This is a genomic window from Limosilactobacillus rudii (genome assembly GCF_014145455.1).
GTDB lineage: Bacteria > Bacillota > Bacilli > Lactobacillales > Lactobacillaceae > Limosilactobacillus > Limosilactobacillus rudii.
In genome coordinates this window covers 115,343-314,349 of the sequence record NZ_JACIVB010000054.1, presented here as the reverse complement: position 1 = coordinate 314,349, position 199,007 = coordinate 115,343, and the positions used below count along the sequence as shown (strand labels likewise).

The 199,007-nt window shown below is 38.6% G+C and carries 160 protein-coding genes, 1 pseudogene, 1 riboswitch and 1 other annotated feature (1 of these 163 cut by a window edge); of the genes and pseudogenes, 45 read left to right on the top strand and 116 right to left on the bottom strand.

Annotation, left to right across the window (positions count from 1 at the left end; all coding sequences use genetic code 11):
* The 11 genes from H5S39_RS06945 to H5S39_RS06895 form a co-directional block, all read right to left on the bottom strand.
* Positions 1–4,011, bottom strand: a 4,011-nt coding sequence (locus H5S39_RS06945; RefSeq protein ID WP_182596360.1) for a mucin-binding protein, incomplete at its 3' end; no start/stop codon positions are given.
* 602 nt (positions 4,012–4,613) lie between these two features.
* Positions 4,614–18,800 carry a mucin-binding protein gene (locus H5S39_RS11635; protein ID WP_182596359.1) on the bottom strand — a complete coding sequence of 4,729 codons (14,187 nt, stop codon included), beginning with the start codon at positions 18,798–18,800 and terminating at the stop codon, positions 4,614–4,616.
* 439 nt (positions 18,801–19,239) lie between these two features.
* Positions 19,240–35,103 (bottom strand): MBG domain-containing protein, encoded by a 15,864-nt coding sequence (locus H5S39_RS06935; RefSeq protein WP_182596358.1) that lies wholly within the window; start codon positions 35,101–35,103, stop codon positions 19,240–19,242.
* A 263-nt stretch (positions 35,104–35,366) separates the two neighbouring features.
* The gene (locus H5S39_RS06930; protein ID WP_182596357.1) at positions 35,367–36,113 is read right to left on the bottom strand and encodes an SDR family NAD(P)-dependent oxidoreductase; all 747 of its coding nucleotides are present in this window, start codon (positions 36,111–36,113) and stop codon (positions 35,367–35,369) included.
* Between the two features lie 168 nt (positions 36,114–36,281).
* The gene (locus H5S39_RS06925) at positions 36,282–37,142 is read right to left on the bottom strand and encodes a MetQ/NlpA family ABC transporter substrate-binding protein (protein ID WP_182596356.1); all 861 of its coding nucleotides are present in this window, start codon (positions 37,140–37,142) and stop codon (positions 36,282–36,284) included.
* A 108-nt stretch (positions 37,143–37,250) separates the two neighbouring features.
* A complete protein-coding gene (locus H5S39_RS06920; protein WP_020843316.1) occupies positions 37,251–37,727 on the bottom strand; it encodes an S-ribosylhomocysteine lyase in 477 nt (158 codons plus the stop codon).
* Between the two features lie 76 nt (positions 37,728–37,803).
* Positions 37,804–38,056 (bottom strand) — a binding site (T-box leader).
* Positions 38,057–38,116: 60 nt separating this feature from the next.
* On the bottom strand, positions 38,117–38,806 hold the full coding sequence (locus H5S39_RS06915; protein WP_182596355.1) for a matrixin family metalloprotease: 690 nt from the start codon (positions 38,804–38,806) through the stop codon (positions 38,117–38,119).
* A 46-nt stretch (positions 38,807–38,852) separates the two neighbouring features.
* Positions 38,853–39,473 carry a DUF6198 family protein gene (locus H5S39_RS06910; protein ID WP_182596354.1) on the bottom strand — a complete coding sequence of 207 codons (621 nt, stop codon included), beginning with the start codon at positions 39,471–39,473 and terminating at the stop codon, positions 38,853–38,855.
* A 153-nt stretch (positions 39,474–39,626) separates the two neighbouring features.
* Entirely contained in the window at positions 39,627–40,682 is a 1,056-nt protein-coding gene (locus tag H5S39_RS06905) for a zinc-dependent alcohol dehydrogenase family protein (RefSeq protein WP_182596353.1), read from the bottom strand.
* An 879-nt stretch (positions 40,683–41,561) separates the two neighbouring features.
* On the bottom strand, positions 41,562–42,422 hold the full coding sequence (locus H5S39_RS06900; RefSeq protein ID WP_182596352.1) for a GRP family sugar transporter: 861 nt from the start codon (positions 42,420–42,422) through the stop codon (positions 41,562–41,564).
* A gap of 112 nt (positions 42,423–42,534) precedes the next feature.
* Positions 42,535–43,056 carry a GNAT family N-acetyltransferase gene (locus tag H5S39_RS06895; protein ID WP_182596351.1) on the bottom strand — a complete coding sequence of 174 codons (522 nt, stop codon included), beginning with the start codon at positions 43,054–43,056 and terminating at the stop codon, positions 42,535–42,537.
* 227 nt (positions 43,057–43,283) lie between these two features.
* On the opposite strand from H5S39_RS06895, the gene H5S39_RS06890 reads away from it, so the two are divergent.
* A complete protein-coding gene (locus H5S39_RS06890; protein ID WP_182596350.1) occupies positions 43,284–44,210 on the top strand; it encodes a magnesium transporter CorA family protein in 927 nt (308 codons plus the stop codon).
* Here the strand turns inward: H5S39_RS06890 and H5S39_RS06885 are convergent, their stop codons facing one another.
* The 13 genes from H5S39_RS06885 to H5S39_RS06825 all read right to left on the bottom strand — a co-directional run bounded on the left by H5S39_RS06885 (position 44,211) and on the right by H5S39_RS06825 (position 57,509).
* Entirely contained in the window at positions 44,211–45,062 is an 852-nt protein-coding gene (locus H5S39_RS06885) for an aldo/keto reductase (RefSeq protein WP_182596380.1), read from the bottom strand.
* A gap of 73 nt (positions 45,063–45,135) precedes the next feature.
* Positions 45,136–45,861, bottom strand: coding sequence for a nicotinamide riboside transporter PnuC (gene pnuC / locus H5S39_RS06880; RefSeq protein WP_182596349.1), 726 nt, complete (start codon positions 45,859–45,861; stop codon positions 45,136–45,138).
* 1 nt (position 45,862) lies between these two features.
* Complete coding sequence (locus H5S39_RS06875; RefSeq protein WP_182596348.1) at positions 45,863–46,600, bottom strand: nucleoside phosphorylase; 738 nt, start codon at positions 46,598–46,600, stop codon at positions 45,863–45,865.
* A 5-nt stretch (positions 46,601–46,605) separates the two neighbouring features.
* Positions 46,606–47,280: a Crp/Fnr family transcriptional regulator gene (locus tag H5S39_RS06870; RefSeq protein WP_231832868.1), complete on the bottom strand. Its 675-nt coding sequence runs from the start codon at positions 47,278–47,280 to the stop codon at positions 46,606–46,608.
* A 224-nt stretch (positions 47,281–47,504) separates the two neighbouring features.
* Positions 47,505–49,742 carry a DEAD/DEAH box helicase gene (locus H5S39_RS06865; RefSeq protein ID WP_182596346.1) on the bottom strand — a complete coding sequence of 746 codons (2,238 nt, stop codon included), beginning with the start codon at positions 49,740–49,742 and terminating at the stop codon, positions 47,505–47,507.
* Between the two features lie 38 nt (positions 49,743–49,780).
* Complete coding sequence (locus tag H5S39_RS06860; RefSeq protein ID WP_182596345.1) at positions 49,781–51,112, bottom strand: ATP-binding protein; 1,332 nt, start codon at positions 51,110–51,112, stop codon at positions 49,781–49,783.
* A gap of 12 nt (positions 51,113–51,124) precedes the next feature.
* Positions 51,125–52,636 (bottom strand): TerB N-terminal domain-containing protein, encoded by a 1,512-nt coding sequence (locus H5S39_RS06855; protein WP_182596344.1) that lies wholly within the window; start codon positions 52,634–52,636, stop codon positions 51,125–51,127.
* A gap of 77 nt (positions 52,637–52,713) precedes the next feature.
* On the bottom strand, positions 52,714–53,535 hold the full coding sequence (locus tag H5S39_RS06850; RefSeq protein ID WP_182596343.1) for a MerR family transcriptional regulator: 822 nt from the start codon (positions 53,533–53,535) through the stop codon (positions 52,714–52,716).
* A gap of 12 nt (positions 53,536–53,547) precedes the next feature.
* Complete coding sequence (locus H5S39_RS06845) at positions 53,548–54,537, bottom strand: alcohol dehydrogenase catalytic domain-containing protein (RefSeq protein ID WP_231832867.1); 990 nt, start codon at positions 54,535–54,537, stop codon at positions 53,548–53,550.
* A 189-nt stretch (positions 54,538–54,726) separates the two neighbouring features.
* Positions 54,727–55,191: a hypothetical protein gene (locus tag H5S39_RS06840; protein ID WP_182596342.1), complete on the bottom strand. Its 465-nt coding sequence runs from the start codon at positions 55,189–55,191 to the stop codon at positions 54,727–54,729.
* A gap of 12 nt (positions 55,192–55,203) precedes the next feature.
* Positions 55,204–56,250 (bottom strand): LysM peptidoglycan-binding domain-containing protein, encoded by a 1,047-nt coding sequence (locus H5S39_RS06835; protein WP_182596341.1) that lies wholly within the window; start codon positions 56,248–56,250, stop codon positions 55,204–55,206.
* Positions 56,251–56,499: 249 nt separating this feature from the next.
* Entirely contained in the window at positions 56,500–56,826 is a 327-nt protein-coding gene (locus H5S39_RS06830) for a branched-chain amino acid transport AzlD family protein (protein ID WP_182596340.1), read from the bottom strand.
* Positions 56,823–57,509 (bottom strand): AzlC family ABC transporter permease, encoded by a 687-nt coding sequence (locus tag H5S39_RS06825; protein ID WP_182596339.1) that lies wholly within the window; start codon positions 57,507–57,509, stop codon positions 56,823–56,825. The genes H5S39_RS06830 and H5S39_RS06825 overlap by 4 nt, the downstream gene beginning before the upstream one ends.
* A gap of 103 nt (positions 57,510–57,612) precedes the next feature.
* Here H5S39_RS06825 and H5S39_RS06820 point away from each other — a divergent pair, with 103 nt between their 5' ends.
* A complete protein-coding gene (locus H5S39_RS06820) occupies positions 57,613–59,016 on the top strand; it encodes an aminotransferase-like domain-containing protein (protein ID WP_182596338.1) in 1,404 nt (467 codons plus the stop codon).
* An 89-nt stretch (positions 59,017–59,105) separates the two neighbouring features.
* On the opposite strand, the gene H5S39_RS06815 is transcribed toward H5S39_RS06820, so the two are convergent.
* Complete coding sequence (locus tag H5S39_RS06815) at positions 59,106–60,299, bottom strand: oxidoreductase (protein WP_182596337.1); 1,194 nt, start codon at positions 60,297–60,299, stop codon at positions 59,106–59,108.
* 147 nt (positions 60,300–60,446) lie between these two features.
* Between H5S39_RS06815 and H5S39_RS06810 the strand changes: the two genes are divergently transcribed.
* Entirely contained in the window at positions 60,447–60,827 is a 381-nt protein-coding gene (locus H5S39_RS06810) for a winged helix-turn-helix transcriptional regulator (RefSeq protein WP_182596336.1), read from the top strand.
* Positions 60,828–60,984: 157 nt separating this feature from the next.
* Here H5S39_RS06810 and H5S39_RS06805 read toward each other — a convergent pair whose 3' ends face one another.
* The 9 genes from H5S39_RS06805 to H5S39_RS06765 form a co-directional block, all read right to left on the bottom strand.
* Positions 60,985–61,614 (bottom strand): GyrI-like domain-containing protein, encoded by a 630-nt coding sequence (locus tag H5S39_RS06805; protein WP_182596335.1) that lies wholly within the window; start codon positions 61,612–61,614, stop codon positions 60,985–60,987.
* 51 nt (positions 61,615–61,665) lie between these two features.
* The gene (locus H5S39_RS06800) at positions 61,666–62,283 is read right to left on the bottom strand and encodes a response regulator transcription factor (RefSeq protein ID WP_231832866.1); all 618 of its coding nucleotides are present in this window, start codon (positions 62,281–62,283) and stop codon (positions 61,666–61,668) included.
* Positions 62,283–63,467, bottom strand: a complete 1,185-nt coding sequence (locus H5S39_RS06795) for a sensor histidine kinase (RefSeq protein ID WP_182596334.1) — start codon at positions 63,465–63,467, stop codon at positions 62,283–62,285. Before H5S39_RS06795 ends, H5S39_RS06800 begins: the two co-directional genes overlap by 1 nt.
* A gap of 323 nt (positions 63,468–63,790) precedes the next feature.
* Positions 63,791–64,657 (bottom strand): TrmH family RNA methyltransferase, encoded by an 867-nt coding sequence (locus tag H5S39_RS06790; RefSeq protein WP_182596333.1) that lies wholly within the window; start codon positions 64,655–64,657, stop codon positions 63,791–63,793.
* A gap of 68 nt (positions 64,658–64,725) precedes the next feature.
* On the bottom strand, positions 64,726–65,469 hold the full coding sequence (locus tag H5S39_RS06785; RefSeq protein WP_182596332.1) for an SGNH/GDSL hydrolase family protein: 744 nt from the start codon (positions 65,467–65,469) through the stop codon (positions 64,726–64,728).
* A gap of 348 nt (positions 65,470–65,817) precedes the next feature.
* Positions 65,818–65,964, bottom strand: coding sequence for a hypothetical protein (locus tag H5S39_RS06780; protein WP_182596381.1), 147 nt, complete (start codon positions 65,962–65,964; stop codon positions 65,818–65,820).
* A 63-nt stretch (positions 65,965–66,027) separates the two neighbouring features.
* Entirely contained in the window at positions 66,028–66,354 is a 327-nt protein-coding gene (trxA, locus tag H5S39_RS06775; protein ID WP_182596331.1) for a thioredoxin, read from the bottom strand.
* A 13-nt stretch (positions 66,355–66,367) separates the two neighbouring features.
* Positions 66,368–67,009 (bottom strand): MBL fold metallo-hydrolase, encoded by a 642-nt coding sequence (locus H5S39_RS06770; RefSeq protein WP_182596330.1) that lies wholly within the window; start codon positions 67,007–67,009, stop codon positions 66,368–66,370.
* 18 nt (positions 67,010–67,027) lie between these two features.
* Positions 67,028–67,684 carry a DsbA family oxidoreductase gene (locus H5S39_RS06765; protein ID WP_182596329.1) on the bottom strand — a complete coding sequence of 219 codons (657 nt, stop codon included), beginning with the start codon at positions 67,682–67,684 and terminating at the stop codon, positions 67,028–67,030.
* Positions 67,685–67,812: 128 nt separating this feature from the next.
* On the opposite strand from H5S39_RS06765, the gene H5S39_RS06760 reads away from it, so the two are divergent.
* The 3 genes from H5S39_RS06760 to H5S39_RS06750 are packed head-to-tail and all read left to right on the top strand — an operon-like array spanning position 67,813 to position 69,172.
* Complete coding sequence (locus tag H5S39_RS06760; RefSeq protein ID WP_182596328.1) at positions 67,813–68,169, top strand: winged helix-turn-helix transcriptional regulator; 357 nt, start codon at positions 67,813–67,815, stop codon at positions 68,167–68,169.
* A complete protein-coding gene (locus H5S39_RS06755; RefSeq protein WP_182596327.1) occupies positions 68,170–68,904 on the top strand; it encodes an NADPH-dependent oxidoreductase in 735 nt (244 codons plus the stop codon). It begins immediately after the preceding gene.
* 16 nt (positions 68,905–68,920) lie between these two features.
* A complete protein-coding gene (locus H5S39_RS06750) occupies positions 68,921–69,172 on the top strand; it encodes a fatty acid kinase subunit FakA-related protein (RefSeq protein WP_182596326.1) in 252 nt (83 codons plus the stop codon).
* A 36-nt stretch (positions 69,173–69,208) separates the two neighbouring features.
* On the opposite strand, the gene H5S39_RS06745 is transcribed toward H5S39_RS06750, so the two are convergent.
* A complete protein-coding gene (locus tag H5S39_RS06745; protein WP_182596325.1) occupies positions 69,209–69,628 on the bottom strand; it encodes a winged helix-turn-helix transcriptional regulator in 420 nt (139 codons plus the stop codon).
* Between the two features lie 110 nt (positions 69,629–69,738).
* Between H5S39_RS06745 and H5S39_RS06740 the strand changes: the two genes are divergently transcribed.
* Positions 69,739–70,494, top strand: a complete 756-nt coding sequence (locus H5S39_RS06740; RefSeq protein WP_182596324.1) for a glucose 1-dehydrogenase — start codon at positions 69,739–69,741, stop codon at positions 70,492–70,494.
* A 13-nt stretch (positions 70,495–70,507) separates the two neighbouring features.
* On the top strand, positions 70,508–71,152 hold the full coding sequence (locus H5S39_RS06735) for a flavin reductase family protein (protein WP_182596323.1): 645 nt from the start codon (positions 70,508–70,510) through the stop codon (positions 71,150–71,152).
* Positions 71,153–71,756: 604 nt separating this feature from the next.
* On the opposite strand, the gene guaA is transcribed toward H5S39_RS06735, so the two are convergent.
* Entirely contained in the window at positions 71,757–73,310 is a 1,554-nt protein-coding gene (guaA, locus tag H5S39_RS06730; RefSeq protein ID WP_182596322.1) for a glutamine-hydrolyzing GMP synthase, read from the bottom strand.
* A 515-nt stretch (positions 73,311–73,825) separates the two neighbouring features.
* Here guaA and H5S39_RS06725 point away from each other — a divergent pair.
* Positions 73,826–75,016 carry an ATP-binding protein gene (locus H5S39_RS06725; protein ID WP_182596321.1) on the top strand — a complete coding sequence of 397 codons (1,191 nt, stop codon included), beginning with the start codon at positions 73,826–73,828 and terminating at the stop codon, positions 75,014–75,016.
* On the opposite strand, the gene coaA is transcribed toward H5S39_RS06725, so the two are convergent.
* Both coaA and H5S39_RS06715 read right to left on the bottom strand, forming a co-directional pair.
* The gene (gene coaA / locus H5S39_RS06720; protein ID WP_182596320.1) at positions 75,017–75,940 is read right to left on the bottom strand and encodes a type I pantothenate kinase; all 924 of its coding nucleotides are present in this window, start codon (positions 75,938–75,940) and stop codon (positions 75,017–75,019) included.
* Between the two features lie 266 nt (positions 75,941–76,206).
* Positions 76,207–78,303, bottom strand: a complete 2,097-nt coding sequence (locus H5S39_RS06715) for an LTA synthase family protein (RefSeq protein WP_182596319.1) — start codon at positions 78,301–78,303, stop codon at positions 76,207–76,209.
* A gap of 210 nt (positions 78,304–78,513) precedes the next feature.
* Between H5S39_RS06715 and H5S39_RS06710 the strand changes: the two genes are divergently transcribed.
* A complete protein-coding gene (locus H5S39_RS06710; protein WP_182596318.1) occupies positions 78,514–79,380 on the top strand; it encodes a DMT family transporter in 867 nt (288 codons plus the stop codon).
* A gap of 122 nt (positions 79,381–79,502) precedes the next feature.
* On the opposite strand, the gene H5S39_RS06705 is transcribed toward H5S39_RS06710, so the two are convergent.
* The 3 genes from H5S39_RS06705 to helD form a co-directional block, all read right to left on the bottom strand.
* Entirely contained in the window at positions 79,503–80,855 is a 1,353-nt protein-coding gene (locus tag H5S39_RS06705; protein ID WP_182596317.1) for an FAD-dependent oxidoreductase, read from the bottom strand.
* Between the two features lie 113 nt (positions 80,856–80,968).
* Positions 80,969–82,312: an FAD-dependent oxidoreductase gene (locus H5S39_RS06700; protein WP_182596316.1), complete on the bottom strand. Its 1,344-nt coding sequence runs from the start codon at positions 82,310–82,312 to the stop codon at positions 80,969–80,971.
* A gap of 91 nt (positions 82,313–82,403) precedes the next feature.
* A complete protein-coding gene (gene helD, locus H5S39_RS06695; protein WP_182596315.1) occupies positions 82,404–84,710 on the bottom strand; it encodes an RNA polymerase recycling motor HelD in 2,307 nt (768 codons plus the stop codon).
* 223 nt (positions 84,711–84,933) lie between these two features.
* On the opposite strand from helD, the gene H5S39_RS06690 reads away from it, so the two are divergent.
* The 3 genes from H5S39_RS06690 to hflX all read left to right on the top strand — a co-directional run bounded on the left by H5S39_RS06690 (position 84,934) and on the right by hflX (position 87,624).
* The gene (locus H5S39_RS06690; protein WP_182596314.1) at positions 84,934–85,584 is read left to right on the top strand and encodes a DedA family protein; all 651 of its coding nucleotides are present in this window, start codon (positions 84,934–84,936) and stop codon (positions 85,582–85,584) included.
* Positions 85,585–85,658: 74 nt separating this feature from the next.
* Complete coding sequence (locus H5S39_RS06685) at positions 85,659–86,309, top strand: histidine phosphatase family protein (protein WP_182596313.1); 651 nt, start codon at positions 85,659–85,661, stop codon at positions 86,307–86,309.
* Positions 86,310–86,346: 37 nt separating this feature from the next.
* The gene (gene hflX / locus H5S39_RS06680) at positions 86,347–87,624 is read left to right on the top strand and encodes a GTPase HflX (RefSeq protein ID WP_182596312.1); all 1,278 of its coding nucleotides are present in this window, start codon (positions 86,347–86,349) and stop codon (positions 87,622–87,624) included.
* A 166-nt stretch (positions 87,625–87,790) separates the two neighbouring features.
* On the opposite strand, the gene H5S39_RS06675 is transcribed toward hflX, so the two are convergent.
* From H5S39_RS06675 to H5S39_RS06645, 7 genes are all read right to left on the bottom strand, one after another.
* The gene (locus H5S39_RS06675; protein WP_182596377.1) at positions 87,791–88,522 is read right to left on the bottom strand and encodes an LrgB family protein; all 732 of its coding nucleotides are present in this window, start codon (positions 88,520–88,522) and stop codon (positions 87,791–87,793) included.
* On the bottom strand, positions 88,506–88,949 hold the full coding sequence (locus tag H5S39_RS06670; protein WP_182596311.1) for a CidA/LrgA family protein: 444 nt from the start codon (positions 88,947–88,949) through the stop codon (positions 88,506–88,508). Before H5S39_RS06670 ends, H5S39_RS06675 begins: the two co-directional genes overlap by 17 nt.
* A gap of 177 nt (positions 88,950–89,126) precedes the next feature.
* On the bottom strand, positions 89,127–89,375 hold the full coding sequence (locus H5S39_RS06665) for a GlsB/YeaQ/YmgE family stress response membrane protein (RefSeq protein ID WP_182596310.1): 249 nt from the start codon (positions 89,373–89,375) through the stop codon (positions 89,127–89,129).
* Between the two features lie 2 nt (positions 89,376–89,377).
* Positions 89,378–89,566, bottom strand: a complete 189-nt coding sequence (locus tag H5S39_RS06660; RefSeq protein WP_182596309.1) for a CsbD family protein — start codon at positions 89,564–89,566, stop codon at positions 89,378–89,380.
* Between the two features lie 256 nt (positions 89,567–89,822).
* Positions 89,823–90,809 (bottom strand): D-2-hydroxyacid dehydrogenase, encoded by a 987-nt coding sequence (locus H5S39_RS06655; protein WP_182596308.1) that lies wholly within the window; start codon positions 90,807–90,809, stop codon positions 89,823–89,825.
* A gap of 161 nt (positions 90,810–90,970) precedes the next feature.
* Positions 90,971–93,838 (bottom strand): YhgE/Pip domain-containing protein, encoded by a 2,868-nt coding sequence (locus H5S39_RS06650; RefSeq protein ID WP_182596307.1) that lies wholly within the window; start codon positions 93,836–93,838, stop codon positions 90,971–90,973.
* A gap of 36 nt (positions 93,839–93,874) precedes the next feature.
* Positions 93,875–94,411, bottom strand: coding sequence for a TetR/AcrR family transcriptional regulator (locus H5S39_RS06645; protein WP_182596306.1), 537 nt, complete (start codon positions 94,409–94,411; stop codon positions 93,875–93,877).
* 311 nt (positions 94,412–94,722) lie between these two features.
* Between H5S39_RS06645 and H5S39_RS06640 the strand changes: the two genes are divergently transcribed.
* The gene (locus H5S39_RS06640) at positions 94,723–94,965 is read left to right on the top strand and encodes a PspC domain-containing protein (protein WP_182596305.1); all 243 of its coding nucleotides are present in this window, start codon (positions 94,723–94,725) and stop codon (positions 94,963–94,965) included.
* Positions 94,966–95,027: 62 nt separating this feature from the next.
* Here the strand turns inward: H5S39_RS06640 and H5S39_RS06635 are convergent, their stop codons facing one another.
* Genes H5S39_RS06635 through H5S39_RS06615 form a run of 5 tightly spaced genes read right to left on the bottom strand, consistent with a single transcriptional unit; the run spans position 95,028 to position 97,906 of the window.
* The gene (locus tag H5S39_RS06635; protein WP_182596304.1) at positions 95,028–95,867 is read right to left on the bottom strand and encodes a DUF6681 family protein; all 840 of its coding nucleotides are present in this window, start codon (positions 95,865–95,867) and stop codon (positions 95,028–95,030) included.
* Positions 95,868–95,885: 18 nt separating this feature from the next.
* Positions 95,886–96,377, bottom strand: coding sequence for a hypothetical protein (locus H5S39_RS06630; protein ID WP_182596303.1), 492 nt, complete (start codon positions 96,375–96,377; stop codon positions 95,886–95,888).
* A 59-nt stretch (positions 96,378–96,436) separates the two neighbouring features.
* Complete coding sequence (locus tag H5S39_RS06625; RefSeq protein ID WP_182596302.1) at positions 96,437–96,874, bottom strand: Fur family transcriptional regulator; 438 nt, start codon at positions 96,872–96,874, stop codon at positions 96,437–96,439.
* Between the two features lie 49 nt (positions 96,875–96,923).
* Positions 96,924–97,490: a guanylate kinase gene (locus H5S39_RS06620; protein WP_182596301.1), complete on the bottom strand. Its 567-nt coding sequence runs from the start codon at positions 97,488–97,490 to the stop codon at positions 96,924–96,926.
* Between the two features lie 2 nt (positions 97,491–97,492).
* A complete protein-coding gene (locus H5S39_RS06615; protein WP_182596300.1) occupies positions 97,493–97,906 on the bottom strand; it encodes a bis(5'-nucleosyl)-tetraphosphatase in 414 nt (137 codons plus the stop codon).
* Between the two features lie 131 nt (positions 97,907–98,037).
* On the opposite strand from H5S39_RS06615, the gene H5S39_RS06610 reads away from it, so the two are divergent.
* Both H5S39_RS06610 and H5S39_RS06605 read left to right on the top strand, forming a co-directional pair.
* Entirely contained in the window at positions 98,038–99,432 is a 1,395-nt protein-coding gene (locus H5S39_RS06610; RefSeq protein ID WP_182596299.1) for an APC family permease, read from the top strand.
* A gap of 261 nt (positions 99,433–99,693) precedes the next feature.
* A complete protein-coding gene (locus H5S39_RS06605) occupies positions 99,694–101,001 on the top strand; it encodes an MFS transporter (protein ID WP_182596298.1) in 1,308 nt (435 codons plus the stop codon).
* Between the two features lie 14 nt (positions 101,002–101,015).
* Here the strand turns inward: H5S39_RS06605 and H5S39_RS06600 are convergent, their stop codons facing one another.
* The 5 genes from H5S39_RS06600 to H5S39_RS06580 all read right to left on the bottom strand — a co-directional run bounded on the left by H5S39_RS06600 (position 101,016) and on the right by H5S39_RS06580 (position 106,208).
* Entirely contained in the window at positions 101,016–102,326 is a 1,311-nt protein-coding gene (locus H5S39_RS06600; RefSeq protein ID WP_182596297.1) for a hypothetical protein, read from the bottom strand.
* Positions 102,327–102,422: 96 nt separating this feature from the next.
* Positions 102,423–103,496, bottom strand: coding sequence for an ABC transporter substrate-binding protein (locus H5S39_RS06595; protein WP_182596296.1), 1,074 nt, complete (start codon positions 103,494–103,496; stop codon positions 102,423–102,425).
* A complete protein-coding gene (locus H5S39_RS06590) occupies positions 103,493–104,311 on the bottom strand; it encodes an ABC transporter permease (RefSeq protein WP_182596295.1) in 819 nt (272 codons plus the stop codon). Before H5S39_RS06590 ends, H5S39_RS06595 begins: the two co-directional genes overlap by 4 nt.
* Positions 104,311–105,117, bottom strand: a complete 807-nt coding sequence (locus tag H5S39_RS06585) for an ABC transporter permease (protein ID WP_182596294.1) — start codon at positions 105,115–105,117, stop codon at positions 104,311–104,313. The genes H5S39_RS06590 and H5S39_RS06585 overlap by 1 nt, the downstream gene beginning before the upstream one ends.
* Positions 105,117–106,208, bottom strand: a complete 1,092-nt coding sequence (locus H5S39_RS06580; RefSeq protein ID WP_182596293.1) for an ABC transporter ATP-binding protein — start codon at positions 106,206–106,208, stop codon at positions 105,117–105,119. Before H5S39_RS06580 ends, H5S39_RS06585 begins: the two co-directional genes overlap by 1 nt.
* Before the next feature lie 140 nt (positions 106,209–106,348).
* On the opposite strand from H5S39_RS06580, the gene H5S39_RS06575 reads away from it, so the two are divergent.
* The 3 genes from H5S39_RS06575 (at position 106,349) to H5S39_RS06565 (ending at position 112,708) form a co-directional block, all read left to right on the top strand.
* Positions 106,349–108,754 (top strand): Xaa-Pro dipeptidyl-peptidase, encoded by a 2,406-nt coding sequence (locus H5S39_RS06575; protein ID WP_182596292.1) that lies wholly within the window; start codon positions 106,349–106,351, stop codon positions 108,752–108,754.
* A gap of 93 nt (positions 108,755–108,847) precedes the next feature.
* Positions 108,848–109,759, top strand: a complete 912-nt coding sequence (locus H5S39_RS06570; protein WP_182596291.1) for a proline-specific peptidase family protein — start codon at positions 108,848–108,850, stop codon at positions 109,757–109,759.
* Positions 109,760–110,044: 285 nt separating this feature from the next.
* On the top strand, positions 110,045–112,708 hold the full coding sequence (locus H5S39_RS06565) for an HAD-IC family P-type ATPase (protein ID WP_182596290.1): 2,664 nt from the start codon (positions 110,045–110,047) through the stop codon (positions 112,706–112,708).
* Between the two features lie 48 nt (positions 112,709–112,756).
* On the opposite strand, the gene H5S39_RS06560 is transcribed toward H5S39_RS06565, so the two are convergent.
* Positions 112,757–114,082 (bottom strand): APC family permease, encoded by a 1,326-nt coding sequence (locus tag H5S39_RS06560; RefSeq protein WP_220477071.1) that lies wholly within the window; start codon positions 114,080–114,082, stop codon positions 112,757–112,759.
* Between the two features lie 211 nt (positions 114,083–114,293).
* Here H5S39_RS06560 and H5S39_RS06555 point away from each other — a divergent pair, with 211 nt between their 5' ends.
* The gene (locus H5S39_RS06555) at positions 114,294–114,941 is read left to right on the top strand and encodes an HAD family hydrolase (RefSeq protein ID WP_182596289.1); all 648 of its coding nucleotides are present in this window, start codon (positions 114,294–114,296) and stop codon (positions 114,939–114,941) included.
* A 329-nt stretch (positions 114,942–115,270) separates the two neighbouring features.
* Here H5S39_RS06555 and H5S39_RS06550 read toward each other — a convergent pair whose 3' ends face one another.
* Genes H5S39_RS06550 through H5S39_RS06540 form a run of 3 tightly spaced genes read right to left on the bottom strand, consistent with a single transcriptional unit; the run spans position 115,271 to position 117,883 of the window.
* Positions 115,271–116,065: an EAL domain-containing protein gene (locus H5S39_RS06550; RefSeq protein ID WP_182596288.1), complete on the bottom strand. Its 795-nt coding sequence runs from the start codon at positions 116,063–116,065 to the stop codon at positions 115,271–115,273.
* On the bottom strand, positions 116,058–117,380 hold the full coding sequence (locus H5S39_RS06545; RefSeq protein WP_231832865.1) for a glycosyltransferase family 2 protein: 1,323 nt from the start codon (positions 117,378–117,380) through the stop codon (positions 116,058–116,060). The genes H5S39_RS06550 and H5S39_RS06545 overlap by 8 nt, the downstream gene beginning before the upstream one ends.
* Positions 117,380–117,883 (bottom strand): ABC transporter permease, encoded by a 504-nt coding sequence (locus H5S39_RS06540; RefSeq protein WP_182596287.1) that lies wholly within the window; start codon positions 117,881–117,883, stop codon positions 117,380–117,382. The genes H5S39_RS06545 and H5S39_RS06540 overlap by 1 nt, the downstream gene beginning before the upstream one ends.
* Before the next feature lie 341 nt (positions 117,884–118,224).
* Between H5S39_RS06540 and H5S39_RS06535 the strand changes: the two genes are divergently transcribed.
* Both H5S39_RS06535 and H5S39_RS06530 read left to right on the top strand, forming a co-directional pair.
* Complete coding sequence (locus tag H5S39_RS06535; RefSeq protein WP_231832864.1) at positions 118,225–119,322, top strand: GGDEF domain-containing protein; 1,098 nt, start codon at positions 118,225–118,227, stop codon at positions 119,320–119,322.
* A gap of 39 nt (positions 119,323–119,361) precedes the next feature.
* Entirely contained in the window at positions 119,362–120,063 is a 702-nt protein-coding gene (locus H5S39_RS06530) for an EAL domain-containing protein (RefSeq protein ID WP_182596286.1), read from the top strand.
* 199 nt (positions 120,064–120,262) lie between these two features.
* Here the strand turns inward: H5S39_RS06530 and H5S39_RS06525 are convergent, their stop codons facing one another.
* From H5S39_RS06525 to H5S39_RS06515, 3 genes are all read right to left on the bottom strand, one after another.
* A complete protein-coding gene (locus H5S39_RS06525; RefSeq protein ID WP_182596285.1) occupies positions 120,263–121,267 on the bottom strand; it encodes an Lreu_0056 family protein in 1,005 nt (334 codons plus the stop codon).
* A 60-nt stretch (positions 121,268–121,327) separates the two neighbouring features.
* Positions 121,328–123,934 carry a KxYKxGKxW signal peptide domain-containing protein gene (locus tag H5S39_RS06520; protein WP_182596284.1) on the bottom strand — a complete coding sequence of 869 codons (2,607 nt, stop codon included), beginning with the start codon at positions 123,932–123,934 and terminating at the stop codon, positions 121,328–121,330.
* A gap of 252 nt (positions 123,935–124,186) precedes the next feature.
* Positions 124,187–127,057, bottom strand: coding sequence for a DUF4767 domain-containing protein (locus H5S39_RS06515; RefSeq protein WP_182596283.1), 2,871 nt, complete (start codon positions 127,055–127,057; stop codon positions 124,187–124,189).
* 234 nt (positions 127,058–127,291) lie between these two features.
* Here H5S39_RS06515 and H5S39_RS06510 point away from each other — a divergent pair, with 234 nt between their 5' ends.
* Complete coding sequence (locus H5S39_RS06510; protein WP_182596282.1) at positions 127,292–128,023, top strand: LytR/AlgR family response regulator transcription factor; 732 nt, start codon at positions 127,292–127,294, stop codon at positions 128,021–128,023.
* A gap of 94 nt (positions 128,024–128,117) precedes the next feature.
* A complete protein-coding gene (locus H5S39_RS06505) occupies positions 128,118–129,479 on the top strand; it encodes a GHKL domain-containing protein (RefSeq protein ID WP_182596281.1) in 1,362 nt (453 codons plus the stop codon).
* An 82-nt stretch (positions 129,480–129,561) separates the two neighbouring features.
* On the opposite strand, the gene H5S39_RS06500 is transcribed toward H5S39_RS06505, so the two are convergent.
* Entirely contained in the window at positions 129,562–130,287 is a 726-nt protein-coding gene (locus H5S39_RS06500) for a zinc ribbon domain-containing protein (RefSeq protein ID WP_182596280.1), read from the bottom strand.
* Between the two features lie 2 nt (positions 130,288–130,289).
* Entirely contained in the window at positions 130,290–131,288 is a 999-nt protein-coding gene (locus tag H5S39_RS06495) for an NAD(P)/FAD-dependent oxidoreductase (protein WP_182596279.1), read from the bottom strand.
* A 170-nt stretch (positions 131,289–131,458) separates the two neighbouring features.
* Between H5S39_RS06495 and H5S39_RS06490 the strand changes: the two genes are divergently transcribed.
* Positions 131,459–132,421: a nucleoside hydrolase gene (locus tag H5S39_RS06490; protein ID WP_182596278.1), complete on the top strand. Its 963-nt coding sequence runs from the start codon at positions 131,459–131,461 to the stop codon at positions 132,419–132,421.
* A gap of 143 nt (positions 132,422–132,564) precedes the next feature.
* On the top strand, positions 132,565–133,320 hold the full coding sequence (locus tag H5S39_RS06485; RefSeq protein WP_182596277.1) for a glucose 1-dehydrogenase: 756 nt from the start codon (positions 132,565–132,567) through the stop codon (positions 133,318–133,320).
* A gap of 81 nt (positions 133,321–133,401) precedes the next feature.
* Here H5S39_RS06485 and H5S39_RS06480 read toward each other — a convergent pair whose 3' ends face one another.
* The gene (locus H5S39_RS06480) at positions 133,402–134,187 is read right to left on the bottom strand and encodes a sulfite exporter TauE/SafE family protein (RefSeq protein WP_182596276.1); all 786 of its coding nucleotides are present in this window, start codon (positions 134,185–134,187) and stop codon (positions 133,402–133,404) included.
* Positions 134,188–134,582: 395 nt separating this feature from the next.
* A pseudogene (locus H5S39_RS06475) lies at positions 134,583–135,172 on the bottom strand (site-specific integrase).
* Between the two features lie 351 nt (positions 135,173–135,523).
* Between H5S39_RS06475 and H5S39_RS06470 the strand changes: the two are divergent.
* Complete coding sequence (locus H5S39_RS06470; protein ID WP_182596275.1) at positions 135,524–135,802, top strand: hypothetical protein; 279 nt, start codon at positions 135,524–135,526, stop codon at positions 135,800–135,802.
* A gap of 115 nt (positions 135,803–135,917) precedes the next feature.
* On the opposite strand, the gene H5S39_RS06465 is transcribed toward H5S39_RS06470, so the two are convergent.
* Both H5S39_RS06465 and H5S39_RS11710 read right to left on the bottom strand, forming a co-directional pair.
* Positions 135,918–137,129 (bottom strand): ATP-binding protein, encoded by a 1,212-nt coding sequence (locus tag H5S39_RS06465; RefSeq protein ID WP_182596274.1) that lies wholly within the window; start codon positions 137,127–137,129, stop codon positions 135,918–135,920.
* Positions 137,130–137,422: 293 nt separating this feature from the next.
* Entirely contained in the window at positions 137,423–138,346 is a 924-nt protein-coding gene (locus H5S39_RS11710; RefSeq protein WP_310735861.1) for an NADP-dependent oxidoreductase, read from the bottom strand.
* A gap of 547 nt (positions 138,347–138,893) precedes the next feature.
* Positions 138,894–138,983, top strand: a riboswitch (TPP riboswitch).
* A 74-nt stretch (positions 138,984–139,057) separates the two neighbouring features.
* On the opposite strand from H5S39_RS11710, the gene H5S39_RS06455 reads away from it, so the two are divergent.
* The 5 genes from H5S39_RS06455 to H5S39_RS06435 all read left to right on the top strand — a co-directional run bounded on the left by H5S39_RS06455 (position 139,058) and on the right by H5S39_RS06435 (position 144,191).
* The gene (locus H5S39_RS06455) at positions 139,058–139,618 is read left to right on the top strand and encodes an ECF transporter S component (protein WP_182596272.1); all 561 of its coding nucleotides are present in this window, start codon (positions 139,058–139,060) and stop codon (positions 139,616–139,618) included.
* A gap of 4 nt (positions 139,619–139,622) precedes the next feature.
* Complete coding sequence (locus H5S39_RS06450; protein ID WP_182596271.1) at positions 139,623–140,996, top strand: ABC transporter ATP-binding protein; 1,374 nt, start codon at positions 139,623–139,625, stop codon at positions 140,994–140,996.
* Entirely contained in the window at positions 140,993–141,646 is a 654-nt protein-coding gene (locus tag H5S39_RS06445) for an energy-coupling factor transporter transmembrane component T family protein (RefSeq protein WP_182596270.1), read from the top strand. Before H5S39_RS06450 ends, H5S39_RS06445 begins: the two co-directional genes overlap by 4 nt.
* 40 nt (positions 141,647–141,686) lie before the next feature.
* The gene (locus H5S39_RS06440; RefSeq protein WP_182596269.1) at positions 141,687–142,028 is read left to right on the top strand and encodes a magnetosome magnetite crystal formation protein family; all 342 of its coding nucleotides are present in this window, start codon (positions 141,687–141,689) and stop codon (positions 142,026–142,028) included.
* A gap of 195 nt (positions 142,029–142,223) precedes the next feature.
* Entirely contained in the window at positions 142,224–144,191 is a 1,968-nt protein-coding gene (locus H5S39_RS06435; protein ID WP_182596268.1) for a cation:proton antiporter, read from the top strand.
* A gap of 59 nt (positions 144,192–144,250) precedes the next feature.
* Here H5S39_RS06435 and H5S39_RS06430 read toward each other — a convergent pair whose 3' ends face one another.
* Together H5S39_RS06430 and H5S39_RS06425 are read right to left on the bottom strand one after the other, a co-directional pair.
* Positions 144,251–144,607: a DUF1304 domain-containing protein gene (locus tag H5S39_RS06430; protein ID WP_182596267.1), complete on the bottom strand. Its 357-nt coding sequence runs from the start codon at positions 144,605–144,607 to the stop codon at positions 144,251–144,253.
* A gap of 14 nt (positions 144,608–144,621) precedes the next feature.
* Complete coding sequence (locus H5S39_RS06425; protein ID WP_182596372.1) at positions 144,622–145,602, bottom strand: alpha/beta hydrolase; 981 nt, start codon at positions 145,600–145,602, stop codon at positions 144,622–144,624.
* A 130-nt stretch (positions 145,603–145,732) separates the two neighbouring features.
* On the opposite strand from H5S39_RS06425, the gene H5S39_RS06420 reads away from it, so the two are divergent.
* Positions 145,733–146,146 (top strand): helix-turn-helix domain-containing protein, encoded by a 414-nt coding sequence (locus H5S39_RS06420; RefSeq protein ID WP_182596266.1) that lies wholly within the window; start codon positions 145,733–145,735, stop codon positions 146,144–146,146.
* An 11-nt stretch (positions 146,147–146,157) separates the two neighbouring features.
* Complete coding sequence (locus tag H5S39_RS06415; protein WP_182596265.1) at positions 146,158–147,015, top strand: SAM-dependent methyltransferase; 858 nt, start codon at positions 146,158–146,160, stop codon at positions 147,013–147,015.
* Positions 147,016–147,074: 59 nt separating this feature from the next.
* On the opposite strand, the gene H5S39_RS06410 is transcribed toward H5S39_RS06415, so the two are convergent.
* Both H5S39_RS06410 and H5S39_RS06405 read right to left on the bottom strand, forming a co-directional pair.
* Positions 147,075–148,061 (bottom strand): zinc-binding dehydrogenase, encoded by a 987-nt coding sequence (locus H5S39_RS06410; RefSeq protein WP_182596264.1) that lies wholly within the window; start codon positions 148,059–148,061, stop codon positions 147,075–147,077.
* A gap of 47 nt (positions 148,062–148,108) precedes the next feature.
* Positions 148,109–149,527 carry a PTS galactitol transporter subunit IIC gene (locus H5S39_RS06405; RefSeq protein ID WP_375139113.1) on the bottom strand — a complete coding sequence of 473 codons (1,419 nt, stop codon included), beginning with the start codon at positions 149,525–149,527 and terminating at the stop codon, positions 148,109–148,111.
* A gap of 149 nt (positions 149,528–149,676) precedes the next feature.
* Here H5S39_RS06405 and H5S39_RS06400 point away from each other — a divergent pair, with 149 nt between their 5' ends.
* Entirely contained in the window at positions 149,677–150,846 is a 1,170-nt protein-coding gene (locus H5S39_RS06400) for an MFS transporter (protein ID WP_182596262.1), read from the top strand.
* Between the two features lie 424 nt (positions 150,847–151,270).
* Here the strand turns inward: H5S39_RS06400 and H5S39_RS06395 are convergent, their stop codons facing one another.
* The 3 genes from H5S39_RS06395 to lplA form a co-directional block, all read right to left on the bottom strand.
* Entirely contained in the window at positions 151,271–151,729 is a 459-nt protein-coding gene (locus H5S39_RS06395) for a hypothetical protein (protein ID WP_182596261.1), read from the bottom strand.
* On the bottom strand, positions 151,726–152,133 hold the full coding sequence (locus H5S39_RS06390) for a hypothetical protein (RefSeq protein WP_182596260.1): 408 nt from the start codon (positions 152,131–152,133) through the stop codon (positions 151,726–151,728). Before H5S39_RS06390 ends, H5S39_RS06395 begins: the two co-directional genes overlap by 4 nt.
* A 119-nt stretch (positions 152,134–152,252) precedes the next feature.
* Positions 152,253–153,266: a lipoate--protein ligase gene (lplA, locus tag H5S39_RS06385; RefSeq protein WP_182596259.1), complete on the bottom strand. Its 1,014-nt coding sequence runs from the start codon at positions 153,264–153,266 to the stop codon at positions 152,253–152,255.
* 201 nt (positions 153,267–153,467) lie between these two features.
* Between lplA and H5S39_RS06380 the strand changes: the two genes are divergently transcribed.
* Both H5S39_RS06380 and H5S39_RS06375 read left to right on the top strand, forming a co-directional pair.
* Positions 153,468–153,935 (top strand): universal stress protein, encoded by a 468-nt coding sequence (locus tag H5S39_RS06380; RefSeq protein ID WP_182596258.1) that lies wholly within the window; start codon positions 153,468–153,470, stop codon positions 153,933–153,935.
* A 9-nt stretch (positions 153,936–153,944) separates the two neighbouring features.
* Positions 153,945–155,873 (top strand): elongation factor G, encoded by a 1,929-nt coding sequence (locus tag H5S39_RS06375; RefSeq protein WP_182596257.1) that lies wholly within the window; start codon positions 153,945–153,947, stop codon positions 155,871–155,873.
* A gap of 47 nt (positions 155,874–155,920) precedes the next feature.
* Here H5S39_RS06375 and H5S39_RS06370 read toward each other — a convergent pair whose 3' ends face one another.
* From H5S39_RS06370 to H5S39_RS06350, 5 genes are all read right to left on the bottom strand, one after another.
* Entirely contained in the window at positions 155,921–156,823 is a 903-nt protein-coding gene (locus H5S39_RS06370) for an ROK family protein (protein WP_182596256.1), read from the bottom strand.
* A gap of 32 nt (positions 156,824–156,855) precedes the next feature.
* Positions 156,856–158,208, bottom strand: a complete 1,353-nt coding sequence (gene brnQ, locus H5S39_RS06365) for a branched-chain amino acid transport system II carrier protein (protein WP_182596255.1) — start codon at positions 158,206–158,208, stop codon at positions 156,856–156,858.
* A 114-nt stretch (positions 158,209–158,322) separates the two neighbouring features.
* Positions 158,323–159,069 carry an alpha/beta hydrolase gene (locus H5S39_RS06360; protein WP_182596254.1) on the bottom strand — a complete coding sequence of 249 codons (747 nt, stop codon included), beginning with the start codon at positions 159,067–159,069 and terminating at the stop codon, positions 158,323–158,325.
* 43 nt (positions 159,070–159,112) lie between these two features.
* Positions 159,113–160,462 (bottom strand): APC family permease, encoded by a 1,350-nt coding sequence (locus H5S39_RS06355; RefSeq protein ID WP_375139112.1) that lies wholly within the window; start codon positions 160,460–160,462, stop codon positions 159,113–159,115.
* Between the two features lie 193 nt (positions 160,463–160,655).
* Complete coding sequence (locus tag H5S39_RS06350) at positions 160,656–163,067, bottom strand: phosphoketolase family protein (RefSeq protein ID WP_182596252.1); 2,412 nt, start codon at positions 163,065–163,067, stop codon at positions 160,656–160,658.
* Between the two features lie 291 nt (positions 163,068–163,358).
* On the opposite strand from H5S39_RS06350, the gene H5S39_RS06345 reads away from it, so the two are divergent.
* Entirely contained in the window at positions 163,359–164,474 is a 1,116-nt protein-coding gene (locus H5S39_RS06345; protein ID WP_182596251.1) for an acyltransferase family protein, read from the top strand.
* Between the two features lie 41 nt (positions 164,475–164,515).
* Here H5S39_RS06345 and H5S39_RS06340 read toward each other — a convergent pair whose 3' ends face one another.
* On the bottom strand, positions 164,516–165,247 hold the full coding sequence (locus H5S39_RS06340; protein WP_182596250.1) for a GntR family transcriptional regulator: 732 nt from the start codon (positions 165,245–165,247) through the stop codon (positions 164,516–164,518).
* A gap of 127 nt (positions 165,248–165,374) precedes the next feature.
* On the opposite strand from H5S39_RS06340, the gene ybaK reads away from it, so the two are divergent.
* Positions 165,375–165,881: a Cys-tRNA(Pro) deacylase gene (gene ybaK / locus H5S39_RS06335; protein WP_182596249.1), complete on the top strand. Its 507-nt coding sequence runs from the start codon at positions 165,375–165,377 to the stop codon at positions 165,879–165,881.
* 169 nt (positions 165,882–166,050) lie between these two features.
* Positions 166,051–167,487: a C69 family dipeptidase gene (locus tag H5S39_RS06330; protein ID WP_182596248.1), complete on the top strand. Its 1,437-nt coding sequence runs from the start codon at positions 166,051–166,053 to the stop codon at positions 167,485–167,487.
* A gap of 62 nt (positions 167,488–167,549) precedes the next feature.
* Here H5S39_RS06330 and H5S39_RS06325 read toward each other — a convergent pair whose 3' ends face one another.
* Genes H5S39_RS06325 through H5S39_RS06315 form a run of 3 tightly spaced genes read right to left on the bottom strand, consistent with a single transcriptional unit; the run spans position 167,550 to position 171,557 of the window.
* On the bottom strand, positions 167,550–169,382 hold the full coding sequence (locus H5S39_RS06325) for an ABC transporter ATP-binding protein (protein ID WP_182596247.1): 1,833 nt from the start codon (positions 169,380–169,382) through the stop codon (positions 167,550–167,552).
* The gene (locus tag H5S39_RS06320; protein WP_182596246.1) at positions 169,366–171,108 is read right to left on the bottom strand and encodes an ABC transporter ATP-binding protein; all 1,743 of its coding nucleotides are present in this window, start codon (positions 171,106–171,108) and stop codon (positions 169,366–169,368) included. The genes H5S39_RS06325 and H5S39_RS06320 overlap by 17 nt, the downstream gene beginning before the upstream one ends.
* Positions 171,105–171,557: a MarR family winged helix-turn-helix transcriptional regulator gene (locus H5S39_RS06315; RefSeq protein WP_182596245.1), complete on the bottom strand. Its 453-nt coding sequence runs from the start codon at positions 171,555–171,557 to the stop codon at positions 171,105–171,107. The genes H5S39_RS06320 and H5S39_RS06315 overlap by 4 nt, the downstream gene beginning before the upstream one ends.
* A 299-nt stretch (positions 171,558–171,856) precedes the next feature.
* Here H5S39_RS06315 and H5S39_RS06310 point away from each other — a divergent pair, with 299 nt between their 5' ends.
* Together H5S39_RS06310 and H5S39_RS06305 are read left to right on the top strand one after the other, a co-directional pair.
* On the top strand, positions 171,857–172,099 hold the full coding sequence (locus H5S39_RS06310) for a type II toxin-antitoxin system prevent-host-death family antitoxin (protein ID WP_182596244.1): 243 nt from the start codon (positions 171,857–171,859) through the stop codon (positions 172,097–172,099).
* Positions 172,096–172,413, top strand: a complete 318-nt coding sequence (locus H5S39_RS06305) for a type II toxin-antitoxin system RelE/ParE family toxin (RefSeq protein ID WP_182596243.1) — start codon at positions 172,096–172,098, stop codon at positions 172,411–172,413. Before H5S39_RS06310 ends, H5S39_RS06305 begins: the two co-directional genes overlap by 4 nt.
* A gap of 323 nt (positions 172,414–172,736) precedes the next feature.
* Here H5S39_RS06305 and H5S39_RS06300 read toward each other — a convergent pair whose 3' ends face one another.
* From H5S39_RS06300 to H5S39_RS06210, 19 genes are all read right to left on the bottom strand, one after another.
* Entirely contained in the window at positions 172,737–173,624 is an 888-nt protein-coding gene (locus H5S39_RS06300; RefSeq protein WP_231832863.1) for an Rpn family recombination-promoting nuclease/putative transposase, read from the bottom strand.
* Positions 173,625–173,872: 248 nt separating this feature from the next.
* The gene (locus H5S39_RS06295; RefSeq protein WP_182596242.1) at positions 173,873–174,415 is read right to left on the bottom strand and encodes an NADPH-dependent FMN reductase; all 543 of its coding nucleotides are present in this window, start codon (positions 174,413–174,415) and stop codon (positions 173,873–173,875) included.
* A 16-nt stretch (positions 174,416–174,431) separates the two neighbouring features.
* Entirely contained in the window at positions 174,432–175,190 is a 759-nt protein-coding gene (locus H5S39_RS06290; protein WP_182596241.1) for a tyrosine-protein phosphatase, read from the bottom strand.
* A gap of 9 nt (positions 175,191–175,199) precedes the next feature.
* Positions 175,200–175,475: a EutN/CcmL family microcompartment protein gene (locus H5S39_RS06285; protein ID WP_510610097.1), complete on the bottom strand. Its 276-nt coding sequence runs from the start codon at positions 175,473–175,475 to the stop codon at positions 175,200–175,202.
* Between the two features lie 22 nt (positions 175,476–175,497).
* Positions 175,498–175,935 carry a EutP/PduV family microcompartment system protein gene (gene eutP, locus H5S39_RS06280; RefSeq protein ID WP_182596240.1) on the bottom strand — a complete coding sequence of 146 codons (438 nt, stop codon included), beginning with the start codon at positions 175,933–175,935 and terminating at the stop codon, positions 175,498–175,500.
* Between the two features lie 3 nt (positions 175,936–175,938).
* Positions 175,939–176,781, bottom strand: coding sequence for an ethanolamine utilization protein EutJ (gene eutJ, locus H5S39_RS06275; protein WP_182596239.1), 843 nt, complete (start codon positions 176,779–176,781; stop codon positions 175,939–175,941).
* A 19-nt stretch (positions 176,782–176,800) separates the two neighbouring features.
* Positions 176,801–177,124, bottom strand: a complete 324-nt coding sequence (locus H5S39_RS06270; RefSeq protein WP_182596369.1) for a BMC domain-containing protein — start codon at positions 177,122–177,124, stop codon at positions 176,801–176,803.
* Between the two features lie 47 nt (positions 177,125–177,171).
* Entirely contained in the window at positions 177,172–177,630 is a 459-nt protein-coding gene (locus H5S39_RS06265; RefSeq protein ID WP_231832869.1) for a EutQ-related cupin domain-containing protein, read from the bottom strand.
* Between the two features lie 15 nt (positions 177,631–177,645).
* Positions 177,646–178,734, bottom strand: a complete 1,089-nt coding sequence (gene eutH, locus H5S39_RS06260) for an ethanolamine utilization protein EutH (RefSeq protein WP_182596237.1) — start codon at positions 178,732–178,734, stop codon at positions 177,646–177,648.
* On the bottom strand, positions 178,731–179,333 hold the full coding sequence (locus H5S39_RS06255) for a hypothetical protein (RefSeq protein WP_182596236.1): 603 nt from the start codon (positions 179,331–179,333) through the stop codon (positions 178,731–178,733). The genes eutH and H5S39_RS06255 overlap by 4 nt, the downstream gene beginning before the upstream one ends.
* A gap of 55 nt (positions 179,334–179,388) precedes the next feature.
* Entirely contained in the window at positions 179,389–180,045 is a 657-nt protein-coding gene (locus H5S39_RS06250; RefSeq protein ID WP_182596235.1) for a hypothetical protein, read from the bottom strand.
* Positions 180,046–180,090: 45 nt separating this feature from the next.
* Positions 180,091–180,390, bottom strand: coding sequence for a BMC domain-containing protein (locus H5S39_RS06245; protein WP_182596234.1), 300 nt, complete (start codon positions 180,388–180,390; stop codon positions 180,091–180,093).
* A 19-nt stretch (positions 180,391–180,409) separates the two neighbouring features.
* Positions 180,410–181,879 (bottom strand): acetaldehyde dehydrogenase (acetylating), encoded by a 1,470-nt coding sequence (locus H5S39_RS06240; RefSeq protein ID WP_182596233.1) that lies wholly within the window; start codon positions 181,877–181,879, stop codon positions 180,410–180,412.
* Complete coding sequence (locus H5S39_RS06235) at positions 181,879–182,397, bottom strand: BMC domain-containing protein (RefSeq protein ID WP_220477069.1); 519 nt, start codon at positions 182,395–182,397, stop codon at positions 181,879–181,881. The genes H5S39_RS06240 and H5S39_RS06235 overlap by 1 nt, the downstream gene beginning before the upstream one ends.
* Before the next feature lie 17 nt (positions 182,398–182,414).
* Entirely contained in the window at positions 182,415–183,065 is a 651-nt protein-coding gene (gene eutL / locus H5S39_RS06230; RefSeq protein ID WP_182596232.1) for an ethanolamine utilization microcompartment protein EutL, read from the bottom strand.
* 16 nt (positions 183,066–183,081) lie between these two features.
* Positions 183,082–184,008: an ethanolamine ammonia-lyase subunit EutC gene (gene eutC, locus H5S39_RS06225; RefSeq protein ID WP_182596231.1), complete on the bottom strand. Its 927-nt coding sequence runs from the start codon at positions 184,006–184,008 to the stop codon at positions 183,082–183,084.
* Between the two features lie 18 nt (positions 184,009–184,026).
* Entirely contained in the window at positions 184,027–185,394 is a 1,368-nt protein-coding gene (locus H5S39_RS06220; protein ID WP_182596230.1) for an ethanolamine ammonia-lyase subunit EutB, read from the bottom strand.
* A 21-nt stretch (positions 185,395–185,415) separates the two neighbouring features.
* Positions 185,416–186,843, bottom strand: coding sequence for an ethanolamine ammonia-lyase reactivating factor EutA (gene eutA / locus H5S39_RS06215; RefSeq protein ID WP_182596229.1), 1,428 nt, complete (start codon positions 186,841–186,843; stop codon positions 185,416–185,418).
* An 11-nt stretch (positions 186,844–186,854) separates the two neighbouring features.
* On the bottom strand, positions 186,855–187,988 hold the full coding sequence (locus H5S39_RS06210; RefSeq protein ID WP_182596228.1) for a 1-propanol dehydrogenase PduQ: 1,134 nt from the start codon (positions 187,986–187,988) through the stop codon (positions 186,855–186,857).
* A 298-nt stretch (positions 187,989–188,286) separates the two neighbouring features.
* Here H5S39_RS06210 and H5S39_RS06205 point away from each other — a divergent pair, with 298 nt between their 5' ends.
* The 3 genes from H5S39_RS06205 to H5S39_RS06195 all read left to right on the top strand — a co-directional run bounded on the left by H5S39_RS06205 (position 188,287) and on the right by H5S39_RS06195 (position 191,199).
* On the top strand, positions 188,287–188,853 hold the full coding sequence (locus H5S39_RS06205) for a cob(I)yrinic acid a,c-diamide adenosyltransferase (protein ID WP_182596227.1): 567 nt from the start codon (positions 188,287–188,289) through the stop codon (positions 188,851–188,853).
* A gap of 254 nt (positions 188,854–189,107) precedes the next feature.
* Entirely contained in the window at positions 189,108–189,980 is an 873-nt protein-coding gene (locus H5S39_RS06200) for a helix-turn-helix domain-containing protein (protein ID WP_182596226.1), read from the top strand.
* A 130-nt stretch (positions 189,981–190,110) separates the two neighbouring features.
* Positions 190,111–191,199: a D-2-hydroxyacid dehydrogenase gene (locus H5S39_RS06195; protein ID WP_220477068.1), complete on the top strand. Its 1,089-nt coding sequence runs from the start codon at positions 190,111–190,113 to the stop codon at positions 191,197–191,199.
* Between the two features lie 133 nt (positions 191,200–191,332).
* Here the strand turns inward: H5S39_RS06195 and H5S39_RS11620 are convergent, their stop codons facing one another.
* The 10 genes from H5S39_RS11620 to hemB form a co-directional block, all read right to left on the bottom strand.
* Complete coding sequence (locus tag H5S39_RS11620; protein WP_231832862.1) at positions 191,333–192,403, bottom strand: ATP-binding protein; 1,071 nt, start codon at positions 192,401–192,403, stop codon at positions 191,333–191,335.
* A gap of 116 nt (positions 192,404–192,519) precedes the next feature.
* Complete coding sequence (locus H5S39_RS06180; protein WP_182596225.1) at positions 192,520–193,059, bottom strand: ECF transporter S component; 540 nt, start codon at positions 193,057–193,059, stop codon at positions 192,520–192,522.
* Positions 193,060–193,443, bottom strand: coding sequence for a DUF4430 domain-containing protein (locus tag H5S39_RS06175; protein ID WP_182596224.1), 384 nt, complete (start codon positions 193,441–193,443; stop codon positions 193,060–193,062).
* A 296-nt stretch (positions 193,444–193,739) separates the two neighbouring features.
* Positions 193,740–194,792 carry a nicotinate-nucleotide--dimethylbenzimidazole phosphoribosyltransferase gene (gene cobT / locus H5S39_RS06170; protein WP_182596223.1) on the bottom strand — a complete coding sequence of 351 codons (1,053 nt, stop codon included), beginning with the start codon at positions 194,790–194,792 and terminating at the stop codon, positions 193,740–193,742.
* Position 194,793: 1 nt separating this feature from the next.
* Positions 194,794–195,504 carry a uroporphyrinogen-III synthase gene (locus H5S39_RS06165; protein ID WP_182596222.1) on the bottom strand — a complete coding sequence of 237 codons (711 nt, stop codon included), beginning with the start codon at positions 195,502–195,504 and terminating at the stop codon, positions 194,794–194,796.
* Between the two features lie 14 nt (positions 195,505–195,518).
* Positions 195,519–196,109 (bottom strand): histidine phosphatase family protein, encoded by a 591-nt coding sequence (locus tag H5S39_RS06160; protein ID WP_182596221.1) that lies wholly within the window; start codon positions 196,107–196,109, stop codon positions 195,519–195,521.
* The gene (locus H5S39_RS06155; RefSeq protein WP_182596220.1) at positions 196,106–196,867 is read right to left on the bottom strand and encodes an adenosylcobinamide-GDP ribazoletransferase; all 762 of its coding nucleotides are present in this window, start codon (positions 196,865–196,867) and stop codon (positions 196,106–196,108) included. The genes H5S39_RS06160 and H5S39_RS06155 overlap by 4 nt, the downstream gene beginning before the upstream one ends.
* 8 nt (positions 196,868–196,875) lie before the next feature.
* Positions 196,876–197,466: a bifunctional adenosylcobinamide kinase/adenosylcobinamide-phosphate guanylyltransferase gene (locus tag H5S39_RS06150; protein WP_182596219.1), complete on the bottom strand. Its 591-nt coding sequence runs from the start codon at positions 197,464–197,466 to the stop codon at positions 196,876–196,878.
* A gap of 60 nt (positions 197,467–197,526) precedes the next feature.
* Positions 197,527–198,822 carry a glutamate-1-semialdehyde 2,1-aminomutase gene (gene hemL / locus H5S39_RS06145; protein ID WP_182596218.1) on the bottom strand — a complete coding sequence of 432 codons (1,296 nt, stop codon included), beginning with the start codon at positions 198,820–198,822 and terminating at the stop codon, positions 197,527–197,529.
* Between the two features lie 24 nt (positions 198,823–198,846).
* Positions 198,847–199,007: the 3' portion of a porphobilinogen synthase gene (gene hemB, locus H5S39_RS06140; protein ID WP_182596217.1), read on the bottom strand. Its footprint extends 811 nt past the window's final position; only the last 161 of its 972 coding nucleotides appear in the window; its start codon lies beyond the right edge, outside the window; the stop codon is at positions 198,847–198,849.

The following is a 199,007-nucleotide window of genomic DNA, read 5'->3' as shown; positions in this document are numbered from 1 at the left end:
ACTTGGTACTGGTTCATCCGGTGTTACCGTCGTTGGATCAGTTGGATCGTTCGGGTAACTTGGGGTTGGTACATTTGGAATTGGCTTTCCTGATGGATCAACCGGGATGATCTTACCAACCTTCTTGTAGACAACTTCAGTTACAACATTTGGATTCTCAGTAGTTGCTGTTAATCCACCGGCAGTCTTGACAGTTGCAACGTAGCCATCAATTACTGGAACGTTGATCGTGCCAAACTTGTGGCTAGTTTCATTCCATGAGCCTTCCGTAATCGTCTTACCAGTTACGGTATCAACAACATCTGGTGTCCGGGTAAATTCACTCGTTTGAACATTGTTTTCACGGAGCGTGTTGCCACTTTCATCAACGAACTTAATCGTTTGTGATGCTGGAATCGTTAGCGCATCCTTTTCCACAAGACTATTTTTCGCGTACTTAACAACAACCATGTAGCTTGAGGAATTGTGGTTGAGTTCAACTGCCTTAACATCGTTACCATCACTATCTTGACTGACAGATACCACGTGCATTCCATCAATCGTTGGTGATACAACTTCTGCTACCTTCTGTGGATCACTCCAAGTCAATGGCGTCTTCCATTGACCAGTTACCTTATCAAGAACACCTTCAGCAGTGAAGTTAACAGTTTGTTCAACGGGATCACTGATTTTATTACCATTTTCGTCAACGTATTGAATCGTCCGCGTAACGTTCTTGGTTACTTGGTCTGATCCTTGTGGGTACTTAGGACCGTCTGGATCATTTGGATTAATTGGTTGACCCGGCTTACCAGGGTTGGTTGGATTAACTGGTTGAATACCGTGCTTCATTGTAATAATGAAGTGTTGGTCAGCATTAGCATCATCATCAAAATTCTCATTAACACTATAATCGGAGCTAACATATTCATAGCCCATATTCTCTAATGCTGTTATTGAATCGCCATAACCATTAAAACCAATCTTATCATTGGCAATACCATCAGCATTGAACTTAGTAGTTACATCAGGAACAATAATTTGCTTGTTGCCGTTATCTTGATCAACAATCGTCAAGTCCGCCTTTTGGATTTGGTTGTAAACAACCGGAGTGTCCTTACCAGGATCAGTTGGCGTTACTGTTGGCACTTCGGGAACAAATCCTGGAACACTTGGTACTGGTTCATTTGGCGTTACACCGGTTGGATCAGTTGGGTTCGTTGGATATTGTGGGGTTGGCGCATTTGGAATTGGCTTACCACTTGGATCAACTGGAATAATCTTACCGTTTGGTGCGTAGGTTACGGTTGTTTCAAGATTTTCTTGAGTAACCTTAGCTGACGGGACATTGGCTTTATCAGCATGGAAACCATCGATAACCGGCGTGTTTACTTGATCATATTCAGTTTTTTCACCAGGTACAATTGCCCAATTAGTATCATACTGTCCACCAGCAACTAATTGGTTAGTCACCTTATCAATCGTTAATGTCCGTGCCCACTTAGAGGTTTGCACATTATCAGCGGGATTCTTGTCCCCAGCACCAACGTAGTGAACCGTTGATTTAACATCCTTACTGTATTCAACCGGATCAATATTTTTATTTGGATTTTCTGGATTTACAGGTCCATAAGTATGTTCAAAATAAACAGTATAATGTTGTGTCTCAGGGGTAAAGGTTATCCCATTTTGCGGGTAGTTGTCTGCTACTAATTGATAACCCTTATCTTCATACTTCTTAATCGTAGCGGTAGTTGTGTAATCAGAATGATCATCTACCTTACCATTAAGCACCTTTGTTTCAAGCGTTTTACCAGTTGTCTTATCAATGTAGGTTACATCGGCATTTGCTTCATCTGCCCGGTAGGTAACAGTAACTTTAATATTCTTTGCACTATGATCAACAGTTACCTGCGAAACAACCCGTTGATCTGGCGTGTAACCCTTAATTTCAGGTGAAGTTACCGCTGTTAATTCTTGCGGAGCCGACCATTCCTCACTAACTAAAGCCCCTGTTACTGCATCAACTTTAACGTTTGAATTGAATTCAGCCTTTTGAACCTTCGTGTCCGCTGCCTTCTTACCATCGGCGTACTGGTATTCTATCGTCCGCGTTACCGTTGCTGTCGCTGGTGTACCATCTTTAATACCGTGCTTAAAATGGACTTCAAAAACATTATTACCGTCAGCATACTTGCTTCCAGCAACAAAACCATCATTTACTAGTACATACCCTTGCTTTTCATAATTAGCAATTGACGCTTTGGTTGAGTAGTCGATTGGATCCCCGACAAAACCATTTAATTCATCAGCTGACAATTGCTTATTATCAGTATCATCAATGTACTTAACCTCGGCTTCAGCCTTCTTAGCGTACTCATAGGTAACAACATATTGATAAGGCGTAAATTGTCCATGATCCGCACCATAAGTTGTTCGCAAGACATACCCATCAAAGCTCTTAGGCGTTGAGTGCCATTCACCCTTTGCAAACCAGTGACTTGCTGGGTTAATACCATTATTGGTTTGATCAGGGTTGTCATTATTAAACGCAATCGTCTGGTCATCGGCTAACTTATTTCCTTGTTCATCAACAAACTTTACCGTAACAGCTTTGTTAGGGATCAAGTTGATTGATGTACCTCCTTCATTCCAGTTATACCAGTCAGCATTACGGTGATAATTAAAAGTACCCATGTAAGTGTACCCTTGATTCTCGTACTTACTAATCACATGGTTCATTTTAGCTTCCATGTCACCATTATCTTTTTCGTAGTTCTGACCGTATACTCCGCTGACTGTAAAAATATCTGCTGGATCAATCGTATCCCATTCCGGACCAAAGTATTCGCCATACGTTGCTCCCGATCCCTTTTGGCTTTCTTTAGGGTTCGGATTATTCATTATTTTTTTATATTTAAACGTATGAACTTGATAGTTTAAATTACCTTTCGATTGAACATTGTTATAAGTATCAATGAACGTTGCCTGGTCATCTAAGGTATATCCAGGAATTTCAATCGCATGAAGAAGGAATTTAGAAGGACCAATCTGCTTTTCATCACCATTAAGATAAGCATAACTGGCAGTTGATGAAGTATTAGCGCCAACTGACGAAGTTGATAACACCTCTCCAGTATCTTCATCAATATAACGAACTAAAATTGGTGAAATTGGTGCATATTTTAATGTAATATCAACATCCTTGTTCTTGATATTCGCCATGTTCCCATTCATCGTGAAGTTATCTGCTAAGATTTCTGGATTCAAGAGCTTATAACCAGTTGGCGCAACCCCTAGAGAATAAAGGTAGTCACCGGTTTTCCCCTCTTTAGTTAAAACACCATTTTTAAAATTATATTGAAAAGCTGCATTCGATGAATTTAATGGTTGACCGGTTGCAACGTTGAGTGTTTTAATCGTAATCTTATATACTTGATTTACATTTTCCTTTGTAGCTAAAGATGCAGCTGGAACCTTTTCTTCTGCTAAGCTTTGCGTACTAAATGTATATTCAGAAGATGGTGTTGTCGTTGGCAGGAATGTCTCAGTTTTTGACGATTGCGTTTCATTATTATTTTGGGATAATGATGTTTCACTAGCTGCCGTTGCTGGTTGTTGTACTGCCGCACTGGCACTAACTGGTTCAGTACTTGCTGAATCAGTATTCTTCATCGCAGCAGAAACAGCGGCATTAACGACTGCTTCATACCCATTAGCAACAGGAGTTTTAATATTGCCAGCCGGATTGGTAGCTGCAGCAGCTTGATGGACATCAGCGGCAGCAGTTGCTTGCTTCATCGTTGTAGTACTTGCTGAATTCAAAACTAAATTATGGTCAGTTTGTTCCGCACCATCACTTGCACTCCCTGATGCTGAATTAGCATTAGTCGTATCAGCAGATGCAGTTCCAGCAAAAGTAACACCCAATAAAACAGAAGCCACGCCGACAGTCAGCTTCTTAATTGCAAACCGTTGCTTATTCGGCTCACTCTTCTTAATTTGTTCTTGTAAATTTTTATGAGAAAGCATATTTTTTATCCCCTTAATCAGTAGATAGGCAAACTTTTGTGTTTAATCAAGAGCTCCCGTAACTTATTTTCAGTAATTAATATACAACTTTTATTTTTTAAAACAACTCATTTTAGCTAATTTAGATTATCAGCAGATAACTATATTAGCGTTAAATATCGATAAGTCAACTGTTCAGAGTTAATAAATTATTTTAATTTTTAAATAAAATTCTTTATACATATGACACTTTTTTCATTTATTTGCTTGTTATTTTAAATATAAATTTATTTCTATAATAAGTGATAACTAGACTAATGTATAATAAAAATATCCATTATATTCTTTCGTGTTTTTTAATAATATTAGTGAAATATAATTATTACTTATAACGAAGAGACTAATCTGTCATAAGGCGAGAATAGGCATTTCAAAGGGATTATGAATGATGCACCCTTTTCCTGCTTAATACCTCCGCAGCTCATTTCTTCATTTAACTACCGATAACAAGAAGCCAATATGCAAAAAAAGTACCCCACGGATCTCTCCATGGAGTACTTTTTTGCATCAATAATTAGCCTTTTATTCGCTAATCACTTTATATATTGTCCGAACACTATTTGTTAATCTTCTTTACGACGCTTCTTACCTGCTGCTAGTAAGCCAGTTAAACCAAGTGCAGCAAGGCCAAGAATTTCAGCACTGTTTTCTGCTTCATTACCAGTTTGTGGTAACGTCTTAACTTTAGCTTGCTCTGGTGTAGCCTTCTTAACAGCTGGTTGTGCAACATGTTCTTCAGTAGTTGAAGTTACCTTAACAGTTTCAGTTGGAGTAGTTGAACTGCTTGGTGTTACTTTTTCGTCCTGTTGTCCATCATTGGCTGCTGGAGTTTCTGGAGTAGCTGGTGTTGCCGGCTCTTCAGGAGTAGGCTCTGGCGTTACCGGTGTTTCAGGAGCTACAGGCGTTGTCCCGTGGTCATATACGACAGGGGTATCACTTCCCGGATCAACTGGCGTTACTGTTTCTTGTTCAGGAACATAGCCTGGAATCGTTGGTACCGGTTCATTCGGTACGACCTTCGTTGGATCACTAGGATCAGTTGGGTATTGTGGATGATCTGCACCTGGAATTGGTGTATTTGTCCGATCAACTGGAATGATATGACCATTTGGTGCGTAGGTAACCGTTGCTTCACTATCCCTATCAGGATCAGCTTGTGGTGCCTCAACTGCCGCCTTATCAGCATGGTATCCATTAACAACCGGTGTATTTACACTAGTGTAATTGCCAGCAGTCGTCCATGGAGTTGTGCTTACTACCTTACCATCAGCATTAGTTGTTACCTGGCGAGTCCATTGAATTGTCTCGACATGGTCAGCTGGGTTATTTTCACCTGCACCTACATAATGAACAGTAAAGGTTGTGGCCTTATGTTCAGTCTTAGTGTTGGTTTCCTCTTCATCCCCATGTGGATTAGTTGGAGTTACCGTACCCGCAGCATGCTTTACATGAACTTCAAAGCTATTGTTGCCGTCAGTAAATGTTTCATTACCATCACTGAAGTTGTTAGATACTAATTCGTATCCTTGGCTTGTCAATTCAGCGATCTTACCAGCAGTCGTGTAGCTAATCTTTTCGCCGACCTTCCCGCTGAAGTTATCAGTGGTAATGGTCTTACCAGTCGTATCATCAATGTAAGTTACCTGACCTTGAACCGTTGCTGGTGTTACTGGGTTATATACAACCGGCGTATCTGTTCCTGGTTCACTAGGCGTTACAGATGGTACTGATGGAACGAAGCCTGGTACATCTGGAACCGGTTCATTAGGGGTTACCTTCGCTGGGTTTTCAGGATCAGTTGGGTATTGTGGCGTTGGTACATTTGGAATTGGGTTTCCTGATGGATCAACTGGCATAATCTTACCATTTGGCGTGTACGTTACAACAACTGTGTAATCACTATCGCCACGGTTAACTGTAACCTTAGCAACATTATTGCCATCGCCATCACGACTAACGTTTGTTACGTGGTAGCCGTCAATAACTGGGGTTGTTTGACCAGCCAAGTCACCGTTACCAGACCAGGTAATTGGTGTTACCCATTTACCAGTAACATTATCGATCAAACCAGTACCAGTGAAGTTAGCAGTTTGTTTTACTGGTTCACGAAGGTTATTACCATTGTTATCAACATAAGTGATTGTCCGGGTAACACTCTTCGTTACTTGGTCAGAACCTTCTGGGAACTTCGGACCATTTGGATCATTAGGATTGATTGGCTGACCCGGACGACCTGGGTTATCTGGTGTTACCGGGGTAGTAGTGTGTTCAACGTAGATCGTTACGTTTTGATTACCCTTAGCAACTTCACCCGGAATAGTAACTTCTGGGTTAATTACCTTGTAACCCTTGTTTTGCAAGTCGGTAATCGTCGTTGTCTTATCGTAGCTAAACTTAGTACCAACTTCTTGCGTACCACTTGTCTTACCATATTCTGGTAAGTCTTGGTTAGTAGTTACGTCATGAACTGTAACGGTGATGCTTCCATCTTCCTTAGCAGGAGTTACTGGTGTTACAGGAGTTTCATTCTTGGTGTAAGTTACCACGTAAGTCCGATCAATATTGCCATTACCAGTTTGGTGATCGACAGTAACTGTCTCACCACCAACAGTCGTCTTATCAGGAGTATAGCCATCAACATTTGGTGTATCAACCTTAGTATAAGTCTGACTAGCTGGTGTCCAACCATTATCAGTAACAACCTTACCAGTAACATTATCAATTACAAGGCTGTGACCAAATTCAACCGTTGTGACATTATTAGCTGGAGTATGGTCACCGGCACCAACGTAAACAACTGTCTGTGTACCAGTCTTAGTCAAGCTATCCCTAGTGTAACCATGACTTGGATCAGGATTATCAGGAGTTACGGTTGTTGTCGTGTGCTTCAAGTGAACTTCGAAGTTATTGCCGCTTTGAGCAAAGGTTTCGTTGCCATCCTTGAAGTTATTTGATACCAATTCATAACCTTGGTTGACATAGCTGTTGATCTTACCAGCAGTCGTGTAGGTGATTTGATCGCCAACCTTGCCACTAAAGCCATCATTAGTAAGCGTTGCGCCAGTGGTGTCATCAATGTAAGTTACTTGACCTTGAACTGTTGCCGGCGTTACAGGCGTTACCGGTGTATTTTCCTTAGTAAGGGTAATAACTACCGTACTGTTTTGACTATTTGGTGTTACTGTTTTGCCTGATACTACCCCGGTCTTTTCATCAACACTTGCATTAGTATTGTTCTTTGAAATACCTGAGATGTAGTAACCAGTAGTGTCAACACCTGGAACTTGACCGAAGTCTTGACTATCGTAATTCCAAGTAATCTTACCAGCACCAGTAATGTTGCCATTATCATCAACAGTTACTAATTGACCAGTTACCTTGTCAACTATACCGTGACCGATAAAGTTAACGCTCTGTTCTACTGGTGTATGAGCTTGACTGCCATCACTGTATTGGTATTTAACCGTCCGAGTGATTGTCTTATCAAGGTCAGTCTTAGTATATCCTGCACCTGGGTGGTCTGGATTTACTGGCGTAGTAGCGTGCTTCAAGTGAACTTCAAACTTGTTATCGCCCTTAACAAAGGTTTCATTACCATCCTTGAAGTTGTTTGATACAAGTTCGTAACCCTTGCCTTCATAGTTAGCAATCCGGTCTGCAGTAGTGTAGTTAATCTTGCTACCGACATTACCACCGAAGCTTGCAGATTCAAGCGTTTGCCCCGTCGTATCATCAATGTATGTGATTGAACCATTTGCTACTTCTGGCGTTACTGGAACCTCAGGAGTCTTGGTGTAGACAACATTGACAACTTGGTTTTGGTTTTGAACCGGTGTAGCAAACTGAACATTTTCTACCGCTGGAGTGTAGCCCTTCACTTCTGGCGACTTCACATCAGCAAAGTTTTGCTTAGATTGTGTCCAAGCACCTTCATTAACGATCTTACCAGTTGCCTTGTCAACACTGTTAGTTCTAGTCCAAGTAATAGTTTGGTTTGCACTATCAGCAGGAGCTTGAACAGCACCATCAGCAATAATGTAGTGAACATGCGCATTTGCACTTCTAGTTTCAGTTTGATCAGCAATGTCATGAGTCAAGTAAATTACAAAGTGTTGAGCATCCTTAGTAATTGAAGGATAAGTAAAGCCACTTGTAATATCACCCGTCATATTGCCAGAAGTACCAGCAAACTTGTAACCATTGTTGAGGTAATTATTCAAAATAGAGTTTGAATCAGTAAATTGAATTTGAGTACCAGTCTTGGCATTATTCATTTCGAAGTTAGCTAATGTTGCTTCTGCTTGTGGGTTGTAGCGATCAACAATCTTCAAGTCTGCATTACCGTAAACTACTGGAGTAACTGGTGTTACAGGGTTGGCCTTGTAGTAAACCGTTGCCTCAACATTGCCATGATTGTAAGCAACATCATTGATTGCCTTGATGTCATTACCATCAGCTAAGTCACTTGGCGTGGTCTTTGCAGCATCAATAGTGTAACCATTGATTGTTGGTGAAGTTACCTTCGCAAAGGTTGCTGGTGAACTCCAGACAAAGTCACTGTCCTTAGCATCAGTGATATTAATTTGCTTATTAACATCAGGATCATAAGTTACATGACCATTTTCAACGCTCTTAATTGCCAACATCTTACCAGTAACCTTATCGACCATTCCCTGGGCAGTAAAGGTTGCCTTGTTGGTGTAATCAGTGGCAACTGGCTTGTTGGTTGCTGAATCAACATAGTGAACTGTTTCAGTCACTTCACGGGTTAAGTCATTGCGACCATATGCATTGGTTGGGTTAATTGGTGTGGTGTCGTGTTCAAGGTAAACATAGAAGTCTTGGTCAAATCCTGGTTGATCGTCAAACTTCCATTGACTTGCAATGCTTGAGTAATCAGCATCAGCACCACCATCAGTGATCACACCACTTTGAGCAGTATGCTTAATGCTATTAACCTTGTAGCCGCCACGAAGTAATGAACTAATCGATACATCTGCCCCGTTGAAGTTAATTGCAGCATTATCGTCACCACTTGCCTCGTAAGTACCAAGTGACTTGTTGTTATCTGAAATATCAATGATATGAAGCGTTGCCTTTTCAGAAACAGGTGCTTGGTCCTTAGCGTAGGTTACAGTAACGGTGTAATTTTCACCAGTATGACTAATCGGTGCATTAGCAACATTAGTACCATTAGCATCGCGGTCAACACTTACCACATGGTAGCCCGGAATGTTTGGTGTATTTTTAGCACCAAATGTTTGATCAGCTGACCACGTCAATGGTGTTACCCATTTACCAGTTACTTTATCAAGGACACCCTTGGCAGTGAAGTTAACTGGTTGTTGAACATCGCTTGGCGTGTATTGGTCTGCGCCGACATAGTGGATTGTCCGGGTAATTGTCTTATCAATAGAAGCCTTATCAGTACCATTTGGATACTTTGGACCATCTGGACGTGGATCATTAGGGTTGATCTTGTCGCCCGGTTGACCTGGATTATCAGGATTTACAGGTACAGTACCATGCTTGACGTGAATAGTAACAGTTGTCGTGCCCTTCACGATTGAAGCAGGAATATTGCCGTCAGTAGATACATAAACGTAACCTTGGTTTTCAAGCTTAGTTAAATCATTGTTTGATGAGTAGGTTACAGTAGTGCCAACATCCTGGTTACCAGTATCAATACCAACGCCTGGAATATTAACATTGTCGGTATCGTCATGGAAGTTAACAATTACGTTACCTTGCTCTGCAACAACTGGTGAGTAACGAACAACAACATTAATGTTTTGTGTTGCATGATTAATGCCAGTATAGCTCTTAACATTACCGTTACCATCATCGGCCCCAACTGTCATCACAGTTGAAGTGTAACCATTAATTGCCTTAGTTGGTACAAGACTGAAGCTACCTTCATCCTTAGTACCGTCAGCAACTGTCCAAGTAATGCCGTTGTTTTGGTTTGCTAATTCGTGACCATTTGCATCAGTCCACTTACCAGTTACCTTATCTAAGTAACCTGTACCATTAAACGTAAGGGTATCGCTTACTGGACTTGGTGTTTGACTACCAGCACCTTCGTAAGTAACAGTCCGTGTAACGGTCTTAGTAAGGTCCGTCTTAGCTGTACCTGCTGGATACTTCGGACCATCTGGACGTGGATCATTAGGGTTGATCTTGTCACCTGGGTTACCTGGAGTATCTGGCGTTACCGGAGTGATTGAGTGCTTAAGCTTTACGTAGAAGGTTTGGTTAGTACTTGTATCGTTGTCAAAGCTTGGTGCGACACCATCTGGGTCAAAGCCATTGCTTATTAATACATAACCTTCCTTTTCAAGGTTGGCAATCTCATCAGCAGTGCTGTAGTTAATTTTGGCACCATTTTCACCAGTTAAGTTGTTGCTCCGTAAAAGTTCTACTGGGTTTGCAGGGTCATTTACGTCTTGGTAAATAACAACCGCATTTTGCATTTCAGGAGTAGGAGCAGCGTCCTTAGCGTAGGTTACAGTTACCGTGTAATCTGCACCGGTATGACTAATAGTCGCACTGTTAACATTCTTATTATCAGTAGTATCCTTGTCAACACTTACAACATGGTAGCCTGGGATGAGTGGTGTCTTCTTAGCACCGAAGCTTTGATCTGCTGACCACGTCAATGGTGTTACCCATTCACCAGTTACCTTATCAAGAACACCCTTAGCAGTGAAGTTAACTGGTTGCTGAACAGCTTCTGGGGTATATTCACCGGCACCAGTGTATTGGATCGTCCGTGTAATCATCTTCGTCAAGTCAGTCTCAGTCGTACCATTTGGATACTTTGGGCCATCTGGACGTGGATCATTAGGGTTGATCTTGTCGCCCGGTTGACCTGGATTAGCTGGGTTTACCGGAACTGTATCATGTACCAAGTGAACTTCAAAGATATTCTTATTAGCATCCTTGTTGAAGACCTCAGTACCGTCAGTAAAGTTGTTAGATACGAGCTTGTAACCCTCATTCAAGTAAGTATTAATCTTATCTTGGGTCGTGTAGTTGATTTGTGTACCAACATCCCCACTCAAGTTGTCACTCTTAAGGGTTGTCTTAGTGGTGTCATCGATGTAAGCAACACGACCAGTAGTAGTATCTGGTGTTGGAGCTTGGTCCTTAGCGTAGGTTACCGTTACTGTGTAGTCTGAACCGGTGTGACTAATTGATGCACTGTTAACGTTCTTGTTATCAGTCGTATCCTTATCAACACTTACCACGTGGTAACCTGGAATGTTTGGTGTATTCTTAGCACCAAATGTTTGATTAGCTGACCACGTCAATGGTGTTTCCCATTCGCCAGTTACCTTATCAAGGACACCGTGTGCAGTGAAGTTAACTGGTTGTTGGACATCTTCTGGCGTGTATTGGTCTGCACCAACATAGTGGATCGTACGAGTAATCGTCTTATCAATAGAAGTCTTATCAGTACCATTTGGATACTTTGGACCATCTGGACGTGGATCATTAGGGTTAATCTTATCGCCAGGGTTGCCCGGATTATCAGGATTTACTGGCACAGTACCATGCTTAACATTAATTACTACCTTGCTTGTTCCCTTAACGATTGAGCTTGGCAGGTTACCTTCAGTAGATACGTAAACATAACCTTCATTTTCAAGCTTAGTCAAGTCAGCACTTGGTGAGTAAGTTACAGCAGTACCAACATTTTGGTCGGCAGTCATAATCCCGACACCAGTAAGATCCTTATTGTCAGTTACATCATGGAATGTAACAACTAAGTTACCTTGTTCAATTACTGGGTTTTGAGCATAAACAACCTTAATCGTTGAGTTAGCAGAATTTCTATTAACGGTTTGGGCACTTACCGCACCATCTTGGGCAATAGTAAAGCCGTTAATGCCGTTACCACTTACTGATGCAACATGGTAACCATCAGCAGTCTTCGCATTGATAGCATCAAATGTTTGATCACTATCCGGTGTCCACGTTAAGCCATTTGCAAGACCAGTGATCTTACCATTATTAACAGTTACCCAACGGTTGGTTACTTTGTCTAAGTAGCCTGAACCTTTGAAGTTGGTTTCTTGGTGTTCTGGCGTAAGGCCTGGCATTTCCTGACCCTGTTCATCAACGTAAGTTACGTCACGAGTAATCGTCCGGTCAAGGTATTCCTTCGTGTAGCCATCTTTGTCATCTGGGTGATCTGGGTCAACAGGGTTGTAACCGTGAACTAAGTTAATTACCCACTTTTGACTGATGCCTGACTTATCGTCAGTGTTGTCGTAATTACCAAATTGGATATCAGAGTAATTCTTAGCATCCAAGTTATTGCCATTGTAAGTTGAACTATCCCAGACATAACCCTTATTAAGCAAGTCTGCTACTTGTGAGCTTGCACCATCGAAGCTAATCGCACTACCTTCACGACCTGGTTGCGTGTATGAACCCATTTGCATTTCTTGACCCGGCGTTACGTCGTTAATGATCAATTGTGCAGTTTGTTGAGTAGGTTCAGCAGCCTTAGTCAAGTAAATAGCAAACTTTTGGTTACTATTGTTTTGCGTTGCATAGTTACCGAAGTTTAATTCACCGTAAGACTTACCACTCATTTCAGTATTATTGGTTACATCTTGGGCGTGATCAAATGTCCAGCCGTTGTTAATGTAACTATCAACGATTTGATCAGCATTGCCAAAGTTAATTGCTGTATCTTTGGCACCCGTGGCACTAGCTGAACCTACTTGGCTACCATTAGCGTAAATTACTAATTCAGCCTTGTGAATTTCAGCTGGGTTTGCCTTGTAGTAGACAGTCGCTTCGACATTGCCATGGTTGTAGGTAACATTAGTAATTTCCTTGATGTCATTACCATCAGCTAAGTCACTTGGCGTAGTCTTAGCTGCATCAATTGTGTAGCCGTTGATAATTGGAGAAGTTACCTTATTAAAGGTTGTTGGTTCACTCCATGCAAAGTCGCTTTCCTTGGCGTCCGCAATATTAATTTCCTTAGCAACATCATAGTCATAGGTAATTTGACCATTTTCAACACTCTTAATTGCCACCATCTTGCCAGTTACCTTATCGACCATGCCTTGGCCAGTAAAGGTTGCCTTGTTGGTGTAGTCAGTGGCAACTGGTTGACCAGTTTCTTCATTGACATAGTGAACAGTTTCAGTCACTTCACGGGTCAAATCATTACGACCAAATGCGTTAGTTGGATTGATTGGCGTATAGTCATGCTGTAAGAAGACATAGAACTCTTGATCTACGCCTGGCTTATCGTCAAATGTCCATTGACTTGAAGCAGTTGCATAATCAGTACTGTACTTAGTTGGGTTTTTAGGATCACTAGTTGCTTGAGCAATTTCAGTAACCTTATAACCAGCCTTAACTAATGCATCAACAGTTGGTTGGGCTCCATTAAATGTCACAGCAGTGTTATCGTCACCGGAAGCATGGAATTGGTTAATTTCTTTGTTACCATCAGAGATATCAATAATATGAAGGTTAGCCTTTTCAGCTTGGTTCTTATTGTAGACAACATTAACGATTTGGTTTTGGTTCCTTACTGGTGTAGCAAATTGAACGTTAGCTTGACTTGGGGTGTAACCCTTAAGTTCTGGTGATTTAACGTCATCAAAACTTGGTTTAGTTTGAGTCCATTGACCTTCAGCGACCGTCTTGCCATTAACCTTGTCGACCGTGTTTGTCCGACTCCAGTTAATTGTTTGGGTCGTACTGTCAGCAGGAGCTTGAACACCACCATCAGCAACAATGTAGTGAACATGCGCATTAGCAGTAGCCGTTTCGATCTTGTTTTCAGTTCCATGATTCAAGTAGATAACAAAGTGTTGGTCACTTGAAGCATCGTTATCAAGAGTTGGGTAAACAAAGCCTTGAGTTTCATTACCAGTCATATTGCCGGAAGTACCGTCAAAGGTGTAACCCTGCTTGAGGTAGTTATCAAGAGCAGACTGTGAACCACTAAAGGTAATTTGCGTACCAGGCTTGTCATTAATGCTGTAGCCAGCCAAAACAACTTGGTTTTGTGGATCGTTACGGTCAATGATCTTCAAGTCAGCATTTTGGTTTACTTCTGGTGTCTTATTCTTGGTGTAAGTTACAGTTACGTCAGCAATCTGTTGACCAGGGTAGACAGTCATGCTACCTACAGTCTTAACATCAACATTATCAAAGCCTACTTCACTCGGAGCCTTTGAATCAACTGAACCCATCGTTTGCGTAGCTGGTAACCATGCCCGTGAAGCATCAGTTGTTGCAATGTTGGCAGTGTTATCAGTGGTGTAACCAAGGATATTACCAGTTACCCTATCAACAACTGCATGACGTTCAAAGTTTACCTTTTGCTTGTAAGTGTTATTACCATCTGGCGCACCATTTACCGGTGTAGTTGAGCCATCTTCATTTACCCCAACATAGTGAACAGTCCGCGTTACTTGTTGTTGAAGGTCATTACGAGTTAAACCATCTGGATAAGTTGATGGGTTATTCCGGGGGTCATTTGGATTAATGTTGCCACCTGGGTTGTGCGGGTCATTTGGCGTAACCACAACGGTTTGGTGACCATAGTATACATTTACGTTTTGATCATTAGTGGTTGAGTCAACTGTTTGATCTGCAACTGCACTCTTATCTGGAGCAGTATAACCAGCGTTAGTCAGGTCTGGTGAAACAACGTTCGTCCAGTTACCAGTGTTCCAGCCATCAGTAGTAGTTGCTTTAGTAAAGGTCTTACCATCTGCACTGACAGTACCGTAACCCATGTCCTGACCAGTTGATGATACAACATGAGTCCGACTTAAGGTTACAGTTTGAACGTTGGTATTAGCCAAACTTGCTGGAATCCGTTCGCCAGTAACCCGGTCATAGTAGTTAATAGTCCGGGTTACTTGCTTAGTCTCAGTCGTACCGGTGTAAGTTGGTGCTTCTGGAGTCTTAGGATTGTAAGTAACAACAGTCCGTGGATTCTCATTTGGATTTGGTGTTGGTGCTGGAACATTATTTCGGTCTGGTGTGTAGCCTTCCAAGTTTGGAGTTGGCACATTGTTGTAGTGACCTGGAGTTGTCCAGTTACCAGTTGATGTAGTTGTACCGGTTACCTTATCCTTAGTTACCGGCCGAGTCCAACTGATCGTTTCAACGTGGTCTGCTGGTGGAGTTGCCTGACCATCAGATACAACATAGTGAACAGTTGAAGTAGTGTTCTTGTTTTCAGTTGTATTTTCAGTATCGTGAACTAAGTACAACTTGAAGTGTTGATCACTAGCAGCGTTGTTATCGAAGTTGTCGTAAATAATCTCGCCATATGAAGTTGGGTATGCAGTTTGGTTGTGATCATTGACAAAACTATCGATCTTGTAACCCTTAGAAATTAAGTCCGCAACGTAATTTGCAGCACCACTGAATGAAATTTGAGTACCAGTCTTACCGCTGTTATCGAAGTTGTTTAATTGCTTATTGTTATCGGTCTTGTCGTAAACAATTAAGTCAGCCTTTTGCGTAGTTTCTGGGTTCTTACTGTAAACAACCGTTACTAATTGGTCACGGTTTGGTTGCGGCGTTGTAAAGTTAGCAACTTGTTGGTCTGGAGTGTAGTTTTCAACAGTTGGTGAAGTTACACTAGTGAAACTACCCTTGTCAGGTGTCCAGTTACCTTCAGTCACGTTACCGTTTACCAGGTCAGTAGTGTTTGTCCGAGTCCAATTAATTGTTTGTAATGGGCTATCGGCTGGAGCAGCTGGCTTGTTAGCATCGTTACCTGCAATTACATAATGAACGTGGGCATTAGTAGTTGCCTTTTCAGTAGTGTCCTTAGTGCCGTGAACAAGGTAAATCTTGAAGCCTTGAACATTACCGTCAACATTGTCGAAGTTACCGAAGTTGATATTATTTGCGTTAGAAGCAATCGTATTACCATTATCATTAACTGCACTATCAAACTTGTAACCGGCATTCAAGAAGCCTTGGAGCGTTTCAGGTTCACCGTCAAAGCTAATTGCATCCCCAGCTTTACCACTATCATTGTTAAAGTGAGTTAATTCCTTGTTGTTATCAGTCTTATCGTAAATAACTACCTTAGCTTGTTGCTTAGTTTCAACCGGCTTGGCATTTGGTGTGTAAACAAGGGTTACATCAATATCTGATGAAGTTGGGTCTACAGGTACTGCACTAGCACTACCATCTGCATTAGCATTTACGTAGCCTACAAGCGTGTAGCCAGGAACTTGTTGACCAGCAACATAAGCTAAAGTACCAGTTGATGGGTTCCAAGTCGTTGGACCTGTTTGACCAGTTACTAAGTCCTTCGTTGCAGTACCGTTAAAGGTTACTGTTTGGTCCGTTTGTGGAGTTAAGTGCGAACTTGGTGTAGTGCCATCAGTAAAAATGTAGTGGAAATGACGAATTACATTTTCAGTAGTCTTAACTGGTTCAGTCTTGTGACCGTAGTAAACGTTGTAAACCAAGTCACCAGTCTCTGGAGTTACTTCATGAGCATCAACAATATTAGCTGAAGTACCATCATTAAACTCCGGTGCAGTATAGTTGTATGCTGATAAGTCTTGAGATCTCTTAGCGTCAAACTGTGTTGAAGGTTCACCATACTCAGTGTGCCAATCCTGAGATTTAAAGCTCTTACCATCATTAGAAACAGTACCATATCCAACTACCTTACCGTTTTGATCCAATACTTTGGTACGAGTAAATGTAACTTCATCCTTTACCGGATTAGTTGTAATCAAATCACTAGGAATCTTTTGACCAGTTAACTTGTCGTAGTAGTTAATTGTCCGGTAAATGGTCTTAGTTTCTGTATTGCCTTGCTTGTAGGTATTAGTAGTAGGTGTTGACGCCTTCTTAAAATGAACAACAAATGATTGCGTAGTGTTATTGTCATTGTCGTACACTGGGAAGTTAACACTATTATAACTACCAGTATTACCACCGATTACACCATTACCACTTGTTTGTACATAAGTGTAGCCGTCTTGTAAAATACCTGAGACAGTATTAGCGGCTCCAGTAAAGCTAATTTGTGAACCTGCATTTCCAGAAGCATTTTGTGTTGGTGACAATGATTTGCCAGTGTCATCATCAATAAATGAAATAGTTGCGTTTTGCTTTTCAGCATATAAGAAGACAATATCCCGATTACCAGGAGTATGAGCGTTGTAGTAGGCAGAACTTGCACCTTGAGCCGTTTCACCTGAAGCCAAGCTTTGTGGTGAAATGCCAGCTACAAACTTATAATCCATACCTCCTAAATCACTTGGCTGAGTATCATAAGTGTTTAATGAAATTGTACCGTCATTATCAATCTGTTGAGCAATGTAAACACGGGAAGGACCGTAGTCAGTATTACCCACACTAATGTCACCCATCCGGTAGCTACCAAGTGTACCAGTAAGGGGAGTATCAATAACATCTTTAACCTTAATATCAATACCATTATTAGTCGTCAAAACGGCATTAAGAGCGGCATTAGTAGCCTTACTCTTATCAACTTTTTCATAACTTTTGCCATCATAAGTAATCTTATCTGGACCATCATTACTTACGTCATAACTCTGACCAGCAAAGACTTGACCTGATGACTTATGGGCCATCACTTCACCAGTATTAGCATCGACGTACCAAATAGTTTGTTGGGCCTTACCTGGAGTGATACCACCACCACTGTTCCAATGTTGTTGTGCCATTGGAGAATCACCAACGTGAAGTGGAACTAGATTTTGACCACCTGTTGTAAAGGCACCAGTTGTTGGAATATTAACAACTTTCTTGCCATCAGCGGAAGTTAACGTAACTCTCGTATATTTATACTTTCCAATAGTAATAACCTGCTGAGAAGCATTATATCTCCCTGCAATATTGTTATCACCATTAGTCCTACTAATATTTACAGAGCCGCTCCAACCACCAGTTGACGCACCAGCCACAGAAGTTGCTTTTAGTCTTCCATTAACATAGAAGTAAATATTTTGACCAGGATCATTTGCATCGGTGGCAAAAGTTAAAATAGTACTACCATCTCTCCATTGCTGGTAACCTCGTTGAGTTGATGGTAAGAAGCTATAGTCACTAGAGTAATTACTTTGATTTTGAATATTAAAGTTTGGCTGATAAGTGGAAATATTAACCGCAGCATCGCTAGTATTTGACGTAGATGCCAATAAACTCGTAAAGACATTAGCATAGTCAATATTAGCTGCATTCGCACTAGCTTGAGCAACATCAAAGCTTTGTGTCTGCACTGATTGAGATGCTGTGGAGTTAACAGCACTTTGGTCAGCTACAGTGCTAGTAGATTGTGCATTGCTTGTTGGTTGGTCTGCACTGGTACTTTGGCTAGTCGCACTGGAATTTTCCTGTAATTCATTAGCAACAGCAGCGCTAACAGTAGCTTCATAAGTGTTAGCTTGTGGCGTCTTGATATCACCTGCTGGGTTTTGGACAGCAGCTGATGCACTATTAGCTTGGTTAGCAGCAGTCGCCTCTTTTAAGGTTGATGCACTAGCAGAATTTAACACTAAATTATGATCAGTTTGTTCTGCTGAGTCGCTTCCTGCTGAGTCAGCATTAGCATTTGCATCAGTAGTATCAGCTGAAACTCCATTAGCAAAAGTAATCCCTAACAATACAGACGCTACACCAACAGATAATTTCTTAATGGTGTACCGTTGCTTTTTCGGTTCATATTTCTTAAATTGTTCTTCTCGGTTATTATGCGATAACATTTTGGCTTCCCCCTCGTTTTATATTTGTCGCATCACACTATAATAAATAGCTCGCATAACTCATATAAATCCATGATACTTGTTTTGTTTTAAAACACAGCTCAAAGTATTGTTTGATTTAAGCTGCCTACTCACTTAATTTAATTAAAGCATTAAACAATCTATACCTGACAAGGGTTTATCACTTTATAAAATTTATTTAATTTTTTATTATCTTTTTTCAACAAATGATAAATTCATCATTCATTCACTATATGTCTCTACACTATTTTCCCTATCAGGAGATAATTACATAAAACTAATATTATAATATTTTGTGATATCATCCCCAGCAAATTTACTTTACAATTCTTTTATTCATTAAACATGTACTAATCCAAAATAAAAAGCCAGGTAACGAACCAAAAACGTTCATTATCTGACTTTTATTTATCGCTTATTATTTTTGATCACGTTTTTTCTTTGCTCCTGTTAGGCCAAAGATGCCAGCTAGACTAGCGATCGCAAAGCCAATAATAGTTGACTTATGCTCATTAGTATTACCAGTCTGTGGAAGAGTCTGTTTCTTCTGCCCTACGTGGTTAGCTAATTGAGCAGAAACAAAGTGATCATTTGCAACCCTTTTAACCGTTGTTTCTGACTTATTCGTCCCTTCTCCTTGGCTTGGAGAGGATGGAACAGGTTGACCTGGATTCGTCGGCTGTCCAGGTGTTGCTGGTTGAATAGGCGTATTTGGTTGTTGCGGTTGACTTGGCTGAGTAGGTTCATCTGGCACTATTGGTTGGGCAGGCTTACCTGGCGTTACCGGTTGATCTGGCTTACTATTTTCTTTATATGAAATCGTAATTGTTTGATCACCCGTCTGTGGTGTTACTGTTTCCGCGGCAACACTCTGTTGACTAGCAGTATAGCCTTCAACTGCCGGTACATCATACATTGGCCACTCAGGCTTGGCAGCTGCTACCCATGAACTATAAGTTGCCTTGCCAGTAACTTCATCAAAGGTTGCTGTCCGCGTAAAGCTTACAGTTTGTACAACCCGCTTATGACTGCCGTCTGGATAATTAATTATAATTGTCCGCGTTGGCTTTACAACCAATTTCTCCATCTGATCATAATTTGCACTCGGCGTTCCCGGTACTGGTCCGGTCGGTGCCTTTTCCCCTGGCTTAACCAGAATTGTCTTGTGTTCAATCTTGATTACTACCGTTGGAATTCCCTTATCAGTAACCGTTACCGTAGTTGGAATCTCCTGTCCGGGCACTGGTTGCCAGCCAGCCGGAATCCGTGGCGTTATCTTGATTTGTTCACCGGTTTGACCACTAATGACTTCCGAACCAATCTCATTGCCATCATTATTACGATAAATAATCTTATTTTCGTGCTTATTAGGCGTGTAGTTAATTACAATTGTTTGATCCGTCGTCGAAGCAGTCACATTTTCCATTGCTAACTGCGATAAATTAGCAGTGTAGCCATCAATCTTAGTTGGCGTATAAGCATCGAACTTACCAGTATTCCAACTTACCGTAGTGTCACCCGTAACCATGTTCTTCTTTTCAGTACCTGTAAGTGAAACCGTCTGAACAATCTTTTTGTCACCGCTTGGCAAGTGTTCAATAATCGTCCGCGTAATTGTCTTCGTCTGTTGACTAGTTTCAACCTGTGGCTCAATCACAATTACAATTGGCTTAATTCCATCAGGACCAGCAACTACTGATTCTGGAATATTTTGTCCAGGAATAATCTGCCAGTTAGTTGGAATTACTGGAGTTACTTTAACCGTTTCACCAGTCTTACCGCTAATATCCGTGTGGCTAATTTCTTTACCGTCCTTATCCTGGTAAATAATCTGACCAGTTTGTTCGTTGGCAAGGTAAGTAATCACAACCGTAACATTCTTAGTTTCAGGGGTAATCGATACCTTATCAATTGAATTAATAGTTGAAGTTCGACCGTCAAGTGTCTGCTCAAGCTTAGCCGTATAGCCTGGTTTATTAGCAACCTGATATGCTGACCATGAGTCATTCGTCCAAGCACCTAAATTGGTTAATTCACCTGTAACCTCATTATAAGTAGCTGTCCGCGTAATGGTTGCCGATTGTTCAACCGGCTTTGCATCACCATTAAGGATCGTCCGCGTTGCCGTATGACTCAATTCGTGGTTAATAAACCAGTTTGGATCACTAGGGTCTGGATTAGTCTGTGGATCAGTTGGATCGACCTTGATAAGTTTGGCAGTTAAGTGAATAGTGAGCGATTGATCCTTGTCAGCCGTAAATGTGTAACTAGTTGGTAATTGCTGACCAGTAGCTAATTTGTAATGTGCTGGAACTGTTAAATCAAGGTCACTGATTGTCTCATCAGTTACCCCCGTCTTAACAATCGCAGCACCGACTTGTTGGTCCTTATCATCGACAAATTTAATCGTAACTGCTTGCTGGTTAGCTGTGTAGGAAATATTAACACTTGCATCACCATCTGTTGCGTTAACCTTTTGAGCTGAAATTGTCTTATCAGCAGTGTAGCCATCTACAGCCGGAGCAGTGTATGCATCCCATTGTGCTGTCTTATCCTTGGCATCTGATTTAGCAACTTTCCAATCACTGTAACTTATCTTGCCAGTTACTTCATCAAATGTAGCTGTTCTGGTAAATTCAACAGTTTGCATGACCTTCTTCTTAATTCCGTCTGGTAATTCAACCGTGATTGTCCGCCTTGGAGTTACCGTTAAGCTCTCCATCTTCTCGTAAGTCTTAGTTGGATCACCTGGAACCTTACCAGTTGGGATATCCTTTTCAGGAGTTTCTGGCGTTACCAAGATTGTCTTGTGTTGAATCTTAATTGTGACAGTTGGCACACCATCTGGAGTAGCTTTCACTGTCTTTGGAATGTCCTGACCTGGAACTTCTTCCCAACCAACTGGAATATTTGGTGTCACATCAACAGTTTCATCAGTCTTACCAGATATTGGGGTAGTACTAATTTCATTACCATTGCCATCAACGTAGGAAATTTTACCAGTTTGCTCATTAGCTGTGTAAGCAATTGTGATCGTTTCCGGCTTGGTTTCAGCAGTAATGGCCACCTTATCGATTGAATTAATTGTAGTAGTTTGGTTATCAATTGTTTGTTCAATCTTAGCCGTGTAACCTGGCTTGTTTGGCACTTGATATCCAGGCCATGAAGCCTTAGTCCATTCGCTAAAGTTAGTAAGATCGCCAGTTACTTCATTGTAAGTAGCCGTACGAGTGATGGTTGCAGGTTGGGTTTCAAGCACAGTCCCATCGGCCAACTTAATCGTACGAGTTACCTCATGCTTCAAACCTCGGTTAGTAAACCAGCTTAGATCTTTAGTTGGGTTCGTCTTTGGATCAATTGGATCAACTGTTACCTTCTTTTCAATCAAGTGAATAGTAATTACTTGATCTTTAGCAGCTGTAAATTTGTAGCTTGTTGGTAACTTTTGACCAGTAGCTAATTCATAGTGTTCTGGAACTGATAAATCAAGATTATCAATTGTCTGATCAGTTACACCATTCTTAGTAATATTGCTATCGACCTGTTTGCCGTCTTTATTATCATCAACAAACTTAATCGTTACACTTTGCTTATTAGCCGTGTAAGAAATCGTAATTACTACTGACTTAGTCTTATCAGTAACTTCTGTCTTATCGATTGATTCAATAGACTTGTCACCGTCAGTAATTTTAGCAGTGTAACCATCTACAACCGGAGCAGTATATGCATCCCACTGAGCGTTTCCATTCTTGGCATTTGACTTAGTAAACGTCCACTTACCATAAGTTACCTTACCAGTTACTTCATCAACTGTTGCAGTACGTTCAAATGATACATTTTGCTTAACAGTAGTTGGATCACCAGCAGGTTGACGTCCAGCTGGGTAAGTGATGTTGATCGTACGAGTAATAGTTTCGTTCAAATCAGATTCGTGTGCACCATCGATTACCTTATCAGTTGGCGTCTTTTCACCTGGCTTAATTGGATCAGTTGGTGTTACATCTCTAGTCTTATGAGCTAACTTGATGTACAGGTACTGAGTCAAAGCTTTACCAAATGTGTAATTGTTTAATTCAGCTAAAGGCTTCTGTCCAGTTGCTAATTTGTAACCAGCAGGAATAGTCAAGCCCAAATCAATCTGTGACTCAGCAGCACCTGACTTGGTAAGAGTCTTACCAACCTGTGCGTTATCTTCATCAGCATCTTGGAAAATAATATTCAAAGTTGCATCCAAAGTAAACGGAGCAGTTGTTGAAGCTGGAATCTTGTAGTTTGGATTGTCCTTTTGCAACTTAGCAATTGCAGCCGGAGTTAAAGCAACTTTGTAAGTACCGGCTTCTGTTGGCGTAGGGATTGGGTTGCCTTGATCATCAACAAATTGGTAATCATCAGCAGTCAATCCTGAAACAGAGGTACCAGGGTTATTTCCAAGAGTCAAAGTTGTTGGGAACTTGCTTGGATCAATTTCTGTACTTGTGCTCTCTTGACTTCCACCAATTGTTACAGTAGCAGCAGCTTGAACAATTACATACTTAAATCTACCTTGCTCAGTAATCTTGTAGTTTGGATTGGCCTTTTGCAGTTGGGCTAAACCGGCTTTCGTCAAAGCAATGTAGTAAGTACCAGCATCTGTTGGAGCGTCAATCTTCTTACCATCAGCATCAACCCACTCATAGTCGGCATCAGTTAAGTTAGTAGTATTCAAACTTTCACCATCAATTAACCCGTCAGCATTAAATTTAGCTTCATCATGGTTAATTATTGCTGGTTGACCATCATAAGTCTTGCCATCTGGTGTTGTTGCCTTATCAGTCAAGTTAACAGCAAGTGGTTTTTGATCAATAGTGAATGTTGCTGAACCCTTTAATGAATCAGCACTTAAAACTACATTGCCGCTACCAGCATAAGCGTTAACTGCATCCTGCAAGTGAGCTAAACCTTGGTCACTCAATTTAAGCGTGTAGGTACCAGCATTTACTGGATTTTCATTGTTTTCCCAAGTGTAATTACCATCTTGCAAAGTGTAAGTACTTTGAACAGTGGAGCCTGGGAATGTGAACTTAACGATGATGTTACCGTTAGCACTATCAATTTCAGCAGTTGAAACTGGTTGACCATCGTAAGTCTTGGAGTTCGAACCACTAAGAGTTGCATCCCCAGTAACCGCATTAATAGTGTAAGTGTACTCACCAGTAATTGCGTTATCGGCAAAGCTGTAGTTTGGATTGTCCTTCTTAATTTGCGCAATCGCAGCATCAGAAAGCTTCAAGTAGTAAGTACCAGCGTTCGTTGGGTTACCAGTCATTGCAACAAGATTTCCTTGAGCATCCCTGCTGTACCAAACGTAGCTATCAGCAGAAATACCAGTTAGGTTAAGATCTTGACCAGTAACTAAACCAGTTGGTGTCCAGCTAACATCATTTAAAACATCAGCAATCGAAGTGCCTTGAGCATTGTAATCCCGCATACCAGAACCACTAATTGTAGCACTTGCTTTAGCAGGATTAATCGTGTAATTAATCACACCATTTACCGCATTAAAGCTGTAATCTGGGTTAGCACTTTGCAAGTCCTTAAGAACACTAGCCTTCAAGCGGGCTTGGTAAGTACCGGCATCAGTTGGAACACTATCAAGCTTCGTGTCGCCATCGTACCAGTCAAAGTCACTAGCCTTAATATCAGTATCAACTAATGGTTTGTCAGTAACAGTACCATCAGCCTTAATTGTTAAACCACTAACATCAAGACTTGCACCTTTGCCATCATAAATCTTAGATTGGTCATCGCCAGAAATTGTGACATTTGTGATTTCCTTAGGTGTGATCTTGAATGTGGCTGTACCTGAAAGATCACCAGTATTAATCGTTACATTACCAGCACCTGCTTGATTATTAAGAGCATTTTGCAAGTGTTGCAAAATTGCATCTTTATTCAAGTTAATTGTGTAAGTACCAGCATTCGTTGGTGCTGAGCCATCAGCCCAAGTGTAGTCATCGTCTTGCAAAGTATAAGTACTTGCAGTAGTTGAACCTGGGAAGGTGAAGTGAACCAAGATTTGGCCGTTACTGTTAACTTCAGCAGTCGTTACAGGTTGACCATCAAATACCTTTTCATTAGTACCTTCAAGTTCAGCCGTAGCTTCAGCTGCAGTAATCTTGTAATCGGCATTGGTATCAAACGTCCACTTGTAGTTAGCACCATTATTACCAGTTAAATTCTTGAGCTTCTCTTGCCCAGCTTGTGATAATTCAACTTGGTATGTGCCAACGTTAGTAGCATTGCCAACGATTTTCAAATCATCATTAGTTAAAGTCAATGTTTGCGACTTGCCATCTGGTGAGTAAACAGTAGCTTCTACACTGTATTTACTCAAATCAAGACCTGCCGGTAAAGTTTGCTTAGCATCATAAGTCTTCCCATCGCTACCTTTAAGCGTAACAGTGGCTTGGCCTTGGTTAACTGTAAATGTTCCCTTAGCAGTTACATTAGCAGCTGTTTGTGGGTAAGCATAGTTGGTACCTAGTGCTTGTTCGATATTAGCTAAACCTTGAGCTGATAATTCAACTTGGTATGTGTCAACATTACCAGGCATTTGACTAAAGACAAGGTCACCATCTTGAGCAGTGTAATTAAGCTTAGTACCATTTTCAGTAGTTACAGTTAAAGTGTAATCACTAGGATTTGCCTTAATTGCATTAAGCCATTCTGATGAGCCATAAGTTACTGAATTCTTACCACTAACCGCGATCGTTACTGGCATTTGGTTGACATAGAAACTAGCACGAGCACTTGCGGCTTGCTTCCAGTTGTAGTTCTTAGTTACATCCCCATGACCAGTAATTGCATCTTGAATCTTAACTAAACCAGCAGCAGTCAACTTAATCGTGTAACTACCAACATCAGAGTTAGCTGGCACAGTAGTCAAATCAGCTGCAGTCAAAGCTACCTTGGTTACAACTGGAGTTTCAACGCCATTAACTGGTGCAGTTACACTTGCAGTGTATTGTCCATCTTGAATAGCAGTTGAATTACCATACTTCACGTGCTCTGCACCGTTAATCGTTACTGTGGTAACAGCTGGCGTGATGACATATGAAGCTGGAGTGTGACTTGGTTCAACAACATCAGTATTGTTACTTTGAGCAACTGTGCCGTTTTTACCAACATTACCTGAGAAGTCATAGTTAGGGAAAAGTTGACGTAACTTATCAGTCAATGACTTAGAAATCTTAACTGCGTAGTTTCCTACATCAGTTGGTACACCACCATTAGGATAACCAACTACATAAAGGTCACCAGCAGTCCAGCTAATACCAGTATCTACACCGTTATTGTAAAGCTTACCATCTTTCCAAGTAAGCACTGGAGCCGGTCCAGCATCAACCCAATTAGTAAAGTCGAGTGTATATTTACTTGGATCAAATGGAAGAGCCGTACCATAAACTGTGGTTTGGTTACCAGTTAATGTAACTTCTGCCTTATGTTCATAAATGTAGTAGTCGCCACTGCTATCCTTTGTTTGACTGATAGTATAGTTATTTGCACCAGATAATTGCTTGATCTTCTCTATAGCAGCTGCAGTCAAACGTACTTGATATGGTGTACCTTTTACAGGACTACCATCGGCATTTTCTCCAGCGTTAGCTTCCTTAGCTACCTTACCTTCACTATCAACAACTTCCAAATCATCTGGAGTCAAAGTAAATTGACCTAAACCGGTTGGTTCAGTTTCAGAATTGCCCCAAACTAATTTAATTTGACCGCTATCAATCTGATCTTGAGTAATTACAGCATCTTCACCGTCATAAACCTTAGAAGCAGAGCCGGAAACGCCAATTACCAATGCAGCAGGATTGATTACGTAAGTGATTTGACCAGTAATTGTACTCTTACCTTGGTCTTCAAAAGTATAGTTTGGATTTGCATTCGCAAAGGCTGTCTTACCTTGGTCGTTAAGCTTCAAGTAGTAAGTACCAGCATTAGTTGGAGCAGAAATGGCATTACCATCTGCGTCATACCAACTAAAGTCATCACTCGTAAATGTCGGAACAGTTAAGTTCTCAACATTGTTAAAGCCGTAATTCTTCTTGGCTTCAGTATCAGTAGGAACAAAGCTTACTGGACTACCATCATAAGTTGACTGTTCATGACCATAAAGTTGAACGTTGCTTGCAACGGCTTGCTTAATTTCAAAACTAGCAGAGCCAGCGTTATCAGCAGTAGTGATCAACGCAACATTACCACTACCAACGGCTTGGTTAATCTGCTTTTGAATATTTTCAATTCCACTAGCAGTCAACTTAATCGTGTAAGTACCAACGTTCTTTGGAGCAGCATTATCAGTTGTTTGCCATTGGTAATCACCATCAGTCAAAGTGAAGGTCTTAGGCAAGTTAGCAATACCAGTGCCATCAATTACTACCTTAATAGTTGAACCATCAGCATATAAGTCCGCAGTAGTAACAGCTGAACCATTGTAGGCTCTTGAATTGCTACCGCTCAAAGCTGCAGTTACTTGAGCTTGAGTAATCGTGTACGTACCTTCACCAGCCGAAGCAGTAGCTGCCCACTTCACATTATCACTGTTAATCTTCTTAATGTTGTTCCAGCCTTGTTGTGACAAGCGAACTTCGTACTTACCAACATTAGCTGGAGCTTCTGTCGTCCACTGACCATTAACCTTAAATTCAATGTCGCCTTGCTTCAAAGTGAAGCTTGGATTATTTGGTGCATCTAATACAATCTTGTACTTGCTCAAGTAGTCGCTAATTGGACTGCCATCATAAGTCTTGGTTGGATTACCGGAGAACGTAACACTACCAGTAGCCTTGTCGATTTGCAAAGTTCCTGTAGTATCGCTTGCACTCACCGTGTAGTTTTTACCAAGAGCATTTTGAACCTTAGCTAAACCAGCAGTTGTCAAAGCAACCTTATATGAACCAGCATTTATAGCTGAACCATCAGTGATTTCAAAGTCATCAGAACCAAGTTGAACCTTAGTTAAACTTGCCAATGCTCCAGTCGTATTACCATCAGCCTTAGCGATTGAAACAGTCACACTGTTGGTGCCGTCAGCATTGTACACAACATTGTAAGCTGAACCCTTGTAAGTTTCAGTCTGCGTGCCGCCAACGCTAACCACATTAGCAGATGGGGTAATCGTAAAGTTAGCCGTCCCACTAACTGCATCAGCAGCAAATTCTACATTGCTTTGCTTCTTTTGACCACTACCAGCTAAAGACTTGATGTAATTTTCAATGTTAGCAATACCAGCGTCAGTCAAAGTAATGGTGTAATCACCAGCATCAGTAGCGTTACTGCTAATTGTGTAGTCGCCTTGCTTCAAAGTGTAAGTTTGACCATCTACACCTGGGAAGTTCACGCTAACCTTGATATCGCCGCCATTATTAACGTCGGTAGTTGAAATTGCACTGCCGTCGTAAACTTTGCTGTTAGAACCACTTAAAGTTGCAGTAGCATTAGCTGGCGTAATCGTGTAAATTCCTAAGCCAGTGTTAGTCAAAGTAAAGTTAGGGGTATCAGCCTTCAACGTAGTAAAGCCTGCGTCAGTTAATTTAACGTAGTAAGTACCAACGCTCTTAGGATTTTCTGCTAATGGATTACCAGTAGCGTTAACCCATTCGTAACTGCCACCAGTTAAACCAGTAGTGTTCAAAGTTACAACTTTTCCATTAACAGTAGCTGTAATTTGGAACTTGGCTGGATCAATTTGGTTAGTTACTTGAGCGTCGTAAACCTTGCCGTAGTTGCCAGCTTCAGTATTAGCCAAAACTGCAGCCGTACTCAATGGTGTAATGGTATAACTAGCAGTTCCTCTAATTGCATCGTTCGCAAATTTCACATTGCTTACGCCATTTTGACCTGTGCCAACAGCTTGATTAATGATCTTTTGAATAGCGTCATTGTTCAAATTAATAGTATAAGCTGAAGCACTAGCGTTTACTGGAGCACTGCCATCTGGAGTATTCCAAGTAAAGTCGCCAGCGCTCAATTTAACAGTAGTTGAGTAGTTGGCATCCCCATTCTTAGGATAATGCAAGGTCAAAGTGATGTTGTTGCCATCGCCACTTGCATTCAAATCATCAACTGTAACAGCACTGCCATTGTAAGCACGAGTACCACTACCAGAAAGAACCGCACTGGCGCTTGCTTGGTTGATCGTGAACGTGCCGTTACCAGTATTAGTCAAAGTGAAGTTCGGGTTATCAGCTTGTAGTTTAGTCAAACCATCCGCGTTCAACTTAACTTGGTAAGTACCGACATTCACTGGAGCTGAGCCATCAACCCAGCTGAAATCAGCGCTAGTTAAATCGTCGGACTTCAAAGTTACAGTCTTACCGTTAACAGTTGTGGTAAATGTGAACTTGCTTGGATCAATTGAACTTGGAGCTGCACCGTTATAGGTCATCTCGTAATTGCCAGTTTTGGCGTTAGCCATCACCGAATCACTAGCTAACTTGTTGATTATCCAAGTTGCGTCGCTAGTAATCGTTGACTTGTCGCCATCGGTCCAAATGATACTGTTATTGCCGAATTGGCTCCTAATTCCATTTTCACCTTGGTCAGTTAAACGGACTTGATAATCGCCAGCATTAGTTGGCATCGTCGTTGTCCAGTTTGTGCCATCAGTTGAAAATTCGACATCGCCACTTTGCAACGTGTAAATACCAGAGTTAGCAGTTGGACCAGTGACAGTAACGTGCAAGCCATTATTCAATTCAGTATTGGTAATTGCTTGGCCATTGTAAGTACTTGAGCCATTACCAGTTAACTTGGCAGTTGCGACAGCACCGTAAGTGATGTTGATCGTAGTATCTTGAGTAGTTCCATTAACTGTTTCAACTGGAACTTGACCATTAACCAATTCAATTGGAGTAGTCTTACCATCCACAGTTTGGGTAACTGACAGAGTATAGCCCTCATGAGTAGGTACATCTTGTGCAACCCAATTACCTGTTGACCAATCGCCATAAACTACACCAGTATCGTCATTATTAACCTTAGCTGAGCGAGTCAATGTAACTTTTTGAGTTTGAGTAGTTGGCTCCTTACCTGGTTCAGTAATTGTAATTGTCCTGGTAACTAACTTATTAAGCATTGAGTTTGGTACGTAATAAGTAGTTAACTCATTGCGCATGAACCACTGATTAGCAGTCGAATTCGTAAATTGAGTATTCGTATAATAGCTTGGCGATGCAAAAGTAAAAGTAGAATAAGAGTCTGTATTATTAATAGTTACAGCAGTATAGCCATCAATAGTTGGAACGTTAACTTGCCAAGTATTACCTGCAGTCTTAGAAAATGTCCAAGATCCAGAAATTACATGGAAGCCTGGTGTGTTCTTATCACCAGCATTATCATCCCAAGCCCAATCACCATAAGTAATTGTATTGTTATTAACATTTAAAGCACCGGTACGGTTATAAAAGATTTGCGCTTGTGCTTCTGGAGCAATTTCTTGACCATCACGATCGCCACCAGCAATCTTAAATTTAGCAGTTACTGTTCTTGACTGAGTCTCAACTGGAATATACAAAACAGTGTGAACTGGCTGTGCTTCATATGCAGTAGCATCTTTGGTATAAGCTAACGATGCCTGCTTAGGATCAGTTTTTTCACCATTCCAAGTTGGGTAAACAAATTCATTGGCTGGTTTGCCCGACTTGTCAGTAACAACAGCTGCTGTGTAGCCATTAAGAGTTGGAACGTCAGCAGTAACTGCGCCCCATTCTTGAGGTAAGTTAGTCCATTTCCCTGAAGCAACGTGATAGCCATGATCTCCTTGTGTAGTATCCCAGAGCCATGGAGTGTATGTACTCTTCTTGGTTACCAAGTCCTCTTTCTTAGTTCTTGAGTAGTAAACATCAACAACAGCTGGGCCAAAGGCATTCCCATCTTCAGTATAAGTACCATCATCGTTAACCTTGGCTTTCACATAGTTAACCGTTGCGGTACGAGTTTGCTGTTCTGTAGTCTCTTGAATCTTGTGCTTTACGTTAATTGTGATCGTTGCACCAGTTAAAGCTTTTTCAACGGCGGTAGTCTTGTCCCACTTGTAGTTAGGAACCCACCACTCAGTCGTTGCATCAGTAAGTGGCTTTTCATAATTACCCGTAAATGTAGCTCCGTCAGGAACACCACTGACTGAAACTGATTCATAATCACCAGTTGTAACGCCAGCAGGCAATTGAGATTGAAGTTGTGATTTAAAGTTAGGATCATAGCCACCATTTCCAGCATTAGCTGTAGGAACGACAACACTGCCGATGTCCTTATTCTCAGTTTCATCATGCACCTTAATGGTAAAGTGCATTGACTGGTGAACGCCAACTTTTACGACAATTGAAGTATCAGTAAACTTATCCAAAGTGTAGCTTGTTGGAATCGTAGCACCATCGGCTAAGACATAATTGTAGACTCCCTCTTTGCCAGCAGGAAGCGTCATGGTAAAGTTCAGCTTAGTATCTTGGCCCGGCACGAAAACTTGATCGTAAGTCTGGCCTACAACCTCATCATTGTTGTAAACATCAACAAACTCGAAAGTTACATTTTGCCCCTCAGTATAGGTAACAGTGATTGTGCTATTTTTAGTCTCATCTGTAACTCCAGTCACTTCTGGTACCTGTCCATTCTGAGTTTCGATTGATTGACCAGCGGCATCAGTAATGCTCTTAACACCTAGCTTGTCAAACTTCGTTGGTTTAAAGCCAGCAAAATTATCAGTGCCTTTAACTGTCCAGTCACCTTCGCTACCTACAACGATCTTGCCAGTGACTAAGTCATACTTAGCAGTCCTGGTAAATTCAACTGTTTGTGTCTTTTCAGAGTCTGGAATTTCAGCCAATTGATCAGCTGTTAAGCCTTCATAATTAATTGTCCGCGTAACGTCTTTAATTAATCCTTGATTCTTGAACCAGTTTGTATCCTTAGTTGGATTTGTATCTGGATCAGTTGGATCAACTGTTTCAGTCTTATGAATTAAGTGGATCTTTTCAATTATGTTTGTAGCAGAGTAGTTCTTTAAGCTGTAGGTAGTTGGCAAAGTTTGATTCTCAGCCAATTCATAATTCTCTGGAATTGTTAAGACTGGAGCAATTGTAGTTGCTTGGTCCTTAATGAATTGCTGCGTTTGAGAAGAAAGAACCTTCCCGTTTTCATCATCATCCACCAATTCAAAAGTAACTGGTTGCGCCACGACGATATTAGTTGCTACATCGTAGTAATAGTTACCGTTACTATCAACTTGGGCGCCAATTGTGCCCTTTGGTACAGATACACGAACCGTTACGTTCTGCGGACCACTGACTAAACTGCCATCCTTGTTAGTCTGAAGTCCAGTTAAGCTATAAGTTGGCGTGTAATTAGTTGCAGTTTGCTTGAAAGTACTTGGTTCACCCTCCGTGCCACCTTTGTTGTAAGTATCATAGCTAACTGCTTGTCCACCATTATTAATTAAAATTGAGCCTTGGTTTTCAGTACCATTGGCAATACTGCCGCTAGTTCCATCAAACTTAGTACCATTAGTCTTAAATTCTTCCCCACTAATAGCAGTTTGCTTAGGAATGACAGTGACAAAAACTCTAATTACTTGGTCTAAGTTACTTGATGGATAATGAACGGTAATTTCACCTTGATTGATGCTGTCAGTATTAATATCTTTTGTCCAAGTAGCAGTGTGCTCTTCCCAACCTTTACCAAAGTTTAAAACAGAATCAGGTAATGGCACCGTACTTCCTTCAAGCACTGTGATATTACGGGTATCATTAATCGCAACCGCACAAGTAGCTACCGGCGTAGTGATATCTTTTCCAGCCGCATCCTTGTAAGTAGCGGTAATTTGAACATTGTTATATGATCCGGCTTTATTCCAGGTAGGTTCAGTGCCGTTAACAAATTGATAAGTAGTTCCGTCAGGAAAGACACTTTTATTAGCTACTAACTGTTCAGCCGTTAACGTAGTTCCGTAATCAACGGTCTTACTTTCAGCTTTAACATTAGCCTTAGAAGTTACGGTAACGTTTTCTACCGTAAATTCACTACCACTTGGTAAGGTAATCTTAATACTACCAGTTTGACTTTCTCCAGCCTTGGTAAAGGATAATGTAGCAGGACGGCTATCCTTGCCAAGCCACTCAAAAGTCGTTCCCGTAGGCCATTTACCATCTGGCAATTGGTTAGGCTCATTTAGAGTATTCCAAGTAGGATAGTCCTTATGTACTGCAGCAACAGTTGCTGGATTAGTAACTAAGGTAGATAAAGCATCATTATCATATACATAAGGCTTAGTAGCATCAGTTAAATCCAATATCGTATTGTCGCTAGTTCTTACAGTTGGCGCTAAAACAGTAACCGTATTGGTGTTATTTTGCCATGTGTTACCGCTCAGCGACTTAAATGAAGCAGTGCTTGTATTGTTAGTTACCTGATACCAGTGGTTGACCTCGTTAGCAAAGTCTGCGCTAGCGACGTTCCCACTGAACGCTGCATTAGACCAAATAAGCGGCTGACCAGCCTTATTTAACGTCGGATTAAGAGTTGCCGTATAGGTAGCGAAAAATTTTCCACTTCTAAAGCCACCAACTGGGGCTACCTTATTAATCGATATATCAGAAGGTGAAATTGACGTGCCATCTGGTAATTCAATATGAACACCCTTAGTTAGGTAGCCATCTTTAGCTAATTCCCTTACCTTATTCATATTCTGAACATAAGCTGGGGCTTGATAGCCCATTTTATTGTAATTAAAAAGATAAATTGGATCACTAGTTGGGGCAGCGACATAGTTCACATCAACTGTTTGCTTATCGGCATTCGGGGCACCACTTAAAGTAAGCGCAAAGTGATTAGTCTTAGCCGTCGCTAAGTCAGTCGGTGCAGTCCAATCAGTAAACGAGGCTTTAATTCCCAAAGCGTAAGCCAAAGCATAATCTTGGTAGAAATATTCACCTACAGCATTATTATTACTTGCTAAAGCTACAGGATCAAACGCAAGTTGAGTATCCGCATTTGTTAAAGGTCCAGTAGCAAGTTGTGCATTAATTACTGGATTGCCATTAGCATCCTTCGGAATATCATCACGTACTTTCAGTCCTTTAACCAGATAAGGAATTTTTACAGTATAAGGATCACCAATTACATAAGAAGCTGGTGAACCTGCATACATGTCACCAGCAGAAATTACTTGACCATGATCGGTAATCTGGACATCAGCCCAATGGATACCTTCTTCACTAGTATCTAACGGTGATAATAACTTAGCGGTTACACCAGTAGGATCTATAGTATATCCATTATTAAGAATTGTATTAAGACTATTACCATTAGCATCCGGAGTATTTAAGTCATCTACCTGCTCATTAACCTCTGGTACATAGTAATACTGACTCGAGTTCAGTACTACTGTAGCTTCAAGACTAATATCGGTAACATCAACCACGGCGTTCGTCCCATCGGCATAGGTTACAAGAACTGTGCCTGAATACATATCACCATTAGGATTATACGTTGCTGGTATTTCTGGTACTGTCTGCCAACTAATCTTAGCGCCTGCTTCTTCTAATTCTTTACTATTTGCGATAAACTTAGCGGCATCGTTAGTCAGATTAGTCCCTGGAAGAACGTAGACTGATTGACCAGTAGAACTATAAGCAATAGGAGTAATATTCTGTGTTTTAGCTTTTGAGGCAGCTAGAGTTTTAGGGTCGATTTTTGCAGTAGTTTTATTTTTAGCAAGGTCTAGAGATTGGTTAGCAGGATCAGCAGTACTGTTTTGAGATGAGTTAGCAGTAGTACCTTCATCATTCTCTACTGTTTGTTGACTGTCTGGCTGTTTATTTGTGTTAGCCGGCGATTGACTAGTCGCCTTATCAGTGTTAGACTGCGCTGTTGGATTAGTTGTGGTAGGCTGTTTGCCCTGGTTATTTTGTGGATCCTTTTTATTTTGGGAATCAGCAACTGATTGGTTATTTTCCGTTGTTTGCTGCTTGCTTTCATCAGCTTGACTGTCAGTAACTACTTTGGCTTGAGAAGTAGCAGACTGCTCATCCTCATTAGATGCGGATGTGGAAACTGCGCTGACTTCCTCTACTGGTGTCGCTGTTTTCCCCTTAACATCAGCTTGAACGCTAGTATTTACTAGGGCAGTTGCGCCAAAAGCCAACATAAATGTGGCACAGGCAGTAATCCATTGCTTTTTAGCTTTGTATAGTTTGTAATTCCGTTTTTCTGGAACCATCCTCTTTAAAGGGTTGTTTTTACTCATATTATTCCCCTCTCTTTTTTATGCATTTTTACTGTTATTAATATACTTACAATTATAACGCATTTTCATATTGTCCGTTTCACTTTTGGCTAATAAGTAAAGTAACAAAAATTAGTCGTTTGCTTATAATAAATAAAATAACAGGATTTCCTTGATACACCTTTTTTAGACTTTATCCATCACAAATGTTTAAATTCGACTGATAAAAAAGTCAGATAATAAGCATATATATGTTTATCATCTGACTGCTATCCGCCATTATTTTATTTTGCTGGCTGACCAGTTTTTATTTCAAATCCTGCCGTAATCGGAATCGTTTCCCCAGTCATCGCGCTGGATGCAGAAGTTGCGGCAAAGTATACAGCTTCGGCAATCTCTTCTGGTTGCACAATCCGGCCTAACGGACTGTAGTGGCCGAACCGTTCGATTTGATCTGCCGGGAAAAGCGGTGTTTGCGTTGGTCCCGGAGCAATACTGTTAACGCGAATTCCATATAGGCCATAATCCATTGCCATTGCCCGTGTCATATTGATGATTGCCCCTTTTGTCGCGTTATAAGCAACCATGTCATAATCACCAGCTAAGCCCGACACAGAGGAAATATTAACAATTGTTCCACTCTTTTGCGCCATCATTTGTGGCAAAAAGGCCTTGCTCACAAGGTAAGTTCCCTTGACATTAACGGCAAAGACGCGATCCCAATCCTGTTCCTCAACTTCGTGCAACTTTCCGTTAACTACAATCCCGGCATCATTTACAAGCGCGTCGATTTTTTGGAACTTGTCGTAGGTTGCTTGTTGAAGATGCGAAACACTAGCTTGGCTGCTAACGTCTGTAAAACTAAAACCAATACGTTCCTTACCAACTTCTTTTTCCAGCTCATCATACAATCGCTCTCCTTTTTCTTCTTGGTCTGAGGCCATCATTACATTCCAACCCTTGGCTAAGAAAAGCCGCGTTGTACTTAACCCAATTCCGGAAGTTCCCCCGGTTATTAATACTGTCTGCATATAATTCTCCGCTCTTTTGGTTGCCAGACTGTCTTATTGATAACTTATATTATAGCTGATAGCGGTACCGATTAATATCAAACTGGGGTGAGCTTATAACATTCATAATATATCGAAATTAATATTAAAAAAGCAGCGAGAAATCATACTCTCTCACTGCTTCCTTAATTAATGTGCCAAGTAACTCAATGGCTTATCAACATTAACCTTTGTTCCTTGGTATTTTTTATTAATCCATTGTTGAATTTGTTTGTTGTGGTAAAGCTTAACAAGCTTCTTATACTCGGTATTATCGCGACTCTTCTTAGCTGTCGCTATCACATTGATATTATCCTTCGTACTCTGGTCAACTTTTTCATGGTAAATGGAATCCTTCAAGACATTCAAATGCCCAGTTAACGCAATCGTATTACCAATCAATACTAAGTCTGTTGACTTCAACACTCGTGGCCCGGTTGTATCGTCAATTTCTTTGAATTGCAAGTTCTTAGGATTTGATGCAATGTCATTAGTACCGCTTGTCGCCCCGAAATTAGCCTTTAGCTTAATCAAGCCAGCACTTTGCAACAATAATAAACCACGCGCTGTGTTTGCCGGGTTATTTGCAATCGCTACTGTTGCCCCATCAGGAATATCTTTAATACTCTTGTACTTATCTGAGTAAAGACCCATTGGCTCCAAATAGGTGGTTCCTAAGGCTGCAAGCTGGGCCTTTTTATTTTCCTTATTATATGCTTGGAGGTAAGACCATGACTGGAAGGCATTTACGTCTACTTCACCACTCGCTGTTGCCCGGTTTAAGGCAACCGGGTCAGTAAAACTCTTGACCTTAATCTTCACGCCAGCATCTTTAGCCTGCTTGCTATCAGCAATATGTTGCCAAATCTGCACATCCGGCCCAATCGTCCCCAGAGTAATCTCATCTTTTTTCGCAAATCCTCCGTTAGCGCCCACACTAAGCCCTGCGCCAAGTAAGATGACGACAATAATTCCAATAATCCACCATTTAGTATGCTTTTTCTTTCTCATTTTAAAACTCCTCTCACTTTTGCTTTCGCTATCTTCTAATAACTAGTCACATCAGCTAACAGGATTCGACATGTCTTTACTCGCGAGAAATCGTTAGCGTGCTTTTACTTAGTCAACCACGTGGCGTTCAAATGGTTTATCTGAAATTCCTTCGTCCAAGATCTTCTTTGACCATTCCTTAGCGGAGAACAATGAGTGGTCACGATAATTACCACAAGATTCAATCGTTGTTCCTTGAACATCTTCCCACTTTGTCTTGTAGGCAATTTCTTCAAGCGAAGACTTCAAAGCCTTGGCGACTTCAGTGGTCGAATGTTCGCCCCAAGTAATTAAGTGAAAACCAGTCCGGCAACCAAATGGCGAGCAATCAATCACCCCGTCTAAACGATCACGGAGCAAGCCCGCTAATAAGTGTTCAATGGTATGCAAGCCCGCTGTTGGAATGGCATTCTCATTTGGTTGAACCAATCGCAAGTCATAGTTACTAATCTTGTCGCCCTTAGGACCTTCTTCAACGGTAATTAAGCGAACATAAGGTGCCTTTACCTTGGTATGATCTAATGTAAAACTTTCAACTTTAGCCATAATAAAATCTCCCTTTCTATTTCGATGAGGATAGTCTAGATATTAAAAAAAGCCCCAGAAACAACAAATCGTCATTTCCAGGGACGTCTAATAATCATTAACGTGATACCACCCTAATTCAACCCTATCTCACAATAGGATCCGCATGAAGTACTCAACTGAATACTCCAGCACGGTAACGGGTGCTAATCGCCTGTCGCTCATAATAAACACTCACGACAACGGACTGCTCCAAGACCATCTTCATCATCATCCGCAATACCGGTTCTCATCAAGTCCAGTTCTCTGTAAAAGCATTAAATGATTACTCATCTTTTCTAAGCATTTTCTAATTTAATTGTCATTATAATACCGTCATCCTTATTAATTGTCAACACCTATTTCAAATTTTATTTTGCATATAACATCCGTAAGGTTTTGGTATCATTTTTGGTAATTCCATTCTTAATATTGCGTGGAATCATCACACTGTGCTCATACTCTGGGGCATGAGCAAGGCCAAGTGCATGCCCTAATTCGTGTTGGGCAACCTCACTCCTAAATTCCTTATTCGTATAATCCAGTTGGTTAGGATCAAGAGTCGACGTTGCCTTGTGTAAAGTGTTGGTCGTTGGATCATATTCTGTCCGGGTTGATCCCAGTTCTGAGGTAGTATAGCCAACATTATTATTACCAGTATTATTTCGTGCCAAATCACCGTCAGCAGCAATAATATTGGCCTTTTCCTCATCTTTAGTCCAGCGAATTTGAACAGCCTTAGTCTTGTTCCACTTTTTGACCGCATCACGAAAAGCCCACTTTAGCTTCGGGTCAGTAGTTTCCATGTAGATCGTTATCTTCTTCTTTTTCCACCGAATACCCTCTAATGGTGTCGGCGTGTTATGAGGGATGGCAAGACGGTCTGCATTCGGGCGCTGGGAAGCACCTGAAAATTGAAAGTCATTATCACTGGTTGAATCCGGGCTAAAAAAGGACGACTGGAATGATCCAGCATTTGGATCCGCGTTATCAGCGTAAATCCGCGCACCACCAAGGATAACCATCCCCGCAACTAGTATTGTTAAAATGAATCGACGCACCTAATCACCCCCGTAATCAGTGAGATTGCTAAACGCTAATCCTACATTAATTTAAAAATTTAATATTTATCAGCACCTTTTCCTGCCAAAAACCAACAATTCGTCGTTGGCTAAGATAACCAATAAGGGTGCCTACATTAAAGGCGTAAATCATGTGATTCTTCAAGGAACATAATAAAATAATAATCACCGGTAACACGATATTAAAATACTTTGTAAATTTCACATTTACCCGGCGCTTCAAAAACACCGTTAGCTTGTCATGCGGGTGATAACAGCAATCGCATTGTTGGTATAAAGCATAACCGGCAAAGGCAATTATTAATCCTAAGATGTCGAAGCTAAAGCGCCACGACAGATGACTGGTATCAATTCCCCATAATCGCCATAAATTTGCAAAAAGCTGCATTAAAATACTATACGGGATTAAAAAGATCATCTCCCAGCCAAACTCTTGGGGCACAAATGCTCCGACTAGTAAAATATTAAGCCCGATAACAAACAATCCTTCCGTAAAGATTGTTTCCGTCATATTCCAATTCATCATTTGCATAATATTAACAATTGACGCTGGCCACGGCATGCTTCCTAAGTTCGTTACAATCGTCAATGAGTGCCCAATTGAATTCAAGATAATCGCCAGCGCTAAAAAGCCATACCGACGCATTTAAATCATCCCGCTTACTTCTCATATTCTATTCTCGTATTTTAGCACGCTCGCGTTAATTTTGTCCTAATCTTGCTCTGATTTTTTGTAAGTATAATAAAGACCCAGCACATTGGGGAATCAATATCCTGAGTCAAACTAACTTGTATTAAATTATTCGCGTGCAAAACCATCCATAATAATGTAAGACTTAATCGCCTCACGCTTATCCATTGCTTCGTAGGCTTCTTGAATGTTATCAAGACTAAAGCTCTTCGTAAAAACCTTACCAGGATTAATCTTACCATCTAAAACGGCCTTTAATAGCTCTTTCTTATCATAAGTAGTAACGGAAGCCGGACCACCAGCAACAATTGTGTTCTTGTAGAACGGCGCTGCCATGTCTTGTTTTGGCGTATGTGGTAAACCAACCCGGCCAATGATTGCACCAGGGCGACCAACCTTCATTGCCGTATCAGTTGATTGTTCAGTCCCAACACATTCAAGAACTGCGTCTGCACCAGCGCCATTAGTCAAGGCCATGATTTGCTTAACAGCTTCGTCACCCCGTTCAGCAACATTATCAGTTGCGCCAAATTCTTTTGCCAGTGCTTGACGGTCAGCGTGACGACTAGTTGAGATAATCTTCTTAGCACCCCGCATCTTAGCAGCAATAATTGCACAAAGACCAACCGCACCGTCACCCATTACAACGACCGTATCACCGGCACCAACATTAGCAACGCGAGCGGCATGGTAACCAGTAGCCATTACATCAGCCAGGGTCAATAATGATTTGAGCATTCCCTCGCTGTAATCTTCTGGCTTACCAGGAACCTTGACCAATGCCCATTGACCGTGTTGGAACCGGATATACTGGGCTTGCACGCCAGAGCTAAAATTATCGCTGTGGCTTTGGCATGAGCCATCAAAACCTGCAAGGCAAGCAGCACAGTGACCGCAGCCATGGGTAAATGGTGCAATTACAAAGTCCCCTGGTTGAACGGTAGTAATATCATCACCAACTTCTTCCACAATCCCAATCGCTTCGTGACCGGAATTTTCAGAATCTTTTTCAACCGGATTGATTCCCCGGAAGTTCCATAGGTCTGATCCACAGACACAAGTTCGGACAACTTTAATAATCACATCGTCTGGCTGTTGAATAGTCGGTCGATCGACATCGACAACCTTCATCTGACCTGCTGTTGCAAAAATTGCTTTCTTCATTGAAACGACCTCCTTTTATTAACTTGTTATATTTTAAACCACAATTTTTATAAAGGGAAATACTTATCCTCAATCCTCTGCCATTCATTTTATGCATATTACCGGGTAACCAAGTTAACGAATACATTTCAGTTATTGTATTATAATTGAAATAAATAAATATTTTTATTGAATCGGTGTTGAAAAAAAAAAAAAAAAGGTAATATGAAGGTGATAAATAAAATTAAATAAATTTATTTAAAAGAAACAAATTTATTTCCCTGATCTCACCCCATAGGTCAGCTTGCCGTGGACTTAATAGCTAACCCCCTTTAGCTATTTTTTCATTGCGTTTTATTTATCATTTTCTTTGAAAGGAGCGGACAATTAGGTTTCTTCTCGTGCCTTATTTAATGATCTTTTTCAGCACACAGCAGCTTATCTAATTTAACCCCATAGCTACTTTTCTTCCTTTATCACATTTGTAGTTTAGCTCCTGTGTTTCTGAACAGGTCACCGAACAATGGCGATACTCTTTTTGTGTTTCTCCTATTTCTGTAGAAACACCATTGCTTATTCCTAAATAGAATATTCATTAATACACAGTTACAAAGCAATCTCTATTTAGATATTCTTATATTTAAGCTTTCTAATTTTAAAAGCAATCTCAACGTCTTTTATCAGCGCTGAGATTGCTTTTTCTTTTATTAACAGAGAAGATTAGTCTTCTTTCTTTGCTTCATTCATTGCCTTCATAATTGAAGGATTCTTTGAATGACAGTCCTTAATCATTTGAATGTCTTCTTCGCTTAATTCTACAGTGTATTTAGCCATGATTCTCCCTCACTTTGCTTAAAAATTACACCTTTACTATATCACATCATCCGTGTTAGCGCCTGCTTATTTAGTAATTCCAATCATTACTCCCCCGGCAACTACTAAGATCACACCGGCGATAATAAATCGGACTTCTTTTGGTGTTTTGGCTTCGTGAAGAATCCACAATCCTCCGAGGGTCGAAATAACAACATTCAATTGGGAAATGGTATAACCCACAGCAACCCCATTAATCTCATTGGAAAAAATTATCCCAAGGTTAGCGATTGCAAAACATACCCCGGTTGCTAGGTTTTGCCAGGTCTTCTTCGCAAACAATTGGCTATCATGCTCAAATGAACAAAGAACGATCATTGCGATAAAAATAGCAATTGCTTGTGGAAAGACAACATCCCAACCGCTAAGGTGAAATGCTGTTGGAAATGAAGCGTAGGCCACAAAGCCAATCGATGAAATAAGAAGGTAGAGCATCCCCTTCTTAAAGTCACTACCCTTGTCGCTTTCTTCTTGATAAGCGGTCAATGCAATTCCCACAACAATTAAAATCAATGCCCCAATTCCTAAGAGCCATTGGTTTGCTGCTGTCCATTCATGAAAACAAATTGCACCAACAAGGGCCGTCCCGACAAGCTGCTCACCGACCGAAACCGGCATTGTCATTGATACACCCACTAGCGAGAAACTCTTGACTTGCAGGATAATTCCAATACAAAAGCCGACACCACTCAACGCTGCGCCTAACCATAGCGCTGGTGTTAAGACCGGTTGCTTAATAAAGTAAACGCCAATTCCGACTAGCAGGGTGACAATCGCCATCCCCATTACCTTATTAGTATACTTTCCACCAATCAGTTGCATACAGATAACCTGAAAACCGAGCCCAAACGCCGGTATCAGGGCAATTAAAATATCAATAAGCGACATCGTAACCTACTCCCCTTATAATAAAACCTATTACAACATTATTTTCCCTCTCTTCTCTTAACTACTCTTATATTTACTATATCATATTTTTTATATTTACAAGCGCTTTCTTTCAAGGCAGATTAAGTTCAAAACCCATATGCTTAGCGTCAATTTTATCTTCAATATAGATTGTGCCCCGTTTAATAAAGCCAATTTCTTCCCCGATTTTCTGCACGGGAATATTTTTGTAATGGGTATCATAACGAAAATTACGCACACCCTGGAGGTAGCCTACTGTAAGCAAATTAGAAAAAATAAACCGGCCCAGGCTTTGACCGCTCTTGGTCGGTAATACGGCTACCCGGTGAATAATCGCGTAAGGCTCTTGTGGCCGCGCCCATTGTCCTTCCTCAATCTCATCATAATTTTGCTCCGGCGTTAGTTGTAAAGCAGCGGTTCCAACAATCTTCTGACCATCTAATAATACCCAGCTATAACCGCTTTCGATATCATTCTTTATCGTTTCAGTAAACGGGTGACCGTCTTGCCACTGCGGATTGCCGTTCTTTTTCAGTTGTGCCCGCGCTTCTTCAATAATTATCATTACCTCATCAAGGTCACTTAGCGTTGCGCGCCGTAAGTAAATCGCCATTATATTCCCTCCTTTTCTAAAAAAGCAGCCTGCTTCCGTCTGACCGTGAAACAAGCTGCTAGTGAACTGCGTATCGTTATTTTATCATGATTGATTTAGAAAATACGCAAGTTAAGGTAAGCTTTAACTCTTTTACTTTCTCTTGTACTTTTTTACAAAAATTTTTCGTTGATTATTGAAATAATATTCTTAGATGATACCGCATTCAATCAGCGAGGTAATGATAAATGATTAATAAATATACTGTTACGTCCAGTGGAATTAAGGAAAGTAACCTACCGCTAAATACCGTCGAATTGGTTCTAATGATTCAACCAACCGCCACAGAAATTAAACAGGTGTGTCATTGCTTTGACCTCAGCCCCTTCTCTTTTCAATATTGCTCTTCCCCAGAGGAGGTCTCCCGCTTTCACCACACTGCTAGTGACGTTTTAGAAAATCCATCAATTTTAGTGATCTATGACTTTATCGCTTCACGTCACAAAATCGAAAGCCAACTCTCCCCATCACTAGTTATTTTTGATGCCCGTCACCTAATTATCTGTACTGACAGCGAAAAAACGGTTAGGGAGATACTGCAAAAAGGCGCTAATAGTCTCTCAATGATTTTGATTAACTATATTGTTGCCTGCCAAAAAGTCTTAATGGCTACGCTACACGGGTATAAACAGGAAATTGACCGTTTAGACAAGTTGGCAAGAAGCGGTTTTAATAACCAGGCTTTACGTGACTTAACGACATTAACCCGGCGGCTAGTCTTTTTTGAGCATACAATGAATGATCAGGCGACGACAATCGCTGCCTTTCTCAAAGATGATTGCTGCTGGGACTTCCCCTTAGAGCAGCAACTCGAACTAGCGGTGCAGCAACGACGATTGACTAAAACTATCCACATTTTTCGTGACCTATTAACATCCATCAGTGACCTTTTCACCGCGATGATGGATAACCACCTAAATAGCTTAATGAAATTTCTGGATTCTGCCGGGCTTATCATCGCTATTGCAGCATTAGTGACTGGTTTTATGGGGATGAATGTTGGCGGCTTACCGTGGAAGGATAGTTTTTATGGCTTCTGGCTAACGCTAGGGATTGCCCTAGTTCTCTCCCTTATCGCCGCCTTTTTTCTCCGTCGCAAGCAGTATACAAAATGACTACCGCGTTTCATACTTATGATTGTATTCATACGCTAATGCCGGTTCCTTGCCAAAACGCTGGAAATTATTCAATGCAGCAATTTGTTCCATTTCAATATCACTTAACGAGAAGTCGTTAAGGGCGATGTTTTGCTGAATATGCTGTGGGGTGACCGCTTTAGGAATAAAGGCGATACCGCTTTGCAAGTGCCAGCGTAAGATCACCTGGGCAACCGACTTACCATGTTCTGCGGCAATCTTTTCTAGTACAGGGTCCGTAAGAATTTTACCGCGACCAAGAGGGCTCCAAGCCTGGGTAACGATATTATGCTGACGATTAAACTTAATTAATGGCGCTTGGTTTAGTAAGGGATGACGCTCAACCTGGTCAACAACCGGCATTTCATTTGCCTGCGTTGCCAAATATTGCAGGTGGATCAGTGGATAGTTGCTGACACCAATTGACCGCGTTAATCCCATCTTTTTTAGCTCTTCTAACGCCCGCCACGATTCAAAAAAGTATTTTTCCGTGGGCCAGTGAATTAATAATAGGTTTACGTAGTCTAATTTTAGTTTACGAAGCGATTCCTTAACCGAGGCAATCGCTTTTTCATAACTTTCGTTAGCTTCGGCAATTTTAGTCGTCACAAAATATTCATCACGGGGTACATTAAGCCGTTGTAGAGCTTCCCCGACTTCGGCCTCATTATCATATAGCTGCGCCGTATCAAATAACCGAAAACCAGCTTGATATGCGTCACTAATTGCCCGATTCATCGTTTCTTGACCATGGACCTTGTAAAGGCCAAAACCTTCTTGGGGCATTTTTTGACCATCCGCAAGGGTTATTAACGCTGACTTGCCATTTATCATTTTTGTCTACCTCCATAAAATTATAAAAGCCCAGAAACGAATTCTGAGCTTCAAATATCACTTTACCTTATTACTTAACTGTTCCACCTTCATTATCGGCTTCACCACTAGCCCATACCTTCGTTGCATAAATTGAATTAAACAAGAGGGCTGCTTGTAGGGCAATTTGTGATAAGTCGCCACCAAATGTTCCAATATGAACACCCATTTGGAAGCGAATTGCTAAGATAATCCAGTAGATAATATTGGCCGTATTAACCCAGATCCACAATGACCAGTTTTCTTGGTATTTAAGGATATAAAGCAACTGGGCAATAAAGCTTACGACCAAGTTAAACGAATCGAAGTAAGGAAGCTGACCATTGAATAGGCCAATAAAGTACCAGCCGATAAAGTAGGCAACTACTACCCCGGCAAATACCCACCGGCGAACGCGTGGACTAAAGCGCTTAGTAGCATCGTCGTGACCCCACATAAACCAGCCAATTGGTTGTGAGATCACATAGAAAATGTCCATCACGAAAGTTCCCCAAGTATGACTCTGCCATGCAATATAAGTCATCGCAACACACTGGATGAACCCAAAGATAAACGTAACTTTTCGTCCTTTCATCCCGTAGACAAGGGCTAAAGTTCCAAAGACCCCGGAGAGCATTCCAATCCAGCTATCCGGCGCAATTAAATATACCCCGACTTGTAACAAGATTAAAATTGTGACGTAAATTACCTCAAATCGTTTCCATTTACTGAACAATTGGGTAAAAAGCCAGCCATGATTGCTTGTAGTATTTGTCATGTTAGTCCTCCTCCAAACTATGATCACTCAAGATATCAAGCGCTAATTTCAATGAAGCAGTTTCACCCTGCGCCATTAAATCATCACCATTGACAAGGTCATTTACTCCCGCAGCAAGGTCACCTTCATAAAGAACAACATTATTTAAGATCGACAATGTTTCCATTCCGCGTTGACGGCCAATTGTCATCAACGCTCCTGATTCCATATCAGCACCCACGATTCCCTTGCTTGACCAAAATGCTTCATTTTTTGCATTATCATCCATATAAAAACCATCATGGGACCGAATAATGCCATAGACGGCTTGCGGCGCATACTTATGAGCAAGCGCCATTAATTTGAACGATGGGACCGCGGGATAAATACCGGGAACATATTTCTGCGTTAAGCCATCGTCTCTTACGACTCCTTCACCAATAATTAATTCACCCAAGCCAATTCCGCTTTGCATCGCCCCAGCTGAACCAACACGAATAACCTTATTTACATTTACATTATGAAGTTCTTCTACGCCAATTCCTGCTGATGGAGCGCCAATCCCCGTTGACATAATCAATATCCGCTTACCCTTATATGTACCGATAACAGATTTATATTCCCGATTAAAGGCCCACTCTTGCACTTCATCAAGCAATTTTGCAGCTTTATCAACCCTTGCAGGATCGCCTACAATTACCGCACTATCAGTGTTTATCGCCGTAGTTAATTGAGTATGTGGTTGTTGCTCTTCTGTCATAATCGTTAATCCTCCGTTTCGATAATTTGTTGTAAGGTCTGATGATCAGTAATTTTAATTATTGAACGTTCAATTTTTATTACATTAATATCAGCCAACCGTTTTAACACGCGGTTAATATTACGGTATGAAGTATCAACCTCGTAGGAAATCCGTTCACGGGTAATCGGTGTCTTCTTATCATCACAATGCAACAAGAATAATCCAATCTGCTGCATTGCCGAATACATGCTATATCTTTCCATTCGGTTTGTTAGGTGGTAAATCTGCTCTGACAGGTTATTAATTAACCGATTTGCAAAGCGATGATCTTTTTGCGACCACTCCACAAAGTCCTGATTACGAATAACAAGAACGGTAATTGGTGAGATATTAATGATTGATGCACAATAAGGACGGTTAATGATCGCCTCCTGTTCACCAAGAAACATCCCCGCATCATAAACATCCAAGACAACTTGCTTTCCACTAGGTGAGTTTAAAAATACCTTTACTTGCCCCTTAACTAAAAGATAAGTGTGTTGGTAGGTCTCTCCCTGATGGAGCATAAACTGTTTACTTTCAAAGTGTTTTACCTGCATCCGTTCGATAATATTCAATGGTGCCGTTTTGACTAATTCTTGCACGCGTTTATCTGCATTAATTGCTGTATACACTTTGTTAATATCCAAGAGTATCATCCTCACTCTTTATAATTATTATATTAGTTAGCGCTTACATTTTACTACGCCACCTGTCCTTTAATATACCCGAAAATCATCTGTTTTGTTCACTAAAAATTGTTTTTCGGGACATTTGTCCTTAAGTTGACAATTTACGCCGAACCACTAAATATAGATAACAAAAATACCCCCATAGTTAAACGAAGACATCTAACTATGGGGGTATTTTTAACTTTATTATCCTATGACCGAGATTTAATCATTCGCTGTACGCAATGACGCATTTCATTAATATCGAGGACTCCCTGGGCAAATCCCTTTTTAATTAATTCATCAGGGACATATTGATCATACTTGTCGAAAACCGGTACTTCATTTTCAAAGACCAGGTCAAGCGGATCAAAATCTTTCGCTGCTTCTTCAGCAATTATTTGATAGAATTCATCTTCGCTTGCGTCCATTGAAAATTCCATATAGTAGGGTCGCACCGAATTAAAACCACGTAATCCTAATCGCGGAGCACACTTTAAGCGTAACAACCGCTCTAATGCCAGAAAAGAATAGGTTCCGGTCCACGGAAAGAGACACCACATCTTACCGCCAAGGTTAATTAGCGGTTTGTTAAACATTCCTGCAACCCGCGCAGTTTCTCGTGCTTCACGCAAACGGGCCGAAGCATTCACCATTAAGTAAGGATATTGCTTGTCTTCAGCTAATACTTTTTGCATTCGCTCTAAAATTCGCGGATGAATATCACCAGCGACATCACCAAAATAAGCAGGAATCCGGCCTTTAACTTCATGACAATATACTTGGTGACGTTGTCGATCAATATCCTCAACTACCCAGACCCGACCGGCAATCGCAATCTTATCACCAACCGGTGGCGGCTTTACGATCGTGCCCAGCTCTTCTGAACCAGCGTGAACGCTAAATTCTTCATTTTCTTGAAAAACCGCGTAAAACTTAAAATTATTAACTACTCGTTCTCCCGCTAAGCCTACTATCAAGCCACCATTTTCGGTTTGCTGAAGGTGGTCAATTTCTATTAGGTGCCGCAGTAAAATTCGATAATCTTCCTGCGTAATATTTTGAAAATATGATAATGGCAAAACACGGGAGGCTAATTCAGCCGGTGTCATCTCACCGTTAGAAGCAAGGGTACTCATCGTTTGATGGTATAGCAAGCTATATGGCAAGCGACCAGTTCGTGGTGGCTCAACAAAACGTTCTTCAAGGTATAGCTGAACCAGCGCAATCCCCTGAATTAACGGCCACGGAATAAATTCTGGCAACATTGCCCGTGATTCCGGATGTTCTTCACGCATTACAAACCACATCTCAGGTGGATCACCACGACGACCAGTTCTCCCCATTCGTTGGAGAAAACCAGAAACCGTAAAGGGTGCATCAATCTGAAATGCCCGTTCTAGTCGACCAATATCAATCCCCAATTCTAAAGTTGCCGTCGCACAGGTCGTCATTAACGAATTATCATCCCGCATCGCTTCTTCAGCCGTTTGCCGAAAAGCAGTGGAAAGGTTACCGTGGTGAATCATAAAACGATCGGGTTCATGATTAGCTTCACAATAAGCCCGGAGTGACTGACATACTGCCTCACATTCTTCACGACTATTAGTAAATACTAAGCACTTTTTCCCTCGCGTATGTTCAAAAACATAAGCTAATCCCGGATCAGCCATTGTGGGTGCTTTATCAGTTGCCGCTGCTAAAACGGGCTGGGCATCCCGCTCTTGAGCGTCATCACCGGCCTGAACCGGATCCTTGTAAAAGTGTTCCATTGATAATCGCCAAACTTCATGGGTATCAGCAATTTTAGGAATAATGGTACCCTTATCAGTTCCGGCGGCTAAAAATTGTCCGGCTGCACGCGGATCGCCAATTGTCGCCGAGAGACCGATTCGCCGTGGATGGCAACCAGCTAATTTTGCGAGCCGTTCTATTAAGCAAAAGGTTTGTCCCCCACGGTCACCCCGCAGCATTGAGTGGATCTCATCAATAACAATAAATCGCAAATCACCAAAGAGGTTAGGAATATCCATATGTTTATTTAACAGTAAAGACTCTAATGATTCAGGAGTAATTTGTAAAACACCTGATGGATGACGAAGTAATTTTCTCTTCTGTGACTGCGCAACATCGCCGTGCCAACGCCATACTGGAATGCCCGGTTCATGACATAAGTCGCTTAGCCGTTGATATTGATCATTAATTAATGCTTTTAGCGGTGCAATATATAAGCAACCAACCGAAGCAGGCGGCTCTTCACTCATCAATGTCAAAATTGGAAAAAAGGCTGCCTCAGTCTTCCCTGATGCAGTCGGCGCTGACAGTAATACATTGTCATCCCTATTAAAAATTACATCTCCTGCAGCCTGTTGAATTGCCCGCAGGCTCTGCCACCCTTGACTATAAATATAGTCCTGAATAAAGGGCGCATATCGCGAAAACACATCCATCAATTTCACTCCCTTCGTTAAATTAGTATGTTTAATTCTTAAATTTTAAATTCTGCAAAATTTTTATCGGTATCATTGGACACAGCTGACGACTGGTTGTAGTTAAAACTATCGGATTCCAATAATGATTTAACGTCAGTCTGAGGATTTTGCCAAAGAATATCTAATAATTCAATAAAGTCGCGAATAACTTCTCGTGGTGTAATGTTTGAACTTGCACCAATACGGCCATATTCAATCTTAATAAAAGTTGCTAAGTCATCTTCAGTAATTGACCGTTCATAGCCATAAAGATTGGCGTGCATATCAGCTAGTTTTTCGATTAATACTAACATCTCTTCAGCAGTTAACGGCTCGAGTTTAATCACTGGCGCATACATATCACGCGCCCCATCTTGGGAAAACTTACCTTCAGATAAACGCGAGCGTAATGCTTCATAACTATAAACACCCCGGCGACGATCTTCAACAGCTTGTGGCGTACCACCCATAATAATTCCAAGGTACTTAGCTTTCCCCTGCAGGGTATCGTTATACATCGTCAAAATTTTTTCGTAATTGTACTGTCGACTAATACTATTAGGAATTTTATAAATATTAACCAATTCGTCAATCATAATTACCAAGCCCTGATAGCCAGCCTGCCGGAAAAACGAAGCAAAGAGTTTTAAGTATTCGTACCAATCATCATCGGTAATAATAATATTAATTCCTAATTCTTTTTTAGCATCCGTTTTACGATCATATTCGCCACGGAACCACTTCGTAACCTTTGCCTTTGTCTCCTGATCATCATCAACATATGCTTGATAATACATATTCAATAACTTAGCAAAGTCAAAGCCATGCACCAACTCATTTAGTGAAGTAATTACCTTATAAATCTCCTTGTCAACAGCCGAAGAAAAAGCCGGATCTTCTGGTGAAATCCCCTGCTCACTCGCCACTTTTGTTTGAACCGAATTAATCCACCGGTCAAGAACAAGGTTCAGGGCGCCTCCCTCTGGACGGGTTTTGGTTGATAAGTTTTGAATCAATTCACGGTACGTTGCTAATCCTTGCCCATTATTACCGTGTAAGCGCCGTTCCGGTGATAAATCACCATCAACAACAATAAAGCCCTTATCCATTATGTAGTTGCGCATCGCTTGTAGGAGAAAACTTTTTCCAGAACCATAGCGCCCAACGATAAACCGAAACGAAGCCCCACCGGCTGAAATAATATCAACGTCATGGAGTAACGCTGCTATCTCATCTTTACGGCCAACAGTAATATACGGGAGTCCTATCCGGGGGACAACCCCACCCTTAAGTGAGTTTAAAATTGTCTGTGCAATTCTCTTAGGTACGCGTTTACGTTTTTCTGGCATTTTTCTCCTCCGCTAACTAATTAATTCCTTTATATCTTCACAGTAATCTTCAATAATTTGGGGACGATCTTGAGCATCAAATTCAATTACGGTATCACCAATCTCATCAAATAACTTGTCATTAATACGATCAACAACCACACTAACCATCAAATGACGTTGCTTAAAGTAGTCTGACCACTCTTCTCCCGCTAACAATTTAGTCAAAAGGTATTGCTCATCAGCACTTAGTCCAAGGTCATTAAGTGGTGAAGGCATTGGTGACTGACTGTTTGTTGCTGGTTGCTTAGTCTGTCCTGCTTCTTCTTTTTCCGCCTTGCGTTCCTCGTCTGTTAGTAAATTCTCCTGCGTAATAGAAGCATCTGCGCGAATCTGACCAAGATGAGCTAAATCAATTTTAACTTTCGGGCGGCGAGCAGCTTCGACTTGACGTTGTGCTGCTAAAATGGCCGGCTTTATTTCTGCAAGTAGTTTAGCCCGTAATGGACGTGGCTTTAATGGCCGCCCCACCCGCAGTTTCTGCCGAATTAACCGGTCAATTTCATGCAAAAGGCTGCCGATTTTTTGGGCCTGACGTTTTGCCGGGAGATAGTATTGATAGGTCCATTTTCCTTGGTGATAAGTATAGGTGCAATAATCATCTACTTTACAAGTAAATGGCTGATTAATTTGCTGATTATAAAACACGGCATTAGCGAAAGGCCGCTGAACACTCTCTCCTTGCCAACCAAGCAAATCCTTGCAAATATCTTCATCGGGTAATGCACATAACCGTTGCCATACACTTTTTACGATTGCTGCTAATAAGGACGGATCTTGTTTTTTCAGAGGACAGTGATCTAGTTGGTATGATGATAGTGAATCTAAAGCAGCCAATACATCCCCTGCTGGAATATCGGTTACGTCAACTAGTGTACCGTAAGCAATATTATCGGCAATTTGATCTGCAAAATGTTTTTTTATATATTCAGATCCTAATTGGTAATAAATCACATAATCACGGAGCCACTGATCAATATTTTTGACCATTCGTGCATCCATAAAATCCATATACTTATCTTTAAAGGTGATTAATTTATGGTAGCCATCTAATGGCGATGTAACCCCAACCTGATTAATCAATTCGTAAAGGTAAACATACACAAATGATGCAGACGTCTTTTGATATTTGCCAGCTCTTATCTTAGTCCGCCAAGTAAAATACCCGCGTAACTGTGCCGTCGTCATATCATGGTAAACCGGAAAATAGCGATGAAAGGACCCCTGATAATCATAATCATCTTGATAATTTGCCATATTTTGCCCTTGAACATAAAAATTCTTTGCTCTACCGGTCAATGGCGGCAAAGTATAGTCATATAAGGAGTTCATTTTTAAAATTTTCTGGGGAATTTGCCGTGACTTAGCAAAAGGAACGGCCCGCTTGGTAAAAGATAACGGCGTATCATGGTAAACAGTCCGCGGGGAAACAGGAGGTACATAGATAAGATGCTCTAGTGGTGCCTTCTCATTATTCTGCCGCATAATCGCCCTCCTTTTTTGAACGTTTGTTCGCATAGCTACCATTATATTACAATTTCGATAAAGGAACAACGCCTAATTTAATGAAGAATACGATAGGCTAAAATGCTATTTTCCGTTAAGCCGAGATGTTTAACATCAACTCCTAAGTTGAATTGCCAAAGGTCAGCACCGATTTTTAAATGCGCGTCAGCAACTAATTGCCGAATAGCCGCAAGACCCTTTTCAATTCCCTGACCACTATTCTCCACCTTTGCAACCACGTATTCGCCACTTGGTTGATTAATAACCGGAACCCTTACTTGGTTATCAAACGACTTTTCCTTAATTATCCGAAAGCCTGAATCAGCATATTGATTAGCACGTGCCTGGGGCAAATCAGTTAAAAAGCCAGATAAACTTTTATTTGCCATTACTCCGGTCCCAAGCTGCTGGTAAAAACTACTATAAGCCTGGGCAATTTCTTGTTCAGAACAATCAACCTTAAAATCTGAACACCAAAAATCACGAAGCGGTAAAAAACACCTTTTGGCAACATAAAAATCAACATTAGCCAATTGAAGATTGTTTTCTTCCTTTTGGTCTAAGATTGCTAAAACTTGCTGCAAACTCTTTATCCGTAACCGTACTTTTTCCTTTAATGTCCCTAACCTTTTATTTAAAGATTCTGAATTATTATCATTTAGGTAATCCTTTATTTCTTCTACTGAAAGGCCAAGTTCCCGCAGGCCTAGGATAAAGTTTATCTGATAGATTTGTCCATAAGAGTAGTAACGATAACCATTATCCATAGTTTCAACCGGTTTAAAGATTCCCTTTTGATCATAAAAAATAAGGGTCCGCCTAGTAGTCCCGACTATCTTGGCAAATTGTGAAATGGTCATTAAGTCTGTTCTTTTCATTAGAATTTTCCTTTACAAGACGACAACATGCTTACCGCTAAACTTTCCAGATTCAAGATTAGCCTGGGCAGCGCCAACCTCATCTAAGCCGTGATAGACCTTAGCAATCGGTACTACTAACTTCTTTTCCTCAATCAATTTAAGGACATGGCTAAAGTATTTAGTTGGCAAGTCCTTCGCCTCACCAGCATAACTGGTAAGAAAGACGCCCGTTGGAATCATAAATGGCGAAAAGTTATTCAAAGTCCACTGTCCGCCAAGTGCTCCTGTAAAACAAACAAAGCCACCTTGCTTAATTAGTTTCATATCCTGAAATAGGGTAGTAAAGCCAACTAATTCTAGGACTTTATCAACTTTATGGGGTGCAATTTTGTTAACGCGTTTAACAAAATCTTGGTCGTCTAAAACTGGATAATCAATTCCTAACTTTTCCATCTCGCTTAGCTTAGCTTGGTTTCGTGTCGAAGCAATTACTTTAGCGCCCATTTGGTGAGCTAAAACTGATGACATTAAGCCAACCGTTGAGCTGCCGCCACGTACTAAGAGTAAATCACCCTTTTCAAGTTGAAGACCTTGCATTAAGGAGCCATATGAAGTTTGAAGCATTTCGGGCAAAGCCCCTAAAATCGACCAATCTAGATTACTTTCAAATGGAATTAGATTTTTCTCTTTAATCAACATATATTCAGCATAGGAGCCATCAATTGCGCGACCCATGCCGCCCATCATCGTTGCTACTTTTTGCCCCGGCTTAAACGATGAACCGGGGTTGACCTTTTCAACAACCCCTACTCCTTCAATCCCTAAAATTCGTGGAAATTTAAAATCAGCCGATGATTCGCCCTTTCGGCTTGTTACTTCCGACTCATTAACGCCAAATGCCTTCACTTTGATCAGGGCATAGCCTGGCTTTAATTCAGGAATGTTTACTTCTGTTGGTACCAATTCATTAGCTTGACATGGTTCGGTAAGTTGAATTGCTTTCATTGTATCTTTAGTCATTATAAAAGCCCTCTTTTTACTAGATTATGCTTTAAATATAAACTGTAACCAAACGTCATAGTCAAGAGTTTTTAATCATGTCAAAAATAAAAACACCATCCCTAAGTTTAGATGGTGTTTAGTCTCAATATCACAAATAAGATTAGGCATTGTCAATAATACTTATTAACCCCTGTGTCTTAAAATCTTTTAGTGAATTTGTTCAAATTTTGTTGCCTTATGGTCAACCCCTTGACCGGCATTAGCTATTTGGTAAGTAAAACTACCAGCACGCATTTTCTTACCAAGAGCCAACATTCGATTATATTGCCACAAAGATACTTTGCCGTCTTGGAGTTTCGATAATGTCAGCTTACTTCCTTGTGCCTTATAATACCATTTACCATTCTTTGCATTATCCTGGTAAACTTCTTGAAAATCATCATTGCTATTATTAGCCTTAAGTGCTTCATCCTTGTTTGGCGTAATAACAACTTGGTCACCATTCTTAGCAAATGTCATATAAGCATTTCGATTTCCAGAAACGGAAGTATATTCGTAAACATGACCAGGTAGGCGCTTAGCTACTGAATGACTAGCATAAAAGTAAAAGCCACCACAGATAACGATCAAGGCAATAACAACCGAAAGAATAATCTTTGTTTTCTTTTGCATCTTTATCTCCTATTATTCATCATCAGAAGTGTCAGTATCATAATCGCTGGTGGTAGCTTGACTGCTACTATCGTCATCACTGCTACTTTGGCTGTTATCGCTGTCACTATCACTTTCACTACTACTATCTACATCATCACTATTATCTTTGACGCTACTCTCATCGCTACTACTATTGTCATCATTTACACTAGCATAAACATGAATCTCGTTGTCATCTTCTTCAATGTAAATAGTAACATCTTTCTTAGCTTTCGAACCAAGCGCATCTACAATTTCACTTAAGATAGCATCATAATTATCTTTTTTAGCATTCTTTAAAATAGTAGCTGAACTAACATTAAGTTCGTCAGCATCACTACCACCATCACCTTCATCAAATGATAATTTACTATTATCATTTGCGTCAGTTAAGCCACTGACAATATCTGCAGCACTAATAGATGATGAATGGTGCTTCTTAGTTGATCTAGTAGAACTATTTTCGTTTTCCTTTGCTTCATTATTATTGCTGTCATTAGCCGTACCAGCTTTATAGATTGTCATTGAATGGTTTGAATTATCTGATTGATCATAATTCTTAACGATTGACTGTGGTTGTACTGCAATATTAACCGTTGTTGGGCCATTATTAATCGTCACTTTGGTTTGTGCAACTGCATATGGGTTCACATTGGGGTCATACCCAGCTGGAACACTCCCAGTCCGGTCTAAGACTAAAACATCCCCAGCAAAAATTAAATTAGCATTTTGAATATTATTGTCATAACAAAGCTTAGCAACTGAAATTCCTGTTGCAGCAGAAATCCCTGATAAGGTGTCACCCCATTGAATAACATACCGAGTTCCATTTAAGTTATTGGTGTTAATGTGTTGCATCGCCATATTATTTGAAATTTGTTCAGGCGTATTAGCAATCCAATTGGTAATATCAGCCTGTTCTTCTGGCGACCCACTAGCACTATTAGCATCAGCCATCGCTACTGAACCTACTATCACTGAACCAGCTAAAACTGCTGTCATAAGTGTAGCAGTAAGTCGCTTTTTATTGATTTTCATAAGATACTCTCCCCTAATATTAAAAGCTATATAATACAAATTTTATTTTACTGCTAAGAATATCGGCATTCAATAGATGATAATTAGCAAAGTTAGTTAATTAATTATAAAATTAAACCACCATCCCTAAGTTTAGCGGCTTAGATGGTGTCTGATGTCATGTCACAAATGAGATTAGGCATTATCAACAACACTTAGTAATCTCAAGAGAGCCATGTTGCAGCATGACTCTTTTTGTTTACATCAGTATTATAAAAAAAGATTAACCATCAACATATAAAAACCAGTCCCTGTCAAAATCGATAATGGCATATTGCCCTTCCACAGATGAATGACAAGTGTTAATACTCCGGCTAAGATTTCCAATAATGACTTCTGTGGCTCTGCAAGCGATATTTCACGATAGCAGTACACAACAAGGACTCCCATGATAGCTGCTGGTAAAAATTGCCCAAGCCGTTCAATGTATGGTGATAAGGGTTTACTTTGGTTAAACATTAAAAACGGAATAAACCGTGTCGCCATCGTAACAATGGCCGCAATCAAAATTGATAGCATCTGCTGGGTAAGGGTCATCTGCTAACACCAACCTTTCGGTAATAATTTATCGTAAAAGCAGCTACCAATAATAAAAGGGTAATTAATAAAAAAGTATTTTGTCCGCAAATCATCAAACCAACAATCGCAAACGCAAACCCAGTTAAGGCATTTTTCTGTGACCGAACTGTTTTTAATTGTTCCGTAAAAAGGACAATAAATAAGGCCGTCATCACAAAATCTAATCCCTGTAAGTCAAGGCGGATCAAGCCACCTAAAAGTCCACCGAGTCCGGCGCCGAAAACCCAACTACAGTAATTAAATAACGTGACATAAAAATATACATACGGCCGATTTAGGCTAGCCGGTACTTCAAGCGTAGCATTCAGGGAAAATGATTCATCACACATACCGTAAATTAGAAACGGCTTGAATTTGCCAGTATTGGAATATTTTTTCAACATCGTAATGCCATAAAACAGATGGCGAGAATTTACTAATAAAGTCAAAATTAAAACTGTCAATGGCTGAAAGTGTTGTACTAAGAGGTTGCCAATAATAAATTCAATTGAACCAGCAAAAATGATTGCAGCCATCGATAAGGGATACAAAAAGTTAAAACCAAGCTTATGCATATACATCCCATAACTTGTCCCAAGGAATAAAAAGCCAAGCATTACTGGAAGTGTTTTTTGTAGGGCAAATTTAGCTTCCTTTGACATATCAATTCCTCCCAAAAAGATTTGACTTTTATTCTAAGAGAATTCTAATATACATACAAGAATTAAATTGTATGTATTACAATAAAAAGGAAGAATATAAACTATGCCTATCAATGACTTTAACTCCCATCCGCTCAGTTGGTACCCAAATAAAGAGCGACTTAACCGCCCACTCTACAAATCTTTACTGCACGAATTAAAAGCAGCGATTGAAGACGGTTCCCTTTTGCCTGGGACTATGTTGCCACCACAACGGGAACTCGCTGACTACCTTGATGTTAACTTCACGACTATCACTCGGGTATACAAATTAAGTGCCCAGCTGGGCTTGACATATGGAATTACTGGCAAAGGAACCTACGTCAGTCCCAGTGGTATCGACCCATTAACAATTAACACTTCCCCGCAACACCTGATCGATCTTGGTTTTATCGCATCATATGAACAAACAAACTACCTGCTAGATAAAACACTTCGTAAGGTAGCATCGCTGGGAGCCTCTCAACTGTTAACTTACGCTTCTCCAACTGGTCGTGATATTGATAAGGCAGCTTTTCGCCAGTATTTAACTTGGCTTGGTCACCCGCTCTTGCCTGAACAAAATGTTCTTGTCACTGCTGGTGGCGAAAACTCTTTGTCATTACTGCTCAATGTTATTTTTTCACCCGGTGACTTAATTGCGGTCGATGAGTTTACCTATTCTAATTTCATTGCGACTGCTAAGTTAAATGGGGTTCGCTTGATTGCTATTAAAAATGATGAACAAGGGATGATCCCCGCAGAGCTAGAGCGAATATGTAAGTTAAATAATATTAACGGATTATATATTATCCCGGAATATAATAATCCAACTGGTAGAATTTTGGACTCCCACCGACGCCAGGAGATTGCCCAAATAGCCAAACACCATCAATTAAAGATCATTGAAGATGACTATTTGAGCTTTCTTAGTAAAGCTAATCCCGCGCGCCCACCCAAAATATTTCAGCTCCTCCCTCAGCAAACTTTTTACGTCTGTAGCATGTCAAAGGTTATTACATCCGGCTTACGAGTCGCTTATTTGGCCTACCCAAAGTCCATGGGGCGGCAGGTAGAAAATGGCTTCTTTAACACTACTGTTAAGACTTCAACCCTTAATACTGCGATTGCAACTAATGCTATTCAATCGGGAGTTGCTAAAAAAATTATCCAAGAAAAGATTAATTATGCGCAAAAAATGAATAGTATATTCAACCACGTCTTTCCATTTGCTCCGACCAATGAATTAACTAATAACGTCTTTTTTCGCCGGCTACCTTTAAAAAATAGTAGGAAAAGCGGTAAAGATATTGAAAAGGAACTCCTCTCTCGCCATTTACGTTGTTTTCATTCTCAACGTTTCTCTGTCGCGGCCACTACTAATGAAAGTTTCCTGCGGGTGTCACTTTCCGCAACTAATTCTAGAGATGAATTGTTAGCTGGGCTTAAGAAATTAAGAGAGTACTTAGGAGAAAAAAAACTAATTTAGTTGTTTAATCTGCTTAAAATAGTCCAAAATAAAAACACCATTCCTAAGTTTAGATGGTGTTAATTATTTTGTTATCGGTAATCCTAAAATTATTTTCTTACTGCTTCAATATTAGGCAAGGGGCTACCCGCAAAGTAACCGTGTTTTTCCTTCCCATTATCGTCTTTATCAATGTCAGTGGTAAAGATTCCCTTTAACGTTTCAGGAAACATTAGTAAATCAAACGTTGTCGGATCAATTGTCGTAACAATTTCACTTGCTTTCCCAGCATGAAGTTTCTTCGCGTAATCTGGTTCGATCAATGCCTCGCGCGCAATTCCAACAAGATCAGCCTGTTCAGCTGCTTCTTTTGCATCATCAACCGAAAAGACACTCCCACAAGTGATTAGCTTAATATCCGGTGACAAAACATCCTTATATAATTGGGTGTAAGTCTCCTTCTGTCCTGCAGGGTAATTACGGAAGCTAAGGCTATTTGCGGTCAGTCCTGAAATATGAACATAGTCAATATCCTTGGTATTGAGTTGCTTGATTAACTCTTGGTTTTCCTTAAAGTCAAAACCAACCCGGTCACCATGGATTTCATTAGGACTAATCCGAATTCCAATAATAAACTCCTTTGACCCATATTCGTGAACAACCCGTACTACTTCATCGACAATCTCTAAATCAAGTCGCATCCGGTTTGCTAAATTACCACCATATTCATCGGTTCGGTGGTTAGTTAAAGCAGAGAAGAACTGTTGGAGAAGATAATGATTTGCACCATGAATTTCAATCCCATCAAAGCCAGCTTGAATTGCCCGCTTAGTCGCTGCCCCATATTCTTTGACAATGTTATGAATTTGCTCAAGGGTCATCTCCTGAACTGGGTAATCAATTGAAGAATGTGCGTTGTGTTGGTAATCAAGATCACTTGGTGCCAATGGAATTCCACCATGATCATAGTAGGTTGCCGCTTCTCGTCCACCATGATGAAGCTGTAGGATTGCCTTAGCACCATTCTTTTTAATTACTGCTGCTAGCTTCTTCATCCCTGGAATATAGTGATCATTTGACATCCCAAGGTGGCCCTTAAAAGTATGTCCATTCGGGTGGATATATGTTGCTTCAACAATAATCATTCCTGCTACTTGTGACCGCCGTCCATAATAATCAACTTGTTCTTGAGTAACTTCACCATTAGCAGTCCCACTTAACGTTACCATTGGTGCCATGACCATCCGATCGTTTAATACTGCCCCGTGGCGCAAAGTTACCTTATCAGTTAATTGTCTTTCCATTTTATTTTCCCTCTTTACCTATAAAATTCATAAGCTAAAATAAATATGTTAATTTAATACTTAGTATAATATGTTAGTAATAAAAAGTAAGTACGCACTTAAAAGTGCTGTAGTTACCTATAAGTAACCATTAATGGGGGATAAATAATGACCGATAAAATAATCTATCCGATGGGAATTAATTTAACTTTAAAAATAATTAACGGTAAGTGGAAGCCATCGATCATCTGCTATCTTGGAACACATAAACGAAGAAACGGTGAATTGATGCGCCACCTTACCGGTATTTCACAAAAAGTATTAACCCAGCAATTACGGGAATTAGAAGATGATGGCATCGTCAAGCGAACTAATTACGGAACTGTCCCACCCAAAGTTGTCTATTCTTTAACCGACAATGGTTATTCACTTCGGCAAATCCTTGTCGATCTTTCTATATGGGGTGAGCATAAAGCGGCTGACCTTAATAAACAGGGAAATAATATTGAAATTAAACACTGTAGTAAGTCGATTATGAATTCAAACTAAAGATTTTTTGCTACAACCATAAACATTTTTTAGCGTTTTTAATGAGTCATTCTAGTAATCATATTGTTTATGATTGGCATTCATCTACTTAAATAGTCCAAAACAAAAACACCATCCTTAAGTTGAAGGCTTAGATGGTGTCTGTTTTCAAATAAAATTATTTTGTTATTGGCAACCTTAAAATTGTTTTCAAATTATCCTGCTTTGTTCGTCTAGGATTGGACAGATAAATTTCATGGTGCCGACGGTGATCATTAATGTCTAAGTGAAAGTTATTTTGGGCGATAAATTCATGAAGCTTTTCAACCGTTGCTGGTTCATTATCGTAAGCTCCTACGTGTAATACCTGAACACATAAGCCTTCATTCATGGACGTAAATTTTACTTTTGAATAGTCCCTTTGTTTCTTTTTTGTCGCTGTTCTAACTGCCCACTCAAGTACTGCCGGAGTAACAAAATCAGGAAGACGGATTGCAGAAATAAAATTAAATTTTTCTTTATGCTGATAATCAATTTCCTTAAGCCCTGGTTGCCACCAAAAACCCTCCAGTGGCGGAACTACAAAGTCAAAGTAACCGGGAATTTTATAATCACCCATTTTACTCATCTTGATTGTGTAAGCAACCCCATAAAGGAGTTCTAGTGCATTTTTATATTCCCCGCCTGCGATGTTAGGATCTCCTTGTCCCTGAACAGTTAAATAATTTAACGGCGGAACATCAATCACCATTGGTCGTTTCCCCGGTTTATAAAGCTCCTTTTGCTCCTTTTTAAAATCATAAGTCATATTACCTACTCCTCTTGAATTTCCCGCTGGCGATTACCAAAGGGAAATTTTTTATATTAAATTTTTCTTTGCTGCAACCGCAATCGCCTGGGCCCGGTTATGTACTCCTAATGTTTCATAAATGACAGTTAAGTAGTTTTTGACAGTGCGGGTAGTAACGAATAGTTTCCGTGCAATATCTGCATTCGTATCCCCAGCCGCAATCATTTTAAGTAAAGAAACCTGCTGATCCGTTAATTCTATTTCCTGATTTTCTTTTTCCATTACTGTTGTCAAAATCTCGGGACTCATCGCAATATAATTCGGATCATCTAAGATTTTTTGAATACTCTCGACAATTTTAAGTGGTGACTCATCTTTTAAGAGATAACCACGAATGCCCTTTTTTATCACTTCCTGGGCAATTTTGACATTAATTTCTGTTGATAAAATAAAAATATTCGTTTTATTGGAAAGTTGATCAATCAAGGAACCGCCATCCATCGTCGGCATTAGCAAGTCAACAACTACTAAGTCCGGCAGTTTTTCCATTTTATCTAATTGTTCTAAGGCATCCTTCCCGTTTGAAGCAGTTGCTGTCACTTCTAGGTCATCAGTATTTTCAATCACCATCTTCAATCCTTCACGGACAATTGGATGATCATCAACAATCATTATTGACTTCGCCATTACTTTTCCTCCTTAAGCTTAAATGTCGCCGTTACCGTAACACCTCGCCCCTTGTTTGAACGCAGGACTATATTACCACCATATTTTTTAGCTCGTTCCTTCATGTTGATAATGCCAAAGTGATTATTATTCATTGAACGTGGATTCCACCGTTGCCCGTGATTAATAATTTTAGCTGTCAGCAAGCCCTCATTAATTTCCATGTTAACCGCAGCTTGCTTGGTCTTACCATGCTTAATCACGTTCATCAACGCTTCTGCCACCACCCGTTCAATATCTGTTACTTGTTCATTAAGAATTTTTACATCTCTGTTTATCGTAAATGTCGTATCTAAGGAATATTTTTCCTTAAAGCCGGCGATAATCTTCATAATTGCCTGTTTCAACGATGAATAAGATGGCGTTGACCGGGCCTCGCGATACTGCTTAATCATTGTCCGCGCCTGTTTGATTGCTCCCGTCGCCATATCTTGAGTTTTTATTATTTGCTTTGACAGCTTATCGTAATCGTGTTTTTGGTCAAGTATCCCAATTACCGCTAGCTCCATATTTATCCCGATAATATCTTGTGTCAGAGTATCGTGGAGATCTCTAGCTATTTCTTGCTGGACTTTTTCTGCCGTAAGCTTCTCAATTTGCTCATTAGCCTTTAGCAGCTCAATATTTTTTGCCCGCAATTCCGTTTCTTGAGAAAAACGCCGATAGGTATTAACATACGCTAAACTAATTAGTATACACATGAAAAGGATAGCCTCACTTTGTAAGATAAATGCTTCCCATCCCCAAGCGTTTACTAAAATGTAGATAATGAAAGTACAAGTTAACACTGGAATTTTCTTTTTATTGGACTTTATAATCAATTCCTCAAAGAAAATCATCGGCATACATCCCATTGAAAAAACAATTCCTAGCTCATCATATACATAAGCTAATATCATAAATGAAATTGTCTGTAACAATTCCAAAAAGAACGGAGGGATTATCTTAATCAAATTAGGAGTAAAAATAATGGAAACAAAAACTGCCGCTAATAAATACTTAAAATCGCCAAGCTTCGGTACTGGTCCGATAAATAGCGAACTCCTCAGCATCGAAGTAACTCCCCATAAATAGCAAATAAATATCCAACGAACAGATCTGTATATTTTGATGTTGATTTGTTGATTATCATCCCAGTGTGTCATTAGCTCCCTACTTCCTATTCATCAGAACTACACTTATCATATGGTTATTTATCACAGGAAGCAATTTTTAATTCGCCGATATAAATCCAAGCGCAAACAAGTAATAATAAAATTAATCAACATTACTGCCATTTCAAGAAGTAAGAGCCCGAATTCAAGCTAAAAACAAAAACGTCACTACCTTAAAAGGAAATTTATTACTAACGCATATTCGGTACAACATTTTACTGCCAAGTAACAATAAATTTCCCGGGAAATACAATTAATCAACTTTCACTTACCTGACTGAGAATAAGTGGTAATATAACTTTTCAATCATACAGTTATTTATTTTTTCGATTACCCAGTTCCCAAAACGCTAGCGCAGAAGCAGCAGCCACGTTCAAGGAGTCGACCCCGGTAGCCATTGGAATCTTAATTGTAAAGTCACTCTCAGCAATTGTCTTTTCTTTGAGGCCCGGACCTTCTGAGCCAAGGATAATAGCTAGTTTTTCTACCTTATCCAGTTGTGGATCATCAATATTAACAGTATTATGTCGCAGTGCCATCGCTGCTGATTGATAACCAAACTGATGAAGGAGGTCAATCCCTTTTGCTTGCCAAACCTTCGCATCAACATAAGTCCACGGTACCTGAAAAACAGTCCCCATTGATACCCGGGATGCTCGCCGATAAAGGGGATCAGCTGAGTCACTTGTAATGATTACACCATCTATTCCAAGTGCCGCTGCTGAACGAAAAATTGCCCCGACATTTGTTGGATTAACCACGCTTTCAAGAACTGCCACACGCGGATGGTCACTTGGCATTGTTGCTAAAAAATTAGCCAGACTAGGACGCTGCACCCGGTACATTGCGGCAAGTGCCCCTCGCAAGAGATTATAACCAGCTAACTGCCGAATCATCTCACTACTAACCACATAAATTGGCGTTTGTCCCAGTCCCTTTGTCTGGTTAACCAACATTTCATGATCTAAGTCAGCTAAATCGCGATCTAAGACTTTTTCTTCTATTAAAAGAGAAGCTGGCTGATATCCTGCTCGTAAGGCGCGCTCGATTACCTTCGGACTTTCTGCAATAAATAAACCTGGTTTGGGTTCCAAGGCATGGAAGAGCTGCGCTTCATTGAGCCGGACATAAGGATCCAAATCAGGTCCTGTTAAGTCTTTAAGATAAATTAAGTTATGCATATTGAATTCCTCGTTTTGTAGTATTAGGATTTGAAAGCTGCTAATGAATTTGAAGCGACGGGCACTTTTTAACCTATATTTTTGTCAATAAACCTTGGAAGTGCTCGTTCAAATAAAGGTAACCATACTTTGAGATAACCTTCTTGAGTTGGGTGAACATCATCAAACATTGCATTAGGGTGCGCAGCCAAACTCGCGTGCAACCCTGAATCATTAAAGAGGTCAATAATTTCAAAATGCCATTTATCCTGCAATTTGACCAACTCTTTAATTAGAGTTTGATAATCATGGTGAGGGTCATTTTGTAAACAGGTATAAAAGACCAATGGACAGTGAAATTTTGCTTGAACGGTAGCACAAATTGCTTCAATCGCCCCTAAAGTAGTATCTTCTGCAAAGTTATCCCGCTGATCCTTCGGCGTAATATGTCCCAACTCTTTACCATGACGGTTATCATTAGTCGATAGCTGACAAACAAAAAGATCATAATCACTACTTGGAGAAAAATCACGGTTTAACCGCGCAAGGTAACCGTCAGAAGCGTTTCCCGCAAGAGTAGTTCCTGAAACCGCGGATTTTGCTGCAAGAACTCCATCTTGTGCTTGAAGATAATCCACAAACGAAACTCCATGGGCCGCAAAGCCATACGTTACAGAAGAACCAAGAAAAGCGATTCTCTTCCCTGCCAACGGTGAATCAGAATTATATTTAATCTGATCGAGGTTAAATGTGCTTGCGTTTCCGCGCTGGTAAGCCACCGAATTAGTCATCTTTGTCATGAACGTTTGTAAGCTAGAAACATCACTTGTCATTAGCTAACACTCCTCACATTGTTATACCTTAAGTGAACCAGTTTTCGATGAAATATGCAAACTGAGCAAGCACTAACTCAAATAGGAGACAAAGGGTTTGAAGAGAGGAATATGAATGAATATATCATTAATTCAATTACTAACAAAATAATCACCTAAAATATTCAAAATAAAAACTCATCAAATCAACTTCATAACTGATTTAATGAGTTCTTCTTTATAAAAAGTCAGCCAGTTACTATCATGTAGCTTGGTTTTAAGTTTACTCCTCAACTTTAGTATTTAAAAAAATAGAATTACCACTAACGAAATAATTACAATTACCTGTGCCACGATATTTCCCTCATATTACTTATTTCCTGATGATTTCTTTTTATCTATCTCTAGTTGCTTCCGATGTTCTTCAATGTTACAACCATTCGGTCCACAAACACCAGCAGCTGTCTGACTGCCAACAATTTCAAGTGAACCAAAATTTGCCGTTTTTTTATCCACTGTATATTCTCCTCACTTTCTCCAAATTAAATTTCCCCACAAATCTAAAAGTATTCTTATCAATTATTTATCTATGTAATTCTTCAAAATTGTCTTAATTTGTTCTGGTGAATGATAACCAACAATCTTATCGACAATCTTGCCATCTTTCTTTATCAGGAGGGTTGGAATACTCATGATCCCTAAATTCTCGACTGTTTCAGGATTTTTATCAACATCCATCTTGATGATCTTGATGTCCTTCATCTCTTCATCAGCTGCCACCTTCTCAACAGCTGGTGACTGCATCCGACATGGACCACACCACGTTGCCCAAAAATCAGTCAACGTTACCCCAGCACTCGTGTCTATTTCAAATGTTTGGTCAGTAGTTGGTACAACATTACTCATTTTTTCAGCCCCTTTAATTTTCATCGATTTCTTTCATTACATGTCTTACTTGGCTAATTTGCATTGGCATTGTATGGCCAACGAAACACTGCATGCCAGTTGGCATTGGACAAAGTTTATTCTTGATAGTTGTCATCAATTCTTCTTTATTGCCTCCCGGAAACTGCCAGATTCCTGGACCATCGTTATACAAAACGTCTCCCACAAAGGATATTTCATTCTTTTCATCATAGTACGTCACGGAATCAAAGGAATGTCCGGGGGTATAAAGAATCTTAAAATCTATTCCAGCTTCTGCTAAATTAAGGTAATCCCCATCTTTCAGTAAGCGTGGGGCTTGGTCAATTTGGATATGACGATTATTCTGCTTTGCGAGATTAAGATCATCGTTTTTTAAATATTCCGGGCCTCGTTGATGAATATAATACGGAATCTCTAATGTCTTCGTTAGTTGATCGACTGCTCCCGTATGATCAAAGTGACCATGAGTTAGTAAGATCGCATCAATCTGAAAGCTATGTTTCTCAATTGAACTCAGTAACACATCAGCTTGGGCGCCTGGATCGATTAGACAACCATGTTGATTTTCTTCATTAATATAGAAGTAGGAATTTGTTTGAAAGACATCGCGCACTGGTTGAACATATAATCGCAATTAACGTCACCTGCCTAATTAATTCGCATTCTTATCGTTTTGCAATGCATCCGTGATTACTTGCTTAAAAACATTTTTTGGCTGTGCGCCCATGATTCCCTTATTATCAATAATAAAGAACGGAACTGCGTTTACCCCCTGCTTCATAATGAAGTTTTCATCAGCTCGCACTTTGTCATAAAAGGCATTGCTCTCTAAAACTTCCTTAACCTTAGTTAGATCTAGTCCGGCCGCCTTAGCTACGTTCATCAGGACATCGTGGTCAGCAAGCTTGAGATTCTTACCAAAGTAGGCATCAAAAAGCAAATCTGATACACGCTTGGTTAGCTTAGGATCACCCAAAGAATTAACGTATTGAGTGAGCCGGTGTGCATCCATACTGTTAGTGTTCAAAGTTGAACTGTAGTTAAAATCCAATCCTTCTGCACGACCCATCTCCGCAATCTTATCGATCCGGTCTGCTGCTTTCTTTTCGGTTAAGCCATACTTCTTAGCAAAACGAACAACAGTAGTTTCTTGAACATCCTTAGGTGCATCTGGGTAAAGTTCAAAACTGTGGTAATCAAATTCAACTTGATCCTCAATGCCCATCTCTTTTACCAAATTATCAATCCGAGCTTCTGCAATATAACAAAATGGGCAAGCATAATCAGTCCATACAGAAATTTTTACCATAATTCGCATCTCCTTAACTTACAAAAAGTTAGCTTCAAGAATGATTTTAGTATATAATGGCCATATACCAATGACAAGTATGGACTTTTTTGATACCAGGTATCTAAAAGGATAGTAAAGGAGGAAATATGGATAAGACTGTTTTAGCAAATTTTAAGAGAATTGATATGGAGCCCTTTAATGAAGCGATGGACTTAATTAGTGGTAAGTGGAAGATGAATATTTTATTCTGCATCTCTGAAATTGGAACAATGCGCTATGGCGAAATAAAAAGTACGCTTGGTAATATCACTAATCGAGTACTTTCAAAGAAATTAAAAGAGTTAGAAGAAAATGATCTAATTATTCGTAAGGAGTACCCCCAAATACCACCAAAAGTTGAATATTCATTAGCTCCTAAGGGAAAAAGTCTATTGCCTATTTTACGAATGATTTGTGATTGGGGAAAAGATAACGAAATGTTTCTCAGAAAGGATATCCAATAAATGAACGTAATTAATCTAATGAATAACCATGTTTCTGTCCGTGACTTTAAAGGAAAGCCACTCTCTAAGGAAACTAAGCAAAAACTCTTAACTGCTGCCCACGCTGGCTCTTCTTCAAATTTTGTTCAGGCAACTTCCATCATTGAAATTACTGACGAGCAGGTTAGAAATGAAATTGCCGAAATTTCGCAAAGTGCCGCCTATGTTAAAAAGAGTGGTGCCCTCTATATTTTTGTGGCTGATTTGTATCGTCAAGCAACATTACTAGAAACTCATCACAAGAGCCTTGCACCAATCAAAAATATGGAATCCCTCTTAGTAAGTGTTGTTGATACAGCTATTGCCGCTGAAAATATGGCAGTTGCCGCCGAATCTTTAGACCTCGGCATCTGCTATATTGGTGGAATTAGGAATAATTTAACTCGGATCAAAGATTTGCTTCACCTTCCAAAATATACCCTACCATTATTTGGTTTAACAATTGGTGAACCAATTGCTAAGAATGGTGTGAAGCCAAGACTCCCACTTAAAAACCTCGTCAGTAAAAACCAATATAATCCTGATGAATTTACTGACCTCAACCAATACGATCAAGTAATGGAAAATTATTATCTCAATCGGCCTAGTCATCCCAAAAAGATGGATTGGTCAACAAGTCAACTTAAATTTTTTTCAGATGTTAAGCGACCAGAAGTAGCTGACTTCATCCGTGAACAAGGATTTACCCTAAAATAAGTCGAGAATAAAGCAAATGAGCGAATATCACTTTGATACCCAAGCCCTAGTTGAAGGCTGCCTATTATCAGAAATACAACTGCGCAAACAAATCACGGACCATTTCGTTCGTAACTCGTTAACCGTCGGTGGTGATAATGAATTAATGAAAATTCACTTCCATACCAACCATCCCGGAAAGCTAATTGACTATTTGGCTAATTGGGGGGATATTTTCGATGTTGTAATCGAAAATATGGACCGACAAAGTCGTGGAGAAAAAGGATAAATAAAGCCAGTGCCTTGAATTTAGTAGGCACTGGCTTTATTTTTTATTATCCACATTCAGATTTTTTAAAGGCAGCTTTCCTTCTTCTGAATCATATAAGTACAAAATATTAATTGGATTTTCAGGAGTCGACAGCTGATGAGCCATCTTTTCACCAAATTTAGAAAGTTTAATGATCATCCGCCGTAACTGTTCGCCCTCATTAGTGAGCGAATATTCGACATGGGGAGAATCTCCTTTAAAATCCTTTCTTTGGATGATCTGATCTGCCATTAACTGTTTCAGCTGTTGTGTTAGTACTTTCTTAGACACTTTTGTCGGCGCTACAGCATTGACATGCCGCAGTAATTCACCGTAACGGTTTTTACCAGCGCCCAAAAAGCAAATAATTGAAGGTTTCCACTTTCCATTAATTATTTTCAGAATGTAATAAACACCAAGGTTATATTCTTCCATTTATATTCATCCCCTTTCTACTCTATGGGTACCTTAAAGTGCCTACTTTATCATTTGTTTACTTTAAATTATACTCGCCTTGTGAAGATAATTACGAGGAGGAAAAAATAATGGATCGATTAAAAAATAAAGTAGCAATCATTACTGGTGGAAGTATGGGAATTGGCTTTGCTAGCGCTAAATTATTTATCAAAGAGGGAGCCAAAGTTGTTATTACCGCTCGGAACTCGGCAACCGGTGAAAAAGCAGCAAAAGAGCTTGGCCCTAACGCACGCTTTGTTCAACAGGACGTGTCCCAAGAAAATGACTGGAAACACGTCATTGACACTACGTTAAAAACATTTGGCAAGCTCAACATTGTAGTTAACAATGCTGGTGTCGGTATCTTTGCAGACGCGGAGAATATTACTGATGATATCTGGGATAAGACCATTTCAATTAACTTAACTGGAACGATGTATGGTATTCATTACGGGATTAATGCAATGAAAGACAACCATGAAAGTAATTCAATCATCAATGTTTCCTCAATTGAAGGTTTAATTGGTGACCCTGATCTCTTTGCTTATAACGCATCCAAAGGCGGTGTGCGGATGATGACCAAATCAGCAGCTCTCGATACTGCTAGAAAGGGCTATAATATTCGTGTTAACTCTGTTCATCCTGGGTATATCATGACTCCTCTTGTTGAAAAGCAAATGGCAGATGATCCAAAGCTAAAGGACAAGTTACTTGGTCTTCACCCGGTCGGCCGATTAGGAAAAGCCGAAGAAATTGCTAATATGCTCTTATTCCTGGCTAGTGATGAATCAAGCTTCTCAACTGGAAGTGAATTTGTTGCTGATGGTGGCTACACTGCTCAATAATAAAGCAAGGTGAATGATTATCAAAAAGATTTCAAGCAAGGCCCTGTCGGCCGGCGATAACTACAAACTACTCTCTGGATTGATTATCCCCCGCACCGTTGCTTGGGTAAGTACCCTAAATGAAGATGGCGAAAGTGTTAATCTTGCACCATTTAGTTTCTTCTCCTCAGTTCCAAGTAGCCGTCCCCTAATTACTTTAGGAATTGGTGAAACCCAGCAAGGAAAGCCTAAAGATACTGTTCGTAATATTTTACGCGAAAAGGAAGCAATCGTACAAATTCCTAACGAAAATGAATTACAGGTATTAAACAAAACAGCAGCTACCCTACCGTATGGTGAAAGTGAGGTCATCAAAAGTCATCTTCAATTAGTTCCAAGCAATACAATCAAAACACCTGCAATTGCTGATGCGCCCGTCAGATTGGAAACCAAATTATACAAAGCCATTCCGGTTGATAATCAAGATAACCAGCAAGATGCAATAATTCTTCTCATGGAAGTTGTCGACTATTTAATTGATGATACAATTGTTGATGATCGTTACCATATTGACATCAAAGCATTAAACCCAATTGCCCGTTTAGCGGGACCAAATTATGGACGACTTGGTGAAATCTACCAACTAGAACGACCAGATTATGATTCACAACCATTATAAGAACTTCCAATAAGTTTTTCGATATTCTCAAATTATTTAAGCCTAAATAATTAGTTTGCATTATTTTATAACTTTAGTGTCTAAATGAGCATTGTTATTAACCTTTAACACCCCATTTTTTCAGATTTCCACACGTCAAAATCACCAGAACGCTTGGTAATATTGAACTGCAGTGATTCACCAAGTATTAAAACAATACGATAAGTAATCATGTGAAAAAAGTGAGAAGTCAGTAACATTTTTTAACGAAAAATAGCCTGTTATAACGGCTGGGAATGCCGTTATAACAGGCTATTAGACTTTATCTAGTACTGTCTAGAGGATTTGAAGCTCCACCCTTATCCTTATACCATTGCAAGGAGTACTCCAAATTAGTTATGGATTTAACGCGTTAAATTCTTGTATTGATCATTTAACTGACTTACGCCATCATTCTTCGATTCTTACCAGCACATAGTCCATCATACCCAATAACCTTACATCGCTATTGAAAAATGTCGAAGTTACATAAAACTATTTTCCATTTCTATAGTAAAAGCACCAAGTTTTAACACTGCCAAAATACCGTTATATCGCCATTCTAACTCTAAGTTACATTACAGTTCTATTCGTACTCTATAGTCGACGGCGGCTTACTCGTGACATCATAGAGAATACGGTTGACGTGATCCACTTCATTGACAATTCGGACGGAGATTCTTTGTAAGACATCCCATGGAATCTTTGCGAAGTCAGCAGTCATTCCGTCAATTGAGGTAACCGCGCGGATAGCAACTGCATAATCGTAGGTCCGGCCATCACCCATCACTCCAACAGAGCGAATACCTGGTAAAACAGTGAAGTATTGCCAAATCTTTTCATCAAGACCAGCCTTCTTGATCTCATCACGTAAAATAGCGTCACTCTCACGGACAATTTCAAGCTTTTCAGGTGTGATTTCACCGATCACCCGGATACCTAAACCAGGGCCAGGGAATGGTTGCCGCCATACTAATTCATGTGGAATGCCAAGCTTTTCTCCTAGCTCACGGGTCTCATCCTTAAAGAGCTTACGCAAAGGTTCAATTAGCTTAAAACCAAGCTCTTTGGGTAATCCTCCAACGTTATGGTGAGACTTGATTGTCTGTGCAGTATCAGTCCCTGACTCAATCACGTCAGTATACAAGGTTCCTTGAGCTAAGAAGTCAGCATCTTTAATCTTCTTTGCTTCTTCATTAAATACTTCGATAAATTCTTTTCCAATGATCTTCCGCTTTTGTTCAGGGTCTGTAACACCTGCTAACTTGCCAAGGAAGCGGTCAGCCGCATCGACCTTGACAATGTTAACACCAAGATCCCGGCTCAATGCATCCATCACTTGGTTTGCTTCATTTTTACGCAACAAACCGTGGTCAACAAAGATACAAGTCAACTGGTCACCAATTGCCTTGTGAATTAAAACGGCAGTAACACTGGAGTCGACACCGCCAGAAAGTCCGAGAATAACCTTCTTATCACCAACTTCTTGGCGAATCTCATCAATTTGCATGTCGATGAAATCATCCATCGTCCAGTTTGCTTGTGCACCACAAACATCAAAGGCAAACCGCCGTAAAATATCTAGACCATACTCAGAATTACGAACCTCAGGGTGGAATTGAACACCGTAGAATTTCCGGTCATTGTCGGCAATTGAAGCAATCGGACAATTCTTGCTCGTTGCCGTTACGGTGAAACCTGCTGGAGCCTTGGTAACTAAATCACCATGACTCATCCATACATATTGCTTCTTAGGCAAACCGTTAAACAATACTGCGTTATCATCTACTACTTCAATGTCAGCACGACCATATTCGGAATTGTCTGCCTTTTCAACCTTTCCGCCAAGGTCATATGACATCAACTGCATTCCGTAACAAATACCTAAGATTGGAATACCAAGCTTAAAGATTTCAGGATCGACCTTAAATGCATTCGGATCATATACACTGTTAGGGCCACCAGAGAAGATAATTCCCTTTGGGTTAATCTTCTTGATATCATTTGCAGTTAGCTTATGTGAAAGCAACTCAGAGTAAATACCAAAGTCACGAAGCCGACGAGTAATCAACTGATTGTACTGACTTCCAAAATCCAGCACAATGATCTTATCAAACGCATCTAAATTGATGTTTGCCACAATGCCACTTCCTTTGTTAAAAGTTTTATTCTTAAAGGCTAGTTTACAGGCTGAACTATCCATGGTCAATGATTATTTATAAACTCATATTAAAAGGCTAGGCAATTTTGCCTAGCCGTTTTTATTAGATGGAATTTTATTGAGAGTGTTGATTGTTCTAATTCTCCAAATCAATATTTAGTAGACGTAGCTCTTCATCAACAGCTTGTGTTTCAAGAGTTTGTGTATCCTTATCAGTTATACTCATTACGCTAACCTCCTCGCATCTCTTAGTATGTATCCTTCTTAAGTGGTATTTACTACTTTGTCAACACAAATGGTTAACAAATCCTTTGTGCAACCGGTTGAATGCTTGATTTTACAGGTATTAAAAACTTATTTTTTTACTTTTACTAGTACTTTTATCACCATAATTAAATGTTAGATTTGTAATCTATTCCAAATCTTGGTATTTGAATGCGTTTTCATGTTTTGGTAAACTTTAGTTAATATTAAAATTTTACTTGAGGTGTAACATGTTTATCCGGACAAAATATCTTAACCAATTAATAAACAATATGAACCAGCCAACGGTTAAAATTCTCGTCGGTGTCCGTCGGTGTGGTAAGACTACTATTCTTGATCAATTTCGCGCAAGTCTTCGCCGGCAAGAAGTTACCCCAAGTCAAATCCAAATTATTAATTTTGAATACCTCCAGGATAATGAACTAAGCAACCCGGAATACCTATTACAATTCATTGTCGACCGACTATGTAAGCACCAAATGAATTACCTTTTTCTTGATGAGATTGAGATTGTCCCCGAATTTGCCCGCGTTATTAACGCATTAAATTCATTGGCAAATACCGACATCTATATTACAAGCTCAAACAAAACAATCCTTAATGAAAGTAATCTTCAACAAATGGCCCCCACTGTCGTAATCCCTGTCTTCCCTTGCAGCTATCGTGAATACTTAAAAAGGAACCAGCAAGATGCTGATTCCCAAACCTTATATCAATATTTAAATACGGGCGGTTTCCCCTATACCCACGAGATCCACGGTCCTACTAATCTGATTAATTACATTAACGGGATTATTAACACAATTATTATCACTGACTTTACTCAGCAAGCAACTCTCTGTAATCCGGGCCTTACTAAACAATTAGCGCGCCACTTAGCACACCATGCGGGAACAACACAAAATATTTCTCAGATTGTCGATGGATTAAAACGACATCATATCCCGACCTCTAATAAAACTGTCGACTTCTACCTGCAATTTCTCCAAACAGCTTTTATTTTTTACCCGTGCAAAGAATACGACTTCTCTCGTCATTACGTTAAAAGCACTAATATACGTTACTACCCCGTCGATCCCAGTATCCGTCAAGCACTAACCTTTAAAAAGAACGTTCTTTCGCAACGCATTCTTGAAAGCATTATTTTTATCGACCTTCTTAGTCGCGGGTACCAGGCCTATAGTGGACGGATTAAAGACAAGGAGATTACATTTGTAGCAGTCAAAAATGAGATTTTTACTTGCATTCAAGTTGCCTATTCACTCGCCGATGATGCAGCATACCATCGCGCAATTTGTGGACTTAGTCACTTGCCTGCTAAGTATAATAAAGTCTTAGTTACAGTTAAACCAGCACTTAATTATGCACATTTAAATCCTAATATCAAAATTATAGACCTATATAGTTGGCTAACCGAATAATCAGCCCCGTCGTAAATATAGATGATCAACTAGATGCCCCGTTGTTTTATGGAGAATTACATCCGCACGAAGCTTAGTAGGAAGGATAAATTCTCGTAAGTTTGGTAAGTCTACTCGTTGCCAAACATCCTTAGCCATTTTAAAAGCTTCTTTTCGATCACCTTGTGAATAAGGGTAATAATAATTAGACGGATCAGTAAAAGCAGTATCAAGCAACATCCCAAAGCGTTGCAAATACCAATGCTCAATTAGGTCCGGATTAGCATCAACATAGAGCGACCAGTCAAAATAATCACTAATATATAATTGCTGGTTGCTGGGTAATTGGAGGGTATTAATTCCTTCCACAATTAAAATATCAGGATGATCGATAGTTAGTGGCTTATCTAACTGAACATCGTAAACTTGATGCGAATAAGTCGGTGCTTTAACAATCGGTTCGCCAGCTTTAACGTCATTTAAAAATTTTAAGAGCTTTTCCATATCATATGATTCGGGAAATCCCTTGCGATCCATAATGTTTCGGCGCTCAAGTTCAGCATTGGGGTACAAAAAGCCATCGGTCGTCATTAGCTCTACCCTTTTATCCGGCAACATCTTATTTAAAAGAATACTAATTAACCGAGCAATCGTACTTTTCCCAACGGCTACCGAGCCAGCAATTCCAATAATATATGGAACCCGCATCGTTGATCGCTGCAAGAAATTAGCCTTTTGCATTTGCCATTCCAAGAAATTTTGGTAGCGGAGCTGAATCAGCTTTACTAATGGCAAATATACATCCTGCACATCCTCAATTGAAATCCGGTCATTCAATGATTTTATCTCATCTAAGTTACCTTGCGTCAGCCGAACAGTGTCGGTTGGAAAAAAGCTGTGCCAGGTTTGCCGATCAAATTGTTCGTAGTTCATCCATTCATCCATTACATAAAGTCCTTTGTTCTATCCCCGTTTTGTAAACGGTTACTAACATCTATCGTACCATATTATAAGCGCGATTAAAGTTTAATTTTGCCTCTCAATATTTTACCAAAAATTCATGCAAAAAGAATAACATTTAACAATACAAAAAACAAACGGCCAAAATCACTATTACATGGTTTCTGGTCGTTTGTTTCTTTCTCTTCCCTTTCATGTCAACCACTTATTATGACATGTCACATAACGTTATCCTAAAACGAGGATTACTTTCACGGCTTAGGGAAATTGAGTTTTGGATATTGCTTTAACTCCGGCGCGTCAGTAGTGTAATCATCAAATGTACTTTGATTATTGTTTTCAGTCTTCAAACTCGTCTTCTGTTTCTTTTGCTGTTTTTGAAGATTCTTTAAACTCTTCTTAAGGTTATAAGTATATTGCTTTTTATCAACTTTCTTAAACCCTGGTAGTTTGTAGAATCGTAGCAAATCACCATTTACAACCTTATCTGATAATCCAAGGTCGGTTGTGACATACTTTTGAATCTTACCAATTTCTTTCCGCTGAGCTGCTGTTTGGTGGGTAATTTGCTTACCATTCTTAGTATAGTAATAGTCACCATTGTATTTCGTGTACTTAGGCGTTACCCAGTCGCCATTCCTAAATGGAACAATCTGCTTATTCTCTGGCGAGAGTAAATCTTGTCCAAACTGAATATAGTTCTTAGAGCTAATCCCTAGCAAATCTTCAAGCGTTGGTAAAACATCGATTTCTCCACCATAAGTATGGTCAATACCACCCTTAAGACCAGGCATATTGATCATAAATGGAACTTTTTGGAACATCGCTAAATCATAGTTTGTAACTTTCTTTTTACCTAAAACCTGAGCGATTGCCGGTTGGTGGTTATTAGAAATCCCATAGTGATCCCCATAGAGGACAAGAACACTATTTTGTCGTAAACCGCTCTTATCAAGGTAATCTAAGAATTCACCAAGCGATTCATCAAGGTATCGCGCTGTTTGGACATATGGATCCACCGTATCATCACCAGTATTCCACGCTTCGATATCCTTATTCTTTTTATCAAGAATATACGGGTAGTGGTTCGTAACAGTAATAATCTTAGCATAGAACGGTTGCGGGAGCTGTTCAATATAATGTGCTGACTCTTTCATGAAAATCTTATCTTTCATTCCATAACCAGCATCATAGTCTTTCGTCTTTGGATAGTATTCTTTACTAAAGAAATATTGATAACCAAATGACTTATAAGCATTATCACGGTTCCAGAAACTCGGGACATCCCCGTGGAAGGAAGCGGTTGTATAACCCAATTTCTGGTGAAGAAGGGCTGGAGCGGATTGGAAAGTATTAGTTGTTCCATCAGTAACCATTGCTGATCCTTCAGGTAAACCAAAGAGTGAGTTTTCTAACATTGTCTCGGCATCCGCTGTCTTCCCTTGACCAACTTGATGGAAAAAGTTGTCAAATGCCAAGGTATCATTAGCGTGATAGAGCTTGTTTAAGTTTGGCATCACTTCTTGTCCATCTTGCTTATAGTCAATCATAAATTGTTGCAGACTCTCCAAGTGGATAATAAAAATATTTTTTCCTTTTGCCTTGCCATAATATTCAACGTTTGGTGCGGCATAATTACTATGAATAAAGTGCAAAACAGGTTTTAATTCATCCCGATTAGCCCGGGCCTTTACAACACTGTTATTGGTGGTCTTTATCCCATCATAAATCGTATATGCTTCTACCCCCAAATATTTAACAATATAATTATTATCAAATGTCCGCGTAAGTAATTGTGAGCGATCGCTTTCTGCCATTCCAAGGTTTACCCCAAAGAGGACAAAGCCAAGGGCGGTAATTGTCATTGCATAACGTATTTTGAATCGCCGCATGTCAACACGAACAAAATGACACAATAAAATAATCGCTAAAATAACAACATCTAAATAAACTAAAAAGTCCTCGGGACGGATAATTCCCATCAAACTCTTGCCAAGGTTATTTGAAGCCGCTCCAGATCCTTTAATGACATTAAAAGTAATAAAATCTGAAAATTCTCGATAGTACAAAATATTTGCAAAAAGCCACGTCGATAGGGCTGCATTAATTATCAACATCATCCAATAGGACAGCCGTCCCCGGAAATACAATGCAATTCCTAAAAAGACAAGGGCACTTGGAATCGTATTAAATGCCAATAGAAAGTGCTGCATACTCCCCTTGACACCTAAGTTAAACTCGTTTTGGTAAGCCCAATAGCTCTTTAAACAAAATAAGAGTACAACAAGCAGAAAAAAACCGAGCTTGGTATTCAAGCCACGGTGGAGCTTCTGCAACGCTGTTTTCATAGTCGTTCCTCCATAAAAAATTATCATTATTAACAATAATACACTAATTAGGGTAACCGCAACATTACAATATTATTTTTCCAAAAAGTTTAAAAAGTTATCATGCTTTCATCTTATTAGCCATTTTTAGAAATCGTTTTCACATGTTATGATTGAATATCATTTGAAACGAAAGGCCTGATCACTATTTCTAAGAAAAAAGCCAACTTAATGCTCCTAATAGTCGCCATATTATGGGGAAGCAGCTATGTCTTCGCTAAATTGACAATTCAAGCCGGTATGCATTCCGGTGTTATTAATGCCTGTCGGGGAACCATGTGTGTCATCGCCGGTTATATTATCTTCCATAAGCAGATTAACCGCATGACTTTTACTGATTTTAAATTGGGATTAGTCATGGGAACCATTAATTTTCTTGGCTATTTTCTGCAAACCGATGCTCTCCGCTACACAACTCCGGCAAAAAATGCTTTCTTAACAACTCTTTACGTTGCAATTGCCCCACTACTGCTATGGTTATTTTGGCATGAACGACCACAAAGAAAGACTTATTTTGCAGTAACCCTGGCGCTAATTGGAATGGCAGTCATTACTAACGTTACTAATACTGGTCTCCAACTTAACTTTGGCGACTTTCTGACAGTTGTTTCTGCTATTTTCTGGGCCTTACAATTAATTTTCTTTGGTAAATTTGCACCAAAAGTTTCAAGTCCCTGGGTAGTTATTTTCATGATTGGTCTCTGTCAAGGAACCTATGGGTGGATTACAACGGCCTTATTTGAACGTGCCAACCTGACACAAATCCACTGGGTGCAAGCCTTAATTCCACTTGCCATTTTGGCTATTGTTGTCACATTTCTAGCTCAGGGAATGCAAATTACCGCCCAACGTTATACCGATGCGACTTCTGCTGGTCTCTTGCTCATGCTCGAGTCATTTTTTGCCAGCACAATGTCAGTCATCATGGGATATGATCCATTAACTCCCCAATTAGTTTGGGGTGGGATGATTCTCCTCCTTGCCAATACAATTATGCAGGTCAATTTCCAAGATATTCCATTTTCAAAACAACAATAAAGGGTGTTATTTGTGTTTTACCAAAATGAAACACAACGCAAAAAGAGCTCTGGAGTCGGTCAAAAGCCGAACCCTGGAGCTCTTTTTCTTTGTAAGAACGTGAAACGAATCCATTCACGCTCTTATTTTTTCTTATCTTCTTTAGCAACAGCTGCTTGTGCTAACAAGTTAACATAATTAAATGGCCGGTCAAAGTTAGGCTGGAATAACGTATCAACATAAGCAAGAAAGTCAATTGAATTGCGGTTTTGAATACATACTGACACTAAGTTAGCAGATTGCGAAACATCATGCTTACTCATGAACTGAGCACCCAAAATCCGTCGTGTTCCTTTTTCCCACACTAACGTCATAAAAACAGGCGTCGTTGTTGGCATAAATTCTGGACGATAATTATCTTCAATCGTAACTGAATCCGCATCAATCCCGAACTCTTTTGCCCGTCGCAAAGTCAATCCTGTACATACCATTGTGTGACCAAATAGGTGTAAGCCGGTTGTTGACTGGGTCCCCATATACTTCATCTGGTTACCGAAAACATTAACCCCTGCAATTGTTCCTTGACGAACCGCATTAGTAGCAAGTGGCACATACCGATCCGTATTAGTTGGGTTAAAGTGAACGGATGTCACATCCCCACCTGCATAGATATCAGGATCAGAAGTCTGCATATATTCATTAGTCTTAATTGTGCCATCCGGGTGTAATTCGATCTTACCACGAACAAGGTCACTGTTAGGACGGAAGCCGACACAGAGAACCGCCATATCAGCATCATAAATCTTACCCTTATTAGTAATGACACTTACACCATTAGCACCGTTGTCCTTAAATCCCGTAACCCGTTGCCGTAATTCAAGGTGAGCATTATGATCCTTAAAAATGCGCCCGATCCGATCGGAATATTGCTTATCAAAGTATTTCAATAACATTTGATCAGAGCTATCAATCAAAGTAACATCTCGTCCTTGACGTAAGTAAGCTTCGACCAATTCAACTCCAATGTATCCTCCACCAACAACGATAATCTTCTTAACTTCCTTAGCAAGCTGGAATAATTTCTTTGCATGGTAATAGGTCTTACATAAGTATAGGTTTTTATTTTCAAGTCCTGAAACCGGTGGAATAACTGGCCATGAGCCGGTCGTAATAATCAGCTTATCATAGTAGTCAGCAGTCAATTTACCTGTTTCTTGGTCTTCAATTTCAAGCGTCTTAGTGGTTGGATCAACGCTTAATACATTGTGCTTTACTTTAACTGTTGCACCCATTTCTTCCAGTTGCTTAGGACTAGAATAAAACATTGCATCCGGATCGCCAACTTCACCACTCAAGTAAACAGCAATTCCGCATGATAGAAACGAAACCGTATCATTTCGTTCATAAATAACAACTTCAGCATCTGGATGTGCATTTAAAATCTGGGTTGCCGCTATCGTGCCCGCGTGCGTACAGCCAACAATAACTACTTTCATATCTACACCTCATTTTACTTTCCTACTATTCTAAAGTAAGACTTTTCGTTCCGATAATCAATGGATCAACGAAATAACTGCTTATTTACTTACTATTTTACCAAATCATCTAATTATTCGTTACCTGCTTTTGCCATTGCAGCTTGGCCAAGTAAATTAACATAATTAAATGCCCGGTCAAAATTTGGTTGGAACATTGTGTCATACATCCCTAAAAAGTCAATTGTATTTTCATTTTGAATACATAGGGAGATTAGACTTAACGATTCAGAAATATCATGTTTACTCATCATCTGAGCACCTAAAATCCGTCGAGTATCCTTGTCCCAAATAACTGTCATTAGTACTGGTGTAGTAGTTGGCATAAATTCTGGACGATAATTATCTTCAATCGTAACTGCATCAGCATTAATTCCTGCTTGTTGAGCCCGTGCGAGGGTAAGGCCAACCGAAGCCATCGTCGTCCCATCAAGGTTTATACTCATACTAAGTTGAGTTCCGGAATCTTTTACCTGTTTTCCCATAACATTTTCTGCAGCAATCACTGCTTGACGAACTGCTTCAGTTGATTGTGGATCATAAATCTTTTGGTTAGTCGGATTGTACCGCAATGTCGTCGAACCGCCGATTGCGTATACATCCGACACAGATGTTTGGAGAAATTCATCAATCTCAAGAGCCCCTTGATCATCCATCGCCAATACTCCCTGATAGATAGACGTATCTGGTTGCTGACCTGCAGCAATAACCGCGCGACCAACGTTATAGGTTCCCTTATCGGTCGTAACCGTAATACCAACCCCGTTATCGTCTAGTTCGGTTACATGTTCGTCCGTAACTACATTGACATCGCTCGCCGTTAAAAGATCTTCAGCACGCTTTGAATATTCATCTTCAAAGTAATAATGCAATATTGGTTCACCATTTGTTATTAAAGTAACTGTTTTTTTCTGTTGGCGAAATGCATTAACCATTCCAAGACTTAAAGCATCATTACCAATAACCGCAATCTGCTGATCAATCGTTGACAAAAGGACAGCCGCCTTAGCATCTTGTTGATCTTTAACAAGGGTAACGTTAGTGCTATCAACTCCCTTAAGGTTAGGCGCAATCCTAGTAGAGTCATTAGCAATAATTAGCTTATCATAATGCTCATCTGTCGTATTATCATCAAGCATCCCCATTATTTTAACAACCTTTTGTGTTGGATCAATCCCCATTAATAGGGATCCCATTTTAACATCAGCACCCATTACGGTTAGTTGCTGCGGACTCAGTTCTGTTCGCAAGCGGGGATATTCTGCATCTTGGTCATCATAATCATTGATCTCATATGAGATTGAGGGAACCACTGCATTACGATCATAAATTGTGACCTCCGTGTCTGGATGACTCCTTAGAATTTGTGCTGCAGCCGTCATCCCCGCATAGGTACAACCAATTATAATTACCCTCATAGTACTACTCCTCACCGAAATTATTTCGTTACTTTTAATCCGTATTTAAATTATAAATCTAATATTATAAAGTGCAATATTCGTATCACCTTTATTTATTATTCATAACCCTTTTATATTCGTCAACGGGGACTTGATTAATTAAACTTGTCACCTTACCAATAGATACTAAGCTAAGGTCATGCATAGCACGTGAACAAATAGTATAAAGTAATTGTCGTTCACCATCGCCATGATATTGCTTATCGTTAGCATTCCAGACAATTACCGCATCAAACTCTAATCCCTTCGCAAGGTATGAAGGAACGATAATCGGTCCATTGACTAACCGTTGATTTTCCGTCCGAATCAGGGTTGTTTTAACATTCTGTGCCATCAATTTCTGGTAAAGCTCTTCGCTGTCTGCTAATGTCTTACCGATGATTGCCACTGCATCATGTTCTTTCTTGTATTTATTAAGCGCATCAACAACAGCGGTCACTGCCTCATCTTCTGTCTTTGTCTCACAAATTTGCGGCTTTGCTCCTTCGCGTTCAAAAGCTTCGATTGCTTCACCGTCAACTAAAATATGCTTAGTAAAGTCGGTGATTTGTTTGGTAGACCGATAAGACTTGGTAAGCTGAACCACCTTTGTCTTTTCTGGATCAAACATTGTCCCTAACTGTTGCAAAAGCGAGCGACTATTTTCATGAGTAAAGATTGCCTGATTAAGGTCCCCGAGCAAGGTAAATTTAGCCCGTGGAAAACGATATTTAAGATAAGCTAACTGGTATGCATCGTAGTCTTGCACCTCGTCAACAAAGACATACCGAATATCACGCTGACCATGTTTACCGGTAATCAAATCATAAAGATAAAGGTAGATAGTAATTCCGTTAGCACTAATTTTTCCCTGTTTTAAATTCTCTTTAAGATTATCAACATAACGTTGCCATTGTTCTTCACTGATTCCGTAGCTATTTATATTAACAAGTTTAGGCGTTACCCGAAAGAAGTGTAAAAATTGCCCATTAATATTAAGCCATTGATTATGGTCAATTGCTTTTTTGATTGGCATAAATGCCCGCATAACAATTTGCCGTGCTAAGAATTTATATTCCTTATCCTCGTCCTCGAATTCCCGTGGTTGGTTACCGAAAAGATTATCAATTTCTTCTTTGCTTAAACTCTGAATTTCATCTTCTACCCATTTATTACGCATTTCACTGCTAACACGACGATTAAGGTATCTAATCAGTTCTTCTTTCGTCCCATCCAATCTATTTCCCAGGTTATAATTATTGTTAAACGAATAATAGATTTCCTTAATTTTATCTTTGCTCAAAAAGACCTTGCCGTTAAACATCAAGTTACGGAAACGCATATTAGCATGGCCCAAGTGTTTAGCATAACGCTCCGTGGCATTGAAATACTGCAAGCTTGTTAGTAACCGTTGCGCATTTTGGGCAGTCGCATCCTCGTGACTTTCAAAACGCTGTTCAAGGTTTTGCACATGCAGTTTAGGAACACGCCGATTGGCAAATTGAAAGTATGTCATTTGTACCATATTATGTTCACCAAGTTCTGGTAAAACCTGATCGATATAATCATTGAATAATTGATTAGGTGAAAAAAGAACGACTTGTGAAGATGTCAGATTTCCTCGGTAGCGGTATAACAGCCATGCTACTCGTTGTAAAACTGCTGCTGTCTTTCCTGATCCTGCCGCTCCCTGAACAAATAATAATTCATCCTTGGTATCACGAATGATCTCGTTTTGCTTACGCTGGATGGTCGTTACTATACTCTTCATCTTCGTACTTGAATGGTTGCCTAACGCCTCTAAAAGCATCTGGTCGCCAACCTGTTCATCTGTATCAAAAATTGTAACGATAACGCCGTCCTTTATCTGAAATTGACGCTTTAAGGTAAGGTCAACCTCTTGTTCGCCTACCGGAGTCTGGTACTTGACTTCCCCTAGCTTTCCCTCATAGTAAACAGATGAAATCGGGGCACGCCAATCATACACGAGAAAATGATCTGGCCTATCCGTAAACGATGCTAACCCAATATAAACAGTTTCCTTTTCTGCCGCTCCCTTTTCACGAAAGTCAATTCGCGCAAAATAAGGCTTCTTTTCAAGCCGTTTAAGAGTTGCTAATCGATCTGCCGCGTGTTGCCAGCTATTTTGACGCTCATCTAACATTTGTTGTTGCGCGCGAAACGACATGGCGGTGTCCATCATGCCAGAATAAGTAGTAGTATTTAAATGAATATCATCAATCTGCTTATTAATTCCTTTAATATCATGCCGTGCAGTCTTGATTTTTTTCTCAGCTGTTTGCTCGGCTTCTTTTACTTTTTCAATAACATTATCAAGGTATTTTTGCTCTAATTCTTTTTCTGTATTTGCAGACATTCAGATTCTCCTACCCTTCTTTTTCTGTAAATATATTTCATAAATTGCCATATCTTATTAAAATCATCCAACTATTATATCATTTTCAGCGGCTATCCTGTTAATTTTCACCTTAACCGCCCCTAATTATTAAATGTCGCTTAATTTTATAACCACCAATACATAATTTTAAAAAATAAGGCTACAATAAATAAAATTATGTACTAAGAGAGGAGGAAGACTCATGGGACATTTTATTTACTTACTCACTCACATTGCAGAAACAATCATTCCAATGTTTGAATGGATGGGGCCATGGAGTTATGTTCTTCTTTTCACCCTAATTTTCATGGAAACCGGGTTAGTTATCTTCCCATGGCTTCCCGGTGAATCACTGATCTTCTTAACTTGCTCGTTTATCGCCTACCACCCCGTTTTGAAAATGGAAATCGTTATCCCAGTATTTTTCTTCGCCGCCTTAATCGGTGATACTGTTAATTACTTTATTGGTCGCTCATTATCTCATTGGCAGTGGCTCCAAAAGCAAATGATCGGGCCGCGCTTTGATAAGGCGCAGCGATTTTTAAAACGGCACGGAATTAAAGCAGTAGCATTCGGACGATTTGTACCCTTTATTAGGACATTTGTACCCTTAATTGCCGGAACAATGCGTTTTCCATTTCACCGTTTCACAATTGGCAATATTATTGGCGTTATTCTGTGGGTAGCAATTGGCGCCGGCTGTGGCTTTTATTTTGGAACAATCCCCTTTGTTCGGCAACACTTTTCCTTAATCATCTTAGCATTTGTTGCCTGCTCACTAATAATAGTAATCCTTTTTACAGCTATTAAGATGCTTCGTCAACGAATTATAAAACGTAAACGAATGCTTTAATTGCTTTTTCTTACGTAAAATCATGTTAAAATATAATAAGCATTCTCATTTTCGATTAAAGGAGTACAGTAACTATGGCAATTAGCGTTTACTTTGTGCGACACGGACAAACCTATCTTAACCTCTACAACAGGATGCAAGGATGGTCTGATGGTCCGCTTACGCCAAAAGGACAGGAAGACGCCAGACGAGTAGGTCGGGCGTTAGCACCAATTCAATTTGACTATGTATTCTGCAGCGATCTTGCACGGACAGTTTCAACTACTCGCTTTTTACTCGCTGAACACCCGGGAAATAATCCTAAGCCAGTTGCTGAGCCTGCCTTCCGGGAAGAATTCTTTGGCTACTTTGAAGGAGAAAATGGACAACAATTTGCCGACTTTCTTGGTGGACCAGAAGGATATCATAGCTTTGCCGAAATGGTTGCTGGCTGGGGCCCTGATAAATTAAAAGACAAGATTGCTGCTGCTGATAACTATGGTACCGCCGAGGATCACATTGCTTTTTGGAAGCGAGTGGACAAGGGCTTTGACCGTCTGCGAGCATTACCGGACGGATCCAAGGTACTCGTTGTTTCGCACGGTGCTACTATTCGCTCAATCGTTCAGCGTTATTCCGATGCTTACGATCCAGGCGATTCACCTCGTAACGGCAGCATTACTAAATTAACACTTTCCCAAGACAATACTACTGTTGATTTTTATAATAAGCTTGAATTACCGTAATAATATCCATTTATAAAAGGGGGAACTTTATTCTTCAATGGACACTACCATACAAACTGCTGAACCAGTAATTATCACTGGACTCGATACAGGTCAGCAAGATTTTGACTACTCAATGGTTGAATTAGCCGAACTAGCACAGGCTAATCACATGGAAGTTATCACCCGGATTGATCAAGTTATTGACCGGCCAAATCCAGCAACATACTTTGGTAAAGGAAAAGTCGAAGAAATTCGCGATGTTGCGGATGCTAACCATGTACCAACAATTATTACTAATGATGAACTCTCACCAAGTCAATTACGTAATCTTGAAGAGGGAACTGGCTGTCGAATTTTGGACCGTACTGCCCTGATTCTTGAAATTTTTGCAAATCGTGCGCAAACCAAAGAGGCAAAACTCCAGGTACAAATTGCCGAATTGCAGTATCGTCTCCCACGTCTCCAAACAAGTGCAAGTGAGCGGTTAGATCAGCAAACAGGTGGCGGAAGTGGTTTTACCAACCGTGGTGCTGGTGAAACTAAACTAGAAATGGATAGACGAACTATCCAACACCATATTGCCCACCTTCGTCAAGAACTTGCTAGCATCGATAAATCTGAGCAGACAAAGCGTAAACTGCGAGCAAAAAGTGCAATCCCGACTGCCGCTTTAGTTGGTTATACTAACTCTGGTAAGTCAACAATTATGAATGGACTCGTTCGTAAATATGGGGCAGCGGAAGAAAAGACTGTTTTTGAAAAGAATATGTTATTTGCAACTCTTGATACAAGTGTACGACAACTAACTCTTCCAGACCAAAAGCGATTCTTGCTAAGTGATACCGTTGGCTTTGTCAGCAAATTACCAACCCACCTTGTTGAATCATTTAAGTCAACACTTGCCGAAGCTGCTAATGCGGACTTATTAATCCAAGTGATTGATTACTCCGATCCGCATTATAAACAAATGATGGCAACGACTGCAAAAACCCTTAAACAAATCGGAATTGAAGACATCCCAATGATTAATGTCTTTAATAAAGCCGATAAAACTGAAATCGAATTTCCAATTTTAGAGGGCGATGACCAGGTAGTTATTTCTGCTAAGCAAGATGCATCGCTTGATCTATTAGTTGATGTCATCAAAAAACATCTTTTTAAAGACTACGTTACCGCTACCCTCTTAATTCCATTTACTGATGGACATGTTGTCTCATACCTAAATGAACATACTAATATCTTAGACACCGAATACAAGAGTAACGGAACACTGTTAACCGTGGAGATGTCAACACAAGATTACCAACGTTACAATAAGTATGAACAAGCTTAAGCTACTGCACCTATTACATCCTTATCTTTTAAAGGTCGGGTTATTTCCCGGCTTTTTTATTACCGCAATGAAAATATTGGGAAAATAAACGGCACCTAAAGCTGATAAAAGCTCTAGATGCCTATTTTACGTGCAAGGGTATTAAAGCGCCCTCGTTTATTATTAGCTACATAAATATTTGTGCAAATGGAATAACCACTAAATCAACCACAATCCCAATAATAACAACGCAAACCGAAGCCATTGCTCCTTCTAATTCACCAAACTGCAATGCCTTCGCTGAACCGACTGTTCCCCCGGTTCCTAATCCGAGTCCTAGGCCAATTTTAGAACCCTGCAGTCTAAATAACTTGATAAATGCATCTGCCAAGGCATACAAAATGACTGCTTTCAAGATGCAGGCCATCGCTGTAACTGCAGCATTTCCACCGATTGCATCTGTTATCGGCATTGCAATTGCCGTTGTTGCCGCCTGCGGAAGCATTGCGGCCGCTGATTGGTAAGATAAGCCAACGAGTTTTGATGCGCCAAGAATAATAAACAGTGCAATAACGCTACTAATTACCAATGAAATTAAAATATCAAACCAGTACTTTTTTAAAACCTGGTTTCGTTTAAATAGCGGAATCGCAAAGGCAATGGTTGCAGGATTGAGGAACCAAAAAATTATATCCCCACCCGGTTTATAATAATGACGATAAACATATGCGGTAGACATTCCGCCTATCTTTCCCCAAATAAATAGGAGAATAATACCGGTAACCATTCCAAAAAATAAGGGCTGAAACAGGAAAAAGCCCTTAGTAATCTTAAAGAGCCACTGTCCAAGGAGAAAAACAGCCAGCGAAATAAAAATGCCAGTAAACGGTAAGGCCAGCGTATTATTCAATGTTGCCATCATCTACACCTCCCCGCGTTATTTGTCCATGCTTTTGATTGATACGGTGGTGAATTGCAATTACAAAGCGAGTGACATATGCGGTTACAACCAATAGGGTAACCGTCGCAATAATAATTACAAGGACAATCTGTAGCCCCTCTTCACGTAATATTCTAAGATCATTTGCAATTTGAATTCCCGATGGAACAAACAGAAAACCAATTAAACTAATCATAAATATGCCAAAATCTTCTACCCACTCGACCTTGACAATCTTTAAAGTAAGCAGCAAATACAATAAGACTAACCCAATTACTGGTGTAGGGACGATAAAATTACTCGGCAAAACACTAGAAATAATACTAGCAACCCACAAAACGCCAGCAAAGATTCCCATTTGAACAAGAATCGGCGCCTTCTTTTCTTTTTTACCTTTTGGCGTCATATTAGTAGTCCTCCGTATTCTATATATTTTCAATATTAATTATACGGGAGTTAACGCAACTATGAAAGCGGTTTATTTGTAGCTATTTTCACTATTATCTTTATCATAATACCCAAAACAGGCTCGCTAGATTGTACAAACTGGCGAGCCTATTTTAATAATGTGAATTTATTTTGATTAGTCAGTTCGAATACCAAAGATAAGAGACACAATCATAACAAGAATAACTGCCCCTACTATTGATGGCACAATCGCCATTCCTGCTACCTGGGGACCCCAGGCGCCAAGTACTGCCTCACCAACTACTGAACCTACTAGCCCAGCGATGATGTTACTGATTACACCCATCGATCCGCCACGCCGAGTTATTGCACCCGCGGCTAATCCGATTAGTCCACCAACAATTATTACCCAAATCCAATACATAGTTATCCCTCCTTTTCGTTTCTTTTATCTTCTAAATCCTCTTTAAGGTCGGCCGCCTTATCCTTGATTTTTCCTTTAAGTTTCTGTAATTTTCCTTCGCCTTCACGGGACTTATCATTAGTTAATTTTCCTTCAACTTCTTTTAATTTTCCCGCTACTTTATCTTTTATTCCGTGTTTATCGCTAGCCATTATTATCAGTCCTTTCTTCTATACTGGCTATCAAGTGGCTGACAACATTCCGTTAAATAAAACTCCTTTCTTGCTTGACTAGTGGTAATTGATGATTCTAAGTCTAACAACTATTTACCGAGAAAGCGATATCTTTAGCGTGTACTTATGACTTACTTAATAATTTTATTTATGTCTTAATTGAATAATCTTATTAAGGACTTATTTTATAAAAAAATTCAGAACAAACTAAGGTTACTCTGAATTTCTAAATTATTTACATACGGATTTCGTTACGTGAATGCTTCCCCTCAATAATTGCTGCCACATCATTTAAACTGATTTCGACCATGTTGCGAATAGAAGTCTGTGTCAAAAATGCAACATGCGGTGTTATAAGGACATTAGGCATCGCTGCTAACTTTTTATAATCAGCAGGCACTTTATCAGGAGAAACTTTTTTGGAAAAGAATGTGGTCTCATCTGCAAGGGTATCTAAACCTGCACCAGCGATTTCGTGGTTCTCCAATGCTGAAATTAAATCAGCAGTATTTACGAGACCACCCCGTGCCATATTAATCAGGTATGCATTCTTCTTCATCATCTTAAATTGTGGAGCTGCAATCATATTCTCCGTACTAGGTAATAAAGGAGTATGTAAAGTTAATATGTCAGCACTTTTAATTACAGTTGTAAAGTCAGTATATTCAACGTATGGTTCATACTCAACGTTATAGGACGGATCGTAAGCTAAAACCTTTGCACCTAGTGCCTTGTAAATCTGAGCAGTCGCGCCACCAATATTACCTAATCCTACGACACCCACAGTCAAATTATAAATTTCATTACTGATTAGGTCATCGCGCCACCGGAAATCGTCATTACTCATTTGCTTACGAAATTCACCAATTCGCCGCAAGAGATACATCGCTTGAGTAACACCCATTTCCGCAATTGCCCGTGGAGAATATACCGGAACATTTGTTACAACAATATCATTAGTCTTGCAAGCATCAAGATCAATCATATCTACACCAACTGTTCGTGTTGATAATTGCTTGATCCCCATTGCTGCTAGCTTTTCGTATATCTCACCGAGTTTAGCAGTTTGTTGGATAGAAATACCATCGCAATCCTGTGCAAGCTCAATCGTTTCATCATTTAATGGCTTCGTCACCATTTTTACCTCATGACCTGTTTTCTTTGCCCATGCCGTAATATATGGTCTCTCTGCGTCACGAACACTATATATGATTAATTTCATCAGTTTACTCATTCCTTTCGATGAAATTGGTTACATCTTTAGCTTATCACTCTTTTTCTACACTAGCAGTAGAATAGCCTCACATATAATGAACATTTAATGATTTACCGCATAAAAAATAAGCCTGCAGCAGCTTTATTACTACTACAAGCTTATCTTATTTATTGTTCACCGTTTTTATTTTGGTCCGGTTCACGTTGTTGAAGGTGCATTCCGTCGTAATCACCTTCAGGGCCTAATAGTTCTTGATTATTATCAAGTTCTGACCGTCCAGCATAGTGGTGACGTTGTAACCAAATCATTCCGAATAACAAGAGGATGTAGAATACAATCGCAATCACTAAGAGAACAATGTTACAGAACATAGTGTAATGTTGACCAAGACCGCCAGAAATTGAATCACGCAATCCGAGAATTGAGTAAGTCATTGGCAGGTACCAGTGAATAACATTATAGAACTTCATCGTAACTTCCATTGGGAAAGTCCCACCAGAACCACCTAATTGTAACATCAGGAGAACCATGGCAAAGAAACGACCAGGGTTATCGAACAGCATCGATAAGAACATTACGATTGCCATCGACGCTAGACCGAAGCAGATCGTTGTTGTAAAGAATGATGCAGGGTGAATAACCGTTAATCCACAAGCCATCATGATTGCGTCTTCGGCAACTGCCATTGCGGTAACCACAATTGATCCAACGACAACCTTACTTGCCCACCAAGCAGCTGGTGACTTGCCGTAATCAGCAACCCGCCGAATTGGGTAAACAAAGTTGAATACTAAGGCACCAACATATAAAGCAACTGATAGAACGTATGGTGCCAAGGCATGACCATAATTTGGTACATAGCTGTAATCAGTGTGCTTAAGTGTTGTTGGTTCAGCAAACATCTTTGCCGTCCGTGGTGATGTCTTAATACCATTAATCTTCTTAGCACCACCTTGAAGAGCGGTTGCTAACTTAGAAGCACCAGCATTTAACCGGGTAATTCCTGATACAAGTGCAGGTGAATTATCCTGAAGCTGTTGGGTTCCAGCCGCTAATTGGTTAACGCCAGCGACTAATGCAGGAACCTGACCATTTAATTGACCTAAAGCACCTGCTAATTGTGCAGCACCTGAATTCAAGGCACCGCTATTAGCGTTAAGTTGGCTAATACCACTACCAAGTTGACCAACACCGGCTGTGTATTGACGAACACCGCTTGCTAATTGACCGGCACCAGCACCTGCTTGAGCAACTCCAGCTGTGTATTGACCAATACCGCTTGCCAATTGACCTGCACCGGCGCCCGCTTGAGCAACTCCAGCTGTGTATTGACCAATACCAGCATTCAACGTTCCTGCACCGCTAGCAGCAGTATCAACACCATTAGTATATTGACTAACACCGTTGTTAAGAGAACTTGCACCTGTAGCAATTTGGCTTGTCGCATCCTTAAGTTTATCAACAGTACCAGGCATGGCTGCTAAGGTGCCCTTGTATCCATTTAAGCTTGCTAATAAGTCATTAGCTTGCTTCATTGTCCCATCAGCACTATCTAATACTGCTGACATTTGCGACAATTGGCCAAGCTGTTGTTGCATTCCACTAAGACTACCTTGCAAACTATTTAATTGACCTAGTGTTCCACTTAAACCTTGAATAGTTGAGACATTGCTACCAGCCTTAGCCGCAATTTGTTGAGCAGCTTGCTTAGTGGCGTCACTAGCCTTATCATCCTTCATAATTTGTTGAGCTAATCCGGCAATTTCGCCATCATTAGTTGCAACACCCTTAAGTTGGTTACCGGCATTGGCTGCCCCTGATAAAGCACCTGACGCTTGTTGAAGCTTACCAGCACTAGTTTGAACACCAGCAAGCGCACCCTTTGCAGTAGATAATCCTGATTGTAGTTGAGCCAAGCTTTGTTGAAGATTTTGTGCTTTGTCCAATTCGCCCATAATACCGTTAAGATTGAGGCTGCCAAGTTGCGCATTAACTGTGTTATTTAATTGGTTAGCTCCGTTAGCTAATTGATTAGAACCACTACGCAAACTAGATGAATTACCACTTAAGGTATTTAGACCAGAGCTTAATTTCTCAGCACCACCATTTAATGTACCAGAATTAGCCATTAGGGTATTAAGGCCGCTATTTAATTGACTAGCACCCGAGTTAAGTGCTCCAGAATTTGCCATTAGCGTATTTAACCCACTACTTAATTGTCCAGCACCTGAGTTTAACGATCCGGAGTTTGCCATTAACTGACCAACACCATTACCTAGGAGACTAACTCCGCCAGTGTATTGAGCAATCCCGTTAGCAAGAGTTTGACTTCCAGAAGCAAGCTGTTGTGCTCCGCTTGCTAATGGGGTAACACTTACCCGTAAAGTCTGAACACCATTGTTTACTTGAGAAACCCCAGCGACATAACGGTTAACACCATCGCTTAAGGTAACCATTCCAGTGCCAATTTGCTCAGCACCATTGGCAGCAGTATTCATCCCTTTACCAACAACATGCAATTCCTTAAACATTACCGTTGCGTAAGCATTAGTCACTGATGCACGAATCTTTTGGTTTAGCTTTGTCATCCCCATTTGGGTAATAACTTGACCAATATAGTTTAATGATCCGTTGGTCTCATATTTTAACTTCATTGGTTGAGGATGCTTATGCAAAACAGTCGTTGCATCTTCAGAGAAGTCTTTAGGAATAGTAACTACCGCATAGTATTTACGATGACTCATTCCATATTTAGCTTCTTTAGCTGAAACAAATTCCCATTTTAATTGATGATTCTTTTTTAATTCATCAACTGTTTGTTTTCCAACGTCCATCTTCCGACCCTGGTATTCAACGGGAACATCCTTGTTAACAACCGCTACCGGTAAATTTTGTGTACTTCCATACGGATCCCATACTGACTTTAAGAAGAAAATACTGTATAGGAAAGGTATGAAGCAAATAACCGTCACTGATAAAAGTAATAAACGATTATGCAAAATATGACGAAATTCGTCCTTTATCATGCTCCACATTTAATATTTCACCTCAGAATTTATCCTTTCATAATTTTAGTTAGTTAACGACCTTGTTGCTGACCGCGCAAATTTTACAACGTCTTCAGTCGGTACGTCATAATTATTACCCTGCCACCAGTAGAAGGTGCCAATAATTGCGCCGCTTAAAACATACGCAAGCATTTCAGGGTTATCAGACTTTTGCAACGCAATCACAATCGGATCATTAGCTTCAATATTCCGTCGTTCTAGCAATACTTGACTCAGAATATTAAGAATTTCTGTGTATAAAGAGCTCCGTGCACTATTAGGTGCTAAGTGACGGATGATTTCTTTATGCTTTTCAATATATGATAATAATTGCTTAATAATGTCATCTTCAGAATCTGTATTTTCCGTCAGCTTATTGATTTGAGCGTTTAACGTTTGTTCTAACAGGTCGTACTTATCGCTAAAATAACGATAAAAACTACTACGATGCAATAATGCTTCTTTGCAAATCTGATCGACTGTCAAATGTTCAAATGAATTTTTTTCTAATAATGTCAATAATGCATTTTCAAAGTCACGAACAGTTCTTGTAACACGCACAACTTTTCCCTCCCTAACAATACAAATTTAACATGCCTATTCTATCCCGTTGCAAATTACTACAACAGGGCCAATTAAAGATAACCATCTTTTAATACGACAAAGCACAATTTTTGTCTCAAAAATCAAATATAAATTTGCCCGACAAAGTTCTATGTTATTCTCTTATAATCAAGTGGTCAAGGCTATCTTGAATTTAATACAACTTTTATTCGTCGCCTTGGCTACTCATAACTTGCGACGCTACAAGTATTTGTTTACAATTAAGGGATAATAAGTTTAATTAATATCTATCAAAGGGGGCCGTTATTATGGCAAAAGCAAAGAAACACTTAACAAAGTCAAAAAACAAGGTATTTCTTGGTGTATTTGGTGGAATTGCCGATTACTTTGGCCTTGACGAAACCCTTGTCCGGGTAATTGGTCTTCTGATTTTCGTATTTACGGGATTCTTCCCGCTTGGTGTTTTCTACTTACTAGCAGCGTTAATTATGCCCGAACATAATAACAACGATAATAGCAATATTGTCGATGGTGAATTTAGAGAAAAATAAAACTCGTCAACTAAAAAAGCTAATCTAGGTCTTAAACCTAAATTAGCTTTTTTAGTTTAAAATTAAATTTCTTGCCGTTGCTTATACGCAACCTGAACTTGCAGGCCGTAATCTTCATCTGTCAAAATTGTTGAACCACTCCGTCCAGCAATTTTATTTGGACCGCCACTTACAATAACTGATGCAAGATATAACTGGTATTTATCATGGGCAGTATGGACATCGGTAAGACCAATCTTAGTAATATGTCCTACTGGGCGTCGTTCCATCTGGTTAATTCCAATATATATTTCTAGACGATGACGTAATTCATCATGAACTAATTCAAAGTATGGCGGTATAGACTGCGAATTTAACGCTGTTACTGGCTTATCTGTCGCATGATACTGCTCAACGATTTCTTTTTCACTTAAGCCATCATAACCATTGACGAAAATACCTTCCATTAATAAGCGGTCAACCACTTCATGTAAGTTATGCTGTTCATGCTCATCAATTGCAACCGCAGCTGGAATAGTATCCGCATTAGTAAATAAGCCATTAGAACGGTTCGCTAATTCAGTTGCTAAGCGTTGCTGTGCATCCAATGGTACTTTTGTCTTGCCATCGTCAAACTTCTGTCCCGTAATCTTGGCTACCCGCGGTGAAATCACATCAAATTTTGAAGTCTTTTCTAAAAAGTAAAAGACAAAATTTAAGTATATAAAATATGTCAAGCCAATCACTGCTAAACAATATAATAGTGCTCGAAGCCAAACATGATTCATAAACAAACGAAAAGTAACATATACTAAATAAATATCACCCAAAGTGGCAATAATGATATAAATTCGACTTTTTAACTTAACGTCCAAGTTGAAATAACTCAATGACGAGTTAATCATATCAAGAAAACTAAACATTAATAACCCGCCTCCTTATTATTCATTTGAAGTTGTTCCGGTAGTGTTACCAGTAGTCGTTCCTTGAGTTGTCGCATTATTACTAGTAGTACTACCACCAGTCGATTGTGCTGTACTATTTTGGTTAGCAGTAGTATTTTCATTATTATTTGACCTATTTGTGGTCGTGTTGTTGTTGTTAGTATTGCCCGTTGATTTTGTAGTACGGTTAGTACCATTATCATTATCAGTGTTATCAGTCGTCGTGTCATTATTATTACTTGTCCTCATAGCTGATGAACTGCTTGCATCATCGCCATCGTTGTCACGAGTACTCTGTGAATTCCGACTCGACTGATCGTCTTCATTATCGCCTGATTGTTGGAATTGACGACTACTTGACACTGATGTTACTTTTGCACCTTCCGAAGTATGTGTTGCCTTATTAACCACAACATTAGTGGCTCCTAGCGCAAGGACTAAAGAAACAAGTGCAAACGGGGTTACTAGTGGTGGTATTTTTGCTCCCATAGTTCATTCTCCTTTTCCAGAGTATATCATACACGAAAATACCCACGATAAATATGAATTTATTTTAAAGATTTTGTCTGACAGCTGGCACAAATTCCATGTAACTCGAAACGGTGACCAGTAATTTTAGCTCCTGGAAGTTGCTTTTCGAAAAATTGCATATCAAGCGATGGCATCTGAATCTCCTGCACGCGGCCACAAACATCACAAATAAAATGATGGTGGTGAGCAGTATCACATGAATATTTGACCTGCATCTGATCATCATGCTGACGCAATTCAACAATTCCTAGTTTTTCAAATTCCTTAAAGTTACGATAAATTGTATCGTGACTTAACCCTGGGTATTGTTTACGAAGATACTTATCAATTTCAACAATATTAAAATAACGATCTGGCTGTTGAGCGACTGATGTAATCATCATTTTTCGCTGTTTAGTCCACCGCAAGTGATTCTGCTTAATAATTGTTTGCGCTTGATCGATTAGTTCCTGCATTCTCCGCTACACCTCCAGTTTAGGACTGCCATTTTAACATAATTTTCATTTAAACGGTGATTATTTGTTTTACAATTGCATCTATTTGTTTTTTTGTATTTTCCCACTGATCATTTGTAACGACATGTGCAACACCTTTTAGTGCTGGTGGCAACATAAGGTCGCGGTGGTACTCTTTGCTCTGCAAGCGCGACTTAACTGCATCTATCTTATCACCACGCAGCGTCATTCGCTTTGCCAGAGACTTCATGTGCGTCACGGTTAAAAATATTATCACTGCTTGTTGGTGGAGTCGCTGATGGTATGTAATTGCACCGGCAGTATCTAACACAACAACATCATTTTGCCCTTGTCGCCATCCTTCTTCAAGTCCCTCTAAAGACGAACCATATTGCGATTGATCATATGTCACCTGTTCAAGAAGATGGAGTTTTTTCATCGTCTCAGAAGTTTCAAAATGATAATCAACCCCATCACGTTCACCCGGTCGTGGTAATCGTGTTGTATGGGTTATTACCCGGTGCATATGATATCGTTCGCGCAAATAATTAGCCACAGTAGTTTTTCCTGAACCAGCCGCCCCAGTAATTACAAACACATACTTGCTTTTTTGCATGATTACTTAGTTAAATGATCATTAACTTGGTCAAGCAATGTTTTCAAATTATCATAAGTCAATTGCTTGCGAGCATCTTGATAATCGAACCAGCCACAGTTTTTAATTTCCTCCGCTTGCAAATGAACGTCTTCATTATCATCTAAAAGCGCCGTATATAAGGTCATCTGTTTATGGTTACCATTTGGAAGATCGTATTCAGTATATACATTAAAACTCGTATCAATTGGCAATTCGAGTTGAGTCTCCTCTTTAATTTCTCTACTTGCTGTTTCTTTAAGAGTTTCTCCTTTTTCTACGTGGCCCTTAGGAAATCCCCAGAAATGCCCCTTATTTTGACTCTCTAATAATAGGTACTCAATTCCATTCTTACTACGACGATATACAACCGCTCCGCTAGTTACTTCAATTGCCATTTTATCCCTCTTTTTGTAATTTAATTTTCTAATTGACTTTTAATATTGGTTACAGGTATCATTATTAATTATAAATGTGCCGCAACCTTTTTGCAGCATATCCATTATATTATAGCAAAGGTGGGTTAAAGATGAGCTTAAACATTATGCGAAAAGAAAGTCTTGATCGATATCTTGGTGAAGATAAGCTTTTCGTTAAATCAATGAATGCTCGTGATCTCATGGCAATTGGGATTGGTACCGTTATTGGTACTGGGATTTTTATTCTTCCAGGAACAATTGCTGCAAATTCAGCTGGACCAGGAGTATCATTGTCATTTCTGTTTTCCGCAATTGTTTGTGCATTAGCTGCAATGTGTTACGCTGAATTTGCTTCGGCACTCCCCGTTGCTGGAAGTGCTTATTCATACGGAAATGTAGTGTTTGGTGAGTTTCTTGGCTGGTTGCTAGGGTGGGCGCTAGTGCTTGAATATATGCTAGCTGTTGCATCTGTTTCCACTGGATGGGCCGCTTACTTCAATACTTTACTTGAGGGTGTCGGTATCCACTTACCTAAAGCATTATCCGGTCCTTTTGATCCTGCCCATGGGACATATATAAATATTGTTGCGGTTATAATTGTCCTATTAATTACGGTAATGCTAGCTCGCGGAATGCAATCTTCACTTCGTATCAATAATATTGCGGTTTTTCTTAAAATTGCAATCATTTTGATCTTCATTATAGTTGGTCTTTTCTTCATTAAGCCTAAAAATTACCATCCGTTTCTTCCGTACCATATGAAGGGAGTTATTCACGGAGCTACAATCGGTTTCTTTGCCTATCTTGGTTTTGATTGTGTCTCCAGTTCGGCGGCCGAAGTTAAGAACCCTAAGCGTAATATGCCATTAGGAATTATCGGAACACTAGCTGTCGCTACTATTCTTTACACTGGTGTGGCAGTTGTTCTGACCGGGATGGTTAAATACACGAAGTTAGACGTTGCTAACCCGGTTGCTTTCGCTCTTCAAATGGTCCATCAAGACTGGCTCGCGGAATTACTATCAATCGGTGCCTTAATCGGGATGTTCACGATGATGGTTTCAATGATTTACTCTAGCTCCCGCTTGATATACGCCATTGGTCGCGACGGATTGCTCCCTTCTTTCCTTGGCAAACTCGATAAAAAGAGTCATTCACCACAAATCGCCTTATGGATCGTTGCAATTATTATCGCAATTATGGGAGGGTTAGTTTCCCTAGATCAACTTACTAGTTTAGTTAATATTGGAACTTTATTTGCATTTATGCTCGTTTCCTTTGGAATTATCCCTCTTCGCAAGCGAAAAGATATTGGTAACCGTGGTGGTTTCAAGGTGCCGCTTTACCCGGTTCTTCCAATTATCTCCGGCCTTGCCTGTCTTGGAATGATGACCCAGCTAAAAATGGAGACTTATATCGGTGCAGCAATTTGGTTTGGCATTGGTATTATCATTTACTTCACATATGGCTACTGGCACAGTAAATTAGCTCAAAATAATAACTAAATGTTAATATGTAAAAGAATTTGCATTACGATAGCTAAAAATAGAGTTTCAGCGTTCAATTTACCGACACTGAAACTCTATTTATATACCATGCTGTTCGTATTTCAACTTGATAAAAGTACTTACGTCACAGCATGTTTTCACAAGGCGATTTGCATCCAATCCTTATTTTTGTTAGGCTAATATTACTTACTTTTTATTTTTTCACAAGGAGGAATCAAATAATTAGGCAAAGTTATTTTTTTAACGTGCCTATTTTTTATGGAATATACAAAGAAAAATTACAAAAAAGCGCCACTTTCATCAATTCACTTACGAATCTATTTAGCACTTATTTTAGGCCAGATTGCTTGCGGGTTCGCGCTTGGAATTAGCGGAACCGCCCTCTCACAAGCAACAAATTATATCAGCATTAACGATTTTTGGGTTGGTCTTATCGGTGCCGGAAGCCTGATTGGTCTTGCCGGTAGTGCATTAATGGGTAAGCTAGCAGACCAATTTGGCCGACGAAATATGTTAATGCTCGACATGTATCTTTTTTCTGTATTTTCTCTCCTTCAATTAATAACAACCAACCTTATTGTCCTTTTTATATTACGTGTTTTAATCGGCTTAATGATTGCCATCGATTATACCGTTGGTAATGCCTTATTAGTAGAATGGTTGCCAGCAAAAGAAAGCGGTCGATTACAAAGCCAACTAATTATTTATTGGACAATCGGCTTTATCGCTTCATATATCACCGGAATTCTAATTACCGGATTTGGCGCACACAACTGGCAAATCATCCTTGCTTCAAGTACTATTCCGGGCTTAATTGCCGCAGTATACCGATCATTCTTCCGTATTCCGGCATCCCCAAGTTGGCTAGCTAGTCAAGGAAAGAATAAGTCAGCACAAAAGCTAATTCAAAAACACCTTGGTAAAAAATGGGGGTTATCATTAAAACAAATTCGCAGTAAAAAACCTAAAGATGTTTCTCTGAAGACTCTCTTTAATCCTCCATACCGCCGTCGGACCATTGTTGGTGGCTTATTTTATGCCTGCCAAGCATTCTCCTTCTTTGGTATTAGTATCTTCCTACCAATTCTTTTAACCAGCATGAATCTTGGTGACAGTAATTTATCAGGAGTTATCTATAATAGTTGTGTCTTCATCGGCGTATTAATTGGTAGCTGGATCTTTAAGATTATTAGTAGACGAATATTTTTAATTGGTACCTTTTTCCTCTCTGCAATAGCGTTAATCTTATTAATGTTAGGAAATAGCCTTTCACCAATCTTACAAATCAGCATCTTTGCCATTTTTGCAGTAATCCTATCATCCGGACTTGTATTAGACTATCCTTATCCGACAGAATTATTTGATATTAAGGTCCGTGCCAGTGGTGTTGGTACCTGCATTACTATTAGCCGGTTTGGTGCTGCTAGTGGGACATTCTTATTACCAGTTTTAACAAACCTTGGCGGCGCAAATCTCGCAATGCTAGTTTGTACTATTGTTTTACTACTTGGAGGAATAATTTGCCTTTTATGGGCACCCGAGACTTCACCAAAATTTATCAAATAGCGAAAGACAAGTAATTAGCTGGCCTCGTTTGCCCTTTTACTTGTAAATAGGTATGCTCGGTCGTGAAAAATAACAAAGATCCCGGTAATAATGAACAAAATAATCATACTTACCCGTAAATAAAACATCTCACGACTGTACTGTAATTCTTGTTGATGGTCAATGTACGGTATCAGAAGTGCACTCTTATTATCAAGTTTGAAGAATGAAATTACCTCTAACATTCCAAAAAGTGCAATCTGATTACAAAGCGACCCAAAAACCGATAGTTTCTGGTCAATGCTACTATACTTATCCGGCACTTGTACTTTTACCCATTTTCCCAATAATATTGAACTTAAAACAATGATAGCTGTCCCAATTAAATATGTTCGATCAGTATAAGTTAAGAATAGGCCTAGGAATAAGATCCCGAGAGTAGCTTTATAACGCGTTACTAGCTTAACCACTTGTAGTTTTTTATCTAAGAACGCCGTTAGCATTCCCCCTACCATCAATTCGATAAAGACAATAAAAATCCAGTAAACCTTATTTTGTTGAAAGGCAAACAATAATGTATAAATAATGACATAGTTTTTGATTGCCCCTAACCAGATTCGAAAAAGCTTAAATGGCTGACCAAAGATATTACGCAATTCCAAAATGATTCCGAGGATTGCTAAAATAATTAAGACCCAGCTAAAGTCAGATATCCGTCCTGTTTTCTTAAAAACACTGATGATAAATACCACAATGAGAACAGCGATAGCAGGAAATGCAGCTTTTAAGTTAAAAGAAAACTTAAGGTCAAGCGGCGTTCTTTCACGTTTAACGACCATGTAAGCATATAAAACTTCAAGGCCTAAAATGAGTGTGTAGAAGATAAAGCCAAACACTAATGGAGTTTTCATTAACAAGAGGCCAAGAACGATTAAGCCGACAATAACACTAACACCGGCAATTATGTTTACCCGTTTGAAGTTAATTCCAGCGACTTCTTTATTCGGATCGCCCAGTAATTTCAAACCGGTAACCCCAAAGCCAATTAAAATTGCCGCAATACTAGCAATCCATTCTATCCGAAAATAAATGCCAACACAGGCTAAAATACCACCAATAAAAGCAACAATGGAACAGAATTTAGTTACTCCTGACCACGCAGCTAGATTAAGCCGGCCATCTAAAATAAATGGCATTACTTTTTCGACAGTATATACAAAAATAAATGGCCATACGAACATAATTACGTTAGCATGGGCAATAATTGAGAACGCAAACAACAAAGTGGGAAATAAGATATAACTACGAGCAACAAACTCGTGATTGATTGCTAAAATTTTTTTCATCAGTTACCTCCTACTTTTTACTGTTTACTTTTAGTAAATCACATCTCTAATTAAAAATAAAAGAATAGGACTTTTCTAAAAAAGTACCCTATTCTTTTATTTTGCAAACATTTTAAATTCTAGAAATAAATCATTATATTCTCCAAGGACGCGCAATGGCAAATCACGATAGACCTGTAAGTGTTCCATCGTTGTCTTAGGAGGATAAAACGCCTTATCTGCAGTAATCTTTTTCGGAAGCTGCTTTTTTGCTGCCTTATTAGGGGTCGCATAACCAACATACTTCGCGTTTTGCGCCGCATTTTGTGGTTCAAGCATAAAATTGATAAATTCATAAGCGGCTTTTTTATTCCGAGCTGACTTCGGGATTACCATGTTGTCAAACCAAATATTACTTCCTTCGCTTGGTACAACATAATGTAAATGCGGATTAATATTCATCATTTCGCGCGCATCACCAGAATAGGTTACCCCAACTGCTGCTTCGTCCTGCTCCATATACATTTTCATTTCATCAGCAATGATTGCCTTTACATTCGGCGTTAACTGTTTCAAATGTGTCTGAGCAAGTTTCAACTGGTGATAGTTAGTCGTATTAACAGAATGATGTTGCGTAATTAATGCAACTGCAAATACATCCCGCGCACTATCAATTAGCATTACATTATTTTTAAGTTGTGGGCTCCAAAGCTGTTCCCAATGCTGAACATCTTTTCCTTGCACCTTTTGATCATTATAAATAATTCCTAACGTTCCCCAGAAATAAGGAACCGAGTATCGATTTGTCGGATCAAATGAGCGATTTAAAAATTGAGGATCAATATAACGCAGGTTTGGTAATTTATGATGGTCAAGCGGCGCTATCAAATGTTCTTTTTTCATTCGTTGAACAGTATATTCACTCGGCACAACTACATCATAGTTAGTTCCACCTTGACGAATCTTTGTTAACATCGATTCATTACTATCAAACGTCTCATAGTCAACATGATAGCCGGTCTGATGTTCAAATTTTGTAAGTAACGCGGGGTCGATATAGTCACCCCAATTATAAATCGTTAGTGTTTGTTTTCCGCCACTAGTCTTTTGCTGATTAAACGCAAGGTCACCAAGTGCTAATAAAACACAAATAACAACGATTGCAAGGAAGGCACTGAATATTTTTTTCATTGTGCATCCCCCTCTTTAACCGTAACAATTCGTGGACGCCGACCACCACGTTTACTAATAACATAGTAGCCAATGATTAATAGTAACGATGCAATAAACATTAAGGTAGATAAGGCATTAATTTCTAGGTTGATCCCCTGCCGCGCTCGTGAGTAAATTTCGACTGAAAGTGTTGAAAAACCATTACCAGTTACGAAAAAGGTAACAGCAAAATCATCAAGGGAGTAAGTAAACGCCATAAAATATCCGGCAAAAATTCCGGGTGCAATTGATGGCAATATTACCCGGGAAAGTACCTGCCAGCGACTCGCCCCAAGGTCATATGCCGCATCAACCAAGGTGGGAGACATTTCATTAAGCTTCGGCAACACCATTAAAACAACGATTGGAATACAAAAGGCAATATGACTCAAGAGTACTGAGATAAAACCTAACCGAATGCCAAGCATAGTAAAAAAGATTAAGAAGCTCGCTCCAATAATAACGTCTGGGGAAACCATTAGGACATTATTTAACGATAAAAGGCTATTCTTCCATGGGCGGTGAGCATCCTTGATTGCCAACGCACCAAGTGTCCCAATAATTGTAGCTAACAATGAAGCAAGAAAAGCTACTAGCAAAGTATTAATTACAATTGTAATCATCCGACTATCAGCAAGTAAGTCAGCGTAGTGTTGTAAAGAGAAGCCATGGTATTTCTCCATTGTTTGACCACTACTAAACGAAAAAACAACCAGGTAAATAATAGGGGCATACAAAATCACAAATACTAATGCTAGGTAAATATTCCCCCATGACCAATGATGACTCTTCATTAGTGCTGACCTCCTTTCCGTTTTCCTTCACCAGTCACAAACATGATAATAAACATCGCAATTATAAGAACAACACCAATTGTTGAACCCATACCCCAGTTTTGTGTCGTCAGGAAATGTTCTTCAATCGCTGTCCCGAGGGTAATTACTCGATTTCCACCAATTAAACGGGTAATCATGAATAACGAAAGTGACGGGATAAAAACTGCTTGAATTCCCGCTTTTACACCAGGCATTGATAGCGGCCAAATTATCCGCCGAAAAGTTTGCCAATGAGTTGCCCCTAAATCATAGCTCGCATTGATTAGCGATGGATTGATCTCCGCTAAATTATTAAAAATCGGCAATACCATAAAAGGAATCTCAATATAAGCAGCAACAAACATAAAGCTGGCGTCTGTAAATAAAAGCTGGTGGCTACCTAGTCCAACAAATTGTAAAAATTCGTTAATTGTCCCTGTACGACTAAAAAGCCCAATAAATGCATACGTCTTTAACAACAGATTAATCCAAGTTGGCAAAATAACTAGTAACAGCCAAAATTGCTTATTAGGAAGTTTGTTTAAAATATAAGCGGTTGGATAACTAATTATTAAGGTTACCAAGGTAATTAGAAAAGCATACCAAACTGAATTTAATGTCATTTTTAAATATACGGCTGAAGTAAGGTATTCTGCGTAATTATTAAGGGTTAACTGCCCATTAATATTAAAAAATGACTGGTATAAAATTAATACTAACGGGGCAATTACAAATAGAACAATCCACAAGGCATACGGAACAATAAACATCGCTTTCTGTCGCATTAGTCCGCCTCCTCATAACTATCTAGACGGGCATCGAAATCCTCTTCCGTTTCGTTATACCGCATAACATGAATATCTTCGGGATCAAAAGTAATCCCGACTTTAGCACCAACCTTCGTTTTATGGATCGAGTTAATCTTCCATTTATGATTTCGCTGGTCGATTACTGTAATTTGGTAGTCAACCCCTCGGAAAAGCTGTGTTTCAACCGTGCCAATAAGCTTTCCTTTTTCAACTGTCGTGATGTCAAGGTCCTCAGGGCGAATCACTACTTCAACTTTCTCATTAGGTTTCATCCCCGCATCTACACAATCGAAATCTTGTCCATTGATTGAAACAACATAATCTTTTTTCATAATTCCCGGTACAATATTACTCTCCCCAATAAAATCGGCAACAAAATGATTGAGCGGCTCGTCATAAATATCAACTGGTGTACCGCTCTGTTGAATTTTACCGTCATTAATAATTAAAATCTGGTCACTCATTGCCAGTGCTTCTTCTTGGTCGTGAGTGACAAAAATAAATGTAATTCCTAGTTGCCGCTGTAATTGCCGCAACTCTGTCTGCATTTGAACCCGTAATTTATGATCAAGGGCCGACAAAGCCTCATCAAGGAGCAGGACTTTCGGCTTATTAACGATTGCCCGGGCAATTGCAACCCGTTGCCGCTGCCCCCCTGACATCGCCGTAATTTCCCGATTATCATAGCCATCAAGCTGCACGAGATGCAATGCCTCTTTAACTCGTTGCTTTATCTCTGCCTTCTTTACTCCCTTAATTTGTAATCCAAATGCTACATTTTCGGCGACATTCATATGTGGAAAAAGGGCATAATCTTGAAAAACAGTATTAACCTGACGCCGGTTTGCCGGAACATCATTTATTCGCTGTCCATCGAAATAAATATCACCGGCAGATGCATGGTCAAATCCAGCAATCAGCCGTAAAATAGTCGTCTTTCCTGATCCTGATGGTCCTAATAAGGTATAAAATTTTCCTGCTTCAATTTCAAAGCTAATATCACGCAATACGACATTGTCATCATATTGCTTGCTTACATGTTGAAATTCCATTACATTCTTTGCCATCGGCTTTTCCCCAATCATGATTTTTTAACCTAAATATCAGTATAAATTATACGCTCTAAATCGCAATCACTGTTAATTCTAAGCAAATTAATATAAAAGTGCGATAATTAATATATCAAATTCTATAAGAGGTATTCCAGATGAAAATTAATCAATTTAGTATCACCCCAACTACACCACAACAGCGTCGCCAAGAATTAATGATGATTCGCTTACTAAGGAAAAATGAAGAAGCCACGCTGACGCCAAATGCAATGCTAGAAACGCTATTGGCACGAATTCACATGGCAAGCAACCAGCCAATTATCACTAAGCAATGGCTACATGATCTTTTGGCTACTCCGGACCTTGCACTTGACGACTGGCTTGATAAGCAAGAGCCGCTTACTAATAGTATTTTCTACTTGATTGCTCTCCAATTACTTGACTTTGAAGTTGCGGTTGACTTTGATATTACTGATCCACTCACAATGATAAAGAAGACCGGACTACCAACTGAGTACCATCAACAATGGACCACCACTAATGTCATTGACGCTTTTTACCTTTTATTAAATACTCACGGAAAAAATGGTCAATCGCTCATCGATCATTTAACAGCTGAGGGATTTTTAGCATGGACTTACCAATTGCCAGCTGAGCAAAAGCCATTATATTTTAATGGAAAGCCCCTTGCCTGCTTTGATCCTGCCAAATTTATTCGAGAAGTTGTCTACATTGAAACAGATATGGATACTGATTTTGACGGTAAGGCAGACTTAGTCAAGGCCGAAATAATGCGACCACGTGAGTCAGATGACGATTTAAGCGTACCGGTAGTATTTACAGCTAGTCCCTATAATCAGGGAACTAATGACGAATGGGGCGAAAAAGCAACTCATAACGTTAATGTTCCACTCACCCATAAGTCAACAGATTATCAAGCGCCAAAAGAAAAGTCTTTCTCAATTAATTTTGCTTACCAACAGGTTACCGGTCATGCTGATCATGCAACTGAAACGTTTAGTACCACCCCTGCCTATACTTTAAATAATTACCTAGCAGTTCGCGGATATGCAATTGTCTACGCTGCCGGAATTGGTACTAAGGACTCTGATGGTTTGCAAACGTGCGGCTCGCCTGAACAAACCGACTCAATGAAAGCAGTCATCGAATGGCTTCATGGTAATCGTCGGGCATTTACTGATCGTAACAGCGGAACAGAAATTAAAGCTAATTGGTGCAATGGCAAGGTTGCAATGACAGGACGGTCATACCTCGGAACACTTGCTACTGCAGTTGCCACTACTGGTGTTGCCGGGCTTGAAGCAATCATTAGTGAAGCAGCTATTTCTAGTTGGTATGATTACTACCGTGAAAATGGCCTTGTCCGTGCTCCTGGCGGTTTTCAAGGTGAAGACGCTGACGTTCTTGCTGATGAAACATTTAGTCGGACTAAACGCCCTGCTGACTATCGAAGAGTAGAGCAAGTAAATAACCAATACATCAACCAAATGAGTGAGGCAATGGATCGCAAAAGCGGCAATTACAACGACTTTTGGGATAAGCGAAACTATCGCCATAATCTAGCAAACATCAAGGCGGCTGTAATGATGGTTCATGGTCTAAATGATACAAATGTCCGTCCTAGTAATGTTAAAGCGTTGTATGACAGTCTCCAAAATTCAACCGTAATAAATAAATTAATTTTACACCAAGGACAACATATCTATATCAACGCTTTTCGGTCGCTTGATTTCTCTGAGATGGTCAATCTATGGCTTGCTAACAAACTATGGGGACAAGATAATCACGCTGATGATACCCTACCGCGTGTGCTCGTACAGGATAACAAGACCCCTGAAACATGGAATACCTATGACCACTGGACAGCCGGCAAACAACAAGTTTATCAATTCAACGACCGACGTTTAACCACCCTGCCAGGACTCGGGATCCAAAGTTTTAATGACCACCAATCCGAAGAAAAATACCGCGAATGGTGTAAAGATCCTCACGAATGGGCAAAGGCGCTTATAAAAGATAATGGTCAGTTCAGTCGTCACTTTGTCAGTACCCCGGTTGAAACTGATACCCTTCTTCGGGGAACGCCAACCGTAACATTAAGGGTTGCCTCTTCCAAAAATTACGGGATGATTAGTGCCCGGCTGGTAGATTTGGGAAAGGGTAAGCGCCTCACAACATCGCCGGTACTCTTCAATCGTAATGGTCTTGAGCTTGGATATCATTGGAAGACTGACGATCTTCGTGAATTCAAACTGCAAAAATCCCCAACAACTTATAAGGTAATCGCAAGCGGCCATATCAACTTGCAAAACAGACACACGCCTGCACAAGTCGACAACCTAGATGCTAATCAATTTGTTTCTGTTAATTTCGACTTGCAGCCAATCTTCCACCGTCTCGCTGCTGGACACCAATTAGGGGTAATTATTTATAGTACCGACTACGAGTATACTCTTCGTGGTAACGAACAAATTGAATACCAGCTCGACCTATCTGGGTGCCAACTCAGCATTCCGGGTCTTTCATTGGACAATAATTAGCAAATGTTTCATATGAAACTAAGCAATTTTTAGCAAGATATCCATAATTGCGATAAAATGAAAAATATACACATTTAAAGGAGAGATTCAAGAATGAAACAAGGAACCAAAATTATCACCCTTGATAACGGTTATCATCTCTGGACAAATACCCAGGGTGAAGGTGACATTCATTTATTAGCCCTACATGGTGGTCCTGGTGGTAATCATGAATATTGGGAGGACGCTGCTGACCAGCTCAAAAAGCAAGGGCTGAACGTTCAAGTAACGATGTATGACCAGCTTGGTTCACTTTACTCTGATCAGCCTGACTATTCTGATCCGGAAATTGCTAAAAAGTACCTTACTTATGAGTACTTCCTTGATGAAGTTGACGAAGTACGAGAAAAGCTTAGACTAGATAATTTCTACCTAATCGGTCAAAGCTGGGGCGGCTTACTTGTTCAAGAGTATGCGGTCAAATATGGTCAACACCTTAAAGGCGCAATTATTTCATCAATGGTTGACGAGATTGACGAATACGTTGACCACGTTAATGCATTGCGTGAACAGACCCTTTCTCCTGAAGAGGTTGCTTTTATGAAGAAGTGCGAAGATAGCAATGACTACAGTAACCCTAAATATCAAGAATTAGTCCAAGTAATGAACGAGCAGTATGTTGACCGTAAGCAGCCATCCAAGCTCTACCACCTTAAAGACCTTGGTGGCGATGCTGTTTATAATGTTTTCCAAGGCGATAATGAATTTGTCATTACCGGGAAGCTTAAAGATTGGCACTTTCGCGAGCAATTAAAGAATATTAAGGTCCCGACCTTAATTACATTTGGTGAACATGAAACGATGCCTATTGATACGGCAAAGACAATGAATAGTCTTATTCCAAACTCCAAACTCGTTACAACGCCAAATGGTGGTCACCACCACATGGTTGACAATCCAGACGTTTATTACAAGCATCTTGCTGACTTCATTCGAGATGTTGAAAGTAATAAATTTAATAAATAGCAAGCCATTAACGGGTAAGAGAAAGATATTTTCTCATGCCCGTTTTTTTGCTTTAATAACAGTACTTCCGTGACTCTAAATTAATTATTAATAATTTATGAATCATGTTTTAAAAATATCTTAATTAACGCTCAAAATTAAAAAGATATGATACGCTATTTATACGATAAATAGCGAAGGAATGATCAAAGCAAAAACGTAATATGGCTTCACTGATGTTGTTGCCTTAAAGGATGGGAACTTTAAGGATAGTTACTTTACTAAACTTATATTAAAAGGGGAAAAATGAAAGAAAAATATCAATTAACTACCGATGAGGTAAAAAAAGAATATCAATTAGTCGAATTTACAAAAGGACTTAGCGAAACGGTCGTCCAGAAACGACTTGCCGAAGACGGTCATAATGTAATCGAAGTCAAACCAACTCCCAAGTGGAAAATGTTTCTTCGACAATTCAATAACATCGTCATCTATATCTTATTAGTAGCAACGCTTTTAACTATCTTAATCGGACACTACACCGATGCCATTGTTATTGGTGCTGTTGTGATCCTTAATTCATTAATTGGTTACTTCCAAGAATCAAGTGCTGCTAATGCGTTAGCCAAAATTAAGGAAATGATGGCCCAACATGCCACCGTCTATCGTGATGGGAAGCGACAAGATATCAATGCTGCGGATTTGGTATGTGGAGATGTCGTTTTCTTAGAGGCTGGTGATAACGTTCCTGCTGACTTGCGGATTGTTTCGGCAGATAATTTACGGATTGAAGAATCTGCACTAACGGGAGAAACCAACTCTGTAATTAAAACTGATGAGGCAATTACTGATGCTGATGTGCCCTTAGCTGACCGTGTTGATATGGCCTATGCCTCAACTTCTGTTACTAGCGGAAGCGGTCTTGGTGTTGTTGTTGCTACCGGAGAACACACAGAAATCGGAAAAATCTCACAAGAAGTGGCTCAAATTAAGCCGAAAAAAACGCCACTTACAAAGGAAATCGACCATGTTGGTAAGGTTGTTTCTTATATAACGATTACCGCTTCCGTAATTGTTTTTATCGTCGGTTTCTTCCTTAAGATATACTCCTTACCTGCCCTTGCTCTTGCTGTTGTTGCGATGCTTGTCGGGGCTATTCCAGAAGGTTTACCCGCAATTACTTCTGTTATCCTTGCATTTGGTATCAGCAAAATGGCAAAGGAACACAAGACAATTATTAAGTCAATGCCGGCTGTTGAAACCCTTGGATCAGTTGATGTTATCGCTACTGATAAAACCGGTACCCTCACTAAAAACGAGATGACCGCCATTGAACTTTGGGTTGGGGACCAGCATTATACAGTAACGGGAACTGGGTATGCTCCGAATGGTCAAATCCTATTAAACGGTGAACCAGCTTCCATTGATGACCAGCTTAAATTATTCTTAGAAGCCGGCTATCAAGCCAATGATACCGTCTTGACCGATGAGGATGGTAACTGGCATATCAATGGTGAACCAACTGACGGTGCCTTTTTAACTCTTTACCGCAAAGCATTTGGTATCGAATATCAATCACCATATAAGGCCCTTGATCTTTTGCCATTTGATTCTGATTATCGTTACATTGCAGAGTTAACTAACGCCTCGAAGAATAACCAACAAGTAATCTTTGTTAAAGGTTCTCCTGATAAACTCTTTGAAATGGCAGCTAAAGAAGATCCGCAATTTGATACCGCTAAGTGGCAAAAACGGGTTGACGACTGGTCAAAAGCTGGGAAACGGGTTATTGCAGTTGGCTATCAACCAGTTAATGGTGAAAACTTAATGGAAGTTGAGCATGACCATCTCTATAAGGGAATTCACTTGCTTGGTCTAGCTGCCCTTCTGGATGCGCCACGTGAAGAAGTAATTGTTGCCCTAAAACAAATGAATCGTGCAGGTGTATCAGTCAAAATGATCACTGGAGACGACCCACAAACTGCTCGGGCAATTGGAAAACAATTAGGCTTAACTAACGGCCCAATCCACGCTATTACCGGTGCGCAATGGGACAAGCTTTCTACCGAAGAACGAGAAGAAGCTGCCCTATCAAACCAAGTTTTTGCGCGGACAACCCCGCAAAACAAGCTCGAAATTGTGGAAGCATTACAAAATCGACAGAAAATTACCGCAATGGTTGGGGATGGAGTCAATGACGCCCCAGCATTAAAGAAAGCCGATATTGGGATTTCCATGGGAATCAAGGGAACCGATGTAGCTAAAGATGCTGCTGACATGATCCTTGGTAACGATAACTTCGCTGTCATGGCTGCAGTTATCAAAGAAGGTCGACGGATCTACGACAACATCAAAAAGAGTATTCTCTTCCTGTTACCAACATCGTTTGCTGAAGGATTAGTTGTCGCCTTCTCAATTCTTACCGGACAACAGGTTCCACTCCAGCCAGCACAATTACTGTGGATTAACCTAATTGCCGCAATTACAATTCAATTTGCGTTCGTCTTTGAAAAAGCAGAAGAGGGAATTATGGATCGTTCACCACGGCCAGTTACGCAAAGACTGATGAATCGCCACGACCTAATTCAAATGGGTTACGTCTCTGCTCTAATGGCAATCTTTGCCCTCATTGGTTACGAATGGTTTATCAATTCTGGAGCTGACGTAATTAATGCTACTACTATGATGGTCAACACAATTGTTGTAAGTAAGGCTTTCTACTTCTTCAGTATCCGAACTGAACAATACGGACTCAAAGAAGTTGGTAATATTGGTAAAAAAGCCTGGGGAGTAATTGGGATAATGATCCTTTTCCAATTAATCTTCACCTATGTTCCATTTATGCAGATGGCATTCCACGTTACTGGTATTAGCCTAATGGAATGGCTCGCTGTTATCATCTTCTCTTGCCTAATCTTCTTATGCACTGAATCTGATAAGATGGTAAGATTTCGTTTGAATCGCCGTTAATAATTAAAGGCACTGTAGTCAAAATGACTTCGGTGTCTTTTTTACATATTACTTTAATTTTTTACCTTCTAAGCGTAATTCTGCCAGCCATTTTGAGTGTTTTTCTTCATAACTTCGGTCAGTCTTAATGAAGAAGTATGCCCCAGCGGCAGCAATAGCAACAACCGTTCCGACCAATAATGTTTTGGCTGTAAAGTTTGTTACCATATAGCAAGAAACTAACAATGCCAAAATTGGAATTAAATATTTCCCGGGTAATTTGAATCCGTGCGTTGGATACTCATTACTGTGTTCAAACTTCACAACAGCTAGAATTGAAGGAACGTATTGAACAAATGAAGCTAAAACCGTACAACTAACAAGAAAGAGGTAGCTCTGCGTAGCAAATAATGCTGAAAGAATTGAAGTCAAAATGATCCCTACCCACGGAGCATCATGCTTATTCTTCTTACCAATAAATTTAGGAAGCATTCCATGTTCGTTAGCCATTGATGCGATTAACGATGGCGTATTAAACGAAGCTGAAAAGGCAACGCCAAAGATACTTACAAGCATTCCAAAAATAATAAAGGCGTAACCCCATTTACCGATTGCCAGGCCTAACGCATTAGCTAATGGTGTCGAATAACCACCAAGTTTGGTCCCAGCAAGCCCGACTGCGACAATCATCATTAATGCGTCTAAGATAGTAACACTAACCATTACAGCAATAAGTACACGAGGAATATTCTTTTCAGGCTTATTCATTTGTTTAGCAGCAATTGGCAAAAAAGAAAAGCCAGTAAACAAGTAAAAAATAGGTGTAAATGCTGCACCAAAGTGGTGAAGGAATGGCATTGGTCCCTTTAAGGCTGCCTGTGGAATAACTGGTGAAAAGTTTGCTTTATGAATAAAGAAAACACCGACAACGATAAAAATAATCAACGTCAGAATCTTTGCTGCGGCCGAAATATTATTGACGAGTTTTACAAGTCCCCGCCCGAAGAAATTAATAAGTGCAAATAGAAGAATCAAACCAAATGCCCCAATGCCATAAGCAAGCGGGTCGTTAAAAATAGGCAGGAAACTTTTAAGCGTAGTCAATAGAGCAACAATCTCCGCAGAAAGGGTACAACAACCTAAAAACCAAGTAAAAATTCCTAATTCGTATCCCGTAAAGCGACCAAATGCATGATAAGAATACAACCATGCAGCTCCTGATCCGGTAAAACGACTTGAAAGATCCGCATAACATAATGCAATCATCGATACAGTAACAGCAGTACATAACAAAACGGCAACAGCTGACAGGTTCATATCCCGATAAATAACAGACGGAAGTAAGAATGTCCCTGAGCCGATAACACCATTAATTCCTAAAAAGTAAATCGACATAAAAGATAGCTTCTTAGGTACAGACTTTTGACTAGCGATAGTAATCACCCCACACAAAATTATAATTTCATTTATATTGTAGTCGTCTTGAGATAAAAAGGTAAATTATCAGCTAGCAATTCTAAAAATATTTTGTTTTATAATGTTGTACTGAGAAGACAGTGTTATACAATATGTTTATACCTATTTTTAATAAAAGGATTGGATAAAAATGTCAGAAGAAATCACTAATTTTATTTTTGATATTGACGGAACATTAATTGATACTTTAGACATGTATATGCCGGCAATGATTGATACATTAGCTAAACATGGTCACCCAGTTGCTCCAGATAAAGTTGAACAAACAAAACACGATTTATTTGGTATTACCGGTAAGGATGCGTTACGCCTTGCAGGGATTGCTGAAGAGGAAATCCCCGCTATTCAAAAAGATTGGTTCAACCTTGCTTATGAACGGGCAGATCGCGCTAAAGTTATCGAAGGTATTCCAGAGATGCTAAACGCACTAGCCCACCGAAGCAACACAAAAATTGCCATTGCCACCTCAAAACTCGCTGATGAGTATCAAGAATATTTTGTTAAGCAATATGACTTTGCAAAATTATTTAAGGTTGCCATTACTTCTGCTGATACTAAAAAACACAAGCCATCCCCAGACCCAATCTTGGCAGCAATGAAGGCAATGAATGCTGATCCACAAAAAGCAGTGTACGTTGGCGATACAATTAATGATCTGAAGGCTGCCCATGCGGCTGGAATTAAATTTGCAGGAGCATTGTATGGTTCAGTAAATCCAGATAGTATCAAGGATGCCGATTTCCCACTACATAAGCCGAGTGATCTTTTAGAAATCTAATACTTCTCCCATGGCCGTATACGTCATGGGCTTTTTTATTCTCCCCTAATAATATATATACGTAAAAAATGGGCTATTGCACTTTTAAAAAGCAAGAAGCCGGGAAAAACATTTCTCGACCTCAACCTATTACTAATAGTATTCGAACTTATAGAGTCTAATCGCGGGAATTAACCAGAGCCTTAGAGTCTAATCGCGGGAATTAACCAGAGCCTTAGAGTCTAACTACGAACGATTCTGATGATTACATCATCATTCATCGTTCTCGGTTAGCCAACCAGGCTCTTGTAGAGGTTAATTCCCAGCTTTTTTTTACATTTCGATATAGCCTAAAATTCATCTGGCATTCCGTAAACATAACCCTGACGGAGATTAATATCTAATTGGTTGACCAGTGCATCCTGCTCATCCCGTTCCACCTTACCGACAACTGGCGTTACCTGATGTTTTTTCAGGTATTGTTGCCATTGTGCAAGAGTAATATCAATCCACTGCTCGGGCGATTTATTAAACGAACGGATGTTAAATTTAACATAATCCGTATAGGGAAGAAGATTCTTTAAAAGAAGAAAAGTTCTTTTCGTTGAATCAACGTTTTCAATTGTTATTTTAATATGGGGATGATCAAGCTTTCTTAATAAGCGATGAAGTTTTCGCCGTTGGATAAAGCTCGCTTGTTGAATATCCCGCGCATCGATTTCAATGGAAAGCTGTCGATTATTGATTAATCCTAAGACCCACTGAAAAAAGTAGCTTGCGCGGAAGTCGGTAATTTGACTAACAGTCATGTTAAGGGCAAGTATTTTGATGGAATTAATAATTTGCGGGTCAATTTGCCGAATGGTTAAGACCATTTTACTTAGTGGAAAATTATTCACGTTTCTCGGCAAACGCCACTGCTTTTGAACTGAATCGAATTCACGAAGGAGAAGTTCATATCCCTGAATCTTTTGATAATGATCGTAAATTGGCTGGCCAAAATATTTATAACGTTGTGCGAACTCATCCTCCTTATCGATCCCACGCTTATACCGGTAACGAATCGTTGCTTCAATACAAAAAATGAGACAGATAATCGTGAAAATAACAAAGACCCACCATAAGAGAAAACGAAGATCAGCCATTACTATCAGCCTTCCTTTCTGGACTAACCCATTTACCACTACCGTAGCCCATGATTGTTTTGATTGCTTTGGGAAAGGTAGTGACTATGGTTAAGGGATTAATTAGCCAAGTAACTAAAAGATAGAGTGGTGCAAAAGCAAGGTAACGCAATTTAGTACCGCGGAAATCCAAAATTAACGCAGCAAGAATTTGCATTAGCCCGGCAATTAATTGGAAATTAACAAAGATCATACTCATCACAATCCCGTGCCAGACCCGTTCATCGTTTCCGGTAAATAGGAAGTAACACATTGTCAGCAAGAAAATGATACTAGTTATCCAGAAGAAGAACGACCATATAATTGAAAGAGTAGTATCAGCCAGCATCGGAATAACAAAGCGGTGTTGCCAAGGATGGCGGATAATTTTGGTAAAGTTAGTCAGCCAGACTTCGGTACCACCTTGAGCCCATCGTTTTCGTTGCTTATAAAGATCACGAAATGTTTCGGGAACATTCATGTGAAAAATGATATCTGGGGCGAATTTGGGAGTAATATTCATAAAGGTATGATCCCAAGCAATACTAATATCCTCCGTGGCGCGATCTTGACGGAAGCCACCAACACTGATTAAGAAATCCCGACGGTACATTGTGTTAGCACCGCTATATGCATACATTGTATTGTTAATCGCAGTTTGGCTCCGTTTAATAATGCCCACGATACTTGAAAATTCGACTGTCTGAGATTTTCCCAAGAGAGTTGACCGGTTATAAACGTCCATATTGGCCGTGACAGCAGCATAATTAATCCCTTGAGGACTAGTGAAATAGCACATGTACTTTTTAAGCGCATCTTTTTCGGGGAGAGTATCCGCGTCGTTACTAAGGATATATTCGCCCTTTGCGAAGAACATTCCGATATTAAACGCGTGGGCTTTCCCCTGATTTTCCTCAATCCTGATTACCCGTAACCGTGAATATTCTTTTTGTAGTTCTGCCAAGATTTGGGGAGTATGATCGGTACTACCGTCATCCATTACAAGAACTTCATAATTATGATAATTAAGCTGGGTTAGAAGGTACTCAAGCGTTTTACGGATGACAACCTCTTCATTATGTGCAGGAATCATGATTGTAATAAATGGTTCATTCGTTAGTTTCGAAGGCTGATTGCGATCCTCACCACGGTGAAACAGCACATATGCGAATGCACCACAAAGCCAGAACATGGCACCAAGAATCGGGTAAAGGCAGAGAATGAGGTTGATAATAACGACAAAAGACATCCATGGCGATGATGTTTGAAAGACACCATTAAAGATATTTGAAACCACTATTCATTTTCCCCCATTCGGTTACCGTTAATAATTTCTTTCAGTTGATTTTTAGCAAGATTTTGTTCGGCAGTAACCTTAAATCTCTGTCGCTTTTCACGATCTACTCGCGGGCCAAAACGGTTAGTCATAAATGCTTCAGCCCGGGACTGCTCCCAGTTGCTCTTGGTCAAGTCAAACATCGGCCATTTTTCAACTAGCCCCCGGGAACGGAGGTGTTGGATATACCCCATTGCCAGACAAAAGACAGCGATCATTCCTAAAGAGAAGGCGAGAAAGATGCAGAGAAAGTTTAACTCACGAAATCCTTCTGCATAGTTCCAAAATAAGTGCCCTCTTTGCCCGTGAGTTCGGTAAGCAAGGTAAGTAGCACTGGTAATGATAATTGGGGTAAAAAGAACGCACCAGCTAAGCAGCGCGATCAGAGTTTGCCAAAGTTTAATCCCCCAGTGACCCTTTTCAAAATAATCATCTTGATAGTTATGGTGTGCTTTTCTTTTCATGTATTAATAATTAGGTAATTAGTGTTAGCTTATTACCCATATCCTCCCTAGATTGTCAAAAATTCATATAAAAATCATATCATAAAAAGCCTATATAAATGCTTTAATATTAAGTTGAATTGATAGATAAACCGTGTTAAATATTGAGTAGACTACGTGAAGATAGCTTACCATGTCCCTTAAAAGAGGCGTTTTCTTACCATCTTTTAAAAAAAGTCCTTTTTCGCTGAAAAAAAGCTAGAATATATTCGCTAATAGCAGTAAAATTTGATAACTCTTACAAATTATTACGAAAAGGTGAAATGAGTTTGATAGTCAAAATCCTAGGAGCGGTCATATATTTGCCAATAATTGTTAATTGTATGATTATTAGTCAAATTTATTTTGAACATTATTGGGGCTCATATAAGAGCAATCGCTTAGCTAATTTTGTTTTAACAGCGATTATAACAGTTACTTACTTTTTTCAGGAGTTTTGCTTACTCCAATTATCGTGGATCAACATTGGAGAAGCTGCGTTTATGCAGGTTGTCTCAATTACAATGATTTTTCGCAATAGGTCTAATTGGCTATGGTGGTGGTTACTGATACTGACACCGCTATTTACGAACATAGTTGAAGTAATGATGGGGTTACAGACATGGAACACATGGTGGATTTGGCTTGGGGAGGCCCTCACTTTTGGCGTTCTTTGTACTATTCTGACGCATGGAGATGCCTCAACGTTACACATTCGTTACGTCTTGGCAATTATTATTCTTGGTGTAATTAAATTGGTTACGTTAAAAATCGAAAACCAGTTAACTTTGGTCAAGGTACTAGCACCAACGGTCGGTTTATTAGTTATTCTATGTTCCGAAGGTCAACGCTATCGAAGTGAAATTAAAAATAACCTGAGGATTAAGCAACTACAGACAAAAATCGAGCGAGATGACCTTACTGGACTACTGAACTACCGAGCGCTTAGTGAAAAGATTAAAGAATTAACAGAGAATGATGCAATTCATGATATTGTGATTGGTGGCCTTGATATTGATCATTTCAAGCGAATTAATGATACTTATGGTCATTTCGTTGGTAATAAAGTTCTTAATTATTTTTCCACAGTGTTACGCAGAGAAATTCATCAAGCATTTCCTAATCATGGCTACGTCTACCGTTTTGGGGGAGAAGAATTTAGTATTGTGGTATCTAATCATTCAATACTCGAGGTTTACACACTCCTCCAGTCAATTGAGGATTATTTTGCTAAAAAACCAATTGTGACTAAAGAAGGAATTAAAATTACCATCAGTTTTTCTTGCAGCTTAACTAATCGTTTGAACGGTGAAACATTAGAGCATACCTTGAAGAGAGCTGACAAAATGTTGTATAGTGTAAAAAAGGATGGTCGAGGATGGATCATCACTGATCAACAATATAAGTCAATGAACAAGTAATAATTATCTATAAAAACAGTAATAACGAAAAATGAATGGGTGAGGAAAATTAAAATTAGTGGTGATAAATTACATAATATTTTTCAACCAATTTTACGTGTTGATCGGAAATTAAACGCCGAGATCAACGCATATGAAATGTTAATTCGTGATTCCTCAGGGGCTTTCCCTGGAGCAGCCTTTTTTAATCAACTTGCGACTCAAGAAGGAAATAAACGCTGGATTGCAATGAGTCAAGAATCGTTGACAGCGGTACTAGAAAAACACCCTCAGCGAAAGATCTATATTAACCTTGAACCATGCCAAATGGAGTTTCAGGAGACCTGGAAGTTTCTAAGTGAAGTCTATCAACGATATGGATCACAGGTCGCAATTGAAATTACAGAACGGCGGGAAACAGTTCATAGTTTGGATTACTTGGATGATGAAATTCAGCGATTAAAGCAGCTCGGGTTTGAATTAGCAATTGATGATGTTTGTGCAGGGAGCAATAGCTATGCGTTTATTGTCCGTCAGCTAGGGGTAATTCAGCGAATCAAGCTTTCGTTATTAGTCTTTAAAGACGAAGATCAAGAAACTAAACGTGAATTTATCAATGCGTGGTTAGCATTTGCTACTCACCACCATCTGGACTTTGTTGTTGAAGGAATTGCTAGCAAGCAACTAGCCGAGGAATTTGCCGGTAATTCAACGATTCTTCAGCAAGGTTTTTATTGGGGAAAAGGTTCAGCTGAAATTTAATAATATGAAAGAAGCCATCAGAAAGCGATTAGTCAACTTTCTGATGACTTCTTGTTTTTTAAACGGATCAATATTTGCTGCTAAGGTGATTCAATAAATGATTTTAAATGCCTTTGGTTTATTTTTCTGCGTTTTTCAGTTATTTTTTCTTTTTGCCATTAATAATTAGGCTTTCAAAGAATTTCCCCGGCTTCTTCACTTAATTATTATGAGCAACATCTGAAATTGGCTTTAACTCATCGACATAGCCATTAACCTCATCCTTTTGTGACTGGTTAGTGTAGTAATCCCTAATCAATCCTGAGACAGTTACATGCTTGGTGACCATTGGCTTATCCGTTCCATCTACCTGCTTAATCGTTACATTGTTTCCATCTCGTTTGAAGTAAATATAACTGGTAGAGTCACCATACGCCGTAATATAATCAAAACCTGCTGGCCCAACTTTCATCTCTTGTTGGTTACCGTAGTACATCGTACCATCACTCAAATATTCCTTAAACCAATCTGGAGCTTGATTTAACGCCACTAATGTTCCCAACTGCTGTGGTGTTAGATTCTTACTATCACTATTTGTTGAGCCTTGCGCAGAACTCCCTTTTCCGCGCATATCAACAATTTTTGTCTGCCGTGCAACATTCAATATCCGTTTTACCCCATCATGCGAATTCGCATAATCGACCATTTCAGCTGGCGTTGCACCCTCTGCACTGATTCCCGCATCAGTGTCTTCATAGTAAACTTTGTTATTAGCAATCGTGTAGTAAGCAGAATCCAAATGTCCACCATCTTGACGACCATTGTTTAATTTTACAGAATACAATAACTGTGCTCCATTAGGATAGTTTTTATATAATGGTCCATCTCCCTTAGGAACATTATCTTTGTTATAGATTTTTACAGTCGCTCCTTGCCCAGCATTCCCCATATCAGCCGAGTAATCATTTTCTTTTGATCCAGGCATATGCGCATCACGATAATACATCACTAGCGCCGCATTTTCTGCCGGTGTTAACTTATCTGGATTTAAGGAATCATCTGTCGAAGAAGTTATTGAACTGGAATGCGTCTGCTGTGACGTGCTGACAGTTGATGATGCAATCGAACTCGACGAAGATACTTGCCCGCTCTGACTGGATTTCCCACATCCTGTCAGAGTAAGTGCTGCAATTGATAAACAAAATGCTAATGTTAATTTTTTCATTTACTTTTCTCCCAAGTTTTGTTTATCTATTTAATTACTTTTGCAGGCTAGCTCGGCCTATTAATATTGCTTTCTTTTAGCCAAGCCAAAGCCAAACATTGCCAAAGCTGCTCCAAGTAATCCTGCTACAGCTGAACTATTATTTCCAGTTTGTGGTAGCTTCTCAGCATTAGTCATGTTACGGCGCGCCTGTTGCGCAACAAATTCATGACCAGTTAAATTATTAGTCATATTATGCTCTGCTTTTTGCGTACCAATGATGGCTGTTCCAGAATTATTAGTCACTGAACTAGTATTTGACTTTTTATTTACTGTACTTACTGATCCTTTTTGATCATTATAACTTACTTCGGCATTGCCTTGGTTTTGCTGCTTGTCAGCCACTACATGCTGTGAGTCAGCCTTATTTTTATAGGTTTGTAGTTTTTGAGCAGCAACATCATATTTTTGCTGGGCAAGGTCTAATTCTGCTTTTGCACTAGCGACCTTATCATCAGCCTTTTTCTTAGCTTCTTTTAATGAGTTCAAAGTTGATTGTTGCGTTTCAACATCCTTAGAAGCAACTTGTTCAGCGGCAGTTGCATCCTTTAGCTCCGCCTTAGCCTTTTCTAAATTACCCTTAGCATTCTTTAGGTTATCCAAGTCTTGTGTTAACAAGGATAGCTTGGCTTGGGCCTTGTTTAATTCTGCTTGCTTTGCCTTAACATTTTCTTGCGCACGAGTAACAACACCTTGAGCTGTACTTACAGCGGAATTAGCATTATCTAAGTTTGACTGTGCTGCTTGAAGTTCCTTAGCAGCATTGGCTTGGGCTTTCTTAGCTTGGTCTAAGATTTGGGCCTTAGCACCGACTTTAGCCTTAATATCAGCTAGATTTTGATTAGCCTGGTCCAATTGCTTTTGCTCAAATTCAAGGTTTCCTTTACCTTTAGCAAGGGTAGCCTTAGTATCGTTGATTGCTTGCTCAACTTTGGCAGAAGCATTGTTTAATGTCATCAGGTTTGCTTGCAAACTAGTTACATTCTTCTTTGCAGCCTTAACAGCATCTTGGGCATTAGTTAAGTTTTGCTTAGCTGTCTTTATATTGGCCTTGAAAGTCTTAATTTTGTCCTCTTTTAAGACATCCTTAGAATATTTATTAAATAAAGCAATATAATTATCCACACTTAATGGAGCAGAAACATTAATAACATTATTTACATCCCAAGAAACAGCATGTCCATGGCGTCCCATACCAAAGTGAGTAATATCAGGATCCATTAAATTCAAGAAATGTCCCACTTCTTCATATTCATTTGTATGTTGCGCATAAAAATCATAGATAGCTTGTCCAGACTTTAACACATTAGCATATTCTGGATGTTCCTTTAGCATTTCGTTCCAAATAGTTTCCTCATCCATCCAAGACTGAACTGGGTTTACTAAATCAGTAGTTAAATTTTCAGATTGATAAAGACTATCTGGATGATTGAGACCACCATCTTGATAATCAGCATCAATCATTGCAACTGCCATATCGGTCAAAGAAACACCTAAAGCTGAGCGGTCGTGGCTTGTGCGTGCTTGGTTTACTGCAGACAAATACGAAAGAACATTTTTCATTTCTTTGATACTTGTAGCATCACCGTCAGCACCTAAATGAACATGCTGAGCATACCAATCTGGTTCACTACCATAATCTCCTTTATATGTGCCCTTAACAATTTCTAATGCAGTTTTTGCGTCTTCTCTTAGTTCTTCAGAATTATTAGTATCATTAGCAATTGAATCAAAGAATCCAGCAGCACCACTCGCTTCATCTTCTGCAACTTGTTGCTTTAACTTAGTGAGGGCTTGTTGGGCATCCGTTAACGCTTGTTGCTTACTACTTACATTATTTTGTGCCTTAGTTACTGCTTGATTTGCATCATTAATATTCTTTTTTACATCAGCAATCTTCTGGTTATCTTCGGCTAATGCAGCCTGATTCTTATTCAAAGCATCGGTATTTTCACTATTTGTTTTCTTAATAGCATCCAAGGCTGCTTGTACCTTATCAACATTTCCTTGTGCCTCTACAAGACCGCTATTCTTCACATCAGCTTCTGCCTTAGTGACATTATTATCGGCTGCTTGCTTTGCACTCTTTTTATCATTCACTAATTTTTGCGCGTTTGCTTGACTTTGGTTAGTCTTTTCCAAAGCAGATTGCGCTTGCGTTAAATCAGTATTAGCTTTTTCGACATTTTGTTTTGCCGTATTAATAACATTATGTTGATTATCAATACTGTCTTGTGTTTTCTTAATATTTTCAGGAGTTGCTTGCTTTAAGCTTGTTTCATCCTTAGCTACCTTGTCGTGTGCTTGCTTAACAGCCGTTTGCTTATCATTAAGTGTTTGCTGACTAGCGGTTAATTTAGCCTGTTGTTCATTATAAGCACTGTTTGCCTTATTAGCTTCTGCTTGGGCTTGGTTAAGTACCGCTTGTTTGCTATTTACATCTTCTTGCGCCTGCTTAACAGAACTTTCTGCCGTCTTTACTTGATCATTTGAACTGACAGCTTGCGTATCTGTTGCACTATCTGCTGATACTTGCTGTTGCATTGCAACAATCCCTAATGAGGCAACTGCCATCGTAGCAACGACCCAGTTTTTCCCTGCTTTATATAACTTTTTGTGTTCCTTCATAAAGAAATCCCCCCGAACTAATATAAATTTAACTATTAAAACCTTTTTCAGCATAAAACCTATTACTCAACTCATTCAACTAGTTATTCACAATTATTTTAATTTTATCTTTTTAACTGAAAAAATCCTTATTAATTTTCAGTTTTTGTATTTTGGATAAAAATAAGGCATCACTTTACAGCGACACCTTATCTTCTTCATGTGCAATTATATTTATATAATGAAGTTTTTATTTCACGTATCTTGCAAAATTTATCCTTCGTAATGCTTCTTCTTTAATAAGCCAAAACCAAACATTGCTAAAGCAGCACCAAGCAATCCAGCAACTGCAGAATCATTGTTACCAGTTTGTGGTAATTGCTTAGTATTAGTCATGCCTTGAGTTGTTTGATGTGTGGCAACTTCATGGTTAGCTGCAAACTTAGTTACAGTATTATTTGCTTTTTCAGTAGTGTTTATTGATGTAACTTCTGGATTAGTTGACATAGCTACAACATTATTATTTAGATTATTTTGGGCTTTATTATCTTTTGTATAGTTAACTACTGATTTTCCATTTGTATTCGAAGCAACTTGCCGATCATTAAACGTACCACTCGTTTGTTGGTTAGCAGTATTAGTTGTTGAACTCGTATCCGTCTTACCATTTACTATATTCGTTAATGATCCCTGATTATTATTGGCATTATTACCTTTACTGTCATTGTTCGTTTGATGCTTATCAGTATCTTGATTTGAATTATTTTGGTTATTCAAATTCTTTTCAGCATTATCTAAGGCCTGCTTCTTATTAGTCATTGCTTGCTTTAATTGTGCTAATTTAGCCTGATCCTTATCCAACTTGTCTTTAGATTCCTGAAGCTGATCGGATAACTCACTGTTATTAGTAATCTTAGAGAATTCTTCCTGCAATTCAGCCAAATGATACTTTTTAACGGTTGCACTGTCTAGTTTATCAATTGACCAAGTACTAATATTATCCCCATTGGTTGTTCGATCAAATAATAACTCTGGCTTCCCATTATGGAACGTAAATAGATAAGTATCATGTAACTCGGCTGCTTCTGCATTATCAATATTATGGTTATAAAGTGCAACTAATTCATAATCATTAGTTCCCTGACCATCTTTACTTGTTCCAAAAGTTACTTTATTTCCATTAACAAGATATTTCGTGAAGCTACCATAATTTGGCCCCATAGAGTTCCCTGCATTTTTACCATCAAACTTCGTGAATTTCATGTTGTTTTTCTTTGCAAATTGATCCATAAAGCTTTGAAGTTGCTGTCCTTTAAGTGAACTCCACTTATTAGTAGCTTGCTTTAATGCTTTTGCTGCGTTTTCTACAGCAGCCTGATCCTTATTAACCACACTCTTTTGAGCATTATAATCGTTGCTTGCCTTAGTGTACTCTGCTTGAGCATCATTAACGCTGGCTTTAGCTTTAGCAATATTCAAGTTCTTTACAGCTTTATCAAGTGCCGCTTTAAGCGTTGCTAACTTAGCTTGTTCTTGTTGAAGCTTTTGCTTAGCTGCATTCAACTTAGCATGAGCATCATCAGCATTCTTTTGAGCTGTCTTTACATCACCAGCAGCTTTTTGTAGTTGGGCGAGCTTAGCTTTAAGGGTATCTAATTGTGCCTTTGCTTGATTATATTGTTTTTCCAAGTTTGCAACATTAACATCACCATTGCTTGTTGCTTGCGGATTGACAGCTGTACTTAATTTAAGAGGTTGATTATCTTTATTGCCTTGGTATGCCTTAGCTACCAAACACCAATGCGGAATAATTTGGTCACCTTTATTAACCGCCAACGCAACTGAATACTGGTTCGCAGTAGTATCATTAATATTGTGATTATTATAAGTTTGCATAAATAAGGCCGGACCAAAGAGTGATCCCATACGTGTATCACCCTTTAACGAGGAGCCCTTATTACCTGCTGTTTCGCTACTTGCCCAATCCCAATCACTATCCAGAAGGTTGTAAAGAATTAACTTATTCCAGGTTGCTTCTTTTAGTTCATCAAGATTAGTAATCTTCTGTGGATTTATTATATCTGCGCTTCCCCAAGCTGAAATTGCATCATCAATTGCCTTCATAAAGTTTGGCCGTGGACTCAAGTTTAACTCTGGAGCTTGATCATTGAGATCATCAGTGGTTACTAATGACATTTCAAGACTACCAGCGCCACTTTTACCATTTCTAAACATTCCCTTTGGCGTATTTTTATTAATTTCATTGTTAATATAGGTTGCCGTTTCCAATGAATAATTGGTAACCTTTAATTGCATAACATCCCGCAGCAAGGTCCCGTTAACATTCTTTAAATCATACTTCTTGACTAGGTTATTGAGAACACCCGCATACCACAATGATAGGTTCATTGCCACGTCATGGTCTAAATTATAAACATCCTTAATTGCGACCTTAGAGTCATTTTCGTTATGTTGGTATGGATTAAGCGTATTTAACCCTTTAGCAATATTTTGGAGTGTCTTTTCCTTAGCATCAATATCTTTTTCTGATTTATTAAAATCAAAATTGCTATTTATTCCATTTTTATCTTGGTAACCAATAGCAGCGATTTGCTCATTAAATGCCTTAACGTACCCATCAGGTAACTTAATCTGGTTTTGTTCAATACTTTCATTTAGTGCTTGAGCATTGGTAGCACTTGGTTTAGCAACTTCCGTCTTTCCAGGTTGTGCTTGGGTGCCCTTATTAAGCTGTTGCTTATAATTATCAACAACTGCTTGTTGCGAGTTAACAGCAGCACTAGTTGAGCTAATATTTTCATCTGTTGCGCCAACAGTAGCAGCGTTAGTCTTAGCTTGAGCGAGCTTGCTATCAGCAACATCTGCACTGCTTTGTGCAACAGATTTAGCAGTTTCGGCATTGGCAACTACTTGACTCTGCTGATCATATGCAGATTGTGCTTGATCTTTAGTTTGTTGTGCTTTTTGAACTGAATTATTTTCGCTAGTAGCACTTACGGTATCCGTAGTTGTACTATCAGCGGATACTTGTTGCTGCGTTGCCACAATCCCTAATGAGGCAACAGCTAGTGTAGCAACAACCCAGTTTTTACCTGCTTTATATAATTTTTTATGTTCTTTCACGATAAATCCCCCGATATCTTAAAATTAGCTATTAGCCTCCTTTAAGATAAGGCTTGCTGTTGCAATCTTTCAACCTGATCTTCATGAGTTTTTTATTTTCCCATCCCAAACTGAAAAAGTAGCATGATTTTTTCAGTTTCAATTCAGTATTTTTATTTTCGAGTTCAACAGTAATGCCTTCTTACCCCCCCCCATGCTATATTTATATAGTATTTAAGAATGGGGGAGTTAGTTTTGAATATTTTTATCTTAGAAGACGATTGCAACCAACAACGTCATCTAAAATCAATGGTTCAAAGAATTTCCCAGGAAATTTCTTTAACGGACTTAAACATTAATATATTTAGTTCAACTGACCAACTACGACTTGGACTACCATTACCTAGTAAAGAAAATGTCTTTATCCTTGACCTCGAAATCAACGGTATTAAAACAGCTGGACTTGAAATTAGCAAACTGATTCGCCAGCACGATGAGTTAGCTAATATTATTTTTATTACTGTTCATGATGAATTTGTCTACACTACTTATAAGTACCGTGTAAGTGCCCTTGACTTTATCGCTAAAGACCGTGGCAACATTCACGACGAGCTTAAAAAAGACCTTATTCACATCAATAATGAAATCCAATCATCATTAGTAGAAGAGACGTTTACATATAAATCATACTCTGAAACACTTCAAATCCCGCTTAAAAATATTTGCTACTTTGAGGTAAATCCTGATAATACTCACTCCTGTATCATGGTGACAACAGATAATAAGGAAATCCAATTAAATTATAACTTACGAGAATTGCAAAAGATTGATCACCGCTTTTTCCGCTGTCATCGCAGTTATCTTGTTAATCCTTTGCAGATTAAGCAAATCGACTTTCTTCACCATGTTGTCATCTTCTATAACGGCCTAACCTGTCCCGTTTCACGTCGTCACGAAAAGGCACTCTTTAATCTAATAAAGCGCTAATCATTTTTGTGTTAGCGCTTTTTTTATTCCCATTATTTCTTTCTAATGCTATGATTGTAAGTGCTCATATTATCACATGAAAGGAATTAACTTTATGTTACTTTTTCGTCCCACTTTTCTATTAACCCCTACCTACTACGGTAATTGGTTTTTATGGTTATATGGTTTTATCTTTACCCTCGTATTTGTTTCAGCTTTTAGTGACTTTTACTTATTTAAAAGAACCACTAATATTCGAATTCCGTGGTGGATGTATCTAGTTAGTTTAGTAATCCTTCCATTCCTAGACAACACCCTCTTGGATTTGCTGATTCCGATAATTTACGCGCTTTTTATTTATCTTTTTGTTACTAAGCGACGACTTAGCTATACCTATATTTTGACTAACATGATCTTTATATATACGCTCCTGCACTTAATTACTGGGATTCTTGGGCCAATCATCTCCGGCGCTTATAAGTTAATTTCTCCTGCCACTGCGGCAGCCTTTGAAAATCTCGGTGCTCCTGTTATCCAGTTATTTGAATTAGCTATTTCAGTATTGATTGTTAAGCAAATTAATCCAATGCTCCATCGCTATACTTCCCGAATAATTAACCAAGCGCCGGTTACTATCTGGTTGTTTAACATTTTTCTATTAAGTCAGTCTATTTTCCGTATTATTGTCCATAGTGCGCTCGGTGACACAGCTATCAGTACCTTTATGTATATTCTTTTTAATGTCCTATATCTTGTAGTAATGCTATTCTTTATCAAGGTTATTACTAGTTTCTATAGTTATAAAAACTTAACTATTAGTCAGGCAACCGAATTAAAGAACCTCCAGACTTATACTAGCCACATTGAGGCAATGTATGATGATCTTCGTCGCTTCCGTCATGATTACAAAAATATCTTGCTAAGCTTAAAAGGAGCAACTGAATCCGGGAACATCAATGAAATACGTGAAATTTTCAGTCGCGTAGTCCAGCCAACTAATAAAGAACTTGACAATCATACTGCGGTCCTTAGTCACCTTGAAAACATTAAAGATCTTGAAATAAAAAGTATCGTTTATAGTAAAATAATTACCGCCATTAATGAACATATCGACGTAACTGTTGAAGTTGCCGAACCGTTTAAGCTTTCTAGTAAGATTTCAATCACAGATGCGCTACGAATTATTGCTATCCTCTTTGACAATGCAATTAATGCGGCGAAAAATTCACCAACTAAAAAAATTAATTTTAGTCTATTTTCTAAGGGGCAAGCTCAATATATTGTCATTCGTAATTCGACTAAAGAAGACAAAGTTGACTTACACCTTCTTACTGGTAACTTCCGTGGCGTCTTAAACAATCGCCATTCCCTTGGGCTACGTAATTTACGAATTATTCTCGCTAGTTATCCTTTTATTCAACACAATAGCCAGTCAAATAACCACTACGTAACCCAAGAAATAATTATTCACAACTAATTCAACTTCTAAAAATAAAAGCACCCAAGATCAGCTTGTCAACCGATGTTGGGTGTTTTATTACTCTCTCATGTATTTTCTTCTATTCATATGGACGCGCCATCGCTGATAAAAGGTGAACATATTTTATTTGAGAATTTCCCTTCACAATGCAAGGAAATGTATCGCTTGCAATCTTTTCTTCAAAGCTTCTACTTTTGTAACCTGTAAGAATTTTTGAACGCGATGTTCTTATGACTACTTGTTGGGGACCATTAAGTCTAGCCATAGTTGGCTTTACATCTAAAGTATAGTGCGGATTTTGCCGATACTGAGCAGCAAACTTTTTAGTTTCAGAAGTATTCATTTTATTGCGGCCCTGCTTTCCTTGCCCCAGATACGCTACCGAAAACCGAGCTTGATACCTTTTATTATTTTGCTTCACCATGAAGTATCTTTTACTTAAGGTATGGTGTTGGCTATCTTGAAAATTAAATTCGACTCCAAGATACTTTACATACCGGTTAGGAGCAATCCTACTGTAATTTATACTAATAAATAGGAAAATACCACCAAAAATAAGAAGCATAAGCGTTACGCCTAAAATTCGCTTCTTTTTGGGTGGTTGAATAGAATAGTTTAAAACCTGCTGATTCTGTTCAACCAACTTTTCATGGCAAACTGGACATTCCTTAGTACCAATCGGGCTTACTTTTCCACACTTGGGACAAATCAATGCCAGAATCGGCTTGGTTAATACCGCCCCACAGTTCACACAAGTAGTAGCATCATCCTCATTAACCGTATTGCAGTGCGGGCAAATTCTCATTATTATTTACCAATGCCCATTGAAGAACTATGCATGGCCATTCGTTTCTCCGGATAAAGCTTCTTTGCAAGGGCTGTTACTGCAGTTGGTGCTTCCCCAAATCCAGCTGCAATCAGGGCAACTTTACCAGGATAAGTTACGCCATCCCCAATCGCATATACCCCATCAATATTTGTTTCCATCAATGAATCAACTTTGATTAAGTTTCGCTCGGCTTCAAGGCCTAGTGACCACTTATTTAAGGCAGCATTGTTGGAAGTAAAGCCGTAGTTTACAACAAGTTTATCAACATTCAACTGGGCCTCATCATCACTGCGCATTTTCTTAAGATCTAATGTCACCGTGTTGTCATCTTCTACCCTTAGTGCACGTGGCAAGTATGGGGTGTCTAGCTTTACGCTTGACTGCTTTAATTGTGTAACAGTATGTTCAAGACCACGGAATTGATCACGACGGTGGACAAGGTGAACTTCTTTGGCAATTGGCTCAAGCATTAATGCAATATCAATAGCTGAATCACCGCCACCAAGAACTGCTACTTTTTTATCAGTATAATCGGCTTTGCGGTTTATAAAGTAAGAGAGCTGATCATTTTCTAGCTCATCTGCCCCTTCTAAGGCAAGCTTCCGCGGTGTAAAAGCCCCATTTCCTAATGCGATGATTACAGCTCGTGAACGCGATGTTCGATTAGCAGACTTAATTGTAAATGTGCCATCATCTTCTTTGATAACGTCTTCTACAGTTTCATCAAGGAATTGATCGATTGGCGCAATCGCCATTTGTTCTTCTAATTTGGCAATTAATTCACGACCAGTAACACCTGGCATCCCTGCAACATCCCATACCTGTTTTTCAGGATACAATGCACCAACTTGTCCGCCTAATTGTGGCAAACTTTCAATCAACTGGGCATTTAATTCATGAAGTCCACAATAAAATGCCGCAAACATCCCTGCCGGTCCTCCGCCAACGATTGTTACATCATAAATTTGATCTGCCATTTTTCTTTATTCCCTTCACTTTTATTTGTGAAACTATTATATCATTTTTAAAATTTCTAAGTTTTTCCAAAAAATCGTAAGCGTTACCAAAATTTATTTGTATTTCTACGCCAATTAAATTAACATATAAGTAAAGGTAGTAAATTTTACTTAAAATTGGAGGAACTACAATGGCAAAACGTAAAATGATTCTTGACTTAGATACTGGTGTTGACGACGCTTTAGCAATTGCATATGCACTCGCTGATCCTGAAGTTGATCTAATCGGAATTGTTAGTTCATATGGTAACAACTTACTAGATGTTTGTGCAGAAAACAGCCTTAAATTATTGGAATTATTAGGGCACACTGATATTCCAGTATTCAAGGGTCTTCCACATTCATGTACTAGTGACCACTTTGATGTAATGCAAGTTTCTAAGGATATTCATGGTGACAACGGAATCGGAGACGTTGACTTACCAGCTCCTAGTCGTTCAATCGAAGAACAATCTGGTGTGGATTTCTACATCGAAGCCGCTCACAAATACGGCAAAGACTTAATCATTATTCCAACCGGTCCAATGACAAACTTAGCTGCTGCCCTTAAGAAGGATCCTGAAATTGCTGATCTCATTGGTAACGTAACCTTTATGGGTGGTGCCTTAACCGTTGAAGGTAATGTTACCCCTGTTGCAGAAGCCAACATTAACCAAGATCCAAAGGCTGCTGACGAAGTAATGAAGTCAAACTTACCACTTACAATGGTGGGTCTTGACGTTACTTTACGGACATTACTTACTAAGGAAGACACTAAGCAATGGCGTGAACTAGGTACCAAAGCTGGTAAGGCCTATGCTGACATTACCGACTTCTACATCGACGCTTACTACAACTTAGATATTGATAAGCGTGGTTGTGCCCTTCACGACCCACTAGCTGTTGGTGTTGGTATTGACCCATCCTTCGTTACAACTATCAGCCTCTTTATGAAAGTTGTTTACGAAGAAGGTCCTTACTACGGCCGGACAATCGGTGACAACGCTAAGTTAAACGATGATGATCCTAATGTTAAGGTTGCAGTTAACGTTGATAAAGAACGTTACTTGAAGGTCTTCATGGATCATTTAACTAACCTTTTCAAAGAAAACTAATGCACTAGAAGCGGGCTGCTTACAGCCACGCTTCTTTTTTATCTACTTCATGAAAAGTCGTTATTCTCACGCTTTTGATGCGAAGTTGTTATAATTAAATTTGTAAATGGTTACTTTGATTTTTCTAAGGAAGTGTCTAATCAATGGGTCGTTTAGATAATAAAGTTGCGATTGTCACTGGTGGTTCAAAGGGTATTGGAGCTGCCGTTGCAAAGAAGTTTATCGAAGAAGGCGCTAAAGTTGTTTTGACCGCCCGTAAAATGGATGAAGGACAAAAAGTCGCTGATCAATTAGGCGACAACGCTATCTTTATCCAGCAAGATGTAGCACGTAAGGGTGACTGGGATCGTGTCATTCGGCAAACTGTTCAAGTATTTGGTAAGTTAAACATTGTTGTAAACAACGCTGGTATCGCTGAATATGCCGACATTGAAAAAACCGACGCAGAAATTTGGGATAAAACCATTGATGTTAACCTCACAGGAACAATGTGGGGAACTAAGCTTGGAATTGAAGCCATGAAGAATAATGGTGAAAAGAACTCCATTATTAATATGTCCTCAATTGAAGGATTAATTGGTGATCCAGACCTCTTCGCTTATAATGCTTCTAAAGGTGGTGTTCGGCTTCTAACTAAGTCAGCCGCTCTTGACTGTGCTCGTAAGGGATACGATATTCGGGTTAATACAATTCATCCAGGATACGTTTCTACCCCATTAGTAGACAACTTGGTAAAGGACGATCCAAAGACTAACGATCACCTTGTAAGTCTCCACCCAATGGGCCGTTTAGGTAAGCCTGAGGAAATTGCTAACCTTGCCCTATATCTTGCTTCGGATGAGTCCAGCTTTAGTACCGGATCTGAATTTGTCGCAGATGGTGGTTACACTGCCCAATAATTAGGTTTGCTAAAATTAAATAATATAAAAAGTGTGCCCCTAACATTCAAATGCATAGAATGCTAGGAGCACATTTTCTGGCTACATTAAATTTCTTATTACCAACGACACAGCCAAAATCAATGCACCAATTCCTACTAATACTTGCATTAATCGACCGGGTAAATGGCGAACAATAATCGGACCAATATAACCACCAATCACATTTCCAATCATTAACGGAAGGACATAGTTCCAATAGATTGTTGTTTCAATAGCAAAAACAATCCACGAGGTCGTATTCGTAACTGTCATTGCAACATTTTTTAACGCATTATTAACCGCAAAACTTTTTTGACTATTTATTACTGTTAGCAAGGTTAACATTAACACGCCCGCGCCGGCATTAAAAAAGCCCGCGTAAATGCCAACAATAAAAATCCCAATGATTGAGAAAATTTGGCTAATCCGTGACTTACCAAAAAGTTTACTATTACCAGCCATCGTTGGCGCGGCTTTCTTTGGATGATGAGGAAAAAGCAAAATAATTCCTGCTAATGCAATACATAATGGTACTAATTCCGCAAACCATTTACTAGGCACCGCAAAAAGCAAAAAGGCGCCAATAATTGAACCGATAAATACTAACGGTAAAATTATCCATAGCTGACGACGATTATGTTGCAATTCCTTGAATGATGAAAAGACGGAGCTGTAGTTTCCAGTTATTGTGGAAAAAGCACTCGTAACATTGGCCATTACTGGCGGCAATCCTAATACTAATAATGAAGGATAGGATATTAACGATGCCAATCCGGCAGCAGCACTAACAATTCCTGAAAGAATTCCAACGCCAAGTAATAATAATATAAAAGTTATTTCACCCATTTATCTGTAACCATCCCTTTAGTTAATAAATTTTATTTTAAACCACTTTTAAAACTATAATGATAGTTTTTTGCAAGAAAAAGCAAATAATACTGACCATTCTTTTGTAAATGATCCAAGCGATCGTCAAAGTTGATAACTCATGCGATAATACAGCTGTCTAAAGAAATATTGCATTCAATAGTTAGGCTGATAATTTTAGCAAAAGCGCTCCTATTCTGGTGTACAGCATTACACCACCAACCAAGCGCATCTAAGAAATTTCGTAATAAAATCACGGACTTTCATGATTAACTTGTGCATTGGTGGAAACCAGTGTACTTTTTTTATTATCCCATTTTCCTATATTAAAGCCCGCCTTATTCTTACAGTTGCAAGAGATTTAGTGATGTTTGCTAATCAAAATCAATCTGGTCTACCATCTTTCCGCGACTGATTTGATCTAATCCGAGATACTTCAAAGTCATGGCTTCTGACGAATGATTGAGTAGTTCCATGACTAGACCGATGTTGTAATTAGATTGGGTATAAACTCTATAAGCGCCAGTTTTACGCATAGTATGGGTGCCATGGTAATTGATGCCAAGCAGATCACCAGTTTTAGCCATAACTTTGTAAAATTGCTTTTCAGTAATGTGGCAGCCATGGTGAGTTGTTGAGGGGAATAGCCATTCGAATTGTATATTATTTTCTTGGAGCCATGCATAATAGTCCAATAAGTCCTGCTTTACCGGTTTTAGGTATAAAGTATTGGGTTTTCCAGTCTTCTTATTCCGAATATAAGCATTTTTAGCGATGGGGTCCCATCGTTATTAAAGATTTCATTGCGTCTGAGAGCCAATAAATCGGACACTCGAAGCAAAGTTGCCTTGCCAACTTGGAAAATCGTGTAGTTTCGGCGACCAAAACGGAAATTATGTAATAAAGTGTCCTCGACTTCGTGTAGGATATTGGTGTCTTTGATTGGTAATACAAGTTGTTTTATTGATTTGACCCTCTAAATATTTCAAATTATAATAACTATAGAAAGAAAAGCCTGCAGATGTTACGATTACGTCTGCATTATAAAAAGGTCAGCTACGAACTTCCACATACGTAGCTGGCCTTTTATTTACTAGTGGTGACTGTTACGATTACGTTGATCAAAAAGCCTGCAAAATCACCACGCCCCCTTTCTATCAGGAGCAGTAACAAGAATCAGGGACTATTAAAGTAGTCCTTGTATATGATATCAAACTTGATTAAATAGTATTAGAATTAATATAAGTTTTGCTAAGGCGCTCATGAGCGCCGAATAGGATTTGTGAAAAGAAAGAAATCCTAGGAGGTACTCATAATGTTAAAGAATAACAACGAAATCATTGCTGAAACCGATGAAGACTTACAATTACAAGCTGGAATGCAGCTTGGTGACGATGAACGGCAATATTTGTTAAATACTGGTATGTTGTTTTTCAATACTCAACGAATTAAGCCTTATTTAGCTGCCATTCGGCAATATTTACAAAATACTCAGCCTAATGAACGAGTTTGGACCTTGTTTAAGGTGCAAGATATTGCCAATAATCAGTTGGCAAATTACATCTTGTCAGTGGCCATTAACCCGCAAAATTAGGGTGAATAACCTTATATAATAAAATGATAACCTCCTAACTAGGCTGACCGTCTAGCTAGGGGGTTATTTTTTTTTGGAGGGGTAATGCACATCAGAGTATAAGGAAAGGACAATTTTACTTTGTAGTAGTGTTTAGCAACCAATCTAAAACATAGACCACATTTACTCCTTCAATATTGCCGGTATCTAATTTGTTCAATGTAAGAACGGTTTTCTGATATGCATCTGGTAGATAAAGAAGGTTGTGCGTCTCACGATTACTATTTTGGGGTAGCTGTTGAGTAATCTGATAATATTCAATTGTTTCTCCCCTTCGAGCTACAAAGTCAATTTCTTTATCGTTAAATTTACCAACGTCAACAGAATAACCACGACGTAATAATTCGATAAAGACGATATTTTCTAATTGATGTCCGAGATTATCATAAGGAGAACGATGAAGATGAGTATTACGAAGGCCGATATCTGCAACATAATACTTACTTTGAGAATTAAGCCATTTTTTTCCACGTAAATCATAACGATTAGCTTTATAGAATAAGAATGACTGTTCTAAAAGCTGTAAATAATTAATAACAGTGGCAGTAGAAATTTTCTGTCCGCTGGAGCGTAATGTGTTGGCAATCTTGTTAGCAGATAATAGGTTACCGACTTCACTCATCATGTAATTCGCAATACTAAGAATAGCGGCATTGTTTCGCCCAGATGTTCGTAGGGCAATGTCGCTTAAGAGAATTGAATCATAGATACCATTTTTAAGAGCAGTCTTCAAATTATCACTCGATTCAATATCAACTGCTGGAAAGCCGCCATCAATTAAATAATCTTGAAATAGTTGATAGGCTGTTTCAGGTGTACCCCCTTTAAAGTCGTAGAATTCCTTAAATGATAAGGGGTATACTTTAAGTTCAACATAACGACCGGTAAGCAGGGTAGCTAATTCACCGGATAATAGTTGACTATTGGAGCCAGTAATATAAATATCCGCATCCATATCAATCCGAAAGCTGTTAACGGCTTTTTCCCAATCTTTGACATGTTGAATTTCATCAAGGAATAAGTAATTTCTCTTCTGGTTGTTTTGATGTTTATGGATGTATTCATATAAGGCTTTAGCTGTTGTAATATCAGAAAAGGAAAAGTCTTCAAAGTTAATGTGAATGATTTGATCATCATCAACACCATTATTTAAAAGATCATCGATAAACATTTGCATTAGGAATGTTTTTCCGGATCGGCGAATACCGGTGAGAACTTTAATTGTATCAGTGACATCTTTAAACTCTTTGAGAAACTGCATGTACTTGGGACGTTTAATAGTGACCATGAGTAATCCTCCATTGGTTTTTGTTTTGTATACAAAAAATTATATCATTTTTATCGATTTCGTTCTGCATATCTAATAAAAATCTAAAAATAATATTTTTGTTTTACATATAGAACAAAAAAGGAAGAAACCATATTTTGTCTTGAATATAAAATAAAAGTATGTGATGCTTTGGCTTCTAAAATAGGAATGATAATTTATAATATTGAAAAGAATAACCCCAAACTAGGCTGACCGTCTAGCTAGGGGGTTATTTTTCGGCATTGCTTAGGGGGATTTATTAAAAATAGACCCTAGTTAATCTGTATTACAATTTTACCATGAGTATTATGCTGATCTAAGTCTTTCATTGCTGTTACAAGGTTATCAAGTGAATAAATTTTTGCTATATTAATTTTCAGCTCTTGTTTTTCTAATAATGTTGCAATTTTAGATAATTCTTGTCCATTGGCTTGGACAAAAAGGAAGTTGAAGTTAACATGTGTTTTCTTAGCTAAATGTTTTTCTCTGAAAGCAGCTATATTAAGAAGAAATTTTTTAATTCCCGTAATCTTTAATTGATCGATGGTTTTTTGAGTAGGGATACCATTCAAAGTTACTAAATTTCCATTGGGGCGTAATATTTTGAATGCTTTTTCTAAATCTTCTTTTTTTGAAATTAGGGCAGCATCATAGTTATGTAATAAAGTGGAAAAATCTTCTTTGTGATAGTCAATAATTTTATCAGCACCGAGTTTCTTTACAAATTCACTTCCATTTCCTGCGGTAGTAGCTACATATGCGCCAAATCGTTTGGCAAGAATGATTGCAACGGAACCGACACCACCAGCTCCTGCCTCAATGAAGATTTTTTGACCTTTCTTTAATTTCATGAGATCATGCAGAGCCTGGTAGGCAGTTAAAGATACAAGAGGAGTAATTGCTGCTTCCTGATATGAAATGTTGTCAGGAATTAATGCAATGTCTTTCTCGTCCACTGCAATAAACTCAGCAAATGTGCCGATATTTTGATAATTTACTAAACCAAATACGCGTTGACCTTTTTTAAATTTTGAATTTGGATTTGTAGCAACTATTTCACCAGCAAAATCATTTCCTAGGATATGGGGAAGATGATAATTGAGCAAAAATCTAACTGAGGGATCAGTTGCTGTTCGACTATCCAAGGGATTTAAACCAGAATAATAAACTCTAACTAGAACTTGATTGTTTTTAATTTTAGGCTTAGCAACTTCTTCAATTTGAATATGATAGTTACCGTACTTTTTTAAGTGACTTTTGAGGTAGTTGAGCTTGGCTATGTGTAGTTAAATCTAATTGCTGAGCTTGATCAGCTAACCTATTAGCTGTGGCAATTTGTTCATCTTTAATGGTTAATTGTTGTTTAAGTAATTCAATTGTTGCTGCTTGTTCTTTGATTTGAGTAAAAATCGTTATTATAAATTTCTTCCCTACTTGGTAATTTTATATTTATAAGTAGACTAGAAGCTGTCTTGTTAAATCTTATATGATAGTACTCATTTTCCCCATTGTTACCGTCACTATTCATAATGTCAGTAATCTTGTTTTTATAAGTATGTGCATCGTTAGCTTGAATTGATTGATTAAACCCAAGGAATATAAAGATTAGTAAAGTAAACATACCTAGCATTATTTTTAGTCCACAATTATTTTTCAATTTAATAAACCTCACACGGATATTTGAATAGTACTTTTCGACCGTAGTTGCATTTTCAAATAATATTCGCTATCATAATTGGTGAAAATAACTATCTGGGGTGCCATTTGGCTGAGATAATACCCATTGAACCTGCTCTGGTTAATACCAGCGAAGGGAGATTCAGTGATATTAACTTAATTAAACTTTTGACTCCATGATGTTTTGTCATGGAGTTTTTTTGCCCTTATAGTAATTAAGGAGTTTTATTATGGCTAAACATCAACTACACTTACGCGACATTATCCTGCTCGCCTTAATTGGAATTATCTTTGGAATTATTTATTTTGCGGCCGGATTTATCTACAATGGACTAACGATTTTGCTGACCCCTATTGGGTATGGTCCGATGGCAAATGACCTCACCATGGGAATTTGGTGCATGGCCGGCCCCCTTGCCGGATTTCTTCTTCGGATGCCTGGGGCGGCTTTCCTTGGTGAATTCTTCGGGGCAGTTGTTGAAATGCTTCTTGGAGACCAATGGGGCGCCGTTAACCTCATTTCCGGGGCTGTTCAAGGCATCGGGGCTGAACTTGGCTTTACGTTTACACTCTATAAGATTTATAACTGGCTTACCTTACTAATCTCATCCCTTACCCTAACCATTGTTACCTTTGGTTGGGACTGGTTCAGAAATGGTTACAGTCATTTTAGTGGGCAAATGCTAATAATCATGCTGATCGCCAGATTTATTTCAATATTTGTTTTTTCAGGCATCATTGTCAGGTTAATTGTCAATATGCTCCAACGTGCCCACTTAATTAAGAGATAAGCCTATGGAAAAAATATTATTTGATGATCTTTCATTTGTATTCGATAAACAACTAATTTTACGGCATGTTAACGCAACATTTAAGGCCGGAGAAATCCACCTTCTAACCGGGATCTCGGGAAGCGGTAAATCAACCCTCCTAAAATTAATTGCCGGTCTACTACCAAAATATGGCGGAGAAATAACCACCGGAACAGTATCAGTTTCCACCGCGGGACAAATTGGCATGTTATTTCAAGATCCGGCCATGCAATTTGCCCTCGATACGCCCCGTCATGAACTCGAATTTACTCTTGAGAACTGCCAGGTTCCTACTGCCAAGATTAATTCACGTGTCATAAGCGCATTGCGTTTTGGTAAAGTCGAAGCATTAGCCAACCAGTCAATTTCAACACTATCTGGAGGGCAGCAACAGCGAGTGGCGTTATCGGTCGTAATGGCAATGCGACCATCAATTCTCTTATTAGATGAACCCTTTGCCAACGTTGATGAAGAAAACCGCCAATTACTACTTGCCCAATTATTGAAAATCAACCATGATTATCGCACTACCATAATCATTACTGACCACGATTTTCACGGCTATCAAAGGCTCAATCCTTTCGTCTGGCAATTACGAGACGGCAAACTCATAAAGCTATTAAATAACCAAAAGCACGGACTTTTACAAGATGACCGTCAATATATTAAAGCGTCCCTCCCACCAGTAAAAGCATCACCGATTATTAGTGCCGCTAACCTATCAATTAAACGAGGAAATAAAACATTACTAACACCAGCTACATTCTCTCTCATAAAAAATAAAACTACACTTCTAACCGGTCCTAATGGTATTGGTAAATCAACCCTCCTAAAAGCAATTGCTAAATTAGTTAAATATCAAGGAACCATAACGTTCGATTCCCAAAACATTCAAAAAATATCACCCGGGAAATATTATCAGCGGCTTGGGTTAATTTTCCAACATGCTAATGATCAATTTTTGAATGTTACCGTTGGTGAGGAGTTAAATCTTAGTCTTAAAAACGGACAAAACTCCTATTTTACTAGCCAACAGGTTCAACGCTCTTTAAGTGAACTCGGCTTGGCAGGACGTGAAGAGCAAGTAATCTATTCGCTTAGCGGTGGGCAAAAAAAGAAACTCCAGATATTGCTAATGTTAATGATGGGACAAGAAGTACTATTATTCGATGAGCCCTTTACCGGATTGGATAAGGAATCACTTAAAAAGGTCCTAAACCTAATTACTGCTAGCCGTGAAAAATACCCACAAACACTCTTAATTGTCAGTCACCAATTAAACGGTCTGGATGGCTTCATTGACTATCACTTGGAATTTAATCATCAGCAGCTTAAATATTGCGGAGGTAATTCATGAATCCTAGTTTAAAATTATTCACGGTTTTATTTATTTCCCTCGAATTAACCTTTACCAGCAAACTGTGGGCAAATATCATTATAATCATTGGATGTTTAATCCTATTAATTCACGCTGGATTTCGCTGGCAGCAATTTTGCTGGCTAGTTCTTGTTCCGCTTTTTCCGGCAATAGCGATTTTTATCACCATCGTCCTATTCAGCCCCAGCCATAGTTTATTTTATGGCTTGGTTTTGTTCAGTCGGTTATATATGTATGTTAGTCTTGGAACAGTCTTCACCTTCACCACTAATCCGCTAGCATTGGCAAGATCACTGGAGCAAAATTGTCACCTTCCTAGCAAATACGCTTACGGCGTCCTAGCAGCCCTTAATTTAATGACCAAAATGAAGCAAGCAGTCATAACAATTCGTGCGGCTGGTCAGATGCGCGGTGTCGTTCTCCATTGGTGGTCGCCAACCTTATACTTCAAGGCCATTTTAGTTGCCCTTCAATGGTCAGATCAATTAGCGCAAGCCATGGAATCCCACGGTTTTGTTGAAGGACAAGCACGGACTAGTACTATCAATATTCCCCTTACCGTTTATGACTGGCTAATTACAATCACGTTAATTGTTGTTATTCAAATAATTATAATTGCACTCCCCTAATGGAACATGCGATAATAGACAAAAAGAAAGGACTGATATATTGAACGATAATAACTTAACCGACCGGATTGTTAATGCTTTATCATACCTAAGTATCATTTTCTTACCGGTTATTTTCCCTTTAATCGTCTGGATTATAGCTAAAAGTAGCGACCGGCCAAATATCGTTAAGAACGCCCGTTACGCTTTTTGGAGTCAAATTTTCCCTCTTTTATACGTAATTGCGGCAATCTTAATCTTTAGTGTATTTTCGTTTAATCCCGCTAATTTTCATGGTGGTGCATTATTCGGTATCTTATTAACATTTGCTCTTTTATTAGCCCTTTTACTATTCATTTACAATATCGCAATGGCTGTTAAGATGCTCATTGGAAGAGAATAAATTTAACAGTATATTTCAAAGGTCAGTACTAGACTGGCTCCCTTAGGCTTTTTCATGTTATAGCATTGTAGCCAACGGGTTGGTAAGCTCACCCCTTTACCAATCTGGCTATCCTAACGAGAGTGGGATGATAAACTAGCAAAATAGTTTTCGCCCACTCTTTTTTTGTAAAATTTCAAGCGAGGTGATTATTTAATGGGGATGATTTTAGGTACAATCCTGCTTTTAACCGCCGTGGTGACTGCCAACGTCGTCCACTTAGTTTATCCTAAAATTCCACTATCAATTTATCAAATTATTGCCGGAATTCTTTTAGCATCATTACCAACAGAAGCGACAAACTTTACGATGCATCCAGAATTATTCATGATGGTTATTATCGCACCATTAATGTTTAACGATGGACAAAACCAATCTTTTCGTTACTTATCCAGTAATTACAAATCAATTCTATCCATGACCGTAGCGCTCGCTTTAGTAACTGTTTTAATTACGGGTGGTTTTCTTCACGCTGCCCTTCCTAAAACCTTTCCTCTTGCTCTCGCCTTTATGCTAGCTGCAATCGTAACTCCTACTGATGCAGTTGCAGTTAAGTCAATTACGACTAATATGAAGGTTCCGGAAAACGTCAATGGTGCGCTCGAGTATGAATCACTTTTCAATGATGCATCAGGAATTGTCCTTTTAGATTTAGCACTTGAAACATATAAATCAGGACAATTTTCACTAGGTCACGGAATTTGGATTTTCGTCTATGTCTTTTTCGGTGGTATCATTTTTGGGGCAATTCTAGGAAGCTTATTAATTAGTTTAAGAATCAGCTTAATGCGAAAACATGTTGATATTGGTTCAATTGTTATCCCAATCAATGTTATGACACCGATTGTTATCTATTGGCTTGCCGAAGAATTTCATTTTTCTGGAATCTTAGCTGTTGTGGCTGCCGGAGTCATCCATAGTATTCTTTATGATCGGATGCGCCTTACTTCAACAAAGGTTCAAATGGCTACAACTACTATTTGGACAATTATCAGCGACGCGCTAAATGGATTAGTCTTTGTTTTATTAGGAGTATTATTGCCACAAGTTTTAGGCCGGACTTCATGGCAAAATCTCGGCACAATTGTTGCCCTTGCCTTCGTTATTTACCTAATAACCACTGTCTTACGTTTTTTATGGGTTCGATTCAAATTAGTAAATATTCATTCATCTAATATTACTCGGGATAGCTTACTAATGGCCCTTGGTGGTATCCACGGAACGATTACATTAGCATTAGCATTCTCTTTGCCAGTATTAATTAATAACCGGCAATTTAATTTTCGTAATTCCATGATCTTAATTGCAGCAATCGTTATTCTTATTAGTATTGCTGTTGGTGCTATTGGCTATCCGCTTTTACTACCGCCAAAAGCAAAAAGCTACTCTAAAACTGAATTTCAAAAAGAACTGGTCAAGACAGTCCAGTATGCGATTAATGAATTGCGCTCATCTAAAAAATACTCACCAGAAAAAGCACTTGTTATCGACCAACTAAGCAGTCAAATGACTCAGTATCATGAATTCAACCGTAATGTCTATACGCAATTAATGCACAAAGCACAGCAAGTTGAGTTAGCAACGCTTGACCGGCTTAACGAGGAAGATAAAATTTCCAACCGTGAAGCAAAAATCTTGGTCGGTTTTGTTACACGCTCGGCTTTCCGGATGAATAAACACGGTTTTCTTGAATTCTGGGTAATACTATGGCATCGGATTAAATGGCGTTTTATGCGCCAACGTCTTTTGAACAAAAGAAGGCATGATCACGATAACCCGCCAGCACATTTCCAATTAACTGAAGGCCAGCGTACTCATCTCGCAAGTATTCTGACGATTATTAATCGGGATATTGATAAATTTCTCCATTCAGTTGAAACGCCGCAAAATGCGAATGAAGTTGCAATGGTTAGGCGATCTTATTTCCAACGGAAGCGAATGTTTTCTCATGAAGTATCACTGGACACTGATTTAGCCACTTCACTATTTATCGAAGCATTTCAATTAGAACACAGTTATGTTCAAATGCAACTATCAGACAACCAATTCTCACAAGAGTTGGCAAATGCCTTAAACGAACAGATTTCGACGGATGAGTTAGTTTTTGCTCAATCATTAGACTAAAAAGACACCTCTAATCCGGGGTACCTAAATGGCTCCCTGGTTAGAGATGTCTTTTTTAATTAAAAAATTGTTAGTAAGAACGCAATTAATGCCGGCAAAAATTGAATGAAGATAATCTTCTTTGTTGCCGTCAATGCGCCAAATAGAGCAACTACCATAATGAAAACAAGCAACAATTGCCATACTAATATTAGCGTTGCGCCACTAAATAAAATCCACCCGGCGATTAATGACACACCTAAAGCACCATTATAAATTCCCTGGTTAGCAAACGACACTCGCGCCTCATGTTGTTCTGTAAATTTAAGCGGTAAGTCAAATGCTTTTGCTTGTTGGGCTGGTGTACCAAAAATCTCAAGTACCATAATTCCGATATGTTCAATTGCAACAAACATTGTAACGACAATTGCAAGCATTCTTTTTCCTCCAATTATTTAATATACTGATTTAGGAAATTTGCCAAATGTCGCTGATATTGAACAGGATGAGTTGCGTAAGATTTCGCATGTGCAGCTCCTGGAACTACCCACAATTCTTTTTTTCCGTTAGTTGCTTGGTAGTTGCGATAAACCATCTTTGTCGGCACAAAATTATCATTAGCGCCGTGGATAAATAACATTGGCCGATGATTATGCTGCAACATATCAATTGAACTCGCATTTCGAATAAAAAAGCCATTTTGAACACGGTTAATTAGACTCATTGTACTAATCAACGGTACGCGCAAGAATTTTGGAATGTGATATAAATTACCAGCCTCATAATTTAGTTCATCATTAAGACTCGTATATCCGCAATCTTCGACAAATGCTTTTACTTGTGAAGGGAGCTTAATTCCGCTTGTCATCATGGTAGTAGCACCACCCATACTTACACCAAAAATAACAATCTGACTATCTTTCCCATTATGCTGAATCAATTTATTAGTCCATTTTCGAATATCGTAACGCTCAGGCCAGCCGTAGCCAATATATTTTCCTTGGCTTTGACCATGAGCTCGCGCATCCGGCATTAAAACATTATAACCCATTTGGTGAAAAAGAGCTGCATACTCGCCCATCTTTTCCTTATTTCCCATAAAGCCATGAGCAATTACGACATTTTTAGTTGTGGAATGGGCAGCAGGAATATAATCAGCGACTAATCGGTAATTATCAGTTGCTGATTGCATCGTCCACTGCTGCTTTTTAGCCCGCTTAAACCACATTTTTTGATCGTAAAGCGGATCGCTCTTCGTTATTTTTGTCGAATTATTAATAAAGTTTTTATGCCCCGGCACCATTGCGACAGAGAAAAAGTAACAACTTGCTGCAAAAATTGCAATAACTAATACTGCTACAACGCCTGTTAGCCATCGCCAAGGATGCCAACTTTTCTTTTTATCTTTAACCTTCAAATTGATTAACCCCATGTCATATTTTTTAGTCAATGCGGATAGTGTAGCACACTTTCTGTTACTTTGCATATTCTTTTTATTCAAAAGTTACCTGCTAATGTTAAAATAGAAAGTAATATATCCATATTAAGGAGGTAGTGAGTTAATGTTTCCAGAACGCCTGCGAGCTCTTCGAAAGGGACAAAAAATTACCCTTAAAGAATTAGCAAAACACCTAAATGAAAATCTTGGCCCAAATGAAAAACCAAATACTGCTTCACAAATCGGTAACTGGGAACGCGGCATCCGAACCCCGTCATATGTCGAGGCGCGAAAGTTAGCAGAATTCTTCGATGTTAGCCTTGACTATTTAACCGGAAAAACGGACCGCAACGATTTTGACCTCGCTAAACTATTCTTTTCTAGTAAAAATCTATCATTTAATCAAACTATTCTCTCCAGCGATGATCGTTATGAAATTTTCCAATTGATTGATGGTTACCTAAAAGGACGACATAATCGTCGTGATACTGATACTTTCTATGGAAAACAAGAACAATTAAACCTAAAATTAAAATAAGGAGCTTCTAAATGAATCCTAAAAAGTTAAAGCAATTAAAAAAACGGGTGAAAAAGACTCATCAGGCTGTAAAAGAGCCGATTTATATTCAAGAATTAACCCACTATCGGGACCTCTTTGAAAAATTTCCTCCGATAAAATATCTTATTAATAATGCACTTGAGAGTGACCGTTTACTAAAAAATGGTCTTTTGCCACAACCACTTCCACAATTACTATTACCCGACAATATCCAAGACACAATTTTCCAACAAGTTAATAACGAATTTCCCCAAGGCGACCCTCGTGGAGATAAATTGTGGAATAAATATAACGAAGCGTTACCTAAGCTTGATAAGGCTTTACGTAATTTCCGTGATTACCTCGAAGATACATATGGTATGTGGTCATATGTCAATGCTCCATTTGCTAAGGCCTTATCCGACTACCTCGCGGGAGCACCAACGCTTGAAATTATGGCCGGTAATGGCTATATTTCAAAGGGACTTCGGAATAATAATTCTTCTCAAGAGATTTATACTACTGATAGTCAGGAATGGGTAAACGAAAATGAAACCGGCAAACATCCCGTGACAACAATTGAAAAGCTGGATGCTTTATCGGCAATCGACAAGTACGGCCAGAAGGTAAAATACGTAATTATGTCATGGGCTCCGGACAAGGGAGAAGCAGATTGGGAAGTCCTTCAATTGATGCGCCAGAAGTACCCTAATGTTCAATTCTTAGTAATTGGGGAAAAAGACGGTGCCACCAACTCAAAGAAATTCTGGCAAGAAGCGCAACTTAGCCAAGATGAAGCTCTGCAGAAAGTTAATGCCAATCTACACTCATTTGATTTAATTGATGAGCAAATTTACTTAGTGAAATAAAGATATTTTCCATAATAAAAAAGGATTCTTCTTCGAGAATCCTTTTTTATTATGCTGGTTTAATTAATTTTCACTACAACCTTACCAACGACTTGATGCATCTTAACCATCTTTAATCCCTCGATAATTTGAGTAAATGGTAAGATTTTGATACTTAAAGGTTTAATCTCTTTATTAGCAACAAGTTGAAGCATTTCCGCATTCATTTGTCCTAAATCCCTTTGTTGATGAGGATTACCACTCAAATGCGCTCCACCAAGATTAACAACATCCATCCCCAGCCCACGGGCAAACATCGGTACATTATTAATTGACGGCACGTCCACGATTGTCACTAGCCGACCATTATAAGCTAGTCGCTCCAAATCCTTTTCTGCTTCTTGTTTGCCAACTGTGTTAACAATCAAATCAACACCTAAACCATTAGTTAATTCATTCAATCTTTGGGTAACATTTTCTATGCGATAGTCAATAATTGCATCAGGCGCTAATTGTTCAACATAATCCTTTTTGCTTGAGGAAACTGTGGTAAACACCTTACAACCATGTCTTTTAGCTAATTGAATTGCGATACTGCCGACACCACCAGCGCCTGCATGGACAAGTACACTTTGTACAGCTGTTAAATTGGCTTTCCGTTCAATTGCCTGGTAAGCTGTCAATGCGCCACAAAGGAAGCTTGCTGCAGTTGTATAAGTAACTGTTGCAGGAATTTTAGCCAACTCATAAGCTGGAACTGCTACATATTCAGCAAAACAACCATTTTTCGTTAGGTCACCGTGACCTGATACCCGATCACCTATCTGCCATTTGGTCACATTCTTACCGACACCGACAATTTCACCGGCAACATCTAATCCTAAAATATGGGGATAGGTCCATGATTCTACCCCATTTTCAACGATTTTATAATCAACTGGATTAATTCCTGCCGCATGAACTTTAATTAATACTTCATTCTCATTAGGTTGTGGAACTGGAACATCGCTAATTTTCAATTTATCAAGGGAATGATCTGTCCCCGAAGCTAAAACTAATGCTTTCATAAAATGCTACCTCGTTTATTTTTTATAAGTATAATTATAGCATTTTCCTATGCATTCTTAGCTGCCATCTTATTAAGATACCGCCAAATCTGTGGACGATATTTACGTAAACCAAATAGCAAAACGAGGTAAATAATAATTGCTAGGGTAATCCACAGTGGATTTTCTGAGATAAAAGCAGCAAATACCAAGGCGTTTAGTGGTCGAGCAACCAAATTAAAGCTTGTGACCATTACAACCCCAGTAGGAATTGCAACTCCATAATGAGTAACAGCTCCAGTATAAATCGGTCCCAGCCAGCTGGCAGCATATAAGCCTAGGCTAAACCATACAACTCCAGTCGCAATAACCTTAAGAATATTTCCCTTGGTAATCGCAACGATAGACTCCACCATATATGGAATTGCAATTAAATCAACAACCGGCAATGTTTTATTTCCAGGCAAGATAAATGCCATCAGTACCATGATTGGAATAAGAATAATCCCAGAAATTAATGTTGCAGATTCACCATACCCAACACCGTCATCAACTGCTAAAAACCATCGCTTTTTATCGTAACGGTCTTTTTGTTTGGCATGCGTCTTTTTCTTCTGCTGTTCATCAATTGCCGCGGATAACGGTGTAAATGCTTGTGCAAAGACTTTGGTAATTAACGGGAAAATTGCCATAACAGCGGCTAATTGAACTGCCACTTTAGTAATTTGACCCCAAGCTTTCATTGTTCCTAACGAAGATAAGTTCCCAAGGATACCTAAAATCAGACCTAAGATCATCCCCATCGTAATTGGCTCGCCAAAAACACCGAGTTTCTTTTTGAAGTCTTTTGGCGTCATTTTAACCTTATTAAAGCCAAGCAGGTTCCAAAGCGGGTCTAGTAAAATTGCGGGGACAACCTGCTCAATATTATGAAGCGCATCAACAGTTGTATTTTCAATTCCATAGTAACTAGACCATCGATCAGCTTGAATCTCAGCCAATATCAATGAATATAACAACATAAAAAATTCAAGACCTAATGATAACCAATAGTTATGGGTAGCATAAAAGGCTAACGTTCCCCAAATCATATAACCAAAATTATTCCAAATATTCGATGGCAGGAAGATCTTAGTTACGCCAAAAATAAACAGCAATAACTCAACCAATAATCCGAACACAAAGAAGGTCAAGCCAACAGTCGAGCCAAAGGCAGCTAAAGATCCTGCTTCCCACCCAATATCGACAACAGGCAATTTAATCCCCGTATTATTGACCATTTGACGAACAACCTTAGTAATTACTGGTGTAAATTCTGAAATGATCCACGTAAAACCGGTCAGACCAACGCCGGCATAAAATGCGCTCATCATTGCCTTACGTGGTTTCACCCGTAATAATAGGGCAATTATAAAAATAATTATTGGAACAACTACACTTGCCCCAAAAGTTCGAAATATTTCATTAACACTATTAAGCAATGCCATCGCACTCCTTTCAATGTACACTATCATTTATATTCTCGCTAAAGTAAGCGTTTTAAGCAAGTCAAACGTTCTATTGCTTCACCCTCGGAAATTGATTACAATATAACGAGCTTAAATTTTATAACATAATTAAGGAGGGTTTATTTTTTATGAAGTATCGTTTACAAGCAATTCTTTTTGTATTCGTCGCTTTTATGCTCGGTTGTAATGAATACATGATTGTCGGAGTCCTACCAGATATTGCTCATGAATACCATGATTCATTAGGGCGTTTAGGGCTGCTTGTTACCGTTTTTGCTTTAGTTTATGCAATTTTCACGCCACTTATAACTTCAATGGCAAGTCGGTGGCGACGTCATCATGTCTTATTGGTCCTCATGATTATCTTCTTTATCGGTAATACATGGACTGCAATGGCGTCTAACTTTATTTCGATGCTCCTTTCTCGAATCTTAACTGCCAGTGTTGCCGGTGCAATTATTTCAATGGTTCTCGTAATGGCTAGTTATGTTGCCCCGCGAGAAAAAAGAGCTAGCCTAGTATCATGGGTTTTTGCTGGTTTTAGTATTGCTTCAGTTATTGGGATTCCTATTGGAACTGTCATTAGTACCACCATGTCTTGGCATGATAGTTTCTGGATGATTTCAGCAATTACAATTATTGTCTTTATTGCCTTACTCTGGTTAGTTCCTCGTAATACCCCTCAGTTTAAGAGTACCCTCAGCAAACAATTTGTCCTCTTTAAGGATTCACGTGTTATTCTTGGTGTATGTTTTATCGTTGCCATCTGTGCGGCTGATTATACCGTCTACACTTATATTCGTCCCCTAATTACCAATGAGATGGGTTTTGATAATACATGGTTAAATTGGCTTCTCTTTGGAATGGGAATTTTCTTTATCATTGGTAATAAATTTGGTGGCTACCTTGCTGACCACGGAGGCGTGCATCGGCTTAGTGGAATATATGCTGCGATGACTGTTTTATTCCTAATCTTTGGTCCAGCGCTTCCATTTAAATGGGGTGCAATTATTATTGTGGCTGTCCTATGCGTTGCTTTCTCGTGTTACGGTTCTTCCACCCAGTTAATGTTTCTTGATATTGCTGAAAAGCAGTATCCACAATCACTTGATCTTGCGTCTTCACTAAATTCAATTTTCGCCAACATCGGTATTTCACTTGGTTCATTTACTGCTTCCCAAGCAGTCACTTTTACTGCTATGAGTAACTTAGGATATGTTGGTGCTATTTATGGACTTCTTGCAACAATCCTTGTAATTATCCTCAGCCGTCGTTATACCGGGATGCGCAATTATTAAAAATAACCTACTAATTTAAAACAAGCTCAAAGGATCTGTTCTACCTTGAGCTTGTTTTACTTATAAATGCTGGTTACATTTCCCAGGAAATATTCTCACAACGAGCAATAGTAAGTTATGTATCCACATTAACCGTGTTCGTAATAATTTTCTTCATTACTATCTATGCCGGAACGGATTATAAGATAAAAAATAAAGGACGAGAATTATGACATATAAAAGTCATAACACTCGTCCCTTTGTGTATTGATATAATCTCAGGTCAATCACGATGTCCACTTCGCAAATCAACCGAGCACCTCACAATCCGGTGAGTTAATGTGCTCCACTGTCAAAATGTCAATGGTAGCTCTTAGGGTCGCTACCAGACCTCTCGACTCATCGCAGAGTATAATTTACCATACTCAACTGCCTAATGCAAATATTACGCACGTGCTTCTACAATATCTGCAAGATGTTCTGCTACCCATTCTTGAGCTTTGGTAACTAATTCGGTAACTTTACCACCTTGGTCCGTTTCGTTTGCGAGCTCATCAATCCGCAATCCCGACTTATTAATATCTTCACTTTCCATTACCAAGTAAAGGTTTACTGGATAATCCAATTCTTTATCTAGTAGTTTAACATCAAGTCGTTCCGCTTCTGCCATTGGGACATTAATTAAATTTGTTTCTAATTGAAACTTAACCGGGTCCCCCTTCTTCATTTTAATCATCATTTTGTACTGGCCTAGATGCCCGGTATCTAATTGTTCAATCATAAATTTTATGGCAGTGGTTAAAACTGTCTTTTGTTGTGCTTGTGCAGCTGTTTTTTCAACCTCTTCTATCACAACCTGATCACTCGTCAATTGTGATAAATAATCAGCTACTGACATTTTCATTTTTTCAATTGCTCCTTCATCTTCTCAATTTTGGCTTTAGTATAATCGGCTCGTTGTTTTGCACCATAGTAAACACCAGCTGCGCCAACGAGGATTCCCACAATACTCAATGCTTGAATAAATAACCCATATGCGCTCATCCGCGGACTAACCATTTGAAACGCCGCAAAACCAGCAATTGCATAATAAAGGTTAACCAAGATTGTTGCATAACCACAAAAACGCATCTTCAAAAGTGCCAATCCACTAACCACGACCGCTAAAACAATAAAAAGCACTAATCGTGGCCAAACCATTGGAGAAGCTAAATTTTGTCCATGCTGAACAAACATAACCGCATCAAGAATCAACGCTATTACTGCTGCTACTGATGTTACAATAATAACTTTTTCACTATTTTTCATTAACTGTGCCAACTTTCTTATTTAGTCGCCCTAACAGCATCTTATCACATCCATTAAACAAAAAGGAATGTGACACTAATCACACTCCTAATTCTACTAAATTCCGTTTAAAAGCTCAATTATGCTAATAAGTCTGCTATTTCTTCAGTTGAAATTCCCGTTATATACTGTTGCGTGCCAACCTTTTTTAGAACTTCTTCAATAGCATCATGTTCGTATTTTACGCCTTGGAGCTTTTGAGCTAAATCATTGATATCTTGTGGTCCAAAGAAGTCGCCATAAAACTTCACATTTTTAATAACCCCATCTTTAACATCAAACCGCGCGTCAATCGTCCCCATATCAAAATGTTTGCGGCGTTTAACCGTAAATTCAGGGGACTTACCATAAACCCAATCCCAATTGTTATAGTATTGTTCATAAATCTTATCAATTGCCTTTTGGTCTTCTGGGGTAACTACGTATTCCTTATCCTTAATCTCATCCAAATCATCCACGTGAAAAAGGCCCTTGATTAATTCATCACGGAAAGTTGGCACATCAATATTTTGGTATTTTTCATCCAAATATGGGCGAAGATTGGTAACTCGCGACCGTACCGACTTAATTCCCTTGGATTCAATCTTATCTTTTGCAACATGAAGTACATCTGCCACAACGCTAAGATCAACATCGAGCATTAACGTACCATGAGAGAATGTCTTGCCATTGCGGGAATACATCGCATTACCCGAGAATTTCTTACCATCAACTAAAATATCATTTCGGCCACTAACTTCAGCGGTTGTTGCGCCCATCTGATGCAAAACATCTACAATTGGCTGAGTAAATGACTTAAAGTCGCCAAATTCTTCACTATCACTTGGAACTACAAAACTAAAACAAAGATTCCCTAGGTCTTGGTAAACAGCTCCACCACCAGATAAGCGACGTGTTACTCGAATATTGTGTTCTTTAACATAGTCGTGGTTAATTTCCTCTAGTGTATTTTGGTTTCGGCCAACAATAATACATGGTTCTTCATAATAAAATAAAACTAACGGTTCGTTACCAAAATCCTTGTCGTTCATTAAATACTGTTCTGTCGCTAAGTTCATTCCAATATTATGGGAAGTCATCGAAACATAACGCATTGTACCGCCCCTCTCTTGTGTAAACATCAACAATAATAGACTAAAAATGATAATTTGTCATTTATGCATCCAAATGTAGTTTACATCTTTTGGTAAGCGTTTGCAAAATTTTGTTGTTAAAGTAAAATACTTTCTTTTTTACAGCATATTATAAAGAAAACACTTTATAATATAAGTATAAACTTTTGGAGGTGTCATACCATGACAGAAGATTATCCATATAAGCATATCCTAGTTGCCGTTGATGGCTCAAAAATTACAAGCAACGTTTTAGAAAGTGCAATCGATTCCGCACTACGTAATCACGCTAGCCTAGATATTCTCCGGATTGTCCAAGTTACACAACTAACTGATGGTTACAGCAATGCCGCATTGAGCAATGAAGAAACTTATAACATCGTCAAAACAACTAAAGAACGATTAGACGACCTTAAAAAGCGGGCTGTTGACGCTGGAGTTGACAACGTTAATGTTCATATTCGTTTTGGTAATCCTAAGCGCGTTATCGCCCATGAATTTCCATCAGATCATAATACGGACTTGATTGTTCTTGGCGCAACTGGTGTCTCTGGTTTAGAAAGATTTGTGCTTGGTTCTGTTACCCACTACGTCAGTCGGATGGCCCATTGTGACGTTCTGGTCGTTCGAAAAAATGATCACGCTAACTAGGTGACGCCAGTGAAGCACATTGTTACTGGGATCATTGCCCATGTAGATGCTGGGAAAACGACCCTCACCGAAGCGCTAATGTATCAAACAGGGAACCTTCGTAAGCTGGGCCGTGTTGATAATGGTGATTCTTTTCTCGATCCAAACACCTTAGAAAAGCAACGAGGCATTACTATTTTCACGCACCAAGCCGAATTAACTTACAATAGTCTCGCCCTAACACTGTTAGATACTCCCGGACACGTCGATTTTGCAAGTCAAACAGAACAAGTACTGCCAGTGTTAGATTATGCCATTCTAGTTATTTCTGCGACTGACGGAATCCAGGGATATACACGAACATTATGGCAACTGCTAAAGCGTTATAATGTTCCAACATTTATCTTTATCAACAAGGGTGATATCATCGGCGCTAATCCACAGATGGTTATCAAACAATTACAGGATGAATTTTCAGCCGGTTGTATTGAATTTACTGACAATTTACCTGCGGAAACAATCGAAAATATTGCTATGCAAGATGATTCTGTCTTAGAAAAATATCTTAATACCGGTACAATCGATGAACCTACAATTCGATCTTTAATAAAACAACGAAAAGTGTTCCCTTGTTTTATCGGGGCAGCTCTTAAATTAACGGGGGTGGATAATTTACTTACTGGTCTCGAAAAATGGACAACCACTCCCTCTTTTTCACCTCAATTTGGTGCCCGCGTATTTAAAATTTCACATGATAAAAAAGGAAATCGCTTAAGTTGGCTACGTGTAACTGGAGGTTCACTACCGGCAAAGGCAGAAGTAGCAGACCAAGAAAAAGTAAACCAAATTCGAGTCTATAATGGTGCTAAATTCACAACTATTCAGGCTTTAACTGCCGGACAAGTTGGGGCCGTTACCGGACTCATATCGACCTACCCCGGCCAAGGATTAGGAATAAATAAAGCCCTTCCTTCCCCATTAATTAGACCAGTCTTAAGCTATGCAGTTAAGGTTGCTGATACTGATCTCCATGCTTGTCTTAGTGCGCTAAAGAAGTTAGAAGATGAAGATCCTCAACTACAGGTTTCCTGGCATCCTCACATCCAGGAAATTCATGTTCAAATAATGGGTGAAGTTCAACTCCAGATCCTTCAACAACTACTAAAAGAACGCTATGGTATTCAAGTCAGTTTCGATGAAGGAACAATCCTTTATCAAGAAACCATTACCAGCTCGGTTGAGGGTGTCGGCCACTTTGAGCCACTTCGCCACTATGCTGAAGTACATTTATTATTAGAGCCTGGTAAACCTGGATCAGGTATCACACTCGCTAGTGATTGTAGTCTTGATATTCTTGATCGAAATTGGCAACATCAAATTTTAACAAGTATTCAATCAAAGGAACATCGTGGTGTTCTAACCGGTGCACCGCTAACCGACATAAAAATCACACTGATTGGCGGACGTGGTCATATCAAACACACAGAGGGTGGCGACTTCAGGCAAGCTAGCTGGCGAGCAATTCGCCAAGGACTAATGGAACTAAAACAAAAGAATGGCTGCCTACTGCTTGAACCATGGTACTCATTTCATCTCACTATTCCAAATAACCAGGTTGGACGAGCAATCAATGATATTCAACAAATGCATGGCACATTTAAGCTCGAAGAATCTGATAATAGTCTAATGACAACGATTATTGGCAAGGCGCCTGTCGCATTAATGATAGATTATGCAAAGGATGTCCGAGAATATAGTCATGGACAGGGACAACTTGACTTAGTTTTTAATGGCTATCAACCATGTCATAATGCTCAAGAAGTCATTTCTAATGCTAATTATGATCCCGTTGCTGATTTGCCTAACACTCCCAATTCAGTATTTTGCGCCCATGGAGCTGGCTTTCCTGTTTCTTGGGATAAAGTTCCCACAATGGCCCATTTCCCATACAGAAAATAAAATCGCACTTCTCGTGGTTAAATTTACCATTAGAACTGCGATTTTTTCTATTCAATTTTTAGTAATAGTCCGTATAATGCTCCTAGTAAATTAGCTTCATTCCCAAACTTAGCTGCCATTATTTCTGGCATAGTAACATCATCATGAAGACGATAATCACCCGCTTGTAAAAGCATAAACTGATGCTTAATCTCTTCAATTAATATCTCTTGGGCACTAATACCACCACCAATAAGGACTCGCTCTAAATCAACGACCGTTTGCATATTAAGAATCAAAACAGCAATCCGATGGCAAAAGCTTTCAAATAAAGACCAAGCTACCGGATTACGTTGGGTTATTTCTTTAAAAACTCGTCGTCCATCTGTCTTATTTGCTAAGTCACAAGTGTCAGCAATCGTTTCGATCATTTTTACCGCCGAAGTTGTCGCGCCCATCGTAGAATAGTGAAGCTTAGGAGCATCATGATCAATTATCATCGCACTAAGTTCCCCTGCTTGAAAGTGTGGTCCGTGAATTAATTGATCATTAATTACAATTCCCCCACCAATTGAGGTACCCAAAGTAATTACCGCCCCATTATGGATATCATCAAGATTTCCTAGCCACATCTCAGCAAGCGTTGCACAGTTTGCATCATTACCAACATACACCGGACATGAAATACGACTTTCAATGTATGCGGCTAAGTTAATATGTCCCATAAACCCAAGGGCACCAGTAAACTCAACATTGCCAATTGCCGGATTGACAATACCCGGAACACTTATACAAACTGCAGTAATCTTATCTACTACTTCATCAATCGTTGCAAATAATAATCCTAAAAAGTCCTCTTTTTGACGTGGGGTTGGCATATGCTTTTTCTTAAAGATATTACCAGAGTGGTCGATCAACGCACTCTTTATCTCCGTTCCTCCAATATCAATGCTTAAATATTGTCGTTGCATATTCCCCCACCTCATTTCTTTTATAACTAATATTATACACAACTACGGTGCAACGGGTACCAAATACAAACACTAATAATAAGACCCGCAATTGTAAAGACTACCCAACTAAACCCAAGCTGATACAATGGAAAGTATTTGTCAGCAAACTGAATCAATGATGTACTTATCGTCGTATTGCGGAGAACCGGCGGAAAGGCATTTACCATGTCAAATAAAGCAGGAATCATTGTTATACCAGTTGTAATCCGATAGATTAAAGACGCCCCTTTAAACAATGGTGAAAAGATTCCTAACAAAATTAAAACAATTGCTAATGGATATAAAAACATCAGCACTGGCTTAGACCATGCAACAATCTGGTCTAACCCCATATTAGCAACTAAAAAGGATAGTAAGCAATTTCCACGCAAAAAAGCCTTATAAGAGATCTTAGGGAAGCGATAATGAAAATCCTGAGCAAACGCTACAACTAACCCCATCGCAGTCGTCATACATGTAATTGTTGCAAGAGTTAGCAGTAAAATATTACCAAAATCCCCCAGATAATAATGGGCAATTTGATTAAGGGTCGTACCACCATTAGCCGCTATCGCAAATTGATGCCGACTAGTAGTCCCCAAATAAATAAGCCCAATGTAAAGAACTCCAATGCCAAGGATACCAATTAGTCCTCCCTTTATCGTCGCAAGGGAAACTGATTGCTGGCTTTTAAAACCGAGCTGCCGAACAGCGGTAATAATTGTTACCCCAAAGACTAAGGCGGCTAATGCATCTATTGTGTTATAGCCCTGAATAAAGCCATTGCTAAATGCATGTGTTACATAACCGTTCGTTGGTCGTGGTGTAACTGTACTCCCCATTGGATGAATAAAGGCTAACAGGAATATTACAAATAACATTATTAAAAAAATGGGATTTAAGATTTTACCAATAATTTCAGTAATTTTTCCTTCACGTACTGCAAAGAAATACACAATTAGGAAAAACGCACCGGTATACGCTAGCAATCCCCAGCCCTGCATCGCATGGTTTAAGTAAGGCGCTATTCCAATCGTATAAGGAACTGTCGCTGTTCGAGGAGTAGCACACAATGGTCCAATAACGATCTGCACTAAAATCAAAAAAATTAAAGCAAACTTTTTTCCATTGGGTAATGCTAACTCATACAGACCATTAGCGTGAGTAATACTAATCGCCAATAACGCAAATAGTGGTAAAAACACTCCTGACAGGAGAAAGCCTATCGTTGCCAAATGCCATTGGCTACCAGCTAATTGGCCTAAATGCACAGGAAAAATTAAATTTCCTGCCCCAAATAACATTCCAAAAATTAGCGACCCAATTACCAAGTAGGTTTTACCCGCTGTTTTAATTGAGTTCATCGTTAATCACTCGCTCCTTTATTTAAATTTTGCATTCAATCTGACGCTAAATTATACCATAGATAACAAAATAGCAGCGACCGAAATTTTTCAGTGACTGCCATTTTATTATGATTATTTCTTTAAGAAACTAGCAACTAACTTGAGAACTTCATCACGATGAGATCCAGCAAACTTATGTCCTTCATCTGGAATCAGGTGAAGCTCACTATTCGGCATAATAACGTTATACTTTTGCGACGCTGCTGGTGAAACTACTTGATCACTTTCACCATGAATCAATAAAGTTGGACCGTCATAATGCTGTGCAGTTTCGTATATTGGCATTAATTGTGCAGTTCGAAAGTAATCGCCACCAACAGTAAATCCGTGAACATCAACTGTTAAGGGAATATGATTAGGGTCATAGTGACTACCTTGGCAAACACCTTGTAAGGCATCGTCTTTTAGCGTCGCTGCTGGTGCTAACAAAACCAGCTTAGAAATAACATCTCGATAGTATCCGGCTAACATTGATGCTACAACGCCGCCTTGCGAATGACCAATTAAATAAATATTTTTAGCCTGAACTGTATTTCGAGCATAATCAATAATTTTCATTCCATCAAGGATTTCGCTAAAAACTGTCATATCTTTAAAATCACCATCACTGTTACCAGAACCAGCAAAGTCAAAGCGCAGTGTTGGGATTCCCTGTTGATTTAGATAATGTGATAACGCATAAAGAATCGCTGAATCGTCATACCCGAGATTTCCTTTAAACCCGTGCATGAGGATTGCTACTGTATCGTTTTTTACCGTTGTCGTACCTTCGAGCAACCCATATAGCTTTAAGCCATCACGTTTAATTGTAATTTCCATTAAATCACCTCTTACCCAATTATAAAGGTATTCGCGTAATTTACTATTTTTGTTTTAATTTTTCTAATTTAGCATGGTGGCGAGCCTCATGCTCCTCATCCTCTTTAATAAAGAAGTACGTTACTGCAGCTAATACTGCTACAACTACCCCAACCGCAATTGTCTTGATTGTAAAGTTGGTTACCATATAACAAGAAATCAGTAATGCTAAAGCTGGAATAATATACTTGCCTGGTAGTTTAAAGCCATGATTAGGAAACTCTTCAGTATGTTTAAACTTAATTACCGCGAGAATTGACGGTACATATTGAACAAATGAAGCAAGCACAATACAGGAAACTAAGAAAAGATATGACTGCGTTACTAGTAGCAATGAGACAATCGCTGTCAGAATAATCGCAACCCATGGCGCATCATGAGTATTCTTTTTACCAACCCACTTTGGCAGCATTGCATGCTCGCTGGCCAATGATGCAATAAGAGATGGCGTGTTAAAGGAAGCGGTGAAAGCCACTCCAAAAATACTAATAAGCATTCCGGCAATAACTAGAATATATCCCCAACGACCAACACCACTATAAAAGGCATTAGCAATCGGTGTACTATACTTAACCATGTTTGTCCCCAGAATACCTATTGCAACAATCATCATTAATGAATAGAGGATTGTAACACTAATCATTACTGCAATTAGAACTCGGGGAATATTCTTTTCCGGATTATTCATTTGTTTTGCAGCAATCGGAATAAAGGAAAAACCAGTAAACATATAAAAGACAACACTAAAAGCGGCCCCAAAATGTTTAGCTAACGGCATTGCCCCTGTCATTGCTGCATGAGGAATAACCGGCGAGAAATTAGTTAAATGGATACAAAATGCACCAACGGCAATAAAGATGATGATAGTAATCATCTTAGCCGCTGACGAGAGATTATCAACAAGCTTAACAATTGTTCGACCAAAGAAATTGATAATTGAAAATAATAATATCAAGCCAAATACAGAAGCATAATATACCCAATGATTGCTAAAAATTGGCAAAAAGCTCTTAAGGGTCGTCAATAATGCCACTACTTCCGCCGAAAGAGTACAACAACCAAGGAACCAAGTAAAGATTCCTAGTTCATATCCCCAGAAACGACCAAATGCATTATATGAATACAGCCATGCAGCTCCCGACCCGGTGAATCGACTAGAAAGATCCGCATAACACAGTGCAACCATACTAACCGTAATCGCAGCACAAAGTAATACCAACACACTTGATAAGTCCATGTCCTTATAAATGACCTGTGGAAGTAAGAACGCTCCTGAACCAATAACTCCATTAATGCCTAAAAAGTAGATTGAAATAAAAGACAACTTTTTGGGACTTGTTACATTTTTACTAATAATCTTCACCCTCAATCTTTTATAACAAAAATAATACCTTCCATTTAAATTTTATCCTTATATGAATCAGTTTACAAATAATAAGAATTGAAATATTAATTAGTAATAAATTATAAAGGTATCAAAAAAAGAGACCAAGTTAACCTTGATCTCTTAATATTTATTAAGTGTTTAATTAGCAACCAGTAGCTGATTACTTAAGACCCTTCCAAGTCCAGTTAGTAACTTCTGGTAAGTCCTTACCTTCTGAACGGATGTAGTGGTTGTGCTTGTTAATCATGTTGTCCATCTTGGCAACAAATGCAGCACTCTTTTGTTCGTAGCCAGGAACGTTTTGAATAGCGTCCTTAGCTAAGTGGAACCGGTCAAGTTCGTTTAATACACGCATATCGAATGGAGTGGTAATGTCACCATTTTCTTCGTATGAGTGAATGTGAACGTTGCGGTTTGCACGATCGAAGAATAATGCTTGGATCATGTCACGGAATCCGTGCCATGCAAAGATAACCGGCTTATCAGTAGTGAAGTAACGGTTAAATTCTGCGTCAGTCAAACCTTCAGGGTTCTTGTCAGTGTTCATCAACCGCATAATTTCGATGATGTTGATGTAACGAATCTTCAATTCTGGGAAGTTGTCATGAAGAATGTCAATAGCGGCAAGAGCTTCTTCTGTTGGTTCAGTACCTGCTGATGCAAATACAACATCTGGTTCACTACCTTGGTCAGTAGATGCCCAGTTGATGTAACCAAGACCATTGTCAACTAATTCAGTAGCTTCATCAATGGAGAACCATTGTGCACGTGGGTGCTTTGAAGTTACAAAGAGGTTGATACATTCTTGGTTACGGAATGCCTTGTTAGATACAGCCATAAGTGAGTTAGTATCTGCAGGTAAGTATTCCTTAACAAGGTCTGGACGTTCTTTTTCGAACATGTGAGTTAATAGACCTGGATCTTGGTGAGTGTAACCATTGTGATCTTGTTGGAATACAGTTGAAGTATCAACAAAGTTCAATGCTGGGTATTGGTGACGCCAGTAAAGATCCTTAGCCTTACGTAACCACTTCATGTGTTGAGTAAGCATTGAATCAACAACACGACCGAATGCTTCGTATGTTGCGAAGAATCCATGACGACCAGTTAATGTGTAACCTTCAAGGAATCCTTCAGCTTGGTGTTCTGATAATTGAGAATCAATCATCCGACCTTCTGGAGCAACATTTTCATCGTTTGGTTCGTGGATACCTTCCATCCATTGACGCTTTTGGTTGTCAAGGAATGCGTAAAGACGGTTTGACTTAGATTCGTCAGGACCAAATCCACGGAAGTTAGTTGGGTTCAATTCAGCCATCTTGCTGAGGTACTTACCCCATTCAAGCATATCTTGCTTTACAACAGAACCTGGTGTTTGAACGTCAACTGCAAAGTCACGGTAGTTAGGCAATACAAGTGGCTTAGGATCGATACCACCATTAGTGATAGGGTTCATAGCCATCCGGCGGTTACCTTCAGGTGTGTTTTCTTCAACAAGGGCAACAGGGTGACCGTTTTCGTCAAACAATTCTTCTGGCTTGTATGACTTCATCCAGTCAATAAGCATGTCCTTGTGTTCCATGTCATCTTGTGATACCGGAATAGGAATCTGGTGAGCACGGAATGAGTTTTCAATTGGGTTACCATCAAGATCCTTAGTAGGACCAGTCCAACCCTTAGGTGCACGGAAGATGATTAATGGCCATTGTGGTAATGAATCATCGTTGTTTTCACGAGCGTTCTTTTGGATAGCCTTGATTTCTTCAATAGCCTTGTCCATCGTCTTAGCCATTTGTTCGTGAACTTCCATGTGAGGCTTGTAGCCATCGAATTCACCGTCACGGTCAGCTTCCTTGTATGCTGAAACAAAGTATGGCTTCCAGCCCATACCTTCGAAGTACTTAGTAAGTTCTTCGTCACTCATCCGTGAAAGGATAGTAGGGTTAGAAATCTTGAATCCGTTAACTTGGATGATAGGTAATACCGCACCATCCTTGATTGGGTTGATGAACTTGTCTGAGAACCATGATGCCATTAATGGACCAGTTTCAGCTTCACCATCACCAATTTCAACAGCAGCGATAACATCTGGGTTATCTAAGATAGCACCAACACCGTGTGAAAGTGAGTAACCAAGTTCCCCACCTTCGTGGATTGAACCTGGAGTTTCAGGTGCGGCGTGTGATGCAGTACCGCCTGGGAATGAGAAGTGCTTGAATAACTTAGCCATTCCCTTAGTGTCTTGAGTATATTCTGGATAAATTTCAGTGTATGATCCATCCAAGTATGAGTTGTTAACCATAACTTGGCCACCGTGACCTGAACCTTCAATGTAGAACATGTCAAGGTCGTACTTCTTAATTACACGGTTTAAGTGTGCATAAATGAAGTTTTGAGGAACAATAGTACCCCAGTGACCAATTGGCTTAGGCTTAACGTCTTCTGCCTTAAGTGGTTCACGTAATAATGGGTCACCCATTAAGAACAATGTACCAACTGAAAGGTAGTTAGCTGCACGCCAGTAAGCATCAACACTTTCCAAGTATTTCTTGGAATCGTAATCTACTGCCATTCTAATAAACACTCCTTCTATATAAATCAATACGTCCTGTGCTTTCTAACAACATAACGTAAATCATTAAATTTACACTGTTAATGATAAACCGTTTTTTTGAAAAGTCAACCTTTTTACAAATTGATACGGTCCAATTATAAAAATTTAATACTTTTAAGCCGTTCTTTAACTTCTCACCATCAAAACAAGCACTGATAAACTGCCTATTTAATAATACTTACCTTTATTTAAGACTAATCGATGTATACTTAAAAAAGTTAGAAAAATTTAAAAGGGGGGAAGAGTACTTTGCATTCTGATAATAAAATAGACAATGCAGATATTGGAGATTTTGCTAAAATGATGGCTGTTTTTGCAGTTATTACACAATCTGTTATTAGCTTTTTTATGAATACAAAATTAGCGCTCGGTCAACAATTCTTCTTAGGAGGAATATATGAAGCTGTAAAATATAGTGCACCCGCGTTCATCTTTGGCATTCTATTTTCAACAACTAGGACCCATCCCCACGCAACGTTAAGAAATTATCCGTCTTTTATGTTAAATCGTTGGCATATTCTATTCATTCCGACAATCTGGTGGACACTTATCTATTTAATTTTCCTCCCACAACTACAGCAACATCTTCATTACCATAGTTGTTTAACTTTTTGCTGGCAATTTATAAGTGGAAATGCCGCTCCACATCTTTGGTACAATACCATGATGCTGCAATTCATTATCCTCATGCCGTTCTTCTGGTGGTTAGCACGACTAGTCGCAAATCATCCTTTTTGCGGCATAATTATCTTTTGCTGTACATTATTGATTGAACTCGGTTGGTACTATGGATATAAACTTCAAGTATTTCATGGTCCCCATAGAGACAACTGGTACCTAGTTGATCGCTTTTTCCTCAGCTTTCTAATTTATGCTATTGCCGGGGTATTATTGTGGCAATTTCATTCGAAGGTATTGCCCTTTTTAGCTGGTCACTGGTTAGCACAAATTATTAGTTGGCTAGCCTTTTTTTACTTCATCGTCATTAATTTCTTTAACTACGGAGCACCCGTAAGACTAGCAAATGCTCCTTATTATCTTCCCTCAATGATCTTTTATAACTTAAGTACCATCAGTCTAATTAGCACGGAAATGACCTTCTTACAAAAAAGGCGCAATCAATGGCTGCCGTTTATTCATTGGATCGCCCTGTATGCCTATCGCGCCTACCTAAGTCATGTTTTCTGGCTTTACTGGAGCTGGAAAGTATACACCCGATTACCTTTTACATGCAGTCTTACTATTGCTTTTCCACTGCTCACCCTGATAACCATTTTTCTTTCGTTCCTATCAGCGTATGGACTTCATTTTATTTGGATTAATTTAAAAGAACTAACTAACGCTAATAAAATAATTAATGGATAATCATTCCTAAAGTTAATCATTTTTGGCGGACATCCTTCTTGTTAGCCTTCTTGGTCAAGATTGACAAAAGTACTATACTTCATGTACTTATAATGAATTCGCATATTTGATACCTCAAATGGGGTTCCATCATCTAAGAAGAAAATCCCTTCAATCGTCCCCACTGGTTCAGTGGCAGTTAGTTCTAGTAATTTTTGATCTTCATTAGCTGATGGTGAGACACCAATGGTCATAAAAGATTTGGTAACCCGTTTTCCCATTGCATCCTCTAAGTAATTAAAGATTGAACTATTGACAATTTCTGGTGATAATGTTGGCGTGATTTTAATCGGGATAAAACCAGTCTCAATCATAAAAGGCTGATCATCAATTAACCGCAATCGCTTGATTTGATAAACAAAATCATTGTCATTAAGGAATAGTTCTTCTTGGACATCCTTATTAGCCGGAACTACCTGGTAATCCAGCAGTTGTATCCCTTGCTTTTTGCCATCAACTTGGAAACTGTCCGTGACTCCCAAATTACTCCCCTCATAGCGGAATAATGATTGATTTTTTAAGTAAAGCGGGTTAATGAATGTTCCAGCCCCACGCTTTTTAAAAATTATCCCTTGTTGGGCAAGAATCCCTAATGCCCGTTTAATTGAGCTGCGGCTTACTTGATAAATATCACTTAAGCTCCGTTCATCAGGAAGGCGCATTCCTGGATATTGATTATCTAAAATTTTATGTTTTATATCACGCATTACCGAGCGATATACTAAGTCTGCCATCTAATTAACTCCTCGGATTTAACTAATTCGAATTTCTAAGATACACTTTAAGTATAGCAGACCTATTTTAAATTGGGATCTTTTTATAAAATATTGGTGCGTCCCAGATATTTTTTTGGAGGAAATTATGAGTAAAAAGAATAAAAAAAGTAAATTCAAAAAGACACAAGTCGAACAAATTCTTGATAAAAATAAGGTGCCATATGAACAAGCAGAATTTCCAACCCACCAAGACGGTGATGTTCGGTCATTAACTGTTGACCATGACGGCATCAATGATCACATTATTTATAAGACACTCGTCCTAACCGGCAATGTCACTGGTCCATTAGTTGGGGTTGTCCCTGTTGATACGCACTTAGATGAAAAGAAGCTAGCAAAAGTATCAGGAAATAAAAAAGTAAATATGGTTCCCCTCAAGAACTTATTGAAAACCACTGGCTACGTCCATGGCGCTAATACCCCTGTCGGCATCTATGAAAAATTTAAGTATCCGATTTTCATTGATAATGAGGCTAAAGAACAAGGTGATATTTACATTTCATCAGGTAAAATTGGTCGATCAGTTAAATTAAACGCCGAAGATTTAGCCACTTTAGTACACGCAACTTTCGCCGATTTAGAGCAAAAGTAATTTTGTGACGATTGACCCTTCTTAGCTTGAAGACTAAACTATTATTGTAGTTTATATTAAAGTAAGTGGAAATTAGCTTCCTTATTAGTTTAATAATTAACAAGGGACTGGTGAGATATCAAATTCTCCCAACTCCATATTAAAGGTCACAAAGAAAGGTCCTGAAAAGATGAAGAAAAATTTATCTGCTTGTACGACTGTCCTTGTTGGACGCAATGCCACTATTGATGGTTCAACAATGGCTGCCCGTAATGATGATACATTCGGTCCATTAACACCTCAACGTTTCGTTACTTATCCGGCTTACCATAACCACCCTAACCAGGTAAAGGCTTACCTAAATAAGTGTGTTGTTGATCGGCCAGCAGACGGTTACCGCTATCAAGGAACTCCTAATGTCGATTACAAAACAGAAGGAGTTTTTGATGAAAGTGGTTTTAATGAAAAAAATGTTGGAATGAGTGCTACCGAAAGTGTATACGCTAATGAACGAGTCCTTGCCTGCGATCCGCTCAATACGGAGACAGGAATTAATGAAGACCTCGTCGTTGCAGCTACTCTTCCTTTTATTGATAGTGCTCGCGATGGCGTAAAATACCTTGGCAAATTGATTGCTAAGTATGGTTCTGCAGAGGGCAACGGCATTATCTTTAGCGATAAAAATGATGTTTGGTACATGGAAATCGTTACTGGTCATCACTGGGTTGCCCAGCGTATTCCAGACGACGCATATGCTGTGACTGGAAACCGGGTTGCTATTCAACAGGTTGACTTTAATGATCCAGATAACTTTATGTGGTCTGATGGCATCCAAGAATTTGTAGCTAAAAACCACCTCAATCCTGACAAATACGGCTGGGACTTCCGTCATATCTTCGGAACTGCTGATGTCTTTGACCAACATTACAACACACCACGGCAATGGTATGGTCATAAGGTTTTAAATCCTAGTGTTGACTTTGATCCACTTGACTTTGATATTCCATTTATCATGCAAACCAATCACCGGATAACCCTTGAAGATGTTGAAAAGATTCTTAGTAGTCACTATCAAGGAACGCCATACGATCCACTAGGTCATGAAGGAACAGAACAAGAGAAGCAACTATTCCGCCCAATCTCACTAAACCGGACGCAAAATTCACATATCTTACAAGTCCGAAATGACCTTCCTGAAGCTGCTTCAACTATTATGTGGATGAGTTTCGGCGTGCCAACTTTCACGCCATATGTTCCCTTCTTTGGTAATGCTGAGGACATTGATATCAGCTACCGCGAAACACCAGAAAAGCTCAACATGAACCTCAAGAGCGCCTACTGGATGTACCGTGCACTTTCAATGATTGTTGAATCACACCACGCTGAGTTTTCTAAAGAAGATTTGGACTATTTAAAGGATGCTCGTGAATACCTTTACCGCTGGGTTAATCAAGTTGCCCCTCAGGTTGAAGGAATGTCTGCTGCTGAAGTTAGTGATTTTTTGAGTGCCAAAACTCATGAAATGGTCGCTGAAATGGCTACCCGTACCAAGGACCTAATGGCTGAACTGGTTATGCATGGTCTGGAACTTTCTAAGTTGACCTTTAAGATTGATAAAAACTTATAATTAAATTGTAAAAAGGAGTACAAACGAAGTCGTTAATGATTTCGCCTTGTACCCCTTTTTTGTTAGTTGCTACTAGCAAACTGGCTATTATAAAGGGCAGCATAGAAGCCCTTTTGACCCATCAATGATTCATGGTTACCAGTTTCAATGATTCTACCGTGATTAACAACTATAATTTGATCTGCTTTACGAATAGTTGATAATCGGTGGGCGACAACAAAACTCGTACGTTCTCGCTGCAATGCATTCATTGCTTCTTGAATTAATACTTCAGTTCGCGTATCAACAGAACTAGTCGCTTCATCCAGAATTAAGATTTCTGGATCTGCTAAAAATGCGCGGGCAATCGTTAATAGCTGACGTTGCCCTTGTGAAATATTAGATGCTGATTCATCCAGTATTGTCTGATACCCATCCGGTAGTTCACGAATAAAGGCATCCGCCCGGGCCATCTTAGCAGCATGATAAACCTCATCATCTGAAGCCTTCTCATTTCCATATTTAATATTTTCAAAAATAGTCCCGGTAAACAACCATGTATCTTGCAGAACAATTGCAATATGCTTTCGCAAAGCTTCACGAGTCATTGACCGCGTATCCTTACCATCTAGGTAAATGTGACCGCCTTGGGGATCATAAAAACGTTCTAGTAAGTTAATAATGGTCGTCTTCCCCGCTCCGGTTGGTCCAACAATTGCAACCATTTTATTGCGTGGCGCTTTTAAATTGAAATCCTGGATAAGCGGTTCGTCTGTATAGCTAAACTTAATATCTTTAAATTCAACTTTTGGCAAATCTTTACCAGATAATGCTGGTGTTTCTATAAGGCCAGTGCTCATTTCTGGTTCATCTAGCACCGCAAAAATCCGTTCAGCTGAAGCAATTGTTTGTTGGATTGTATTACTTAGGTTCGCAATTTGAGCAATCGGTTGGGAAAATTGATTGGTATATTGCAAAAATGCCTGGACGTTACCAAGAGTAATCTGCCCATGGATAACCTGAATTGCCCCCACTACGGCAACCACTAAGTAACCCACATTACGGATAAATACCATCATCGGCATCATTAGACTAGAAAAGAACTGTGCTTTCCATGCTGATTGGTAGTAACGGTGATTACGTTTATTAAACTCTTTTTCTTCATCTTGTTCTTTATTGAAGGTTCGAACAATTGTATGAGCCGCATAAGTTTCTTCTACTTGATCGTTAATTTTACCAAGTGCTGCTTGCTGCCGGCCAAATAAACGTTGGGAAGTTGGGGCAACGAATGCAACAACTAAAATGCTTAGAGGAATTGTAATTAGCGCAATAATTGTCAACTTCCAACTAATCGTCAACATCAAGATGAAAACACCGACAAGCGTCAACACGCTGGTAATAATTTGAATAAGGCTCTGCTGAAGCGTTCCCGCAATGTTATCCATATCATTAACCATTCGGCTCATAATATCGCCATTGTTATGCGTATCATAATATTTAATTGGTACACGCCGCATTTTTTCTTCAAAATCTTGTCGCAAATTATAGACTACCCGTTGTGATACCCGGGTCATTATCTGTAGTTGTAAGAAACTAAACAATCCTGAAAAAAGGTATAAAAGAATAACGGTAATTCCAATTTGCCAAATACGGTCAAAATTGATTGGTAACGTTGTTAAATGAGTACCAGCTTTCATTTCAGCATAGCCTTTTAGCATTCCATCATAAATAATCGTGGTAGCTTCCCCCAGAATTTTAGGCGCCATAATAGAAAGAATAACAGAGACTATTGCCAAAATAATAGAAATAATTACCCCAACGCGCCATGGTCGCAAATAGGCAATCAAACGTTTAGTCGTTGGCCAGAAATGTTGGGCCTGCTCTGGCACACGTGGTCCTCTACGCACGTTCAACATCTCCTTTCTCAACTTGTGAACGAATTATTTGCTGGTAAGTCTTATTATTAGCCTTTAGTTCTTGATGGGTCCCTTGACCTACAACACGCCCTTCATCTAAGACAATAATCTGATCAGCATCGACCACCGTTGAAATTCGTTGAGCAACAATTACCGTGACTGCCTGTTGAATTTGTGGATCCTGTGCCAAAGCAGCTCGGAGCTTTGCATCAGTTTCAAAATCCAAAGCTGAAAATGAGTCATCAAAGATATAGATTGATGCTGGTTTAATAATTGTTCGCGCAATTGCTAAACGTTGTCGTTGACCACCAGAAAAATTACTCCCGTTCTGTTCTACAACTGTGTCTAATCCACCAGCTTCACGAACAAAATCGGCTGCTTGTGCAATTTCAAGAGCGTGCCACATTTGATCATCAGTTGCCTGATCATAGCCAAATTGTAAGTTAGAACGAATCGTCCCACTAAAAAGGACCGCTTGTTGCTGGGTTATCGATATTACTTCATGCAAGTCGTGTTGACTTAGCTTTTTAATCGCAACACCATCGACTTTGATTTCACCACGCTCAACGTCAAACAATCGCGGAATTAAGTTAACCAACGCAGATTTACCGGCACCGGTTCCCCCAATAATTGCTAATGTTTGCCCAGCTTTAACCTTAAAATTCAAATCTTTTAATGCAAGTCGCTCAGCACCATTAAAACGGAAATCGACATCTTTAAACTCAAGAGACGCCGGTTCATCGACATTAATTTTTTCTTGGTCATTTTCTGGAGCATTGCGAATACTAATCGGTTGGTCTAAGACTGCATTAACCCGGGCTGCAGATGCAGAAGCGCGGGGTACAAAAACAAAAATCATCGAAAGCATCATGAAGCTAATCATAATTTGCGTAGCATAAGTCATAAATGCAATCAAGTCCCCCACCTGCATACTCATATTAGCGACTAAGTGCCCACCAAGAAGAATAATGGCAACATTAGTCATCCCTAAAATCAGGGTTACAACAGGAAAAAGAGTTGAAACAATTGTAAAAGCTTTAATCCCAGTTTGGGTATAGTCCTCATTAGCCTTTTTGAAGCGTGTCTGTTCACGATCATCTTGACGAAAAGCGCGAATAACGCGGACTCCAGTTAACCCTTCCCGAAAAATTAGATTGATTCGATCCGTTTTTTTCTGAATACTTTTGAATAACGGTACCGCAAAATACATTACCGCCATCACAATTATTGCTAAAACCGGTAAACTAATGAAGAAAATCTTAGTCAACTTGGGCTCGCGCGTATATGCTAAAACACAAGCCGCTATCAGCATTACAGGTGATTGCAACATCATTCGTAACATTTGTACCATTACGTTTTGAATCTGAACAATATCATTAGTCGACCGAGTAATTAACGAGGAATCACCAAATTCATCCACTTCTCGGTTAGAAAACCGTAGAACCTTATGATAAATCTGGCTTCGTAGTTTTTCACCAACCTTCATTGACTGGGTAGCAGCAAAATAAACGTTAAGTCCTGCTGCAACTAAACCAATAGCAGCAACAATTAACATCTTAATACCCCTATTCCAGATTACCCCCATATCTTTTTGCACAATTCCTTGATTAACAAGATCAGCAGTAACAGTGGGAAGGTATAAATCACATGAAACTTGAATCAGTAAAAAGAAAACTGCTCCGAGAGTTGCCCAGAGAGCTAAATTTCTTCGTGCTATTCGGATCACCTTTTTCCCATCTCCTTTTGTTTAATATATTCGTCGAATCGACCACGCAGTATTGTGAGCGTCTTTATAAACTGCTCAATATCAGTAGACGATAATGGTGCCGTTATAAACTTCTGAAAATCACGATGGTATTCTTTGTTTTTTTCTAATTGTCTTCGTCCTGCTGAGCTCAGTTTAACGTATATTAAACGCCGATCATTCTTATCGCGTTCACGAATAATCAGCTCTTCTCGTTCCATCTTTTCAAGGATTTGCGTCAAAGAGCCTGGCTTGATTTTGGCCAGCTTAGCAAGTTGATTTTGATAAATATATTCGTTTTTTGCTAACAAGCACAAAATTTTCCCACGCCCTATAAAAGAGCTATGCGCCTGATGAGCTTGCACAGTCTTCTGATGAAGTTCATTAGAAAAGGAAAATAATTCCCTTATTAGTCGTTCACTGTCCATCATTTTAGATTTCCTTTCCAGAATTCGTTTGGTACCTAACTTTATCTATCTTACTCAATTTAAAAGAAATTGCAAACAGATAAAAATATACTTTGATGGCTTGAAGAAACCAGCAATTAAGATTCCAAGCTTAACAGGACCCTTGTAAGTTATGCTCAAAGATTGTAATGCTTCCCAATAAGCAGCAACTACAATGCACTACTAAATAATTAAAGCTAAACAGCATTAAATTTATTAAGTCAGCAGTATTGTTGCTGTAAATTATACGTAAAGTCTTGTACAATATAACTGAGGTGATTAGCATGATGAAAATGTCAATTAAGCCGGTTTCCGCTTTACGTGATTACAATAAGCTCTTAAAAGAAGTCGATCCAGATAATCCAGTTTTTTTAACTAAGAATGGTTATGGAAAATATGCAATCGTGGATATTGAAGAATATGAACGTTTTGTAAATGGTATGAAGTTATTAAAAGATTTACAAAATGCTTCAACAGAAGATGGCCTTTATACAATGGACGAAGTGTTTGGAGAGACAGATAAGTGAAAGATTATCAAATCCGTTTTAGAAACGCGGCTAAAAGAGAAATAACAACTCTGAGACGATACTTAGAACGTAATTTTGGTGAAGATAAAGCAAAAGTAATCTTGAAGTCATTACAAGCATCAATCGCTAAGTTAGGGGCAATGCCAAAGTTAGGGCGTGATGCAACTGAACTATCACCGTTATTAATTGGTTATCGTTTCTTACATTTATCAAAGAACACTGTTTTTTATAAGGTTCATGACGATAAAAAATTAGTAGAAATTTTACATGTCTATGATAATCGAATGGATGTTTTGGCACATTTATTGCGATAAGTGCTTATTAAAGCTATCGTAGGATTTTCATTGGTTAGATGAATAAAACAGCTGCCGATGAAAATCTTTTTTTGTAGACCAATTTTACTTATTTATAAAAAGAAAAGATCGGTAACCTTTAGTGTATTCAACATTAAGCCAAGGCCGATCTTTTCTCATAAATATTTTAAATTAGTCGTAATTTGATAAAGGCAGCTATTTGAAGCAAAAATTATTTTAAAAGGAGTGCTGGAATTAGGCAAAGTAATCATGAAAATTTAGATCAAAGCCTCAAGTTACAGGCTCCTGCTATCAAATTATCAATAAAAAGCAACAACTTAAAATTAATTTAAGTAAGCTGTAATCTCTTGCTCAGTTAAATTATACTGTTCTTTTAATTCTTGACGAATAACGGTTGGATCCACATTTAGCTTTTGAAGTGAACTAATAAGATGCTTAATTCCCTTCGTGCGTTCTTCCAGTCGACCGCTATTTTTACCATCCTTAAAGCCTTCTTCACGTCCCTTTTCACGCGCTTTACGCTGTGCATCCATCATTAGCATCTCGTATTTCATAAAGCCCTGTCTCCTTTCAGGATCACGTTTGACCTTATCAATTTCTGCTTGAATTTGTTCAATAAATCTATCCTTATTGTCTCCTTGATTGCGCATTAAAGCAAGAAAATTCTTAATTGGTTTATCATCATCAATAAACTCCTTGGCTAAGGCGTTAAATACGACAATTGTCCGCTGATCGCCAAATTTCAAATTATGATCACGCGTACAATTTAACTCAAATTCATAGCGGGCCCAGCCACGACCAAAATAATCAAAGTCGCAAAACATAATGACATAGGTTGGGTACTTAGCCAGCACCCGGTAATCATCACTAGGACGTAACAATCCATGATCAATTTGTTCTTGATAATAGCGAAGCCGACTGGGAAGATTCTGCTGATCAGTAATCTGCATTTCAATCACTATAATGTTATTATGCTCGTCACGAACATATACATCAAACCGAACTCGATGGGCCCCAACCGCATTAACATCTTTCTGCGTAACCAGGTGAATAATTTTTTGAGCCTTTAATTTTGGCAACGCACGGTTAATTAACTCTAAGCAAATCTCTTTATTTTCCATTACCATGCCAAACATAGGGTCACTAGTAATCGTCATGCTTTGCCACTTTTTCCATACCTTAGCGAACTGGTTTGTTCGATCAACTTCCATTCAGAGAGCCACCTTTCATATTTTTAGAATAAATTTTCCCTCTAAAAATATATATACGTAAAAAAGTAGTTTTGCATTTTTTAATTATGATGCTATTCGGGCTAAGTGGTGTAGAAAGGCATTATTTCGTAATAGTATTAATCCTAACCTATAGAATAATATATTTTAATCAATAAAAAGATAATTAACAAGAAGACTACTTCTCATTAATTATCTTTTAAAATACTTTTCTAATCATAAAACGAGGCCTAACTTCTTTTACTGGTCTCGGTGAATTGGATAAATTCATTTACCAGATTATTTAATCTCTTAGCAATTTTTTTATCAGTCAAGTTATTATCATCAAATATACCTTGAACGTTTCCAATTGTCACAAATTTATTCATCACATTCATTCCAATATATCGTAATAGCTGCTGAATATGGGCATTAGCATTTGCTCCCCCTCGTGCGCCTGATGAGTCGGTAATTACTAATGCCGGTTTTTGATAAATATGTGGTTGCGGAGATGGTACTGATAAAACATCTATCGCATTCTTTAAGCCACCAGGTATCGAAAAATTATATTCTTGAGTAACGATTAATAATGCATCCATCTTATCCACCACACTGCGAATGACCTGCCATTCTAATGGAGGATTTTTTTCTAAATCTGGATTATAGAGAGGTAAAATATCATAATTTATCTGGAAAAATTTAGCAATCTTGTTCTTATTCATTAAATAGCTAGCTATTTTTTGACTATATGAATTCTGACTAAGACTACCAACAAATACTCCAATATTAATCACTAAAGAAGCCCCCTTTTCAACATAAATATTTTTTCTTAAGCTTCTCCCTTAAACACTGATCTATTCCTAATTGGTTATAAAAATATGATTCAAGCCCATTATACCTTTTAGTAATAATGGATTGAGCCTGTTCATAGTAATAATAATTTACTGTCGATAGATTAAATATTGCCTTTAATTTTTCAAAGCTAGCTCCTTTTTCCTTAAACTCATTCATCCGATTATTAATACGTAATGATGAAACCTCATTAGTCATTAAGTAGTCAGTTAAAATATCCCCATCATTAACTCCTAGTACTTTAAGAAATAAGATTATAACTATACCTGTTCGATCCTTACCAGCGGAACAATGGATTAATGTACAATTATTGTTCTCTGCAAGTAATTCCATAATTTTATGGTAAGCTTCCTGTGCTTGCTTATCTGTAATCATCAAACTATATACTTGCAGCATATGTTGAAAACTAGATTTATAATCTAATTTATTCATATTTCTTGTCATATTCTGAGTTAAATCACTATCTAAGATAGGAACATTTATATAATTAATTGCCGAATTATACTTATCCGGATATTGACTTACTTCTTTAACAGTTCGTAAGTCAATTATATTCCTAATACCATATCTAAACAGAACCTGTTGATCAAATTGTGACAACTCTGATAAATAACTCGAGCGAACTATTTTATGCCACTTTGTTTCTAAACCTTCGTAAGTTTTATATCCACCAATATCACGAAAGTTAAAGCCATTTAATAATTTAATCTCACGCATTTTCTTATACTAACTATCAAAACGGTCGATTATTCCAACAATCGAGCAATCACTCACACTTTTCTTATTAGTATTTTCACCACTATCTGCAATTCGAGCACCGGCTCCTCTTGCAATTAATACGTATTCACCAATACCTGCACCTACTGTATCAATTGCAACCTCTTCATATCGGATATTTTCCTTATTAATATCGACAGGCTGAACAATCATTAATTTTTTACCAATTAATGCATTATCCTTTTGGGTAGATACTATCGTCCCCACTACTTTTGCCATATACACATCTGTTCATCTCCTTGCACGCTTAAGCATTTAAAATTTCTTTTATCTGTTCTATTCCTTCATTTTCCTTAGCCGAGACAAATATCACTTTTTTTGCACCGGCTAAAGTTAATTGCTCTTTTGCATACTTTAGCTCACTAGAATCTTGGCTTAAATCTATCTTTGTCACTATTCCGTATATAGGCTTAGAAAACATACTTCCAAACCCTGGAGCGAACGTTTGGCGTTTTTCTGTAACACTTTGTAGTAAAAATATCAAATCAACATCACTTGCCGATACTGAAAGAGCGCTATATAGCCTCCGATTATCAGTAAATTCACCTGGCGTATCAATTAGTGAGTTTTGAGCATAAAATTGAACGGCCTGCGTTTTTTCATATTCTAAATTTTTATTTAATATCCGTTGACATAACGTAGTCTTCCCGCACCCTACAGAACCTATAAATATTGCTTTAAGCATATATTAATCATCCTCATCATACATCGCTATTCCTAAAGGTGTAACAAACTGAGGATACATTGGCTTTATTACATTAGTTTGCAAAATTTTTGAAAAAGTTGTCTCAAACTCATCAAAATTTGTAGAACCGCCAACAACATAAATCGGTAATATTTTTTCCTTGTTCTTGAATGCACCAATAGTAATAGTTGCCATTTTCTCCACAACTGGCTTTATTACTGGATATACTTCTTTTTCTTTCGTTTTATCTCGTTTTAGCTTTTCAGCTTCATCATAACTAATTCGATAGTATCCTGATAATACCAATGTCATATGAGTACCACCTGTTGGTTCATCAATAGACTTTATCAAGTTATCATTTTTAAAAACGCTGATCCCAGTGGTTCCCCCACCAACATCAACAACCGTTCCATCCGCAACGTGAAGAAATTTCCCTGCTGCAGTCGGTTCATCTACTATATGCGTACACTTAAATTCAGCCGCTTCGATTACGTTTGATACTATTTTTGCGCTACTATTTCCTGTTTCTGGTGGAATAGCCCCGCACGCAGTAACTAAATTTCTTTGTAAAACCGCTTCTGCTCGTTGCTTTAGTCTCTGCAAAATTTTTACAGTTTCCAAATAATTAACTACAATACCATCTTGAACCGCATTAGCATACTCATAGGCACCATAAATAGGCTTATTATCTTTATCGAGCACCGTTAAAACAATCGATGATGTACCTAAATCAACACCAACCTTTATTTTTTCACTAGCAAGTAATTTTCTAACTGAATGCTCCGAATTAACTACTTGAGCAAAATCAACTAAATTTGCATTAGCTTTCTTTATATTAATATCCATCTACCTAGCTCCAAATTATTTACGTCCTAGTAATAGAAGGTACTGAAAAGTGCAGTACAGATTTTAACTGATCGGTAACCTCCTTCAAAGCTTCTTCAACATCAGATACCTCACCACAAATAACCACTGAACCACTAAACCTGTCCAAAAAGCCTAACGAAACATCACTAGCTTTAGTTGCAATATCACTAGCAATAATAGATGCCTCACTTGGAGTAATTGTTAAAATTCCAAGTGCATTATTACTATCATCTATACCTAATTTGCGAAAAATTTCCTTTTCAGGATTTGCAATTATATGTGCTAATGTAACTTGTTTACCAGGGACATATTCTTGGATCATTCGTTCTGGTAAATTATTTTTAGAAGTTTCCACAATCACACCATCTTTTATTTTTGATTTTCCCAATCAGCAGGATAAGTTATATAAATAAACCTTGCATAGTTCGGAGCAGAAAATTTAATCTTGCTTCCTTTAGGGATAAGAATTATTTGACCTTTATCAGCTTTGGCAGTTCCATTTTTTCCAACTACTTCAAGATGCCCATCAATAACATAATCAATTTCATCATAATTTAATGTCCAGTCAAAAGTACTTTGCTTCATAACCATCAGTCCTGCACCTAGTCGCTTACTTTCATCTAGGCTAAAAAAGTCTTTAGTATAGACTTCATCATTCGGATTTCCAGTGTCCATCTTATCTTTTTCTGACACATTCCATGACGGTATATCTACTGAAATTAGGCCATCCTGCGTTTTATTCTTATCGGTGATGTTTAATGATTTTAATTGCTCTAAAATAATATTTCTGATTAGGCTTTTTAATTCTTCTTGATCCATTTGCATTATGTTCATCCCCACTTATTATTTTGTCTTTTTCAACATTTTATCTGCAATAAACATTGCAACCATAATCGCTGTAATACCAGCAACTAATTTTCCAACTATCATAGGAAAAATCATTGTTTTAGCAACACCAGCAACAAATCCTAGGTGATCTCCAAAAACAAAGGCAGCAGATACTGCGAATGCAACATTAATTACTTTTCCGCGATCGTCCATATCTTTCATCATTTCAAACATTGGAATATTGTTTGCTAATGAAGCAATTAATCCAGCTGCAGCAACATCATTCATCCCTAATAATTTTCCTAATTTCATTAACGGCTTCTTAAAAACCTTTGTAATTACATATACAAGGGTGAAAGCACCTGACAATGTTAAGGCAATTCCACCAACTGTTTGAATTGCTGGCTGTACATTATCCATACCTGGCAATAATTTTTTACCAATCATTGATTGAACAGCACCTAATGCTAATCCAACTGTTCCAACCCAAACAATAAACTTACCAAAGCCGGCAAAGCCTTTAATCATCTGTTCAGGAATTTTCCATAGACCCAACGCAATTAACAATGCAAATAAAATAATCGGTACTAAGTTCTTCAATATCATCATTAATGGCAGCTTCATAACTAAACCACCAACAAAACAACCAATTGGGATCGTAATCATCCCTGCCAATACTCCCATAGCAAGGAAGCGGTGATCTTCTTTTCTAATAAGTCCTAGTGCAACCGGAATAGTAAATACAATAGTTGGTCCCATCATTGAACCAAGAATAACAGCCGCAAACATTCCTGCCTGAGTATTTAACGCCATTTGCTGTGCAAGCTGATAACCACCCATATCAATAGCAATTAAACTTGTTGCAAACATTGATGGATCTGCCCCAAGAGCCTTATACACTGGAACAACAATTGGCGAGAGTAATTTAGCAATAATAGGAGCTAAAATCATGATTCCAACCATTGATAAAGCCAAATCCCCCATTGCATTTATTCCTTCTTCAAATTTCGCACCTAAACCAAATTTATTATCAAAGCATCTATCTAAAGCACCTAAAGCCATAAAAATTACCATTATATACATAATAATTTCATTTATACTCATGCTTTTTCACCTCTTTCATTTATCCATTCTTTTGCTAAATCAGTTGGCACTTCATTTATATTTAGCAGATGTTCTCCTTTATAACTTCTTCTTTGAACTTCTTCCAAAGTTATAAAATGTTTAGGAACCCTAATTGAATATTTCTTTTTAAGAATAGAAATATTGTTATTTAATTCTTTTTCTGTATGAATAAATAAAATACCGTACTTTTCTAATTTATTGAGCGCTTCACTTATATTCTTACGAACTGCATATCTCTGATTATTAGTTATATAATTTTGTTTATTAGAAATAATCCAAACTGGTAATCCTTTATATAAATAATCAAGTACCCTTTTTGATGTATCATCAATTCCGATTAAGTTTGAAATAGCTAATACATCTGTTAACGTTAGCTTAGATAAACAAAGCAGGATAGCGGTGCTATCCTGCTTTGCATTCAGTTGACATTTAAAGTTTGACGATATTTTATCAATAACCCATTTAGGATATGATTCCCGTTTCGCATTAAATTCAACACTCTGTTCTTTCAAATCTAACTCTGCTAGTACTTGATCTGTAATTTTTTGAATAAATTCCTCTAATTCAACAGATCTCATATTCTCAGCCTTTTCTTAATTAAACCAGTTAAAACTGCTTATTTACCAGAAACCTTTAATTATTATCTATACTTAACACATCTGAAATCCATTTCTGAACTTCTTCTTGCCAACTTACTATATCCTTATAACTATCGAGACTATTAAGATCAGGATAGAAAGTTTTAATAGCTCTCAAGGATATTGCAATATCGACAATTAATACTTGTAACTGGTTAAGTAAACACATAATCTCATCAGTTAAAACATTAAGTTTAATGCTTGATATTTTTATTTTCTCTAAAGATTTATTAGTATCATATCTATAAAAATCTCCAACTAAAATACCATTTATAAACTCAATAATAGATTGAATAACTTTTGGCTTTTCATCATAGTTTTCAGATAAACTAATTATTTTAATCAAAGTAATTGTTTGTTCCTTTAACCTATTTTTTAGTTCTAGCATCGGAACTTGTAATGACTCCAAATTTTCAAAATCAATATTAGGTGTAGCTAAACTACTTGTAAAAGTACGTTGCCTATTAATAACAACTTTATTCCCATTTAATTTTGAATTACCTTTATTAATTTTTACCTGATGATCAATTAAAAAGCCTCTAGCAGATGGTGTTAGAATAGTACCCCTTGGCAAGAAAAACACTTGATGTTTGCTAATCTTTCCATCTTTAACTAATTTTCTAACATCACTTTCTGTTATTAGTTTTCCCAAGAGGCACCTCCTTTCACATTAACTGAGCCAGTACCTCCAAAAAAATTATTCGTTATTACTTGAACTATTTAATTGAGGTAAGATTGCGTTTACTTCACTATGTGGACGTGGGATTACCCATACAGATACTAGTTCCCCGGCTTTTTCACATGCTGAAGCACCAGCATCTGTAGCAGCTTTTACAGCACCAACATCACCGCGAACCATAACTGTTACTAATCCTGCACCAATCTTTTCTTGACCAATTAGGGTTACGTTTGCTGCCTTTACCATTGCATCTGCAGCTTCAATTGCTCCAACTAGACCTTTACTTTCTACCATACCTAAAGCATTTGTATTTGACATAATAAATCCTCCTTAAAAATTAATAACCTAATTCCTTTAGTACTTGTGTTACTACATTTCGTACAAGTACTTCATCACTAACCGTTGTTTCTTCTTTGAACTGATGAAATTCTTTCTTTATTTCATCTAAATCTCGAACTCCAAATGCTTCTCTTCTTATATTTATTAAGTTAAGAGGAGAAACATTGTCAGACGTTGAACTTCCTCCTATTGCACCACATCCTAACGTTAAAGCTGGATTCAGGTTAACAGTCGCACCGATACCTCCTAAAGAACCAGGCGAATTAACCAAAATCCTTGAAGCAAGAACTTTCTCGCCGTATTTTGTGATTATCGATTTATTTTCTGAATGAATCATTGCAGTGTGGCCTGCTCCCTCAACTTTTAAAAGTTGATTTGCTATGTTAATTGCTTGAGTAGAGTTCTCAATAACGTAATAGGTTAAAATTGGAGCCAGCTTTTCTCTTGCATAAGGATTTTTAATATTAATATTATCGATTTTTCCTGTTGCAATTAGTATTTTTGCGTATGGTGGTATTTTTATACCTGCTAAAATAGCTATTTGCTGGGCAGTTTTACCAACAATTTGCGGATTCATTGTCCCGTTACTACGCATAATATATTTTGAAACCTTTTTAGTTTCTTCATTATCCATAAAGTAACCGTTAAACTTTTGAAAGTTTTGTCTTACTAATTCATCTATTGTTCTATCAACCAATACTGATTGTTCTGATGCACAAATAGTTCCGTTATCAAAGGTTTTCGATTCAATAATTCTTTTAACCGCTTGAGCTATATTAGCACTTTTTTCAATATACGCTGGCCCATTGCCTGGCCCCACTCCTAATGCAGGCGTTCCTGATGAGTAAGCTGCACGAACCATTTTAGTTCCTCCAGTTGCAAGAATTAATTTTGTATCTTGATTACGCATCAATTCATTTGTTGCATCAAGAGTTAAATCATGGATGCTTGATACTAAGTTAACCGGAACATTTAGTCTTTTTAGTTCTTCTCTAATAAGCCTTACAGCTTCCAAAATACATTTTTTTGCATTTGGATGTGGTGAAAAAATAATTGCATTACCTGCTTTTAAGGAAACTATAGTTTTATAAAAAACAGACGATGTTGGATTAGTTGAAGGAATAAGGCCAGCAATCACACCAACCGGTTCTCCAATATCTACTATCTTTGTTTTATAGTCACTATTGATAATGCCAATTGTTTTTGTATCTCTATATCGCTCATTTACAACTTTCGATGCAAAAATATTTTTTATAACCTTATCTTCAACATTTCCAAATCCAGTTTCTTTGTTTGCAGCAATTGCTAATTGCCTACTATTCGAGACACCAATATCTGCTATTGCTTGACATACTTCATCTATCTTTTTCTGCGTATAGTTTTTATAAATAGCCTGAGCTTCTTTAGCAGCACTTATCAAGTTGCGAACTTTTTGAATCGAAACTAAATCATGGTCTTGTAATTCCATTAGCGGTTTCTCCTCTCAATATCGCTTAAGATTGCTGTTATCAATCTTTCCTTATTGCTCATCTTAATTTGTGCCTTACTCATTGTTGCTAAGTTCATTTGGTATGCCTGATGACGTAATTCAGTTACTTTCATTTTTTCTAGTTGTTCCTTGCTAGTAGCCCAGCTAGAATCCAGCTTTTTGCTTGGCTTATCAGATTTTACTTCTACTTTTTCAGTAGCTTTAGAATAAGAAGTAAATTTTTTCTTTGGAGAAGTCAAACCATTAACTTGCATATCTAAGCGAGATATTACACGTTGTGATACTAGGCAATTTAATTCACCAATACTTGCAACCCCCGCATCAACACTTGCGTTAACAGCAGAAACGTCTCCTCGCAAAAGAACTGTTACTAATCCACCAGAAATAATTTGTACATTTTGCAATTCTACATCTGCAGCTTTTAATGCCGCATCAGCAGCAACAACAGCTCCTAAATAGCCACGAACTTCGATCATTCCCAAACTTTCCACTGACATCTATATCACACACCCTTTTAAATTAATGGTGTTTCAGCAATCTGCTTTACTGCTGTTGCAAATGCATCACATGCTGCATTACATGCTGATTGAGATCCAATTAATAAGCCACCACCAAAGTTAGTTTCCGAAGGCGGAGCGTATAAAGTCCCCATTTGTACATCTGCAGCTTTTAATGCCGCATCCATTGCATATATTGATTCTAGAGGTGGAGCGATAAGATATGCGATTGCATTTCCTTCTGGACAACCTGCAATCTTAGATAAATAACTCCCAGTTCTTGAAACCGTATGAGCAAAGTAGACAATGCTATCATCATCATTAGCACTGATAAAGTGGGCTTCGTTTTCAATTACTTGAACACATCGACCCAATCCGCTTTTTACCTCCGCAGGATTTGGTCCACCTAAAATCCCAATCACTTCTCCTGCTAACTTGGTATTTGCATTATCTGCTCCAGCATACATGCTCTTTCCATATACAACTTGAACATCAGCAGCCTTAGTTGCTTCATCTAACGCAACATAAGTAACATCGTCACAATCAGCTGTAATTAAGCCTAAACTTTTAATGTCAGAAGATAAGTTCAAGGATTTTGCTAATTCTTCGTCAACATTAGGAATTAGTCTTGTACTTAACACATTTGATTGAATTTGATCATTCTTCATGTTTTAAGATCCTTTCCTAATTGCCTTGCGCGTTTTCAATTTCCTTTAGCTCAATTCCTGACTTCTTATTCTTTAAGATCTTATCAATCATTTCAGCAATATATGCCCCTGCTTCAACTGCTGGCATTCCACCGTTATGAATGTTAGAGATAACAGTTCGATTAGCTTCAGGCATATCAATGGTTGGCTTATAAGCAATATATGCACTCATTGACTTGGCAGTTACTAGCCCTGGACGTTCTCCAACTAGCATACATACAACATCAGCATCCGTAATTTCGCCAATCTGATCTTCAATACCGACACGAGCATACTTAACAAAAATAACATCTTTGTTCTTAAAGCCCAGTCCATAGGATTCAAGCCCTTTTTCAATGGCTGGAAGAATATCAGGAATATTTGCTTCAATCGCTGTCGAACTCAAACCATCCCCAACAACCATCTGCACTTTGGGATGCATAGTGACATTTTCTTTAATCTTTTCAACCATTTCAGAGCTAAATTTGCGTCCATGGTCTGGTCGAGTTAAATAATCTTGTTTTGAAGTACATTCAGTTTGGGTTTCTAAAAATCCCATTTTCTTCGGTAATTCTGGATTTACATTGTTAAAAACGGCATCTTGTGCTGCAGCGTGATCAGCTTGAAAGCGTAATACTGAAGCTGTCTTGTACCTTACACCAGTACGCCACATACCAAGTCGTGCAGGCGTATAAGACTTCAACTTTAGATATCCTTTTTTATCATGAGGATTGGGAACTAAAAACTGTTTCTTTATATCTATTTTGGTAATGTCTGGTAAAACTTTCCCATGTTCAACTTCAGAACTCGTTGATACAGTTTCTTGATTATCGTTTATTTCATTATCATAATTACTAGATTGTGACCCGTCTGTCATATTTTCTAGAATATTTTGGATCATACTTTTAATTTGTTGCTCATCCATTTTTCCACCCTCTTTTCACTAATCCAAAAAGATTGATGCATCACCGTAACGAGATGTAAAGTTTCCTTTATCATCGATTAAGTCCATCTTCTTCATCCAATCTTCGAATTCTTTAATTGGGTGGTAACCAAAGATACGACGAACAGTTGCAGTTTCTTGCCAACCAGTACATTGATAATTCAGCATTACATCATCGGCATGAGGAACACCCATAATATAATTACATCCGGCTGCGCCAAGTAACATGGTAAGATTTTCCGCATCATTTTGGTCTGCACGCATATGATTTGTGTAACATGCATCACAACCCATTGAAATTCCTTGAAGTTTACCCATAAAGTGGTCTTCTAGTCCTGCACGGATAACTTGCTTTGAATCGAATAAGTATTCTGGTCCGATAAATCCAACAACAGTATTTACGATATAAGGATCAAATTTCTTAGCAAACCCATAACAACGTGATTCCATCGTTAATTCATCTGCACCAAAGTTTGCATTTGATGATAGCTCCGAACCTTCACCAGTTTCAAAATACATACAATTAGGACCTGGAGTTTGTCCTTGGTGTAGTCCTAAATCACGAGCCTCACTTAACATATCAGCAGTGACACCAAATGCTTTATTTCCTTTTTCAGATCCAGCAATAGATTGAAAAATTAATCCAGCTGGTGCTCCACGGCGTACTGCTTCCATTTGAGTTGTAACATGAGCAAGAACAGCACATTGAGTTGGAATTTCCCATTTTGATCGAAATTCCTCAAATTTATTTAAAATTTTAGAAACACTTTCTACTGAATCGTCATTTGGATTTAATCCAATAACCGCATCCCCAATTCCCATACTAAGGCCTTCCATTGTGGTTGCCATAATACCATCAATATCGTCAGTAGGGTGATTAGGCTGTAAACGCGATGAGAATGTGCCAGGACGACCAATTGTTGTATTGGCGGTCTTTTCAACAATTATCTTACGAGCACCAACTACTAGGTCCATATTAGTCATTAACTTGGCAACTGCTGCAGCCATTTCCGAAGTTAATCCACGCCGAATTCTCTTAATGTCATTATTTGTTGTTTTGTCACTTAGAATCCATTCTCGTAAATCAGCAACTGTCCAATTCTTAATTTCATTAAAAATCCGTTTATTTACCCCATCAATAATTATTCGAGTAACTTCATCTTCATCATATGGAACTACTGGATTATTATAGATATCATTTAATGTTAAATGGCTAAGAACTTCACGAGCTGCAACTCGTTCTTTTGCATCTTTAGCAGCCACACCAGCTAAGACATCCCCAGACTTAGGCTCATTTGCCTTCGCAAGGACTTCTTTTACTGAACTAAAGTCGTATTGTTTATCAAACAACTTTACGCTTAATATCATTTCATTACCTCCCTTAAACTACTAACCGAATACTAATGTTTTCACTATTACCGGTAAAACTTCTCCATTAGCAACAGGTTCGCCCAAATCAATATAGTCGCCATTTTCCACCTTTACACTATCAATGCAGATAAACGGATAGCCTTTAGGTAGCTTAGAATAAATATTATGCCCTAATGCTTTTGCCATATCCGTATTAACGATAACGATCAACGGCTTCTTTTCTAAAATCAGCTCATTTGCACCACTGATAATAGCTTCTGAATAATCTATAATATCCGTGTATCTTGGATCAGCTAAACCTTCTACTGCTAGTGCAACATTATTCAACTCATTATTTGTCTTGTACCATTCAATACGCCGCCTAATACTTTCAGCTAAAGAATCTTTTCCATTAAATTCTTCATTCCTCGAAACTTTTAAAATTGGTAAATTTTTCAGTGGCAAAAGGCCTCTTGAATATTCAATGGTACTTCCTGTTACATCTGTAGTATGTGAACCTGCACCAACAACAGTGGCTCTAATAGTTTCCGCTGAAGGATAAACTTTCTTTTCTGTAAATATCAATGACTTCTTTAAAGCTCGCCCTAATAAGACACCGATATCGCCAAACTCAAACGTATCGGAATGATCTTTATAAATGCAATCAGCTACTCCGCCAGAAAATGTTATTCCATCTATTTTGTCAGTACCTTTTAATGTATGATTTGTTATAAACAGGTCATAATACTTGCTTTTTTTACCAAGACCAACTGCATTATTAATTATCAAACATAGTTCATTAACTAGTGGAGATAATTCTTGTTCACTTACAATATTTCCAACTTTAATATTCAGATTCATATCATCTATAATTTTTTGAGCTTTTTCAGAAATATAAGTTACTCTTTTATCATCATTTACTTTTACAATTCGTCCACCAACATCAAAACAAGCCGTATCTATAACATCATCGTCGTCAAACAATCCTAGATTGCTAGTTCCACCACCAACGTCTATATTTACAATATTTTCTAAATATTTTTTAGCTAACCTATTTGTTCCTGCACCCTTACCTGCTATAACACTTTCTAAATCAGGCCCTGCTGTTGCTACAACAAAATCACCAGCATAATCACTAAGAGCTTTAGTAACAGCACTAGAATTCCTTTTTCTAGCAGTTTCTCCGGTAATGATTACCGCTCCCATTTGAATATCATCTTTATTTATTCCAGCTTTATGATACTCATCAGCAACAAATTGCTTAATTTTAGAAGCGTCTATAATATCCTGAGAAATCAATGGCGTAAAAATTATCTTACTTCGATAGATTATTTCTTTTTTTGAAATGTTAATCCGTGGAACTGAAAACGCAGAAGCAAAATTCTTTATTGTAAGCTTGGCAAGTACTAATTGTGTAGTTGAAGTTCCTAAATCGATTCCCACACTTAAAATATGTGTATCATCCATAGTATTACCTTCTAAAAGCTACTATTCATAATGCTTAACATATCTTTAGCTTCTGCCTTAATCGGATTAGCTTGAGTATCAGCATCTTGAACTGCTGCCTTCGCGATACTTTCCTTTTCTTTATTAAATTCATCTTTACTAATACCATATTCACTAAATGAAGCTGGCATTTTTAGATCTTTACGTAATTTAATAATTGCTTTAATTAAGTTACGCACGGCAATATTGGGATTTACCGCATTGATTCCCACAAGGCGAGCTAAATTAGCATACTTCTTGGCAGCTCTATTTGGAGTCGCCATGACTCCCTTAGATAACTCTGCATTATATTCAATTACATTTGGCATAATAATTGTATTTAATCGACCATGAGGAATGTGGAATTTTGCACCAGCCGCGTGAGCTATACTATGATTAATACCCAAGCCTGCTAAATTAAATGCTAGTCCAGCAATGCAAGAAGCATCATGCATTTTTTGACGTGCTTCCATATCGTTACCATTCTCACTAACCTTTTTTATATTATTAAAGACGATTTGAAATGCCTTTTCAGCGAAAGCATCCGAAAAAGCATTGGCGCCCTTTGATACATAACTTTCTAGGCAATGTGTTAATACGTCCATTCCTGTATCCACAGTAATAGGTTGAGGTGCAGTTTTAACTAAATTAGCATCTAGCAAAGCTATTGATGGTAGAACATCATCTGTAACAAGCGGATACTTAACTCCCTTATCAGCATCAGTAATAACCGCAAAGTTTGTAACTTCAGAACCTGTACCACTTGTCGTCGGAATTGCAATCAGTTTTAATTCTTTACCATCGTGAGTTTTTTGCCAGAAGAATTTCATTCCCTTGGTAGCATCAATTGCAGATCCTCCACCTACAGCAATTAATAAATCAGCATTAAAGTCATTTATTTGTTCAATTCCTTTTACAATTTGATCGATTGGTGGATCAGGCTGAATATCAGAAAATACTTTTACATCATTATTTTTATTAATCTTCTCTTCAATTTGACTTATAGCACCTGATTTAACCATAAATGGATCTGTAACTAAAAATATCTTGTGTCCCTTAATGTCTTCTAAGCCATCTAAAGCATTAGAACCTGTCCATATTTGGGGCTTAAATTGAATTTTTTCCAAAATCTAATACCTCCTTAAAAATTTCCTATTACTGATTTTCTTCATTACCACACCACCTTCATAAAAATCGTTAATCACCAAAGACGTATTAGTCAATTTTGCTTTGTACGCCAATTATGCTATCGCTTTCATTTTTATGTAACAAGTATTATTTTTCACAATTATTTAATTGTGCATTTTATTCTCATCAAAATATTGTTAACGCTTTCATGAAAAATATGATAAAATATAACTGCTTTGACGTTATTAGTTATTTTGCTGTACTAATAATGTCTTTTTCTTTTTGGAGGTGTATTTAATGAAGCTTTACACGGGTGTCGGCGATAAGGGAATGACCAAATTAATTGGTGGTACTTACGTAAGCAAAGACTCTGATCGTGTTAAAACATATGGCACAATAGACGAGTTAAATACCTATATTGGTCTTGTTATTGCAAAATTAAGCGATAACGATAAGTTTAAAGATCTAAAGAGAGATTTGCTACATATCCAAAATTGCCTTTTTGATCTCGGAACGGACATTGCAAATCCTCAAATAGATAATGATAATTTACGCTTTAACAAGGAAAATATTAAATGGTTAGAAACTAGAATTGATAATTTTCAAAATGAGCCACCTGCTATTAAACGTTTTATTTTACCTGGCGGTTCAGAATTAAGTGCTCTATTACAAATATGTAGGACAACTACTAGAAAAGCTGAACGGTATCTCGTTACTCTATCCTGGGAATGTACTATTCCTAATGATATAGAGGTATTTATAAACAGACTGTCTGACTATTTCTATGCTATTGCACGAGTAGCTAATTATCGTCTTAACGTAGAGGAAAACTTCTATAAAAACGGAAACGAAGTATTTCACTAAATTAAACCCTAATTGTCTTATTTTTACATAGGTTTTATAATAGTTGTGAAACTATAAACTATGTATTAGTAACGAAAAGATATATTAGGGATTTATCATGAATACTTACTTTATTAAATTAATTAACTCTTTACAAAAATTAGTTACTTTCAATCTTTCACTTATAACATCTAATTATCATTTTATTGGCGATAATAATATTTATAATGTAATCGCTAACATGCAGCCGGAAAATTGGGGGGGGGAGAGAGGTAGTGTTTTTCCCGCTAATAATAGATAACGCTATTTCAGGGACTATTGTTATTTCTTTTGATGAAATTCTTTCAAAAGAACAAACTAATTTAATAAGATTAATACTAGAAAATACTTCTAATGAAATTGTTAAAAATAGTAATCATAAAATTCAAATTCTTTCTTCTCTTAGCATGGATGAAACAAAGAATTACTTATCGATTTTAAAAAAATATTCTAGTTTCACTTCCTTTAATGGTAAAAATAATAACTATAAGTTCCCTGCTAAATCAATTACTAATATTGAAAAGGCATTATCTTATATAAATTCAAATATTACTAAGCCATTAAATTTAGATGTTGTTTCAAAAGCAATCTATATATCTCCAACCTACCTAAGTCGCTTATTCAAGAGTGATCTAAATATTAATTTTATTGACTATGTTAATATTTTGAAAATGAACTTAGCTCAAGAGAAACTTATATCAACTAAAGTTTCTATAATCGATTTAGCAAATGATTTAGGCTTTGCGCAGGCTAGTTACTTTACAAAAATATTCAAACGCTGGACAGGAACAACTCCATCAGAATATCGACAAAAAAATACGAATGTAAAGCAAATTTATACAATATTTAGAACACCAAACTGGACAAATTCAATGAGTGTTCTTGACGCGACTAAGCAATATTTATCAAATTATGATCTTCCAGTAAAAACACGAAAGATTGACTCTAATGAGTACATTTACTCTATTGATAACTTAGAAAACAAGGATAATCATAATAATGGCTGGATTTATACTGTTGATTGCTCGCAACCAGCAAATCTCTCTAATAAAGTTAGCGTTTGTAACAAATCAGTAATCCAATGGATGTATATAAATAGTAGTTTTTAAACACTATTTAGCATATTTTTGTCTTTACTTTAATCATTTTTGGCAACGCTTTACTTCATAATTTATTATGATATACAATGTGAAATATAAACTTATAATTTGACTAAAGAACAAAGCGAGGTAAAAAACTATGGCTGATATTGATGTAAATCCAGAATTAGTTAAAAAGATTGTTAAACAAGTATTAACTCAATCTGCTAACAGCTCTTCAAATGGCAATAAAAAGATTTTTGCCTTTAGTATTCGTAAAGATGAAGAACCATATGTTAAGGAATGGTCTGATGAGCATCCAAATGTAGAAGTTGAATATACCAGCGAATTACTTACACCGGAAACCGCTAAGAAGGCTAAGGGCGCAGATGGAGTAGTAGTTTACCAACAACTTGACTACACTGCTGATACTCTTCAAGCACTTGCAGATGAAGGGATTACAAAGATGTCCCTTCGAAATGTCGGTGTCGATAACATCGATATGACAAAGGCAAAAGAATTAGGATTTGAAATTACAAATGTTCCTGTTTACTCTCCAAACGCAATTGCTGAACACGCTGCAATTCAAACTGCCCGGATTTTACGACAAACAAAAGTATTAGACGAAAAGATTGCTAATGGCGATCTTCGGTGGGCACCAACCATTGGCCGAGAAGTTCGTGACCAAACCGTTGGTGTTATCGGTACTGGCCATATTGGTCAAGTCTACATGCAAATTATGGAAGGCTTCGGGGCAAAAGTAATTGCCTATGATCCATTCGAAAATCCCGAGCTGAAGAAGCAAGGATACTATGTTGATAGTCTTGACGATCTTTATGCGCAAGCTGATGTAATTTCCCTTCACGTTCCGGCAACAAAAGAGAATTTCCACATGATTAATCGTGAATCAATTGCGAAAATGAAAGATAATGTTGTTATTGTTAACTGTTCCCGAGGAGCATTAGTTGATACAGATGCGGTTATTGAAGGTCTTGACAGTGGAAAAATCTTTGGCTTCGTCATGGATACCTATGAAGATGAAGTTGGAATCTTTAATGAAGATTGGCGTGGCAAGGAATTCCCTGACAAGCGTTTGAAGGACTTAATTGATCGTTCAAATGTATTGGTAACACCACATACCGCTTTCTACACTACCCATGCTGTTCGTAACATGGTCCTTAAAGCGTTTGATAACAATTGCAAGTTAATTAATGGTCAAAAAGCTGATACCCCTGTTAAGGTTGGGTAATTATTACATTGATAATAATTAGTAAAAGCCAAAGTAACGTTTTTATTTCGCTACTTTGGCTTTTAAAATACTTATATTTATACTTTCTATAGCAACGGATCATAACGAATCGAATTAGGATCCTGCGTATTGTCTAGATATTCCTTAAATAATGGCAATTTGAATCGAACACGACCATTACCAGCCGTATGATTAAATCTTGCTGAATCATTCGTCGACGATACTGATTAACATAATTTTGTTGTTGCTTTGCTGTTCGATCATAATTCATTAACAACGCAATCTGCGAAGTGGATAAATTATTTGCAGTTCCAATAAGGTATTTCCGATCATTTTCTGAAAGGTTGTCAAAGATAATATCATAGCTTTGTGTAAACAAATCTTGTATATACAACTGCTTAACCATCTCAAAGGTCTGTTGATTAGGTAACTGCTGACTAATGTTAATTGCATTCCAAAATTTATAGCCAAGCAATTGAAATCCAAATGAATAACCACCTGTTAATTGTGCCATTTGGTGGGTTAGCAATGGCGAAAATTTAAGATACTTTTGGTATTCATTCTCAATTAAATTAACGTTTAGCATAGTTGTTTGGATATGACGCGCCCGTTTAAGAAAGTTTAATGTTTGATCATGCTCAATCTCATAAATCATCTGCGGTAATCCGTCAGCAACTAAGTAAAAGTTTAAATTATGTCGTTTGAGATTTTGGAGTAACCGAATAAACTCTCGTGTATTTTCCTTATGATTAAACTCATCAATAAAGATAACTACTTTTTTATTAAGTTTTGTCAGCATTACCATAAAGTTCTCAATATCTTGAGTAGTGTATCCTTCATTATTTTTACTAAAGCTTAATTCAAAGCCCATAATCGAAATTGCTGAAATGTGATCGAGCAGTGAATAAAACCTAAAAATATTTTTTAATCCCTGAGCAAACGTTTGAACCATATGTTGGTTATTATCAATCTCTAAGATATAAGTATCTTTAAGTTCTTTGACCTGCTGTTCAATTTTGGTTAATAGCGCCGTTTTTCCTGAACCTCGTAACCCGGTAATAAAAATTACCCGATTAGGATCACCATAATTAATTGCCTCAGCAACTGCTTGAGGACTCTCAAAATCGCTTTGATAATTTGGCAGCATTATATTCGGCGGAGTTCCAAAGCTAGGATCAAAAGGGTTCTTCTGCAAATTAGTCATAGCTTTTATCTCCTTTTTACAGTCTTTTACATTTCCAATCAAATCATCAATATGATGCTAAACATAAAGTAAAAGACCACAGTAATGTTAATCCCACTACTCTGGTCTTTTACTATCTAAGCCTCTTGTAAATAATGTCTAAATGCAACTGTCAGCGGTTTATATAAAATGAAATAACAACCAAAATTGCCAACTGCATGGTAGAAATCAAATAGCAATCCACTAAGCCAATAAGCTAAAAATGCAGCCCAGCCACCGTAAATTGACATCCCCAGACTAACAAAAAAGCCATATTCAAATCCGAGAAATGTCGCTAATATTACTTGCAACGTAAAATGTTTCTTCAACGGTGTTACCTTTGCAAGGCCTGCCACCGTCAGCACACAAACTGCATATGCAAGAATTTGCGGAACCGTCCATATTCCAAATCCTAATAACAAATTCGATAAAATCATTATCATCATTGCTAATGATATTCCAAAACCAATTCCAAGCATTAAGGTCGCAATCATGATTAAATCAGTAACTGGCTGAACATTAGGAATGGGGATTATCTTAAAGACTCGTAAAACGGTCCCTAATGCTGCAAGCATTGCAATTAACGTCATCCGTTTAACCTGCATATGCCTACTTAATGAATGAACCCGCGCTTTCATTTACTTCATTTCCGCCTTATCTAACGTAAATTGAACCTTATCCTTGTTCTTCAGTGTTTGCTGATTAGCTAGCTTATTAACCTGCTTTCCATTAATCGTATATGTCCAGTAAATTCCCTTCTTTTGATTTTCCTTCATGCCATCAATCGAAGTAACGAATCCTTTTGCTTCTTCAACTTTCCAGTTTTTCTTTAGGCCCGTGATCACTTTGGCATTCTTGTTTACCGTTGCCTTTTTAGTTGCTACAACTTTCTTTCCCTGTTTAAGAGTATAAGTAACATTAATTTTATTAGTACTCTTCTGACTGTTATTCTTATATCCAGTTAGAATAAAAAAGGCTAAAAACATTACTAATAAACTACCTAACACTTTAAACTTTTTCATGAATTATTCCTCCTCAAGCCCTCTAATGAAAGCGGTACAAATCTATACTTACCCTACAATTACTTTTAAGGAACTTCAATACTTTAATAAATATATGACAATTTAATATTCTTTTCTTATATAATTAATTCAAAAAAAAGATAATTTGGACTAGAACTACTTCTAAAAAATAACAAATTTAGTAGTAATTCTTCACTTTTTTGTTGTCATTCCTACTTTAATAGCAAAATTATATTCTTTTATAGAAGGAATATTTTATTTTTTCTTGTTAAAATAGCACTTTTTTTCATTAGAATTTACGGAATAAAGTTAAAATCCATTTCTTGCAACGTATTCATATTATCTAATACTGACTTTATCCCATCTAGCCACGGTAAAATCATCATCGCACCACTGCCTTCACCTACGCACATATCAATATCAATATATGGATATAATTTGAGCGCTCCCAATGCAATCTGTGAGCCATGTTCCTTTGATTTATGGGTAGGAATCATGTAATCAGTTATTCCAGGGACCATCAAATTAGCAAGCAAAGCAGCAGAGTAAGAAAGAAATCCATCCAATAGGACTGGCTTATGCATTGCCCCTGCAGCTAAAATTGCCCCCGCCATCGCTCCTAATTCATACGCTCCCACCTCGCTAAGAATTTTGAGTGCATCATCAATTTTTTGATTCGTAAAACCGGCACGGGCCAAACTCCTATTAATCACATCGACCTTGTGCTTTAACCGTTCATCCGAAATATTAGATCCTCTTCCAGCTACTTCTTCACCAGTTTTACCAAGTACTGCCGCCACAATTGCTGAAGCTGCCGTAGTGTTACCCATCCCCAGTTCACCAATTGCTATTACTTCATTTCCTTCTTTAAATGCCTTAATCCCCATAGCAAAGCCAAATTGTAAAGCCTGCGCTGCTTCTTGACGTGTCATGGCCGGCTCAATAAGCATATCTTTAGTAGAATAACTAATTTTATGTTCTTTAACTAACGGTGAATGCAGGTCGGCGTTTATTCCCAAATCATAAACTTGGACATCACATTCATATGCTTTTGCTAGTGCAGCTACTGCTGTGTGTCCTTTCATCATATTTACCGCCTGAATTGCTGTGATTTTTTGTGGACTAGCTGAGACTCCTTCTTTAACTACACCATTATCTGCTGCAAAAACTAAACATTTCCGTGGTTTAACATTAAATGTAGTTGTGCCATAAATTCCTGCCAAATGATCAGCAAGTTCTTCTAGCCTGCCAAGTCCTTTAACTGGTTTGGCAAGATTATCCAGCTTCAGTTGCATTTGCTTCATTGCATCATATGCTAACGGTTGAATTTTTGTATCGTTATAATTCATATTACCTATCCTTTTCTGCTTGCCAAATGTTACTTAGCGTTTTTTCAAGAACCTCTGATTTTTTCTCAGGAACGGTTACCATCAGCCCTTTACTTTTCAAATAGTCTCCTGTGCTTTTTCCAAGGGTAAAATAACTAATTCGCTTATACTCATTACTGTCCACTTTTGTCATTATTTCATACATCCTGTCAAAATTAGATGCACTTGTTACTAGCGCCATCGTAATTTTTCGCTTTAAAAATATTTTTAATCCTTTATTTTCATGTAGTTGGTCCCACGTATTACGATAAATCACTATCTTTTTACCGATAAAATCCTCATAATACTTTTGCGCCTTATCACCTATCAACCAGCATATTTTTTGCGTCTTATTTTCTTGCAAGGTTGCCAACAGCGTTTCACGATTTTCTGCTGGTGAAATAACAACCTGATTAGTTACTTTACTTTCTAACAGTCTTGCAATTTTCTTACTAAGAACATAAATTGGTGCAGACGTATTTAACGAGTTTAATCCATCAATAAATGTTTGTGCCCCGTATAAACTAGTAATAACAAGGGCCTTACTCGCAATAATCCTTCTCTTTTCTTCTTCTAACAGATCAACCGGTGTTAATACTCGAAATGGGAAATAAATAACATCCGTCAATTGCTCTAAACGTCTTCGCCAATAAACCGGAACCTTACGTTTAGGATATGTTATTAAAATTGCCATGATTTTCCCTCCTCTTATATATTTATTTTCCAGCGATAAGCATTGTGATTTTTTAAATCAACGATGCTATAACAAGATGCTTTAAAATCAAGTGAGTAAAAATCTGCTTTCGAATCAACTAATTCTTGATATATCAAACGAAGGGATCCAAGATGAGCCACCACAAAAGCAACGTCACTTTCCGTTGTGTGGTTTAATAACCACTGCAATCCACGATGAACACGTTGCTTAAAGTGGCTAAATGACTCGACTGTCGATGGGGTATAGGTTAGTGGTGCTTTTAGCCATCTTTCCCAATCCTTTGGGTAACGAGCCTCAATTTCATTTGCATCTAGCCCTTCCCAATTACCAAATCCTTTTTCAGCTAGGTCTGGAACTATTATCGTTGGTACTGTTGGCAATATTTTTTTAATTGGATTAATCGTTTGCCCTGTTCGCTGAAGATTAGTACGCACAAACAGTGTCGGATGTAATCCTTTAACTTTTTCAGCTAGTACCTGCGCCTGCCCATTTCCTTTCTCATCGAGGCTAACATCAGCTGTTCCATAGAATTTTTTCAAACGATTATAATTAGTTTCCCCATGTCGTGCTAAAATCAATTTCATAATCCCAACCTCAATAAAATAGTAAGCGATAACAAAAAGATCAGTGGTGAAAGGCTGGCAAAAGCTCCCAACGTATCCCCAGGCGTGCCACCTAATACTTTTGTTACTTTTTGCCGGTAAAAAAATGCTACTAACGGAATCATCATGTAACTCACTAAACCTTGCCACGAAAAACTTAACCCGACAACAATAATTGCAAACAACTGTGCAATCACAATTCGCCACAGTTTAATTCCTAGCCAAATATTTGAAAGGCCTTTTTTATTACCGGGATAAACCATTTTATAAAAGAGAAGCGATAACCCCGCTTTTGTCAGCATCGTTAAACAAACTACCAATAGTACCATATGAACTAAATTTAAATAAGAACTAATCACTATTCCCAGGCTAACTACTAGCGCATAATAATAGATTAATGCAAGGCTCCCCATTGTACCTAAACGACTATCTTTCATAATTGCAAAAATCTTATCAGATGTTCGTGATGAAAAGAATCCATCAGCCGTATCAGCAAGTGCATCTAAATGAAAGCCACCTGTTAGCAATCCATCTGTAATCCAATATAATATCCACGCAACCCACAATGGGAAAAGATAAGTAAAGCCCCAAAAGATTAATCCTTCTAGGCATCCTAGTAAAAAACTAAATAAAGTAATATATTGAATGCTTGTCTTAAATTTATTTGTCGCATCATCAATAGGAATAGGGATATTTAGCTTAGTAAAAAACTGGCCAAATAAAATTAATGCATCCTTCATTTCATCACCTACTTTATCTTCTGAACTAGCCCGCTAATAACAAAGTAAACATCGTCCGCTTTTTTAGCGATCATTTGATTTACCTCGCCATATAAATCTCGCAAAATCCGTGTTTGCTTAGTCGCTGGCACTACTCCTAGACCGACCTCATCACTAACAATTACCATTGATTGATGCTTTTTCTTTTGCGCTGTTAATATTTTTCGCCATTCTTCAAGAATTACTTGCCGAATTTCTGCAATTTCTGTTGAAGATGCAGCTTCTAAATAGTCATCGATTCTCTCTGGAATTGTTTTAGTTAATACAAAATCATAAAACAGATTCGTAATTAGCATTGTCGCGTCATCAAGTAGATAACCATCTAATGCTTCATTCTCAATTACTTTATCGATTTTTCGATATTGTTCTCGGGTTGTCCATTTAGCAGAGCGACGTTCTTGATGACGTTTTATTCGTAACTGCATTTCACCATCGGGATTTTTCACCACGCCAGTCGCAATGTAACAAACCCTTTCTTGACGTGAATATAAGCTTTCAGCAAACTCTGACTTACCGCTTTTGGCTCCCCCTAATACAAAGGTTAAATTTTGCTTCCCCATTTTTTCACTCTTTTCAAAAAGGCCGTGACAATTTCTTGCCACAGCCTTTTAATATTTTATTTACTTGGTTGCCGCATTAAATGCTGCATCGAATGCTGCAATTGTCTTTTCAATGTCCTCATCAGTGTGCTTAGTAGAAATAAAGTTAGTTTCAAACTGTGATGGTGCTACATAAACACCATGCGCTAATAATTCCCAGAAACACTTCTTGAACAATTCTTGATCACATGCTTTGACATCATCAAAGTTATTAATTGAATTACTATTATAGAAATAACTCCACATCGTTCCAACGTGGTGAACAGTCATCGGTACTCCATATTTATCTGCTGCTTGCTTAATTCCATCGGTCAATGCCGTAACCTTCTTATCCATCTCAACATAATTTTCAGGAGTTAGTTGCTTCAATGTACTGATTCCACCAGTCATTGCCAACGGATTTCCAGAAAGCGTTCCTGCATGGTAAATGTTTCCTGCTGGCGTAATTTGTTCCATAATTTCACGGCGACCACCAAATGCACCAACCGGAAGCCCCCCACCAATAACCTTGCCAAGAGTCGTCAAGTCAGGTGTAATGTTCACTAAGCTTTGAACGCCATGATAAGCTGCACGAAAGCCAGACATTACTTCATCAAAAATAAGAAGCGCACCATGCTCTTTAGTAACCTCACGAAGAGTCTGCAAGAATTCTTTTGTACCAGGAATAACTCCCATATTGCCAGCTACTGGTTCAACAATCGCACATGCAATCTCATCCCCGTGCTCTGCAAAAAGTTTTTTAACCCCTGCAACATCGTTATATGCCACCGTTAGCGTATCGTAAGCAAGGTCATCCGGAACACCAGGTGATGTATTAATACCAAATGTTGCCAAACCTGATCCAGCATCAACTAACAGTGAATCACTATGTCCATGATAGTTACCAACAAATTTAACGATCTTTTCACGCTGCGTATATCCCCGCGCTAAACGAATAGCACTCATCGTCGCCTCAGTTCCTGAAGATACCATCCGAATCATTTCAATTGAAGGCATAATCTTGTTAACAATTTTTGCCAGTTCAGTTTCCTGTAAAGTAGGTGCACCATAGCTTGTTCCCTTTGCAACAGCCTTATCTAATTCCGCGACGACATTATCATCTGCGTGTCCAAGGATTAGTGGTCCCCATGATAGAACATAGTCAATATACTTGTTCCCATCAATGTCATAAATATATTCATTCTTACCATGATCAATAAATAATGGATCACCACCAACATTCTTGAATGCTCGTACTGGACTATTTACTCCACCCGGCATATATTGTTGCGCTTCTTTAAACGCAGCTTGCGATTTTGTTGTATCTAATTTAGTCAAAATAAAACCACCTAACAATTTAATTTAAAGTTTCTTTGCGACGTCCTTTGCAAAGTAGGTAATAATCAAGTCAGCCCCTGCGCGCTTCATTCCTACCAAACTTTCATATACAATCTGTTCTTCATTAATCCAGCCATTAGCTGCTGCAGCTTTGACCATGGCGTATTCACCAGAAACATTATACG

Coding starts and splice junctions, on each gene's coding strand:
- lplA (WP_182596259.1), bottom strand. CDS start 153,266: ATGCGTTATGTTTCGATGACTTCCCATAATATTGGAATGAACTTAGCG.
- H5S39_RS06630 (WP_182596303.1), bottom strand. CDS start 96,377: ATGGGAGCAAAAATACCACCACTAGTAACCCCGTTTGCACTTGTTTCT.
- H5S39_RS06550 (WP_182596288.1), bottom strand. CDS start 116,065: ATGGCTGATCTTCGTTTTCTCTTATGGTGGGTCTTTGTTATTTTCACG.
- H5S39_RS06590 (WP_182596295.1), bottom strand. CDS start 104,311: ATGAAGAGTCATCATTGGTCATGGGGGAATATTTACCTAGCATTAGTA.
- H5S39_RS06810 (WP_182596336.1), top strand. CDS start 60,447: ATGACCGATAAAATAATCTATCCGATGGGAATTAATTTAACTTTAAAA.
- H5S39_RS06155 (WP_182596220.1), bottom strand. CDS start 196,867: ATGAAGGATGCATTAATTTTATTTGGCCAGTTTTTTACTAAGCTAAAT.
- H5S39_RS06785 (WP_182596332.1), bottom strand. CDS start 65,469: ATGACAAGTGATGTTTCTAGCTTACAAACGTTCATGACAAAGATGACT.
- H5S39_RS06330 (WP_182596248.1), top strand. CDS start 166,051: ATGAAGAAAAATTTATCTGCTTGTACGACTGTCCTTGTTGGACGCAAT.
- H5S39_RS06465 (WP_182596274.1), bottom strand. CDS start 137,129: ATGGTCACTATTAAACGTCCCAAGTACATGCAGTTTCTCAAAGAGTTT.
- H5S39_RS06670 (WP_182596311.1), bottom strand. CDS start 88,949: ATGACGCCAAAAGGTAAAAAAGAAAAGAAGGCGCCGATTCTTGTTCAA.
- H5S39_RS06870 (WP_231832868.1), bottom strand. CDS start 47,280: ATGATACTCTTGGATATTAACAAAGTGTATACAGCAATTAATGCAGAT.
- H5S39_RS06410 (WP_182596264.1), bottom strand. CDS start 148,061: ATGAAAGCATTAGTTTTAGCTTCGGGGACAGATCATTCCCTTGATAAA.
- H5S39_RS06400 (WP_182596262.1), top strand. CDS start 149,677: ATGAAGTATCGTTTACAAGCAATTCTTTTTGTATTCGTCGCTTTTATG.
- H5S39_RS06640 (WP_182596305.1), top strand. CDS start 94,723: ATGGCAAAAGCAAAGAAACACTTAACAAAGTCAAAAAACAAGGTATTT.
- H5S39_RS06845 (WP_231832867.1), bottom strand. CDS start 54,537: ATGACTAAAGATACAATGAAAGCAATTCAACTTACCGAACCATGTCAA.
- H5S39_RS06485 (WP_182596277.1), top strand. CDS start 132,565: ATGGGTCGTTTAGATAATAAAGTTGCGATTGTCACTGGTGGTTCAAAG.
- H5S39_RS06565 (WP_182596290.1), top strand. CDS start 110,045: ATGAAAGAAAAATATCAATTAACTACCGATGAGGTAAAAAAAGAATAT.
- H5S39_RS06580 (WP_182596293.1), bottom strand. CDS start 106,208: ATGGCAAAGAATGTAATGGAATTTCAACATGTAAGCAAGCAATATGAT.
- H5S39_RS06340 (WP_182596250.1), bottom strand. CDS start 165,247: ATGGCAGACTTAGTATATCGCTCGGTAATGCGTGATATAAAACATAAA.
- H5S39_RS06205 (WP_182596227.1), top strand. CDS start 188,287: ATGAAGCTTTACACGGGTGTCGGCGATAAGGGAATGACCAAATTAATT.
- H5S39_RS06715 (WP_182596319.1), bottom strand. CDS start 78,303: ATGAAAACAGCGTTGCAGAAGCTCCACCGTGGCTTGAATACCAAGCTC.
- pnuC (WP_182596349.1), bottom strand. CDS start 45,861: ATGACAAATACTACAAGCAATCATGGCTGGCTTTTTACCCAATTGTTC.
- H5S39_RS06450 (WP_182596271.1), top strand. CDS start 139,623: ATGGAAAAAATATTATTTGATGATCTTTCATTTGTATTCGATAAACAA.
- H5S39_RS06660 (WP_182596309.1), bottom strand. CDS start 89,566: ATGGCTAGCGATAAACACGGAATAAAAGATAAAGTAGCGGGAAAATTA.
- H5S39_RS06840 (WP_182596342.1), bottom strand. CDS start 55,191: ATGCAAAAGAAAACAAAGATTATTCTTTCGGTTGTTATTGCCTTGATC.
- H5S39_RS06150 (WP_182596219.1), bottom strand. CDS start 197,466: ATGGGGAAGCAAAATTTAACCTTTGTATTAGGGGGAGCCAAAAGCGGT.
- eutJ (WP_182596239.1), bottom strand. CDS start 176,781: ATGGATATTAATATAAAGAAAGCTAATGCAAATTTAGTTGATTTTGCT.
- H5S39_RS06650 (WP_182596307.1), bottom strand. CDS start 93,838: ATGTGGAGCATGATAAAGGACGAATTTCGTCATATTTTGCATAATCGT.
- H5S39_RS06420 (WP_182596266.1), top strand. CDS start 145,733: ATGTTTCCAGAACGCCTGCGAGCTCTTCGAAAGGGACAAAAAATTACC.
- H5S39_RS06805 (WP_182596335.1), bottom strand. CDS start 61,614: ATGACTTATGATTTTAAAAAGGAGCAAAAGGAGCTTTATAAACCGGGG.
- H5S39_RS06685 (WP_182596313.1), top strand. CDS start 85,659: ATGGCAATTAGCGTTTACTTTGTGCGACACGGACAAACCTATCTTAAC.
- H5S39_RS06800 (WP_231832866.1), bottom strand. CDS start 62,283: ATGGCGAAGTCAATAATGATTGTTGATGATCATCCAATTGTCCGTGAA.
- coaA (WP_182596320.1), bottom strand. CDS start 75,940: ATGGATGAATGGATGAACTACGAACAATTTGATCGGCAAACCTGGCAC.
- H5S39_RS06710 (WP_182596318.1), top strand. CDS start 78,514: ATGCTCCTAATAGTCGCCATATTATGGGGAAGCAGCTATGTCTTCGCT.
- H5S39_RS06635 (WP_182596304.1), bottom strand. CDS start 95,867: ATGTTTAGTTTTCTTGATATGATTAACTCGTCATTGAGTTATTTCAAC.
- H5S39_RS06855 (WP_182596344.1), bottom strand. CDS start 52,636: ATGCGGCAGAATAATGAGAAGGCACCACTAGAGCATCTTATCTATGTA.
- H5S39_RS06160 (WP_182596221.1), bottom strand. CDS start 196,109: ATGAAATTGATTTTAGCACGACATGGGGAAACTAATTATAATCGTTTG.
- H5S39_RS06655 (WP_182596308.1), bottom strand. CDS start 90,809: ATGAAATTAATCATATATAGTGTTCGTGACGCAGAGAGACCATATATT.
- H5S39_RS06610 (WP_182596299.1), top strand. CDS start 98,038: ATGAGCTTAAACATTATGCGAAAAGAAAGTCTTGATCGATATCTTGGT.
- eutL (WP_182596232.1), bottom strand. CDS start 183,065: ATGAAGAATGATCAAATTCAATCAAATGTGTTAAGTACAAGACTAATT.
- H5S39_RS06310 (WP_182596244.1), top strand. CDS start 171,857: ATGATGAAAATGTCAATTAAGCCGGTTTCCGCTTTACGTGATTACAAT.
- eutH (WP_182596237.1), bottom strand. CDS start 178,734: ATGAGTATAAATGAAATTATTATGTATATAATGGTAATTTTTATGGCT.
- H5S39_RS06245 (WP_182596234.1), bottom strand. CDS start 180,390: ATGTCAAATACAAATGCTTTAGGTATGGTAGAAAGTAAAGGTCTAGTT.
- H5S39_RS06890 (WP_182596350.1), top strand. CDS start 43,284: ATGATTAATAAATATACTGTTACGTCCAGTGGAATTAAGGAAAGTAAC.
- H5S39_RS06740 (WP_182596324.1), top strand. CDS start 69,739: ATGGATCGATTAAAAAATAAAGTAGCAATCATTACTGGTGGAAGTATG.
- H5S39_RS06415 (WP_182596265.1), top strand. CDS start 146,158: ATGAATCCTAAAAAGTTAAAGCAATTAAAAAAACGGGTGAAAAAGACT.
- H5S39_RS06935 (WP_182596358.1), bottom strand. CDS start 35,103: ATGAGTAAAAACAACCCTTTAAAGAGGATGGTTCCAGAAAAACGGAAT.
- H5S39_RS11620 (WP_231832862.1), bottom strand. CDS start 192,403: ATGACTAATTTGCAGAAGAACCCTTTTGATCCTAGCTTTGGAACTCCG.
- H5S39_RS06270 (WP_182596369.1), bottom strand. CDS start 177,124: ATGATCCAAGAATATGTCCCTGGTAAACAAGTTACATTAGCACATATA.
- H5S39_RS06325 (WP_182596247.1), bottom strand. CDS start 169,382: ATGTTGAACGTGCGTAGAGGACCACGTGTGCCAGAGCAGGCCCAACAT.
- H5S39_RS06705 (WP_182596317.1), bottom strand. CDS start 80,855: ATGAAAGTAGTTATTGTTGGCTGTACGCACGCGGGCACGATAGCGGCA.
- H5S39_RS06615 (WP_182596300.1), bottom strand. CDS start 97,906: ATGGCAATTGAAGTAACTAGCGGAGCGGTTGTATATCGTCGTAGTAAG.
- H5S39_RS06755 (WP_182596327.1), top strand. CDS start 68,170: ATGAACGTAATTAATCTAATGAATAACCATGTTTCTGTCCGTGACTTT.
- H5S39_RS06860 (WP_182596345.1), bottom strand. CDS start 51,112: ATGCCAGAAAAACGTAAACGCGTACCTAAGAGAATTGCACAGACAATT.
- H5S39_RS06520 (WP_182596284.1), bottom strand. CDS start 123,934: ATGAAGGAACACAAAAAGTTATATAAAGCAGGGAAAAACTGGGTCGTT.
- H5S39_RS06815 (WP_182596337.1), bottom strand. CDS start 60,299: ATGGAAAGACAATTAACTGATAAGGTAACTTTGCGCCACGGGGCAGTA.
- H5S39_RS06690 (WP_182596314.1), top strand. CDS start 84,934: ATGGGACATTTTATTTACTTACTCACTCACATTGCAGAAACAATCATT.
- H5S39_RS06445 (WP_182596270.1), top strand. CDS start 140,993: ATGAATCCTAGTTTAAAATTATTCACGGTTTTATTTATTTCCCTCGAA.
- H5S39_RS06525 (WP_182596285.1), bottom strand. CDS start 121,267: ATGAAAAAATTAACATTAGCATTTTGTTTATCAATTGCAGCACTTACT.
- hflX (WP_182596312.1), top strand. CDS start 86,347: ATGGACACTACCATACAAACTGCTGAACCAGTAATTATCACTGGACTC.
- helD (WP_182596315.1), bottom strand. CDS start 84,710: ATGTCTGCAAATACAGAAAAAGAATTAGAGCAAAAATACCTTGATAAT.
- H5S39_RS06195 (WP_220477068.1), top strand. CDS start 190,111: ATGGCTGATATTGATGTAAATCCAGAATTAGTTAAAAAGATTGTTAAA.
- H5S39_RS06585 (WP_182596294.1), bottom strand. CDS start 105,117: ATGCGACAGAAAGCGATGTTTATTGTTCCGTATGCCTTGTGGATTGTT.
- cobT (WP_182596223.1), bottom strand. CDS start 194,792: ATGAATTATAACGATACAAAAATTCAACCGTTAGCATATGATGCAATG.
- H5S39_RS06560 (WP_220477071.1), bottom strand. CDS start 114,082: ATGTCGATTTACTTTTTAGGAATTAATGGTGTTATCGGCTCAGGGACA.
- H5S39_RS06360 (WP_182596254.1), bottom strand. CDS start 159,069: ATGGAAATTACAATTAAACGTGATGGCTTAAAGCTATATGGGTTGCTC.
- ybaK (WP_182596249.1), top strand. CDS start 165,375: ATGAGTAAAAAGAATAAAAAAAGTAAATTCAAAAAGACACAAGTCGAA.
- H5S39_RS06430 (WP_182596267.1), bottom strand. CDS start 144,607: ATGCTTGCAATTGTCGTTACAATGTTTGTTGCAATTGAACATATCGGA.
- H5S39_RS06905 (WP_182596353.1), bottom strand. CDS start 40,682: ATGAAGAAAGCAATTTTTGCAACAGCAGGTCAGATGAAGGTTGTCGAT.
- H5S39_RS06380 (WP_182596258.1), top strand. CDS start 153,468: ATGACAGAAGATTATCCATATAAGCATATCCTAGTTGCCGTTGATGGC.
- H5S39_RS06495 (WP_182596279.1), bottom strand. CDS start 131,288: ATGGCAGATCAAATTTATGATGTAACAATCGTTGGCGGAGGACCGGCA.
- H5S39_RS06390 (WP_182596260.1), bottom strand. CDS start 152,133: ATGAAAAATAGTGAAAAAGTTATTATTGTAACATCAGTAGCAGCAGTA.
- H5S39_RS06175 (WP_182596224.1), bottom strand. CDS start 193,443: ATGAAAAAGTTTAAAGTGTTAGGTAGTTTATTAGTAATGTTTTTAGCC.
- H5S39_RS06370 (WP_182596256.1), bottom strand. CDS start 156,823: ATGCAACGACAATATTTAAGCATTGATATTGGAGGAACGGAGATAAAG.
- H5S39_RS06470 (WP_182596275.1), top strand. CDS start 135,524: ATGTTAAAGAATAACAACGAAATCATTGCTGAAACCGATGAAGACTTA.
- H5S39_RS06540 (WP_182596287.1), bottom strand. CDS start 117,883: ATGAAAAGAAAAGCACACCATAACTATCAAGATGATTATTTTGAAAAG.
- H5S39_RS06490 (WP_182596278.1), top strand. CDS start 131,459: ATGGCAAAACGTAAAATGATTCTTGACTTAGATACTGGTGTTGACGAC.
- H5S39_RS06920 (WP_020843316.1), bottom strand. CDS start 37,727: ATGGCTAAAGTTGAAAGTTTTACATTAGATCATACCAAGGTAAAGGCA.
- H5S39_RS06220 (WP_182596230.1), bottom strand. CDS start 185,394: ATGATATTAAGCGTAAAGTTGTTTGATAAACAATACGACTTTAGTTCA.
- H5S39_RS06425 (WP_182596372.1), bottom strand. CDS start 145,602: ATGGGGTTAATCAATTTGAAGGTTAAAGATAAAAAGAAAAGTTGGCAT.
- H5S39_RS06500 (WP_182596280.1), bottom strand. CDS start 130,287: ATGAGAATTTGCCCGCACTGCAATACGGTTAATGAGGATGATGCTACT.
- H5S39_RS06240 (WP_182596233.1), bottom strand. CDS start 181,879: ATGGAATTACAAGACCATGATTTAGTTTCGATTCAAAAAGTTCGCAAC.
- H5S39_RS06700 (WP_182596316.1), bottom strand. CDS start 82,312: ATGAGGGTAATTATAATTGGTTGTACCTATGCGGGGATGACGGCTGCA.
- H5S39_RS06865 (WP_182596346.1), bottom strand. CDS start 49,742: ATGGATGTGTTTTCGCGATATGCGCCCTTTATTCAGGACTATATTTAT.
- H5S39_RS06875 (WP_182596348.1), bottom strand. CDS start 46,600: ATGACAGAAGAGCAACAACCACATACTCAATTAACTACGGCGATAAAC.
- H5S39_RS06750 (WP_182596326.1), top strand. CDS start 68,921: ATGAGCGAATATCACTTTGATACCCAAGCCCTAGTTGAAGGCTGCCTA.
- H5S39_RS06795 (WP_182596334.1), bottom strand. CDS start 63,467: ATGACACACTGGGATGATAATCAACAAATCAACATCAAAATATACAGA.
- H5S39_RS11635 (WP_182596359.1), bottom strand. CDS start 18,800: ATGTTATCGCATAATAACCGAGAAGAACAATTTAAGAAATATGAACCG.
- H5S39_RS06725 (WP_182596321.1), top strand. CDS start 73,826: ATGTTTATCCGGACAAAATATCTTAACCAATTAATAAACAATATGAAC.
- H5S39_RS06165 (WP_182596222.1), bottom strand. CDS start 195,504: ATGGCAATTTTAATAACATATCCTAAACGTAAGGTTCCGGTTTATTGG.
- H5S39_RS06180 (WP_182596225.1), bottom strand. CDS start 193,059: ATGAAAGCGCGGGTTCATTCATTAAGTAGGCATATGCAGGTTAAACGG.
- H5S39_RS06300 (WP_231832863.1), bottom strand. CDS start 173,624: ATGGAAGTTGATCGAACAAACCAGTTCGCTAAGGTATGGAAAAAGTGG.
- H5S39_RS06555 (WP_182596289.1), top strand. CDS start 114,294: ATGTCAGAAGAAATCACTAATTTTATTTTTGATATTGACGGAACATTA.
- H5S39_RS06480 (WP_182596276.1), bottom strand. CDS start 134,187: ATGGGTGAAATAACTTTTATATTATTATTACTTGGCGTTGGAATTCTT.
- H5S39_RS06315 (WP_182596245.1), bottom strand. CDS start 171,557: ATGATGGACAGTGAACGACTAATAAGGGAATTATTTTCCTTTTCTAAT.
- H5S39_RS06455 (WP_182596272.1), top strand. CDS start 139,058: ATGGCTAAACATCAACTACACTTACGCGACATTATCCTGCTCGCCTTA.
- eutP (WP_182596240.1), bottom strand. CDS start 175,935: ATGCTTAAAGCAATATTTATAGGTTCTGTAGGGTGCGGGAAGACTACG.
- H5S39_RS06790 (WP_182596333.1), bottom strand. CDS start 64,657: ATGCATAACTTAATTTATCTTAAAGACTTAACAGGACCTGATTTGGAT.
- H5S39_RS06675 (WP_182596377.1), bottom strand. CDS start 88,522: ATGGCAACATTGAATAATACGCTGGCCTTACCGTTTACTGGCATTTTT.
- H5S39_RS06625 (WP_182596302.1), bottom strand. CDS start 96,874: ATGCAGGAACTAATCGATCAAGCGCAAACAATTATTAAGCAGAATCAC.
- trxA (WP_182596331.1), bottom strand. CDS start 66,354: ATGAGTAATGTTGTACCAACTACTGACCAAACATTTGAAATAGACACG.
- H5S39_RS06760 (WP_182596328.1), top strand. CDS start 67,813: ATGGATAAGACTGTTTTAGCAAATTTTAAGAGAATTGATATGGAGCCC.
- H5S39_RS06255 (WP_182596236.1), bottom strand. CDS start 179,333: ATGAGATCTGTTGAATTAGAGGAATTTATTCAAAAAATTACAGATCAA.
- H5S39_RS06395 (WP_182596261.1), bottom strand. CDS start 151,729: ATGAAAATGTCAGTAGCTGATTATTTATCACAATTGACGAGTGATCAG.
- H5S39_RS06820 (WP_182596338.1), top strand. CDS start 57,613: ATGCCTATCAATGACTTTAACTCCCATCCGCTCAGTTGGTACCCAAAT.
- H5S39_RS06765 (WP_182596329.1), bottom strand. CDS start 67,684: ATGGTAAAAATTTCTGTATGGACTGATTATGCTTGCCCATTTTGTTAT.
- H5S39_RS06505 (WP_182596281.1), top strand. CDS start 128,118: ATGTTACTTTTTCGTCCCACTTTTCTATTAACCCCTACCTACTACGGT.
- H5S39_RS06405 (WP_375139113.1), bottom strand. CDS start 149,527: ATGGCATTGCTTAATAGTGTTAATGAAATATTTCGAACTTTTGGGGCA.
- H5S39_RS06850 (WP_182596343.1), bottom strand. CDS start 53,535: ATGAAAAGAACAGACTTAATGACCATTTCACAATTTGCCAAGATAGTC.
- H5S39_RS06830 (WP_182596340.1), bottom strand. CDS start 56,826: ATGACCCTTACCCAGCAGATGCTATCAATTTTGATTGCGGCCATTGTT.
- H5S39_RS06925 (WP_182596356.1), bottom strand. CDS start 37,142: ATGAGAAAGAAAAAGCATACTAAATGGTGGATTATTGGAATTATTGTC.
- H5S39_RS06235 (WP_220477069.1), bottom strand. CDS start 182,397: ATGTCAGTGGAAAGTTTGGGAATGATCGAAGTTCGTGGCTATTTAGGA.
- H5S39_RS06735 (WP_182596323.1), top strand. CDS start 70,508: ATGATTATCAAAAAGATTTCAAGCAAGGCCCTGTCGGCCGGCGATAAC.
- H5S39_RS06895 (WP_182596351.1), bottom strand. CDS start 43,056: ATGGCGATTTACTTACGGCGCGCAACGCTAAGTGACCTTGATGAGGTA.
- brnQ (WP_182596255.1), bottom strand. CDS start 158,208: ATGAACTCAATTAAAACAGCGGGTAAAACCTACTTGGTAATTGGGTCG.
- H5S39_RS06930 (WP_182596357.1), bottom strand. CDS start 36,113: ATGCAGACAGTATTAATAACCGGGGGAACTTCCGGAATTGGGTTAAGT.
- H5S39_RS06605 (WP_182596298.1), top strand. CDS start 99,694: ATGGAATATACAAAGAAAAATTACAAAAAAGCGCCACTTTCATCAATT.
- H5S39_RS06435 (WP_182596268.1), top strand. CDS start 142,224: ATGGGGATGATTTTAGGTACAATCCTGCTTTTAACCGCCGTGGTGACT.
- H5S39_RS06745 (WP_182596325.1), bottom strand. CDS start 69,628: ATGGAAGAATATAACCTTGGTGTTTATTACATTCTGAAAATAATTAAT.
- H5S39_RS06825 (WP_182596339.1), bottom strand. CDS start 57,509: ATGTCAAAGGAAGCTAAATTTGCCCTACAAAAAACACTTCCAGTAATG.
- H5S39_RS06350 (WP_182596252.1), bottom strand. CDS start 163,067: ATGGCAGTAGATTACGATTCCAAGAAATACTTGGAAAGTGTTGATGCT.
- H5S39_RS06835 (WP_182596341.1), bottom strand. CDS start 56,250: ATGAAAATCAATAAAAAGCGACTTACTGCTACACTTATGACAGCAGTT.
- H5S39_RS06595 (WP_182596296.1), bottom strand. CDS start 103,496: ATGAAAAAAATATTCAGTGCCTTCCTTGCAATCGTTGTTATTTGTGTT.
- H5S39_RS06900 (WP_182596352.1), bottom strand. CDS start 42,422: ATGTCGCTTATTGATATTTTAATTGCCCTGATACCGGCGTTTGGGCTC.
- H5S39_RS06910 (WP_182596354.1), bottom strand. CDS start 39,473: ATGCGTCGGTATGGCTTTTTAGCGCTGGCGATTATCTTGAATTCAATT.
- H5S39_RS06600 (WP_182596297.1), bottom strand. CDS start 102,326: ATGAAAAAAATTTTAGCAATCAATCACGAGTTTGTTGCTCGTAGTTAT.
- H5S39_RS06620 (WP_182596301.1), bottom strand. CDS start 97,490: ATGCAAAAAAGCAAGTATGTGTTTGTAATTACTGGGGCGGCTGGTTCA.
- H5S39_RS06290 (WP_182596241.1), bottom strand. CDS start 175,190: ATGCGTGAGATTAAATTATTAAATGGCTTTAACTTTCGTGATATTGGT.
- eutC (WP_182596231.1), bottom strand. CDS start 184,008: ATGGATGAGCAACAAATTAAAAGTATGATCCAAAATATTCTAGAAAAT.
- H5S39_RS06575 (WP_182596292.1), top strand. CDS start 106,349: ATGAAAATTAATCAATTTAGTATCACCCCAACTACACCACAACAGCGT.
- H5S39_RS06665 (WP_182596310.1), bottom strand. CDS start 89,375: ATGTATTGGATTTGGGTAATAATTGTTGGTGGACTAATCGGATTAGCC.
- H5S39_RS06570 (WP_182596291.1), top strand. CDS start 108,848: ATGAAACAAGGAACCAAAATTATCACCCTTGATAACGGTTATCATCTC.
- eutA (WP_182596229.1), bottom strand. CDS start 186,843: ATGGATGATACACATATTTTAAGTGTGGGAATCGATTTAGGAACTTCA.